Genomic DNA, 229,572 nt, shown 5'->3' on the forward strand with positions numbered 1-229,572 from the left:
TCCGCTTTCCCGCACCGGGCCTCACTGCCGGCCGCGCAGCTCCCGGTAGGTGGCGACGAGGGCCTTGGTGGAGGCGTCCAGGCCGGGGACGTCGGCGCCCTCGGTGAGGGCGGGTTCGACGCGCTTGGCGAGGACCTTGCCGAGTTCGACGCCCCACTGGTCGAAGGAGTCGATGTCCCAGATCGCGCCCTGTACGAACACCTTGTGCTCGTAGAGCGCGACGAGCTGGCCGAGCACGGACGGCGTGAGCTCGCGCGCGAGGATCGTGGTCGTGGGGTGGTCGCCCTTGAACGTCTTGTGCGGGACCAGTTCCTCCGGCACCCCTTCGCCGCGCACCTCGTCCGGGGTCTTGCCGAAGGCGAGGGCCTGCGTCTGGGCGAAGAAGTTGGCCATCAGCAGGTCGTGCTGGGCCCCCAGTTCGTCGCCCAGCTCGGCCACGGGCTCGGCGAAGCCGATGAAGTCCGCCGGGATCAGCTTCGTACCCTGGTGGATCAACTGGTAGTAGGCGTGCTGCCCGTTGGTGCCGGGCGTGCCCCACACCACCGGTCCCGTCTGCCAGCCGACCTCGCGCCCGTCCCGGCCGACGTACTTGCCGTTGGACTCCATGTCGAGCTGCTGGAGGTAGGCGGTGAACTTCGACAGGTAGTGCGAGTACGGCAGCACCGCGTGCGACTGCGCGTCGTGGAAGTTGCCGTACCAGACGCCCAGCAGGCCCATCAGCAGCGGCACGTTGGACTCGGCCGGGGCGGTGCGGAAGTGCTCGTCGACGATCCGGAACCCGTCGAGCATCTCCCGGAAGCGGTCCGGGCCGATGGCGATCATCAGCGACAGGCCGATCGCGGAGTCGTAGGAGTAGCGTCCCCCGACCCAGTCCCAGAACTCGAACATGTTCGCCGTGTCGATGCCGAAGTCGGCGACCTTCTCGGCGTTCGTCGACAGGGCGACGAAGTGCCGGGCGACGGCGGCCTCGTCCTTGAGGGCGTTCAGCAGCCAGGTCCGCGCGGAGGTGGCGTTGGTGACCGTCTCGATGGTGGTGAAGGTCTTGGACGCGATGATGAACAGCGTCTCGGCCGGGTCCAGGTCGCGGGTCGCCTCGTGCAGGTCGGCGCCGTCCACGTTGGACACGAAGCGGACGGTGAGGTCGCGGTCGGTGAAGGCACGCAGCGCCTCGTACGCCATGGCGGGGCCCAGGTCGGAGCCGCCGATGCCGACGTTGACGACGTTGCGGATGCGCTTGCCGGTGTGACCCGTCCACGCGCCGGAGCGGACCCGGCCGGCGAAGTCGGCCATCCTGTCGAGCACGGCGTGCACGGCCGGGACGACGTTCTCCCCGTCGACCTCGATCACCGCGTCCCGCGGGGCGCGCAGCGCGGTGTGCAGCACGGCCCGGTCCTCGGTGGTGTTGATCTTCTCGCCGCGGAACATGGCGTCGCGCAGCCCGAACACGTCGGTGGCGACGGCCAACTCGCGCAGCAGCCGCAGGGTGTCGTCGGTGATCAGGTGCTTGGAGTAGTCGATGTACAGGTCACCGACCCGGAGCGTGTACCCGGTGCCGCGGCCGGGGTCGGCGGCGAACAGCTCGCGCAGCCGCACCTTGCCGAGCTCCTCACGGTGCTTGGCCAGTGCGGTCCACTCGGGCGTCTGGTTGAGCCTGGTACGACCGTCTGCGTTCATCTCGGACTTCAGCCTTCTTCCTTGGGTGGCCCCGCTGCGTCCAACCTAATTGATCAGCGGTGAACAGAACGGAAGAGGAAGACGAAAGGAATCCGAAGCGGTTCGGCAGTGCTCCGAAGGGGCGCGGGACCGTACCGGCGTACGGCTACCGCCACGTGGGCGCGACCGGCCACGACGGCGCCGCGGACGCCGTACCGCCCCGCGGGGCGCTCAGATCTCGCCCCGCAGCTTCGCGAGGGCCTCCGCGAGGATCGCCTCGCCGTCCGCGTCGCTGCGCCGCTCCCGCACATAGGCGAGGTGCGTCTTGTAGGGCTCGGTGCGCGGCGGGTCCGGCGGGTTGTCGCGGTCCTGCCCGGCCGGGAATCCGCAGCGGGGGCAGTCCCAGGTATCGGGCACCTGCGCGTCGCTCGCGAAGCTCGGCTGTGTCTCGTGCCCGTTGGAGCACCAGAAGGAGATGCGCAGCCGGGGCGCGGACTCGCCGCGTTCGGCCTCGCCCATCGGGCCCGCCCCGACCCGGCTTCCCCGGATCGCGTTGCCACTTGCCACGGTCGTAACTCCCTGCGTGATGGTGCCGCGAAGCGAGTCGGCGTGCCGCTTCGCTGCGAGCGCCTCAGTCTACGTAAGGCCCAACGCACGTCCAGTGTGGGGAGTTACCGACCCCGTATCCAGACGCAGGCCCCATGATAGGCCGCGCTCTGCTGCGCGTACCGGACATGGGGCCTTACGTGCGGAATGCTTGAGGAATGGGGGCGTGACGCGCCCTCGGGTCAGTTGTTCACCTTCATCATGATGCCGAGCACGACGATGCACGCGAACCAGAGCAGACCGACCACGAGGGTGATCCGGTCCAGGTTGCGCTCGGCGACCGAGGAGCCGCCGACGGAGGACTGCATGCCACCACCGAACATGTCGGAGAGGCCGCCGCCCTTCCCCTTGTGCATCAGCACCAGCAGCATCAGCAGCAGGCTGAAGACGATCAGGGCGATGGAGAACCCCATAACCACGGCTGGACCAACTTCCTCGGATTCGGATGGACGACGCGGGGCCCAGCACAGTGCTGGACCCCGCAAGGGTACGACGGATCGCTGCTAGCGCATACTCACTGGTCGCGGAAACGAACGATCTTGACGAACTCGTCGGCGTCCAACGAGGCGCCGCCGACCAGGGCGCCGTCGATGTCGGCCTGCGCCATGATCTCGGCGACGTTGCCGGACTTGACCGAGCCGCCGTACTGGATGCGGACCTTGTCGGCCAGCTCCTGGCCGTACAGCTCGGCGAGCTTGCCCCGGATGGCCGCGCAGACCTCCTGGGCGTCCTCGGCGCCGCAGACCTTGCCGGTGCCGATGGCCCACACCGGCTCGTAGGCGATCACGACCGTCTCGGCCTGCTCGGCCGGGAGGTCCTTCAGACCGCCCTCGACCTGGGCGAGGGTGTGGGAGACGTGGTTGCCCGCCTCGCGGACCTCCAGCTCCTCGCCGACGCAGAGGATAGGGGTGATGCCGTGCTTGTAGGCGGCCTTCACCTTGGCGTTCACGATCTCGTCGGTCTCGGCGTGGTACTGGCGCCGCTCCGAGTGCCCGACGGCGACGTAGGTGCACTTCAGCTTGGCCAGCATCGGACCGGAGATCTCGCCGGTGTAGGCGCCGCCGTCGTGCGCCGAGATGTCCTGGGCGCCGTACGTGATCTTCAGCTTGTCGCCGTCGACCAGGGTCTGCACGGAGCGCAGGTCGGTGAAGGGCGGCAGGACGGCGACGTCGACGGCCTCGTAGTCCTTGTCGGCGAGGGCGAAGGCGAGCTTCTGGACGTGGGCGATGGCCTCGAGGTGGTTGAGGTTCATCTTCCAGTTGCCCGCCATCAGCGGCGTGCGGGTGGTCATCGGGGTCAGTCCTCCAGTGCGGCGAGGCCGGGGAGCGTCTTGCCCTCGAGGTATTCGAGGGAGGCGCCGCCGCCGGTCGAGATGTGGCCGAATGCCTGCTCGTCGAAGCCCAGGATGCGGACGGCCGCGGCGGAGTCGCCGCCGCCGACCACGGTGAAGCCCGGGGAGTCGATGAGGGCCTGGGCGACCGCCTTGGTGCCCTCGGCGTAATCGGGGTGCTCGAAGACGCCCATGGGGCCGTTCCAGAAGACGGTGGCGGCGTCGGCGAGCTTCGAGGCGTACAGCTTGCGGGTCTCCGGACCGATGTCCAGGCCCATGTGGCCGGCCGGGATGGCGTCCGCGGCGACGTTGGCGGGGTGGGACGGCGCCTTGGCCTTCATGTCGGGGAACTCCGCGGCGACCAGCGTGTCGACCGGCAGCACCAGTTCCACACCGTTCTTCTCGGCGCGCTCCAGGTACTCCAGGACGGCCGGGATCTGGTCCTCCTGCACCAGCGACGTGCCGATCTCGTGGCCCTGGGCCTTGAGGAAGGTGTACGCCATGCCGCCGCCGATGAGGATGCGGTCGGCCTTGCCGAGCAGCTCGTCGATGACGGCGAGCTTGTCGGAGACCTTGGCGCCGCCGAGAGCCACGACGTAGGGCCGCCGGACGTCGTCGGTGAGCTTCTTCAGGACGCCGACCTCGGTGGCGATGAGGTGGCCGGCGTAGTGCGGCAGCCGCGCCGGGAGGTCGAAGACCGAGGCGTGCTTACGGTGCACCGCGCCGAAGCCGTCGCCCACGTACAGGTCGACGAGGGCGGCGAGCTTGTCGGCGAAGACGCCGCGCTCTGCGTCGTCCTTGGAGGTCTCACCGGCGTTGAAGCGCAGGTTCTCGATGACCGCGACCTGTCCGTCGGCCAGTCCCGCGACGGTGGCGGTCGCGGACTCGCCGACGGTGTCGGTCGCGAACGCGACGTCGGTGCCGAGGAGTTCACCGAGGCGCGCGGCGGCCGGGGCGAGCGAGAAGGCGGGGTCCGGGGCACCCTTGGGGCGGCCCAGGTGGGAGGCGACGACCACGCGGGCGCCCGCCTCGGCGAGGGCCTTGACGGTGGGCAGTACGGCGCGGATGCGGCCGTCGTCGGTGATGGTGGTGCCGTCCAGCGGCACGTTGAGGTCGGCGCGGACGAAGACCCGCTTGCCCGCGACGCCTTCGGAGAGGAGTTCGTCGATCGTCTTCATAGGGGCTCCCTGGCTAGAGCTGGCTGGAGCGATGTGCTCAGCGACGTGTTCGCTCGTGATCGCTCGTGATCGAAAGAGGGCGACCGTTCCGATACGTGCGTCAGGGCTCGGACAGCGCGTTGCCGCACCGGCCGAGCCCTGCACTCATATCAGGCTGCCCGCTCCGCGATCAGAGCTGGTTGCCCACGAAGACCGTCAGGTCGACGAGGCGGTTGCTGTAGCCCCACTCGTTGTCGTACCAGCCGATGACCTTCACGCTCTTGCCGTCCTGGACCATGGTCAGGGACGAGTCGAAGGTGCAGGACGCCGGGGCGTTGACGATGTCGGAGGAGACGATCTCGTCCTCGGTGTACTCGAGGTAGCCCTTCAGCTCGCCCTCGGCGGCCTTCTGGAAGGCGGCGTTGACCTCTTCCTTGGTGACCTCGCGGGAGAGCTCGACGACCAGGTCGGTGACGGAGCCGGTCGGGACCGGGACGCGCATGGCCATGCCGTCCAGCTTGCCCTTGAGCTGCGGGAGCACCAGGGCGGTGGCCTTGGCGGCACCGGTGGTGGTCGGGATGATGTTCTCGGCGGCGGCACGGGCGCGGCGCAGGTCCTTGTGCGGGAAGTCCAGGATGCGCTGGTCGTTCGTGTACGCGTGCACCGTGGTCATCAGACCCTTGACGATGCCGAAGTTCTCGTCGAGCACCTTCGCCATCGGCGCCACACAGTTGGTGGTGCAGGAGGCGTTGGAGATGACGTGGTGGTTGGCCGCGTCGTACTGCTCGTGGTTGACGCCCATGACGAGGGTGATGTCCTCGTTCTTCGCCGGGGCGGAGATGATGACCTTCTTGGCGCCGCCGGTGATGTGCTTCTCGGCGTCTTCCTTCTTGGTGAAGATGCCGGTCGACTCGATGACGATGTCGACGCCCAGCTCGCCCCACGGGATGTCGGCGGGGTTGCGCTCGGAGAGCACCTTGATCGTCTTGCCGTCGACGGTGATCGTGTCGGCGGTGTGGGTGACCTCCTGCTTGAGGCGGCCCAGGATGGTGTCGTACTTCAGCAGATGGGCGGTGGTCGCGGTGTCACCCAGGTCGTTGACAGCCACGATCTCGATGTCCGCGCCCTGCTCCAGCAGCGCGCGGAAGTAGTTGCGACCGATGCGGCCAAAGCCGTTGATGCCTACGCGGATCGTCACGAACCGATCTCCTCGTTGGTACGCCGGCCCGATGTGCCGGCGAGCTGTATTTGGGATGTCCCCGACCACTGCCGACCCTACCTCTCCGGGGCCCCGGCCGTGACATCGAGTTGCCCCATACCCGGCAGGGCGGTCCGTACCCGTCAGTAGGGTGCGGACCGCCCCGTCCGACGCTCCGTCGTCACTCGATCTCGTCATGGATCGTCAGTGTGCGTTGACGTGAGGTGTCACCCGTCCAGGGCGGCCAGCGCCTTCCTCAGCAGCGCGGTCCGGTCGGCCGCGGAGGTGAGGTGCTCCAGGCCGAAGCCCAGCAGCACGGTGTCGCCGGTGGTGACCGCTCCGTAGGTCCGGAACAGCGCTCCGGTGCGCGTCCAGTCCTTCAGGACGGCCGGGCTGCCCGCGGGCGGTCCGGAGACCGTCCAGGCGCCGAGCGAGCTCTCGAAGCCCTCGGTGCCGGCCGCGGTGCCGCCGGTCACGAGCGCGGCCTCGTCCGCGAGGACGCCGTGGCCGCCGCTGCCCGGGTCGGTGACGTAGGCGAGGGAGACCTCGACCGTCTTCCCGGCGTAGGCACTCAGGTCGAACTCCACCTGCCGCCAGCCGCCGGAGGAGCCGGTGAGGCTGTTCCAGGAGCCGGTGGTGCCGGTCGCGGCGCAGCCGTCGTCGCCCAGCGTCAGGTAGTGCTCCAGCCAGGGGTGCTCGCCCACGTAGAACCCGGCCGCGCACTCGGCCGGCACGGTGGTGCGGGTCGCGCCGCCTGCCTCGGGCAGGGTGGTCCAGTCGTCGGCGCCGGCGGTGTGCGCCTCGACGATGACGTGGTCGTAGCCCGGCTCGGTGTCCCACAGGAGCTGGGTGCGCAGGGTGGGCCTGTCGGCCGCGGCGGTGCCGGTGAGGTCGACGGTGCGGGTGAGGCGCTTGTAGCCGTCGTCGGTGTGCACGGCGGCGGCCATGGAGGAGCCGGCGTAGGGCCCGTACGGGTTGACCGTGCCGGGGAACTCTCCGGCACCCGCGCTCGCGAACTGCGGGTAGGTGTCGGCGGGCAGTTCGTCGGAGGTGACGCCGTAGGTGCCGGCCTTGTCCAGCGGGTTGCCGGGCGCGTCGCCGAGCGGGCCGGTGAAGCCGCCCAGGCCGCCGGAGCCGGTGAACGCCGTGGCCCCCGGGGTGGAGGTGCGGGAGTAGGCGCCCAGGTAGTACTGGCCGAAGTCGTCGGACAGCGTGCCGCCGCCGAGGTCGACGCTGCCGCCGGCCTGCTCGCCCGCCTCGACCAGCCGACCGCCCTCGTTGAGGAAGGCCCGCAGCTGGAGCTGGGTGGCGATGCCCGGGGTGGCGGCGCCGGTGTGGTGGACGACCGTGTCGAAGTGGCTCAGCACGCCGAGCGCGTCCGGGGCGCCCTGCTCGGCGACGTCCCAGACCGCCGCGCGGCGGCCGTTGGCCTTCAGCGCGTCGACGTACTTCTGGGTCTGGGTGGCCTTCGCGCCCTCCTCGGAGACGACGAGGACGTCCGCGCGGGGCCGTTCGGCGACGGTGTAGGTGAAGTGCTCGCTGGAGACGTTCCGGCCCCCGCGGGCCTCGCCGGTGAACCACACCTCGACCTCGTCGCCCGGGTCCGCGTGCCTCACCTCGGCCCGGTACTCGTCGAAGTGGAGGTTGTCCTCACCGCCGTACCGCTCCCCGCCCTTCCATGGCCTGAGGTCCACGTCGTGCGTACGGCCGCCGTTGACGCGGTACTTGAGCTCCTTGTCGCGTACGGCCTTGCGGACGACGACGGAGACCTCCTGGTCGGCGCCGCGCGCGTACGACGTGCCGAAGGCCGCCGGGGTGAAGTCCGCGGCCTCCAGGCCGACCGAGGAGGACGGCCGGTCGGGGTGGGCGGCGGTCTCGGCGACGGAGAGCGCGAACGGGATGTTCTTGGCGAACTCCTGCTGGATCAGCCTCTCGTCGTCGGGGAAGTTGAAGCCCGACCGGCAGTCGCTCGCGTTCCACTCGTCGTCGGGGTCGGCTTCGGAGACGGTCTGGCAGGTCGACATCTCGGGGGTGAACATCGCCATGCCGTTGACGTTGGCCGCGTGGCCGTCGGCCTCACCGTTGGTGGTGTACAGCTCGGAGGAGAGCTGCGGGTGGTAGCCGGGGATCGCGGAGTTGTCGGGCGTGCCGGCGAGGGCCTCGTAGAGGACGTCGTCGGGGGTCGGCGTGGCCACCTGCCAGCCGACCCCGTAGAGGAGGAGTTCGGCCGCGGAGTGGTAGTTGATGCCGTAGGTGAAGCCGATGCGCTTCTCGAAGGCGTCGATGGCCTTGGTCTCGGGCTCGGAGCCCGGACCCGCGCCGCGGTAGGTCTGGCTGGTGGGGTTGGGGGACGAGCCCTCGTCGTCGTAGCCCCACTTGTAGGGGAAGTTGCGGTTGAGGTCGACGCCGTCGCCGGTGCCGATGACACCGTCGCCGTTGACGTCCCGCAGGTTCTTGCGCCAGAGGCGGTTGTCGTCGTCGGCGAAGGTGTAGTCGTAGCCGTCGGGGTTGGCGGAGAGGACGAACCACAGTTCCGTGGTGTCCACGATCTTCTTGATCCGCTTGTCCGTGCGGTACGAGTCCAGGTAGTGGTGCATCAGCCGCCGGGTCATCTCCGGCGTGATCCACTCGCGCGCGTGCTGGTTGGACATGTAGAGGACCGAGGGCTTGGAGCCGTCCTCGGTCTTCCTGGCCTTCTTGGTGAGCTTCAGGGCGAGGATGTCCTGGCCCCTGACCGTCTTGCCGATGGAGACGACCTTGGTGAGGTCGGGGTTCTCCCGCGCGGTGCGCAGGATCTCCTCCCGCAGACCGCCCGCTCCGCTGTAGGGGCGGAACACGCCCTCGGCGGCGTCCTCGACGCGGGTCTCCGCGCGGGCGGAGAGCACGTGCTCGGTGAGGTCGACGCCCTGTTCCTCCAGCTTTTCGGCCTGCCCCTCGGTGAGGTAGACCTCCACGGTGGCCGTGCCCTTGTCGGGCACCCGCTCACCGAGTTCGTGACCGTCCTGCCCCGCCGCGAGCAGCAGGGACACCTGCCGCTTGGTGACGTCGGCGCGGAAGACCTTGACCTCGTCGGTGCCGGAGGCCGCGGGGTTTCCGGGCTGTGCCTGGGCGATGGGCGCCAAGCTCGCTCCGCCGATCAGGAGCGTGCCGACAGCGAGGATCGATCTCGCTCTGTGTCTCATGAGCCCCCCTCGAAGTGGTCCGCCACAGTGGCGAACAGATGCCAGGCTCATGACACAACATGATCGAGTCAAGGGCGCCGCCACGACACGCGAAAACCGGCGCCGGTCACCCGAGTGGGCGCCGACGCCGGTCCTCTGACGGCGGATCAGACCATGAGTTTGTCGTCCAGCTCCTCGCCGAGGTTGGCCTCCGTGCCCGGGATGCCGAGGTCGGCGGCGCGCTTGTCGGCCATCGCCAGCAGCCGGCGGATACGGCCGGCCACGGCGTCCTTGGTGAGCGGCGGGTCGGCGAGCGCGCCCAGTTCCTCCAGGGAGGCCTGCTTGTGCTCCATGCGCAGCCGGCCGGCCGCGGCGAGGTGCTCGGGGACGTCGTCGGCGAGGATCTCCAGGGCGCGCTGGACGCGGGCGCCGGCGGCGACGGCCGCGCGGGCGGAGCGGCGGAGGTTGGCGTCGTCGAAGTTGGCCAGCCGGTTCGCCGTGGCGCGCACCTCGCGGCGCATCCGGCGCTCCTCCCAGGCCAGCACCGACTCGTGCGCGCCGAGCCGGGTGAGCAGCGCGCCGATCGCGTCGCCGTCGCGGACCACGACCCGGTCCACGCCGCGCACCTCGCGCGCCTTGGCGGCGATCGACAGCCTGCGGGCGGCACCGACCAGCGCGAGCGCGGCCTCGGGGCCGGGGCAGGTCACCTCCAGGGAGGAGGAGCGGCCGGGCTCGGTGAGGGAGCCGTGGGCCAGGAAGGCGCCGCGCCAGGCCGCCTCGGCGTCACAGGTGGCGCCGGAGACCACCTGGGGGGGCAGGCCGCGGATCGGCCGGCCGCGGCCGTCCACCAGGCCGGTCTGGCGGGCGAGCTGGTCGCCGCCGGCCACCACCCGGACGACGTAACGCGAGCCGCGGCGCAGTCCGCCCGGGGCCATCACGATCAGTTCGGAACTGTGGCCGAAGATCTCCAGGATGTCCCGCTTGAGGCGGCGGGCCGCCATCGCGGTGTCCAGCTCCGCCTCGATCACGATGCGCCCGCTCACCAGGTGGAGGCCGCCGGCGAACCGCAGAACGGCGGAGACCTCCGCCTTCCTGCAGCAGGTCCGGGTGACGGGGAGCCGGGAGATCTCGTCCTTCACCGCTGCCGTCATCGCCATGGGCCGATCCTTCCATGCATCCGAAAAATACGGTCGTACGCGGCGGCCAACAGCTCCGGGTCGTGCCGGGGGCTTCCGTCGGGCCTGGCCACCGGGGCCAGCTCGACCGCGGCGCCGAACCGCTCGGCGGCATCGGTCAGGGAGTCGCGGTCGGGCACGGCGGCCTCGTCGGCCAGCACCACGTCCAGGGCGAGTTTAGGGGCGTGTCGTCCCAAAACCTCCAAATGACGCTGCGGGGAGAAGCCCTCGGTTTCTCCTGGCTGCGGCGCGAGGTTAAGGGAGAGTACCCGGCGCGCCTTGGTCTCGATGAGGGCGTCCAGCAGTTCCGGCACGAGCAGGTGCGGGATGACCGAGGAGAACCAGGAGCCGGGGCCGAGCACCACCCAGTCGGCGTCGAGGACCGCCGCGACCGCCTCGGGGACGGCGGGCGGGTCGTTCGGCACGAGGTGCACGGACTGCACCTCGCCCGGGGTGAGGGCGACGGTGGCCTGGCCGCGGACGGTGCCGATCTCGTCGGGCCGCTCGGGGTCGTGGCCCTTGACCAGGGCCTGGAGCTCCAGCGGCACGGCGGACATGGGCAGCACCCGCCCGTGCGCGCCGAGCAGCCGGCCCACCAGGTCGAGGGCCTGGACGTGGTCGCCGAGCTGCTCCCACAGGGCGACGATCAGCAGATTGCCGACCGCGTGCTCGTGCAGGTCGCCCTGGGACTGGAAGCGGTGCTGGATGACGCGGGCCCAGGTCTGGCCCCAGTCGTCGTCGCCGCACAGCGCGGCCAGGGCCTTGCGCAGGTCGCCGGGCGGCAGCACGCCCAGTTCGTCGCGCAGGCGCCCGCTGGAGCCGCCGTCGTCGGCCACGGTGACGACGGCGGTGAGGTCGCCGGTGATCCGGCGCAGCGCGGCGAGCGAGGCGGACAGACCCATGCCGCCGCCGAGGGCGACGACCTTGGGCTGGGTGCCCCGGCGGCGCGGTCTCGCGCCACGGGTCTCGGCCGGCCGGCTCGCGCGCCCCTCAGGGACCGCTCGGCGCAGCCGGCTCAGCCGCGGAGTACGTGGTGTCATTCCCGTCCCATGTCCCGGTGGACCACCACCGTCTCCACGCCCTCGGCGACGAGCCGGGCGGCGAGCTTCTCCGACATGGCGACCGAGCGGTGCTTGCCACCGGTGCAGCCGACCGCGATGGTCACATAGCGCTTGCCCTCACGACGGTAGCCCGCGGCGACCAGCCGCAGCATCTCCGCGTACCGGTCGAGGAACTCCTTGGCTCCGGGCTGGTTGAAGACGTACGACGCCACCTCCTCGTTGAGGCCGGTGTACGGGCGCAGCTCGGGGACCCAGTGCGGGTTGGGCAGGAACCGCATGTCCACGACCAGGTCGGCGTCGACCGGGAGGCCGTACTTGAAGCCGAAGGACATGACGGTGGCCCGCAGCTCGGGCTCCTCCTCGCCGGCGAACTGGGCGTCCATCTTGGCGCGCAGCTCGTGCACGTTGAGGCTGGAGGTGTCGATCACCAGGTCGGCGTCGCCGCGCAGCTCGCGCAGCAGCTCCCGTTCGGCCGCGATGCCGTCGACGATACGGCCGTCGCCCTGCAGGGGGTGCGGGCGGCGCACCGACTCGAAGCGGCGCACCAGGGCGTCGTCGGAGGACTCCAGGAATACGGTCCGCCGGGTGACGCCCCGCCCGTCGAGGTCGGCGAGGGACTCGCGGAGGTTGTCGAAGAAGCGCCGGCCGCGGACGTCGACGACGACCGCGATCCGTGCCACGTTGCCCTGGGAGCGCGCGCCGAGCTCCACCATGGTGGGGATCAGCGCGGGCGGCAGGTTGTCCACGACGAACCAGCCGAGGTCCTCCAGACACTTCGCGGCCGTCGAGCGGCCGGCCCCGGACATGCCGGAGATGATCACCAGCTCGGGGATGGCCACCTCGGGCACCCCGGCCTTTTCCTTGCCCGTACTCACCTGTGCTCCGTCGTCCTGGCGGGCGGTCCGGTCGGTGCCGCCCCCGCCCGCCTCCTGCGGTGTCCGGTCCCGCGCGGGTCCCGTCTCGTGCTCGGTCATCGCTCCTGCCCCCGTCGTTCGTCCGGGGCGCCCGTGGTGACGGGCTCCCCGGAAGAACCCGTCGCCTGCCCGGGTTCTTCCGTGTCATCCATGATCTCGCCCGTCGCCGTGTTCACGGCGGGGGCGGCGGGTGCCGCCTGGGCGAGGGCCGCGAGAATCGTCTCGGCCGTCTTGCGGCCTATGCCCGGAACCTCGCAGATCTGGTCGATTGTCGCCGACCGCAGCCTCTTCACCGAACCGAAGTGCTTGATCAGCGCCTGCTTGCGGGTCTCGCCGAGGCCGGCCACGTCGTCCAGCGGGCCGGCGCGGAAGCGCTTGGCCCGCTTGGTGCGCTGGTAGGTGATCGCGAACCGGTGGGCCTCGTCGCGGACCCGCTGGAGCAGGTAGAGGCCCTCGCTGGTGCGCGGCAGCACCACCGGGTCGGTCTCGCCCGGCAGCCAGACCTCCTCCAGCCGCTTGGCGAGGCCGCACACGGCGATGTCGTCGATGCCCAGCTCGTCCAGCGCCCGCTGGGCCGCCGCGACCTGCGGCGCGCCGCCGTCGACGACGACGAGCTGCGGCGGGTAGGCGAAGCGTCTGGGGCGGCCGTCGTCCTCCGTGAGGGTGTTCCCGGGCGGCTCGGCGAGGCCGCCGGAGGGCCCTTCGGCGCCGGGGTCCTCGCCGTCGGTCCACTCCCCCGTGCGCTCCTTCTCCGCGAGGTAGCGCCGGAAGCGGCGGGTGATCACCTCGTGCATGGAGCGGACGTCGTCCTGACCGGCGAAGCCCTTGACCTGGAAGCGGCGGTACTCGCTCTTGCGGGCCAGTCCGTCCTCGAAGACGACCATGGAGGCCACCACGTCGTCGCCCTGGAGGTGCGAGATGTCGTAGCACTCGATCCTGAGCGGGGCGCTGTCCAGCTCCAGGGCGTCGGTGATCTCCTCCAGTGCGCGCGAGCGCGTGGTCAGGTCGGAGGCGCGCTTGGTCTTGTGCAGCACGAGCGCCTGCTGGGCGTTGCGCTCCACGGTCTCCATCAGGGCCCTCTTGTCGCCGCGCTGCGGGATGCGCAGGGACACGCCGGAGCCGCGCCGCTCCGTCAGCCACTGCTGGACCGGCTCCACCGGGTCGGGCAGGGCGGGGACCAGGACCTCCCGGGGGACCGCGTCACCGGTCTCCTCGCCGTAGAGCTGCTGCAGCGCGTGCTCGACGAGGGCGCCGGTGGTGATCTCCTCGACCTTGTCGGTGACCCAGCCGCGCTGGCCGCGCACGCGCCCGCCGCGCACGTGGAAGATCTGGACGGCCGCCTCCAGCTCGTCCTCGGCGACCGCGATCAGGTCGGCGTCGGTCGCGTCGGCGAGCACGACCGCGCTCTTCTCCATGGCCTTCTTCAACGCCCCGATGTCGTCGCGCAGGCGCGCGGCCCGCTCGTACTCCATCTCCTCGGCCGCCTCCGCCATCCGCCGCTCCAGACGGCGCAGGTAGGCGCCCGTGCGGCCGGCCATGAAGTCGGAGAACTCCTCGGCCAGCGCGCGGTGGTCCTCGGCGGAGATGCGGTCCACGCACGGCGCCGAGCACTTGTCGATGTAGCCGAGCAGACAGGGGCGGCCGGTGCGGGCGGCGTTCTTGAAGACCCCGGCCGAGCAGGTGCGTACCGGGAAGACGCGCAGCAGCAGGTCCACGGTGTCGCGGATCGCCCACGCGTGCGTGTACGGACCGAAGTACCGTACGCCCTTCTTCTTGTGACCGCGCATCACCTGGACGCGCGGGAACTCCTCGTTCATCGTCACCGCGAGGTACGGGTAGCTCTTGTCGTCGCGGTACTTGACGTTGAACCGGGGGTCGTACTCCTTGATCCAGGAGTACTCCAGCTGGAGCGCCTCGACCTCCGTGGACACCACCGTCCACTCCACGGACGCGGCCGTGGTGACCATGGAGCGGGTGCGCGGGTGCAGCCCGGCCAGGTCCTGGAAGTAGTTCGCCAGGCGCTGGCGCAGGCTCTTCGCCTTTCCGACGTAGATCACCCGGCGGTGCTCGTCGCGGAACCGGTAGACCCCCGGCGAGTCGGGGATCTCACCCGGTTTGGGGCGGTAGCTGGAGGGGTCGGCCATGTCTCACACCCTACTGGCGGGGACCGACACCGCGGCGGGCCTGTGGACGGCGGGGCCCGGCCGGGTCCGGATGGGTTACGGCGTGCGGGAAGCGGGAAGGTGGGGGTTCCGTCCCTCGGATGATCGGCGGACGGCCACGAGGGCGGTCACGAGTCGGAGGGCTGGTCGGATGCGACAGACGCGGATCGAGAAACCACGACGGCCGGCCCGGACCCGCCGGTACGCGGACGAGGCGTCCGGCCTCGCCGACTCCCTCGACCCCCGCGATCCCGACATCGTGCGCGCGAAGCGCCTGCGGGCGCGGCCGGCGGGCGGAGACGGGGCCGGCGCGTCGTAGGGAGGGCGCGTGCCGCCGTCGTGGGCCGCTGTCGGGCGTCAGGTGTTGTCGGGACTTGGTCAACACGCTTCAATGCGGGGGAACTCCGGGCCCTGAACGGCGGCGTACGGATGTGAAGACTCCGCCGCGCCGGCGGGGGACGGTTCCGGGGTGCCCGCGCGACGGCCCGACCAGCCGTCGCGGACTTCACAGAAAGGCCCCTGCATGCCGCACGCCACACCGCACGCGGACCCCGTCACCGCGGAACTGGACTCGGCCCTGCGAGGCGGCCCCTTCCACGTCGCCCTGCGCGCGGCGATCGCCGCGCGGGGGCTGCCGTTGCAGCGGGTGCAGCACCATCTGTCGCGCCACGGCGTGAAGGTCGGCGTCACCAGTCTGAGCTACTGGCAGCAGGGCGCCCGCCGCCCGCAGCGCCCGGAGTCGCTGCGCGCCGTACGGGCGCTGGAGGAGATCCTGCAACTGCCGGAGGAGTCACTGATCCGGCTCCTCGCCGAGCCGGACGAGCACACGGCGGACCGCCACTCCCCCCGGCGGTCCTACCGCTCCCTGGTCGAGGCCTCGGGCGTACGGGAACGGCTGCTGGCCGAATCCGGCGCCCCGCGCGACGGCGGGCTGCACACCCTGGGGCACCACGAACGGATACGGATCGGGGCGCGCCGCGAACTGGCGGAGCGCGAGTCGCACCACATCGTGCGCGCCCACCGGGACGGCGTCGACCGCTATGTGGCCGTCCACCACGGCGATCCCGGGGCCGTGCCGGAGCGGATGACCGTGCGGGCGCTGGAGAACTGCCGTACCGGACACGTGCTCCGGCACCACGACACCGGGGTGCTCGCGGCCGAGCTGCTCTTCGACACCCGGCTGCGGGCCGGTGACACCTTCCTCTTCCGCTACGCCGTCGAGGACGGCACGGCGGGCGTCTCGCGCGAGTACGTGCGCGGGGCGGAACCCCCGGGCGGCCAGTACGCGCTCCAGGTGAGCTTCGGCTCCGGGACGCTCCCGGTGCGCTGCCACCGGTTCACCCAGCACTCGGCGGCGGCACCGCGCGGCGGCCACCAGGAGCTGGTGCTCAGCGGGCGGCACCGCTCGGTGCACCTGGTGGAACCGCGCGTGCGGTCGGGTCACGTGGGGATCGCCTGGGACTGGGAGTGACCCCGGTCAGGTCTGCGGCCTGACGACCAGCGTGCCGTTCCTCACCTCGACGGCCAGCGTCTTCAGGGGTGCCACGGCCGGCTCGCGCAGCACCTTGCCGGTGGTGGCGTCGAACTCGCTGCCGTGACAGGGGCAGATCAGCTTCGTGCCCTCGAGTTTGTTGATGGGGCATCCCGCGTGGGTGCAGACGGTGTCGTACGCCTTGAGGGTGCCGTCCCCGCTCCGGCTGACCACGACGTTGTGGTCCCGGTACAGCTTCGCGCCGTCCTCGGTGACCTCGCTCTCGGGGCCCAGCTCGACGGGGCCGGTCAGCGGGGCGGCGCCCTCCTCGGTGCCTCCGCACGCGGTGAGGCCCAGTCCGGCCACGGGGGTCAGGGCCGCGCCGCGCAGGACGGTGCGGCGGGTCGCGGCGGGGCGGCGGGCGGGCATGAGGGCTCCACGAGTGGGACGACGGTGCGCGGGTGGACATCGGGGACGATACCGGGAGTGATCGTTCCGACTGTGGGCGGGGGCTGTCGCGAGGCGGCCCGGCAGGCGTTTACGCACGTCCGGCGAATGGGATACGGTCCCCACCCGAGAGGCGGCACGTGGTGCGCGGCTGTACGGAGCCGGCAGGTCGTGAAGCCCGGTCCTTCGGAGACCTTCGGAGAAGGGAACCCCTCGTGATCGTCGTGACCGGTGAGGCACTGATCGATCTGGTACCGCGCGGCGCGGGCGCGCTCGCGCCGCTGACGCCGGCGCTCGGCGGCGGCCCGTTCAACACGGCGGTGGCGCTGGGCCGCCTCGGCTCCCCCACCGCGTTCTGCTCCCGGGTGTCGCGCGACGCCTTCGGTACGGCGCTGCTGGACCGGCTGCGGGAGACCGGTGTGGACGTGTCGTCGGTGCAGCGCGGCGACGAGCCGACGACGCTGGCCGTCGCCACGGTCGGCACGGACGGCTCGGCGGCGTACACCTTCTATGTGGAGGGGACCGCGGACCGCCTGTTCACGGCCCCCGGCGCCTTGCCGGCCGGCACCCGCGCGGTGTCCTTCGGGACCTGCTCCCTCGTGCTGGAACCGGGTGCGAGCGCGTACGAGGAGCTGATGCGCGCCGCCCGCGCGCAGGGCGTCTTCACGGCGCTGGACCCCAACATCCGGGCGGGTCTCATCCCCGACGCCGACGCCTACCGGGCCCGGTTCCAGAGCTGGCTGCCGTCGGTGTCGCTGCTGAAGCTGTCCGCGGAGGACGCCGAGTGGCTCGGCGGGTCCCCGAAGGAGTGGCTGGCGGCCGGTCCGGCGGCGGTCGTGGTCACCCGGGGCGGGGACGGGCTGACCGTGTTCACCCGCGACGGCGGCGAGTACGCCATGCCGGGTGAGCGGGTCGAGGTGGTGGACACGATCGGCGCCGGTGACACGGTGAACGCGGCGCTGCTGCACGGCCTGGCGGTGCGGGACGCGCTCAGTGACGCGGGGGTGGCCGCGCTGGGCGGCGAGGGCTGGACGGACCTGCTCGGCTTCGCGGCGCGTGCGGCGGCGGTCACCTGCTCACGCGCGGGCGCGGAGCCGCCGTACGCCCATGAACTGGAGCCGCTGGAGCCGAAGGCCGTCTGACGCGCGTACGCGCCGTGCCGCACGGGGTTCCGTGCGGCACGGCGCGTACGGGTGCGGGCCGGTCAGGCCTTGGGCGCCCGCGTCGTCCTCTTCGCGGCGGCCTTGGTGGCCGTCTTCTTGGCGGGCGTCTTCGCGGGGGCCGTACCGTCGATCGTCCTGGTGGCCGTCCTCCTGGTGCCGGCCTTGGCCGCGACCGTCTTCTTCGCCGCCTTGCGCGGGGCCGGGGCCTGCGCGGCGTCGCTGATCCGCTCCGCCCCCAGAACGTCGCGCAGGAACTTGCCCGTGTGGCTGGCCGGGACGCCGGCGACCTGCTCCGGGGTGCCCTCCGCGACCACCAGGCCGCCGCCGGAACCGCCCTCGGGCCCCATGTCGATGACCCAGTCGGCGGTCTTGATCACGTCGAGGTTGTGCTCGATGACGATGACCGTGTTGCCCTTCTCGACCAGGCCGGACAGGACCGTCAGCAGCTTGCTGATGTCCTCGAAGTGCAGACCGGTGGTCGGCTCGTCCAGGACGTAGACCGTGCGGCCGGTGGAGCGCTTCTGCAGCTCGCTGGCGAGCTTCACGCGCTGCGCCTCACCGCCGGACAGGGTGGTCGCGGACTGGCCGAGGCGGACGTAGCCGAGACCGACGTCGTTGAGCGTCCGCAGGTGGCGGGAGATGGCCGGGACCGCCTCGAAGAAGTGCATGGCCTCTTCGATCGGCATGTTCAGGACGTCGGCGATGGACTTGCCCTTGTAGTGGACCTCCAGGGTCTCCCGGTTGTAGCGGGCGCCGTGGCAGACCTCGCACGGGACGTACACGTCCGGGAGGAAGTTCATCTCGATCTTGATCGTGCCGTCGCCCGCGCAGTTCTCGCAGCGGCCGCCCTTGACGTTGAAGGAGAAGCGGCCCGGCATGTAGCCGCGGACCTTCGCCTCGGTGGTCTCGGCGAACAGCTTGCGGACATGGTCGAAAACGCCGGTGTACGTCGCCGGGTTGGAGCGCGGGGTGCGGCCGATGGGCGACTGGTCGACGTGGACGACCTTGTCGACGAGGTCGTCGCCGTCCACGCGCGTGTGCCGGCCGGGAACGCTGCGCGCGCCGTTCAGCTCGCGGGCGAGGTGGGTGTACAGGATGTCGTTGACCAGCGTGGACTTGCCGGAGCCGGACACACCGGTGACCGCGGTGAAAACGCCCAGCGGGAAGGACACGTCGATGTCCCGCAGGTTGTTCTCGCGGGCGCCGTGCACCGTGAGCCGGCGCGAGGGGTCGTGCGGGCGGCGGAGGCCGGGCAGCGGGATGGCCTTCTTGCCGGACAGGTACTGGCCGGTTTGCGACTCGGCGTTGGCGAGCAGCTCCTTGAGGGAGCCGCTGTGCACGACCTTGCCGCCGTGCTCGCCGGCGCCGGGGCCGATGTCGACGATCCAGTCGGCGACCTTGATGGTGTCCTCGTCGTGCTCCACGACGATGAGCGTGTTGCCCATGTCGCGCAGCCGGACCAGGGTCTCGATCAGCCGGTGGTTGTCGCGCTGGTGCAGGCCGATGGAGGGCTCGTCGAGGACGTAGAGCACGCCGACGAGTCCGGAGCCGATCTGGGTGGCCAGGCGGATGCGCTGGGCCTCGCCGCCGGAGAGGGTGCCCGCCGCGCGGTTGAGCGAGAGGTAGTCCAGGCCGACGTCGACCAGGAACCGCAGCCGCTCGTTGACCTCCTTGAGGACGCGCTCGGCGATCTTCTTGTCGCGGGAGGTGAGCTTCAGTTCGCCCAGGAAGTCCGCGCAGTCGCTGATGGACATCCCGGAGACCTCGGCGATGGACTTGCCCATGACCGTGACGGCGAGGACGACCGGCTTGAGCCGGGTGCCCTCGCAGGCGGGGCAGGGCACCTCGCGCATGTAGCCCTCGAAGCGCTCACGGCTGGCGTCGCTCTCGGCCTCGCTGTGCCGGCGCTTGACGAAGGGGACGGCACCCTCGAAGGCCGTGGTGTACCGGCGCTCGCGGCCGTAGCGGTTGCGGTAGCGGACCTCGACCTGGGTCTTGTGGCCGTGCAGCAGGGCCTTCTTGGCGCGCTGCGGCAGGCCGGCGAACGGGATGTCGGTGCGGAAGCCCAGAGCGTCCGCGAGGGCGCCGATCAGGCGGCCGAAGTAGTCCTTGGTGTGGCCGTGCGACCACGGGTGGATGGCGCCCTCGTCGAGGCTCTTGTCCGGGTCGGGGACGATCAGCTCGGGGTCGACCTCCATGCGCGTGCCGATGCCGGTGCACTCGGGGCAGGCGCCGAAGGGCGAGTTGAAGGAGAAGGAGCGGGGCTCCAGCTCCTCGAAGGACAGGTCGTCGTACGCGCAGTACAGGTGCTCGGAGTACATGCGCTCGCGCTCGGGGTCGTCCTCGGGGAGGTCGACGAAGTCGAGCACGACCATGCCGCCGGACAGCCCGAGGGCGGTCTCGACGGAGTCGGTGAGGCGGCGCTTGGCGCTGTCCTTGACGGTGAGGCGGTCGACGACCACCTCGATGGTGTGCTTCTCCTGCTTCTTCAGCGTGGGCGGGGTGGAGAGCTGGATCGTCTCGCCGTCCACCCGGGCGCGGGAGTAGCCCTTGGTCTGGAGGTCGGCGAACAGGTCGACGAACTCGCCCTTGCGCTCGCGCACCAGTGGGGAGAGCACCTGGAAGCGGCTGCCCTCGGGCAGCTCCAGGACCTTGTCGACGATGGCCTGCGGCGACTGGCGTGCGATCGGGCGGCCGCACTCGGGGCAGTGCGGCTTGCCGATGCGCGCGAAGAGCAGGCGCAGGTAGTCGTAGACCTCGGTGATGGTGCCGACCGTGGAGCGCGGGTTGCGGGAGGTCGACTTCTGGTCGATGGAGACCGCCGGGGACAGACCCTCGATGAAGTCGACGTCCGGCTTGTCCATCTGGCCGAGGAACTGCCGGGCGTACGAGGAGAGGGACTCCACGTAGCGCCGCTGTCCCTCGGCGAAGATCGTGTCGAAGGCCAGCGAGGACTTGCCCGACCCCGACAGGCCCGTGAAGACGATGAGCGAGTCGCGCGGGAGATCGAGCGAGACATTCTTGAGGTTGTGCTCGCGCGCTCCACGGACGATGAGACGGTCGGCCACGCCGGTCCGCACCTTTCTTGAGAGAAGTGACAGGGGCGGGGCCCCCGTCTTTCTCAGACTAGGGGGAGCCACTGACAACGCCGGTTCGGATTCACGGGTTGTCAACAAACCCCGGCTCTCCAGCATGCCCGACGCCGAACACGACCATATAGCACGTACATTCGATTCAGGGCGCGGCTTCACCACCTTCACCCGATGGTGTGACGGGGCTAGGGTCGGCACCATGATTGATCACGCTGATGACCTGGCGTCTGTACAAGCAGCGACCGATCGGCTGCTCACCGCGGTCGCCGCACTGGACAACGCGGCTGTGACCCAGTCGTCACGGCTGCCCGGCTGGACCCGCGGTCATGTGCTGGCCCACCTGGCCCGCAACGCGGACGCCCTGGTGAACGTCCTCGAGGGCCGCCCCATGTACGTCTCCGGCGAGGCCCGGGACGCCGACATCGAGCGGGACGCGCCGCGCACCCTCGACGTACACCTCGCCGACCTGCGGGAGAGCGGGGAGCGCTTCCGCGCGGCGGGCGCGGCCCCGGCGGACCGGTCGCGCACGGTGGAGCTGCGCAACGGGGTCACGGACCGGGCGGAACGGGTGCCGTTCCGGCGGTGGATCGAGGTGGAGCTGCACCACGTGGACCTCGGGATCGGCTACGAGCTGGAGGACCTTCCGGCGGATTTCACGGAGCGGGAGATCGACTTCCTCGCGGCGCGGTTCGCCGGCCACCGGGACGTGCCGCCGACCACCCTGGCCACCGTGGACGGCCGGACCTGGACGACCGGCGGCGGGGCGGACGGCGGCCCGGTCGCGGTCGAGGGGACGGCCGCCGACCTGCTCGGCTGGCTGGCCGGCCGCCGGGACGGCGCCGCCCTGACGGTCAAGGGCGGCGACCTCCCGTCACTTCCCCCGCTGTAGCACCTGTCCCGCGCGGGTTCCCGCTATAGGCTGGCGGTCATGACGTACAGCGGTCGGGTGACGGTCGGCGGCCCAGCCGACGTGCACGAACTCAAGGACCTGATGATCACCAAGGTCGCGGTCGGCCCCATGGACAACAACGCCTATCTGCTGCGTTGCCGGGCCACCGACGAGCAGTTGCTGATCGACGCGGCCAACGACGCGAGGGCCCTGCTGGGGACGATCGGTGACGACGGCATCGCGTCCGTCGTCACCACCCACCGGCACGGCGACCACTGGCAGGCGCTCGCCGAGGTCGTCGCCGCCACCGGCGCCCGCACCCACGCGGGCCGGGAGGACGCCGAGGGCATCCCCGTGCCGACCGACGTGCCGGTCGACGACGGCGACACCATCCGCGTGGGCCGGGTGGAACTCACCGCCCGCCGTCTGGTCGGCCACACACCCGGCTCGATCGCCCTGGTCTACGACGATCCCCACGGGCATCCGCATGTGTTCACCGGGGACTGCCTGTTTCCGGGCGGTGTGGGCAACACCCACAAGGACCCGAAGGCGTTCGCCAGTCTGATCCATGATGTCGAGACCAAGATCTTCGATGTCCTCCCGGACGAGACCTGGGTCTATCCCGGGCACGGCGACGACACCACCCTGGGCGCGGAGCGCCCGCACCTGCCGGAGTGGCGCGCGCGGGGCTGGTGAGACGCGGCTTACGCCTCCGCCACTCCGGGGCCGGCCAGCGCGGCGATCCGCTCCACCGCGAACACGTACCCCTGCACCCCGCATCCCGCGATGACCCCGTCGGCGCGCAGGGAGACGTAGGAGTGGTGCCGGAAGGACTCGCGCCGGTGGATGTTGGAGATGTGGACCTCCATCACGGGCAGACCGTCGCAGGCGTTGAGGGCGTCCAGGACGGCGACGGAGGTGTGGGAGTAGGCACCGGGGTTGATGACGATCCCGCAGTGGTTCGACCGTGCCTCGTGGATCCAGTCCACCAACTGGCCCTCGTGGTTGGACTGGCGCAGATCCACCGTGCCGCCCCGTGCGGCCGCCGCCTCGGCGCACATCGCCTCCACGTCGGCCAGCGTGTCGGAGCCGTAGATCTCCGGCTGGCGCTGTCCCAGCAGGTTCAGGTTGGGGCCGTTGAGGATCATGATGGGGGCGTTGGCCAGATTGCGGGGCACGGTTCCTCCGGTCCGTCGGGGTGGGGCGGTCCTCGCCGGAACCGCTGCTCGGACCCGGTTTATCACGCTGCGCCGCACGGCCGTTGAGCCCGGCCCCGGCCCGCACCGGGCGACCGCGTGGCCGCGTCCGGGGCGCTTTTCGGCACTGCTCGTGGGCCGCCCGGAGAACCAGGTCTCCGGGCGGCCCACGGGCTCCGGGGAGCACGGTCACGGCCTACGCCGCCGGGCGACGCGCTTCCCGTCAGGGGTTGAGCGCCAGTTCCAGATAGGCCGCGAGCAGCACCAGGTGCACGCCGCCCTGGAGCGGTGTGGCCCGCCCGGGGACCACGGTCAGCGCGCCCACCACCATGGTCAGGGCGAGCAGCACCATATGGGTGTTGCCGAGGCCGAGGACGAGCGGGCCGGGGAGCCAGAGGGAGGCCAGCGCGACGGCGGGGATGGTCAGGCCGATGCTGGCCATCGCCGAGCCGAGAGCGAGGTTCATGCTGGTCTGCACCTGGTTGCGGCGCGAGGCGCGCACCGCGGCGATGGTCTCCGGGAGCAGCACCAGCAGGGCGATGATCACACCGACGACGGAGGGGGGCAGCCCGGCCGCCTCCACTCCGGACTCGATCGTGGGCGAGACCCCTTTGGCCAGCCCGACCACTCCGATCAGGGCCAGGCCCAGCAGCCCGAGACTGATCAGGGCGGTGCGCGTGGAGGGCGCCTCGGCGTGCTCCTCCTCGGAGGCCGCCGTTTCGCTCTGCTTGACGATCGGCAGGAAGTAGTCACGGTGTCTGACGGTCTGGGTCGCCACGAACAAGGCGTAGAGGATCAGTGAGGAGACCGCCGCGAACGTGAGCTGGACCGTGGAGAACTCCGGTCCCGGCTTGCTCGTGGTGAACGTCGGCAGCACGAGGCTGAGGGTCGCCAGCGTCGCGACCGTGGCGAGGGCCGCGCCGGTGCCTTCCGAGTTGAACACGGCCGTGCCGTGGCGCAGTGAGCCCACCAGGAGACTCAGACCGAGGATGCCGTTGACGGTGATCATCACAGCCGCGAACACGGTGTCCCTGGCGAGGGTCGCGCTCTTGTCCCCGCCGTCGAGCATCAGTGTGACGATCAGCGCCACCTCGATGACGGTGACGGCGACCGCGAGGACCAGGGAGCCGAAGGGCTCACCGACCCGGTGCGCGACCACCTCGGCGTGGTGCACGGCCGCCAGCACGGATCCCGCGAGAACCGCGGTCACCAGTGCGACGACCCAGCCGGGCAGTTCGCGTCCCCAGGTCAGGGCCAGCAGAACCACGGCGAGCACCGGAACCAGGGTCGTCCACTGTGCCGCGAGTGACCTGAGCCGAGCGGTCATGGGGCGATCGTCGCAGACGTGAACGGGCGGCGCACCTCATCGCGGCCCTCCGACCACCGGTCGACCGTGGGGGGCGCGGGGGGTGTCACCGCCGCACGGTGTACCGCTCCGCTCCGTGTTCCTGATCGTCTCGGGGTCATCATGGTCACGCATGGCCTCCTCGTACGAGTCGTGTTCGGTCGGCACCGACGGGCGGCGCGGAGTGGGAGCGAACAGGACCGGGAGCGGTGGTCGGCGATGTGCCGGCCTCCGCTCCCGGTACCGGCGTCCCGGTGTCCGACAGGGTCAGACGTCGATGTTGTTCTTCACGGGATCCTCGCCCCGGCCCGCCGCCGCTTCGGCCTCCGCCTGCTTGCGGGAGGCCCGCAGGCTGGTGATCGTGGTGACGACCAGGACCGCGCAGATGACGCCCAGCGAGACCGGGATGCTGATCTCGGGAACGTGCACCCCGGACTCGTGCAGTGCGTGCAGGACCAGCTTCACGCCGATGAAGCCGAGGATGATCGACAGGCCGTAGGACAGGTGGACCAGCTTCTTCAGCAGGCCGCCGATGAGGAAGTACAGCTGCCTCAGGCCCATCAGCGCGAACGCGTTCGCCGTGAACACGATGTACGGGTCCTGGGTCAGGCCGAAGATCGCGGGGATGGAGTCGAGCGCGAACAGGACGTCCGTGGTGCCGATGGCGAGCATGACGACGAGCATCGGGGTCATGACCCGCTTGCCGTTCTGCTCGATCCACAGCTTGGTGCCGTGGTACCGGTCGGCCACGCCGAAGCGGCGCTCGACGGCCTTGAGCAGCTTGTTCTCCTCGTACTCCTCGTCCTCCTCGTCGGCCCGGGCCTCCTGGATGAGCTTCCAGGCCGTCCAGATCAGGAAGGCGCCGAAGATGTAGAACACCCACGAGAAGCTGGCGAGGATCGCGGCGCCGGCGGCGATGAAGATCGCGCGCAGCACCAGGGCTATGAGGACGCCGACGAGGAGCACCCGCTGCTGGTACTGCGACGGCACCGCGAACTTCGCCATGATCAGGACGAAGACGAAGAGGTTGTCGACGCTCAGCGACTTCTCGGTGATGAAGCCGGCGAAGAACTCGCCTCCGGCCTGTCCTCCGCCCCAGATCAGCAGGCCGAGTCCGAAGAGCGCGGCCAGGACGATCCAGACGACGGTCCAGATTCCGGCTTCCTTGATGGATACGTCATGCGGTTTGCGGCCGATGAAGAAGTCGACCGCGATGAGGACACTGAGGCCCACGATCGTCAGGACCCACAGGGTCGGGGAAACATCCACTACGCCTCCGGCAGATACGTCACAGGGCAAATGTCAGCGTCGTCGCTGCCGGAGGTCTCTTCCACCCGGGCCTCCGGCGCTTGAGTGCGTCCGGACGGTCCATCGGGCCGACGCCCCGGGATCTGGCCTGATCCGTATTGACGGGGTCGCCGCACAGACAGGGAGTACTCCCCTCCGTGCGGTCAAGAGTACCCAACTACCAAGGATTGGTAAAGGGGTAGGTAAAGAGAGAGGCAAAACCCCAGGTGATGGGGCTTTGCGTGCGCTTGGTCAAAGGTGCGGGGGCGTCACCTGTCCCATGAGCGGCGGGCTGCCGCGACCTGGGTGAGCACCTGGTGGAGGACCTGGCTGCCCGGCGGCACGAGCGGCGGCTCGTACGTCCAGGCGTGTCCGACCCACGGGTCGGCCAGGTGGTCATCGGGCACGGGGGTCAGTCGCAGCAGCGAACGCCACAGCGGGTCGAGGAGCGGACCGTAGCCCGCGGACTCCTCGCGGTCGGCGACCATCATCAGATGGACCCCGACGGCCGGGCCCTCGTCGGCGAGGTAGCGCAACTGGTTCACGGCCCGGTCGTCGAAGCCGTGCGGGAAGTCGTTGACGATCAGCAGCTGCTGGGAGGTGTCGAAGCCGGGCGGCAGCGCGTCCGGGGCACCTCCGCGCAGCGCCATCTGCACCAGGTCGACCCGCTGCGTGAGCCGGCCCAGCACGTCCGTCACCCCCGCGGCACCCTGGGCGGGCGGGGCCGCCAGCACACCGGTCCGCGTCAGCGGTGTCAGCGGCTGCGCCCCGGATCCGGCCGGGTCGATGACGTGCACGGTGAACTCGCCCGCCGGGTAGACGGCGAGCAGCCGGGCCGCGTGCGCCACCGCCGTCTCCATGGCGAGGCGCCGCATGTCGTGGGAGTCGGTGAACGACCCGTCGACCGAGTCGGCCCGTCCGCTGTCGATCCACAGACCGCGCTCCAGTGGCAGCCGGAGCAGCATCGGGATGCGGATCCGGTCGGCCTCGGGCAGCCGCAGGTCGCCCAGGCGCAGTGCCATGGGTATCTCCATCGGCACCCGGTAGGCGTGCCAGGCGGGGTTGTCCCAGCGGGCGAAGGCGGGGGGCAGCGCGGGTTCGACGACGTCGGCCTCGGCGATGAGCTGGACGAGGTCCCGGTCGAGGGCCTCTCGCGCCTGGTCGACGAGGTGGGTGTACCGGGCCCGGGCGGCCTCGCGCGCGGCGTCGCCCTGACCGCCGATCCGGCTGCGCGGGTCGGACAGGGCCTGCTCCAGCTCCTTGTCCATGCGGGACTCGGCGAAGTCGACGGCGCTGCGGTAGGCGGCGGTGGTGCGGGCCAGGTCCTCGAACATGCCCCAGACCTGGTTGTAGAGCCGCTCCTCCATGGACCAGCCGGTCGCGTCCCCCGCGACGGGCTGCGCGGGCTGTCCGGGCTGCGCCGGCGGCGCGGTGGGCGGGGGCGGCGGCGGGGCGGAGTTCCGCCGGCCGGGGTGGCTGTAGTCGATCGGGCCGCCGGTGGCGGCGGACGGGTCCGCGGCACCGGCTCCGCCGTACGCCGGCTGCGGTCCTGTCTGTCCCGGCCCTCCGTACGACGGCGGTACGGGGCCGGAGGCGCCCTGCGGTGCGGTGCCGCCCTGGTCGGGGCCGAGGGCGGGGGCGGCCGGCTGGCGGGAGCGGTCACCGTCGGCCGGACGGGGCGGGGGCGCCTGCACGGAGCGGGCGAGACCCCGCGCGACCGCCTCGTTGATGGTGCCCGCGAGCGGTACGGCCTCGGGCAGGCCCTGGTCGGTGAGGAGGCCGGCCAGGCCGCCCGCGTAGCCCTGGCCGACGGCGCGCACCTTCCAGGCGCCCTGCCGCCGGTAGAGCTCCAGCGCGACGACGGCCGACTCGGTCTCCAGGCCGGTGATGGTGTAGCTGGCGATCTCGTCGCCGTCCAGGCCGGTGACGGCGACGAAGGGGGCCGCCACGGCGCCGAACCGGGCCGGTCCCGGGCCGCCGCCCGGGGCGGGCAGGGCGAGCAGCACGCTGACACGGTGCACCGCGTCCGTCATGGCGTCCAGGTCCACCGCGAGACGGTGGTCGGCGGCCGCCTGACGCGACACCTCCAGGCCGGGCTGAGTGGGCGCGCCCGGGTGGGCCACCCACTCCACTCCGTGGATCCGGCCGTTCTCGTCGCCGAGCGCGGCCGCGGCCACGACCGGCGTGCCGGCCGAGATCCTGATCTCCAGACGGGACTGGGAGAGCGGGTGGTTCTGTCCCCGCACCAGCTCGGCCGTCATCGCCTTCGTCCCCCTGTGTCGCGGTGGTGGCTGCTCGTATCGCCCGTGGTGCCTAGAGGACCGGCAGGATCGCCGGCATCAGGTCCTGGAAGGTGCGGCCGTTGGCCGGGTTGCCGAGGGCCGTCATCGTCCAGCCCGTGCCCGTGCGGTGCACCTTCGCCATGAGCTGGGCCGTGTAGGCGCCGCCGCCGGCCAGCGTGTAGCGGGCGAGCTCCTGGCCGTTGGTCTCGTCGACGAGGCGGCAGAACGCGTTCTGCACCTCCTGGAAGGTCTGGCCCGTGAAGGAGTTCACGGTGAAGACGATCTGGTCGATGTGGACCGGGACGCGCGAGAGGTCGACGAGGATGGCCTCGTCGTCGCCGCCCTGGCCGACACCGCCGACGAGGTTGTCACCCGTGTGGCGCACGGAGCCGTCGTCGCTCACCAGGTGGCGGAAGAAGACGACGTCGACCGGCTGCTTGTCCGCGAACAGGACGGCCGAGGCGTCCAGGTCGATCTCCCGGGTGCGCGAGCCGAACAGGCCGCGACGGGGAGCCGCCTGCCAGCCGAGACCCATGCGCACCGCAGTCAGGCTGCCACCGTCGTTCTTCTGCAGACTGATGGCCTGACCCTTGGTCATGTTGACGGTCACGCGCTGATTCCCCTCTCGAACTTCCCCTGTTACCGCGCGATCGCGGTTGACCAGAACCCTACGCAGGGGCACTGACAGCGACGTACCCAGGACCGCACTTTGTGTCGTTCTTGCAACACATCGCGTACGCGGCCGTCAGGACAGTCCGGCCTCCTGCATCTGCCGCAACTCCTTCTTCATCTCGGAGACCTCGTCACGCAGCCGGGCCGCGATCTCGAACTGCAGGTCGGCAGCGGCGGCCCGCATCCGCGTGGTGAGCTCCTCGATCTGCTCGGCGAGTTCGGCGGCGGGGCGGTCGGTCGGCACGGTCTCGGCGGCCTTGCCCCTGGCGCCCTTGGCACTCTTCGCGCCCTTGGCCGCCTTGGCGCCCAGGGAGGGCACGGGCGCCTTGGTGCCGCCGCCCTCCTTCTTGGCCTGGCGGTAGCCCGAGCCGAGCAGTTCCTCGGTGTCGATGTCCTCGCGGGCGATCTGCGCGACGATGTCGTTGATCTTCTTGCGGAGCGGCTGGGGATCGATGCCGTTCGCCTTGTTGTACGCGACCTGCTTCTCCCGGCGGCGGTTGGTCTCGTCGATGGCCTTCTCCATCGCCGGGGTGATCTTGTCGGCGTACATGTGGACCTGGCCGGAGACGTTGCGCGCCGCGCGGCCGATGGTCTGGATCAGGGAGGTGCCCGAACGCAGGAAGCCCTCCTTGTCGGCGTCGAGGATGGCGACCAGGGACACCTCGGGCAGGTCGAGGCCCTCGCGCAGCAGGTTGATGCCGACGAGGACGTCGTACTCGCCGCTGCGCAGCTCCCGCAGCAGCTCGACCCGGCGCAGGGTGTCGACGTCGCTGTGCAGGTAGCGCACCTGGATGCCGAGTTCCAGGAAGTAGTCGGTGAGGTCCTCGGCCATCTTCTTGGTGAGTGTGGTGACCAGGACGCGTTCGTCCTTCTCCACACGCGTGCGGATCTCGTGCACCAGGTCGTCGATCTGGCCCTCGGTGGGCTTGACCACGACCTCGGGGTCGACGAGGCCGGTGGGGCGGATGATCTGCTCGACGAAGCCGTTCGCGCGGGAGAGCTCGTACTGGCCGGGGGTGGCCGACAGGTAGACGGCCTGCCCGATGCGCTCCTGGAACTCCTCCCACTTCAGCGGCCGGTTGTCCAGGGCGGAGGGGAGCCGGAAGCCGTGGTCGACGAGGGTGCGCTTACGGGAGGCGTCGCCCTCGTACATGGCGCCGATCTGCGGGACGGTGACGTGCGACTCGTCGATGACGAGGAGGAAGTCGTCCGGGAAGTAGTCCAGCAGGGTGTTCGGCGGGGAGCCGGGCGAGCGGCCGTCGAAGTGCATCGAGTAGTTCTCCACGCCGGAGCAGGAGCCGATCTGGCGGAGCATCTCGATGTCGTACGTGGTGCGCATGCGCAGGCGCTGGGCCTCCAGGAGCTTGCCCTGCTTCTCCAGCTCGGTCAGGCGCTCGCCGAGCTCCTTCTCGATGTCGCCCACCGCGCGCTCCAGCCGCTCGGGGCCCGCGACGTAGTGGGAGGCCGGGAAGACGTACAGCTGCTGGTCGTCACTGACGATCTCGCCGGTGAGCGGGTGGAGCGTGGACAGCGCCTCGATCTCGTCACCGAACATCTCGATGCGGACGGCGAGCTCCTCGTAGACCGGGAAGATCTCGATGGTGTCGCCGCGGACGCGGAAGGTGCCGCGGGTGAAGGCCATGTCGTTGCGCGTGTACTGGATGTCCACGAAGCGGCGCAGCAGCTCGTCCCGGTCGAGCTCGTCGCCGACGCGGAGGGGGACCATGCGGTCCACGTACTCCTGCGGGGTGCCCAGGCCGTAGATGCAGGAGACGGAGGCGACCACGACGACGTCGCGGCGGGTGAGCAGCGAGTTGGTCGCGGAGTGGCGCAGCCGCTCGACCTCCTCGTTGATCGAGGAGTCCTTCTCGATGTAGGTGTCCGACTGCGGGACGTACGCCTCGGGCTGGTAGTAGTCGTAGTACGAGACGAAGTATTCGACCGCGTTGTTCGGCAGCAGCTCGCGGAACTCGTTGGCCAGCTGGGCGGCCAGGGTCTTGTTCGGCGCCATGACCAGGGTGGGGCGCTGGAGCTTCTCGATCATCCACGCGGTGGTGGCGGACTTGCCGGTGCCGGTCGCGCCGAGCAGGACGACATCCTTCTCACCTGCCTCGATGCGCCGGGCGAGGTCGGCGATGGCCGCCGGCTGGTCACCGCTCGGCTGGTAGGGACTGACGACCTCGAAGGGCGCCACCGTGCGTTCGATCTGGGAAACGGGCCGCATGCCATCCACCGTACGGCCCCCCACTGACAACGGGTCCGGATCAGCGGCGCTGCGGGGTCCGGGAGCGGTGTTCCACGGGGCCGCGGGCCCGCAGCCGCGGGCGTGCCGGGGAGTGGCGGGCCGGGGAGTGGGCGGGGACGCCGGGCTTGTGCTCGGCGGGGAGTGCGGCGGGCCCGCCGGCGACCATCAGCGGGTCGAAGATCACCACGACGCCCGCGAGGACGAGGAAGGCCAGCGGGCCGATCATCATCGGTCCGAGCAGGGCGGCCGCCGGTTCCCCCGTGGCGGGCTCGGCCGTGCCGTGGACGTGCACCTCGAGCGCGGCCATGCCGGTGTAGTGCATCCCGGTGACCGCGAGCCCCATGACGACGCTGGCGCCCACGCTCCACAGGAAGCCCCGTACCTGTCCGGCCGCCCACAGGGCGGCGCTGGCGGCGGCCATGGCGATGGCCACGGACGCGGCGACCGTGAGGACGTCGTACTCCAGGTATCCGTCGAGGCTCATCCCGGCCATGCCGAGGTAGTGCATCGAGGCGATGCCGAGGCCGGTGATGGTGCCCCCGGTGAACAGGGCCGTCCCGGAGGCGCCCTTGTAGCCGACGATGAAGACCCCGATGCCCACCATGACGACGGCGACGGCCAGGCTCGCGAACGTGATCAGCCGGTCGTAGTGGATCGGCGTGCCCTCGACGGTGAAGCCCGTCATCGCGACGAAGTGCATCGTCCATATGCCGGAGCCGATGGTCGCGGCCCCCAGGGCGAGCCAGCCCGGGCGCCAGGAGCCGGACATCCTGATCGCCCTGGTGGTGCAGCGCAGGCCCAGGGCGCCGCCGAGACAGGCCATGAGGAAGGCCACCACCGGTGTGACCAGGCCGTAGCTGAATCCGTCGACCGTGCCTTGCATGCGCGGCCTCCCTCCCGACCTGTGTGTCTCGTGATGTCCCGATATCCCCCCTCCTGGCGCCGTGACGGCGGCCAGGGATGACGCAGAGAGTATGACCCCACCGGAATGGTCGAACGACTTTCCGGCAAAGAAACACGTCCTTGCCCCAGGTGTGTGGCATCAGTGTGCGAAGTCCGGGCGGCATCGTTCAATCCGCGGCCATCCCGCACTCGCCTCACGTCGACCCTCTGCTGTCACAGTTGGACCGACCGTGACCGTTCGACGCGAGGAGTACGCATGCACGCACGCGCTGTCGCCGCCTCGACCACCGCGCTCCTGGGCACCGCCTCCCTCCTGCTCCCGTTGTCCCCCGCGCGGGCCGCGGAGAACTCCGCGCGGCCCTTGGTGATAGCCCACCGGGGCGCGTCCGCGTACGCGCCCGAGAACACCCTGGAGGCCGTCGACAAGGCCGCCGCGCTCGGCGTCGACTGGGTGGAGAACGACGTCCAGCGCACCAGGGACGGCGAGCTCGTCGTCCTGCACGACGACAGCCTGCGGCGCACCACCGACGTCGAGGAGGTCTTCCCCGGCCGGGCTCCGTGGAAGGTGAAGGACTTCACCGCCGCGGAGATCGCCCGGCTGGACGCGGGAAGCTGGTTCGGCTCCGCGTACGCGGGCGTGCGCGTGCCGACGCTGGAGCAGTTCGTGCGCCGCGTCGAGCGGCACCGGCAGAAGCTGCTGCTGGAGATCAAGAACCCTCAGCTGTATCCCGGCATAGAGCGGCAGATCGTCAAGGTGCTGGGCAACGAGGGCTGGCTGGACCGCCGGCATGTGCGGAACCGGCTGGTCGTGCAGAGCTTCAGCGCGGACAGTGTACGGACGGTCCACGATCTGCGGCCCGCGGTGAAGACGGGCTTCCTCGGGACGCCGCCGGTGTCGGACCTGCCCGCGTACGCGGCCTTCACCGACCAGATCAATCCCTCGTACGGTTCCCTCTCCGCCGGTTACGTCGCCGCCGTGCACGCCTTCAAGGGGGCGCGCGGCAAGCCGCTGGAGGTGTGCGCCTGGACCGTGAACGACGCGGCCGCCGCCCGGCGGGTCGCCGGGTTCGGGGTCGACGGGATCATCACCGACACGCCCGACGTGGTGCGGGACGCGGTGCGCGGCTGAGGCGTCCACCCGGGGCGTTGTCAGTGGCGGGCCGTACGGTGGTGCGCATGGACAGCCATGGGCAGTGCGAGCAGCGGGTGGTGTGGGCCGTCGTCGGCACCGGCATCGGCCCGCTGCTGCTGGCCGCGACCCGTGAGGGCCTGGTCAACGTTGCGTTCCACGCCACCGACGAGGTGCGCGGCAGCGCGCTGGAGCGGCTGGCGTCGCGGCTCGGCACCGAGCCCGTCGAGGAGCCCGGCTCCCCGCTGCTGGCCGAGGCGATACGGCAGGTCGAAGCGTACTTCGCGGGTGAGCGGCGGGACTTCGAGCTGCCGCTGGACTGGTCGCTGGTCTCGGGCTTCAACCGCGAGGTGCTGCGGGAGCTGGCCGCCGGAGTGCCGTTCGGCTCGGTCGTCGGGTACGGCGATCTGGCCCGCCGGGTGGGCCGGCCCGGCGGGGCCCAGGCCGTGGGCATGGCGATGGGCGCGAACCCGCTGCCGGTGGTCGTACCGTGCCACCGGGTCGTGGAGAGCGACGGTGGTATAGGCGGCTTCGGCGGCGGCCTGAGAACGAAACGCCACCTCCTGGCCCTGGAGGGCATCCTCCCCGAACCCCTGTTCTGACCCGTCGCTTCCGCAGGCAGCCGCATCCCGCGTTCCCGCGGGCAGCCGCGCCTCCCCCAGCGTCTCAAGGGCGACGGGGGTCCCCCGCCCGAGCGCAGCCGGGAGCGGGGCAGGCGCCCCGAAAGCGGCGGGCAGCGCGAACACCCCGGCCCACACCCGCACAGAGAGCGAAAACCCCGCTCAGTCGTAGTGCCGCGCCTCGAACACGTTGCCATCCGGATCACGGAAGTAGAAGCTGCGCCGCGCCGGCCCCCGCGCCCCGAAGGAGTCACGCGAGACGTCCGACACCGGCACGGAACCCTCCTCCAGCCGACTGCGCAAGGCATCGAAGTCCGAGGCCGTCAGCGACAGACAGACATGGTTCACGGGATGCCCCGAACTCTCCGCGGCACCGGGCAGCATCCGCATGCCTTCCGCCTTGGCCCGCGGCATGAGATCGAGGATCGTCTCCTCATTGACCCGCACCGAGGGGAACGGCGCCTCACCGGCGGAGTAGTCGGTGAGTCTGACGGGCTCCAGGCCCAGGGCCTTCTCGTAGAAACCGGCGGCGGCGATGGGATCGCTCACCCACAGGACGATGTGGTCGAGGCGGGTCGTGTTGTCCGTCATGGTCCCCAGCCTCCGCGACACCCATGACGGCACGCAAGGGGGTTTGGCCCGGTGCCCGGCCCGCCAGAGATGAGGGGAGAACCGGCAGACAGGAGGCAGGCACGTGGTGCTCATGGTGTCCGAAGAGGTACGGGAGGCGATCGCCGCGGCCCGCCCGGTGGTGGCCCTGGAGTCCACGATCATCGCCCACGGACTGCCCCGGCCGCGCAATCTCCAGGTGGCTCTCGAGCTGGAGGCGGCCGTACGGCAGGAGGGCGCGGTACCGGCGACGATCGCCGTGCTGGACGGGCGGCCCCGGGTCGGCCTGGACAAGGAGCAGTTGGAGCGGGTCGCGAGCGAGGACGGCATCCACAAGCTGGGCCACCGGGATCTCCCGCTCGCGGTGGCCGCCGGGGCGAGCGGGGCGACCACGGTGTCGGCCACGGCCCTGCTGGCGGCGCTCGCGGGCATACGGGTGTTCGCCACCGGAGGACTCGGTGGTGTGCACCGGCAGTGGACGGTGAGCCAGGACGAGTCGGCCGACCTCGGCCTGCTGGCGCGGACGCGGATCACCGTGGTGTGCGCGGGCGTGAAGTCGGTCCTGGACGTGCCCGCGACCCTTCAGCGGCTGGAGACACTGGGGGTGGCGGTCGCCGGATACGGCACGGATCGCTTCCCCGGCTTCTACCTGTCCGACTCCGGACACCCCGTGGACTGGCGGCTGGACTCTCCGGCGCAGGTGGCGCAGGTCATGCGGGCGCAGGACGCGCTGGGCGGACCGGAGTCGGCGCTGATCGTGGCCAATCCGGTTCCCGAGGAGGAGCAGTTGGATCCCGGGTTGCACGCGCGGGTGCTCGACGAGGCACTGCGCGCGTGCGAGGCGGAGGGCGTCACCGGCCAGGCCGTCACGCCCTTCCTGCTCGACCACCTGGTCCGGCACACCGACGGCGCCTCCCTCGCCGCGAACCTGGCGGCGGTCCGGGGCAACGTACGGCTGGCCGCGCGGGTCGCGGCGTCCTGGGCCGCCGGGGAGTGACGGACACCGTGCGGGGCGGGGCGCTGCTGGTCGTCGGCGATGTGATCACGGATGTGGTCGCCCGGCACCGGGGTCCGCTCGCGCCGGGTACGGACACGGCGGCGGAGATCCGGACGGTTCCGGGCGGTGCGGGCGCCAACGTGGCCTGCTGGGCGGCGCGTCGGGACGGTACGGAGGTGCGGCTCCTCGGGCGGGTGGGCGAGGACGCGGCGGCCTGGCACGAGCGGGAGCTGGCCGCCTGCGGGGTCCGTCCGCTGCTGGTCGTGGACGGACAGGCACCGACGGGGACGGTGATCTGCCTGGTCGACGGGGGCGCGGCGGCCGAGCGGACGTTCCTCACGGACAGTGGCGCGTCGCTGCGACTGGACCCCGGTGACTGGTCGGACGCGTTGCTGGACGGGGTGGCGCGGCTGCATCTGTCGGGCTACCTGCTGTTCACCGAGCCGAGCAGGGCCTTGGCCGCGGTGGCGTCGAAGGCGGCGCGGGCCCGTGGGGTGCCGGTGAGTCTGGATCCGGCGTCGGCGGGATTCCTCGTGCGGCTGGGCGTCGACCGGTTCCTGTCGCTGGCCGAGGGCGTGGACGTCCTGCTGCCCAGCCGTGACGAGGCGTGCCTGCTCACGGGAGTGTCCGAGGTCGCGGACGCCGCGGCACGGCTGAGCCGGCACGTTCCGCTGGTGGTGGCCAAGCAGGGTGCCGAGGGCGCGTTGCTCGCGCGGTCCGGGGAGGTGTACGCCCGCGTCCCGGCCGTACCGGCGGTGCCCCGGGACACCACGGGTGCCGGTGACGCGTTCACGGGCGCGTTCCTCGCGGCCCTGCTCGCGGGAGCCGGCCCGGAGCAGGCGGCGCGGGAGGGCTGCCGGGCGGGCGCGCAGGCGGTGGAACACATAGGGGGCCGCCCGCCGGCACTCGTCTGACGAACGGGTGTCACGACGGACGAACTCCCTTTTCCACAGGCGGGAACAAAGCGGAATTCCCTCTTCCCACAGGCTCGCACACGACTCGTCCGGGACTGGCAGACTGGCGGTCCAGAGCGCGGGACGCAGGACGGCGCACGGGGGAACCACGCAAGGAGAAGCGGATGTCCATGGCAGGGAATCTGCGGAAGGTCACGAATCTCGGCAGGGTCGGCGGGCTGCGCCGGGTGGCACGGCTGGCGCGGCGGCGGCCCCGTGTGGACCTGAGCCATCCGGCCCGCTCCCCGCTGGGTTCCTCGGTGGTCAACTGCGTGACGTACCGGGACGGTCACCGCACCGGCGCGCCCGGGGACCTGGTGGACGCGGTGAGGCAGGTGCGCAAGAGCGGCGAGGGTTTCGTCTGGCTGGGGCTGCACGAGCCGACCACCCGGGAGTTCGCCGGCATCGCGGAGCTGTTCGACCTGCACCCGCTGGCGGTGGAGGACGCGGTCGAGGCCCACCAGCGGCCCAAGCTGGAGCGGTACGGGGAGACGCTGTTCGCCGTGTTCAAGACGGTCTGCTACGTCGAGCACGAGGAACTCACCGCGAACAGCGAGGTGGTGGACACCGGCGAGATCATGGTGTTCCTCGGCAAGGACTTCGTGGTCACGGTGCGGCACGGCCGGCACGGCTCGCTGGGACCGCTGCGCGAGGGGCTGGAGGCCGACCCCGAGCAGCTCGCCCAGGGCCCGTCCACGGTGCTGCACGCGATCGCGGACCATGTGGTCGACGACTATCTGACCGTCATCGACTCGGTCCAGGAGGACATCGACCAGGTCGAGACGGATGTGTTCGCGGAGCACGGCGCGCGGGTCGATCCGGGCCACATCTACCAGCTCAAGCGCGAACTCCTCGAACTGAAGCGGGCGGTGGTGCCACTGGGCCGGCCGCTGGAGGAACTCGCCACCCGGCCGATCCGGGTGGTCCCCCCGGAGATACAGGCGTATTTCCGTGACGTCTCCGACCATCTGCTGCGTGCGAAGGAGCAGATAGCGGCCTTCGACGAGCTGCTGAACTCCATCCTCCAGGCGCATCTGGCGCAGGTCACGGTCGCGCAGAACGAGGACATGCGCAAGATCACGGCTTGGGCGGCGATCGTGGCGGTGCCGACGATGGTCTGCGGGATGTACGGCATGAACTTCGACCACATGCCGGAGCTGCACTGGCGGTACGGCTACGGCATGGTCATCGGGGTGATATCCGTGGCGTGCCTGCTGCTGTACCGGGCGTTCCGGCGCAGCCGCTGGCTCTGAGACCCGCTGCCCTCCACCGCCCGGCGGGGAGGCGGGGTCATCCGCGCCAGGCCGGATGGCGGGGGTCGTCGGCCCGTACCAGTACGTCGGCCGTGCCGGCGGGGTCGGTCTCCTGCTCGTAGCGCTCGAAGGCGGGGAGGGTCCAGTGCTCGGCCTCGGCGGTACGGCGGCGCAGGGCGCCCGGGGAGAGGAGGACATGGACGCTCAGGTCGAAGGGGAACCAGTGGCGCAGGAGGAGAGGGCCGTGCAGCAACAGCACACCTCCGGGAGGTAGTGGGACATAGGGGCTGCGGGTGGCACGGTCGGTGACGGGGTCCCACAGGTCGGGCAGGACGCGTCCGCTCCCGCCGGGTTCGAGGGGGCCGAACACCTCGCGCCAGAGGGCGCCGGTGTCGTACCAGCCGCTGTAGTAGGACTCCAGGTCCCGGTGGCCGTATTCGAGCCGGACGGAGGCGGGCCGCAGGAAGCCCTCGGTGCCGACGACCAGGGAGGGCCGGCCGCGTATCCGCAGCGCCTCGGCGACCCGCTCGGCGAGGTCTCCCGGACGCGCGGCGGGGGCGCCGTCGAGGGCGACCCGCGGCCAGGGTCCGCCGTCGGCCGTCTTCAGCTCCAGCAGGCGCCCGGCGAGGAGGTCGCCGAGCCGGTCCCAGGTGATCGCTTCAAGTCGCACACGGCCATGATGCGCCCGCGGCCCGTCCGGCCGCGTGGGCATCCTGACGGTACGGATCTCCTGACGGATACGGGTCCTCCCGGCTGTACGGGTTCGGTGCCCGGAGGGCGCGGGTGGCGCCCGGGGGCGACGTTCCTGGACGTTCGCGCATGCGTCCGCGTTCCTGGGCCATGGCCGGAGCGCCGAGGGGCGCTTTCACTGGTGATGACGGTGGTAACGGTGGTGGCCGGAGAGGGGTCCCGGCCGGGAACAGGGGGACGACATGATCGACGGGCCGTACTTCGTGCTGACGGTGCTGGGCGTGCTCGGGACCGGGCTGACGGCCGGGGTCTTCTGCGCCTTCTCCATGTTCGTGATGAGAGGGCTCGCGGCGCTGCCGCCGGCACAGGGGGTGGCCGCCATGCAGGCGGTCAACGTGGCGGCGGTGCGACCGGCCTTCATGCTGCTGTTCCTCGGTACGGCGATACTCTGCGCGGTGGTCACGGTGGTGACGTGCGTGCTGTGGCCGGGCGAGGGGACGGTCGAGCTGCTGGTGGGCGGTGCCCTGTATCTGGTCGGCTCGTTCGGGCTGACCGTGGCCGCGAACATACCGCGCAACGAGGCGCTGGCCCGGCTCGGACCGGACGGCCCGGAGGCGGCCGCGTACTGGCCGGTCTATGTGCGCGAGTGGACGAGGTGGAACCACGTCCGCGTGCTCGCCTCGGCCGGGGCGGCGGTGGCGTACCTCCTGGCCCTCGTCTGAGGGGCCCGGCCGACGGGCTCCCCGGGAAAGCGCTGTCCCGGCGCTCTGCGGGGGCGGGTGAGCGGACGTATCGTGGCCCGAGGAGTGCCGCCCGACGACGCACGGCCTGTCACCCGCGCACGCAAGGAACACGGCCATGGCCGATCCCAAGGGTTTTCTGACCACGCCCCGCGAGGAGTGGCCGCGCCGGCCCGTCGAGGAACGGGTCCGCGACTGGAACGAGGTGTACGTGCCGGGGGCGCTGCTGCCCATCGTCAGTGCGCAGGCCGACCGCTGCATGGACTGCGGTGTGCCGTTCTGCCACCAGGCCTGCCCGCTCGGCAATCTCATCCCCGAGTGGAACGAGCTGGTCTCGCGGGAGGACTGGCGGGCGGCGGCGGAACGGTTGCACGCCACCAACAACTTCCCGGAGTTCACCGGCCGGTTGTGTCCGGCGCCCTGCGAGGCGGGGTGTGTGCTCGCCATCAACCAGCCGGCGGTCACCATCAAGAACGTCGAGTGTGCCATCGCCGACCGGGCCTGGGAGGAGGGCTTCGCCCCGCCGGCGCCGCCGGAGCGGCTCTCCGGCCGGACGGTCGCGGTCATCGGTTCGGGCCCGGCCGGACTGGCCGTGGCCCAGCAGCTCACCCGGGCGGGGCACACGGTCGCCGTGTACGAGCGGGACGACCGGGTCGGCGGGCTGATGCGGTACGGCATCCCCGAGTTCAAGATGGAGAAGCGGCATCTGGAGCGGCGGGTGGAGCAGATGCGGGCCGAGGGGACGAAGTTCCGTACGTCCACGACGGTCGGGCGGGACGTGGACGCGGCGGAGTTGCGGGCGCGGTACGACGCGGTGGTGATCGCGACGGGGGCCACGGCGTGGCGGGACCTTGCCGTGCCGGGGCGTGAGCTGGCGGGGATTCACCAGGCGATGGAGTATCTGCCGCTCGCGAACCGGGTGTGCGAGGGGGATCTGGAGTCGTCGCCGCTGTCGGCCGCGGGACGGCATGTCGTCATCGTCGGTGGCGGTGACACGGGTGCGGACTGTCTGGGTACGGCGGTGCGGGAGGGGGCCGCGTCGGTCACCCAGCTCGACATCTACGGCCGGCCGGGGGACGAGCGTGATGAGGGCGCCGAGCCGTGGCCGACGTATCCGAGGGTGTACCGGATGTCCGCGGCGCATGAGGAGGCCGGGGTGTTGCGGATGGCGCCGACGGTGGGGGCGGGCCTGGACGCGGGCGCTGACGCGCGGTTGTTCGCGGCGTCCACGGTGCGTTTTTCCGGGGACGGGGACGGACGGGTGTGTGCGCTGCACCTGGTGGGGGTGGACGCCGGACGCCGGCCCGTGCCGGGGACCGAGCGGGTGCTGCCGGTGGATCTCGTGCTGCTCGCGCTGGGCTTTTCCGGGCCGGAGCGGGGGGATGGGCTCCTCGCCCAGCTCGGGGTGGAGGTGTCGCCTCGTGGCACGGTCACACGGGATGCGGGCTTCGGCACGAACGTACCGGGGGTGTTCGCGGCGGGGGACGCGGCTCGGGGGCAGTCGCTGATCGTGTGGGCGATCGCCGAGGGGCGGGCGGTGGCCGCGGCGGTCGATCGCCATCTGACGGGTGCGGTGAGTCGGCTGCCGGCGCCGATCGGTCCCTACGACCGGCCGATGACGGTGTGAGCCGGTCCCTGCGGGGTGCGTGCCGGGGTGCCGGCCTGGCGTCGTGCAGGGGGCCCGGGGTCGGCGCCGGCCGGGGGCGGGGCCGCGCGGCCCGGCGTGCTCCGGGGTGCCCTGCGTCGATGCGGGCGGGGCGTTCGCGCGGCCCGGCGACGGGGTGCCTCCCTCACTCTCGGCTTCGCTCGAGCGGGGGACCCCATGAGCGGGAAGTACTCCATCGCCCACCCGTGCCGCTGGGGGGGACCTCCCAGGCCCTCAAGGCACCGGGGTGGGCACGACTGCCCGCGGAGAGCGGGGCCGTCGCGCCCACCCGTGCCACCCTGGGGGCACCTCCCAGGCCGTTCAGCCACTGGAGGAGGCACGGCTCGTCCGCGGAGAGCGGGGACGGCGGCCCGCTGTGTTGCGGGTGGCGGGCCACCGCCTCCGGGGATTACGGCTTGTGGGCCACCGCGCCGTAGCCGGGGATGATGTCGTCGTCCTGGCCCGGGATCGGGTCGCCCAGTTCGGGGTGCCAGTGGTGGGGGACCTGGACGCCCGGTTCCACGAGGGTCAGGCCGTCGAAGAAGCGGGTGAACTCCTCGCGGGAGCGGAGCGCCAGGGTGACGCCCGCCGCCTTGAGCTTCTCCGTGGCCGCCTTCGACTCCTCCGGGGTGAAGTCGGACGTCGCGTGGGTGACGACCAGGTAGCTGCCCGAGGGCAGCGCGTCCAGCAGCCGCCCGACCAGCTCGTGCGCCCCGTCCTCGTCGGAGACGAAGTGCAGCAGCGCGATGAGCGACAGCGCGATCGGCTGGTCGAAGTCGAGGATCTTCCGCGCACCCTCCAGGATGACGTCCGGATCACGCACATCGGCCTGGAGGTACTCGGTCACCCCCTCGTCCGTACCGCGCAGCAGGGCCGCCGCGTGGGCCAGCACGATGGGGTCGTTGTCGCAGTACACGACACGGGCGTCGGGCGCGATCCCCTGCGCCACCTGGTGCAGGTTGGGCTCGGTGGGGATGCCCGTGCCGACGTCGAGGAACTGCCGTACGCCCTGCCCGGCCAGCCAGCGCGTGGCCCGCTGCATGAACGCGCGGTTCACCCGCGCCATCACCGGCACCCGCGGGTCGAGGGCGAGCATCTGCTTCCCCATGGCCTCGTCGACCGGGTAGTTGTCCTTGCCTCCGAGGTACCAGTCGTACATCCGCGCGGGATGGGGCCTGCTCGTGTCGATCTCCACGGGGTGCTGCCCGGTCATGAAGGACTCCATAAGTCTCTGCGCCTGCAATTGCAACGGTTAGGGATCAAGTCAGTGCCAAGCCGGAAGGGGGAACAAAGGTAGAGCGGACAACAAGGTTCAGGACAGCAGGAAATCCGCCTCTCCCGCCTTCGCTCCCTCGATGAAGGCCGTCATCTCGGCGGAGGTGTAGATGAGCGCCGGCCCGTCCGGGTCGGTGGACTGGCGCACGGCGATCCGGCCGTCCTCGAGCTTCATCGCCTCCAGGCAGTTCCCTCCGTTGCCGCCGCTCCACGGCTTGTGCCAGCCCTCGCTGCCCAGCTCCCGCGCGGGCATGCCGTTGTAGATCCTTCCGGTGTGCGCCCGCGGGCGGGGCGGGGACTTCAGGGGGTTCAGGGACTTCACGAGTTCCATTCACAGCTCCTTGCGGAGATCCCGGAGGATCTCCTTCGTGCGATGTGCCGTAGCGGCCTGCGCCGCCATGCGGTCCATGACCTCGAGGTGGGTCGCCACCTCTTCGCGCGCGTCCAGGTAGACGGCGCCGGTCAGGTACTCGCTGTAGACCATGTCCGGCAGTTCGGGCATGGCGAATCGGAACAGCACGAACGGCCCGTACGTGCCGGGATGGGGCCCGCCGGCGAACGTGGCGATCTGCAGCGTCACATTGGGCAGCTTCGTGGCCTCGAGCAACTTGTCGATCTGCGCGCGCATCACCTCCGGGCCGCCGACCGGGCGGCGGAGCGCGGTCTCGTCCATCACGACCCACATCCGGGGCGCGTCCTTGCGGGTGAGCAGTTCCTGCCGCTGCATGCGCAGGTCGACGTGGCGCTCCATCTCCTCGGGCTGGGTCTGCCCGATGGCCCCGGAGCGCAGCACGCCGCGTGCGTAGTCCTCGGTCTGGAGCAGTCCGGGGACGAAGTGGGGTTCGTAGCTGCGGATGAGGGAGGCCGCGCCCTCCAGGCTGACGTACATCGAGAACCAGCCGGGCAGGATGTCGTGGAAGCGCTGCCACCAGCCGGGCCGGTTGGCGTCCTCCGCCAGTTGCACGAAGGCCTCGGCCTCCTCCTCGGAGACGCCGTACTCCTTCAGCAGCATCTGGAGGTACGGGATCTTGAGCGCGACCTCGGCCATCTCCATGCGGCGGACGGTGGCGGGCGCGACACGGAGGATGCGGGCCGCTTCCTCACGCTTGAGTCCCGCGCGTTCCCGCAGGTCCAGCAGGCGCCGGCCGAGGACGACCTGTCCCACCGTCGGCGCGGACCGGGGTTCGCTCACTCTCCACCTCCCTCGAACAAAAGCCGACAGCCCGGCGGCGCCACTCGAAGATCCGCCCGAAGATCCCCTCGTCCGAACACACATTCGAACGGATCTTCGGCGATCCCAACTGGCGCCGCGCGGGGTGCTGTTGCGAGCAGTGTGCCACGCCCGTCCAGAACGTCACACCGCACTCTGCATTTTTCAGAGTGACACTTGCCAAGTGTTCACGGCGGGGCGATAGTGGCAAGCGTGATTCCGTCCGCGCCCTTAGGAACAGACGCCGCCACAGGGTCCATCGGCCTCGGCGCCGCCTCGGTGTCCGCCCCCTCGGGGGTCGCCGCCGAGCGCCGGTTCCGTTTCGAACTGGCCGCTCATCCGGGTTCCCCGGCTCAGGCCAGACGCCTGACGAGGGCACGGCTGACCGGCTGGTCGGTGTGCGAGGACACCTGTGACACCGCGGCTCTCGTCGTCTCCGAACTGGTCACCAACGCCATCGTGCACACGGCGAGCAGCCACATAGTCTGCGAGCTGCACGACGGTGGCGAGCTGGTGCGCATAGCCGTGCGCGACGAGGGGTGCGCGCCGGGCCAGCCCCGGGCGAACACCCGGCAGCAGCCGGAGGACGAGCACGGGAGGGGACTGCTCCTCGTCGACGCCCTGTGTCATTCGTGGGGCGCGCACGAGAACGGCCCCGGACTGCTGGTCTGGGCCGACCTCCCCCGCACGGCGGCCGCCGGTGGCACCGGGCACGGTCCCGTGGAGCCCACCGACGACCTGGGCTGGGGCGCCCGCCCGAAGCCGGGCCCGCCCGGCACCCCGGACGACGATCCCGCCAACGAACCGGACCGCCCCCACGGCCCGGCGGGGGAAACCCACGGCCCGGCGGCCGGAAACCAGACCCCCACCCCGCCACTCCCCCCGCACCAGCGCACCCCCCGCCCCCGGAGCCGGGCGTGACAGGCGGCGCACCCGGCACCCGCGTGCTGGGCCTGGACTCACTGGTGCGGTTCCAGCGCGAACGGCACGCCCTCGGCGCCCGCGCCCCCCGGCGGCTCCCCGTCCCCGACGGCATGACCGCGCCCATGGGCTGCGACGCGGTGGCGGTGCCCGCCCGCTTCGGCCCGCTGGTGATGCCCCGGCTGCCCCGCGTGGGCTGCGTGTACGCCGATGACGCGCACTGGTGGTGGCTGGTCCCGTCCGATTCCGACTACGCCATGGAGTGGCCGGCCCCCGCCCACTACGCCACCGGTGCGGTCCTTCCCGCCCCCTCGGACGCCCCCGGCGGTGCCCCGGGCCTCCCCGGCCTGATCCACCGCCCCGACGGCACGCTCCCCTACACGCCGCCGATACCGCTCTATCTCGCCCTGTGCCGCCTGACGGGAACGCCCCCCGCCTGGTCACGCCCCGTCACCGCGTAACCGGGCAGCCCGGCCCGGTCACGCCGTGGCGTCGCCACCCCCGCCGTTCCCCCGGACGATCACCAGGAACATGTCGGTCGCGAGGTCCATGACAACCTCGGCGGGCAGACCCTCCAGGCGGCGCGCGTGGGCGAACTCCTCCGCCGGCCATGAGCCACGCGGTCCACCTGCGGGAAAGCGTTCGAGCACCGTTCGCCCGTTCACCCTGCCACCTCCATGCTGCGTTGTACTCGTAGAGTTAAACGCCAACCATGGGGTGAACGCCTTGCTCAGTGACGGTACTGAGACGTAGTTGACACCCGTTCACCGCCAAGTGTGACCGGGCTCTCGGCCGATCGCGCCAAAAGGTCACCCTCCGTACCGGCCGCCGCACCGATCGTGCCGTCAGGTGCCGTACTCCTGGATCCGCCGCCCATGGCTCCGGTCGACCAGCGCGGGCAGCCGCTCCCCCAGCTCCCGCACCACCTCGGGCACGTCGATCGTGAGCAGTTCCCGGTCCCGCATGAGGATCCGGCCGTCGACGATCGTCGTACGGACGTCGGCGGCGCGGGCGCTGTGCACCAGGGTCGCGGCGAGGTCGTGCACGGGCTGGGTGTGCGGCCCGGTGAGGTTGACGAGGACGAGGTCGGCGCGGTGGCCCGGCGCGATGCTGCCGCCGAGGCCGACCGCGCGGGCGCTCTGCAGGGTGGCGTGGTGCAGGGCCTGCCGGGAGGTCAGCCAGCGGGGGTCGTTCTCGGTCGACTTCTGGATCAGGGAGGTGAGCGCCATCGACTCCCACACGTCGAGGGAGTTGTTGGAGGCGGCGCCGTCGGTGGCGAGTCCGACCGGGACGCCGATGTCGCGCAGGGCGCGTACGGGGGTGGTGTGGGGCCAGGCGAACTTGAGGTAGCCGCGGGGCGCGGTGGCCACGGCCGTACGGCCGCTCGCCCGCTCCAGCAGCGGCAGGTCGCTCTCGACGATACCGGTGCCGTGGGCGATGAGCACGTCGGTGTCGAGGACGCCGGTGCGGTGCAGGACCTCGACGGGGGTGACACCGTGCCGGGCGAGACTGGCCTCGGTCTGGTCGCGGTTCTCGGCGGCGTGCAGGTGCACGGGCAGTCCGTGCTCGCGCGCCAGCCGCGCGGTGGCGGCGAGGTCGGCGTCGTCGACGGTGTAGGGGGCGTGCGGGGCGAGGGCGGTGGTGATGCGGCCGTCGGCGGCCCCCCGGTGCCGCAGCGCGAACGCCAGCGACCGCTCCCGCCCCTCGGCCCCCTGCGAGGAGAAGAACGCCTCACCCAGCAGCGCCCGCATCCCGCATCCGGCGACGACGGCGGCGACCGCGTCCATGGCGAAGTAGTGGTCGGCGAAGCAGGTGACCCCGCCCCGGATCATCTCGGCGCAGGCGAGCAGCGCGCCCAGTTCGACGTCCCGCCCGGTGAGGTTGGACTCGACCGGCCAGATGACGTCGTTGAACCACTCCTCGGTCGGCAGGTCCTCGGCGATGCCGCGCAGGGCGGCCATCGGGGCGTGCGTGTGGCAGTTGATCAGACCGGGCAGCGCGACCTGCCCCCGGGCGTCGATCCGCTCCCGGGCCGTCCGCCCCGTGACCGCCCCGGCACCGGTCACCTCCTCCACCACCCCACCCCGTACGACGATCGCCGAGTCCTCCGCGAAGCCGATCCGTTCCCGGTCGTCGTGCGTGAGGACGGCGCATCCGGTGATGACGAGGTCGGCCGGGCTCTCCGTGGCAGCGGGCGTCATCCCGTCAACGTACGACGCGGTCGCGGTCCGGTGTGAGCCGAACCGCGACATCCCCCCGGCTTCCCAGGCGGTCCGCGAGCTCGGTCAGCCGCCGGACGTGCCGGGGGTCGAGGCGGCCGGTGTCGTCGAGGTGGACGGCGCCGGCGGTGACGGTGTCGACGAGCAGTTCGAGGGTGGCGGCGGTCTCGTCGGTGCCGTCGGCGTGCCGGGCGAGCGGGGGGAGTTCGGCGGAGGCGAGGGCGATGGCGGCGCGGGCCTCGGCGAGGGTGCGGTAGGCCTCGCGGCGCAGCGCCCAGCGGCCGGCGCGGTCGTCGGACCCGCCGAGCACGTGGTCGAGGTACGCCTGGGCGGCGCCGGCCGCTTCGGTGAGGCGGGCGCGGATGGCGGCGCCGCCACGCTGTCCCGGCATCGGGAGGTGTCCCGCGACGAGGACGACGGCGCAGGCCAGCAGGGTCTCACCGATGCGGCCGACGGAGGCCTGGGGTTCGCCGCCGGCCATCACCAGGGCGAGGACGAGCACGGTGACGACGGCGGTCTGCGCGGCGAAGTGCCGGGCGGCGACGGGGATCAGCGCGCCGCTGACCGTGACCAGCGCGACGAGTCCTTCCGGGCGGGGCAGCACGGCGGCGAGCCCGGCGAACAGGAGCGCCCCGAGGACGGTTCCGGCGGCCCGGGACAGGACACGGGAGGCGAGGGGTCCGAGGTCGGGTTTGACGAGGAAGACGGCGGTGGCGGGCAGCCAGTACCAGTGGTCGTGCTGCCCGTACCAGTGGGTGTGGTACAGGGCCTGGGCGAGGGCGGCGCTCACCCCGAAGCAGAGGGCGACCCGCATTCCGTACTCCCGGCCGCGGGCGCCGAGGACGGTCCGCAGTGCGGCGGTCCGGGAGCGGTTGCGGCCGTGCAGGTCGCCGCCGTCTCCCCGGTCGAAGGCCTCGGCGGCGCGCAGGAGGGCGTCGTCGAGGGCGCGCAGGGCGGGGACGGTGCGGGAGGGGGCGGGCAGCGGGCCGGTGGGGGTGCTGTCCCGTACGGCGGTGGCGAGGCGCCGGGGTCCTTCGGCGGCGCGGGCCGGTACGGGGTCCCCGGCCCAGGCGAGCGCGGTGGCGGCCTCGGCGAGCGGGAGGGCGGCGGCGTACCGGGCGTGCAGCCGGCGTTCGGCGGAGGAGGAGGCGTAGCGCCGCAGCCGGGGGCCGGCGAGCGCGTCCTGCGCGTGGTCGAGCGCGGCGGTGAGCGCGGCCCGCCGTGCGGTGGCGGTGTCCGACCCGGTGGCGTCGAGCAGGCCGGCGATGGCGTCGTACACCCCGGCGACGGCGTTCCGCTCCCCGTCGAACCGGAAGCCCCCGGCGAGCGAGCCGGGGGTGGGCAGCGCCAGCCGCAGCAGGAGCAGCCAGCCCGCGCCGGCGAGGAAGGCGAGCGCCCGCTGCCAGCCCGGTTCGGGCAGCGGCATCCCGGCGCCGACGGCGGCGCCGACCAGGAGCTGCGTACCGACGGAGGACCCGACGGGCCCCAGCGCGCTGACCGCGCCGGCGACGAGACCGAGCCCGGTCAGCAGCAGGGTCAGCAGGACGGCGGAGACGTGGTCCCCGGCGTACGTCCCCACGACCAGCCCGGTCGCCCCCGCGAGCGCGGGCCCGCCGATGCGTCCGACGGAGGCACGACGGCTGCCCGGCCGGTCGTTGATCCCGGCGAACATGGCACCGATGGCGGCGACGACGCCGAGCGTGGGCCGCCCGGCGAGGACGGCGGCGAGCAGCAGCGGCCCGCCGCCCAGCGCGCCGCGGGTGACGGCGCTCCACGGGACCGGTCCGCGCTGGGCGCGCAGGGCGTGGGCCAGCCATGGGGGTACGGCACGGGCGGGTCGGGGCACGGGGCTCCAGTCGTCGCGTCGGAAACGGGGGCTCACGGGCGACGGTGACCGGGCGGAAGGAAACGTGCCCTCCACGGTAGTCGGCGTTCTTGGAGGGAGGCGAACGTTCGTGTTTCCGGAAGGTGACGATGCGGGCGGAGGGCACGTGCTCCATGAACGACGAGCGCGGCCGCCGGTTCACCGACCGGCGGCCGCGCTCGGGCGGTCACGCGGTCAGCGCCGCCAGTTCCGCGTCGGCGCGCTCGGTGACCAGGGCGAGGACGCGGCCCGCGGCGGCCAGGTCCTCGGCGGGTATCCCGCTCCAGATGCGGGCGGTGACGGGGGCGCTCTCCGCGCGGACGGCGGCGGTCAGCTCGCGCCCCGCCTCCGTGGGGCGCAGGTGCGCGCCGTCCGCGACGAGCAGTCGCCGCTCCAGCAGTACGCCGAGCGCGGCACGGATGTCGGCCGGGTCGGCCTTGAGGTCGTCACGGACCCGGGCGACCAGGTCGTCCGGCGTCCACGGGGCGTCTGCGGTGACGACGGCGCGCAGGGTGATCTGCTGCTGGAACGTGAGGCCGTACCGGGCGAGGAAGTGTTCCAGGACGCCACGGGCGGCGTAGTGGGCCAGGCCGAGGGCGCGGGTGTCGGCGACGGGTGCGGTGGTGGTCATGGTGGTGTCCCCTTGGTTCTCTCGTCGTTCGGTACGGAGGGAGCGAGAGGTGCGTCGAGCAGGGTCGTCAGCTCGTCGGTGAGCGCGCGGGTCCGCGGGGCGTCGAGGCCTCCGAGCGGCTCCAGCAACTGCTGGAGCAGGTCCTGGACCACCTCGATGGCCTGCCGTGTGACGGCCTGTCCCCGCTCGGTGAGGGCGAGCTGCACGGCGCGCGGGTCGCGGGGGTCGCGGGTGCGCTCGATCAGGCCGGCCGCCTCCAGGGCGCGCGCCAGCTTCGAGACGTACAGCGCCTCCAGACCGGTGTGGTCGGCGAGCCGGCGCTGGCTGGGCCGCTCGCCGGTGCGCCGCATGCCGTACAGCGACGCGACCAGTGAGTACTGCGCGTGGGTGAGGCCCAGCGGAGCGACCGCGCGATCGACCGCGACGCGCCATCTGTTGGCGAGCCTCCACACCAGAAAGCCGGGCGTGGGGCCCGGTGAACCCTTGCTCATACCGAATAGATTACATAGCTACTATGTACATGGCTACTGTTTTCGGTGGTCACCCCGGTGCGCTCGTTCTGCCGGATCCCCGCAGGACCGGGGTCGGCCGCCCGGCGGGATCAGGCCCGTCACCCTTCGGCGACGAGCGGTCCACCAGGGATGTTCCGGCCGTAACGGCCAGCGTGAGCAGACAGGGATCGATCGCAGCCCTCGAGTGGCGCGGGCGCGGGATCGGTGACCGGTTCGTCGCGCCGGCCAAGGAACGCGGCCCCGGAGGGCTCTCCCTGTGGACCTTCCAGGTCAACGGGTCCGCGCACCGCTTCCACGAGCGGCCCGGTTTCGCGCCCGTGGAGTGGACGGACGGGTCCGGGAACGAGGAGCGGGAGCCGGACGTCCGGTACGTGTGGCGGCCGCAGGCACCGTCCGGTTCAGGTGGTCCCGGCCCGGTCCGGGTGTGTTCCACGGCCCTCTTCCGGTCCTGGTGGCCGGCCCGGCGCTTCTCCCCGGTCCATGACGGGTTCCGGCGTTTCGACGGCCGCGGGAGTCAACGCGGTGCCGCTTCGAGCAGCGCCTCGGTGTCGGTGACGGCTGTGACGAGTGATTCCGGCGTGGCTCGCATTCCGGCGATGATGTCGTCCACGCGCTGGAGGCCCGCGCGGTGGAGCAGCCCCTTCTCGTTGGTGACCCACTCCCCGCGTGCCGCCGTCACCGCGTGCGCGGTGCAGGTCGCGGCCACGGCGATGGCGCCCGCGACCTGGGTGAGGGCGCCCTTGGGGGCGTGGCCTGCCTTCGCGTAGGCCAGGGTGGCGGTGGCCACGCCGGACCAGCGGGGCGGGGCGCTGTCGCGGAGCGCCGGCGGGTAGGTGTCCGGGCGGGGCGCTTCTCCCCGGAGCACCCGGTTGACGGCGAGTTCGGCGACGATCAGGTAGGTCGGGATGCCGGCCAGGTGGAACATCAGCGGTTCGACGCGGAAGCGGCCCGCTTCCGCCTCCGCCAGTTCGTGCTCGACGCTGTCCAGGTCGCGGTAGTGGACGTCGACCCGGCGCCCGTCGACGGTCAGCCAGGCACCGCCGTTGAAGACGCCGCCCCAGTCGCCGATGCCGAAGACCTCGCCCTCCCAGCCGACCGCGCGCAGATCGTCCGGGTCGAAGGAACCCCGGTAGTAGAGCGCCATGTCCCAGTCGCTCCCGGGCCGTTCGGTGCCCTGGGCGCGCGAGCCGCCGAGGGCGACGGCCCGGACACCGGGGAGGTCGGCGAGGCGGTCGGCCGTACGGTCGAGGAAGGCTTGGTCCGGAAGGGCGGACGGCACGGGGCTCCTGGTGATCGGCGGTGTGCGGAAGACATCGGGCAGGGTACGGGGGCCTGGTCGAGGGGGCGAGCGAAATACGGGTGCGGTGGCTCGGTGTGTCATGCAGGATCGGGGGCTGTCCGTCCTCCCCGTAGATCGGAGTCCGCGTGATCCGGCGCGTCACCGTCCCCGCTCTCTTCCCGCCGCCCACCTACTCCCACGCCTCCGTCGTCGAGGCGGGCACGAGGCTGGCGTTCCTCGCCGGATCGGTCCCGTTGGACGCCGACGGGAAGCTGGTCGGCGAGGGGGATCCGGTGCGGCAGGCCCGGCAGGTGATCCTCAATCTGGAGGAGCAGTTGCGGGCGGTGGGCTCCGACCTGGGGCACGTCGTCGCGACGGACGTGTACGTCGTGAGCGGTGAGTCCGCGGTGCTGACCTCCGTGTGGGACGTGGTCGAGGCGTCCGGGCTGAGCGCGGGGCCCCACTCGTCGACCCTGATCGGTGTGGCCTGCCTCGGATATACCGGGCAGCTCGTGGAGATCACGGCGACGGCGGTCGTGCCGGACGCCGACGCCGGATCGTGAGGGGCGGCGACCGGACGGTGGAGCTGCGCCGGGCGCTGTCCTCCGACGCCGAGGCCGCGGCCGGTGTCTGGCTTCGGTCCTTCGCCGCCGCGCTGCCGGGCGTGGTCCGGCCCCGGTCCGACGACGAGGTGCGGGACCACTTCCGGCACGTGCTCATACCCGTACGGGAGACGTGGGTGGCGGAGGCGGGCGGGGATGTGGTCGGTGTGATGGTGCTGGACGGCGAGGAGCTGGACCAGCTCTACCTCGCCCCCGAATGGCGCGGGCACGGAATCGGTGACCGGTTCGTCGCGCTGGCCAAGGAACGCAGCCCCGGAGGGCTCGCGTTGTGGACCTTCCGGGTCAACGCGCCCGCGCACCGCTTCTACGAGCGGCACGGTTTCGCGCCCGTGGAGTGGACGGACGGCTCCGGGAACGAGGAGCGGGAGCCGGACGTGCGGTACGTGTGGCGGCCGTAGGCGGCCGGGCGGCGTCGTTCACCGTACGACGCGGTCGTGGCCCGGCGTGAACCGGGCGGGCGGGACGGCCGGGAAGTGGCCGGTCACCCGGTCGGTGCCGCCGGTTCCGCGTCGGCGCGCTCGGTGACCGGGGCGAGGACGCGGCCCGGTCCTCGGCAGGTGTCCCGCCCCGGATGCGGGCGGAGACGGGGGCGGTCCGCGTGCCGACGACGGCGGTCGGCGTGCGCCCCGCCTCCGTGGGGCGCGGGGGCGTGCCGTCCGTGACGAGCGGTCGCCGCTCCAGCAGTACGCCGATGTCGGCACGAATGCCGGCGGGACCCTTCCCGACATGAAGCGAGGTGGGGAAATTCCCCCTGTGCGGTCTTCGTCGATAAACCGCGACACGCTGCCACGCATGGATCGGGGCGAGGTCGCCCGCAGGCCATTCACATCACCGTCGAGCGAATGAGCCACCACCTGCCTGGCGGAAAACCCACCACCCACAAGAATACATTCCAGGAAAATCCGACACCGAGTGATTCGTCACCGGCAGATATTCTGCACCCATCTTCATTCCAAGAAAATGTTTATACCGGGCAACTCTAGATCATGGATGCTTCCGGCAGGTAAAAAGACGCCGCCGCAAGATGATCCGGAAATGACTTCAGGAGGGTCTTCCATGTACAGAGTGCCGCGCACCGCGGGCAGGACGGTAACCACCGCCGCGATCGCCCTCGCGATCACGGCGGCCGGCCCGTTCGCGACCTCTTCCCACGCCGCCGACGACATCCGGATCGGGCCCGGCGTGGACGCCGAATCCGCGGCCTACGCGCAGGCCCACCCCGAGAAGGTGGCGGCCATGGCCAACCTCTGCGGGGCGGAGTACGACACCATCACCCTCGCCCTGCGTCTGCCCACCGACACGAACCGGCTGGGCACACTGTGGGTCTACGGGGGCAACGGTGCCGCCAGCGACCAGAACACCTGCTCCATGTTCGACAACAACACGGGCAGCGCCAAGTGGATGAAGCTGCAGCTCTGTGACAACTTCACCTCCACCCCGTGCGCCGTCGACGAGGGCACGTTCAGCTCGTACGCCGGTCCCGTGTGGCAGAAGCCGGGAGGCTGCGGAACGGTGACGGCCCTGATGAAGTCGTCGTCGTCCTCCTCCACCTACCTCATCAACCGGGTCGCCAAGAACGTCACCAACTGCAACTGACCCACGCACGGCTCCCACGGAGCGGGGACCGCGGCCGGGCGGTGGGGGCGCTCGCGGTCAGCCCGCGCGGATACGGACGCTCGCCGCGCACGCCCACTTCCAGGCCCGCCTGGACGCCGGAATCGCAGCCGGCCGCCGGCCGTCAGCACGCCAGTGCCCCGTGACCACGTCAGCGGTCACGGGGCCCTGCGATGCTCTTCGCCCTACGCGGTGTGCCGGGCGGCGACCCCAAGGCGGGGGAGGGTGCTTGGTGAAGGTCTCCCGCCGTGCCGGCCGCGCGGCAACACGCTCCTCGATGATCGCCTCGTGCAGGAGCGGCTGCCACATGGCGAACACCGCTCGCGCGTACTCCTCGGTCCGAACCGCCCGCGACTTCCACGTCGGCCTCACCGGGACCGAGGGCGGCGCCCTGCGCATCGAGGTGTCGGACACCCGCACGGAGCGACGCCCGCCCCACGGCCTCGGCCGGCAGGACCGTGTGGGCGCAGTGCGCCCCGGTGACGGCCGTCCGGGAAACCCGCCCCCCGAAGCCTCGGGCCTCCTAGGACCCCTCCGGCGCCGCGAGCCGTTCGCCCGCGCAGGTGGCGCGGCCGTAGGTGCCCGACGCGGTGGCGCTCTGGACGTGGGCACCGCGGACGGCGAGGGCACAGCGCGCCCGTCCGCCCTTGCCGTCGAGGACGATGCCGAGGGTGGGCGGCTGGCCCAGCGGTACCTGGACGGTCTTCTCCCAGGGCAGCTCGACGTCCTTCTCGACGGTCGCCCTGCCCTCCTCTCCGCGGGCGAGGTAGCTGACGTCGACGCTGCCCTCGCCGGTGACCCGGTACGTCACGGCGGCCGTCGGCGTCTTCGGCCGCTCCGGGAGGGGGTCGTCCTCGGCGCCGAGGACGCCGTACAGGACGAAGCCCAGGCAGGCGACGAGGATCGCGCCGGCGGTGAGGAGGCCCGCCCGGTCGCCGCCCCGGCGCCTGTCGGTCGATTCGCCGGCCGGGGCGTCCTTTTCCGTTGTTTCCGCCGTGCTTTCGGTCGTTGGCATGGGGGCCGGCTTTCGTCGGGCGCAATTTCCGCGCGTGCTTCCGGTACGGAACCGGGCGGTTATACATCATGCGGAACACGCGGCGCCACCGAGAAGACAAACGGGGGCGAAACTACCGCGTTCCGGGGCTTCAATGACCCCAAATGTCCCATCGCTTGACACGCCGTCATTCAACTGGTCAATAATCCGGCCGCCGTTCGGAATTCTCCGTAACGGCTCGTTCGGCGTGCCCATTTCGCGTTCGGCGGGACAGGCCGCCGATGTCGAGAGGTCATGACGTGAAGGTGCCGTACAGGAGATATCTCTCCTGTCTGGTGGTGGCGGCGATAGCGGGAACGCTCTTGCCGCAGGTCGCGTACGCGGCCCCGCCATCGGAGCCCGAAAAGGGCGATGAAAAGGGGTTTTTCGACAGCGTCACCGACTGGTTCGGGGACGACGAGAAGAACCCCGACCCCCCGTCGTACGGTGAGCGTGGAATCGCGGACCGGCAGAAACTGCCCAAGGGAAAGAACGCGCCGAAGGCGAAGCGGGTCGAGGAGCTGACCGGCCGGCGGACGGCGAACGCCCGGTACTGGCGGATGTCCGACGGCCGTACCGAGGTGGAGCTGTCGGCGGTGCCGACGTCCTACCGGGACGGTACGGGCAGGAAGGCCGGGTGGAAGCCGATCGACACGTCGGTCGAGGAGTCGGGGACGAAGGGCTTCGACTTCGCGAACACGACGAACACGCTGCACAGCCGGTTCGGTTCGGACGCCGACAAGCTGCTGCGGGTGGAGGCCGGTGACGGCCGGTCGGTGACGATGGGCCTGGCCGGCGCGGACGCGTTGAAGCCGACGGCCGAGGGCAGCACGGTCACGTACAAGGACGCGATCGACGGCGCGGACCTCGCCTACGAGGTGGGTGCCGGGCGCGTCAAGGAGAACATCGTCCTGGACGAACGGCCCTCCGGGCCGGTCGAGTTCACGTTCACGCTGGACGTGGACGGGCTGACGCCGAAGCAGGGCGAGGACGGTTCGATCCGCTTCTTCGGCGAGTCCGCCGACCCCGTGCTGGTGATCCCGGCCGGGTTCATGACGGACTCGAAGAAGGACGCCTCGTCGCCGTACGGCACCGAGTACAGCACCGAGGTGGAGCAGCGGCTCGCCAAGGCCGGGGACGGCTGGACGCTGACCGTCACGCCGGACGCGAAGTGGCTGGCCGCGAAGGAACGCCGGTACCCCGTCACGGTCGACCCGACGATCGAGATCGCGCCGACACCGACGACGGCGCAGGACGTGATGATCTCCTCGGACGGCCCGGCGTCGAACTACGACGACAACTGGCGGCTGTCGGTCGGCAACACCACCACCGGCTCCTCGCGCGCCCTGCTGCGGTTCCCGCTGTCCCAGATACCGGCCGGGACGCGCGTGGACTCGGCGGACCTGAAGCTGTACTACGACCAGACGCACACCACCTCAGGTGACGAGGTGCGCCTGGAGGCGCACCGGGCCACCCAGGAGTGGAGCGAGGCGACGGCCACCTGGAACAGCGCCCAGGGCATCACCGGTGAGCTGTCCGGCACGTCCGTCGTCGTCGACGACGGGGACACGGGCCGCACCGCGGCGGTGGGCTCGTGGCCGGCGTCGGGGAACACCACGTACACGCAGCACGCGGTCAACCAGGACTACCTGTACAACAAGGACGCGGTGGCGGGTGACACGTACACCTGGCAGCCGAACCTGCCGGAGGACGGCACCTACCAGGTCGACGTGCACAGCGTGCCCGCCGTCGACCGGGCGACGAACGCACCGTACACGGTGACGTACTCCGGCGGGTCGAAGCAGTACACCGTCGACCAGAGCGCCGGCACCGGCGGGGTGTGGAAGTCGCTCGGCTCGCACCCGTTCAAGGCGGGCACGGCCGGCAGGATCGTCCTGGGTGACGCACCGGCCTCGACGTCCACCGCGGTCGTCGCGGACGCCGTGCGCTTCACCAAGGGCGGGACCGTCACCAAGAAGCCGGGCGAGGTGAGCACCTGGCACTCGTTCCCGGTGACGAAGACCGTCCAGCAGTGGATCGACGGCACCTACGACAACCACGGCTTCGTGGTCAAGGCCGGCGACGAGAGCGCGGGCGCTCCCAAGGGCGGCCCCCGCTACGAGGGCAGCGAGTTCGGTTACGGCGGCGAGAGCGCCAACTACCCGCGCCTGGTGCTGACCTTCGGGCGGCAGGGCGTGCCCCTCGACTCCCCGTCCGTGATCCACGCGACGGGCGCGGAGCTGCACTGGCCCGACTACCAGGACCCGGACGCCGGCTCCACCGGTGACGACCTGGTCGAATACCAGGTCCACCGCTCGGTCTACCAGTCGTTCACGCCGTCGGCGGCGACGCTGGTGGCCCCCGTGGACGGGTCGGCGAACGCCTTCACCGACACCACGGCGGTGCCCACCCCGGCGGACAGCGCCGACCCGTTCGGCCGCGCCTACTACTACATGGTCGCGGTGAAGACGAAGGACGGGCAGGTCATCGGCTCGCCCACCCAGCTCGTACGGCTGCCGAAGGCGGGCCGCACCACGAAGGTCATCACGGCCGGCCAGGACACCAGCCTGTCCGCGGCGCGGCCGACGACCACCCACGACACGTTCGACGAGTACGGGCCGCAGCCGTGGCTGACGGTCGGCAACAACTCCACCACCTACGGCGACACCCGCGCCCTGCTGGACTTCGGCGACCTCGGGGTCCCCGCGTCCTCGCGCGTCCTGCAGGCCACGGTCCGCCTCTGGGGCACCCAGTCGACGCGGAGCGCCGAGGGAGCGGTCTACGAACTGTGCCCCCTCACCCGGGACTTCGACGAGAGCGCGACCTGGAACAAGGCCACCTCCGCCACCGCCTGGACCACGCCCGGCGGTGACCTCGGCGCGGCGGTCTCCGACGTCGGCGCGATGAGCAACGACCCGGCCCGCCACGACTGGGACGTCACCTCCCTGGCCCAGGGCTGGGTGACCGACCCGGCCGGCGCGCACGGTGTCGCCATCAGGACGGCCGACGAGACGGCCGCGCAGGAACGTTCGGTCTTCCTGTCCTCGGAGGCGCCCGAGCAGCGGCTGCGGCCCAAGCTCGTCGTCACCTACGTGGACGAGACCCCGGAGTCGACGTACTACGCGCCGGGCACGCCGGCCCGGATGACGCCCAACTCCGCCTACACCGTCGACGTCACCCTCACCAACACCACCGACCAGCAGTGGACGCCGGCCGGTCACGAGCTGACCTACCGGTGGTCCCTGCCGGACGGCACGGACGCCACGACCGGCGGCAACCAGGTGCGTACGGCGCTGCCGCACGACCTCGCCCCCGGTGCCTCCGTCACCATCCCCGCGCAGGTCAAGACGCCGATCAACTCCGACTCCGGCAACAAGCGCACCGAGTACACGCTGACCTGGGAGGTCCAGGACACGGCCGGTACGGCGGCGGAGGTCGCCGGCCTCACCCAGCACGTGGCCGTGGAGGACCCGACCTCCAACCAGCTCGGCCTGGAGAAGTTCTACTCCTACACCGGTAAGAACACCGGCGCCGGCTCCACGGTGATGAACAACCTGGCGGCCGGCAACAGCGTGTGGCAGTACAACGCGTTCACCAACCCCGGCCGGGGTCTGACCACGTTCTTCCGGGTGGCGTACAACTCGCTGGACACCTCGGACACGGTCTCCGGACACGGCTGGTCGTTCCAGGCGTCGGGCCCCATCCGGCTGGGCGCGCCGCTGGACTTCCACCCCAACCCGCACCCCACCGAGATCCGCCTCCCGGACGGCGACGGCACCTCGCACGTCTTCCGCAAGCAGGACGACGGCACGTGGAAGGCCCCGGCGGGCGTCCACTACCAGGTGTCGATGAAGCCGGGCCTGGACTGCACCCCGGCCAAGGACCCGATCCCGGACGCCTGGACGCTCACCCGCCCCGACGGCACCCGCTTCCTCTTCGGCTGCGACGGCTACATGACGTCCGCGGTCGACAAGAACGGCAACACGCAGACGTTCACGTACGAGGAACGCAAGTCCAACAACAAGCCGACCAAGTTCCTCCGGTACATCACCGACCCGGCCGGCCGGCAGTCGCTCACCGTCGACTACTACGACAAGACCGAGGCGACCTCACCGAAGATCGAGGACCACATCCAGTCGGTCACCGACATCTCGGGCCGCAAGCTCACGTTCGAGTACTCGGACAAGGGCCTGCTGACCAAGATGACCGACGGTGCGGGTTCGGCCCAGCCGAAGGTGTTCGCCTTCACCTACGACGCCACGCAGGGCAACAAGAACGTCAAACTGGTCCAGGTCGACGACCCGCGGGGCAACGGCACGAAGCTGGCGTACAACGAGCCGTCGGCCGGGGACGATCCGAAGTACCACTGGTGGACGAAGACCATCACCGACCGCCTGGACGGGACGACCGGCTTCACGTACGCGGCGAACGCGGCTAACACGAGGTTCACCGACGCCGAGGTGACGGACGCCGAGTCGCACACCACCTCCTACGTGGCGGACGACTTCGGCCGCCCGGTCCAGACGACGAACGCCAAGTCCCAGACCACGAAGATGACCTGGGACGCGGACAACAACGTCACCTACCTGGAAGAAGCCAACGGCGCCAAGACGGCCTACTGCTACGACCAGAAGACCGGCTACCCGCTCTGGTCGCGCGACGCCGAGAACAACAAGTCCGGTGTCCCGGACGCCTCGGAATGCGCTCCGGGCACGTACCCGGCCGACGCGCAGCGGTACAGCTACCAGACCCGCGCCGACGGCTTCGCGGCCGACCTGTCCACCAAGACCTCCCCGGAGGGCCGCGCGTGGCAGTTCGGCTATGACGCCTTCGGCAACCTGAAGACGGTCACCGACCCCAAGGGCGTCGCGACGGCGACGGCGGACGACTACACGACGTCGTACGAGTACGACTCCCACGGCCAGCTCACCAGGGCGACCGACGCCAACGGCAACCCGACGACGAACAGCGACTTCGGTCCGACGGGCTACCCGGCGAGGATCACCGACGCGCTGGGCGGGTCGACGTCGTTCGTCTACGACGAGCGCGGCCAGGTCACCGAGGTCACCGACACGCTGGGCAAGAAGACCACGCAGACGTACGACGCCTTCGGTCGGCCGAAGTCGGGCACGGTCGCGAAGGACCAGGCCGCGGGCGTCTTCATCACCGCGCCGGCCCCGGTCTACGACGCCAACGACAACATCACCGAGTCGACGTCGCCGAACGGCGCGGTCTCGACCGCGGTGTACGACGTCGCGGACCAGATGACCTCGGCCACCGCTCCGAAGGACACCCCCACGTCCCCCGAGCGGCGGACCGCCTACACCTACGACAAGGTCGGCAACCTCAGGACCGTCACGGAGCCGAAGGGCACGCTGACCGCCTCGGACACCACCGACTACGTCACCACCAACCACTACGACGAGATCTACCAGCTCACCGCGGCGGTCAACGCGGCCGGTGACAGGATCAGCTACGAGTACGACGTCGTCGGCAACCCCGTCAAGGTCGTCGACCCGAAGAAGAACGCCACCGCGGACACCACGGACCACACGTCCAAGATGGCGTACGACCTGAACCACCGGCTCACCACGTTCACGGACGCGGCGGGCAAATCCAGTTCGCGGACCTATGACCGGGACGGCCTCGTCCTCACGTCCACGGACCCCGAGAACAGCACCACCACCTACACCTACGACGAGCGGGGCAAGCAGGCCGAGGTCAAGGTCCCGTACGACGCGACCACGTTCCGCATCACGAAGTACGCGTACGACCAGGTCGGCAACACCACCAAGGTGACGACACCGCGGGGCACCGCGACGGCCATGGTGGACGACTTCGCCTCGCGTACCGAGTACGACGCGCTGAACCGTCCGGTGAAGCAGTACCAGCCGTACGACCCGAGCGACCCCCTGCACGACGACCCGAACGTCTACACGCAGACCGTGTACGACGCGCTGGGCCGGGTGGAGCGGCAGTCGCTGCCGCCGTCGGAGGGCCAGACGGTCCGCAACGACACGGTCTTCGAGTACTTCGACAACGGCTGGACGAGGAAGTCCACCGACCCGTGGGACATCAGCACGACGTACGACTACAACGAGATCGGGCAGCAGACGTCCCGTACCCTCACGTCGGCGGGCGGTTCCTCGGACCGCACGATGACGCAGTCGTACTATCCCGACGGCAAGCTCAAGTCCAAGTCGGACGACGGCGTACCGGCGGGCAAGTCGGTCGTGCTCGTCGAGAATTCCGACACCCAGCACACCTCGGCCACGGGCACGTGGGCGACCGGCGACGTCGCCGGTCAGCAGGGCTACGACCACCGCACCCATGCGGCCGGTGCGGGCACGGACGCCTTCACCTGGACGCTGAACGTCCCGAAGGACGGCACGTACACCGCGTACGCGAAGTACCCGAAGGTCACGGGCGCCGCGACGGCGGCGAAGTACACGCTGGCGCAGGGTGCGACGACCCACCCGTCGGTCAGCAAGGACCAGACGGCCGCTCCCGGCACCTGGGTGGCGCTCGGTTCGTACAGCTTGAAGCAGGGCAACGACGCCACGCTGAAGCTGGAACAGAGCAGCTCGGGCATCGTGGTCGCCGACGCCGTCAAGCTGGTGCGGGACACGTCCGGCGAGACGGACGCCGAGAAGCGGACGTTCACCTACGCGTACGACGTCAACGGCAACATGACGTCGATCGACGACACGTCGTCGGGCGCGAGGATCGACGCGTACACGGTCGTCTACGACGGACTGAACCAGGTACAGAAGGTGACCGAGGCCCTCGCGGGCCAGGAGAAGAAGGTCACGTCGTACACCTACGACGCGAACGGCCAGGCGGACACGGTCACCCACCCGAGCCAGTTCTCCAAGTACGCCTACGACTCGCGCGAGCTGGTCAAGTCGGTCTCCATCGGCAAGTCCGCCACAGACCCCTCGCCCAAGGTCACCACCTTCACGTTCACGGACCGAGGCCAGCGGCTCAAGGAGACCAAGGCCAACGGCAACATCGTCGATTTCACGTACCACCTCGGCGGTGAGCTGAAGTCGACCACGGAGCGGAAGCCCAACGGCAACCTCGTCTCCTCACACACCTACGCCTACGACCTGAACGGCAACAAGGCGCAGGACGTCGCGAAGAAGATGAACGCCGACAACCACGCGGCGTACCTCGACTCCACGACGGACTACACCTACGACCCGGTGGGCCGGCTCGTCGAGTCGGTCAAGACCGGCAACGGCGCGGGCACCGAGAAGTACGTCCACGACGACAACGCCAACGTCGTCTCGCAGACGGTCAAGAACGTCACGACCACCTACGAGTACGACCGCAACCGCCTGCTGCTGGGCACCACCGGCGGCACGACGGCCACGTACAACTATGACCCGTTCGGCCGCCAGGAGTCGGTCACCTCGGGCGGCAAGGTCATCGAGAGGAGCGTGTACGACGGCTTCGACCACGTCGTGGAGTCCCAGAAGATGGACGCCGCCGGCGCGATGAAGTCGACGAAGTACACCTTCGACCCGCTGGACCGCACCGCGTCGAAGACCGCGGACGGCAAGACGACCGAGTTCAGCTACCTCGGCCTGTCCACGGAGGTGCTGAGCGAGGAGGTCGCCGGCCAGCTCACCAAGTCGTATCAGTACAGCCCGTGGGGCGAGCGTCTCTCCCAGGTCAAGCACAACACCGACGGCACGAGCGAGGACGGCTTCTACGGCTACAACTCGCACAACGACGTCGAGACGCTGACCGACAGGAACGGCGACACCAAGGCGACGTACGGCTACACCGCCTACGGCTCCGACGACAAGTCGGAGTTCACGGGCATCGACAAGCCGGACGCCGCCGACCCGACGAAGCAGGAGTACAACCCCTACCGCTTCAACGCGAAGCGCTGGGACGCCCAGTCGGGTACGTACGACATGGGGTTCCGGGACTACAGCCCGGGGCTCAACCGCTTCACCACCCGGGACATGTACAACGGCGCGCTGGCCGACATGAACCTGGGCGCGGATCCGTTCACCGGCAACCGCTACTCGTTCGCCGGTGGCAACCCCACCAGTTTCGTCGAGCTGGACGGCCACTTCGCCATCCCGCTGATCTGGTACGCGGGTGCGGCGCTGGCCACGGCCCTGTACGCGGCGACACCGTCGGGGCAGCAGAACCTGAACGACATGGCCATGGCCCTCGGCCAGCTGATGCCGTCGGCGGAGGACGTCTCTTCCTCCGGGTCGTCCAGCCGGACGGCCACCGGGCCCACGCCGTCGCCGGCTCCCGGGCCGGCACCCACCCCGCCGGGTGGTGGTGGCGGTTCGAGCGGTCCGAAGGGTACGGCCACCGGAGCGGCGGTCTCCATGATCGTCCGGCTCTTCCAGGGCCTTTCGGCGCACAGCTCCGAGCCGGACACGTCGTTCCAGCGCAAGGCGATCGACAACGCCGGCGACGAGAACAAGAAGTGCCAGAGCTCCTCGGGCGCCAGCACCGTCTGGAACTCGCCCGTGGACGGGCAGGGGCGGGCGACAGGTGGGTTCGCCTGTCTCAACCCGTCCGCTCCGGCGACGAGGAACACGAGCGAACCGCAGGATCCGGTCGGCTGGAGTCTGCAGGACGAGGCAGACGACTGGAACCGGGCTCACCTGATCGCCCGGGAGTTCGGAGGCACCCACCTCCGGAAGAACATCATCCCGACGACCGCCTACGCCAACCAGACGGAGATGCGGTCGGTGGAGTACGAGATCGAGAGACGGCTCAAGCTGGGTGAACGGGTGTATTACCAGTCCATTCCGATCTACATCCCGAACCGGGTGACCCCGATCGGCGTACACATGTACGTGTCGAGTTCGTCGGGTACATTCTCACGGCTGATCAACAGCGGAGTTCACGACTGACGGACCGGCGGCGGGGCGGGCGGTCGCCGATCGCCCGCCCCACCGCCGGCACCGACACCGGTCAGAGCCGATCAGAGAGGAACACATGAATCATCTCGACGTCGTCCGACTACTCGGCTTCGACGCCCCGGCACGACCGGAGGACGAGTACGGCCGGGTCGTTCCCGAGGACTTCGAGCTCCTGGTCCAGGCCGTACCGGCCGGGGTCTTCGCAGGGTCCGTGCTGCTCGAACGACCCGGCGCTCTTCCCGTGCGCTCCCTGGAGGAGTTCACCCGGCCCACCTCCATGCGCATCGGGGACATGGAGCTGTCGCTTCGCAGCCGCGACCAGCGGCTGTGGCTGCCGCTCCACCCGGAGCCCGGCGGCATGGTGCCGTGGGGGCGCAGCGCAACCGACGGCGTACTGCTGTGGGACACCACCTCCGACGACACCGCGGACTGGACGACCGTCGTCACAGACGACGATTTCCAGCTGTGGCTCGACCTTCCCTTCTCCGCCTCGGAGTTCGTGGCGCGGGCGCTGCTCGGACGTCCCGAGGGGGTTCCCGCGTTCGAGACCGTCGAGGAATACGAATCGGGTTCCTTCTGGAAGATCGCCGACGACATGCGGGCGACGGCCACGGTGCTGTCGAACCCGGACATCGGCGCAGTGGAGGAACTCGTCGCCCGGATCCGGAACATCGGTGTTCCGGGCATCCGGCAGTACGCGCGGGAGCTCGTCGACGGGGCCGCGGAGAACACGAAGAGGCCGGACCTCGTGTTCCCGGAGGACTACCTGACAGTCATGCGGGAGTTCCCCGGCGGGGTGATCGCCGGAATGCGCGTGTTTCCCGTCGCCGAGGCCGCCTGGCTGACCGAGGACCCGGTGTTCCTGCAGTGGGGCGAACTGGAGGGCAGGGCTTTCGGCTGGCTCGCCCTGACGGGCGACCCGCAGGAGTGGCGCGTCGCCTACATCGAGCCAGGGGGCACCTCGCTCACCCACCTGGAGGAGCAGACCTTCGCCTCGTTCCTACGACGCCGACTGCGGGGCGACGACTCACTGTTCTGACGGGGCGCCCCGCCCCGGGGCGGACGTTCGGTGCCCGACCGGGTCGGTTCCGAAAGGTTGTCGCATGTGGGTGCGGCGTGTGATCGAGCTGACCGGGAAGGAAGGGAACCTCATGGAATGGGTGAGTGAACTCGTCTCCCTTACCGGTCGGCAGCCCGAGCGGCACGAGGTGGACTGGGCGGACATCGAGCGCGAGCTCGGAACACCCCTCCCGGGTGACTTCAAGGAGATCTGCGAAGTGTTCGGCCATGGTGCCTTCAGCGGCTTTCTGGAACTACTGCCGGTGGACAGTGTCAAACCGCACAGTCTGCTGGGGAGGTTGAATTCACTGAAGGATCAGTGGGACAATCCGCAGGTGCAGGTCCTTTTCGACCCTTATCCGGTCTTCGAGGGCAGCGGGCTCATTCTTTGGGGACAGTCGATGACGGAAGCCTCGTACTACTGGCTGGCCGATACGTCGAAGGATCCCGAAGAATGGCCCATCGTCGCCCGGACCTCCCCCCTGGAGGACTGGCACCGATTCGACGGTGTTCCCACCTCGAAGTTCATCCACCGGGTTCTCACGGATCGGGAATTCCGTCCGTTCTCCATCGCGAGGAAAGTGGAGCGTCCGTTCTTCGACGCTTATCGCTGACCCGGACGCATCCGGGTAGAACCTGGTCCGCCTCACAGCACAAGGGCCCCTGTCACCACCCGTTCGAGCGTGGCGGCAGGGGCCTCGCGCAGGTGGGAGGCCGCACGGTCGTCGCACCTGCTCCATCCGGCACTCACGGTGATCGCCTGAACGCAGGCACCGAGCCCGTTCCAAGGCCAGAAGGGACACCGACATGGCAACGCTCTCTGAGATACGAAGCCTCTTGGGAGAGCCTCGGTTCAACTGGTCGGATCCGGCCCCATGGACCGACTTGGAGCAGGAACTCGGCATCCGGTTCCCTGCGGACTTCCGTGAGATCGTGGACGCCTACGGTTCGGTCGAGATCAACGGACAGTTGTATCTGGAGCACCCTGCCCCCCATCCCCTGCGCAGTCTGGGAGAAAGCATCAAGGGGGACCTCGAGATGTGGCGCGAGGAGGACATGGCGGAGTTCCTGCCCGCTCCGGCAGGGGCGGGCCCCGGTGAGCTGATGCCCGTGGCATCGGCCATGACGGGGGAATGGATTTTCCTTCGTGTCCCCGACGAGCCCTCGTCGCCCTGGCGCGTCGTGGTCCAGGAGTTCGACAGTCCGGCCTGGACTCTCCACGAGATGACGTTCGGCGATTGGCTGTTGGCTTATCTCGAGGGGCAGGACGTGACGGTATGTTCTCGCAATCTCGCACCTGACGGTCCGTTCTACGAGCCGCTGACCTGAGGAACCGCTCTCGTTCCTGACCGGGCGGACCGTGTCGGACGTGCACTGTCCGGTTGTCCCGGACAACCACCGGGACGAAGGAGTCGTCGTGCGGCCCGCCCTGACCGCCGCGCAGGTCCGCGGCAGTCTGACGCAGTGCCTCACGACGACGTACGCGCTGACCGACGGGGAAGCCCGGCTCGCCCTTGAGCGGTTCCTAATGCCCGATCAGCACAGGCTGTCAGGGTGGCCCGGCGACTGATACCAAGTCGCCAGCACGAGCCCGAGCAATATCACTGTGGCAAAAACCGTCAATGCCAAGGGTGCCAGCAGGCCCCGGCGACCGGTCAGCCTGCGGACACGGCCCACAGTACGGTCGAGGCCGTCGACCGTACCGATCACGGCCACCACCAACCAGACGAACGGCTGGACATGGCGACCGAGGTGGCAGTTCGCCCAGGAGTTGAGCAGCAGTACCGCGGCCGCAGACCCCGATCCCAGAAAGACCACCCAGCCGATCAACCAGGCGCCGGCGCTGTACTGCGGGCTGTCGGCCGCGGGGGAAGGCCGCACTTGCTCAGTACCCACGGATTCGTCTTTCGCCATGCTGGTGTGCGCCAGAAGTAGTCGGGCAACGACCGAGGCGCCCAGGGGCGCACGATGCTACATCCAACGCCCTTTACATCTCAGGAGCCGGCCTGGTGATCTGCCGACTGCGAGCGATCGCCGCACGCGTTCAGTGGTCGACTACGAACGGCAGCACGCCGGCAGCATCGATAATCTGGACCTGGTCGCATAACACGCGAGTATCCACGAAATAAGGCAAAGCCCGCACTGGGGTTGGCCCACGTTTGTGGACATCTCTTGAGGGTCGGATCCATTTCTGGAAGGGCACCGACAACGGCTGAACTGTGGTCTCCGGTGCTGTGGGACGACGAGCAGGCACCACGATCCGGGGCAGCGCCACAATCAAACGGAACGGCGACGGGATGAGCATGAACGTCACGGTTCACGCACTGGACCGGTACGACTTCGACGCGGGTGCGACGGACGAAGAAGGACGGCTGCGGATCCGCCGGGCTTCCCGCCTCGCAGCAGCGGCCGTGGCCGTGCTCGTACTGGTGGGGTGCGGTCATCGGACCGGGTCGGCGGACGCCGCCGGGGCCCCGGAATCCCGGTCCGGGGGGATCGGTGAGCCCGGCATCCGGCAGGACGAGGACCTGGTGCGGAAGTACTTCCCCGAGCTGGGTGACTTCGATGCCGTGGAGTGGGCAGGGGAAGTCCTCGGCAAGGGCAGGTCATCGGTACCTGGTCCCTCGGACTTCCGGGTGTCCGGGGTCGTCCGGCTCGCGGACGCCGACGTGGCGAGGCTGAGCAAGGGCTACGCCTGGCAGGACGAGCCCGGTACGCCGGTGGTACTCGGCACCGTCCGTCCACGTGTACCGGTAAGCGTCCAGTGGCAGACGAGTGAGGACTTCGTGACCGCCGTTACGCAAGGACGCTACTCCGCCACGTTCTACGCCGACTTCAAGCGGAAGTCGATCGTCTTCGACGCGGTCAACCCGGAGAAGAAGGCGGTGTAGAGCCGTCGGGACTCCTCTCGGGGTCCCCTTCCCTCCTCGGGGCGGAGGGGACCACTCTCGTTCCCGACCGGGCGGACCGGGTCCGGGAAGACCGAGTCCTTCCTGGTGCCGGTCCTCGACCACTGCCGACGGGAGAAGGCGCGCGGGCGGCGCGTTGCTCCATTGGAAGGAAACGCCCTGCTCCGGGCGCCCTCTCACGGCGATACGCATACGCTGCCGGTAAAGGGAGGGGAAGGCCTGTGCCATTCCTGCCGAGGAGAGCCGATGGCTGAACGCATCAAGGCTGAAAGCAGCCCACGTCGTCGAGGTTATCGAGAAGGTCTCGGCGGCGAGATGCTCGCCGAATTCCTGGGGACGTTCGTCCTGCTCCTGCTGGGCGCCGGGTCGGTGGCCGTCGCCGTCGTCGGTCTGCCCGGCTCGGGACGGCAATTCGTGGAATTCGGTCCGGCCAACTGGCTCATCATCGCGTGGGGCTGGGGCCTCGCCGTGGTGTTCGGTGTCTACGTGGCCGGCGGTGTCAGCGGCGCCCACCTCAACCCCGCGGTGACGCTGGCCTTCGCCGTGCGCGGGGACCACCCCTGGCGGAAGGTCCTGCCGTACTGGCTGGCGCAGGTGGTGGGCGCCTTCGCCGCCGCCGCGCTCGTCTACGCGTGCTACCGGTGGGCCATCGACGCGGCCGACGCCAAGGCCGGAGTCCCGCGGGACGAGTCGCTGGCGACCTACTCCATCTTCGCGACGTTCCCCGCCGAATACTTCGGGAATTCCTGGTGGGGCCCGCTGCTCGACCAGATCGTGGGAACGGCGATTCTGCTGCTGCTCATCTGCGCCGTCATCGACACCCGCAATACGGCTCCGACGGCGAATCTCCACCCGTTCATCATCGGTCTGGTGGTCGTCGTGATCGGCCTGACCTTCGGCACCAACGCCGGGTACGCGATCAATCCCGCGCGTGATTTCGGACCCCGGCTGTTCACCTTCTTCGCAGGCTGGGGCGACATCGCCCTGCCCGGCACCTTCGGATGGTTCAGCGGCTACTGGTGGATCCCCGTCGTCGGCCCGCTGATCGGCGGGATCGTCGGTGTCGGCGTGTACGACCTGCTCATCAAACCGGTGATCACCGCCAGGGCGAGAGCGCTGGCGGAGCAGGAGAAAGGCCCGGCCACCGAGGAACCGTAGGTCCCCGGACCCTGCCGTCAGGACCCTGTCGTCAACCAGGAGGTGTCAGCGATGCCCGAATTCGTCGGCGCGGTGGACCAGGGGACCACCAGCACCCGCTTCATGATCTTCGACCACGCGGGGAACGAGGTGGCCAGGCACCAGCTCGAACACCAGCAGATCCTGCCCCGGTCCGGCTGGGTCGAGCACGACCCGGTGGAGATCTGGGAACGCACCAATACGGTGATCCAGAACGCCCTGCGCGACGGTGGCCTGACCGCCACCGACCTGCGGGCCATCGGCATCACCAACCAGCGCGAGACGACGGTGGTCTGGGACCCGCGCACCGGCCGCCCGTACTACAACGCCATCGTCTGGCAGGACACCCGTACCGACCGCATCGCCGCCGCTCTCGAGCGTGACGGTCACGGCGACACCATCCGCCACAAGGCCGGTCTGCCGCCGGCCACCTACTTCTCCGGCGGCAAGATCAAGTGGCTGCTGGAGAACGTGGACGGGCTGCGCGAGGCCGCCGAGGCGGGCCACGCCCTGTTCGGCAACACCGACGCCTGGGTGCTGTGGAACCTCACCGGCGGGCCCAGCGGCGGTGTGCACGCCACGGACGTGACCAACGCCAGCCGCACCATGCTGATGAACCTCGAGACCCTGGACTGGGACGACGAGCTGCTGGACATCTTCGGCGTCCCGCGCACGATGCTGCCGGACATCCACGCCTCGTCCGACCCCGAGGCGTTCGGCCGGGCCCGCACCTCCCGGCCGCTGGGCGCCGCCGTCCCGATCACCGGTGTACTCGGCGACCAGCACGCGGCGACCGTGGGCCAGGTCTGCTTCTCCCCCGGTGAGGCCAAGAACACCTATGGCACCGGCAACTTCCTCGTGCTCAACACGGGTACGGAGCTGGTGCGTTCACGCAGCGGGCTGCTGACGACGGTGGCGTACCGGTTCGCGGGAAGCCCCGCGGTCTACGCCCTGGAGGGCTCCATCGCCGTCACCGGCGCGGCCGTGCAGTGGCTGCGCGACCAGTTGAAGATCATCGGGAGCGCCTCGGACAGCGAGCAGCTGGCGCGTTCGGTGGAGGACAACGGCGGGATGTACTTCGTCCCGGCGTTCTCCGGTCTCTTCGCCCCCTACTGGCGCTCCGACGCACGCGGCGCCATGGTGGGGCTGGCCCGGTACAACACCGGCGGCCACATCGCGCGGGCCACACTGGAGGCCATCTGCTACCAGAGCCGCGACGTGGTCGAGGCCATGGAGCGGGACTCCGGTGTGCGCATGGACGTGCTCAAGGTCGACGGCGGCGTCACCGCGAACGATCTGTGCATGCAGATCCAGGCCGATGTGCTGGGCGTACCGGTCAGCCGTCCCGTGGTGGCCGAGACCACCGCGCTGGGCGCCGCCTACGCCGCCGGGCTCGCCGTGGGCTTCTGGCGCGACACCGACGAGCTGCGCACCCACTGGCAGGAGTCGAAGCGCTGGACCCCGCAGTGGAGCGAGGAGCGGCGCCAGGAGGGCTACCAGGACTGGAAGCGGGCGGTGGAGCGGACCCTGGACTGGGTCAAGGTCAGTGACGACTGACACCGGTCGGCGGGGTGGCGTACCGGTCGGCGGGGTGGCGTACCGGCCGGCGGGGTGGCGTACCGGCCGGCGGGTGACGGGCGCCGCGGTCAGCGGTCGGCGATGTCCTCGCGGAGGCCGTCGGAGAACTCCCACCACGACAGTGGAAGCCAGTCGCCGTTCACGAACCCGTCGACAGTGGCCCCACGGCCACGGACCGTCACCGTCGTGCCCGGGGGGTAGGTGGTGCCGGACAGTCCGGGCACCGCGACGAGCAGGGTTCCCAGCCGCTGCGCTGCCATGGCGGCCTCTTTCCGTTCTCGGTTACGGCATGCGTCGTCCGCGGAACGTCGGACGATGTGCGTCCGGATATTACCGGCTTGCCTCGTCGGCCAGACCGGAGAACCATGAGAAATCGGTCACGCGGAACCATCGGGAGAGGCGCGCCACCGGACCCGTACGCCACCGAGTGGAGGTCGTAGCCATGAAGGCCGTCGTGTACAAGGGACCGTTCGAGGTCGCCGTCGAAGAAGTCGACAACCCCACCGTCCAGCATCCGAACGACGTGATCGTCAAGGTCACCTCGACCGCGATCTGCGGTTCCGACCTGCACATGTACGAGGGTCGTACCGCCGCCGAGCCCGGTATCACCTTCGGTCACGAGAACATGGGCATCATCACGGAGACCGGCCCGGGGGTCACCTCGCTCAAGGAGGGCGACCGTGTGGTCATGCCCTTCAACGTCGCCTGCGGATTCTGCCGGAACTGCGCCGAGGGATTCACCGGATACTGCCTGACCGTCAATCCCGGTTTCCCCGGTGGCGCCTACGGCTATGTCGCGATGGGACCGTGGAAGGGCGGCCAGGCGGAATACCTGCGCGTTCCCTACGCCGACTTCAACTGCCTGAAACTGCCGCCGGGAAAGGAGCACGAGAACGACTTCGTGCTGCTCGCCGACATCTTCCCCACCGGCTACCACGGCTGTGAACTCGCCCAGGTCCGCCCCGGCGAGAGCGTCACCGTGTACGGCGCCGGACCGGTCGGTCTCATGGCCGCCTACTCGGCGCTGCTGCGCGGCGCGAAGAAGGTCTTCGTCGTGGACCGGGTCCCCGAGCGGCTGCAGAAGGCCGAGGAGATCGGCGCGGTCCCGGTCAACTTCGCCGAGGGCGACCCGGTGGAGCAGATCCACGAGCAGACCGAGGGCATGGGCACCGACAAGGGCGTCGACGCGGTCGGCTACCAGGCCACGGCGGGCGGCACGGACCGCGAGGAACCGGCGACCGTCCTGAACTCGCTCATCCGCACGGTGCGCGCCACCGGAATGCTCGGCGTTCCCGGGCTCTACGTGCCGTCCGACCCCGGAGCCCCGGACGAGCAGTCCAAGCAGGGCATGCTCCTCGTCGCGGTCGGCAAGCTCTTCGAGAAGGGCCTGCGGCTGGGCACGGGGCAGTGCAACGTGAAGCGCTACAACCGGCAACTGCGCGACATGATCATCGAGGGCAGGGCGAAGCCCAGCTTCGTCGTCTCCCACGAACTGCCCCTGGACCAGGCGCCGTCGGCCTACGACAAGTTCGACAAGCGCATCGAGGGCTACACGAAGGTGGTGCTGCGCCCGTAGCCCCGGCGCCGCGGGAGCCATGCGTGTGCGGGGGCGGTCCGAATGGCGGGCCGGAAGGCGGTCGACGTGCTGGCACTGGAGGGCGAGGAGGCGGACCGGTTCCGCCTCACCCCGAGTGGCGCGGGCACGGAACCGGCGGCCGGCCCGTCCCCTGGCCGGGAAGTGCGGCCCCGAAGGGCTCGCGCTGTGGACCTTCCGGTCAGCACACCCGCGCACCGCTTCTCCGAGCGGCACGGCTTCACAGCCGTGGAATGGACGGACGGGCCCGGGAACGAAGAGCGGAAGCCGGACGCGCGGTACGTGTGACGGCCGTGAGGTGTCAGGCGCGGGACCGGGCGTACCGGTCCGTCGTCGCCGGCGCGTCGTCGTACGGGTCCGGTCCATGGGTACCGGCTCGTCGGAGCACCGTACCGGCGTCGGCCGGGACCGCTCATCCCCTTCCCGGTGTACCCAGTCCCGCCGCCCCGGCCGCCGTGCGCAGCACCTCCCGGAGCATCTCGGGGGTGAGGCGGCCGGTGAAGGTGTTGCGCTGGCTGACGTGGAAACAGCCGAAGAGGTCGAGGCCGGGGCCGTCGGGGGCGTCCAGGGCGACGCGGGCGCCGTGCGCGAAGGCGGGCCGGGGCCGGGGCACGGTCCAGCCGGCCTCGGCGAACGCGGGCAGCGCGGCCTGCCAGCCGAAGGCCCCCAGCACGAGCGCGGCCCGTACCGTCGGCCGCAGCAGGCGCAGCTCCCGCACCAGCCAGGGCCGGCAGGTGTCCCGCTCCTCGGGGGTGGGCTTGTTGGCGGGCGGGGCGCAGTGCACGGGCGAGGTGACGCGCACGCCGTACAGCTCCAGGCCGTCCCCGGCGTGGGTGGAGTCCGGCTGCGAGGCGAGCCCCACGTCGTACAGCGCCTGGTACAGCACGTCCCCGGAGCGGTCCCCGGTGAACATCCGCCCGGTGCGGTTGCCGCCGTGCGCGGCGGGCGCCAGGCCGACGATCAGCAGCCGGGCGTCCGCCGGCCCGAATCCGGGCACCGGCCTCCCCCAGTACGTCCAGTCCGCGAACGCGGCCCGCTTGGTCCGGGCGACCTCCTCCCGCCAGTCGACCAGCCGGGGGCAGGCACGACAGCCGGCGATGCGCTGGTCGAGCCGGTCGAGGCCATGGGGGTCCATGGTTCCACCGTAGGTGTTCGGGGCGGGCGAAAACCCCGCACCACCGGCCGGGGCCAAGAGTTAGGGTCGGGACCATGGCTTCTGAGAGTGCCGAGGACCCCAAGGTCGCCGCCGCCGTGGCCGCCGCCGAGGCGGCCGGCCCGCCGAGTGGTGAGTCCGTACGGATCGACAGCTGGATCTGGTCGGTGCGGCTGGTCAAGACACGCTCCCTCGGAGCCGCCGCCTGCAAGGGCGGACACGTCCGGGTGAACGGCGAGCGTGTGAAGCCCTCCCACTCCCTCCGTGTCGGTGACGAGGTGCGGCTGCGGGCCGAGACCCGGGAGCGGATCGTCGTCGTCAAGCGGCTGATCCGCAAGCGGGTCGGCGCCCCGGTGGCCGTCCAGTGCTACATCGACAACTCCCCGCCGCCCCCGCCCCGCGAGGCCGTCGCCCCCGCCGGCATCCGCGACCGCGGCACCGGCCGCCCCACCAAGCGCGACCGCCGGGAGATGGAACGGCTGCGCGGCCTGGGCGGCCCCGCCCCGTTCGGCGGACACGCGGGACCGGGCGAGCCGGGCGGCAGCGGTGACCCGGGCGCCGCGTCCGGTGGAACCGGCAGAGGGCGTGGTGGATCCGCCGGACGTGAGACAGCCGGTGGACGCAAGGCCCGCGGCAGGGGGGCCGGGGGCGCGGCACGGCCGTGAGCGCGGGGCGCGTGATCAGATGTCGGACATCGGCACCGCCCTCACCCACATCCTGTCCTCCGTCAGGTACCGGTCCACCGTCAGGCCCGTCTCCGCCAGCGCCTCCTCGAACTGCTCCCTCGTCAGGGGGCGGGCGCGGAACGTCTGGGTCCAGGTCGCGTCCGGGAACACGTACTCCGCGTGGACCGAGTCGACGCCGTCGCCCACCGGCTCCGCCGACACGATCCGCACGGTGAAGCCGGCCGGGTCGACCCGCTCGCGCGGCACATCGGTGTGGTAGTCCTCGCCCTCCCGCTGGATCAGCACGCACCCGCCCTTCGCCAGATGCCGCGCACAGGTGCGCAGCAGGCCCCGCCGCACCTCCACGTCCCCCGCGTGCACCAGGAACGACGCGAGCAGCACCACGTCGAACGTCTCACCGAGGTCGAGTCTCTCTATGGGGCCGCATATCGTCCGTGCCCCGCGCACCCGCTCCAGCATCCGAGCGGACTCGTCCACCGCCGTGACCTCGAAGCCGCGCTCCAGCAGCGCGTGGGTCATCCGCCCGACGCCGCTGCCCAGCTCCAGGATCCGCGCCCCCGCCGGCACCGCGGCGGCGATGATGTCCGGCTCGTCCCCGACGGGCAGTCGCGCGTACAGCTCCACCGCGCAGCCGTCCGGGGTGATCGCCCCGGGACCCGTCCCCTCATGGCCCTCACGCATTCTCAGTTCCATGCCCGTGAAACGGCCGGCGTCCGCACGCCCGTTCCCCTCCCTCGTCGGTTCACCCGACCGAGTGACACGCGGTCCTGGAGGCGGTTCGGGGAACCCGGAACACGCGGGAGCGGCGTGGACGAGGTGGTGATCGGGATGCGTACGGGCAGTGAGCCGACGACCGCCCGCAGTGCTCTGCGGATGCGGTTCTGGCTGAGCGTGTGGGGCGTGGTCTGGACGGTGTCCGGGACCGTGGCGTTCGCGCTCGCGGGGCACCCGGGCTGGGCGCTCGCCTGCGGGCTGCTGTGGCTGGCCGTCACGGTCGACCTCGCCGTCGTCCTGCGGCACATCCGCCAGGGCCCGCACTACCAGCCGGGGCGCGATGTGCCCCCGTACCGGCCGCCGGGGGACCGCCCGTAGCGCCGGCCGCCCCTCACTCGTCGAAGCGGGCCGCCTTCAGGTACTCCGGGTTCGGGTCCAGCGCGGCCGCCAGCCGGAAGTGGCGCTTGGCCGGGTGCGGGCGGCCCTGCCGCTGGTAGGTGCGGGCGAGCGCGAAGTGGGCGAAGGCGTTGTCCGGCTCGCGCTCCAGCACGAGGGAGAACTCCAGCTCGGCGGGGCGCAGCTGGGCCGCCGCGAAGAAGGCACGGGCACGCAGCAGCCGCGCGGCGGTGTTCTCCGGGTGGACGTCTATGACACCGTCGAGCAGCTTCACCGCGCCCCTGGGGTCCCGGGAGGCGAGCAGGTGCTCGGCGGCACGGAAGTCGATGACATGCGTTTCCGGCGTACGTCCGGTCGAACCGCTGGTCTCGGGCACGGCGGAATCCTTCCCTCGCTGAACGGGTTCAACGCCCCGCCCGGCACCCGCTATTCCGGGTGGGAGGCCCGCTCCCGGTGGACGAGGTCGGCCCACACCTCCTTGACGCGCCGGTGCAGTTCGTCGAGGGGGACGTCGTTGTCGATGACGATGTCGGCGATCTCCCGGCGCTGCTCGCGGGTCGCCTGGGCGGCCATCCGCGCGCGTGCGTCCTCCACCGTCATGCCGCGCCGGCCGACGAGCCGGTCGAGCTGGGTCTCCGGGCTCGCGTCGACGACGATCACGAGGTCGTAGAGGGAGGCCAGGCCGTTCTCCGTGAGGAGCGGGACGTCGTGGATCACGACGGCGTCCTCGGCTGCGGCCTCCTCCAGCTCACGGGAGCGGGCGCCCACCAGGGGATGGACGATCGAGTTGAGGACGGCCAGCCTCCCGGGGTCGGCGAAGACGACGGAGCCCAGCTTGGGCCGGTCGAGCCTGCCGTCCTCGGTGAGGATCTCCGCGCCGAAGGCGTCCACGACCGCCGCGAGACCGGGCGTGCCCGGCTCGACGACCTCGCGCGCGATCCGGTCCGCGTCGATCAGCACGGCCCCGCACTCGACGAGCAGCCGCGACACCTCACTCTTGCCGGCACCGATCCCGCCGGTCAGCCCCACTGTCAGCATGGGGGACAGCCTAGGGCGTCAGCCGTCGCCCTCGCGCTCCGCCAGGAAGCGCTCGAACTCGCGGCCGATCTCGTCCGCCGACGGGATGTCCACCGGCTCGGCGAGCATGTTGCCCCGGCTCTCCGCGCCCGCCGCCGCGTCGTACTGGTGCTCCAGGCCCTGGACGAGGGCGGTGAGTTCGTCGTCCCCTTCCCGGATCTGGCGGTCGATCTCCGTCTGGGTGCGGTGGGCGTCGGTGCGCAGCGCGTGCGCGACGCCGGGCAGGACCAGTCCCGTCGCGGCGGTGATCGCCTCCAGGGCGGTCAGTGCCGCGTCCGGGTACGGGGAACGGGCGATGTAGTGCGGCACGTGCGCGGCGACGCCCAGGACGTCGTGTCCGGCCTGCATGAGCCGGTACTCGACGAGCGCCTCGGCGCTGCCCGGCACCTGTGCCTCGTCGAAGACGCTGCCGGCCACCGGGACGAGGTCGGCGCGGTTGCCGTGCGGGGTGAGGCCGACGGGCCGGGTGTGCGGGACGCCCATGGGGATGCCGTGGAAGTTCACCGACAGACGCACGCCGAGCCGCTCCACGATCTGCTGGACGGCGGCGGCGAAGCGCTCCCACTCCACGTCCGGCTCGGGCCCGGAGAGCAGCAGGAAGGGCGCTCCCGTGGCGTCCTGGACGAGGCGCACCTCGATGGCGGGCACCTCGTAGTCGCTCCACCGGTCGCGGGTGAAGGTCAGCAGCGGACGGCGGGCGCGGTAGTCGACGAGCCGGTCGTGGTCGAACCGGGCGACGACCTGGTGGGGCAGCGAGTCGAGCAGCCGGCTGACGATCTGGTCCCCGGTCTCCCCCGCGTCGATGTATCCGTCGAAGTGGTAGAGCATGACAAGTCCGGCCGACTCCTGGGCCAGTGCCACGTCGACGACACCGAGCCCCTTCGGCTCCCACGCGTACAAACCCTGCGGATCAAGCACAGTGACCGCTCCTCCTCATGTCCGTACACCACAACATGGCACGCACCACTGACATTCCCCGACAAGGACAACTCCCGGGGATCGCGTGGATCTCCTCATCGGGGCCGCCGGCAACTCCCCTGAGGGCGCGGGCACGGAGATCTCTCTCGGGGGCGCGGGGCTGTATCGGTATGCGGCTCCGCCGCCCGGGCGCGAAAACCCCACCGGACGCAGCCCGGAACACAGCACCGAGGGGCCGCACCCCGGAAAAGGTGCGGCCCCTCAGTCAACAGCTAGGCGTCAGTGGAGAGCGTCAGCTCTGCCCGCCCGCCAGCTTCTCGCGCAGCGCGGCCAGCGCCTCGTCCGAAGCCAGCGCGCCGGACTGGTCGCCACCCTCGGAGGAGTACGAGCCGCCGCCGGACGCGGCCGGGGCGACGTCCTCGCCACCCTCGGCAGCGGCCTTCTCGTCCGCCTCGCGGGACTTGATGACCTGCGCCTGGTGCTGCTCGAAGCGCTGCTGCGCCTCGGCGTACTGGGTCTCCCACGCCTCGCGCTGGGTCTCGTAGCCCTCGAGCCAGTCGTTGGTCTCGGGGTCGAAGCCCTCGGGGTAGATGTAGTTGCCCTGGTCGTCGTAGGACGCGGCCATGCCGTACAGGGTCGGGTCGAACTCGACCGCCGACGGGTCGGCACCGAAGGCCTCGTTGGCCTGCTTCAGCGAGAGGCTGATGCGACGGCGCTCGAGGTCGATGTCGATGACCTTGACGAAGATCTCGTCGTTGACCTGGACGACCTGCTCCGGAATCTCCACGTGGCGCTCGGCCAGCTCGGAGATGTGGACCAGACCCTCGATGCCCTCGTCCACGCGGACGAACGCACCGAACGGAACCAGCTTCGTGACCTTGCCGGGCACGACCTGGCCGATCTGGTGGGTGCGGGCGAACTGCTGCCACGGGTCTTCCTGGGTCGCCTTCAGCGACAGGGAGACGCGCTCGCGGTCCATGTCGACGTCGAGGACCTCGACCGTGACCTCCTGGCCGACCTCGACGACCTCGGAGGGGTGGTCGATGTGCTTCCAGGACAGCTCGGAGACGTGCACCAGACCGTCGACGCCACCCAGGTCCACGAAGGCACCGAAGTTGACGATCGAGGAGACGACGCCGGAACGGACCTGACCCTTCTGGAGGGTCGTGAGGAACGTCTGGCGGACCTCGGACTGGGTCTGCTCCAGCCAGGCACGGCGGGACAGGACCACGTTGTTGCGGTTCTTGTCCAGCTCGATGATCTTGGCCTCGAGCTCCTTGCCCACGTAGGGCTGGAGGTCGCGGACACGACGCATCTCGACGAGGGAGGCCGGCAGGAAGCCACGGAGGCCGATGTCGAGGATGAGACCACCCTTGACGACCTCGATGACGGTGCCGGTGACGATGCCGTCCTCTTCCTTGATCTTCTCGATGGTGCCCCAGGCCCGCTCGTACTGGGCACGCTTCTTCGAGAGGATCAGGCGGCCTTCCTTGTCCTCCTTCTGGAGAACAAGGGCCTCGATCTCGTCGCCGACCTTGACGACCTCGTTCGGGTCGACGTCGTGCTTGATCGAGAGCTCGCGGCTCGGGATGACACCTTCGGTCTTGTAACCGATGTCGAGCAGGACCTCGTCCCGGTCGACCTTCACGATGACGCCGTCGACGATGTCGCCGTCGTTGAAGTACTTGATCGTCTCGTCGATCGCGGCGAGGAACGCTTCCTCGTTACCGATGTCGTTGACCGCAACCTGCGGGGTGGTGGCGGTGGTCTCGGTGCTGCTCGTCATGTGGGAAAGGGCTCCGGTACGGACATTGAAGTCGTAGGTACTGCTACGCCGGAGCCCGTTTCGCTCTGCAGAAGCCGGACAGCCAAGGAAGCGCCTCACCGTTGACCAGTGATGACACCTCGAGAACCGAGGGGACATACAACAGATGCGAGCGCAGCCTGCTACGTCTGAGGTGCGCAGGCTCGCAGCGCAACTTGTAGCATACGGGGGCTGCCGGGCATGGTCAATGCGCGAAGCCGCCCACCCGGGGCGGATCGCCGCATAACCGGCACAATTACGGTCTCGCGAGGCCACGCAGGGGTGATGAGACCCCTTCTGCGACACGCCGGGGACCGGCCGGCTGGACGGAAGAGTACGACGAGGGAGCCGATCATCCAAGAGCCCGAAGCGCCCGAACCGGAGGCGACCCGGCGGCAGGCCGGTGTCACGGAGAGCTCCCGAGCCAACCGGGGATGGTGGGACCGCAACGCGGACGAGTACCAGATCGAGCACGGCACGTTCCTCGGCGACGACCGCTTCGTGTGGGGGCCCGAGGGTCTGGACGAGGTGGAGGCGGAGCTGCTCGGCCCGCCGGAGGAACTGAAGGGGCGGGACGTCCTGGAGCTGGGCGCCGGCGCGGCGCAGTGCTCGCGCTGGCTGGCCGCGCAGGGGGCGCGGCCGGTGGCGCTGGACATCTCGCACCGGCAGTTGCAGCACGCGCTGCGGATCGGCGGGCCGGTCCCGCTGGTGTGCGCCGACGCGGGGGCGCTGCCGTTCGCGGACGGCTCCTTCGACCTGGCCTGCTCGGCGTACGGGGCGCTGCCCTTCGTCGCCGATCCGCGGTTGGTGCTGCGCGAGGTGCGGCGGGTGCTGCGGCCCGGCGGCCGACTGGTCTTCTCGGTCACGCACCCGATCCGCTGGGCGTTCCCCGACGAGCCCGGTCCGGAAGGGCTGAGCGTGTCCGCGTCGTACTTCGACCGCACGCCCTACGTCGAGCAGGACGAGGGGGGCCGCGCGGTGTACGTGGAGCACCACAGGACGCTCGGGGACCGCGTCCGTGACGTCGTCTCCTCGGGGTTCCGGCTGGTGGACCTGGTGGAGCCGGAGTGGCCGGCCTGGAACACCGCCGAGTGGGGCGGCTGGTCGCCGCTGCGCGGGAACCTGATCCCGGGGACGGCGATCTTCGTGTGCGTACGGGACTGAGTGCGTGATCCGTTACGACGCCCTGGACGCCCTTCCCGTGCGCGAGGCCCTGCCGGGGCTGACCGGCGCGCTCGACGCGCACGGCACCGCCGTCCTGGTGGCACCGCCCGGAACCGGCAAGACGACACTGGTGCCGTTGGCGCTGGCGGGGCTGCTCGAAGACGGGCCCGCACGGCGGGTGGTGGTCGCCGAGCCGCGGCGGATCGCGGCCCGCGCGGCGGCGCGGCGGATGGCGTGGCTGCTGGGTGAGCGGGTCGGCGGGTCGGTCGGTTTCACCGTGCGCGGGGAGCGGGCGGTGGGGCGGCACACGCGCGTGGAGGTCGTCACGACCGGTGTGCTCCTCCAGCGCCTCCAGCGCGACCAGGAGCTGTCCGGGGTGGACGTGGTGGTGCTCGACGAGTGCCACGAGCGGCACCTGGACGCGGACACGGCGGCGGCGTTCCTGTGGGACGTGCGCGAGGCGCTGCGCCCGGAGCTGCGGCTGGTGGCCGCGTCGGCGACGACGGACGCGGAGGGCTGGGCCCGGCTGCTGGGGGACGCGCCGGTGGTCCGGGCGCGCGGTGCCGCGTTCCCGGTGGACGTGGTGTGGGCGCCTCCCGCGCGTGCGGTACGGCCGCCGCACGGGACGCGGGTCGATCCGGCGCTGCTGACGCACGTGGCGTCGGTGGTGCGGCGGGCGCTGGCGGAGCGGGAGGGGGATGTGCTGGTGTTCCTGCCGGGGGTCGGCGAGATCGCCCGGGTGGCCGGGCGGCTCGGGGACCTCGGGGACGTCGACGTGCTCCAGGTGCACGGGCGGGCGCCGGCCGCCGTGCAGGACGCGGTGCTGTCCGCCGGGGAACGGCGCCGGGTGGTGCTGGCGACCTCGGTCGCGGAGTCGTCGCTGACGGTTCCCGGGGTGCGGGTGGTCGTGGACTCCGGGCTGGCGCGCGAGCCGCGCGTGGACCACGCGCGGGGGCTGAGCGCGCTGACGACGGTACGGGCCTCCCGCGCGGCGGGGCTCCAGCGGGCGGGCCGGGCCGGGCGTGAGGCGCCGGGGACGGTGTACCGGTGCTGGGCGGAGGCGGAGGACGCCCGTCTGCCGCGGTTCCCCTCCCCCGAGATCAAGGTGGCCGACCTGACCGCGTTCGCGCTCCAGGCGGCCTGCTGGGGCGATCCGGACGCCTCGGGTCTGGCGCTGCTCGATCCCCCGCCGGCCGGGGCGATGGCGGCGGCCCGCTCCGTCCTGACGGCGATCGGGGCGGTGGGCCCCGACGGACGGGCCGGCGAGCGCGGGGCGCGGCTGGCCCGCCTGGGCCTGCACCCGCGTCTGGGCCGCGCCCTGCTGGACGCGGCACCGGTGGTGGGCCCGGACCTCGCGGCCGAGGTGGTCGCCCTGATCGGCGAGGAACCACCGCGTGAGTACGGCGACGACCTCACCGCCGCGCTGCACGCCGCCCGACGCGGCGGCGACGCGTACACCGCGCGGTGGCGCAAGGAGGCCGCCCGCCTCCGCGCTCTCGTCTCGGAGCCCGCACGGACCTCCCCGCCGGCACCGGCGGACCGGGGCGACACCCGGGCCGTCGGCGCACCGGACACGCCCGCGCCGGGTCCCCCACGGCCGACGGCCGACCGCGTCGGCGGCGCGGACACGTCCGCCCCGGGCACCCCGCGGGGGCCCGGCGACGGGAGCGCCGGGCCGGTGGCGTCGCGGGCGGCTGAGGGCTCCCGGCCCCCGTGGACGGACGGAGCCGGCTTCCCGCCCGGGGCCGGGGGCGATGAGGACGGGCGGGTCGGGTTCGTCGTCGCGCTGGCTTTCCCCGAGCGGGTCGCCCGGGTGGAGGGCGGGTCGTACCTGATGGTGGGCGGGACGCGGGCCGAGGTGGGGGCCGGGTCGCGGCTGCGGGGGGCCGAGTGGATCGCCGTCGCCGTGGCCGACCGGCCTGTGGGTCGGGGGCACGCGCGCGTGCGGCTCGGGGGCGTCGTCGACGAGGGGGTCGCGCGGGCCGCGGCGGGGGCGTTGCTGGAGCACCGGGAGGAAGTGGGCTGGGCCGACGGGGACGTCGTCGCGCGGCGGGTCGAGCGGCTCGGGGCGGTGGAGGTGGCCGTGCGGGCGTATGCCGACGCCGGCCCCTCGCTCGTCCGGGACGCGCTGCTGGACGGGCTGCGGCGGGAGGGGTTCGGGCTGCTGCGGTGGCCGGCCGGGGCCGTCGTACTGCGGCAGCGGCTGGCGTTCCTGCACGGCCGGCTCGGTGCGCCGTGGCCCGATGTCTCCGACGAGGCGCTGCACGCGCGCGTGGCGGAGTGGCTGGAGCCGGAACTGAGCCGGGCGCGGCGACGGGCCGACCTGGGGCGGATCGACGCCGGGCAGGCGCTCGCGCGGCTGCTGCCCTGGGCCTCCGGCGAGGCCGTACGGCTCGACGAGCTCGCCCCCGAGCGGATCACCGTACCCAGTGGGTCCGGGATCCGGATCGACTACTCCGACCCGGAGCGGCCGGTGCTCGCCGTGAAGCTGCAGGAGATGTTCGGGCTCCAGGAGTCACCGCGGGTGGCCGGGGTGCCGCTGCTGGTGCACCTGCTGTCCCCGGCCGGGCGGCCCGCCGCCGTGACCGCCGACCTCGCCTCGTTCTGGCGGGACGGCTACAACGGCGTACGGGCCGAACTGCGCGGGCGCTACCCCAAGCACCCCTGGCCGGAGGATCCGGCCACCGCCGAGCCGACCCGGCACACCAACGCGCGGCTCCGGCGGTGATCCGTCCGTCTCGTTCCGGTTCCGTCAGGTGGCGGGGCTCGCCGACGGGCTGGTGGACGGGCTCTCCGACGGGGCCGGGGTCTCCGTCTCGGCCGGGGGTTCCGTCTCGGCCGGCGGCGCCGCCACGGTCAGCTCGACCGTGAGGGTCGCCCCGCCCGCGGTGGTGACGCGGAGCAGGAACGTGCCCTGGGTGTCGTCCGCGTACAGCTGAGGCAGCCTCAGCAGGCCGTCCGCGTCCGTCGTCAGGCCGCTCAGGGTGCGTACGGCCTTGCCCTCGGCGTCCTTGAAGTAGGGGCCCTTGTCGTTCTCGGTCGGGTCCTGGGCGGACGTGACGAGTGTCGCGGTGGCGGCGACCTTGTCGGCGACCGCGCCCTTGTAGGTGGCCTTCAGCTCGACCGCGTCCGCGAACTCGCCGCCCGGCGTGCAGGTCAGCTCCTTCGTGCCGGTGCGGACGAGGGTGTCGGCGGCGCGCTCGGTGACGGTCGCCCGGTAGGTGACGCCCTTGACCGTACGGCCGACCACGGTGGCCCGGACGGTGACGGAGCCGGTCTTCTCGCCCGCCTGGAGCGCGGGCGCCACGGCGACGCCCGAGCCGTTGGTGACGACGGTGGCCACGCTCTCGCCGCCGGTGAAGGTGGTGTCGGTGTCACCGACGATGGTGAACCGGATCCGCACCTTGGCCACGGCCTTGCCGGCGTCCGTCTCCGCGCGGGCGCTCATCCGCTCGGTGAACGCGTCGCCCGCCATCGCGGTGAACCGCGCGGTACCGGCGTTCTCCAGGTGGTCCACCGTGTCGGTGGGGGTGGACGGGGTGGTGGGCGGAGTGGTGGGCGGCGGCGTGTTCGGGCTGCCGGAGTCGGCAGGCTTGTCCGGCTTCGGGCTGGGCCTCGGCGACGGCGGCGCGCTCGGCACCCTCGGGGAGGGAGGCACCGTGACGGTGCTGTCGCTGCGGTCCCTGGGCAGCGTGCCGGTGCCGTCGGGGATCTCGTGGGTGCCCCTGCGGTAGTACTCCAGCCACGACATGACGGTGTTCAGGTACTCCGTCGACTGGTTGTAGCTGAGGATCGCCCTGTCGAGGTCCCGCTGGTCGGACAGGTCCCAGCCGTTGCGGCACAGGTAGTGGCCGGCGGCGAGGGCTGCGTCGTAGATGTTGTTGGGGTCCTCACGGCCGTCGCCGTTGCCGTCGCGGCCCGCCCACGCCCAGGTGGAGGGGATGAACTGCATGGGGCCGACGGCCTGGTCGTAGGAGCTGTTGCCGTCGTAGGCACCGTTGTCGGTGTCCTTGATGAGGGCGAAGCCGTTGCCGTCGAGCTGGGGGCCGAGGATGGGCGAGAGGGTGGTGCCGTCGGCGTCGACGCGTCCGCCGCGGGCCTGACCGGACTCCACCTTGCCGATGGCGGCGAGGAGTTGCCAGGGCAGGTTGCAGCCGGGCTTCTTCTCGCGCAGCGTCGCCTCGGCCCGCTTGTAGGCGTCGAGGACCGTCGCGGGTATGCCGGCCTCGGTCACGCCCGACGTGTCCGTCCCGGTGCTCGCGGACGGGGCGGGGTTGGGGCTGTTGAGCGGCGGCAGGTCCGTGTAGTACGGCGAGTTGCCGGTCGCGCCGACGGCCTCCTCGGGCGAGGGCGTGGTGTCCGAGGTGGTCTGCCCTCCCTGACCGTCGGTCGTCGCGCCGGGGGCCTGGGACGCGGCCAGGGCCGCCACCGCCGCCGCGGCGACGGCGGTGGTCGTCACTCCCTTGCGCAGCCTCCTGCCGAATTGCGCCGCCATAGAGTGAGCCCCTCCCCTGAACGCCGTGACGTCCGTCAACCTGTGTTGTGTTCGTCCTGTTGTGACGATCTACCCGCCCCACTGGTTGCCCTCCAGGGGACATCCGGCATGACGGCCCTCGCGACCCTACGGCAACTTCCTTTGCCCGGACACCTGTTCATGCCCGATATTCACCGGTTCACCACGTTCCCGTGGGGCGGGAGTCGCCGCGTGGCTTCCCGCATACTGGGGCCTGCCGATCAGGTGGGCCCGCGGGCCCGGTCAGCCACTGCCATGAGGAGCCGCGTTGCCGTTCACGCTGAGCCATGCGGCGGCGGTGCTGCCCGCCGTGCGCACCGACGGAAGCGGGCGGGGCCCCCTGATTCCCGCCGTACTGGTCGCGGGCAGCTTCGCTCCCGACATGACCTATTACGCGGCGAGTGTCCTGTCCGGGGCGATGGAGTTCGGTGACGTCACCCACGCGTTCCGGGGTGTGTTCACGGTCGACGTGCTCATCGCCTGGGCGCTGGTGGGGCTGTGGCTGCTGGTGCGCGAACCGCTGGTGGCGCTGGTGCCGCGGGCCCGTCAGGGGCGGGCGGCGGCGCTGCTGCGCTGCGGGGCGCCGCGTGCGCGGATACGGCCGTCGCTGGTGGCGCGCTGGTACCTCTCGGCCGTGGTGGGGGCGTTGACGCATGTGGTCTGGGACGCGTTCACGCATCTCGACCGGTGGGGGACGCGGATGTTTCCCGTGCTGGGCGAGAAGGTGGCGGGGTCGCCGCTGTACTGGTACCTGCAGTACGGCGGTTCGGCGGTGGCCGCGGTCGTCGTCGCGCTGTTCGTGGCGCGGGCACTGCGGCGGACGGCCTCTGGGGGCGAGCCGGTGGGGGTGCCCGTGCTGTCCGCCGGGGACCGGTGGTGGGCCGTCGCGCTGCTCGGCGGGTGCGCGGTCGCGGGGGCGGTGCAGCGGGCCTCGCGGTGGTGGGCCCACTGGGGCTCGGCCGCGAAGCCCTGGGAACTGATTCCGACGGTGTGCTTCGGGGCGGGCGCGGGGCTGGTCCTGGCGCTGCCGCTGTACGCGGTGGCCGTCAGGGTGTGGCGTCCGGCCACGGGGGTCCCTGCGCGCGCCGGTACGCGGCGGCCGGACCGTACGGGCGCACGCTGAGGGTGTCGCTCGCCGCGACGAACACGGTGACGGTGCGGACCGGGCGGGGGCGGGGCAGCAGGGTGAGCACGAGGGTGAGGTAGGCGCGGGCCAGCTCGGCCCACAGCCGCCACGGCGGCTGCTCGACCGTGAGGACCCCGGCGACGGGGGTGCGGGCGGTTCCCCGGCGGCCGTCGGCGATACGGCGGCCGAGGTCCGCCGTGACGCTGCGCAGCGCGGTCGCGAGGGTGGCGGGGATGCGGACGGTACTTGCGGAGGCCGCGAAGACCGGGACCGGCGGATACGGTGCGCGTCCGCCGGGGCGCGGGGGTGCGTTGCCTGCCGCTGCGCGGTGAAGCATGCGTATACCCATGCATGGCATGGTGTCCGGCCCTGCGGGCGGGGGCTTTCCCGCAGGGGCCACGCGAGTGAAGACTCCTGGTCCTGGGGGCTGCGCCCCGGGGCCCCCTCCGGCCTGGACGGGCCTTGTCCTCAAGCGCCAGGCGGGCTGAGACGACGGGCCTCGTCCTCACGCGCCGGGCGGGCCGGGATTCGGCCCGCCCGGCGCGTGAGGAACGGGGGCACAGGGGCTGCGCCCCCGGAAGGGCTAGTGCGCCGCCGACTCCCAGTCCGGGCCCGCGCCCACCGAGACGCCCAAGGGGACCCGGAGCTCGACCGCGGACGCCATTTCGCGGCGGACCAGGTCCTCCACCTCGGCGCGCTCGCCGGGGGCCAGTTCCAGGACGATTTCGTCGTGGACCTGGAGGAGCATGCGGGAGCGCAGATCCGCCTCGCGCAGCGCGCGGTCCACGTTCAGCATCGCGATCTTGACGATGTCCGCCGCCGTGCCCTGGATCGGCGCGTTCAGCGCCATGCGCTCCGCGGCCTCGCGGCGCTGGCGGTTGTCGCTGTTGAGGTCGGGCAGGTAGCGGCGGCGGCCGAAGAGCGTCGCCGTGTAGCCGGTCGCCCGCGCCTCGTCGACGACTCGGCGCAGATAGTCCCGTACGCCGCCGAAGCGCTCGAAGTACGCGTCCATCAGGGCGCGCGCCTCCGCCGCCTCGATGTTCAACTGCTGGGAGAGGCCGAAGGCCGACAGCCCGTACGCCAGCCCGTACGACATCGCCTTGATCTTGCGGCGCATCTCCGCGTCGACCGCGGACCGCTCGACCGAGAACACCTGGGCCGCCGCCGTGGTGTGCAGGTCCTCGCCCGAGGTGAACGCCTCGATCAGGCCGGCGTCCTCGGAGAGGTGGGCCATCACGCGCAGTTCGATCTGGCTGTAGTCGGCGGTCAGGAGCGACTCGAAGCCCTCGCCGACCACGAAACCGCGGCGGATCGCGCGGCCCTCGTCCGTGCGGACCGGGATGTTCTGGAGGTTGGGGTCCGTCGAGGACAGCCGGCCCGTCGCGGCGACGGTCTGGTTGAACGTGGTGTGGATCCGGCCGTCCGCGGCGATCGTCTTGATCAGGCCCTCGACGGTGACGCGCAGCTTCGCCTGCTCACGGTGGCGGAGCATGATCACCGGCAGTTCGTTGTCGGTCTGTGTGGCGAGCCAGGCCAGGGCGTCGGCGTCCGTGGTGTAGCCGGTCTTCGTCCGCTTCGTCTTCGGCAGGGCCAGCTCGCCGAAGAGGACCTCCTGAAGCTGCTTGGGCGAGCCCAGGTTGAACTCGTGCCCCGCCGCCGCGTGCGCCTCCTTCACCGCCTGCTGCACGGCGCCCGCGAACATCTGCTCCATCGCCTGGAGGTGGTCCCGGTCGGCCGCGATGCCGTGCCGCTCCATGCGGGCGAGCAGCGCGGACGTGGGCAGCTCCATGTCGCGGAGCAGGTCCGCCGCGCCCACTTCCGCCAGGCGGCCCTCGAAGGCCCCGCCCAGGTCGAGGACGGCGCGGGCCTGCACCATCAGCGCCTCGGCCTCCGCTCCGTCGTCCGCGCCGAAGGCGAGCTGGCCGTCGGGCGCGGTGGCGGGCGCCAGCTCGCGGTGCAGGTACTCCAGGGACAGCGCGTCCAGGTCGAAGGAGCGGCGGCCCGGCTTCACCAGGTACGCGGCGAGCGCGGTGTCCATGGTGACGCCCTCGATGGTCCAGCCGTGCTCGGCGAAGACCCGCATCGCGCCCTTGGCGTTGTGGAACACCTTGGGCCGGTCCGCGTCGGCGAGCCAGGCCGAGAACGCCCGCTCGTCGGCCTCGTCCAGCTCGGACGGGTCGAACCAGGCGGCCGGTCCGGCGGCCGTGGCCAGCGCGACCTCGGCGACCGAGCCGGTGCCGAGCGCCCAGGTGTCGACCGTGGCGACGCCGAGCGGGCCGGTGCCGTGCTCGGTGAGCCAGCCGGTCAGCTCGCCGGTGCCCAGCAGCGTGCCGTCCAGCTCCACGCCCTCCGCGACGACCGGGGCGGCCTCGGCCTCCTCCGCGCCCGGGTCGACGGCGAACAGCCGCTCCCGCAGAGACGGGTTCCTGATCTCCAGGGTGTCCAGGATCATCGCCACGGCCTTGCGGTCGTAGGCGGTCCGCGCCAGGTCGAGGACGCCCTTGGGCAGCTCGACGGCGCGCTCCAGCTCGGTGAGGCGGCGGTTGAGCTTGACCGCCTCCAGGTGGTCGCGCAGGTTCTGCCCGGCCTTGCCCTTGACCTCGTCGACGCGCTCGACCAGCTCGGCGAAGGAACCGAACTGGTTGATCCACTTGGCGGCCGTCTTCTCGCCGACGCCGGGGATGCCGGGCAGGTTGTCCGACGGGTCGCCGCGCAGCGCCGCGAAGTCGGGGTACTGGGCGGGGGTCAGGCCGTACTTCTCGACGACCTTCTCCGGGGTGAACCGGGTCAGCTCGGAGACGCCCTTCGTCGGGTACAGCACCGTGGTGTGCTCGGAGACGAGCTGGAAGGAGTCGCGGTCGCCGGTGACGATCAGCACCTCGAAGCCCTCGGCCTCGGCCTGGGTGGCGAGGGTGGCGATGATGTCGTCCGCCTCGAAGCCCTCGACGGCGAAGCGGTCGGCGTGCATCGCGTCGAGGAGCTCGCCGATGAGTTCGACCTGGCCCTTGAACTCGTCCGGGGTCTTGGAGCGGTTCGCCTTGTACTCGGTGAACTCCTCCGAGCGCCATGTCTTGCGGGAGACGTCGAAGGCGACGGCGAAGTGGGTGGGGGCCTCGTCACGGAGCGTGTTGGCCAGCATCGACGCGAAGCCGTAGATCGCGTTGGTCGGCTGGCCCGTCGCGGTGGTGAAGTTCTCCGCGGGCAGCGCGAAGTACGCGCGGTACGCGAGGGAGTGCCCGTCCATGAGCATCAGGCGGGGGCGGGGGCCGGTGGGGGGCTGGTCGGTCTTCTTCGATGCTGTGTCTGCCACGTGTCCGATCCTGCCACGTGGGACTGACAGTGGGGGGCGGGCGTGTGCCGTGGGGTTGATTCGCCCCCTCCGCCCCTTCCCGTCCCGTCCCCGGGGGCAGTGCCCCCCGGACCCCCCTTTCGGCCCTGGACGGGCCCCGTCCTCAAACGCCGGGCGGGCTGGGGGTGACCGCCTCGTGCTCGAACGCCGGGCGGGCAGGAAGGGCGTGGCAGGATCGGGGGTCCACCTCATACGTGTATGTGGAACAGGAGTGCGCGATGGCAGCGAAGCCGCCCAAGAGTGATCCGGTTCAGGACGCGCCGCAGGTCGCCGGACCGCAGCACGCGGCCGCGGGGCTGCCGGCGATCGGGCACACCCTGCGGATGGCCCAGCGGCAGATGGGTGTGAAGCGGACCGCGCTGACGCTGCTCAGCGTGAACCAGAAGGACGGCTTCGACTGCCCGGGGTGCGCCTGGCCGGAGCCGGAGCACCGGCACCGCGCGGAGTTCTGCGAGAACGGGGCGAAGGCCGTGGCCGAGGAGGCCACCCTGCGCCGGGTCACCCCGGAGTTCTTCGCCGCGCACTCCGTCGCCGACCTGTCCGGCCGCAGCGGCTACTGGCTGGGGCAGCAGGGGCGGCTGACGCACCCCATGTACCTGCCCGAGGGCGGCGAGCACTACGAGCCGGTCACCTGGGAGCGGGCCTTCGACATCGTCGCCGAGGAGATCGCCGCCCTCTCCTCCCCGGACGAGGCCGTCTTCTACACCTCCGGGCGCACCAGCAACGAGGCCGCCTTCCTCTACCAGCTCTTCGCCCGCCGGCTCGGCACCAACAACCTGCCGGACTGCTCCAACATGTGCCACGAGTCGTCCGGCTCGGCCCTGTCGGAGACGATCGGCGTCGGCAAGGGCAGCGTCCTGCTGGAGGACCTCCACAAGGCCGACCTGATCATCGTCGCCGGCCAGAACCCCGGCACCAACCATCCGCGCATGCTGTCCGCCCTGGAGAAGGCCAAGGCGAACGGCGCGCGGATCGTCAGCGTCAACCCGCTGCCCGAGGCGGGCCTGGAGCGCTTCAAGAACCCGCAGACCCCCAAGGGGCTCACCACCGGAGCCGCCCTGACCGACCTGTTCCTGCAGATCCGCATCGGCGGCGACCAGGCCCTCTTCCGCCTCCTCAACAAGCTGATCCTGGAGACGCCGGGCGCGGTCGACGAGGAGTTCGTGCGGGAACACACGCACGGCTACGAGGAGTTCGCCGAGGCCGCGCGCGCCGCCGACTGGGACGGGACGCTCACCGCGACCGGTCTCACACGCGGGGACATCGAGCGGTGTCTGCGGATGGTCCTCGAATCGAAGCGCGTCATCGTGTGCTGGGCGATGGGGCTCACCCAGCACAAGCACTCGGTGCCGATCATCCGCGAGGTCGTCAACTTCCTCCTGCTGCGCGGCAACATCGGCCGCCCGGGTGCGGGAGTCTGCCCGGTGCGCGGTCACTCCAACGTGCAGGGCGACCGCACCATGGGCATCTTCGAGCGGCCCGCGCCCGCGTTCCTGGACGCCCTGGAGAAGGAGTTCGGCTTCGCACCCCCGCGCGAGCACGGATTCGACGTCGTACGGGCCATCCGGGCGCTGCGCGACGGGAAGGCGAAGGTCTTCTTCGCCATGGGCGGCAACTTCGTCTCCGCCTCCCCGGACACGGAGGTCACCGAGGCCGCGATGCGCCGGGCGCGGCTGACGGTGCACGTGTCGACCAAGCTGAACCGCTCGCACACCGTCACGGGCGCGCGGGCCCTGATCCTGCCGACGCTGGGCCGCACCGAACGCGATGTCCGGGGTGGTGGCGAGCAGTTCGTGACGGTCGAGGACTCGATGGGCATGGTGCACGCCTCGCGCGGGCGCCTCGAACCGGCGAGCGGGCACCTGCTGTCCGAGCCGGCCATCGTGTGCCGGCTGGCCCGCCGCGTCCTCGGCGAGGACGACACGGTGCCGTGGGAGGAGTTCGAGAAGGACTACGCGACGATCCGCGACCGCATCGCACGGGTGATCCCCGGCTTCGAGGACTTCAACGCGCGCGTGGCGCGTCCCGGGGGCTTCGCGCTGCCGCACGCCCCGCGCGACGAGCGCCGCTTCCCCACCGCCACCGGCAAGGCCAACTTCACCGCCGCGCCGGTGGAGTACCCCGAGCTGCCGAAGGGCCGGCTGCTGTTGCAGACGCTGCGCTCGCACGACCAGTACAACACCACGATCTACGGCCTGGACGACCGCTACCGGGGCATCAGGAACGGCCGCCGCGTGGTGCTGGTCAACCCGGAGGACGCGCGGGAACTGCGGCTGGCGGACGGTGATTACGTCGATCTGGTCGGCGAGTGGAAGGACGGCGTGGAGCGCAGGGCGCCCGGGTTCCGCGTCGTGCACTATCCGACGGCGCGGGGCTGCGCGGCGGCGTACTACCCGGAGACCAACGTCCTGGTGCCGCTGGACGCCACCGCGGACACCAGCAACACCCCGGCCAGCAAGTCCGTGGTGGTGCGTCTGGAACAATCGGCGACCGACTGAGCGTTCGCTCAGCAGACAGCCGTACCGACGCACGACGTAAGGAGCCGAGCCCATGGGAGAGCAGCAGCAGGTGAAGTTCCCGCAAGAGGTCATCGACGAGTACGCCGCGCTCGGTGTGGACCTGCCGGCACTGTTCTCGGCGGGCCACCTGGGCACGCGCATGGGCGTGCAGATCCTGGAGGCGTCGGCGGAGCGGGTCGTCGGGACGATGCCGGTGGAGGGCAACACCCAGCCGTACGGGCTGCTGCACGGCGGCGCCTCGGCCGTGCTGGCCGAGACGCTGGGGTCGGTGGGGTCGATGCTGCACGGCGGCAGCTCCAAGATCGCCGTGGGTGTCGACCTCAACTGCACGCACCACCGCGGCGTCCGCTCCGGCCTGGTCACCGGGGTCGCCACTCCGGTGCACCGGGGGCGGTCCACGGCGACGTACGAGATCGTCATCACCGACGAGGCGGACAAGCGGGTGTGCACCGCGCGGCTGACCTGCCTGCTGCGGGACGTCCGGCCCGGCGACGGGGAGCAGGCGGCGGACTGACGGCCGCCTGGGGTGCGGAGGGCGTCCGCGGCTCCGCACCCCCGTTGCCGTGGGGCGGCGGCCGCCCTACGGTGCGGGCATGGGACGGGGAGGCACCTCTCGGACATGGGCCGTGTCCTTCGCGGCGGCGCTCCTGGCGGGCTCGACGGTGACCGGCTGCGGCGCGACGGATTCCGGCACCGCGGGCCGGGCGTCCCCGGCCGGGGCGGACGGCGGGCGCACGACGTCACCGTCACCGCGAGTGACGTCCGACGAGGACCTGTGCGCGAAGCTCGTCGGCCACTGGGCGCGCCAGGTACTCAACGGCCGCACCTACGGCGACTATCAGTCCATGGGGCTGTCCGGCGGACAGTACGACATCCTGCGCGAGGTGGTCGATTCCGCCCGGGCCGCCGAACGCCGAGGGGCGGCGGATCCCGGTCGGTCGATCGACCGTGAGGCGCGCGAGGGGTGCGCCGAGTGGTACCGCGCCGGCGGGCCGGGCAAGGGGCCCTGGGGGTGAGCGGGGTCGGTCCGGTGGAACCGGGCGAGGGCACTCACGCCCGGACCGTTCTCTCCACGCCCCGGACTCAACGCGGGCTCGTGGCACAGCACTTCGAGCGGCACCGCAGGGCCGCGCTGGGTGCGCTCCTCACCACCGCCGTGCTCGCGGGCAGCGGCTTCCTCTACGTCACCCGGCCCCGGCCGGAGCCGCCGCCTCCACCGCCGTACCCGAGTCAGGTGACCACCGTCGAGTACCTGGACCCGCGGGCCGCGGGCGCCGCGGCCGATCCGCGGATTTTCTCCTTCGACGTGGAGGTGACCGCGGAATCCGATCATCCGGTTACCGTCACCCGGATAGCGCAGCCGTACGCGGGACTCTCCATGTCATCCAGCCCGCGCACACCTTTTCGGACAAAAACAGGATCACCCCGCAAGATCACGATCACCGCATGGGTGACGGAATGCGGAAAAGTGCCACGGAACGTCGGACTCCCTTTCCTGGACGTAACTTTGCGTAATGCGCGCGCAATACAGAAGCACAGCTTCATCCTCGGGCCACGGTACGCACAGGACCTCTCCCACGCCCTGCAAGTAGCCTGCAGCAACGACTTCAGGTAATCACCAAAACGCCTGATACACCTGAACCGACCCGGCCGGGTCCTGCGGTTTCTCACCATCCGGACAGGGCAAAACGGCGAGAATTCCGCCGTTCCCCCCACTCAGTACCGCTCTGCAATACGTCGTGTCATAACAAGAGCGTCACAGCCTTGGCCAGAGTCTCCTCCGCATTCCCCACCCCCGCTTAGAGTCACGGCCAGTCACCGCGCCGTCCGATTCACACGTCGGCCCAGCGCTCGACTCGGCCGTTTCCACCGGGAAGCGGCCGTCAGGGGAAAGGACTGGATCGTGCGTCAACGTTCGCTCATCGCCATCACCGCCGCCCTGGCGGCGGGAGCACTCACCCTCACCGCCTGCGGCTCACGCGACGAGAACGGCGGCGGCAGCTCGGACTCCGGCAACGGTGGCACCACCGTGGTCATCGGCGTCGACGCGCCGATGACCGGCGACCTGTCCGCGCTGGGCCTCGGCATCAAGAACTCCGTGGACCTCGCGGCCAAGACCGCCAACAAGGAGAAGTACGTCGAGGGCATCACCTTCAAGATCGAAGCCCTAGACGACCAGGGCCAGGCCTCCGTCGGCCAGCAGAACGCCACCAAGCTCGTCGCCGACGACGACGTCCTCGGCGTCGTCGGCCCGCTGAACTCCTCCGTCGGCGAGGCCATGCAGAAGGTCTTCGACACCGCGCAGCTGGTCGAGGTCTCCCCCGCCAACACCAACCCCGCCCTCACCCAGGGCGTGGACTGGCAGACCAAGCAGGTCCGGCCGTACAAGTCGTACTTCCGCACCGCGACCACGGACGCCGTCCAGGGCCCGTTCGCCGCGCAGTACGTCTACAACGACGCCAAGAAGAAGAAGGTCTTCGTCATCGACGACAAGAAGACCTACGGCGCCGGCCTCGCCGCCACCTTCACCGAGGAGTTCAAGAAGCTCGGCGGCAAGGTCGTCGGCACCGAGCACATCAACCCCGACAGCAAGGACTTCAGCGCCGTCGCCACCAAGGTCAAGAACTCCGGCGCCGACGTCGTCTACTACGGCGGCGAGTACCCTCAGGCCGGCCCGCTGAGCAAGCAGATCAAGGAAGCCGGCGCCAAGATCCCGCTGGTCGGCGGCGACGGCATCAAGGACGACACCTTCATCAAGCTGGCCGGCACCGCCGCCGACGGCGACCTCGCCACCTCCGTCGGCTCGCCCGTCGAAGAACTCCCCTCGGCCAAGAAGTTCGTGGCCGACTACAAGGCGGCCGGCTACAAGGAGGACTACGCGGCCTACGGCGGCTACTCCTACGACTCCGCCTGGGCCATCATCGAAGCCGTCAAGAAGGTCGTCGAGGACAACGACGGCAAGCTCCCCGACGACGCCCGCGCCAAGGTCACCGAGGCCATGCAGAACGTCTCCTTCGACGGTGTGACCGGCAAGGTCTCCTTCGACGAGTTCGGCGACGCGACCAACAAGCAGCTCACCGTCTACTCCGTCGAAAACGGATCCTTCAACGACGTCAAGTCCGGCACCTACACCGGCTGACCGACCCCGCACCACAGCCCACGAGCCGCGCGGGGCGCTGTTCCACAGGCGCCCCGCGCGGACTCGCATCCGGCCCCATCCGTCGAACATTCCGAAAGTCTCGGAGGACATGCGGTGAACGAACTGCCGCAGCAGCTGGTCAACGGCCTGCTACTGGGATCCATGTACGGCCTGGTCGCCATCGGCTACACAATGGTCTACGGCATTGTCCAGCTCATCAACTTCGCCCACGGCGAGATCTTCATGGTCGGCGCCTTCGGCGCGCTCACCGTACATCTGTACATCTTGCCCGACGGCACCTCCATCTGGGTCGCACTGCCCCTGATGCTGCTCGGCGCCGTGATCGTCGCGGTCCTGGTCGCCATCGGAGCGGAACGGTTCGCCTACCGCCCCCTGCGCAACGCGCCCCGCCTGGCCCCCCTCATCACCGCCATCGGACTCTCCCTCGCACTCCAGCAGGCCATCTGGGCCTTCTACCCCGAGGCGAAGTCCAAGCTGCCCTTCCCCCAGATCGAAGGCGGCCCCTTCACCATCGGCGGCGCCACACTCCAGACCGGTGACATCTTCCTCCTCGTCGCCGCCCCCATCAGCATGGCCTTCCTCGCCTACTTCGTGATGCGCACCCGCACCGGACGCGGCATGCAGGCCACCGCCCAGGACCCGGACACGGCCAAACTCATGGGCGTCAACACCGACCGCATCATCGTGGTCGCCTTCGCCCTCGGCGCCGTCTTCGCCGCCATCGGAGGCGTCGCCAACGGCCTCAAGTACGGCCAGATCGACTTCAAGATGGGCTTCATCCTCGGTCTCAAAGCCTTCACCGCGGCAGTCCTCGGCGGCATCGGCAACATCTACGGCGCCATGATCGGCGGCGTGGTCCTCGGCGTCGCCGAAACCCTCGCCACCGCCTACATCGCCGACATCCCCGGACTCGACAAGTTCGGCAGCCAGTCCTGGGCCGACGTCTGGGCCTTCATCCTCCTCATCCTCGTACTCCTGTTCAGGCCACAGGGCCTGCTCGGCGAGCGCGTCGCGGACAGGGCGTGACACCGATGACCACACAGACCACCGCTTCGACCACCGCGGCCACCCCCACCGCGAACACCTCCACCGGCCTCATCGGCATACCCCCGCACACCGGCCGGGCCCTCGCCACCGGCGGCAGCGTCCTCACCGTCGTCTCCACCTTCCTCGCCTGGACCTGGACCGCCGAATTCCCCGGCGACCTCACCTTCTACGGCTACCCCGGCGGACTCCAGGTCCTCGTCCTCATCGGCGGCGCACTCACCACCCTGTTCGGACTCGCCTCCTACGGCGTCAAGGGACTGGGCTGGCTCACCCCGGCCGGCGCCGACGCGGCCCTCAAGTACGCCGCACTCGGCACCTTCGCCACCGCCTGGTACACGATCCTCGCCATCAGCTTCCAGCTCGGCGGCCTCGTCAACCTCGAACCCGGCGGCTACGTCGTCGCCGTCGCCACGCTGACCGCCCTCCTCGGCGCCCTCGCCCTCCCCTTCGAACGGCCCGAACCCGACCCCTTCGACCCCGACGACACCGGCTGGGAGCAGTTCAAGCACAGGACCGGCCACAACATGGCCGTCCTCCGGGCGGCCTTCGCCTCCGACAGCCCGCGCCCCGTGCGCGCCCTGCCGTCCTACGCCGAGATCCTCATCATCGTCGCGGTCCTGGCACTCGCCCTGATCGTCTTCACCTACGGCATCGGCACCGAGTACGACGAACTCTTCGTCGGCTTCCTCATCACCGCCGGCTTCGGATTCGCCGCCCTCAACCGCTCCGGCCTGATCGCCCACGCCTCACAGATCACCGCACGGCACACCAACATCACCGTCTGCGGCGCCTTCGTCGCGGCCGCCTGCTTCCCCTTCACCCAGACCGACGACCAGTACGCCACCCTCGGCGTCTACATCCTCATCTTCGCCACGGTCGCCCTCGGCCTGAACATCGTCGTCGGCCTCGCCGGCCTGCTCGACCTCGGATACGTCGCCTTCCTCGGCGTCGGCGCCTACGCCGCCGCACTCGTCTCCGGCTCCCCCAGCTCACCCTTCGGCGTCCACTTCCCCTTCTGGGCCGCCGTACTCGTCGGAGCCCTCGCCTCCCTCGTCTTCGGCGTCCTCATCGGCGCCCCGACGCTGCGACTGCGCGGCGACTACCTCGCCATCGTCACCCTCGGCTTCGGTGAGATCTTCCGCATCGCGGCCAACAACACCGACGGCACCTCCGGCCCGGACCTCACCAACGGCTCCAACGGCATCGCCTCCATCCCGGACCTGAAGATCCTCGGCTTCGACCTCGGCACCCAGCACGACATCGCCGGCTTCACCATCGGCCGGTTCGCCAACTACTTCTTCCTGATGCTGCTCATCACGGCCGTCGTCGTCCTCGTCTTCCGACGCAGCGGCGACTCCCGCATCGGCCGCGCCTGGGTCGCCATCCGCGAGGACGAGACCGCGGCACTCGCCATGGGCATCAACGGCTTCCGGGTCAAACTCATCGCCTTCGCCGTCGGCGCCACCCTCGCCGGCCTCGCCGGAACCGTCCAGGCACACGTCACCTACACCGTGACCCCCGAGCAGTACCTGTTCGCCGGCACCACCCCGCCCAACTCCGCCTTCCTGCTCGCCGCAGTCGTCCTCGGCGGCATGGGCACCATCGCCGGACCCCTCATCGGAGCCGCGCTGCTCTTCCTGATCCCCAACAAACTCCAGTTCCTCGGCGACTACCAGCTCCTCGCCTTCGGACTCGCACTCGTCCTGCTGATGCGCTTCCGCCCCGAGGGCCTCATCCCCAACCGCCGCCGCCAACTGGAGTTCCACGAAGAGGACGACGCGCCCGCAGTCCTGAGCAAGACAGGGGCCTGACCACCATGACCACCGACACCACCACCAAGGACACCACCCCGGGCGCACCCGCCCCCGGCGAGACCGTCCTCGACGCACGCGGCGTCACCATGCGCTTCGGCGGACTCACCGCCGTCCGCGACGTCGACCTCACCGTCAGCAGCGGCGAGATCGTCGGCCTCATCGGCCCCAACGGCGCCGGCAAGACCACCTTCTTCAACTGCCTGACCGGCCTCTACATCCCCACCGAGGGCGAAGTCCGCTACAAGGGCAAGGTCCTGCCGCCCAAGTCCTTCAAGGTCACCGCCGCCGGCATCGCCCGGACCTTCCAGAACATCCGGCTCTTCGCCAACATGACCGTCCTGGAGAACGTCCTCGTCGGCCGCCACACCCGGACCAAGGAAGGCTTCTGGTCGGCCGTCCTGCGCGGACCCGGCTTCCACAAGGCCGAGGCAGCCTCCCGCGAACGGGCCATGGAACTCCTGGAGTTCGTCGGCCTCGACGCCAAAGCCGACCACCTCGCGCGCAACCTCCCCTACGGCGAACAGCGCAAGCTCGAGATCGCCCGCGCCCTCGCCAGCGAACCCGGCCTGCTGCTCCTCGACGAGCCCACCGCCGGCATGAACCCCCAGGAGACCCGGGCGGCCGAGGAGCTCATCTTCGCCATCCGCGACCAGGGCATCGCCGTCCTCGTGATCGAGCACGACATGCGGTTCATCTTCAACCTCTGCGACCGCGTCGCCGTCCTCGTCCAGGGCCAGAAGCTCGTCGAGGGCGACCCGGCCACCGTCCAGGGCGACGAACGCGTCATCGCCGCCTACATCGGTGAACCCATGGAGAACGACCCCGGCGCCGCCGAAGCCGCCGAAGTCGAGGCCGCCGAAGCCGCGGCCGAGGCCCAGGCCGAAGCCGCCACGGACGCCGCGCCCGGCAAGGAGAACGACCGATGACCGCACTCCTCGAAGTCGAGGACCTCAAAGTCGCCTACGGCAAGATCCAGGCCGTCAAAGGCATCTCCTTCAGCGTCGACGCCGGCGAAGTGGTCACCCTCATCGGCACCAACGGCGCCGGCAAGACCACCACCCTGCGCACGCTCTCCGGACTCCTCAAGCCCGTCGGCGGCCAGATCAAGTTCAACGGCAAGTCGCTCAAGAAGATCCCCGCCCACAAGATCGTCTCCCTCGGGCTCGCACACTCCCCCGAAGGGCGGCACATCTTCCCCCGCATGACGATCGAGGACAACCTCCGCCTCGGCGCCTTCCTCCGCAGCGACAGGGCGGGCATCGAGAAGGACATCCAGCGCGCCTACGACCTCTTCCCCATCCTCGGGGAACGCCGCAAGCAGGCCGCCGGAACCCTCTCCGGCGGAGAGCAGCAGATGCTCGCCATGGGCAGGGCGCTGATGTCCCAGCCCCAGCTCCTCATGCTCGACGAACCCTCCATGGGCCTCTCACCGATCATGATGCAGAAGATCATGGCGACCATCACCGAGCTGAAGTCCCAGGGCACCACCATCCTGCTCGTCGAGCAGAACGCCCAGGCCGCCCTCTCCCTGGCCGACCACGGTCACGTCATGGAAACCGGCAACATCGTCCTCTCCGGTACCGGACAGGACCTCCTCCACGACGAATCCGTCCGCAAGGCCTACCTCGGCGAGGACTGAAACACACGACGAGGCCCGCGCCCCCTGCCGAGCAGGGAGCGCGGGCCTCTCGCCGTACCGCGGGGCCTCAGCCCTTCGACGCCTTCTTCTCCTCCGCGTCGTCGATGACCGCCTGCGCCACCTGCTGCATCGACATCCGCCGGTCCATCGACGTCTTCTGGATCCACCGGAACGCCGCCGGCTCCGTCAGCCCGTACTGCGTCTGCAGCACCGACTTCGCCCGGTCCACCAGCTTCCGCGTCTCCAGCCGCAGACTCAGGTCCGCGACCTCACGCTCCAGCTCCTTCAGCTCCGTGAACCGCGACACCGCCATCTCGATCGCCGGCACCACGTCGCTCTTGCTGAACGGCTTCACCAGGTACGCCATCGCGCCCGCGTCCCGCGCCCGCTCCACCAGGTCACGCTGCGAGAACGCGGTCAGCATCAGCACCGGGGCGATGCTCTCCTCGGCGATCTTCTCCGCCGCCGAGATGCCGTCCAGCTTCGGCATCTTCACATCGAGGATCACCAGATCGGGCCGGTGCTCACGCGCCAGCTCCACGGCCTGCTCACCGTCACCGGCCTCACCGACGACGGAGTACCCCTCCTCCTCCAGCATCTCTTTGAGGTCGAGCCGGATCAGTGCCTCGTCCTCGGCGATCACGACACGGGTCGTCATCGGAGGCACGTGCGACTTGTCGTCGTCGGGCACGTCTGCGGGCTGGGGCGACTCGGGGGCGCTCACGTGGGCTCCTTGGTGCGGGGCAGGCCGGTACTGCTGACAAGAGCGTACCTAGAGGCGGCGACCAAGGGTGACCCGGTATGATTCCCTGTGCCAGTCCTGCCGGGTTGGTGGAATGGCATACACGGATGTCTCAAACACATCTGCCTGAGAGGGCTTGCGGGTTCGAGTCCCGCACCCGGCACTCCTGAAGTGGAGGATCACGTTCGCGTGATCCTCCACTTTTTGCTGCGTGGCGTCACGACCGCTCACGCACAGTGGCCGCATGGAACAGCACAGCCCTTCGATCCGCGCACATGCTGTCGCACTCATGCGACAGGGCGTTCCCAACCGTGTGGTGGCGGACCAACTGAACATCCCGCGAGGCACCATCGGCTGGTGGCGCTGCGAGGACCGCAAACTACGCGGTGAGGTGTACCGGCAGCCAACGGATTGCCCGAAGTGCACAGGCCGCGGCTTCGACAGAGTGGCGTACTCGTATCTGCTGGGTCTCTACCTCGGTGACGGCCACATCGTCTCGAAGCCGAAGCAGCATCACCTGTCGATCTTCTGCAACGCCGAACAAACTGGTCTGATCGCGGCCGCCGAAGACGCGATTCGCAAGGTGATGCCCTCACCCAGCATCGGACGCAACCACAAGCCCGGCTGCATCGAACTGAAGTCGTACACCAAACACTGGACGTGCATGTTCCCCCAACACGGCCCCGGCAAGAAGCACGACCGCCTCATCGCCCTTGAGCCCTGGCAGCAGGACATCGTCGACGAGCATCCCTGGGAGTTCATCCGCGGGCTCATCCATTCGGACGGCTGCCGGATCACCAACTGGACGACCCGCATGGTCGCCGGCGAGCGCAAGCGCTATGAGTATCCGCGGTACTTCTTCAGCAACAAGTCGGACGACATCAGGAAACTTTTCACGGACACGCTGGACAAGGTCGGCGTCGAGTGGACGACGCTGGCCCGTGGCAGCGACCCCTTCAACATCTCCATCGCCCGCAAAGCCTCCGTAGCCCTCGTGGACCTCCACGTGGGCCCCAAGTACTGACCGCCCCGGGGCCCGGCCCTGCTACTTGGGGCTGTCGTCCTCGCCGATGTGGTGGACGCGGACCATGTTCGTCGAGCCGGGGACGCCCGGAGGGGAGCCGGCCGTGATGACGACCGTGTCGCCCTTCGCGCAGCGGGCGTACTTCAACAGTAGTTCGTCGACCTGGTCGACCATCGCGTCCGTCGTGTTGACGTGGGGGCCGAGGAAGGTCTCCACGCCCCAGGTGAGGCTGAGCTGGGAGCGGGTGGCGGGGTCGGGGGTGAAGGCGAGGAGGGGGATGGGGCTGCGGTAGCGGGAGAGGCGGCGGGCGGTGTCGCCGGACTGGGTGAAGGCGACGAGGAACTTGGCGCCGAGGAAGTCGCCCATCTCCGCCGCCGCGCGGGCGACCGCGCCGCCCTGGGTGCGGGGCTTGTTGCGTTCGGTGAGGGGCGGGAGGCCCTTGGCGAGGATGTCCTCCTCGGCGGCTTCGACGATGCGGGCCATGGTGCGTGCGGTCTCGATGGCGTGTTTGCCGACGCTGGTCTCGCCGGAGAGCATGACGGCGTCGGTGCCGTCGATGACGGCGTTGGCGACGTCGGAGGCCTCCGCGCGGGTGGGGCGGGCGTTGTCGATCATGGAGTCGAGCATCTGGGTGGCGACGATGACCGGTTTGGCGTTGCGCTTGGCGAGTTTGATGGCGCGCTTCTGGACGATCGGCACCTGTTCGAGGGGCATCTCGACGCCGAGGTCGCCGCGGGCGACCATGATGCCGTCGAAGGCGGCGACGATGTCGTCGATGTTCTCGACGGCCTGGGGTTTTTCGATCTTGGCGATGACGGGGAGGCGGCGGCCCTCCTCGTCCATGATGCGGTGGACGTCCTTGATGTCGCGTCCGCTGCGGACGAAGGAGAGGGCGATGACGTCGAAGCCGGTGCGCAGTGCCCAGCGGAGGTCGTCCTCGTCCTTCTTGGAGAGGGCGGGGACGGAGAGGGCGACGCCGGGGAGGTTGAGGCCCTTGTGGTCGGAGACCATGCCGCCTTCGAGGACGGTGGTGTGGACGCGGGGGCCGTCGACGGCGGTGACTTCGAGGGTGACCTTGCCGTCGTCGACGAGGATGCGTTCGCCGGTGGTGACGTCGGTGGCGAGGCCGGCGTAGGTGGTGCCGCAGATGTCGCGGTCGCCTTCGGCGCCCTCTTCGACGGTGATGGTGAAGGTGTCTCCGCGTTCGAGGAGTACAGGGCCTTCGGTGAAGCGGCCGAGGCGGATTTTCGGGCCTTGAAGGTCGGCGAGGAGGCCGACGCTGCGGCCGGTCTCGTCGGCGGCTTTGCGGACCCGTCGGTAGCGCTCCTCGTGTTCGGCGTGTTCGCCGTGGCTGAGGTTGAGTCGGGCGACGTCCATTCCGGCGTCGACCAGGGCTTTGATCTGGTCGTAGCCGTCGGTGGCGGGGCCCAGGGTGCAGACGATTTTCGCTCGGCGCATGTTTCGAGCCTAGGGCTTACCGACCGGTAGCGACGTGGTGGCGTGTGACGACTCAACGGCCAGTGAATGAAGGGTTGTTGACAAGAAGTGTTGAATTGTGCGCCGGGTCGCTCCGATGAGCATGCGCACTTCTTGTTCCCGAATGCCGGTTCTACAGGCGGGGTGGCTGGAGGGTGAAACGGGCGTCGACCTCGGCGTGGACGTGCTGCCGCTGGGGTTCGAGGTCGAGGGGTGGGGGCGGGGTGTCCTCGGTGGCCGCGGTGAACGCCATGGAGCGGGTCCGGGGGAAGGGTTCGGGTCCCGTCGAGGTGTCGGTGAGTTCGATGAGGGCGGCGAGGGTGGTGCCGAGTGCCTCGGCGTATTCGCGGGCGCGCCGGACGGCGTCGTGCACCGCCAGTCGCCGTGCTTCGCGGTGGGCGGGGGAATCCGGGCGGAGGGTCCACCAGGGGCCGTCGACACGGGTGAGGTCGAGGTCGGCCAGACGGGTGATGAGTGCGCCGAGGGCGGTGAAGTCGCGCAGGTCGGCGGTGAGCCGGACGGTGCCGTGGTGGGCGCGGACGCGTTCGCCGCGGCCGTGGGGGCTGAGTTCCGGGGTGACGGTGAGGGCGCCGGTCTCGAGGTGTTCGACGGTGTCGCCGTAGGACTTGAGCAGGTCGTGGGTTTCCGTGGTGCGGCGGGTGAGGTCGTCGAGGGTGGTGCGCCGGTCGCGGCCGCGGGCGGTGCGGGTGACGGTGATGCGGGCGAGGTCGGGGGCGGTTTCGAGGTGGGCCTCGCCGCGGACGGCGAGATGGGGGGCGCCGGGTGTGCCGTACGGGTGAGGGGTGGTCATGTGTCCCACTGTGTCACCGGTCGTACGGGTGCGGGGAGGGTGCGGGACACCGGATCGCAACCTGGGGGGTCTGTTCCGCGTGGGCGTGTTCAGGTCAGAATCATCGGGCGAATCTACGCGCGTTGTTCCGTTGTTGTCCGAGGAGAGCCTGACATGCCGTTGAACCGCCGGAAGTTCTTGAAGAGGTCCGCCGTGACGGGGGCGGGGGTGGCGCTGGCTGGTACGGCGGCGGCCCCCGCGGCCGAGGCGGCCGAGGCGGGGCGGGGGAGGAAGCCGGTGAAGCGGTACGCGCTGACCGTGATGGGCACGACCGACCTGCACGGCCACGTCTTCAACTGGGACTACTTCAAGGACGCCGAGTACACGGACGCGGCCGGCAACGCGCAGGGCCTGGCGCGGGTGTCGACGCTGGTGGACCAGGTGCGCGAGGAGAAGGGCCGGCGCAACACGCTGCTGCTGGACGCGGGCGACACCATCCAGGGCACCCCGCTGACGTACTACTTCGCGAAGGTCGACCCGATCACCGCCGAGGGCGGTCCGGTGCATCCGATGGCGCAGGCGATGAACGCCATCGGGTACGACGCGGTGGCGCTCGGCAACCACGAGTTCAACTACGGTATCGAGACGCTGCGGAAGTTCGAGGAGCAGTGCGACTTCCCGCTGCTGGGCGCCAACGCGCTGGACGCGAAGACGCTGAAGCCGGCCTTCCCGCCGTACTTCATCAAGAAGTTCCACGTGAAGGGCGCTCCCCCGGTGAAGGTGGCGGTCCTCGGGCTGACCAACCCCGGTATCGCGATCTGGGACAAGGCGTATGTGCAGGGCAAGTTGACGTTCCCGGGTCTTGAGGAGCAGGCGGCGAAGTGGGTGCCGAGGCTGCGGTCGATGGGCGCGGACGTGGTGGTGGTGTCGGCGCACTCGGGGTCCTCGGGCACGTCGTCGTACGGTGACCAGCTGCCGTACGTGGAGAACGCGGCGGCGAACGTGGCGCGGCAGGTGCCGGGGATCGACGCGATCCTGGTGGGGCACGCGCACCAGGAGATCGCGGAGCTGCGGGTCGCCAACGAGGAGACCGGCAGGGAGGTCGTGCTGTCGGAGCCGCTGTGCTACGCGGAGCGGCTGACGCTGTTCGACTTCGAGCTGGCCTTCGAGCGGGGCCGCTGGCGGGTGGAGTCCGTGAAGGCGTCGCTGCGGGACGCGGCGACGGTGGAGGACGACCCGAGGATCACCCGGCTGCTGCGCGACGAGCACGCGCGGGTCGTGGAGTACGTCAATCAGGTGGTGGGGTCGGCGACCGAGACGCTGACGACGGTGGAGGCGCGCTACAAGGACGTGCCGATCATCGACCTGATCGGCAAGGTGCAGGAGGACGTGGTCAGGGCGGCCCTCGCGGGCACCGAGTACGCGTCGCTGCCGGTGCTGTCGCAGGCGTCGCCGTTCTCGCGGACCTCTCAGATCCCGGCGGGCGAGGTGACGATCCGGGACCTGTCGAGCCTGTACGTGTACGACAACACGCTGGTGGCGAAGCTGATGACGGGCGCGCAGGTGCGGGCGTACCTGGAGTACTCGGCGGAGTACTTCGTGCGGACGGCTGCCGGTGCGGCGGTGGACGTGGCGAAGCTGACGAACGCGGGCGGCCGTCCGGACTACAACTACGACTACGTCTCGGGGCTCTCCTACGACATCGACATCGCGCAGCCGGCGGGTTCGCGCATCAGGAACGTCACGTTCGGCGGCGCTCCGCTGGACGACGCGGCGCGGTTCGTGTTCGCGGTGAACAACTACCGGGCCAACGGCGGCGGCGCGTTCCCGCACGTGGCGTCGGCGAAGGAGCTGTGGGCGGAGTCGACGGAGATCCGGACCCGGATCGCGGAGTGGGTGACGGCGAAGGGTGTGCTGGATCCGAGGGACTTCGCGTCCGTCGACTGGAGGCTGACGCGGGACGGTACGCCGGTGTTCTGATCCCCGTTCCTCCGTACGGGTGATGGTCAGGTCCCGTCCGCCAGTGGGGTGAGCCGTACGGCTCGCCGGGCGGGCGGGATCTGTGGTGTGTGGGGGTGGAGGCCGAAGGTGGTGAAGGCGGTGCGGGCGGGCTGGGGGTAGGTCTGGCGGCCGGTGAGGTGGTTGAGGATCGTGGCGCTGCGCCAGGCGGCGAGTCCGAGGTCGGGGGTGCCGACGCCGTGGGTGTGGGGTTCGGCGTTCTGGACGTAGACGTTGCCGGTGACGGCGGGGTCCAGGTCGAGGCGGAAGTGGGCGTCGACGCGGGGCCGGCCGGCGTGGTCGCGGCGCAGGTGGGGGTCGAGGGGCGCGAGGAGGTGGTCGAGGGGGCGTGGGCGGTGGCCGGTGGCGAGGACGACGGCGTCGGTGGTGAGGCGGGTGCGGGTGTGCTGCACGGTGTGTTCGAGGTGGAGCTCGATGCGGCCGGGTCCGAGGCGTCCGGCGGTGCGGACGTGGACGGCGGGGGTGAGGACGGTGTCGGGCCAGCCGCCGTGGAGGGTGCGCCGGTAGAGCTCGTCGTGGATGGCGGCGATGGTGCCGGCGTCGATGGCCTTGTGGAGCTGCCATTGGGCGGGGACGAGCCGGTCGCGGACGGGTTCGGGCAGGGCGTGGAAGTAGCGGGTGTGGTCGGGGGTGAAGTGCTCGAGGCCGAGTCTGGAGTACTCCATGGGGGCGAACGCGCCGGTGCGGCCGATCCAGTGGAGGCGTTCTCGTCCGGCGGGCCGGTGGCGCAGCAGGTCGAGGAAGACCTCCGCGCCGGACTGTCCGGTGCCGACGACGGTGATGTGGCCGGCGGCGAGGAGGGTGTCGCGGTGGGTGAGGTAGTCGTCGGAGTGGATCACGGGGACGTCGGGGGCGTCGGTGAGGGGTCGCAGCGGTTCGGGCACCCGGGGCTCGGTGCCGATGCCGAGGACGAGGTGGCGGGCGTGGACGCGGCCTGCCGAGGCGGCCTGTCCGTCCGGGTCGAGCCGGGTGAGGTCGACGTGGAACAGGGCGCGTCGGGGGTCCCAGCGGACGGTGTCGACGCGGTGGCCGAAGTGGAGTGCGGGGAGGCGGTCGGCGACCCAGCGGCAGTAGGCGTCGTACTCGGTGCGTCGGATGTGGAACTGCTCGGCGAAGTAGAACGGGTAGAGGCGTTCGCGGTCCTTGAGGTGGTTGAGGAAGGTCCAGGGGCTGGTGGGGTCGGCGAGGGTGACGAGGTCGGCGAGGAAGGGGACTTGGACGGTGGCGTCGTCGAGGAGGAGGCCGGGGTGCCAGGTGAAGCGGGGGCTGCGGTCGTAGAAGGCGGTGCTCAGGGCGGGGAGGGGGTGGGCGAGGGCGGCGAGGGAGAGGTTGAAGGGGCCGATGCCGATGCCGACGAGGTCGTGGGGTGTGTCGGGGGGTGTGGGGGTCATCGGGGTCCTTCCGCGTGGGCCCGGTGGGCGGGGGTGAGGGGGCCTGCGAGGTCGCCGGGGCGGGTGGCGGGGTCCCAGCTTGTGGGCGCGTGAGGGCGACGCGCCCGGAAGGTTCGGGAATCAGACCCGAAAGGGGGTACGTCCGCAATGGTGAGGTGTGTGCGGGGTGTTCCCTGTCTTCTCTTCCGCCGGGGGCGGTTTCCTGGGGCGCGGGGTGGGTCCGGTGGCTGTGGTCACCGGCCTGCCGGTCTCCGGTCGCCCGCGTGAACCCTCGCGGATGTCGCAGCCGAGCTTCGCCCTTCCCGCCGTGCTCGCCGCCGCCGGGTCCGATCCGCTCGGGGCGGCTCTGGACGCGGTGGGTACGTACGGCGAGCACTGTGCGGTGCTGCCGGCGGAGGTCCGGTCGGTGTGCGGCGGGTAGGCCGGGCGCCGGGCGGGAGAGGGCGCGTCTTCCGGGGCCGTCGTGTCTACCGGCCGTCCGGTGCGGGGCTGTCCGTCGTCCGCTGACGGGGTGTGGCTCGGTGCACGGTGGCGATGGCCCTGTCCGCGGCCGCGCGCAGTGTGGTGTCGTCCCGGTCGGTGCCGGCCCAGGCGATGTGCCCGTCGGGGCGGATCAGGGCGGCGCGTACCCCGGTCCAGGCGTCCGGGGGTTCTTCCAGGGTGCCGGTGCGGACGGTGAGCCCTCGCAGCGCGCGGTCGTCGAGGGTGCGGTCGGCCGTGAGGTCGAGCAGGAGGTGGGCGTCCGGGGGCAGCAGGGTGAACAGGGTGTCGTCCGTGCCGGTGAAGGCGAGGTCGGTGGCGCGGGTGCCGGTGAGCGGGTGGGCCGTCGGGTCGGGGTGGGGGAAGGTGACCGCGAGGGCGGTGAGCCGCTCGGCCAGTGCGCGGTTGAGCTCGGGGAGTGTGGCGATCAGTTGGTTCAGTACGGCTCGCAGGTCGAGGCCCTCGGGTGTGAAGGTGGTCATCAGGGCGGTCTGGGCGCGGCTGTGCTCCGTCAATTGGGCTCCGACCGGGTGGCGTTCGCGGTGGTAGGTGTCCAGCAGGCCGTCCGGGGCCCAGCCGTTCAGTGTCGCGGCCAGTTTCCAGCCGAGGTTGTGCGCGTCCTGGATGCCGACGTTCATGCCGACTCCTCCGGCGGGGAAGTGCTGGTGGGCGGCGTCGCCGGCGAGCAGGACGCGTCCGCGCCGGTATGTGGCGGCCAGTCGGGTGGCGTTGCCGAAGCGGGAGAGCCACGAGGGGTCGCGCATGCCGAAGTCGTCCCCGGTGACGGCGAGGGTCTTCTGCCGCAGTTCGTCCAGGGTGAGGTCGCCGGGGCGCTGGGTGGTGAGGCTGTCGGGGCTGACGCCGACGACGCGGAACCGGTCGCCGGGCAGCGGCGCGACCATCACCCCGCCGCGGAGCGTGAAGGCGCTGAAGCCGGGCCGTGGCGGGCGGTCCAGGGTGACGTCGCCGAGCCAGCCGAGGACGGTGGACGGCGTGCCGGGGAAGTCGATGCCGGCGGCGGTGCGCACGGTGCTGCGGGTGCCGTCGCAGCCGACGACGTACGAGGCCCGGATCTCGTACGGTCCCTCGGGGCCGGTCACTTGTACGGTCACCGCGTCCGGGTGCTCGGTGAATCCGGTGAGGCGGTGGCCCCGTACGATCCGCGCGCCCAGGGCCAGCGCGCGCTCCTGGAGCAGTTCCTCGGTACGTGCCTGGGGCAGGGCGAGGGTGTACGGGAACGGGGTGTCCAGTGCCTGGAAGTCGAGCCGGTCGTCGAGCATCGCGAAGTGACCGCCCGGGATCGGCAGGCCCTCGTCGAGGAACGGCCGGTGCGCCCCGCGCGAGGCCAGCACCTCGATGGTGCGAGGGTGGACGGTGAGCGCCTTGGAGCGTCCGTCGATCCCGGCGCGTTCCTCGACGACGGTGACGGAGATCCCGCCCAGCCGTAGTTCGGCGGCGAGCCAGAGTCCGACGGGGCCCCCTCCGGCGATGACCACCTGCTGCTGTTCCATGAACCCACTCTCCTTGGTCAGTGACCAATTCCTTGGGGACGCAGTAAACTAGGTCAATGACCAATAGGCAAGCGGGTGGCCGGCTCGATCCGGGCACCGTGACCCGTGCCGCGCTGGACCTCCTGGACGAGAAGGGCCTCGACGCGCTGTCCACGCGTGCGGTCGCCGACCGGCTCGGCGTGCGGATGAACACCGTGCTGTGGCACGTGAAGACCAAGGCCCGGATGCTGGAGCTGATGGCGGACGCCGTGCTCGGCGAGATCCCGCTGGACGGGCTGCCGGCCGCGCCGGACGAGCGCGCCCGCGAACTGCTGCGCCGCTACCGCCGCGCCCTGCTCGCCCACCGCGACGGCGCCGCGCTCGTCGTCGGCACCTATGCCGCCGAACCGCACACCCTGCGTTTCGCCGACGCCCTGGTCGGCGCGCTCCTGGAGGGCGGCCGGGACGAGCGCGAGGCCGCCTGGACCTCGTGGACGGCCGTCTACTTCACCCTCGGTCTCGCCCAGGAGGAACAGGCGGCCGGGCACCGGGCGCCGGGCGCCGCCCTGGCGGACGCGGTCTCGAAGACGGCCCATCCCGCCCTCCACCGCGTGCTCGGCCATCTCGCCCCGGAGGCCTTCGACGAGCGCTTCGAACACGGCCTGACCGCGGTCCTCGCCCGGCGGTGAGCGGTGACCGGCGCGCGTCGGGGCCCGGGCTCCGGGCGGGGCGGGCTCCGGACAGGCCGGGCCCCACCCCCGTCCGTGCCCACCGGGCGGACGGGGGTGGGGCCCGGCGCGCCGGCTACGCCTCCCGCACGCGCAGGGCGCGGGCCAGGTCGTCGAGCTGGTCGACGAGTTTGCGGCGCAGGGCGGGGATCGGGCCGGCCTTGCGCAGGCACTTCTCGCCGAGCTTGAGGGTTTCGGCGTCGACGGCGTGGGCGGGGAAGGCCCAGCTTCCGGCGGCCTCGGCGATGGCGGGGCCGCGGCGGGCGGCGACGGCGACAGCGGCCTTGAAGTAGCGGGACACGTAGGGCCGTACGAGGTCGGCCTGTTCGGGCTGCCAGAAGCCCTGGGCGGTGGCGGTGAACAGGTAGTTGGACAGGTCGTCGGAGCCGAACATGGCGTCCCAGGCGCGGGCCTTGGCGTCCTCGTCGGGCAGGGCGGCGCGGCAACGGGCGGCGCCCTCCTGGCCGGTGGCGCTGGGGTCGCGGGCGAGTTCGGCGGCGATGGCGGCCTCGTCGGTGGCGCCGAGCACGGCGAGCCGGGCGAGGACCCGCCAGCGCAGTTCGGGGTCGAGTTCGGGACCGCCGGGGACGGTGCCGTCGGCGAGCCAGGCGGCGATGGTGTCGGGGTGGGCGGCGGTGTCGATGCGGTGCCGTACGGCGATCAGGCGCAGGCCGGGGTGGTCGCCGTCCTCGGTACGGCGGATGAGGTCGCGGCACAGCTCGGTGAGGGTGGCCAGCGCGGCCGGGCGCCGGTCGGGGGTGAGGTAGCGGCCGGCGATGTGGTCGGAGGCGAAGGCGAGGACGCCCTGGACGAGGGCGAGGTCGGTCTCCTCGGGCAGGTGGGCGGCGGCGGTCGCGAGGTAGTCGGCGGGGGCGAGTTCGCCGTCGCGGACCATGTCGCGCAGCGTGTTCCACATGACGGCGCGGGTGAGCGTGTCGGGGATGCCGGACAGGCCGCGCAGGACGGTCTCCAGGGAGGTGTCGTCGAGGCGGATCTTGGCGTAGGTGAGGTCCAGGTCGTTGGGGACGACCAGGGCGGGGCGGGTGCCGGTGCGCGGCTCGGGGGCCGCTTCCTGGGGCACGTCGGTCTCGTAGCGCTCGCGCAGCAGGAGGCGGCGGCCGTCGTGGAGGTCACGGTCGTACACGCCGACGGTGACCCGGTGGGGGCGTTCGCCGGTGCGGTCGAGGGCGAGGGTCCACTGGCCGGGGCGGGATCCGACGGACGCGGTGAGGGTGTCGACGCCGGTGGTGCGCAGCCAGGCGTCGGCCCAGGCGTGGACGTCGCGTTCGGTGGCGGAGGCGAGGGACTCGATGAAGTCGGCGAGCGTGGCGTTGGCGAACCTGTGCCGGGCGAAGTGGGTGTTGATGCCGGCGAGGAAGTCCTTCTCGCCGAGCCAGACGACGAGCTGGCGCAGGGCGGAGGCGCCCTTGGCGTAGGAGATGCCGTCGAAGTTGAGCAGGGCGGAGGCGGTGTCCTCGACGTCCTTCGGCGCGACGGGGTGGGTGGAGGGCCGCTGATCGGCGTCGTAGCCCCAGGGCTTGCGGGTGACGCCGAAGTCGGTCCAGGTGTCGGTGCCCCACTTTCTGGGGGGAGTCCCCCCAGACCCCCCGAGGGTGGCCTCGGTGAGGGTCTGGTAGCCCATGTACTCGGCGAAGGACTCGTTGAGCCAGATGTCGTCCCACCAGCGGAGGGTGACGAGGTCGCCGAACCACATGTGGGCCATCTCGTGGGCGATGACCATGGCGCGGGTCTGGCGTTCGGTGTCGGTGACGGCGGAGCGGTAGACGAACTCGTCGCGGAAGGTGACCAGGCCGGGGTTCTCCATGGCGCCCGCGTTGAACTCGGGCACGAAGGCCTGGTCGTAGGAGTCGAAGGGGTAGGGCTCCTCGAACTTCTCGTGGTAGCGGTCGAAGCAGGCGCGGGTGATGTCGAGGAGTTCGTCGGCGTCCGCGTCGAGGTACGGGGCGAGCGAGCGGCGGCAGTGGAGGCCGAAGGGCAGTCCGCGGTGTTCGGTGCGCACGGAGTGCCAGGGGCCGGCGGCGACGGCGACGAGGTAGGTGGAGATCAGCGGGGTGGGGGCGGCCCGCCACACGCCGTCGCCGGTGTGCTCGGTGACGCCGTTGGCGAGGACGGTCCAGTGCCGCGGGGCGGTGACGGTCAGCTCGAAGACGGCCTTGAGGTCGGGCTGGTCGAAGGCGGCGAAGACGCGCTGCACGTCGTCGAGGAAGAGCTGGGTGTAGACGTAGGTCTCGCCGTCGGTGGGGTCGGTGAAGCGGTGCATGCCCTCGCCGGTGCGGGAGTAGCGCATGCTGGCGTCGACGCGCAGTTCGTGCTCGCCGGCGGTGAGGTTCTTCAGCGGCAGCCGGTTGCCGTCGAGGGTGCCGGCGTCCAGGGGCTGTCCGTCGAGGGTGGCGGAGCGCAGCTCGGCGGGCTTGAGCTCGACGAAGGTGTCCGCGTCCGTACGGGCGCTGAACCTGATCAGGGTGCGGGAGTCGAACGTCTCGTCACCGGTGGTCAGATCGAGTTCGATCGTGTAACGGTGGACGTCGAGGAGTTGTGCTCGGTTCTGCGCTTCGTCGCGCGTCAGTACGGACATGCGGGCCATGCTGCCTGATGCGGTCGCCGAACCACAGGGGCGGATCGGGTACGCACCCTATGTCCGGTCTCGTTCGAGCTCCCCGGTGTGCGCCCCGGCGGGCCCTCCGGGCGGCGTGTGCGCGTGCGGATGGGGCAGGGCGGGATGTCCGGGGGTGGGGGTGCGTTCCTCGAGCCGGGCGCGCAGGGCGCGGATCTCGCGTTCCAGGGCGAGCCGGCGCTGGTGCGCGTCGTAGAGATGACGGATCTTGGTACGCAGCGCCCACGGGTCGACCGGTTTGGTGACGAGATCGGCTACGCCGAGGGCGTACGCGGCGGCGCCGAGCTGGGGGTCGCGGGTGAAGCCGGTGAGCAGGACGACGGGGATGAGCTGGGTCTGTTCCAGGCGGCGCATGTAGCGCACGACGTCGAGTCCGCCGGTGCCCGGCGGGTGGACGTCGAGGAGCAGCAGGCCGACGTTGTGGCGCAGCAGCTGTTTGAGGGCCTCGTCGCCGCTGGTGGCCCGGCCCAGCAGGTGGCCGAGCGGGGCCAGGGCGCTCTCCAGGGCGTACAGGGTGTCCTCGTGGTCGTCGACGATGAGGATGCGGGCGTTCGGCGGCATGCGGCGCGTCCCTCCTCGCAAGGGACCGGATGGCTGTCCGGGGGCCGGCGGGTGGTGCTCGCCGGCCGACAAGGAGTGCACAGGGCAGCATGCTCCGCGCGGGCGGTTCTGTCACTCCCCAAGGGAGGGTGTCGTGGTGCGGTTCGCTGAGGGCGTGGCGCCGCCCGCGGTGTCCTCGGCGATGCGTTCGTGGTGGCGGATCACCTCGGCGATGATGAAGTTCAGGAACTTCTCCGCGAAGGCCGGGTCGAGTTTGGCGTTCTCGGCGAGGGCGCGCAGCCGGGTGATCTGGCGGGCCTCGCGGCCCGGGTCGGCGGGCGGCAGCCGGTGCTCGGCTTTGAGGCGGCCGACCTGCTGGGTGCACTTGAAGCGTTCGGCGAGCATGTGGACGACGGCCGCGTCGATGTTGTCGATGCTGTCGCGCAGCCGGGCGAGCTCCTCGCGGACGGCGGGGGCGGCGTCGTCGGTGGTGGTGTTGCTGGTGGTCATGGTGGGTCACCTTACGGGCCCGCCCCGGCCGGGGCGGGCCCGTAAGGTGGAACCGGGTTCAGGGCGTCCGGGGGTGAGACGTGGCGAACGGCGGGCCGGTCGAGCACGGTTATCCGCATCTGGAGACGGTGCGGGCGGCCGTCACCGCGCTGTACCGGCGGCTGTCGTGCGACACGGTCCGCACGTTCTCGGTGAGCGTGGCGCCGGCCGATGTGGCGTTCTGCGACACGGACGATCTTCATCTGGGGGCGCAGCGGGTGGCGCGCGAGCTGGTGCGGCACTACCGGCTGCCGGACGCGCGGCTGATCGTCGGGTTCCGTGAGATGACGCATGCGGCGAACGTGGAGCTGGCGGCCGGGCCGGAGTACTTCGTCGAGCTGAACGACCGGTTCCGGACGCATCGGCGGGACATCGGGGCGGCCCTGGCGCACGAGGTGGCGCATGTGTACCTGCACCGGCTGGACCTGTCGTTCCCTGGGACGCGGGAGAACGAGATCCTGACGGACACGGTGGCGACGTACCTGGGGGCGGGGTGGCTGCTGCTGGACGCGTTCCGTCAGGACGGGGCGTCGTCGCAGAAGCTGGGGTATCTCACTCCGGAGGAGTTCGGGTACGTGCTGGCGAAGCGGGCGCTGGCGTTCGAGGAGGATCCGTCGGTGTGGTTCACCAGTGCGCAGGCGTATACGGCGTACACGGAGGGGCTGGCGCTGGCGCGCCGGGACGGGCAACAGCCTCCGCTGGTCTCCGCCGGGTGGGCCGGCCGCAGGCGGTACGCGCGGGACCGGCGGCACGCGCAGGATCACCGGGTGTCCGCGGGGCGGCCGGATGTTCCGTACAGCTTCACTCCGGCGGAGCACGGCTCCCTGCGGGTGGCGTTTCCGTGCCCCACGTGTCACCAGCGGATCCGTGTGCCGGTGCGGGGGCGTGTGCGGGCGCGGTGCGGGTTGTGCCGGACGGTGCTGGAGTGTGACACCTAGCGGTGCCGGGTGCGGGTGCGTGGGGGTTGGCCGCGTCCACGCGGCAACCGCACATCGGTACGGTCCCGCGTCCCCGCGGGAGCGCTACCCCTGCCCCACGATTCCCTGTGACCGTGCTGCCGCCAGCCAATGCGGGAACTCGCCCACCAAGCGGTCGTAGAGGTCCGCGTCCGTGACCTTGTTCGGGTTCTCGCCCGCGTGGAAGAAGCCGGCGTTGTCGATCACGCGCTTCGTCGGGACTGCCAGGTCGTCCAGCTTTCGCAGGTAGTCGAACTGTTTGCTGTGCGGGTCGCCGAAGCCGATGAACTGCCAGAACAAGGGGAGGCGGGAGGCCTTGCAGAGGTATTTCTCCGCGGCGAGTTTGTTGATGGGGCCGCCGTCGGTCTGGAAGATCACCAGGGCGGGGGCCGTGGAGCCGCTGTCCAGGTAGTGGTCGATGACGGCGTCCATCGCCAGGTGGTAGCTGGTCCTGCCCATGTGGCCGAGGCCGGAGACGATCCGTTCGATCCGGCCCCGGTGGTCGGCCAGGGCGATGTCGGTGACGGCGTCGACGTCGGTGGAGAAGAAGACGACCGGCACGGTGCCGTCGTCGTCGAGGTGGGCCGACAGGCCCAGCACCCGGTCGGCGAGCGCCTGCACGCTGCCGTCCTTGTAGTACGGCTTCATCGAGCCGGAATAGTCGACCACCAGGTAGACCGCGGCGCGCAGCCCGTCCAGTCCGTGCTTGGCGAGGGACACCCCGGCGGTCTTGTAGAGGCTGACCAGCGCGGGCGCCGTCTCCTCGATCCTGCTGAGACCGATCGCGGCCATATGGCTCCCCCTCGTCACGGAACTGGCCCCGAGGGTACGGCACGCCACCACCCCATCATTCGCTCATTCCACTGGCGTTCGATATTTTGTTCGCCGCCGTCCCCACCGGCTCACTTCCGTCCCGTCCCTCCCGAGGAGCCGGTCCGTGGATTCCGAGTCCACCGTCACCACCTGCTACCGCCATCCCACGGTGGAGTGCTACGTCCGCTGCACCCGCTGCGAGCGGTACATCTGCCCGGACTGCATGCGTGAGGCGGCCGTGGGCCACCAGTGCCCCGAGTGCGTGAAGGAGGGCGCGCGGTCGATGCGGCAGGCCCGCACCCTGGTGGGCGGCCGGGTCTCGGCGGTGCCCGTCGTGACGTACGTACTGATCGTCCTCAATGTGCTGGTGTACCTGGCTGAGCTGGCGCGGCCGGAGATCGTGGACCGGTTCGCGATGGTGGGCGCGGGGCTGGCCGGGCCGGACGGCGGGCACTTCCTGTGGATGGACCCGTACCCCGCGGGCTTCAGTCCGGAGGGGCTGGTGGGCGGGGAGTGGTACCGGTTGCTGACCGGCGCGTTCCTGCACCTGCCGGCCACCGAGGGCACGTTCGGGATCGCCCACGTCGTGATGAACATGCTGGCGCTGTGGAACCTGGGCCGGCTGGTCGAGCCGATGCTGGGCCGGGTGCACTACCTCGCCCTGTACCTGCTGTCGGCGCTGGGCGGTTCGGTGCTGGTGCTGCTGATCGCGCCCGAGGACTCCGTGGTCGGCGCGTCCGGCGCGATCTTCGGGGTGGGGGCCGCGTACTACGTGATGGCCCGGCGTGTCGGGGCCGACATGAGCCGGGTCAACCGGTTCATGGCGGGGCTGCTGCTGTGGCTGGTGCTCTCCGCGTTCGTCACGTCCTGGGAGGGGCACCTCGGCGGGCTGCTGGCCGGCGGCACGGTGGCGGTGGCGTTCGCGTACGCCCCCAGGAACGGGTGGCAGCCGGTGGTCCAGGTGGGAGTGTGCGTGGCGCTGGTGGTGGTGCTGGGGGTGGCCGCGGTGGTCAAGGTGTCCGAACTGACAGGTGGAGGTATCCCTCAGTGAAACGTTCCGGTGTGCTGCTCCTCGCGGCCGTTCCTGTGATCGTCACGGGGGTGTACTTCGTCATGCCGACGGACTCGGCGGACGCCCCGGCGTCCGCGCCGCCCGCCGCCACCGCCCAGTCGGCCCGTGAGGACGCCAAGGACCGGGCCGAGGAGGAGCGGACCGAGGACGACGCGGTCATCGCCGGTCTGCCGGCCGGGCTGGCCGCCCCCGCGAAGAAGGAGCTGGCCCAGCGGCTGGTGGCGAGCGCCGAGCACTCCACCACCGACTGGCGCACCACCTACGGCGCCGTCGAGGACGAGGGCGACGGCTGCGGCTACACGGCGGGCATCATCGGCTTCTGCACCGGCACCCACGACCTGCTCATGCTGGTCGAGAGCTACACCGGGGACCACCCGGACAACGGGCTGGCGTCCTATCTGCCCGCCCTGCGCGAGGTCGACGGCTCGGACTCCCACGAGGGCCTGGACCCCGGCTTCCCGGCCGCCTGGGAGGCGGAGGCGGAGGTGCCCGCCTTCCGGAAGGCGCAGGAGGCGGCACGGGACCGCCTCTACTTCGAGCCGGCGGTCCGGCTCGCCAAGCTGGACGGCCTCGGCACGCTGGGCCAGTTCGTCTACTTCGACGCGATGGTCTTCCACGGCCCCGACACCGACGCGGACGGCTTCTACGCCCTGCGCGAGCGCACCCTGAAGCAGGCGGAGACGCCCGCCGCGGGCGGTTCCGAGAAGAAGTACCTGAACGCCTTCCTCGACATCCGTCGCGAGGCCATGCTCACCCGGTACCCGGACGGCGACACCTCCCGCGTCGACACGGCCCAGCGCCGGTTCCTGGAGGCCGGGAACCTGGGCCTGGACACCCCGCTGGTGTGGGAGATGTACGGGGACCACTACCGGCTCCCCTGAACATGCGGAGGCGCCTGCCCAGTCGTCCGGTCGGGGACTGGCGGGCAGGCGCCACCAGGTGTTCCGTACGCCGTTGTACGGGACGCATGTGAGGGACCGTCAGGTCATCTTGTGCACCGCTCGTCAGACCGTCAGCGAGCGGTCCGTCGGGCGGATCGGGGCCGGCAGCTCGCTCGCCCCGGTGAGGAAGCGGTCGCAGCCGCGGGCGGCCGAGCGGCCCTCCGCGATCGCCCACACGATGAGCGACTGGCCGCGGCCGGCGTCACCGGCGACGAACACACCCGGCACGTTGGTCTGGAAGTCGGCGTCACGGGCGATGTTACCGCGTTCGTCGAGGTCCAGGCCGAACTGCTCGACCAGGCCGTTGTCCCGGTCGGTGCCGGTGAAGCCCATGGCGAGGGTGACGAGCTGGGCCGGGATCTTGCGCTCGGTGCCCGGCTTCGGGGTGAGCCTGCCGTCGACGAACTCGACCTCGCTCAGGTGCAGCCACTGGACGTTGCCGTCCTCGTCGCCCTCGAAGTGGGTGGTGGAGACGGAGTAGACCCGCTCACCGCCCTCCTCGTGCGCGGACGTGACCTTGTACAGCATGGGGAAGGTCGGCCACGGCTGGGAGACCGGGTCCCGCTCCTCGTTCGGGCGGGGCATGATCTCCAGCTGGGTGACGGAGGCCGCGCCCTGACGGTGGGCGGTACCCACGCAGTCGGCGCCGGTGTCACCGCCGCCGATCACCACGACGTGCTTGCCCTCGGCCGAGATCGGCGGGGCGACGTAGTCGCCCTCCTGCACCTTGTTGGCCAGCGGCAGGTACTCCATGGCCTGGTGGATGCCCTTGAGCTCGCGGCCCGGCACCGGCAGGTCGCGGGCGGTCGTCGCGCCGACGGCGAGGACCACGGCGTCGTACCGCTTGCGCAGCGCGGTGGCCGGCATGTCGCGGCCGATCTCCACGCCGGTGCGGAACTTGGTGCCCTCCGCGCGCATCTGCTCGATACGGCGGTTGATGTGCCGCTTCTCCATCTTGAACTCGGGGATGCCGTAGCGCAGCAGGCCGCCGATGCGGTCGGCGCGCTCGTACACCGCGACCGTGTGGCCGGCCCGGGTGAGCTGCTGGGCGGCGGCCAGGCCCGCGGGGCCGGAGCCGACGACCGCGACGGTCTTGCCGGACAGGCGCTCGGGGATCTGCGGGGCGACGTCGCCGGTCTCCCACGCCTTGTCGATGATCGAGACCTCGACGTTCTTGATGGTGACCGGCGGCTGGTTGATGCCGAGCACGCACGCCGACTCGCACGGAGCCGGGCACAGGCGGCCGGTGAACTCCGGGAAGTTGTTGGTGGCGTGCAGCCGCTCGGAGGCGGCGCCCCAGTCCTCGCGGTAGGCGTAGTCGTTCCACTCGGGGATGAGGTTCCCCAGCGGACAGCCGTTGTGGCAGAACGGGATGCCGCAGTCCATGCACCGGCTGGCCTGCTTGCTGATGATCGGCAGCAGGGAGCCGGGGACGTAGACCTCGTTCCAGTCCTTCTTCCGCTCCTCGACCGGACGGGACCTGGCGACCTCGCGGCCGTGGTTCAGAAAGCCCTTCGGGTCAGCCATTGATCGCCGCCTCCATCATCTTCTCGGTGATCTCGGTCTCGGTCAGACCGGCTCGCTCGGCGGCGTCCTTGGCGGCGAGCACTGCCTTGTACGTGCTGGGGATGATCTTGCTGAAGCGCTCCACGGCGGTGTCCCACTCGGCGAGCAGCTTCTCGGCGACGGTGGAGCCCGTCTCCTCCTGGTGGCGGCGGACGACGTCGTGCAGCCACTGCTTGTCGGCGTCGTCCAGGGGACCCACGGCGTCCAGGTTGCCTGCGTTGACGTTGTCGCGGTCGAGGTCGATGACGTAGGCGATGCCGCCGGACATGCCGGCCGCGAAGTTGCGCCCCGTCTCGCCGAGGACGACCGCGTGTCCGCCGGTCATGTACTCGCAGCCGTGGTCGCCCACCCCCTCGGAGACGACCGTCGCGCCGGAGTTGCGGACGCAGAACCGCTCACCGGTCCGGCCGCGCAGGAACAGCTCGCCGCCGGTCGCGCCGTACGCGATCGTGTTGCCCGCGATGGTCGAGTACTCGGCGAGGTGGTCGGCCGCGCGGTCCGGGCGGACCACGATCCGGCCGCCGGACAGGCCCTTGCCGACGTAGTCGTTGGCGTCGCCCTCCAGGCGCAGCGTGACACCGCGCGGAATGAAGGCGCCGAAGGACTGGCCCGCGGAGCCGGTGAAGGTGATGTCGATGGTGTCGTCGGGCAGGCCCGCACCGCCGAACTTCTTCGTCACCTCGTGGCCGAGCATGGTGCCGACCGTGCGGTTGATGTTGCGGATGGCGACCTGGGCGCGCACCGGCTGGACGTCCTCGGCACCGGACGCGGCGAGGGCGTCGGCGGCGAGCTTGATCAGCTCGTTGTCGAGCGCCTTCTCCAGGCCGTGGTCCTGGGCGACGACCTGGTGGCGGACGGCGCCCTCGGGCAGCTCGGGCACGTGGAACAGCGGGGCCAGCTCCAGGCCCTGCGCCTTCCAGTGGTTCACCGCGCGGGTCACGTCGAGCACCTCGGCGTGGCCGACGGCCTCCTCGATGGAGCGGAAGCCCAGCTCGGCGAGGAGCTCACGGACCTCCTCGGCGATGAACCGGAAGAAGTTCACGATGTACTCGGCCTTGCCGGAGAACCGGTCCCGCAGGACGGGGTTCTGGGTGGCGATGCCGACCGGGCAGGTGTCCAGGTGGCAGACGCGCATCATCACGCAGCCGGAGACGACCAGCGGGGCGGTGGCGAAGCCGAACTCCTCGGCGCCGAGCAGCGCGGCGATGACCACGTCACGGCCGGTCTTGAGCTGGCCGTCGGTCTGGACGACGATCCGGTCGCGCAGGCCGTTCAGCAGCAGGGTCTGCTGGGTCTCGGCGAGGCCGAGCTCCCAGGGGCCGCCGGCGTGCTTCAGCGACGTCAGCGGGGAGGCGCCCGTACCGCCGTCGTGACCGGAGATCAGCACCACGTCCGCGTGCGCCTTGGAGACACCCGCGGCGACGGTGCCGACGCCGACCTCGGAGACCAGCTTGACGTGGATGCGCGCCTTCGGGTTGGCGTTCTTCAGGTCGTGGATGAGCTGGGCGAGGTCCTCGATGGAGTAGATGTCGTGGTGCGGCGGCGGGGAGATGAGGCCCACGCCCGGCGTCGAATGACGCGTCTTCGCCACCCACGGGTAGACCTTGTGGCCGGGGAGCTGGCCGCCCTCGCCGGGCTTGGCGCCCTGGGCCATCTTGATCTGGATGTCGTCGGAGTTGACCAGGTACTCGGAGGTCACGCCGAAGCGGCCGGAGGCGACCTGCTTGATGGAGGAGCGGCGGGCCGGGTCGTACAGCCGCTCCGGGTCCTCGCCGCCCTCACCGGTGTTGGACTTGCCGCCGAGCTGGTTCATGGCGATGGCGAGCGTCTCGTGCGCCTCGCGGGAGATGGAGCCGTACGACATGGCGCCGGTGGAGAACCGCTTGACGATCTCGGAGACCGGCTCGACCTCGTCGACCGGGATCGGCTGCCGGTCGGACGTGAAGCCGAACAGGCCGCGGAGCGTCATCAGGCGCTCGGACTGCTCGTTCACCCGCTCGGTGTACTTCTTGAAGATGTCGTAGCGGCCGGAGCGCGTGGAGTGCTGGAGGCGGAAGACCGTCTCCGGGTCGAACAGGTGCGGCTCGCCCTCGCGGCGCCACTGGTACTCGCCGCCGATCTCCAGCGCGCGGTGCGCGGGGGCGATGCCGGAAGCGGGGTAGGCCTTGGCGTGGCGGGCGGCGACCTCCTGGGCGACGACGTCGATGCCGACGCCGCCGATCTTGGTGGCGGTGCCGTTGAAGTACTTCTCCACGAAGGCGTCCTCGAGGCCGACGGCCTCGAAGACCTGGGCGCCGCGGTAGGAGGCGACCGTGGAGATGCCCATCTTGGACATGACCTTCAGGACGCCCTTGCCGAGGGCGTAGATCAGGTTGCGGATGGCCTTCTCGGGCTCGATGCCCGGCAGGAAGGTGCCCGCGCGGACCAGGTCCTCGACGGACTCCATCGCCAGGTACGGGTTGACGGCGGCGGCGCCGTAGCCGATGAGCAGGGCGACGTGGTGGACCTCGCGGACGTCACCGGCCTCGACCAGCAGGCCCACCTGGGTGCGCTGCTTGGTGCGGATGAGGTGGTGGTGGACGGCCGCGGTGAGCAGCAGCGACGGGATCGGCGCGTGCTCGGCGTCGGAGTGCCGGTCGGACAGGACGATGAGGCGGGCGCCGTTCTCTATGGCGGCGTCGGCCTCGGCGCAGATGTCCTCGATGCGTGTCGCGAGCGCGTCACCGCCGCCGGAGACCCGGTACAGGCCGGAGAGGGTCGCGGCCTTGAAGCCGGGCATGTCGCCGTCGGCGTTGATGTGGATGAGCTTGGCCAGCTCGTCGTTGTCGATCACCGGGAAGGGCAGGACGACGCTGCGGCAGGAGGCCGCGGTCGGCTCCAGCAGGTTGCCCGACGGGCCCAGCGGGGAGCGCAGGGAGGTGACCAGTTCCTCGCGGATCGCGTCCAGCGGCGGGTTGGTGACCTGGGCGAAGAGCTGGGTGAAGTAGTCGAAGAGCAGGCGCGGGCGCTCGCTCAGCGCGGCGATGGGCGAGTCGGTGCCCATCGAGCCGATCGGCTCGGCGCCGGCCTTGGCCATCGGCGCGATCAGGACCCGCAGCTCCTCCTCGGTGTAGCCGAAGGTCTGCTGGCGGCGGGTGACCGAGGCGTGGGTGTGCACGATGTGCTCGCGCTCGGGCAGGTCGGGCAGCTCGATCTCGCCGGCCTCGAGCCACTCGGCGTAGGGGTGCTCGGCGGCGAGCCCGTCCTTGATCTCGTCGTCCTCGATGATGCGGTGCTCGGCGGTGTCCACCAGGAACATCCGGCCGGGCTGGAGGCGGCCCTTGCGGACGACCTTCGCCGGGTCGATGTCGAGGACGCCGACCTCGGAGCCGAGGACGACCAGACCGTCGTCGGTGACCCAGTAGCGGCCGGGGCGCAGGCCGTTGCGGTCGAGTACGGCGCCGACCTGGGTGCCGTCGGTGAAGGTGACGCAGGCGGGGCCGTCCCAGGGCTCCATCATCGTGGAGTGGTACTGGTAGAAGGCGCGCCGGGCCGGGTCCATGGAGTCGTGGTTCTCCCACGCCTCCGGGATCATCATCAGCACGGAGTGCGGCAGCGAACGCCCGCCCAGGTGCAGCAGTTCGAGGACCTCGTCGAAGGAGGCGGAGTCCGAGGCGTCGGGCGTACAGACCGGGAAGACGCGCTCGAGTTCCTTGCCGGTGCCGAACAGGTCGGAGACGAGCTGGGACTCGCGGGCGCGCATCCAGTTGCGGTTGCCCTTGACGGTGTTGATCTCACCGTTGTGCGCGACGAAGCGGTACGGGTGTGCGAGCGGCCACGACGGGAAGGTGTTCGTGGAGAACCGGGAGTGCACCAGCGCGATCGCGGAGCCGAAGCGGCGGTCGGACAGGTCCGGGAAGAAGGGCTCGAGCTGGCCGGTGGTCAGCATGCCCTTGTAGACGATGGTCCGCGCGGAGAGCGACGGGAAGTAGATGCCCACCTCGCGCTCGGCGCGCTTGCGCAGGACGAACGCCTTGCGGTCGAGGTCGATGCCCTTGAGTTCACCGGCGGTGACGAAGATCTGCCGGAAGAGCGGCATCGTCGAGCGGGCGGTGGCACCGAGCAGTTCGGGCGCGACCGGCACCTCGCGCCAGCCGAGGACGGTCAGGCCCTCGTCGGCGGCGATCTCCTCGATGCGGGCGACGGCGGCGTCGGCGCCGTCCTCCGGGAGGAAGGCGATGCCGACGGCGTAGCCGCCGGCCTCGGGCAGGTCGAATCCGGCCACCTCGCGGAAGAAGGTGTCCGGGACCTGGGAGAGGATTCCGGCGCCGTCGCCGGAGTCCGGCTCGGAACCGGTGGCACCGCGGTGTTCGAGGTTGCGCAGGACCGTGAGGGCCTGGTCCACCAGGGTGTGGGACGCCTCGCCGGTGAGGGTGGCGACGAAGCCGACGCCGCAGGCGTCGTGCTCGTTGCGGGGGTCGTACATACCCTGCGCAGCAGGGCGAGCATCCATGAAAGACCAGTTCAGACGGTCGTTCGTGGAATGCTGGGACGGCTGGCGCGGCGTACGCATCGGCTCTCCCGTCGTCGTCATGTGGCATGTGCAAGGTGCCGAGGGACGACGTTGGCCCTCTGCGTGGTGCGAAATTTCGTGCAGGTTACATGATGGAGCGGTTCTCGGAAACCGGGATAATCCGTTCCAGCATGCGGACACCACATGGGTCGCGGTGAGGTTCCGCGCCTGGTGGTGGAAGCCATGGGGACTGGTCGGACAGATCGATGTCCATCGCGGTCCGATGGCGGGAAAAGGCTCCTTCGCCCGACCCGCGGGGCACGCCGTCGGCCTCTTTGCCCACAGCGCTTACGGCTCATGCCCAGTGGCCATGCGACCGAAACCAGCACGTTACGACTACTTATGCGGCCCAACGCATAAGTGCGAGTCGCATTATCCTACGGCCGTTCCGAACAGTGTGCCCAGGGCGTACGTCACACCGGCCGCCGCGCCACCGAGGGCGAGCTGCCGCAGGCCGCTGTACCACCAGGTCCGCGCCGTCACCCTGGCCACCACCGCACCGCACAGGAAGAGCCCGAGCAGCGCCAGCAGCACGGCGGGCCACAGGCTGCTCGCGCCGAGCAGATACGGCAGTACGGGCAGCAGGGCGCCCAGCGCGAAGGAGCCGAAGCTGGACACGGCGGCGACGGTGGGCGAGGGCAGGTCGGAGGGGTCGATGCCGAGTTCCTCGCGGGCGTGGATCTCCAGCGCCTGCTCGGGGTCCCGGGAGAGCTGCCGGGCGACCTCGCGGGCCAGCCCGGGCTCGACACCGCGCGACTCGTAGAGCGCGGCGAGCTCGGCCTCCTCGTCCTTGGGGTGCTTGCGCAGCTCACGCCGCTCGACGTCGAGTTCGGCCTCGACCAGCTCGCGCTGGGAGGCGACGGAGGTGTACTCGCCGGCCGCCATGGAGAAGGCGCCGGCTGCCAGGCCGGCGAGGCCGGTGAGCACGACGGTCTGCTGACCGACCGCTCCTCCGGCGACACCGGTCATCAGGGCGAGGTTGGAGACCAGTCCGTCCATCGCGCCGAAGACCGCGGGGCGCAGCCAGCCGCCGTTCACGTCCCGGTGCGTGTGGTTGTCGCGGTGCGCCTCGTGCAGCGTCGCCTCGGTCTCGATGATGGCCATGCCTGTGTCCCCCACAGTTCCTCTTTGGACAAGTTCCATTCTTCGACAACACCCAACGTACGCCTCCTCATTCCGTCCCGCCAGCAAGGAAAGGCTGGACTAACCTGCGGTTTTGCATGTTTCGCTCGTTTGCGTGGATGGGTGCGCAGATGTCGACCGGGTGACGCTGGGGCCGGTGAGGCTGCGCCGGGCACCGAGCCGGGGACAGATGCGCAAAGGGCTCCGCGCCTCTCGGGGCGCACCTGAGAGGAGAGCCGCGTATGGCATCGACCGCCCGCATCCCCTCTGTCCCGGCTGTTTCGGCCGGCCCGGTGCCCGGGGACACCCTCGGGCGCCGTGAGCGGGCACGCGGCGCGCTGCTCGGCCTGGCCGTCGGCGACGCGCTGGGCGCCCCGGCCGAGAACATGAAGCCCTCCGAGATCCGCGCGCGGTGGGGCCGCATCACGGGGTACGTGACGGAGCACCCGGCGGGCACGGACGACACCGAGTACGCGATCTTCTCCGGTCTGCTGCTGGCCCGGCACGGCTCCGCGCTCACCCCGGCGCACGTCGAGGCGGCCTGGCACGAGTGGATCGCGGACCGCGCGGAGGGCCCTTTCCGGGGCGCCGGCTTCAGCGAGCGCGGCACGCTGGAGAACCTGCGCCGGGGGCTGGCGGCGCCGATCTCCGCCCAGCACCGGCACGCCTGGAGCGACGGGCTGGCGATGCGGGCGGCGCCCCACGGGGTGTTCGCGGCCGGCCGTCCCGACGAGGCGGCCCGGCTGGCGGCGATCGACGGTTCGGTCAGCCACGACGGCGAGGGCATCTACGGCGGCCAGGCGGTCGCGGCGGGTGTCGCGGCGGCGATGGCCGGGGCGCCGGTGGTCGCGGTCGTGGCCTCGGCCCTGGCGGTCGTACCGGACGACTCCTGGACCGCCCGCTCACTGCGCCGTGCCGTGACCGCCGCCCACCTGGGCGAACGCGCGGTCCGCGCGGCGGTGGTGATCGGCGGCTACCCGTGGACGGACCTGGCCCCCGAGGCAGTCGCCCTCGCCTTCGGCGCGTACGCGGCGGCCGACGGCGACTTCGAACAGGCGGTGCTGACGGCCGTCAACATGGGCCGCGACGCGGACACCACGGCGGCGGTGGCCGGCGCCCTGGCGGGCGCGACCCGGGGCGCCGCGGCGATCCCGCCGGCCTGGTCGTCCGCCATCACCCCGGCCCGCGGCACCTGCCTCCCGACCATGGCGGGCCACCACATCCTGGACATCGCGGACCTGCTGACGCCGGAGGCGCCCAGATGATCCCTCTGACCGAGACACAACCCGCCACCACGGAGAGCACCCCACCCGCGGCCGCCGACGGCGAGACGACCCCACAGGGGCCACCCGCACCCGACGACGAATGCCGCACGGGTGGTGCGGGCGGGAACATCCGGGCCGAAGGCGGAGCCGAGGCCGAAAGCCCCACCCGACCGCCGCAGGCACAGACCGAGGCCGTCGAAACCGCGCCGCGGGCGAGAATCGAGGGCCTCCTCCTCGGCCTCGCCGCAGGCGACGCCGCCGGCTGGCCCGCCGCCCGCCACCGGGCGGCACGGATGCCCGAGTGGACCAGACGCCTCACCCGCGAACTGGACACCTTCGCGGAGCAGAACGCGACGACCACCCTCCCCGTCCCCATCGCCCTCAACCAGCCCTCCGAACCCCTGCGCCTGGGCCCCTCCGACGACGCCGAATGGGCGGCCTTCGCCGCGGAAGCCGTCCTCCGCGCCGGAGACGACACCGCCTTCGGCGACCTGAGCCGGGAACGCCGCACCCGCGCGGCGATCGACCTGACCTGGAACACCGTCGCCGGCGAGATCGCCGCGGCGGCGGACCGCGCCCCCGAGACGGAGTCCGCCGTACTCCCCCTGCGCGCCCGCATCTCCGTCCGGGCCGGCCTCGGAAACCTCGCCACCGGCCTGCGCCCACCCGCCACCGGCCACGACAATCCCCACTACTTCGACGACGCCGCCTGCGTACGCGCCTGCGTGCTGGCCGTGGCCCACCCGGGCGACCCACGGGCCGCCGCCGACCTCGCGGAGTTCGACGCCCGCTACACCCAGGACGGCGACGGCGTGCACGGCGCCCGCGCCATGGCCGCCGCCGTCTCCCTGGCCCTCACCGGCGCGGACCCGCACACCTGTGTGGCGGCGGCCTGCGCCGAACTGCCCGAGGACACGGAGATCGGCCGCAACGCCCGGTACGCCCTGAAGCTCGCGGCGGACGCCGACAGCGCCTTCGCCCTCGTACCACCGCTGGAGCACCAGATCGTCGACCACGTCTACAGCTACGGCGTCGCCGCCGCCGAGACCGTCCCCGTCGCCCTCGCCCTCGCCACCGCCGCCCACGGCCGGATCGCGGAGGCGGTCCCCGCGGCGGCCTGTCTGTCCCGGGTCGCGGACTCCGCCCCGGCGCTCGTCGGCGCCCTCACCGGCGCGCTGGGCGGCGGGGCCGCGATCCCGGGGACGTGGCGGGAGAGCTGCCGCACCCTCTCCGGCTGCGTACTCCCCCGGCTCACCGGCACGGACCTGGTGGAACTCGCCGGACTCCTGGAAGCCGCACAACCGGCCCCGACGGGGGGATGATTCGGTCATGACGCGCGAAAAGGCGGAAAAGAGTGACCAGGGCCCGCCCCTGGACGAGCGGATCACCGGTGCCCTCGTCGGAGCGGCCGTCGGCGACGCCCTCGGCGGGCCGGTCGAGGGGTACTCCCCCGAACAGATCGTCGAGCGCCACGGCGGGCGCGTGCACGGCGTCGTCGGCCCGTGGAACGGCGACGCGTGGCGCACCGCCCGCCCCATCGCGCCGTACCACAAGGGCGACGGCCACGTCACCGACGACACCCTGATGACGCACGCGCTGATCCGGGTGTACGCGACGGTCCGCGACCACCTGGACGCCTACGCCGTCGCCGACCACCTGGTCCCGGACCTGATGACGAACCCGCGCTGGATCCCGGAGCTGGAGGCGGAGGCGCTCCCGCTGCAGCGGATCTTCCTCGCCGAGAAGTGGCTCGTGGCCCGCCTGCACTACGGCCACGTCGACCCGCGCGAGGCCGGCACCGGCAACATCGTCAACTGCGGTGCCGCGATGTACATGGCCCCGGTCGGCCTGGTCAACGCCGCCCACCCGGCCGCCGCCTACGCCGAGGCGCTGGATGTCGCGGGCGCGCACCAGTCGTCGTACGGCAGGGAGGCGGCCGGTGTCTTCGCGGCGGCCGTGGCGGCGGCGTGCGCGCCGGGCGCGACGGCGGACTCGGTGGTCGCCGCGTGTCTGTCGTCGGCGAAGGACGGCACGCGGGCGGCGATCGAGAAGGTCTGCGACGTCGCCTCGCGGTACACGGACTTCGAGTCGGCGCTGGGTCCGCTGCGGGAGGCGGTGGCGCCGTACGACACGGTCGGCCCCGACTACCGCTCCCCCTCCCTGGGCGCCCGCCGCCCGTCGCGGCTGCACGCCGTCGAGGAGCTCCCGGTGGCACTCGGCATGCTGGTGGTGGCCGGCGGCGACTTCCACCACGCGGTCCTCGGCGCGGTGAACTACGGCCGCGACTGCGACTCCATCGCCACGATGGCCGGCGCGGTGGCCGGCGCGCTCGGCTCACCGGTTCCCGAGGGCTGGGCCAAGACGGTGGCGGAGGCCAGCCGCCTCGACCTGTGGGAACCGGCGGCCACCCTCACCGCCGTGACGCGCGAGATCTTCGTACGCGACGTCCAGCGCCGCCGTGCCCACGAGCGGGCGTTCGCGGACCTGGGAGGCCCCGGATGCTCCGACTGACCTGGGTCCAGCCGGAGGACCTGATCGGCCACGAGCTGCGCCAGGCGTCCCAGGACGGCCGCGAACCCTCCGCCGTCGCCGCCCGCTGGCACGCGGCGGGCGGCCCCGAGGCCCCGGCCCACGCGGGTGCGTCCCCCAGACCGGCCTCCCCCTACCTCCGTCTCCTGGCCACCGACCTCCTGGACGAACTCGCCGATCTTCCCAGCGTCTTGGCGGACGACGAACCGACCGACCTGACCAGAATCAAGTCCCTGTGCCCCGACTGGCCGCTGGGGCGTTCCCGCGGGCAGTCGTGCCTCCCCCAGTGCCTTAAGGGCCTGGGAGGTACCCCCAGGGGCGACGGGGGTCCCCCCGCTCATGGGGGTCCCCCCGCTCATGGGGGTCCCCCCGCTCGAGCGAAGCCGAGAGTGGGGGAGGAGCCGAGAGCGGGGGAGGAGCCGAGAGCGGGGGAGGGCGGGCGATGGGGGCACCTCCCAGGTCGTTCAGGCACTGGGGGAGGCACCCCGCAAACGCCGGGCCGCGCGACCACCCCCCGATCAGCACACCCCGCGCACCTGGAAGCCGCCTGGCTCGGCAGAGCAGCCGGCTGCCTCCTGGGCAAACCGGTGGAGAAACTCCCCCTCACCGGCATCCGCCAACTCGCCCGAGCCACCGGCAACTGGCCCCTGACCACCTACTTCACCGCCCACGGCGTCCCCGAGGACCTCCTGACCAGGTACCCCTGGAACCGCCGCTCCGCGACGACCTCCCTCGCCGAGAACATCGACGGCATGCCCGAGGACGACGACCTCAACTACCCCCTCCTGAACCTCCTCGTCCTCCAACGCCACGGCCGCGCCTTCACCCCCACCGACGTGGCCCGCGTCTGGCTGGACGAACTCCCCGCCGGCCGCACCTTCACCGCCGAACGCGTCGCCTACCGCAACCTCCTCAGCGGCCTGGAACCGCCACTGACCGCCCGCCACCACAACCCCTTCCGCGAGTGGATCGGCGCCCTGATCCGCGCCGACGTGCACGGCTGGACCAACCCCGGCGACCCGGCCGCCGCCGCCGAGCAGGCCCACCGCGACGCCACCCTCACCCACACCGCCAACGGCGTCTACGCGGCGATGTTCACGGCGGCCGTCATCGCCACCGCCGCCACCGGAGACCACGACGTCCACGCCTGTCTGCGCGCCGGCCTCACCGTCGTCCCGCCCCGCTCCCGCCTCGCCCGGGCCGTCCACCAGGCCATTCGGCTCGCGCACGAACACACCGACTTCGACACCGTCGTCGATCTCCTGCACGGCGCCTACGCCGCCACCCACCACTGGGTGCACGCCGTCCCCAACACCGCCCTGATCGCCGCCGCCCTCACCCACGCCGACGGCGACTTCACCGGCTCGATCTGCCGCGCGGTGTCCGGCGGCTGGGACACCGACTCCAACGGCGCGACGGCCGGCAGCATCGCCGCTCTTCTCGCCGGTTCGCGCCGCGCCCTCCCCGAACGCTGGACGGCCCCGCTGAAGAACCGCCTGGCCACCTCCGTCGGCGACTTCCACGGCACCGGCTTCGACACCCTGGCCCGTCTGACCCACTTGGAGGCCACCCGCCCATGACGCCGTACGACGACCCCGCCCCCGCCCCGACCGGCCCCCCGCTGACCGGACTGCGCGTCCTGGACCTCGCCACCCTCTTCGCCGGCCCCCTCGCCGCGACCCTGCTCGGCGACTTCGGCGCGGAGGTCGTCAAGGTCGAGCACCCGAGGAAACCGGACCCCTCCCGCGGCCACGGCCCGTCGAAGAACGGCATCGGCCTGTGGTGGAAGATGCTCGGCCGCAACAAGCGCACCATCACCCTCGACCTGTCCACGCGCGGCGGACAGGCCACCCTGCTGCGCCTCGCCGGGACCGCCGACGTGATCATCGAGAACTTCCGCCCCGGCACCCTGGAGAAGTGGGACCTGGGCTGGCCCGAGCTGTCCGCCGTCAACCCCCGGCTGATCCTGGTCCGGGTCACCGGCTTCGGCCAGTTCGGCCCGTACGCGCACCGTCCCGGCTTCGGCACCCTCGCCGAGGCGATGAGTGGCTTCGCCGCGATCACCGGCGAACCGGACGCACCGCCCACCCTCCCCCCGTTCGGCCTGGCGGACTCCATCGCGGGCCTGACCACGGCGTACGCCGTCATGACCGCGCTCGCCGGCCGGGACCGCACGGGAGAGGGCCAGGTCGTCGACATGGCGCTGATCGAGCCGATCCTCACCGCGCTCGGCCCCCAGCCCACCTGGTACGACCAGCTCGGCCACGTCCAGCCCCGTACCGGCAACCGCTCCCAGAACAACGCCCCGCGCGGCACCTACCGCACCGCCGACGGCACCTGGGTCGCCGTCTCCACCTCGGCCCAGTCGATCGCCGAGCGCGTGATGGTGCTGGTGGGCCGGCCTGACCTGATCGACGAGCCCTGGTTCGCCACCGGCGAGGACCGGGCCCGGCACGCGGACGTGCTGGACGAGGCGGTCGGCGGCTGGATCGCCCGGCACACCCGCACCGACGTGCTGGCGGCCTTCGAGAAGGCGGAGGCGGCCGTCGCCCCCATCCAGGACGTACGGGACGTCATGGCGGACCCGCAGTACCAGGCCCTGGACACGATCACCACGGTCGACGATCCGGAGCTGGGCCCGCTGCGCATGCAGAACGTCCTCTTCCGGCTCTCCGGCACCCCGGGCGCGATCCGCTGGGCGGGCCGCCCGCACGGCGCGGACACCGAGGAGGTCCTGACCGGGCTGGGCCTCACGCTCGACGACCTCGCGGAGCTCCGCGCGGAGGGCGCCCTGTGACGGGCTTCCCGCTGACCTGGCTGTACGCCCCCGGCGACCGTCCTCCCGTGGTGGCGAAGGCGCTCACCTCCGGCGCCGACGTGGTGGTGGTCGACCTGGAGGACGCGGTCGCCCCCGACCGCAAGGCCTACGCCCGCTCCGCCACCGCCGAGCTGCTGCGCGACCCCCAGCCGGTCCCGGTCCATGTCCGCGTCAACGCCCTGTCCGGCCCCTGGGGCCGCGCCGACCTCGCGGCCGTCGCGCACGCCCCCGGCCTGTCCGGTCTGCGCCTGCCCAAGGTGTCGTCCCCGTCCGACGTCGTACGCGTCGCCCGGCGCACCGTGTCCGCCCACGGCGGCGCACTGCCCCTGTACGCCCTCCTGGAGACGGCCCTCGGCGTCGAACGCGCCCATGCCGTGGCCACCGCCCACCCGTCCCTGCGCGGTATCGCCATCGGTGAGGCGGACCTACGGGCCGACCTGGGCGTACGCGACGACGCGGGCCTCGACTGGTCCCGCTCCCGGGTGGTCGTCGCCGCGCGTGCGGCGGGCCTCGCCCCGCCCACCCAGTCCGTCCACCCCGACATCCGCGACCTGGACGGCCTGGCCGCCTCCTGCGCCCACGGCCGCGCCCTGGGCTTCCTGGGCCGCGCCGCCATCCACCCCCGCCAACTCCCGGTCATCGAGCGCGCCTACCTCCCCACGGAGGAGGAGATCGAACAGGCGGAAACGGTCGTCAAGGCAGCGGCCATGACCCAGGGCGCCCAGGCCCTCCCCGACGGCACCTTCATCGACACAGCGGTGGTACTCGCAGCCCAGAGAACCCTGTCCCTGGCCCACAGAACCTGACCGATTCCGCGCGGGCAGTCCGTGCCGCCCACCGCGGACAACCCTGCCACCCACCGCGGGCAGTCGTGCCTCCCCCAGTGCCTCAAGGGCCTGGGAGGTACCCCCAGGGCGGCACGGGTGGGCTGGGGGTACCCCCTCCGGAGGAGGCACCCCGTAGGCGCCGGGCTGCGCGAACCACCCCCGCCCCACACACGCCGAGGGCGCCCGGAAAACCCCGGACGCCCTCAGTGTCGTACAGCAGACCGTCAGCTCTTCTTCGCCGATCCGGCCCCGTCCTTGGACGTCTCGGCCTCCGAGGACTCCTCCTTCTCGGAAGGAGCACCCTCCTCGTCCTTCTCCACAGCCTCACCCTCATCGGAATCGGCCTCGGAACCGGAGGCGCCCTCACCGCCGGAGACTCCCGGCTCCACCACGTCCTCCCGCCCCGGCCGCTTCCGCGCCGACAGCACGATGTACAGCACCGCCAGCAGGAACACCAGGAGCGCCGTCCAGTTGTTCAGCCGCAGGCCGAGGATGTGGTGCGCCTCGTCGACACGCATGTACTCGATCCAGAACCGCCCCACGCAGTACCCGGCGACGTACAGCGCGAACGCCCGCCCGTGCCCGAGCTTGAACCGCCGGTCCGCCCAGATCACCAGCAGCGCCACACCGACGCACCACAGGGACTCGTACAGGAACGTCGGGTGGTACGTCCCCGGGTCCCGTCCGTCGGCGGACGAGGTGATCTCCACGGCCCACGGCACATCGGTGGGCCGCCCGTACAGCTCCTGGTTGAACCAGTTGCCCCAGCGTCCGATCGCCTGGGCGAAGGCGATGCCCGGCGCGATGGCGTCGGCGTAGGCGGGCAGCGGGATGCCACGGCGCCGGCAGCCGATCCAGGCGCCCAGCGCACCGAGGGCGATCGCGCCCCAGATGCCGAGGCCGCCCTCCCAGATCTTGAAGGCGTCCACCCAGTCACGGCCCTCGCTGAAATACAGCTGGTAGTCCGTGATCACGTGGTAGAGCCGGCCGCCGATCAGGCCGAAGGGCACGGCCCAGACAGCGATGTCGGCCACCGTGCCGGCCCGCCCGCCCCGGGCGATCCAACGCTTGTTGCCGAGCCAGACGGCAACGAAGACGCCGATGATGATGCAGAACGCGTAGCCGCGCAGCGGAACGGGGCCGAGGTACAGCACCCCGCTCGACGGGCTGGGAATGTAGGCAAGTTCCATGGCAGGGTCGACGCTACCGTGCCGGACCGGCCGCACGGCAGGCAGCCCGGCTACGGCTCCATAACAGGACCGTCGGATCGTCGGTCCGGGGCGTCACTGTCCCTTGTTGGCCTCCTCGACCATCCGCTTGAACTTCTCGGGGGTCATCGAGCGGTCCTGGTTGATGTTCCTGCCCTCGTACAGCACCGTCGGCGTGCCGCTGAAGCCGCCCTTCTGGAACGCCTCGTGGGACTTGGCGACCCAGCTGTTGTGCGTGCCGTCCTCGACGCAGGCGCGGAAGGCGGGGGTGTCGAGTCCGTCGACCTTGCCGGCCAGCTCGATCAGCTTGCCGTTGTCGGCGAAGGCGTCGTCGCTCTCCGGCGGCTGGTTCTCGAACAGCACGTCGTGGTACGCGGCGAACTTCCCGGCGTCCTGGGCGCAGGCGGCGGCGTTGGCCGCGTCGCGGGAGCCGGCGCCGCCCAGGCCGTTGTCGATCAGTGTGACCAGGTGGTACTCCACCTTCAGCTGACCGGATCCGGTCAGCTCGTGGATGGTGGGGCTGTAGTTCTGCTCGAAGACCTTGCAGGCCGGGCAGCGGAAGTCCTCCCACACGGTGAGGGTGGCCTTGGCGCTCTCCTTGCCGACCGGGATGGCGAGGCCGTCCTTGCCCAGGGCACCGGAGGGCGCCACGACGGGGCCGGACGCCTCGCTCTCGTCGTCCCCGCCCGAATTGGCGGCGATGACACCGATCACCGCCGCGAGCCCCAGGACACAGAGCACGCTCGCGCCCACGATCAGGGCACGGCGTCGCTTCTCCGTCTTCTTCCGCTTCTCTCGCTCGTCCGCCATCCGCTCCCGGGCGGTGCGCTTTCCCTCACGGTTCTTCTCGCTCACACCCGCAGAACGAACCGGGGAGGCGCACAGCGCCTCCCCGGTCCCAGGACCACTCGTACGAGGGACCCGTACGACTATCCGCGGATCCCCCTGCCGTTCACGCCTGCCGGCGTACGCCCTCGGCCAGGTCACCGGCGAGTGCGCGGACGGCCTCGACGCCGGCGGCGGCGTCGGGGGCGTCCAGCATCCGCTTGACGAAGGCCGAGCCGACGATCACGCCGTCGGCGAAGCGGGCGACCTCGGCGGCCTGGGCGGGGTTGGAGACGCCGAGTCCGACGCAGACCGGGAGGTCGGTGGTGGCGCGGGTGCGCCGCACCAGGTCCTCGGCCTGCGCGCCGACCGACTCACGGGTGCCGGTGACGCCCATCAGGGAGGCGGCGTAGACGAAGCCGCTGCCGGCCGCGGTGATCTCGGCGAGCCGCTCGTCCTTGCTGCTGGGCGCGACCACGAAGACCGTGGCGAGCCCGTGCTTCTCCGCGTGCTCCCGCCACAGCGCCGACTCCTGGACGGGCAGGTCGGGCAGGATGCACCCGGCGCCGCCCGCCTCGGCCAGCTCGGCGGTGAACCGCTCCACGCCGTAGCGGTCGATGGGGTTCCAGTAGGTCATGACGAGGATCGGTTTGCCGGTGGCCGCGTGGGCCTCGCGGACCGTGCGCATCACGTCGGCGATCCTCACGCCGCCGCGCAGGGCGATGTCGTCGGCGGTCTGGATGACCGGGCCGTCGAGGACGGGGTCGCTGTGCGGCAGACCCACCTCCACGACGTCGGCGCCGCCGTCCAGGGCGGCCTTGACGGCCTCGATGCCGCCGTCCACGGTGGGGAACCCGGCCGGGAGGTAGGCGATGAGGGCGGAGCGGCCCTCGGCCTTCGCCGCGGCGAGGGTGTCGTTCAGCAGCCGCACGTTCCCGCTCACTTGGCGTCCCCCTCGATCTCGGCGGTGCCGGCCTCGTCGGCGGCGACCTCGGCGTCGGTGTCGTACAGCCCGAAGTAGCGGGCGGCGGTGTCCATGTCCTTGTCGCCGCGGCCCGACAGGTTGACGACGATCAGCGCGTCCTCGCCCAGCTCCCTGCCGACCTCCAGGGCGCCGGCGAGGGCGTGGGCGCTCTCGATGGCCGGGATGATGCCCTCGGTGCGCGACAGCAGGCGCAGGGCCTGCATGGCGGCGTCGTCGGTGACCGCGCGGTACTCGCCGCGGCCGCTGTCCTTGAGGTAGGAGTGCTCGGGCCCGATGCCCGGGTAGTCCAGGCCGGCCGAGATCGAGTACGGCTCGGTGATCTGGCCCTCGTCGTCCTGGAGGACGTAGGACCGGGAGCCGTGCAGGATGCCGGGCTCGCCCGCGGTGAGGGTGGCCGCGTGCTCGCCGCTGTCGATGCCGTGTCCGGCGGGCTCGCAGCCGATGAGACGTACGCCGGTGTCCGGGATGAAGGCGTGGAAGAGGCCGATGGCGTTGGAGCCGCCGCCGACGCAGGCGATCGCGGCGTCGGGCAGGCGTCCGGCGCGTTCCAGGAGCTGGCGGCGGGCCTCGACGCCGATGACGCGGTGGAAGTCGCGGACCATCGCCGGGAAGGGGTGCGGTCCCGCGACGGTGCCGAAGAGGTAGTGGGTGCGGTCGACGTTGGCGACCCAGTCGCGGAACGCCTCGTTGATGGCGTCCTTCAGGGTGCGGCTGCCGGACTTCACGGCGATGACCTCGGCGCCGAGCATCCGCATCCGGGCCACGTTGAGGGCCTGGCGCTGGGTGTCGATCTCGCCCATGTAGATCGTGCAGTCGAGGCCGAAGAGGGCGCAGGCGGTGGCGGTGGCCACGCCGTGCTGGCCGGCGCCGGTCTCGGCGATGACGCGGGTCTTGCCCATGCGCTTGGTGAGGAGGGCCTGGCCGAGCACGTTGTTGATCTTGTGGGAGCCGGTGTGGTTCAGGTCCTCGCGCTTGAGGAAGATCCGGGCTCCGCCGGCGTGTTCGGCGAAGCGGGGGACCTCGGTGAGCGCGCTCGGGCGGCCGGTGTAGTGGGCCAGGAGGTCGTCGAGTTCACGGGCGAACTCGGGGTCGTGCTTGGCCTTGTCGTACTCGACGGCGACCTCGTCGACCGCGGCGACGAGGGCCTCGGGGATGAACTTGCCGCCGAAGGCGCCGAAGTAGCCTTCGGGGCTCGGGGTCCGGCCCTCCGGGTCGGGGATGAAGAAGGTGCTGGGCATGCGTGTACCTCACGGTGAGTGTGTGTCGGGCACGTTTCGCCGTGGGGCGGGGGTTGTCGGCCGGCTTCAGGCCGTGTGTGGCTGGTCGCGCTCACGCGACGAAAGTCGCATGTTCGGCACAGTCCCGCGCCCCTAGGTCGGCTGGTGCCATCGCATGCCGTTGACCTGCCCGGGTTCGTCGCCGATGACGTACCGCACCCGGCGGCCGTGCACCCTGCGCGCGGGAGCGCGGCAGCCCCGGGGCCGACAGCCGCGCGCGAGGCGGGCGTACGGGTCCCGTGGGGTCGGAGGGAGTGCGGGTGTCATCGGGGGCAGCCTACCGGGGTGTCAGCCCCGCCCGTGCCGCAGTGCGGGGTGTTCGCCCGCCGCCACCAGGTCGGAGACGGCCGTCCTCGGGTCCTTGCCGGTGACCAGGGACTCGCCCACCAGGACGGCGTCGGCGCCGGCGTTGGCGTAGGCGATGAGGTCGTGCGGGCCGCGGACGCCGGACTCGGCGACCTTGACGATGTGCGCGGGGATCTCCGGGGCGACCCGCTCGAACGTGCCGCGGTCGACCTTCAGCGTCTTCAGGTTGCGCGCGTTGACGCCGATGACCTTGGCGCCCGCGTCGACCGCGCGCTCGACCTCGTCCTCGTCGTGCACCTCGACGAGCGGGGTGAGACCGATGGACTGGGCGCGCTCGATCAGCGACTCCAGGGCCGGCTGGTCGAGGGCCGCGACGATCAGCAGGGCGAGGTCGGCGCCGTACGCGCGGGCCTCCCAGAGCTGGTACGACGTGACGATGAAGTCCTTGCGCAGGACGGGGACGTCCACGCGCGCGCGGACGGCCTCCAGGTCGGCCAGCGAGCCGCCGAAGCGGCGCTGTTCGGTGAGGACGGAGATGACGGCGGCGCCGCCCGCCTCGTAGTCGGCGGCGAGTCCCGCCGGGTCGGCGATCGCGGCCAGCGCGCCCTTGGACGGGCTGGAGCGCTTGACCTCGCAGATCACCTTGACGCCGTCACCGCGCAGGGCGGCCACGCCGTCCTTGGCCGCGGGAGCCTTCGCCGCACGCTCCTTGAGCTCGTCGAGGCTGACGCGCGCCTGCCGCTCCGCGAGGTCGGCACGGACTCCGTCGATGATCTCGTCGAGCACACTCACGCGAGCGGCCCCCTTCCCTACGGTCGGTCTTCACTGGTCACTGCGATGGTATCCGCAGCGGGGCGGATGCCCCGCATCCAGGTTGACGCCCCTCTCCCTACCTGGACTTTCGCTGGTCGATCAAGGATGCAGCCAGCCACCGAACGGCAGGTTCCGGACAATCGCGAACACCAGGAGCAGTGCTCCCAGGGACCACAGGAGCACCGGCGGCGGATCGATCCGCGGCGGCGGCCCGCCGCGCGCCGCGCGGACCACCCAGACGGTCCACAGCACGGCGCAGACGGCGTAGCCGAGGACGGCGGGCGCGTTGGCCTGGAGGGCGGCCGGGAGGTCGCCGTGGACGACGGCGTGCGCGCTGCGCAGCCCGCCGCAGCCGGGGCAGTACAGGCCGGTGAGGCGCAGCAGCGGGCAGGCGGGGTAGTGGCCGGGCTCGTTGGGGTCCACGGCCCCGACGTAGGCGAAGGCCCCGGCGACGGCGGCGAGCAGCCCCGCGGGGACGGCCAGTCGGGCCGCTCTGCCGGGAGGCGCTCCGGGGGTGGGAGCGTTCACGCTGTGCATTGTGCCCCGGACACGGCTCAGGGGCGGTTCCGGCGTCGTGCCGGGCCCGCCCCCGTGCGGAGTGCTCCGCCGTGCTCAGCCCTGGGCGCGGGCCGGCGCGCGGTCGCCGGTGACCTGGTGCACGGGGTGGTTGCTCTTCGGCTGGCCCATGCCCATCGAGCGCATGACGGCGCCGACGACACCGCCGAGGAGTACGACGCCCATGCTCGCCCAGAAGCCCACGGGCTGGTCCATCACCATGAACGCGCCACCGGCGCAGAAGCCGATGAAGGCGATGATGACACCGGTCCAGGCGGCCGGGGTGTGACCGTGGCTGCTGCCCGCCATTGCTTGCTCCTCGTTGCTGTGTACCTGTCTGAGCAGACGCTCGCCCTCATTGTCCCGCACGCACGCGCCGAGGGTGAGCGGGGGTACCGCGCCGAACCGCGGGCAGTCGTGCCGCAGGGTGGCAGGACTGCCCGCGGCTACAGGGGTGGGCGTCGGCCCGGCGGGTGGCTGTCCGTGGTCAGGGGGCGTGTTACGCGCTGGTCGGGTCCTCGCCCCTGTCCAGGGCCTTCCAGAGGTCCTCCGGGCGGTCGGGGTCGACGGAGGCGGGCTTGCGGCGTGGGCGGGGGGTGCCGCCCCGTTCGTAGCGGCCGGACATGGCCGGCCAGAGACGGCCGTAGCGCAGGGCGAGCAGGCCGGCCAGCAGCAGCAGGACACCGCCCACGGCGGCCACGTACGGCCACGCCGTGTGGCTCAGGGCCTCCACGGTCGCGGACGTGTCACCCGACGCCTGAGCCGCCTTCTCGTCGAGCGCCCCGCTGTCCGACGCCCCGAACAGTGCGGCCGCCACCGTGCCCGCCCCCGACAGCGCCAGCAGCGCCGCGACGGCGAGGCGGCCGGCCCGGCGCACGGCGAACACCGCGACCAGCGCCGCCAGTCCCACGACGGCCAGGGCGGCGGGCACGCCCGTCACGTCGCTGCCCTTCGCGGTGAGCGGGAACGCGCCGCCGGCCACCGTGGCGGTGCCCTCCGACCACTGCTGCCGGGTGGCGAGCAGGGCCACGGCCGCGCCCAGGGCACCGCTCAGCAGGGCGACGGCGAGGCTGAGGCGGCCACCGCGGGCGGAGCCGGCGGCCTCGGAACGGGGGGTAGGTACAGCAGTCACGCCCTCCACTATCGCCTGAACCCCGGATGAACCGACACCCGGGGTTCGCCTCGGACGCCTCTCAGGCCGTTCCCAGCCGGTTCGCGGTGTGCACCGCGCGCAGCACCGCCGCCGCCTTGTTGCGGCACTCGGTGTCCTCCGCGACCGGGTCGGAGTCGGCCACGATCCCCGCTCCGGCCTGCACGTACGCGGTGCCGTCCCGCAGCAGGGCGGTACGGATCGCGATCGCGGTGTCGGAGTCGCCGGCGAAGTCGAGGTAGCCGACGCAGCCGCCGTACAGCCCGCGCCGGGACGGTTCGAGTTCGTCGATGATCTGCAGCGCGCGGGGCTTGGGCGCCCCGGAGAGCGTGCCGGCCGGGAAGCAGGCGGTGAGCACGTCGAACGCGGTGCGGCCGGCGCCGACCCGGCCGGTGACCGTCGAGACGATGTGCATGACGTGCGAGTACCGCTCGACGGACATGAAGTCGACGACCTCGACGGAGCCGGGTTCGCAGACCCGTCCGAGGTCGTTGCGGCCCAGGTCGACGAGCATGAGGTGCTCGGCGCGTTCCTTGGGGTCGGCGAGGAGTTCGTCGGCGAGGGCCTGGTCCTCCTGCGGGGTGGCGCCACGGTGCCGGGTGCCGGCGATGGGGTGGACCATGGCGTGCCCGTCCTCGACCTTCACCAGCGCCTCGGGGGACGAGCCGACCACGTCGAAGCCGTCGAAACGGAACAGGTACATGTACGGGGACGGGTTGGTGGCCCGCAGTACCCGGTAGACGTCGAGGGCGCTCGCCGTGCACGGCGTCTCGAACCGCTGGGAGGGGACGACCTGGAAGGCCTCCCCCGCGCGGATGCGTTCCTTGATGTCCTCCACGGCCTGCCGGAAGTCGGGGCCGCCCCACCGCGCGGTGTACTCGGGCAGTTCGGAGGGCGGCAGCACGGCGGGCGGCTGGGCGACCGCGCGGGTGAGGTCGGCCTCCATGGTGTCGAGCCGGGCCACGGCGTCGGCGTACGCCTCGTCGACGCCGGTCTCCAGGTCGTTGTGGTTGATCGCGTTGGCGATCAGCCAGACGGCGCCCTCCCAGTGGTCCATGACGGCGAGGTCGCTGGTGAGCAGCATGGTCAGCTCGGGCAGCCTCAGGTCGTCCCGCTCGCCGGGGCCGACCTTCTCCAGGCGGCGCACGATGTCGTAGCCGAGGTAGCCGACCAGGCCGCCGGTGAAGGGCGGCAGGCCCAGGTCGTGGGCGAGGTCGCGCGGGGTGTGCAGGGTCCGGAGGGTCGTGCGCAGCGCGGCGAGCGGGTCGCCGTCCACGGGGACGCCGACGGGCGGGGTGCCCTCCCAGTGCGCCTGTCCGGCGCGCTCGGTGAGGGTGGCGGCGCTGCGGACGCCGACGAAGGAGTAGCGGGACCAGGAGCGGCCGTTCTCGGCGGACTCCAGCAGGAAGGTGCCGGTGCGCTCGGCGGCGAGTTTGCGGTAGAGCGCGACCGGGGTGTCGCCGTCGGCGAGGAGCTTGCGGGTGACCGGGATGACCCGGCGGTCGGTGGCGAGCTTGCGGAACGTCTCGAGGTCCATGGCGGCAGACCTTACTGATCCGGGGCGGGGGTGTGCGCCGGCAGCACGTCGGCGTCGAAGCAGGTGCGGGCGCCGGTGTGGCAGGCGGCGCCCACCTGGTCGACCTTGACCAGCACGGTGTCGGCGTCGCAGTCCAGGGCGACCGACTTGACCCACTGGAAGTGGCCGGAGGTGTCACCCTTGACCCAGTACTCCTGGCGGCTGCGCGACCAGTAGGTGCAGCGGCCGGTGGTGAGCGTGCGGTGCAGCGCCTCGTCGTCCATCCAGCCCAGCATCAGCACCTCTCCGGTGTCGTACTGCTGGGCGATGGCGGGCAGGAGGCCGTCGGGGCTGCGCTTGAGCCGCGCGGCGATCTCCGGGTCGAGGCGGCTGGGCCGGGACGTGCTGCTGGTCATGCCGACCATTGTGCCGCGCCCCGGTCACCGGGCCTTGACGATGTCCACTGTGCGGACTTCCCGCCCGGCCGTAGGCTGGCATGCATGTCGACCCATGCCAAGCGTGAACGACTTCTCCTGGCCGATCTGCTGGAGACCGCGGGTCCCGAGGCCCCGACCCTGTGCGAGGGCTGGACGGCCCGGGACCTCGCCGCCCACGTGGTGGTGCGCGAGCGCCGGCCCGACGCGGCCGGCGGCATGCTGGTCAAGCAGCTGGCGGCGCGTCTGGAGCGGGTGACGGCGGAGTTCGCCGCCAAGCCGTACGAGGAGCTGATCCAGCTGATCCGGACGGGTCCGCCGCGCTTCTCGCCCTTCTCGCTCAAGCAGGTCGACGAGCTGTCGAACATCGTCGAGTTCTACGTCCACACGGAGGACGTGCGCCGCGCCCAGCCCGACTGGACGCCGCGTGAGCTCGACCCGGTGTTCCAGGACGTCCTGTGGTCGCGTCTGGAGCGCTCCGCACGGTTGATGGGACGCGGGGCGCCGACGGGCCTGGTGATGCGCCGTCCGGACGGCCGGACGGTGGTGGCGCACCGCGGCACTCCGGTGGTCACGGTGACCGGGGAGCCGTCCGAGCTGGTGCTGTTCGCCTACGGCCGGCAGAGCGCCGCCAAGGTCGAGCTGGACGGCGACGAGAACGCGATCGCGAAGCTGCGCGAGACCAAACAGCTCGGCATCTGATCCGCACGAAAGGCACAGCTCGTGATCAAAGTGGCCATGACCAGCGTGTACGTCGACGACGTGGCGAAGGCGCACGCCTTCTACACCGATGTCCTCGGCTTCGAGACCCGCACCCACATGGATCTGGGCGACGGCACGCTGTTCGTCACCGTGGGCGCGAAGGACGGCGCCCAGCGGGACCTGGAGCTGCTGCTGGAGCCGGGGCAGGGCCCTATAGCGGAGCCGTACCGCAGGGCGGTGCGCGAGGCGGGGCTGCCCGCGATCGTGTTCTCCGTGGACGACCTCCGCGCGGAGTTCGAACGGCTCCGCGGGGAGGGTGTCCACTTCGTCCAGGACCCGCAGGAGCGGGGTCCGGTGATCGCCGCCGTCCTGGACGACACGGTCGGCAATCTCGTCCAGCTGGCCCAGCCGACCGGCTGAGCCTCACCGCACCGGGTGACCGGCTCCCCGCAGCGTCTCCTTGACCTGGCCGATGCGCAGGTCGCCGAAGTGGAAGACGGAGGCGGCCAGCACCGCGTCCGCGCCCGCCGCGACCGCCGGCGGGAAGTCGGCGAGCCTGCCGGCGCCGCCGGAGGCGATCACGGGGACGGTGACGTGCTCGCGGACGGCGGCGATCATCTCCAGGTCGTAGCCGTCCTTGGTGCCGTCGGCGTCCATGGAGTTGAGCAGGATCTCGCCCGCGCCCAGTTCGGCGGCGCGGTGCGCCCACTCGACGGCGTCGATGCCGGTGCCGCGACGGCCGCCGTGCGTGGTGACCTCGAAGGAGCCGGAGTCGGTGCGCCGGGCGTCGACCGAGAGGACGAGCACCTGCCGGCCGAAGCGTTCCGCGATCTCGCGGATGAGGTCGGGCCGGGCGATGGCCGCCGTGTTGACGCCCACCTTGTCGGCGCCCGCGCGGAGCAGCCTGTCCACGTCCTCGGTGGTGCGGACGCCGCCGCCCACGGTGAGCGGGATGAACACCTGCTCGGCGGTGCGGCGCACCACGTCGTAGGTCGTCTCGCGGTTGCCCGACGAGGCGGTGATGTCCAGGAACGTCAGCTCGTCGGCGCCCTCGGCGTCGTACACCTTGGCCATCTCGACGGGGTCGCCCGCGTCGCGCAGGTTCTGGAAGTTGACGCCCTTGACGACCCGGCCGTTGTCCACGTCCAGGCAGGGGATGACTCGGACCGCCAGGGTCATGAATCCACGGCTCCTCTGAATGCTTCGAGTTCCACTGAGACCAGGACGCGCGAGTCGACGAAGCCCTCGACCACCAGGAGGGTGGTGACCGGGCGCACCGCGTCGAACAGCTCCTTGTGGGCGCGTCCGGCCGCGTCGACGTCCCGCGCGTGGGCGAGGTGGAGGCGCGTGCGGATCACGGACTCGATGCCGAGCCCGAACGCGCCGATCGCCTCCAGCGCGCTGGTGAAGGCCACCTTGGCCTGTTCGTACGGGTCGCCCTCCCCGTACAGCACATCGCCCCGGAACGCGGTCGTGCCCGCCACCAGGACGCGGTCGCCCGCCGCCACGGCACGTGCAGAGCCGAGGGTCTCCTCCCAGGGATTCGTGCCCTGCACACGCCGTACGGCATCGGACGTCATCGCGACACAGCCTCCAGTGCCTCTTCCAGGGTGAACGCCTTGGCGTACAGGGCCTTCCCGACGATGGCGCCCTCGACACCGAGCGGCACGAGGCCGGCGATGGCGCGCAGGTCGTCCAGGGAGGAGACGCCGCCGGAGGCGACCACGGGGCGGTCGGTGGCGGCGCAGACGTTCTTCAGGAGCTCCAGGTTGGGGCCCTGGAGGGTGCCGTCCTTGGCGATGTCGGTGACGACGTAGCGGGCGCAGCCCTCCTTGTTCAGGCGGTCCAGCGTCTCGTAGAGGTCGCCGCCGTCGCGGGTCCAGCCGCGGCCGCGCAGGGTGGTGCCGCGGACGTCGAGGCCGACGGCGATCCTGTCGCCGTGCTCGGCGATGACCTTGGCGACCCATTCGGGGGTCTCCAGGGCGGCGGTGCCGAGGTTGACGCGGGTGCAGCCGGTGGCGAGGGCGGCGGCGAGGGTGTCGTCGTCGCGGATGCCGCCGGACAGCTCCACCTTGATGTCCATGGCTCCGGCGACCTCGGCGATCAGCGCGCGGTTGTCACCGGTGCCGAACGCGGCGTCCAGGTCGACCAGGTGCAGCCACTCGGCACCCGAGCGCTGCCAGGCGAGGGCGGCCTCCAGGGGGGAGCCGTACGAGGTTTCCGTCCCGGACTCGCCGTGCACGAGGCGGACGGCCTGGCCGTCGCGGACGTCGACGGCGGGGAGGAGTTCGAGCTTGGCCATGTCTCTACAGGGTTCCGATCCAGTTGGTGAGGAGCTGGGCACCGGCGTCGCCGGACTTCTCGGGGTGGAACTGGGTGGCCCACAGGGCGCCGTTCTCCACGGCCGCCACGAAGGGCTTGCCGTGGGTGGACCAGGTGACCAGCGGGGCGCGCATCGCCGGGTTGGCGGTCTGAAGGGTCCAGTCGTGGACGGCGTAGGAGTGCACGAAGTAGAAGCGGGCGTCCGCGTCGAGGCCGGCGAACAGTTCGGAGCCGGCCGGGGCGTCCACGGTGTTCCAGCCCATGTGGGGCACGATGTCGGCCTGGAGCGGCTCGACGGAGCCGGGCCACTCGTCGAGGCCCTCGGACTCCACGCCGTGTTCGATGCCCCGCGCGAAGAGGATCTGCATGCCGACGCAGATGCCCATCACCGGGCGGCCGCCGGAGAGCCTGCGGTCGACGATCCAGTCGCCGCGTGCCTCCTTGAGGCCCTTCATGCAGGCGGCGAAGGCGCCGACGCCGGGCACCAGCAGCCCGTCGGCGTTCATGGCCGCGTCGAAGTCGCGGGTGATCTGGACGTCGGCTCCCGCGCGGGCGAGGGCGCGCTCGGCGGAACGGACGTTGCCGAAGCCGTAGTCGAAGACCACGACCTTCTTGGTGGTGCTCAAGGGTTCACACCTCCAGCCTCAGGAGCCCCGTGCCGAGGCACATCACGGCGCCGATGGAGAGCAGCACGATGAGGCTCGTGGGCATCTTCTGCTTGGCGAAGGAGATGATCCCGCCGACGAAGAACAGGCCGACGACGATCAGGACGGTGGACAGACCGTTCATGGCTTACAGCGCGCCCTTCGTGGAGGGCAGGATGCCGACGGCGCGGGGGTCGCGTTCGGAGGCGTAGCGCAGGGCGCGGGCGAGGGCTTTGAACTGGCACTCCACGATGTGGTGCGCGTTGCGCCCGTAGGGCACGTGCACGTGCAGCGCGATCTGGGCCTGGGCGACGAAGGACTCCAGGATGTGCCGGGTCATCGTCACGTCGTACTCGCCGATCATCGGCGCCATGTTCTCGGGCTCGGTGTGCACGAGGTAGGGGCGGCCGGAGAGGTCGACGGTGACCTGGGCGAGGGACTCGTCCAGCGGGACCGTGCAGTTGCCGAAGCGGTAGATGCCCACCTTGTCGCCGAGCGCCTGCTTGAAGGCGGCGCCGAGCGCGAGGGCGGTGTCCTCGATGGTGTGGTGCGAGTCGATGTGCAGGTCGCCCTCGGTCTTCACGGTCAGGTCGAACAGACCGTGCCGGCCGAGCTGGTCGAGCATGTGGTCGTAGAAGCCGACCCCGGTGGAGATCTCGGTCCTCCCGGTGCCGTCGAGGTCGATCTCGACGAGGACGGACGTCTCCTTGGTGGTGCGTTCCACGCGTCCTACGCGGCTCATGCGCTCTGCTCCTTCTTGATGTCACGGACCGCGTCGAGGAACGCGTCGTTCTCGGCGGGGGTGCCCGCGGTGACCCGCAGCCATCCCGGTACGCCGTTGTCCCGGACCAGGACGCCCCGGTCGAGGATCTTCCGCCAGGTGGCGTGGGAGTCCTCGAACCGTCCGAACTGGACGAAGTTGGCGTCGGACTCGGTCACCTCGTAGCCGAGGGCGCGCAGTCCGGCGACCAGCCGGTCGCGCTCGGCCTTGAGCTGCTCGACGTAGCCGAGCAGCGTGTCGGTGTGCTCCAGGGCGGCCAGCGCGGTCGCCTGGGTGATCGCGGAGAGGTGGTACGGCAGCCGGACGAGCTGGACGGCGTCGACGACCGCCGGGTGCGCGGCGAGGTAGCCCAGGCGCAGGCCCGCCGCACCGAACGCCTTCGACATGGTGCGGGAGACGACGAGGTTCGGGCGCCCGTCGAGCAGCCGCAGCAGCGAGTCGCCGTGGCTGAACTCGATGTACGCCTCGTCGACGACCACCATCGACGGCTTGGCCGCCTGGGCGGCCTCGTACAGCGCGAGGACCGTCTCCGCCGGGACCGCGTTGCCGGTGGGGTTGTTGGGGGTGGTGACGAAGACGACGTCGGGCCGGTGCTCGGCGATCGCCTTCTCGGCGGCGCCGAGGTCGATCGTGAAGTCCTCGCTGCGGGGCCCGGAGATCCAGCCGGTGCCGGTGCCGCGCGCGATCAGGCCGTGCATCGAGTACGACGGTTCGAAGCCGATGGCGGTGCGGCCCGGTCCGCCGAAGGTCTGCAGCAGCTGCTGGATGACCTCGTTGGAGCCGTTGGCGGCCCACACGTTCTCGACGCCGACCGGGTGTCCGGCCGTCTTCGTCAGGTATTCGGCCAGCCTGGTGCGCAGTTCGACCGCGTCCCGGTCGGGGTAGCGGTTGAGGTGCCGGGCGGCCTCGCGGACCCGCTCGGTGATCCGCTCGACCAGCGGTTCGGGCAGCGGGTAGGGGTTCTCGTTGGTGTTCAGCCGTACGGGGACGTCCAACTGCGGGGCGCCGTAGGGGGACTTGCCGCGCAGCTCGTCCCGTACGGGGAGGTCGTCGATTCCGAAGCTCACTTGTTCTCAGGCACCTTCCAGCCGAACCTCGCCTTGATCGCCGCGCCGTGCGCGGGCAGGTCCTCCGCCTCCGCCAGCGTGACCACGTGGTGCGCGACCTCGGCCAGCGCGTCCTCGGTGTAGTCGACGATGTGGATGCCGCGCAGGAAGGACTGGACGGACAGGCCCGAGGAGTGGCAGGCGCAGCCGCCGGTGGGCAGCACGTGGTTGGAGCCGGCCGCGTAGTCGCCGAGGGAGACCGGGGACCAGGGGCCGACGAAGACCGCGCCCGCGTTGCGCACCCGGTCGGCGACCGCGGCGGCGTCGGCGGTCTGGATCTCCAGGTGCTCGGCGCCGTAGGCGTCGACGACCCGCAGGCCCTCGTCGAGGCCGTCGACCAGGACGATGGCGGACTGGCGGCCGGACAGGGCCGGGACGATCCGGTCGTCGATGTGCCTGCTGGCCCTGACCTGCGGCTCCAGCTCCTTCTCCACCGCGTCCGCGAGGTCGGCGGAGTCGGTGACCAGGACGGCGGCGGCCAGCGGGTCGTGCTCGGCCTGGCTGATCAGGTCGGAGGCGACGTGCACCGGGTCGGCCGTGGAGTCCGCGAGGATCGCGATCTCGGTCGGGCCGGCCTCGGCGTCGATGCCGATCATGCCGGTGAAGTAGCGCTTGGCGGCGGCGACCCAGATGTTGCCGGGGCCGGTGACCATGTTGGCGGGCGGGCAGGACTCGGTGCCGTGGGCGAACATCGCGACGGCGGTGGCGCCGCCGGCCGCGTAGACCTCGTCGACGCCGAGCAGGGCGCAGGCGGCGAGGATGGTCGGGTGCGGCAGTCCGCCGAACTCCGCCTGGGCCGGGGAGGCGAGCGCGACGGACGGGACACCGGCCTCCTGTGCGGGCACGGCGTTCATGATCACGGAGGACGGGTAGACGGACCGGCCGCCGGGCGCGTACAGGCCCACGCGGTCGACCGGGACCCACTTCTCGGTGACCGTGCCGCCGGGCACGACCTGGGTGGTGTGGGTGGTGCGGCGCTGCGCGCGGTGGACGAGCCGGGCGCGGCGGATGGACTCCTCCAGGGCCGCGCGCACGGCCGGGTCGAGTTCCTCCAGCGCGCGCTCGAGGGCGGCGGCCGGGACCCGCACCTGGTCGAGCCGGACGCCGTCGAACCGCTCGGCGAAGTCGATCAGCGCCGCGTCGCCCCGATGATGCACGTCCTCGCAGATGGGCCGCACCTTCTCCAGGGCGGCCGCGACGTCGAAGTCGGCTCGGGGCAGCAGGTCGCGCAGGGCGGGGCCCTCGGGGAGGGCGTCGCCGCGCAGATCGATTCGGGAGATCACGTGCTCAATTCTCTCAGACCCGCACGGCGGGCCGTCCGCCCGTTCCAATGGCTGATACGTCACGCCCTCGGTGACGGTGCGCGCACATTTCCGAGATCCTCTTCACTTTCCGTGTTCAACGCGTCACCGCACCGGGCATGAACGGTTGTACGAAGGGACGAACCGGCGAGTAGATGGGGAGGAGGGGAGTTCCGTGACCGAGGGGGTGGGACCGGGCGGCGGAGAGCCGCCGGACGACCTGACCGCCACGGAGGCCGGGATGTGGCAGGCCTTCCGTAACGGCAGCGTGTACGACCTGAGCAGCGGGGACACGGTCGTCGACGATCCGCACGGAGGACATCCGTGGGGCCCCGAGCGGACGGTCCGGGCCCGTGTCGTGTGCTGGCTGCTGCTGGACGGGCCGCCCGCCCTGGCCGGCCGGGTCTCGTCACTGAAGCTGGTCGGGGTGCGGATCAGCGGCGCGCTGGACCTGGCGGGCGGCACGGTGGTGCCGTACCTGGAGATGCGGGCCTGCCGCTTCGAGCGGGACGTGCTGCTGCCGGAGGCCCGCTTCACGACCGTGCGGATGGTGGACTGCTCGATACCGCGCCTGGAGGCGGCCCGGCTGCACACCGAGGGCGATCTGCATCTGCCGCGCTGCCGGTTCCCGGGCGGCATACGGCTCACCGACGCGCGGATCGGCACGGATCTGCTGCTCAACCAGGCGATCGTGCACCGGGACCGCAGCGGCCGCTCGATAGCCGCCGACGGGATGAACGTGGGCCAGGACCTCCAGGCGGAGATGCTGGAGTCGCACGGCGAGCTGAGCCTGCGCAGCGCGACGATCGGCGTGTCGCTGAGCCTGCGCGGGGCCCGGCTGGTCAACCCGTACACCCGGCTCGCGCTGAACGCGCCGCAGCTGACCGTGGAGCGCTCGCTGTACCTGACCCCGGCGGGGGTGGGTGCCCAGGCACGCAGTGGGATGACACCGGCGCGCGGGACGCGGATCCAGCGCTTCGAGTGCCAGGGCGGGGTGCGGCTGGACGACGGGCGGTTCGGGGACGCGGTCGACTTCGAGGGGGCCCGGTTCACCTTCACCGACGAGCAGGAGCTGTCGCTGCGCCGGGTGCAGACGCCGGAGCTGCGTTTTCTCGGGGAGCGGCCGGTGCGCGGCAGGGTCGTGCTGTCGGGGGCGAAGGTGGTCAACCTGATGGACAGGGCGGACAGCTGGCCCGGACCGGGCCGGCTGCACATGGGCGGCTTCACCTACGAGAACCTGGTGCCGCGCGGGCCGTTCCCGCTGGCGCTGCGGCTGCGCTGGGTGGACGCGGCGAGCGCCGAGTACAACCCGGAGCCGTACGAGCGGCTGGCCGCCGTACTGCGGGAGGGCGGGGAGGACGAGGACGCCCGCGAGGTGCTGCTCGCCAAGCAGCGCCGGCGCCGCGAGAGCCTGCCGGTCGCGGCCAAGCTGTGGGGTTACGCGCAGGACTGGACGGTCGCCTACGGATACCGTCCGGGCCGGGCGGCGGTGTGGATGGCGGTGCTGTGGGCGGCCGGTTCGCTGGCCTTCGCGCGGGCCGACGCCCCGCCCCTGAAGAGCGGTGAGCACCCGGCGTGGAACCCGCCCCTGTTCACCCTGGACCTGCTGCTGCCGGTGATCGACCTCGGCCAGGTCGGCTTCTGGCAGCTGCGCGGCGGCTGGCAGTGGCTGTCGGCCGCGTTCGTCCTGCTGGGCTGGATCCTGGCGACGACGGTGGCGGCGGGGGCGACGCGGACGCTGCGCCGTACGTAGGGGCCCCGCCGCCGGTGACGCCGTCGGCGCGTCCCGCCACCGTTCGGCGAGGGGAGCGTTCCTCCCGGCGTGGTGCCGGGGCGGGTGCCTGACGAGTGCCCGTCGGCCGTCCGACGGATCCGTCCACGGCGTCCCGCTGGTAACCGGGGGCGCGAAAGGCTCACGCGAAAGGAAAAGCGCTCTGCTTTTTGCCGGGCCTTGACCGAGCCCCGTACAACCTTCCATGACTTCCGTGTCGCCTCTGGCGCGCCTGTGACCTGCGGTCTTTCAATGGTCGACACCATGGCTCTGCTGCACGGGTTCACCCGTACATCCCGGGTGCGAGGAAAGACGACGGGCGCGACGTCCCCCGTCGCCGTCGTGCTGCCCGCCGACGACCAGGTGCTGCTCGACGCACCCGACGATCTCCTGGGCCCGGCGCTGGTCGGGGCCGCGGGCGGTGACCCCGCACCCGTCGCCGGACTGCTCGCCGCCACCCGGCGCGGCGGCGCCTGGGAGCACCGCGACCGGTATGTGCGGCGGCTGGCCGCCTTCGCGCGTTCGCGCCCCGAGTGGCTGGACACCTGGCGCGCCCGCGACCCGCGCGACCCCGACGGGCTGCTGGTGGACGCCCAGCGGGCGGTGGACCGCGCCTGGGCCTCACCGGCCCGTGCCGAGCTGCTGCGCGAGGTGAGCCCGCTGATCACGGCCGCCGCCCGGGCGGACAACCGCGACCCGGTGCCCTGGCGGCTCGCCCTGGACCACGCCCGCGGCGCGCGCGCCGGGCACACCTACTTCGAGGAGCTGTGGGAGGCCGCGGTCCGGCGGGCCCCGCACCACCACGGCTGCCATGTGGCGGCCCTGCGCTACCTGGCCTCCTCCTGGCACGGTTCGCACCACGAGTGCTTCACCTTCGCGGACCTGGCCGCGCAGGACGCGCCGGAGGACTCGCTCACGCAGGCGCTGCCGCTGCGGGCGGCGTTCGGCTACCTGACCGACCGCTGCGGTCCCGAGGTGCCGCGCGCCCGGCTGGAAGCGGCGGCCGACCGCGCCGTCGCCCTGTCCGGCCGGCTGCCGGCGGGCCAGTCCTGGCCGGCCGAGCTGCGCAATCTGCTGACGTACGTCCTGGTCCGGCTGGAACGCCGGCGAGACGCCCTGGAGCAGCTGCGGCTGACCGGCCCGTACGCCACGTCCTTCCCCTGGGACCGGGAGGCGGACGACCCCCTCGGCCGGTTCCTTGAGGTCCGTCAGAACGTGCGCGCGGCGGTCGCGTCCGGCTGTCCCTAGCCGGGATCCTGCTCCCCGGCAGCGGCCTTGGACCGACCGAGGAGTGAACAGGGCGGCCGGCTCCGCTCCGGCGACCATTAGGCTCTTGACCCGTGACCACCGTCCGGCTCCCGCTCTTCCCCCTGAACACGGTGCTGTTCCCGGGGCTCGTGCTTCCGCTCAACGTCTTCGAGGAGCGCTATCGCGCCATGATGCGCGAGCTGCTGAAGACCCCGGAGGACGAGCCGCGTCGGTTCGCCGTCGTGGCGATCCGCGACGGGCACGAGGTGGCGCCGAGCGCGCCCGGCATGCCCGATCCGACGGCCGTGCCCGCGCGCGGTCCGGCGGCGGGCTTCGGCACCGATCCGCTGCGCGCCTTCCACAAGGTGGCCTGTGTCGCGGACGCGGCGACGGTCCGGGAGCGGGCCGACGGCACCTTCGAGGTGCTGGCGACCGGTACGACCCGGGTGCGGCTGCTGTCCGTCGACGCCTCGGGGCCGTATCTGACGGCCGAGGCGGAACCGCTGGCCGAGGATCCCGGCGACGAGGCGGGGGCGCTGGCCGAGGGGGTGCTGCGGTCCTTCCGCCAGTACCAGAAGCGGCTGGCGGGGGCGCGGGAGCGGTCGCTGACGACCGGCGCGGAACTGCCGGACGAGCCGGGTGTCGTCTCCTACCTGGTCGCCGCCGCAATGATGCTGGACACGCCGACGAAGCAGCGGCTGCTCCAGGCGCCGGACACCGCGTCCCGGCTCCGTGACGAGCTGCGACTGCTGCGCGCGGAGACGGCCGTCATCCGTCATCTGCCGTCGCTGCCGGCCGCCGAGCTGACGCGCGGTCCGACGAGTCTCAACTGACGTACGAAATCAACCGGGGTACAGGCGGGGATGGCGAAGAAGTCCAAGAAGCAGCAGCCGGGAGGCACGCCCGCGACGGTGGCGCTCACCGCGGCCGGGGTGCCGTTCACGGTGCACTCCTACGAGCACGACCCGGCCCACCCGTCGTACGGCGAGGAGGCGGCCGAGGCGATGGGGGTCTCGCCGGACCGGGTCTTCAAGACGCTGGTGGCGGACGTCGACGGCACGCTGACGGTGGCGGTGGTGCCGGTGGCGGGCCAACTGGACCTGAAGGCCCTGGCGTCGGCGGTGGGCGGCAAGCGGGCCACGATGGCCGACCCGGCCCTGGCGGAACGCACCACGGGTTACGTCCGGGGCGGCATCTCCCCGCTGGGCCAGCGCAAGAGACTCCCCACGGTCCTGGACGAGTCGGCCACCCGGCACGAAACGATCTGCGTCTCGGCAGGCCGCCGCGGCCTGGAGGTGGAACTCACCCCGACCGACCTGACCACCCTGACCTCGGCGGCCCTGGCCCCGATCGGCCGCACATAGCCTCGCAACCGCGGGCAGTCGTGCCCCCGCCCGTTCCCGCGGGCAATCGCGCCTCCCCCAGTGCCTCAAGGGCCTGGGAGATACCCCCAGGGCGATGGGGGTCCCCCCGCTCGAGCGCAGCCGAAAGCGGGGGAGGGTGGGCTGGGGGTACCCCCTCCGGGGAGACACCCCACAAGCGCCGGGCTGCGCAAACACCCCCGGCCCACACCCACGCGGGGCACCCGGAAACCTACGCCCCCGGCGACACGTACGGCTCAGCCGGCGGAAACTGCTCCGGATCCCGCGGGCCGAACAACCCCGTCAGCCCCAGATGCAACACCAGCGCCGCGAACGGCCACGCCAGCAACGCCCCCTTCGCGCTCAGCTTCAACGGCGCGTCGAACGTGACCCCCTTGCCGACACTCCGAGCATGCGCGATCACATCCTGCGCGGGACCGAGCCACACCCCCACCCGCCAAGCCAGCAACGACCCCAGCAGCCCACCGACCGCCAGCGCCACCACCAACGGCACACCCCCGCGCCGCCGCACCAGGAACACGACCAGCGCGCTCACCGCCCCGAACCCCAGCGCGAGCAGCGAGAACGTCCCGTCCACCCCGATGCCCTGCTCGCCCTCGGAGTCCTTCAGGTACACGGCCCAGTTGTCGCCCGCCACGTCGCCCACCAGCGGCACGTGCGGCGCCAGCCACCACCACAGCACCCCGAGCAGCACCCCGCCGAGCGCCACCGCCACCGTGGTCACGGCGGCCTCACGTATCTCCGCCTTCATCCCGGGGCCGTCCTGTTCGTCCCACCAGCCGTGCCGTGGATACGCGACGTCGCCGGCCTTCCCGTACGGATACGAGGCGGTGGCCTGCTCATGGTCGTGCGGAGGCGGTGGTGGTGTCAGAGGTGCGCTCACCCTGCCATCGTGCCAGGCCCGGCTGTGCGGCGCGTCACCGGACGGCCGCCCTGCGGTACGCCCAGGTCGCGACGGCCAGCGAGAGGACACCGACGACTCCGCACACGGCGAGGTCACCGAGCACCCGCGCCCAGTCGGGGTGCGGTCCGAAGGTCCGCGCGAAGGCCTCGACGCCGTACGTCGACGGCAGCAGGTCCCGGGCGAGGCGCACCGCCTCAGGCATCCGCTCCGCCGGCAGCACACCGAGCAGCAACGCGGCCGACATGCCGAGCTGCCCCAGCAGCGTGGCCAGCTCCGCGCGGGGCGCGAGCAGCCCGAGCGCCGCGCCGAGTCCGGCGAGCGCGGCCCCGGCGAGCGGGATCACGGCGGCCAGCACCCACAGGTTCGCCAGCGGCAGCCCGAACAGCACGCATCCGAAGACGGCGGTCACCACGGTCCCCGGCACGGTGAACGAGGCGTACGCGCCCGCCGCGCCCAGCACCACCGCCGCCGGCGGCACCGGCAGGGTCGCGTAGTGGTCGAGCCCGCCGCTGGCCCGTAGCTGCCCGAAGTACTGGGCGAGCAGGTTCAGCGCGACGAAGGCGACGACCAGGACCGCCGAGCCGGCGACCACCGCCTGCGCCTCGCCGCCGCCGTCCACGACGCCGCGCATGAGGATCATGATGCCGACCGACTGGAAGGTCGCCACGAACAGCAGCGGTATCCGCGCGACCCGGGCCCGGGAGAGCTGTGCCCGGTACACGGCGGCCATCGACGGCCACAGCCGCGCGCGGGGGCCGAGTCCGGCCGGCTGCGGCACGGCCTCCTCCACGGCCAGGACGCCGCCCGGCACGATATCGGCGGGTACGACACTCACGTCGTGCTGCTCCCCTTCGGTCGGAGGTCCGCCCGGATCCGCTGCGGCGGTCGCCCTGTTCCGTACGGATGACGCGGCCCGTGTGCTCACGCCTTCACCAGTCCCTGTCGTACGGCGCCGCCCAGCGCCAGGTAGACGTCCTCCAGGCTGGGCGTGGCCAGCGTGAAGTCGTCCAGCGCGGCGAAGGCGGCCCCGCCGGTGACGGTGGCGACGACCGTACGGGCCTCCTCGGGCGCGAGCCGCAGGGTCCAGCGGCGGCCCGACTCGACGGCCCGGTCCCGCAGCGCGGCGACCTCGGGCACGTGCAGGGGGGCCGCCTCGCGCCACACCAGGTCGACCCGGACCTCGCCGGCGACCCGCTCCTTGAGCCCGGACGGGCTGTCGCAGGCGATGACCCGGCCGCGGTCGAGCACGGCGACCCGGTCGAGGACGGTCTCGGCCTCGATCACGTTGTGGGTGACCAGCAGCACGGTGGTGCCGTGTCCGGCGCGGCGCCGGTCGACGGCGGACCACACGGCACGCCGGGCCACCGGGTCCATGCCGGTGGTGGGCTCGTCCAGGACGAGCAGGGGCCGCTCCCCCACCAGCGCGGCGGCGAAGCAGGCCAGCCGGCGCTGGCCGCCGGAGAGTTTCTTCAGCGGGCGCCCGGCGATCGGGGTGAGCCCCAGTTCGTCCAGCACGTCGTCCCGCTCGGCCCGTGCCCGCCGTGCGTCGAGCCCGCGCAGCCGGCCGGTGGTCTCGGCGGCGAGGGACACGGTCAGTTCGTCGAGGGCGCTGGACTCCTGGCCGAGGTAGGCGAGGATGCGCGCGGCGCGCTCGGGATGGCGCACGATGTCGTGGCCGAGGATCTCGACGCTGCCGCGGTCGGGCCGCATCAGCCCGGTGAGCTGGCGTACGAGGGTGGACTTGCCGGCGCCGTTCGGCCCCAGCAGGCCGAAGATCTCACCGCGCCGGATGTCGAGTCCCACGTCGTCGGTGGCCCGGACCTCGGGCGTGGCGGGGACCCCGCGCCGGCCGCGCACCGCCGGATAGGTCTTGGTCAGCCCGCGCACCGCACACACGACATCACCGCCGTGCCGGAATCCCTGTGCCGCGCGCGTACTCACAAGGCACGAGCCTACGGGGTCTCGAACCCCGCCCCGCCCTCGGGTCACCCCACCCAGCCACAAACCCACCCCAACCACCCAATGCCCCGGAACAACGCCCACCCACACCGAGACCGTGCCCCACCCCCGGCCCACCGAGCCGGCACCCGCCCGCACCGAGACCGTGGCCCGCCTCCCGGCCCACCGGGCCGACACCCGCCCGCACCGAGACCGTGGCCCGCCTCCCGGCCCACCGGACCGACACCCGCCCGCACCAAGGCCACAGCCCACCCCGGCCCACCGAGCCGGCACCCGCCCACGCCGGGGTCACGCCCCGCACATCAGCCCACCGAGCCAGGACAACGCCCGTTCGCGCCGAGACCGTGGCCCGCCTTCCAGCCCACCGAGTCGGGTGGTGGGTGGGCACAGGCCGGGGGTCCAGGGGGCGGGAGCCCTCTGGCGGGGGTGCGGGGGCACCCCCGTGTACGAGGCACGGGGGCACCCCCCGCCTACTCCCCGGCGGGAGCCCTTTCCGTACCGGTACGGAGATCCAGCTCACGCCAGAACCCCGCCCTAATGGCGTAACGATCACGCTCGTCGATCTGATCGTCCTTGTGCGCGAGCAGCCCGAAACGCGCCGCGTACCGCAACAGCTCCCCGTCGACACGGTGCGGAATCCGGGGATACATCCCGGACAGCTTCTGGATGTGTCCCTGGTCCCCGAGCCGCTCCACCCAGCGCCGGGCGAACACCTGCCCCACCTCGAAGGGGTCCCCGCCGACGGTGGTGATGTCCTCCTCCCGGTCGGCCCACCGCTGCTCCGCCGTGGTCAGCTGGGCGAGCGTCGGCAGGGAGGCCGCGTCCGGCGGCTCGGCGGCCGGCCGGTCGACCCAGCCCTTGTCGGAGGACCAGCGCAGGGTCGCGGAGGCGGGCTGCTGGGGCGGGTTCGAACCGGGGCCGCGCAGCGCGGCCAGGTCCTTGGGGGTGGGTACGCCCTTGGCCGTGGCCGCCCGTTCGGCGGTCCCGTTGTGCCCGGCGGCGGCCGGGTGCCGCGGCTCCTCGACGGTCCGCGCGGCCGTCGCGCCGGGCGCGGACTCCGGCAGCGGGGCGGAGAGGATCGCGGCGATCTCGGGCCGCGGCACGGGCGGCGGGGCGCACACCCCGGTGTGCTCCTTGGCCCGTACGGCCCGGGTGATCCACGCCCGGTCCAGCACCCGGCGCTCGTCGGCCTCGGCGACCAGGTCCTCGGACTGGTTGTAGTCGCCGTCGGCGGCCTGCACGGCCCACAGGTGCACGGCGACGCCGTGTTCCTTGGCGGCCATCATGCCGGGCAGCAGGTCACCGTCCCCGGTGACCAGGACGATGTCGGAACAGGCCCGGTTGCGGGCCAGTTCGGTCAGCTCGGCGTGCATCGCGGCGTCGACGCCCTTCTGCGCCCAGCGGCCGTCGCTGCGGGTCAGCGCGCCGAGCCGGACGGTGACCCGGGGCATCACGCGCAGCCTGCGGTGCTCGGGCTGCGGGACGCGGTCGGGGGCGCCGTCGAACCAGTAGATGCGCAGCAGCGGCTGACGCGTGTCGGACTCGGCGCGCTCCCGCAGCCCTTGGATGAGGGCCGCGTGATCGACGGTGATGCGGGACCGCGACGGTTCCCCGGCGAGGAGACTGGCGGCGGCCCCCAGCAGATACCCGGCGTCCACCAGGACGATGCAGCGGTCCACGCGATCCACCCTCTTTCCGGGAGGTTTGCTTCGGGCTTGCTTCGAGTCTGCCCGACCACGCCGGGGTTAACGGCCCGAACTCGATCTTCGGCGTGGCGTTTCCACACTTCCTCCCCGATCACCCCGGTCACACACGGTCATTGTCCAACATGCGTCTGTTATCAGGCTGTGTGAATCTGGTCCCGGCCCTGGCCCCTAGTCCCCCACAGGAGGCATCACCATGGCCAAGAACAAGAACCGTGACCGTAAGCAGCCGCAGGCCGAACGCGCCCAGCGGGCGGCACAGGCGTCCACGATGGAGACGCCGGACGAACAGCGCACCACACAGGCCGTGCCCGGCGAGGTCGGCCGGGGCAAGGGCCGGCAGAAGCGCTTCGGCCACAACTGACGTCCTCACCACGGCCCGTCGCGGCCCGGGACATGAAGACCGGGCGCATGAAGGCCCAGGCACATGAAGAGGGGCGCACCCACCACAGGGTGCGCCCCTCACGCGCGCCGGCCGGACGTGCCCGCTACCCCGCCAGGCAGGACGGTCCGAGAAGGACCTTCAGATCACCGAACAGGGCCGGGTCCGGCTTCACCCGGTGCCGGTCCAGGCGCAGCACCGTCGTCTTCGTCGGCCCCTGGAGCTTGATCCGCACCTCGCTGTCGCCCTTGTGGTGGGTGAGGATCTCGCCGAGCCGGCTGACCATCGGCGGGGTCACGCGGGTGGCCGGGATGGTGAGCACCACGGGCGCGTTGGTGCCGGCGTTGGACAGGTCGGGGACCATCAGCTCCATCGCGACCAGCCGCGGCACGTCCTCCCGCTTGTCGAGCCGGCCCTTGACGAACACCACGGCGTCCTCGACGAGTTGCGTCGAGACGAGCTGGTACGTCGCCGGGAAGAACATGCACTCGATGGAGCCCGCGAGGTCCTCCACGGTGGCGATCGCCCAGGCGTTGCCCTGCTTGGTCATCTTGCGCTGGAGGCCCGAGATGATGCCGCCGATGGTGACCACCGCGCCGTCGCCGAAGTCGCCGCCGGTGAGCTGGGAGATGCCCGCGTCGGCCTTGTCGGACAGCACGTGCTCCAGGCCGAACAGCGGGTGGTCGGAGACGTAGAGCCCGAGCATCTCGCGCTCCTGGGCGAGCAGGTAGGTCTTGTCCCACTCGTCGTCGGTGAAGGTGACGTCGAGGCCGAAGCCGGGCTCGCTGGTCTCCTCCTCGCCCATGCCGCCGAAGAGGTCGAACTGCCCCTCGGCCTCCTTGCGCTTGACCGCGACCACGTTGTCGATCATCGGCTCGTAGTGGGCGGTGAGGCTCTTGCGGGTGTGCCCCAGCTCGTCGAAGGCGCCGGCCTTGATCAGCGACTCCGTGGTGCGCTTGTTGCAGACGATCGCGTCGACCTTGTCGAGGTAGTCGGGGAAGGAGGTGTACTTCCCCTTGGCCTTGCGGCACTTGATGATCGACTCGACCACGTTGGTGCCGACGTTGCGCACGGCCTCCAGGCCGAAGAGGATCACGTCGTCGCCCTGGGCGGCGAAGTTGTGCACCGACTCGTTGACGTTCGGCGGGAGCACCTTGATGCCCATGCGGCGGCACTCGTTGAGGTAGATCGCCGACTTGTCCTTGTCGTCCTTCACCGAGGTGAGCAGCGCGGCCATGTACTCGGCCGGGTAGTTCGCCTTGAGGTAGGCGGTCCAGTAGGACACCAGTCCGTACGCGGCGGAGTGCGCCTTGTTGAAGGCGTAGCCGGCGAAGGGCACCAGCACGTCCCACAGGGCCTGGATGGCCTCGTCGCTGTAGCCGTTCTTGCGGGCGCCGGCCTGGAAGATGGTGAAGTTCTTCGCCAGTTCCTCGGGCTTCTTCTTGCCCATCACGCGGCGGAGGATGTCGGCCTCGCCGAGCGAGTAGCCGGCGATGATCTGGGCGGCCTTCTGCACCTGCTCCTGGTAGACGATCAGGCCGTAGGTGACCGCGAGGACCTCTTCGAGCGGCTCCTCCAGCTCCTTGTGGATCGGGGTGATCTCCTGGAGCTTGTTCTTGCGCAGCGCGTAGTTGGTGTGCGAGTCCATGCCCATCGGGCCGGGACGGTAGAGCGCGGAGACGGCGGAGATGTCCTCGAAGTTGTCCGGCTTCATCAGCCGCAGCAGCGAGCGCATCGGTCCGCCGTCGAACTGGAAGACGCCGAGGGTGTCGCCGCGCTGGAGGAGTTCGAAGGTCTTCGGATCGTCGAGCGGCAGGCTCAGCAGGTCCAGGTCGACGCCCTTGTTGGCCTTCACCATCTTGACGGCGTCGTCCATGATGGTCAGGTTGCGCAGGCCGAGGAAGTCCATCTTCAGCAGGCCCAGCGACTCGCACTGGGGGTAGTCCCACTGCGTGATGGTCACGCCGTCGGTGTGCCGCACCCAGATGGGGGCGTGGTCGACGATGGGCTCGCTGGACATGATCACGCCGGCGGCGTGCACGCCCATCTGCCGGACCAGGCCCTCGACGCCCTTGGCGGTGTCGATGACCTTCTTCACGTCCGGTTCGTTCTCGTACATCGACCGGATCTCGCCGGCCTCGCTGTAGCGGGGGTGCGAGGGGTCGGTGATGCCGTTCAGGTCGATGCCCTTGCCGAGGACGTCGGCGGGCATCGCCTTGGTGAGGCGGTCGCCCATCGCGTACGGGTAGCCCAGCACGCGCGCGGAGTCCTTGATGGCGTTCTTCGCCTTGATCTTGCCGTAGGTGCCGATCATGGCGACCTTGTCGGCGCCGTACTTCTCCGTCACGTACCGGATCACCTCGACGCGCCGACGCTCGTCGAAGTCGATGTCGACGTCGGGCATGGAGACGCGCTCGGGGTTGAGGAACCGCTCGAAGATCAGTCCGTGCGGGATCGGGTCGAGGTCGGTGATGCCCATGGCGTAGGCGACGATCGAGCCGGCCGCGGAGCCACGGCCGGGGCCGACCGCGATGCCGTTGTTCTTGGCCCACATGATGAAGTCGGCGACGACGAGGAAGTACCCCGGGAACCCCATCTGGATGATGACGTCCATCTCGTAGTCGGCCTGCTTCTGGCGGTCCTCGGGGATGCCGCCGGGGAAGCGGCGCTCCATGCCGCGACGGACCTCCTCCTTGAACCAGCTGACCTCGGTGTACCCCTCCGGGATGTCGAACTTGGGCATCAGGTCGCGCTTGACGAACATGCCCGTGGTGTCGACCATCTCGGCGATCAGCCTGGTGTTGGCGCAGCCCTGCTGCCAGGCGTCCGAGGAGTCGATGGCGTACATCTCGTCGGTGGACTTGAGGTAGTAGCCGGTGCCGTCGAACTTGAAGCGGTCGGGGTCGGAGAGGTTCTTGCCGGTCTGGATGCACAGCAGCGCGTCGTGGGCGGTCGCCTCGTGCGCGTACGTGTAGTGCGAGTCGTTGGTGACCAGCGGGGGGATGCCGAGCTTCTTGCCGATCTCCAGGAGGCCGTCGCGGACCCGGTGCTCGATCTCGATGCCGTGGTCCATCAGCTCCAGGAAGTAGCGGTCCTTGCCGAAGATGTCCTGGTAGTCGGCGGCGGCCTTGAGGGCCTCGTCGAAGTGGCCGAGGCGCAGCCGGGTCTGCACCTCGCCGGAGGGGCAGCCGGTGGAGGCCACGATGCCCTCGGACCACTGGCTGATGGTCTCCTTGTCCATCCGGGGCCACTTCTGCAGCCAGCCCTCGGCGTACGCGTCGGAGGAGAGCTTGAAGAGGTTGTGCAGGCCGGTGCTGTTCACGGCCCACATCGTCTTGTGGGTGTAACCACCGGAACCGGAGACGTCGTCCCGCTTCTGGTGCGGCTGGCCCCACTGGATCTTGCGCTTGTTGCGCCGTGACTCGGGCGCGACATACGCCTCGATCCCGATGATCGGGGTGACTCCGGCCTTCTGCGCGGAGTGGAAGAAGTCGTACGCCCCGTGCAGGTTGCCGTGGTCGGACATGGCGATGTGCGTCATGCCCATTTCATTGCAGGCGTTGAACATGTCCTTCAGCCGCGCGGCACCGTCCAGCAGCGAGTACTGGGTGTGGACGTGCAGGTGCGTGAACGGCGGCTTTGACACGGTGCGGCCTCCAAGGAAAACAGCCTGTGACGAGCAGGCGGACGGAGTGGGGGACAGCGTCGAAGTCTATGCCCCGAGGCTGACACGCGGAGGCCGCCACGACGTACCTTCGAACGGGGCGCGGGCACTCCCGCGCGCCGTCGCACGTTGGACGGGGGACGGACCAGCCGTCCCGGAACATCCCGCACCTGGAGGCACACAGCGATGTCGGTACCGCAGCTCAACGACGAGCACCGCGGTGAGGAGATCCTCGCCGTCCTCGACACCGCCTTCGGCGAGCTTCTGGCCGCCGACCCGGCCGCGTTCCGGGTGAAGTTCCGCAAGATGGCGGCCTCGGCGTTCGCCTTCTACCGCGGGACGGCGTGCCTCTTCTACCACGATCTGACCGTGTCTGCTCAGTTCGGGTCGAAGCGGGGCGGCCCGTACCTGGACGACCGCACCTCGCGGGTGTGGATCCACGGCGATCTCCACGCGGAGAACTTCGGCACGTACATGGACTCCAACGGCCGCCTGGTCTTCAACGTCAACGACTTCGACGAGGCCTACGTCGGCCCCTTCACCTGGGACCTCAAGCGCCTCGCGGCCTCCGTGGCGCTGATCGGCTACGCGAAGGCGCTCAGCGACGAGCAGATCACCGAGCTGGTCACGACCTACGCGGCCGCGTACCGGGAGCGGATCCACGCGCTGGCCACCGGCGCGAAGAGCGACGAGGTGCCGCCGTTCACGCTGGACACCGCCCAGGGGCCGCTGCTCGACGCGCTGCGCGACGCCCGCTCGCTGACCCGGTTCGGGCTGCTGGACTCGATGACCGAGATCCGTGACTTCGAGCGCCGCTTCGCCTCCGGCGGTGGCGCGGTCGAGCTGGACGCCGCCACCCGCTACAAGGTGCTCGCGGCCTTCGACGGCTATCTGGAGACGCTGCCGGACTCCTCGCTGGCCCGCCCGGACTCCTACCGCGTGAAGGACGTCGTGGGCCGCCGCGGCATCGGCATCGGCTCGGCCGGGCTGCCGTCGTACAACATCCTCCTGGAGGGTCACAGCGATGCCCTGGAGAACGATGTGGTGATCTACATCAAGCAGGCCCAGACCCCGGCCGTCTCCCGGCACGTCACGGACCAGGCGATCAAGGACTACTTCCAGCACGAGGGGCACCGCACGGTGATCTCCCAGCGCGCCCTCCAGGCGCACGCCGACCCGTGGCTGGGCTGGACCGAGCTGGACGGCGCGGGGCAGCTCGTCGCCGAGGTCTCCCCGTACGCCGTGGACCTGGACTGGGGCGACATCGACGACCCGGAAGAGATCGCCCTGGTCGTCGCCGACCTCGGCCGGGCCACGGCGACGATGCACGCGGCGGCGGACGACACCTCCGGCGAGTCCCTGGTGCCGTTCTCCACCGAGCGCGCCATCGACGCGGCGATCGCCGCCGACGAGGACTCCCTGGTCCCCCTCCTGGTCGAGTTCGCGCACGCCTACGGCGCCCGTGCGCGCAACGACCACCAGATCTTCCTGGACCTGTTCCGCAACGGCCGGATTCCGGGCCTGTGACCATCCGTACATCCACAGGAACCCTTTAGGGATCCTTTACCGGAGCACGTGACACACTCGTTCCCGCCATGGACATATCCGGAACCCAGCTCAGAGCCGTACGCGCGGCACTGTTCACGGCAGTCGTCGTGACGCTCAGCGCCGCGTCGCACGTGCTGCTGTCCGGGGTCCCGCTGCCGCTGAGCACGGTGGCCGCGATCGCCGCCGCCGTGTTCGGGCTGGCGTACGCCCTGGCGGGGCGGGAGCGTTCCTTCGGGCGGATCGCCGCTCTGCTGATCCCGCTGGAGCTGGCCGCCGACACCGTCTTCACCACCGGCCAGCACGTCTGCTACGGCCGGATGGGCGGGCCCGTCGCGGGCCCGCTGCGCTCCGTCGGCTTCGACGTGCTGTGCGGCGACGGCACCGGCGTGGGCACACCGCTCGTCCGGGCCACCGGGCACGCCGCCGAGGGCGGCGACCGGCTGGCGGCCCTGATCGCCCAGGCCGACCCGGCGACCGCCTGGGCGCTGCTCGGCGCGCACATCGGGGTCGGTCTGTTCGCCGCCGCCTGGCTGCGCCGCGGCGAGCGGGCGCTGGCCCGGCTGCTGGGCGCGGTGGCGGCCACGACCTTCCGGCCGCTGCTGCTCGCGGTCGCCGCGGTGACCGTGCGCCGGGCCCCGGAGGCCCGTCGTCCGGCCCGCCCGGTCCGCCGTACCGCCGCGGCCCGCGCCCTGCTCCTCGCGCACTCCCTGGGACGGCGCGGACCGCCGTGCTCCGTCACCTTCGCCTGAGGCGGCCCCGCCTCCGGCGAACCCTCCGAGCACCAGCATCCCCCTACGTATCCCGCACACGGCACGACCGTGTGCGTCCCCCGTGGAGACATCACCATGAGCAAGCGGAACAGCCAGGCGGCGAAGTCGGCGGCCCGGGAGCGGCTGCGCGTGGAGCGCGAGCGCCAGGCGAAGAAGGCGAAGGTCAGGCGGCAGCTCATCGTCGCCGCCTCGGTGGTCGGCGTGCTGGCCGCGGCCGGCGGCATCGGCTACGCGGTCGTCCAGGCCAACCAGCCCGACCACTGGGAGTCCGCGAAGGACGCCAAGCTCGTCAAGCCGGCCAACACCAGCGGCGAGAACGGCACGACCGTCGTCATCGGCGAGTCCGGCGCGAAGAAGACCCTGGAGCTGTACGAGGACCCGCGCTGCCCGGTCTGCGCCTCCTTCGAGCAGACGGTCGGCAAGACCATCGAGAAGGACGTCGAGGACGGCAAGTACAAGATCCGCTTCATAGGCGCCTCGTTCCTCGACCGCGGCCTGACCGGTGAGGGCTCCAAGAACGCCCTGAGCGCCCTGGGCGCCGCGCTGAACGTCGGCCCCGACGCGTTCCTCGCCTACAAGAGCGCGCTCTACTCGGCCGAGTACCACCCCGAGGAGTCGGACGACAAGTTCGCGGACGACGCGTACCTGATCAAGATCGCCAACACGGTCGACGCCCTGAAGAACAACAAGGAGTTCCAGGCGGACGTGAAGGACGGCACCTACGACAAGTGGGCGCTGGAGATGTCCGACGTGTTCGACAACACCGAGGGCGTCCAGGGCACGCCGACGCTGATGATGGACGGCAAGAAGCTCACCGGCTCCGACGGGCAGAACGCGCCCATGACGGTGGACGAGTTCAACACGGCCGTCGACAAGGCGCTCAAGGCCTGACCCCCGGCCGACGGCACGCCGAAGAGCGGGCGAACTTTCGCGAGTTCGCCCGCTCTTGCGTGTACCTGTCAGTAACCTGATCGGCTGTGACCAGTCGACACAGATCATCCGAGAGCGCCGTCTCCGCCACCGCGGACACCGGCTTCCCGTCCCCGCGCCGTCGTACGGTCGTCAGGGCAGCCGCCGCCACCGCGGTACTGGCCGGACCGCTCACCGCCGCCCTCCCCGCACGTGCCACGACCGCACAGGCACCCGCCTTCCTGCACGGCGTCGCCTCCGGCGACCCGCTGCCCGACGGCATCCTGCTGTGGACCCGCGTGACACCGACCCCGGAGGCGATACCCGGCTCCGGGCTCGGCCCGGACACCGAGGTGAGCTGGACCGTCGCACGCGACAAGGCGTTCACCGACGTCGTCGCGAAGGGTTCGACCCTCGCCACCGCCGCCTCCGACCACACCGTCAAGGCGGACATCCGCGGCCTGCGTCCGGCCACCGACTACTGGTTCCGCTTCTCCGCCGGTGGCACCGACTCGCCCACCGCCCGCACCCGCACCGCCCCGGCCGCCGACGCCGCCGTGACCGGGCTGCGCTTCGGCGTGGTCTCCTGCGCCAACTGGGAGGCCGGCCACTTCGCCGCGTACCGCCACCTCGCGGCCCGCGGCGACCTGGACGCCTGGCTGCACCTGGGCGACTACATCTACGAGTACGGCACCGGCGAGTACGGCGCCCGCGACGAGGTCGTACGGCCGCACACCCCCGCCCACGAGATCGTCACCCTCGCCGACTACCGGCTCCGGCACGCCACGTACAAGACCGACCCGGACCTCCAGGCCCTGCACGCCACGGCACCGGTCGTCGCGATCTGGGACGACCACGAGTTCGCCAACGACACCTGGTCGGGCGGCGCCGAGAACCACACCGAGGGCGCGGAGGGCGCCTGGGCGGCCCGCCAGGCCGCCGCCAAGCAGGCCTACTTCGAGTGGATGCCGGTACGGCCCGCGCTCGCCGGCACCACCTACCGCCGGCTCCGCTTCGGCAAACTCGCCGATCTGTCCCTGCTCGACCTGCGCTCCTTCCGCTCCCAGCAGGTCTCCCTGGGCGACGGCGAGGTCGACGACCCGGACCGCACGCTCACCGGACGCGCCCAACTGGACTGGCTGAAAGCGGGTCTGACGGCGTCCGACACCACCTGGCGGCTGGTCGGCACCTCGGTGATGATCTCGCCGTTCTCCCTCGGCTCCCTCCCCGCGAGCCTCCTCAAGCCGCTCGCGAAGCTGCTGGGCCTGCCGCAGGAGGGGCTCGCCCTCAACACCGACCAGTGGGACGGCTACACCGACGACCGCCGCGAACTCCTCGCCCATCTGCGGGCGAACGCCGTCCGCAACACGGTCTTCCTCACCGGCGACATCCACATGGCGTGGGCCAACGACGTACCGGTGAACGCCGGTACCTATCCGCTGTCGGCGTCGGCCGCCACGGAGTTCGTGGTCACCTCGGTCACCTCCGACAACCTCGACGACATCGTGAAGGTCCCCGAGGGCACCGTCTCCGCGCTCGCCGCACCGCTGATCCGGGCGGCCAACCGGCACGTCCACTGGGTCGACACCGACCGGCACGGCTACGGCGTACTGGACATCACCGCCGAGCGGGCGCAGATGGACTACTACGTGCTCTCCGACCGCACGGCGGCGGACGCCACGTCCGAGTGGGCCCGCTCCTACCGCACCCGCAGCGGCACGCAGAAGGCCGAGCGCGTCCACGACCCGGTGTGACGCCCCGCTGACTCAGCCCTCCAGGGAGTCGAGGAAGCCGAGCGCCACCCGCCAGGTGGCCTCGGCGGCCTCCTCGTCGTAGTCCGGCAGCTCGGAGTCGGTGTAGAGGTGCCCCGCGCCCGCGTACCGGTACACCTCGACGTCGGCGCCGGCCCGGCCCATCCGCAGGTACCAGGCGGTGAGCCAGTCGTCCGTCTCGAACGGGTCCGGCTCGGCGACGTGCAGCTGCACCGGCAGTTCGTCCACCGAGGCGTTCTCCGCGATGTCCGACGTGCCGTGCAGGAGCAGCAGTCCGCGCGCCTTGTCGTCACCGAGGGCCAGCGTCTGGGCGACGGAGGCGCCGAAGGAGAAGCCCGCGTACACCAGCCCCCGCTCGGAGTAGGGCGCGGCGGCCAGCACGGCCCGCTTCAGCAGCTCGTCCTTGCCGATCCCCTCCTTGTACGCCATGCCGTCCTCGACCGTGTCGAACGTGCTGCCCTCGAAGAGGTCGGGCGTCCACACCTCGTGTCCGGCCGCGCGCAGCCGGTCCGCGGCCCGGCGCACCGCGGGCCGCAGGCCGTAGGTCGAGTGAAAGAGCATGATGTTCATGCGGTCCATGGTGCCAGCCCGGTGTGACGACGCCGGATCACGGCCCTACCCGCGATCGCGCGGAAGTCACATGTTCATGCCCGCGCGGGCCGGTTAGGTTCGGAGGCATGGATGACGTGCTCCGCCCATTGATCGTGGTCGGCGGCTCGGTCGTGCTCACCCTGCTGCTCGGCTGGGCCACCGACCTGCTGCTGCGCAAGGCCGACGAACGCCACCCCGAGACTCCGCTGTGGGGGCTGCTGCGCCGCGGCCGGATCCCCTACCAGCTGCTGCTGTGCGCGGCCCTGCTGAGAGGGTCGTACGACCGGGCGGAACTGCTGCCGGACCACGAGGCCGCCGTCGGCCGGACCCTGACCCTGGTGCTGATCGGGTCGGCCGCCTGGCTGGCGATCCGGATCGCGGCCGCGGTCGTCGAGACCACGTACACGCGGTACGCCAGCACCCACCGCGAGCGCGACCCGGCGCGGGTCCGCCGGGTGCGCACCCAGGTGACGCTGATCCGGCGGGTGGTCTCCGCGATCGTCGGTGTGGTGGCGGTGGCCGCGATGCTGCTGACCTTTCCCGCGATGCGGGCGGCCGGGGCCTCGCTGCTGGCCTCGGCCGGAATCCTCGGCATCGTCGCCGGTGTGGCCGCCCAGTCCACTCTGAGCAACATGTTCGCCGGGCTGCAGATCGCCTTCGGCGACATGGTGCGCATCGGCGACACGGTGGTCGTGGACGGCGAGTGGGGCACGGTCGAGGAGATCACGCTGACCTTCCTGACCGTGCGTACCTGGGACGAACGCCGGATCACCATGCCGGTGTCGTACTTCACGTCCCAGCCGTTCGAGAACTGGTCGCGCGGGACGCCGCAGATGACGGGCACCGTCTTCTGGCACCTCGACCACTCGGCCCCGCTGGACGCGATGCGCGAGAAGCTCCGGGACATCCTGAGGGAGTGCCCGGCCTGGGACGGCCGCGCCTTCAACCTGAACGTGACCGACAGCACACCCAGCACCATGGAGGTGCGCGCCCTGGTGACGGCCAAGGACGCGGACGACATCTGGACGGTACGGGTCGAGGTCCGCGAGAGGGTGATCCGCTGGCTGGGCGAGGAACACCCCTATGCCCTGCCCCGGGTCAACACGGCCGACGCGGTGCTGCCGCCCGGCCGGCGCGATCACCGCTCCGCCGACGGCGTACCGGCGGCCCGCCGCGCGCACATCCATCCGAGGGAGCGCTGACCGGGCCTCAGTGGCCACGTTCGGCGCCGCCGTTGACCTGGATGATCTGCGAGGTGATGTGTGCGGCGCCCGGGGAGGCGAGCCAGTGCAGGGTCGCGGCGACGTCCCCGGGCGTTCCGGCGCGCCCGTCCAGGGTCTCCTCCACCAGCCAGGCGCGCAGTTCCTCGTCGATGCCGTCACCGAAGAAGGCGGTGTCCTCGATGTAGCCGGGGGCGACCACGTTCACGGTGATGCCGTGCGGGCCCAGTCTCCGGGCGAGGTCATGGGCGTACGGGTGCAGGCCGGCCTTGGCCGCCCCGTACGCCACCTGTCCGTGGCCCCGGTAGGCGGCGATGGAGCCGATGAACAGCACGCGCCCGCCGGGTTCGGCGAGCCGGTCGCGCAGGGCCTCGGTGAGCAGTGCGGCGGTCAGCAGGTTGAGCCGGAAGTTGACCGTCCAGGAGCGGGCGACGGCGACCAGCGGGTCGTCGCCGTCGGCCGGGGGTTCGAGGAGCCCGTTGCCTCCGGCGCTGTGGACCAGCACGTCCACGGCCCCGAACTCCCGGCCCACGAAGCCGGCGACACCGCGCACGGCCTCGGGGTCGGCGAGATCGGCGGCGTACGTCAGGGCACCCGGCACCCCGGCCCGCTCCAGCACGTCCCCCCGCCGCCCGAGCAGCAGCACCCGGTCCCCGTCGGCGGCGAACACCCGCGCGGCGGCGAGCCCGATCCCGGTGCCACCTCCACTGATCACAACATTCCGCGTCATAACGGCACCTTACGAACGAAAAGCCGCCAAAGGTGCCAGATTCCTATGGGAAACGCCCACTTCCCGACCAGCCGAAACGGGCGGTGCGCGGGTGAGGGCTCCGAAGCGTCAGCGCAGGCTGCGCATGTCCAGATGCCGCAGCACCCGGTCCACCACCTCCGGATCCGCCCCCGCCTCACTCCGCGCGGCCAGCACTTCGTGCCGGGCCGCGCTCAGCATCTCCCGCTGGATCCCCCGCACCCGCTTCAGCCGCCGCGCCCGCTGCCGGTGCGCCTCCCTCCGCTCGTCGTCCGCGAGGTCGGGGCTGATCCGCACCCCGATGTCGAACGCGCTGCGCAGCATCTGCTCGGACAGCTCCTCCGGCAGCTCCTCGACCTCCTCGATCTCGCGCAGCCTCCGCTTCGCCGCCTTCGCCGCCCGGACCGCCAGGTCGTGCTCGAGCTGCTTCTCCCGCCCGGTGTCGGCCCGCACTCCCAGCCGCCCCACCAGCCACGGCAGGCTCAGCCCCTGCACCAGCAGGGTCGCCATGATCACGCCGAACGCGATGAAGATGATCTCGTCCCGGCCGGGAAAGTCGCCCCCGGCGTCGGTCTCCAGCGGAATCGCCAGCGCCAGCGCGACGGAGGCCACCCCGCGCATCCCGGACCACCACATCACCACGGTCTCGCGCCAGCTCACCGGGATCTCCTCGGCGGTGTCCCGCGCGGCGTGCAGCCGTTTCGTCAGCCAGGTCGCCGGCAGCAGCCACAGCAGCCGGACCAGGACGACCACGCCCACGATCACCGCCGCCCAGCCGAGCAGCTCGCCCCAGTGGCCGGACGCGGTCCGCACCGCGTTGTGCAGTTCGAGCCCGACCAGCCCGAACGCGACCCCGGTGACCAGGGTGTCGACGATGTCCCAGAAGGTGTGCCCGGCCAGCCGGGTCATGACGTCGTCGGCGTCGGTGGCGTACTCGACGAGGAACAGCGCGGTGGTGAGCACGGCGAGCACGCCCGAGCCGTGCAGCTCCTCGGCCGCGACGTAGGAGGCGTACGGCACGAGCAGGCTCAGCCCGATCTGCAGCGTCGCGTCCCCGAGGAGATCCATCAGCCTGTTGGCGCCCCAGCCCAGGGCGAGCCCGACCGCCACCGCCACCACGGCCGACAGCACCAGGTCGAGCCCGGCCTCCCAGGCGGAGAAGCCGCCGCTGACGGCGGCGGCGATCGCCACGTTGTAGAGGACGATCGCCGTGACGTCGTTGAAGAGCCCCTCGCCCTCCAGGATCGACACCAGCCGGCGCGGCAGCCCCAGCTTCCCGGCGACGGCGGTCGCCGCGACCGGGTCGGGCGGCGCGACCAGCGCGCCGAGGGCGAAGGCGGCGGCGAGCGGCAGTCCCGGCACGATCGCGTGGGCGACGGTGGCCACGCACAGCATGGTGACGAGGACCAGCGCCACCGCGAGCAGCAGGATCGGTCTGACGTTCGCCGCGAACTGCCGCCAGGAGGTCCGCCGTACGGCGGCGTACAGCAGGGGCGGCAGCAGCAACGGGAGGATCAGGTCGGGCGGGATGTCGACGTTCGGTACGAACTCCAGCAGGGCCAGGACCGCCCCGAGGACCGTCATCAGCACCGGCGCCGGCAGCCCCAGCCGCTCCCCGACCGGGACACTCACCACGGCCCCGAGCAGCAGGGCGAACAGCAGGGTCAACTGGTCCACGGTCACGGCTCCGGGCGGATCGACGATCGGCGGGCGGATCTCCACCCTGCCACGCCGACGCTCCCCACCCGGCTGTTCGCGGCCCCGGCTACAGGACGCGCCGCATGGCCCGGTGCGGTATCCCGGCGTCCGGGAACTCGGGGCCGTAGGCCTCGTAGTCCAGCCGCTCGTAGAAACCGAGGGCGTGCGTCTGCGCGTGCAGGTCGACGGCGGTGAGGCCCCGGTCGCGGGCCGCCTCCTCGATGGCCCGCACCAGCGCCGCGCCGACGCCGAGTCCCCGCGCCCGGCGCGTCACCGCGAGCCGGCCCAGCGAGCCGACCGCCGGGTCGCCGCCGTTCTTCGCCGCGGCGGCCTCGCCGTGCAGCAGGCGTCCGGTGCCGAGGGGTGTGCCGTCCTGCGCGACCGCCAGCACGTGGACGGCGCCGGCGTCGTAGGCGTCGTACTCGATGTCCTCGGGGACGCCCTGCTCGGCGACGAAGACCTCCTTGCGGACCGCGAAGCACGCCTCACGGTCGGCGGACTCCTCCGCCACGCGGACCACGAAGGCGGCGCTCATGCGTAGGTCTCCTCGCGGACCTGGTCCAGCGCCTGCTGAAGGTCGTCGGGGTAGTCGCAGGAGAACTCCACCCACTGTCCGTCGCCGGGGTGCTCGAAGCCCAGGCGTACGGCGTGCAGCCACTGGCGGGTCAGGCGGAGCCGCTTGGCGAGCGTGGGGTCGGCGCCGTAGGTGAGGTCGCCGACGCAGGGGTGCCGGTGGGCGGCCATGTGGACGCGGATCTGGTGGGTGCGGCCGGTCTCCAGCTTGACGTCGAGGAGGGAGGCGGCTCGGAAGGCCTCGATGAGGTCGTAGTGCGTGACGGACGGCTTGCCCTCGGCGGTGACCGCCCACTTGTAGTCGTGCTGCGGGTGGCGGCCGATGGGGGCGTCGATGGTGCCGCTGGTGGGGTCGGGGTGGCCCTGGACGAGCGTGTGGTAGCGCTTGTCGACCGTGCGCTCCTTGAACTGGCGCTTCAGCGACGTGTACGCGTACTCCGACTTGGCGACCACCATCAGACCGGAGGTGCCCACGTCGAGGCGGTGCACGATGCCCTGGCGCTCGGCGGCGCCGGAGGTCGAGATGCGGTACCCGGCGGCGGCGAGGCCGCCGATCACCGTCGGGCCGGTCCAGCCCGGCGAGGGGTGGGCGGCGACGCCGACGGGCTTGACGATCACGACCACGTCGTCGTCGTCGTGCACGATCTCCATGCCCTCGACCGGCTCGGCGACGACCTGGACCGGCGCGGGCGCCTGCGGCATCTCCACCTCCAGCCAGGCGCCGCCGCTGACCCGCTCCGACTTGCCGACCACCGACCCGTCGACCGTGACCTTCCCCGCGGCGGCGAGCTCGGCCGCCTTGGTACGGGAGAAGCCGAACATGCGGGAGATGGCGGCGTCGACGCGCTCGCCCTCCAGGCCGTCGGGCACGGGCAGGGTACGGATCTCGGGAATCGTGCTCACCCGTCGAGTATGCCGGACGGGTCCGACAACCCCGCAGGCGCGTTCAGTCCTTGTGGACGGTGCCGTCCGGGTCGAGACCGCGGAACGACAGCAGCACGATCAGGATGCCGCCGCACACGATCGCCGAGTCCGCCAGGTTGAACACGGCGAAGTGCTTGGGCGCGATGAAGTCGACCACCGCGCCCTCGAAGACGCCCGGCGAGCGGAAGATCCGGTCGGTGAGGTTGCCGAGGGCGCCGCCGAGCAGCAGGCCCAGCGCGATCGCCCAGGGCAGGCTGTAGAGCTTGCGGGCGAGGCGGATGATCACCACGATCACGGCTGCCGCGATCACCGTGAAGATCACGGTGAAGGCCTCGCCGAAGCCGAAGGCCGCGCCCGCGTTGCGGATCGCCTCGAAGCGCAGCCAGTCCCCGACGATCTCGATGGGCTCGTGGTGCTCCAGCTTGGCGACCACGATCATCTTGCTGATCAGATCGAGGGCGTACGCGAACACGGCGACGGCGAACAGCACGGCGATCCGCCGCTTGCCGCGGGGCCGCTCGGCCTCCGCCGCCGTCGCCCCGGTGCCGGCCCGTTCCTGGTCCTCCCGGTCCGCGTCCGGGGTGTCCGGCGTACCGATGATGCGCTCCGCCTCTGCCACGTGAGTCCCTCGAAACCTAGGTACCTGACTGAAGGACGAGGGTACGGCACGCCCCGCGCGCCCGCCGATCAGTACCGTCGCTCCTGCTTCTGCTTGCACTCGACGCACAGGGTGGCCCGGGGAAAGGCCTGCATACGGGCCTTTCCGATGGGTTTGCCGCAGTTCTCGCAGAGGCCGTAGGTACCGGCGTCGAGGCGCTGGAGGGCGCGCTCGAACTGGGTGAGCATGTCGCGCGCGTTCGCGGCGAGCGCGAGTTCGTGCTCGCGCGTGATGTTCTTGGTGCCGGTGTCGGCGTCGTCGTCGCCCGCGCCGTCGCCGGAGTCCCGCATCAGGCCGGCCAGCGACTGCTCGGAGGAGGTGATCTCCTCGCGCAGCCGCAGCACCTCGGACGTCAGCTCGGCCCGCGCCTCCTCGACCTCTTCCGGAGTCCAGGGCTCCTCCCCCGGGCGCACCGCGAGGTCGCCCGGCTCCACCACGCCGATCCGGGCCTTGGGTACGGGGCTCTTCGCCGCCGTGGCCGTGCCAGGAGTCTTCTTCGCACCCACCGTCGTCACTCCCGTCTGCGTCGCGGCATCCACCGCGCCCGCGTCATCGGCCGTGCTGTGCCCGGCCACATCCTGTACGGGCCCGCCGGCCCCGCTCTCCGGGAGGCCGGCCTCCCGGGGGCCCGCGGGAGCCGCCTCCCGGACGGCGCCCTTCCCCGGCACCTTCTTCCCCGCCGCGCCCCCACCAGGCACCACCGCCCCGGCGGCCGCCTTTCCGGCGGCCCGCTTCCCCGCCCCGGCCGGCTTCTTCACCGCGGCCTTCCCCTCGGGAGACGGTTTCTTCGCCACGGCCTTCCCGGCGGACGCCCCCTCGACGGCCGGCTTCTTCGCCGCGGCCTTCCCGGCGGACGGCTTCCGCGGGGTGGTCCTTTTCGCGGGCGCCTTCCCCGCCGCGGCCTTCTTCGCGGGTGTTCCGGCGGGCGGCTTCGACGCCACCGGCTCACCGTCGTGCGCCGTCTTCCCTGCCGCCACCCTGCCCGTCACCTTCTTCGCGGGTGTTCCGGCGGATGGCTTCGACGCCACCGGGACACCGTCGTGCGCCGCCCGCGCCGCCGTCCTTCCGGCGGGTGACTGCTTCTCCGTCGCCGCCGTGGTCCGCGTGGGCGTCCGCGCCGTCGCCGCGGCTCCGGCCGTCCCGCCCGCCCTTCCGGCCCCGCCGCCGGCGGTGGCCCCGGATCTGCCGGACGGTGCCGGCTGCTGTACGGCGGTCTTCTTCGCCACCATGGCCGCGGCCCCTTCACATATTGTGATCTCGCACGCGAATCGTGCTGGGACGATAAATCGACTCGAGTCCCGCGGCAACGGGGCGCACCGCCCGGTTCCCGCGCCCCGCGGACGCCGCGCGGCGAACCTGCATGCGTTGTGCCCAGCTCCCCGCCGGGTATGCCACCGACATGGACGTCCCGGGATCCGGACGGGCGCGCTTCGCCATTCGAAGTACGCCGGGTCGTACGGCGGGCGGAAATCCGGTCGGCCGCCGCCCCCGCCGCGCCGTACACTGGGCGGAGCGAAAAGCGTGGATGGGGACGAGTAGCGGCGTACGCAGCCCAGAGCGACCCGGGGACGGTGTGAGCCCGGGGGCGAGCGCGACGTGAAGATCACCCCGGAGCCGCCGGAAGAAACCCCTGTACGGGGCGGTAGAACCGGCATCGCGACCCCAATGAGGGGGCTCACCGGAGCACACGACGCACCGGGGGGCCAAGGAGGGTGGTACCGCGGGAGCGCGCCGACGGCGGCGCAGGGATCGACACAGCTCTCGTCCCTCCGGACGGAAGGCAGCAAGTCCGCCGGAGGAAGCCCGCTGATGACAACGCCGACGTACCGCCAGGTACCCGCCCAGGTCGACCTGCCCGCCCTCGAGCACGCGGTGCTCGAGTTCTGGCGCGAACAGAAGATCTTCGCCAAGAGCCTGGAGCAGTCCGAGGGACGCCCCGAATGGGTGTTCTACGAGGGTCCGCCCACCGCCAACGGCATGCCCGGCGCCCACCACATCGAGGCCCGCGTCTTCAAGGACGTCTTCCCCCGCTTCCGCACCATGCGCGGCTACCACGTGGCCCGCAAGGCGGGCTGGGACTGCCACGGCCTCCCGGTGGAGCTGGCCGTCGAGAAGGAGCTCGGCTTCTCCGGCAAGCAGGACATCGAGGCGTACGGCATCGCCGAGTTCAACGCCAGGTGCCGCGAGTCGGTGACCCGGCACACCGACGCCTTCACCGAGCTGACGACCCGCATGGGCTACTGGGTCGACCTCGACGACGCCTACCGCACCATGGACCCGGAGTACGTCGAGTCCGTCTGGTGGTCACTGAAGAAGATTTTCGACAAGGGCCTGCTGGTCCAGGACCACCGCGTCGCCCCCTGGTGCCCCCGCTGCGGCACCGGCCTGTCCGACCACGAGCTGGCGCAGGGCTACGAGACGGTCGTCGACCCGTCCGTCTACGTCCGCTTCCCGCTCACCTCGGGACCGCTGGCCGGCGAGGCCGCGCTGGTCGTCTGGACGACGACCCCGTGGACCCTGGTCTCCAACACGGCCGTCGCCGCGCACCCCGAGGTCACCTACGTCGTCGCCACGAACGGCGAGGAGAAGCTCGTCGTCGCCGAGCCCCTGCTCACCAAGGCCCTCGGCGAGGGCTGGGAGACCACCGGGCAGTCCTTCACCGGCGCCGAGATGGAGCGCTGGACCTACCGGCGCCCCTTCGAGCTCGTGGACTTCCCGGAGCCCGCCCACTACGTGGTGAACGCCGAGTACGTCACCACCGAGGACGGCACCGGCCTCGTCCACCAGTCCCCCGCCTTCGGTGAGGACGACCTCAAGGTCTGCCGCTCCTACGGCCTGCCCGTGGTCAACCCGGTCCGCCCCGACGGCACCTTCGAGGAGGACCTCCCGCTGGTCGGCGGCGTCTTCTTCAAGAAGGCCGACGAGAAGCTCACCGCCGACCTCGACGAGCGCGGCCTGCTCTTCAAGCACATCCCGTACGAGCACAGCTACCCGCACTGCTGGCGCTGCCACACCGCGCTGCTCTACTACGCGCAGCCGTCCTGGTACATCCGCACCACCGCCATCAAGGACCGGCTGCTCCAGGAGAACGAGAACACCAACTGGTTCCCGGACACGGTCAAGCACGGCCGCTACGGCGACTGGCTGAACAACAACATCGACTGGGCCCTCTCCCGCAACCGCTACTGGGGCACCCCGCTGCCGATCTGGCGCTGCGAGGACGACCACCTCACGGTCGTCGGCTCCCGCGCGGAGCTCACCGAGCTGACCGGCACCGACCAGTCGGGCCTCGACCCGCACCGCCCGTACATCGACGAGGTCACCTTCGGCTGCCGCCACGACGGCTGCGGGAAGACGGCCACGCGCGTGCCGGAGGTCATCGACGCCTGGTACGACTCGGGGTCCATGCCGTTCGCGCAGTGGGGCTACCCGTACAAGAACAAGGAGCTGTTCGAGGCCCGCTACCCGGCGCAGTTCATCAGCGAGGCCACCGACCAGACCCGCGGCTGGTTCTACACGCTGATGGCGATCGGCACCCTGGTCTTCGACAAGTCGTCGTACGAGAACGTCGTCTGCCTCGGTCACATCCTCGCCGAGGACGGCCGCAAGATGTCCAAGCACCTGGGCAACATCCTGCAGCCGATCCCGTTGATGGAGCAGCACGGCGCCGACGCGGTCCGCTGGTTCATGGCGGCCGGCGGTTCGCCGTGGGCGGCCCGCCGGGTGGGCCACGGCACCATCCAGGAGGTCGTCCGCAAGACGCTGCTGACGTACTGGAACACGGTCGCCTTCCAGGCCCTGTACGCCCGCACGTCGGGCTGGGCGCCGTCGGCGGCCGACCCGGCTCCGGCCGACCGCCCGGTCCTGGACCGCTGGCTGCTCTCCGAACTGCACGCGCTCACCGACCAGGTGACCCAGGCGCTGGAGGGGTACGACACCCAGCGCGCCGGCAAGCTGCTCTCCGCGTTCGTCGACGACCTGTCCAACTGGTACGTCCGCCGCTCCCGGCGCCGCTTCTGGCAGGGCGACAAGGCCGCGCTGCGCACGCTGCACGAGGTCGTGGAGACGGTCACCAAGCTGATGGCCCCGCTGACCCCGTTCATCACCGAGCGGGTCTGGCAGGACCTGATCGTCCCCGTCACCCCGGGCGCCCCGGAGTCGGTGCACCTGTCCGCGTGGCCGGAGGCGGACCTGTCCGCCATCGACCCCGGGCTGTCGAAGCAGATGGTGCTGGTGCGCCGGCTCGTGGAGCTGGGCCGGGCCACCCGCGCGGAGTCGGGCGTGAAGACCCGCCAGCCGCTGAAGCGCGCGCTGATCGCGGCGGGCGGCTTCGCGGACCTCGACCCGGAGCTGCACACGCAGATCACCGAGGAGCTGAACGTCGAGTCCCTGGCGTCCCTGTCCGAGGTGGGCGGCTCGCTGGTGGACACCACGGCGAAGGCCAACTTCCGTGCGCTGGGCAAGCGGTTCGGCAAGCGGGTCCAGGACGTGGCCAAGGCGGTCGCGAACGCGGACGCCGCCGCGCTCTCCCTGGCGCTGCGCGAGGGCACGGCCTCGGTGGAGGTCGACGGTGAGACGATCACCCTGGCCCCGGACGAGGTGATCATCACGGAGACCCCGCGCGAGGGCTGGTCGGTGGCGTCCGACGCCGGTGCCACGGTCGCCCTCGACCTGGAGATCACCGAGGAGCTGCGCCGCGCGGGGCTCGCGCGGGACGCGATCCGGCTGATCCAGGAGGCCCGCAAGAACAGCGGCCTCGACGTGGCCGACCGGATCGCCCTGCGCTGGACGGCGACGGAGCCGGCGACGGTCGCCGCGCTGGCGGAGCACGCGGGACTGATCGCGGACGAGGTCCTCGCGACGGACTTCGCGCAGGGTGAGGCGGACGACACCTACGGCACGCCGTTCACCGACGAGGGCCTGTCCCTGACGTTCCGCCTGCGCAAGGCGTGAAGCGCCGGTGAGCCCCGCGCCCCGAGGGGCGCGGGGAACCGCGCGATCAGCCACACACGATCCGCGGACGGCAGGGCACGAACGCCGAAGGCCGGGGCCCACCAGGATTTCCGGTGGGCCCCGGCCTTCGGCGTTGCGTACGTCGGACAGGGCACCCGGACCCGAACAAACACCGCAAACCTGCGTGAACAAGCGTAGCGAAGGGGCGGGGCCCCGGGTTCGTGAACCCGGGGCCCCGCCCCTGAACGCTGCCGACCACTACGCCGTACTCATGGACACAGGGCCGTCAGTTGTCGTCCTCGTCGATCAGGAAGCCGCGCATCGGCGAGGGAGCCTGACCCATCGGCGACGGGCCCTGCGGACGCACCGGCGCCATCGGCTGGGTCATCGCCGGCTGCATCTGCTGCTGACCGCCACCGTAGGAGGGACCACCCTGACCGCCGGGAGGGCCACCCATCGTCTGGTTGCCGCCGTAGGACGGCGCACCGGCTCCGGCGGGAGCCATCGAGGGCGCCGGGGACGGCGGCAGCGACGGCGCGGAGCTCGCGGGCTGGCGCGGCGGGGCGAGCGAGTCGTCCGCCTGGGTCTCCAGCTGGCGCAGCTGCGACTCCAGGTAGGACTTCAGCCGCGTGCGGTACTCGCGCTCGAAGCCGCGCAGGTCCTCGACCTTGCGCTCCAGCGTGGCGCGGGCGGACTCCAGGGAGCCCATCGCGACGCGGTGCTTCTCCTGCGCGTCCCGCTCCAGGGCGTCCGCCTTGGCGCGTGCGTCCCGCTCGAGACCCTCGGCACGCGAACGCGCCTCGCCCACGATCTTGTTGGCCTCGGAACGGGCCTCCGCGATCGCCTGGTCCGCGGTCTGCTGGGCCAGCGACAGGACACGCGCGGCGCTGTCGCCACCGGGACCGCCCTGACCGGGCATACCCGGGCCGCCCTGACCGGGCATACCGGGACCGCCCATGGGGCCGCCCATCGGGCCACCAGGACCCATCTGCCCCTGCATCGGGCCGCCCTGGCCCATCGGCCCGGGACCCTGACCCATGGGACCCTGGCCCATGGGGCCCTGACCCATCGGACCGGGACCCTGGCCCATCGGACCGGGACCCTGACCCATGGGGCCGGGACCCTGCGGGCCGCCCTGTCCGCCGGGGCCGGCGGGCAGCTGAGGAGCACCGCTCGGCAGCTGGGGCGGGCCACCCATGGGGCCACCCATCTGCTGCTGCGGCGGGCCCGATATGCCGGCGGGCACCGGAGCGCCGGGACCTCGCATGCCCTGCTGGGGCATGCCCTGGGGCGGCCCCTGCTGTTGCTGCTGGTCCTGTGGCTCAGGAGGCTTGCGCATGTTCTGCTGGTTCTGGGCAGCGGCACGCGTGGCCGCGGCCAGCTTGGCGCGCAGGTCCTCGTTCTCGCGGAGCAGGCGCGTCAGTTCGGCTTCGACCTCGTCGAGGAAGGCATCGACCTCGTCCTCGTCATAGCCTTCTCGGAGGCGGACGGTCGTGAACTGTTTGTTCCGCACGTCCTCGGGGGTCAACGGCATCTCTTCACCTCAACGTAGTCAGCGGCAGTCGGCAAGACCGTATCGTCCATCCTCATCACACAAACCTCTGTGCGACGGAAATGAGGATCCAGACGATGATCATCAGGACGAAGAAGGACAGGTCTAGCGCCACGCCCCCGAGACGCAGCGGCGGGATGAACCGCCGCAGAAGCTTCAGCGGTGGATCGGTGACAGTGTAAGTGGCCTCCAGGACGACCACCATCGCCTTGCCGGGTTGCCATGAGCGGGCGAACTGGAACACGTAATCCATGACCAAACGGAAGATCAGCACGATGAGGAACACCATCAGCGCGATGTAGATCACCTGCGCGAACACGCTCATGGCCTGCTTTTCCCTCTCCCCTGTACCGCTCTTCGTCCGGTCCTGCGTCTCAGCTCTGGTTGAAGAACCCGCCCTCTGCGATGCGGGCCTTGTCCTCCGCCGTGACATCGACGTTAGCAGGCGACAACAAGAACACCTTCTGCGTCACCCGCTCGATGCTGCCGTGAAGACCAAACACCAAACCGGCCGCAAAGTCGACAAGTCGCTTCGCATCTGTGTCGTCCATCTCAGTCAAGTTCATGATCACCGGCGTGCCCTCACGGAAGTGTTCCCCGATGGTACGGGCCTCGTTGTAGGTCCGGGGGTGAAGCGTGGTGATCCGGTAAGGCTCTCGTTCGGACACGACCTTGGGCATGATCACCGGTGCGTTCTTCTCCAGGCTGGCACGTTCTTGTGTGATGGATGCCACGGGCGCGATCCGCGCCGGGCGTGGCGATTCCGCGGGGAGCGAAGCGGATCGGGCGATCGGTTCGCGCGGCGCGGGAGGATGGGCGATTCGCACCTCTTCGTCCCTTTGGGGCTGGTGTGAGACGTGGGGCTGGTGCGACGGCTCGTGCCGCCGGTGGTCCCGCTCGGGCTCCGGGTCGAGTTCGGGTTCGAAGTCGTCGTCTGGGTCGAATCCGCGGCCGTCGTACCCATCGTCCTCCACGAGGCCGAGGTAGACCGCCATCTTGCGCATCGCGCCGGCCATGCTCCTAGTCCTCCGCTCTGTGGTGGATCCGCTGACGACCGCCAAGTGCCCGCGATCCACTGGGTCTTTACGTCCGCTGTTCGGCGGAACTGACCATATTTTCTGCTGTGGTCCGACTTCTTGGCGACGTTACCCGAGCCCGGGGCGGACTCCGAGTACCGCACTGCCGACGCGCACATGTGTCGCTCCGGCGGCCACGGCCTGTTCGAGGTCCGCACTCATCCCTGCCGAGACCATGTTCGCAGTCGGATGGTCCCTGCGCAGGTCGGTCGACAAATCCATCAACCGCTCGAAGGCCGCCCGTTCGCGTCCCGCGTACTCCCCGGCGAGCGGGGCGACGGTCATCAGTCCGCCGAGCCGCAGCCCCTCGGACCGCGCGACCAGGTCGGCCAACTCCGCGACACCGGCGGGCGCCACGCCCCCGCGCTCCCCCCGGCCGCTCGCGTCGGCGTCGAGTGCCACCTGGATCAGACAGCCGATCTCGCGCCCGGCCCGCACGGCCTCCCTGGAGAGGGCCGTCACCAACCGGGAACGGTCGACGGACTGCACGAAATCGGCGTAACCCACCACGGAACGCACCTTGTTGGTCTGAAGTTGACCGACGAAGTGCCAGGTAAGGGGCAGATCCGTACATGCGGCCGCCTTGGGGGCGGCGTCCTGGTCCCGGTTCTCGGCCACATGACGCACCCCGAGTCCGGACAGGATCCGCACATCGTCCGCGGGATAGGTCTTGGTGACCACGATCAGGGTCACCTCGTCCCGCCCACGTCCGGCGGCGGCGCACGCGGCGACGATCCGCTCTTCCACTTTCGCCAGGTTCGCGGCGAGTTCGTCCCTACGGTCCGTCATGCCCCATCAGTCCAGCCACACATAGCCCGCGAGCCGCCCGGTGGTGCGGTCGCGGCGGTACGAGAAGTGATCAGCCGACTCCAGCGTGCACACCGGTGACTGCTCCCGGTCACGCACCCCGAGCCGTTCGAGCTGCGCGTGCACGCCCGCGGCCACGTCGACCGCCGGCGTTCCCCGGCTCGTGACGGCGTGCGCCGCCGGTTCGACGGAGGCCACCTCGTCGCGCATCGCCTCCGGCACCTCGTAGCACCGGCCGCAGACGGCGGGTCCGGTGCGGGCGACGATCCGCGCGGGTTCGGCGCCGAGTTCCGTCATGGCCCGTACGGCGGCGGGGACGATCCCGGCGGTCATGCCGGGCCGGCCCGCGTGGGCCGCGGCGACGACGCCGGCGACCGGGTCGGCCAGCAGGACCGGTACGCAGTCGGCGGTGAGCACCGCGAGGGCGAGCCCGCGCCGCACGGTGACGATCGCGTCGACCTCGGGGACCGGGCGCTCGCCCCAGGGTCCGTCGACCACGGCCGCATCGGCCCCGTGCACCTGGTTCATCCAGACCACCCGGGCCGGGTCCACGCCGAGCGACTTGGCGGCCAGTTCGCGATTGACGCGCACGGCCGCGGGGTCGTCACCGACCGCACCGCCGAGGTTGAGCTCCTCATACGGAGCGGCGCTCACCCCGCCCCACCGGTCGGTGAAGGCGAAGTGCGCGCCGCTCACGCTCTCGCGCCGTCCTATCACTTCAGGAAGTCCGGTACGTCCAGTTCCTCGACCGGGCTGTCGTAGGTCCGCGACGGCGGGACCGGCGGCTGGACGACCGGGATGTCGCGCACCGGCTCCGGCGCCGGCGGCTCCGGGTCCTCCTTCGGCGTGACGCTGCCGAGCGAGCCGAAGGACGGACGGCTCTCCGGCTGCCGCGCCGGGGCGGGCTCCTCGCGCTTGGCCGAGGACGAGCCGAGGACGTTGTCCCGCTTGGCGGGCGGCTGGCCGCCGTCGAAGCCGGCCGCGATCACGGTGACCCGGACCTCGTCGCCGAGGGCGTCGTCGATCACCGCACCGAAGATGATGTTGGCCTCGGGGTGGGCGGCCTCGCTGACCAGCTGGGCGGCCTCGTTGATCTCGAACAGACCGAGGTCGGATCCGCCGGAGATGGAGAGCAGCACGCCGCGGGCGCCGTCGATGGAGGCTTCGAGCAGTGGCGAGGAGATGGCCATCTCGGCGGCGGCCACCGCGCGGTCGTCGCCGCGGGCCGAGCCGATGCCCATGAGGGCCGAACCGGCCTCGGACATGACCGACTTGACGTCCGCGAAGTCCAGGTTGATCAGGCCGGGCGTGGTGATGAGGTCGGTGATGCCCTGGACACCGGAGAGCAGCACCTGGTCCGCCGACTTGAAGGCGTCGAGAACCGACACCTGGCGGTCCGAGATGGACAGCAGCCGGTCGTTCGGGATCACGATGAGGGTGTCGACCTCTTCGCGGAGCTCGGCGATGCCGTCCTCCGCCTGGTTCGCGCGGCGCCGCCCCTCGAAGGTGAACGGGCGGGTGACCACGCCGATGGTGAGGGCACCGAGCGAGCGGGCGATGTTGGCCACGACGGGCGCGCCACCGGTGCCGGTGCCGCCGCCCTCGCCGGCCGTCACGAAGACCATGTCGGCCCCCTTGAGGACCTCCTCGATCTCCTCGCGGTGGTCCTCCGCGGCCTTGCGGCCGACGGCCGGGTTGGCTCCGGCGCCGAGTCCGCGGGTGAGTTCACGGCCGACGTCGAGCTTGACGTCGGCGTCGCTCATCAACAGGGCTTGCGCGTCGGTGTTGATGGCGATGAACTCGACGCCCTTGAGACCGACCTCGATCATCCGGTTGATGGCATTGACACCACCGCCGCCGACACCGATGACTTTGATGACTGCGAGGTAGTTCTGCGGTGCTGCCACGTCGAAGGCCTCTCGCCTCGAGTTACGTGTCGCCCGACCGCTGAAGCACTGATGCCCTCGCGACCCGACGACTGATGCCGAATGGGACGGTCCGTAGCGCCGACCCGAACCCTAACGTTGAAGTTTAGGGTTACCAGTGTGTCCGTTCCCTGGAGTCTTCTGAACAGGACACTAAGTCGACAAGCGGCGCCCGTTCAACGAACACGCCGAACCTCCCGTTTTTCTTTTCACCCTATGTGATCAGCCGTAGCGCTGCCCAATCAGGGTGCTGGCCTGCGCTGATGTGCGTCAACTCCCCGCTGACGCCGGGGCCGTGGGCACGCTGACGTCGAAGTGCCGCGCGCCGGGCTCCGCTTTCATCAGTGCGGTGAGAATACGGCCCTTCTCGGCTCCCTTCTCACTGCTTCCCCAGTCGACCGTCCGGCCGTCCGCCAGTTCCAGCGAGATGTCGTCGTAGGAACGGACCTTGACGCTGCGGGTGGCGTGCGCCACGGGGGCCGGGACCGCGCCGGCCACCCGCACCGCCTCCCGGGTCAGCCGGTCCTCGTCGAAGCGGCGCAGGCTCGCCGCCGCGGAACCGCTCCTGGAGACAGTCATTTTCAGCGCCGGTACCCCCTTCGGGGCCTGAGAAACCATGGCGAACCGGACACCTTCCTCGTCCACTTCGATGAATTTCCTGCCTTTGCGAACAAGGAGGACAGCGGTGCGTTCCGTCACTTTCAGCGTGATCCCACTCGGCCAGGAACGAACCACCTCAACCGTGCCGATCCGGGGCAACGCCTCGGAAAGCCGCGCCTCGATCGCGTCGGTGTCGACGGAGACCAGTTGTTCCCCGAGGGGGACGTCGGCGGCCTCGCGCACCTCCGCGGGCGTCAGGACCCGGGTCCCCGACACCGTCACGCGCTCCACGCGCACCAGGTCCGACCCGTACAGCAGCCAGAACGCCCCACTGCCGAGGAACACCAGGACGACGGCCAGGACGATGATCCGACGAACCTGTCGTCGCCCGAACCGCCGGACGGGCGGCGGCGGGCCGGACGACTCCCGCTTGCGTTCACCCCGCTCGGCGGTGGTCGATCCGGCCATGCTGCCTGCCCTCCGTCATACGCCTCTAGCGGTGCGCACGGGCGGCGATCGCCTCGTACACCATGCCGACGAGCAGGTCGTCGGCGTCCCGGCGGCCGAACTCGGCGGCGGCGCGGGACATCTCGTACAGCCGGTGCGGGTCGGCGAGCACGGGCAGCACGTTCTGCTGCACCCAGTCGGGCGTCAGCTCCGCGTCGTCGACCAGCAGTCCACCGCCGGCCTTGACCACCGGCTGGGCGTTGAGCCGCTGTTCGCCGTTGCCGATGGGCAGCGGGACGTAGGCGGCCGGGAGCCCGACGGCGGAGAGTTCGGCGACGGTCATCGCGCCCGCGCGGCAGAGCATCATGTCGGCCGCGGCGTACGCGAGGTCCATCCGGTCCAGGTAACTTACCGGGATGTAGGGGGGCATGCCCGGCATCTGGTGCACCTGCGGCAGTTCGTTCTTCGGGCCGACCGCGTGCAGGATCTGGATCCCGGCCTGCTGGAGCCACGGAGCGACCTGCTGGACCACCTCGTTGAGCCGCCGGGCGCCCTGCGAGCCGCCGGAGACCAGCAGCGTGGGCAGATTGGGGTCGAGGCCGAACGCGGCGCGGGCCTCGGGGCGTACAGCGGCCCGGTCCAGGGTGGAGATGGAGCGGCGCAGCGGGATGCCGATGTAGCGGGCGCCCCGCAGCTTGCTGTCGGGCGTGGAGACGGCGACCTGGGCGGCGTACCGGGAGCCGATCTTGTTGGCCAGTCCGGGCCGGGCGTTGGCCTCGTGGATCACGATCGGCACGCCGAGCCGTTTGGCCGCGAGGTAGCCGGGCAGGGCGACGTAGCCGCCGAAGCCGACCACGGCGTCCGCCTTGGTGCGCTCCAGGATCTGCTCGGCCGCCTTGATGGTGCCGCGCAACCGGCCCGGAACGGTGATCAGCTCGGGGGTGGGCTTGCGCGGCAGCGGCACGGCGGGGATCAGCGCCAGTTCGTACCCGCGCTCGGGTACGAGACGGGTCTCCAGGCCGCGTTCCGTGCCCAGGGCCGTGATGCCCACGGTCGGATCCTGCCTGCGCAGGGCGTCCGCGAGGGCGAGCGCGGGCTCGATGTGGCCCGCGGTTCCTCCGCCGGCGAGTACGACATGCACCGAAATTCACCGCTCTCCGGACGAACGCGCCACCGGGGCACGCCGTCGCATCGTGTTCCATCTCCGGGGCCGCTGTGGATCCCCGCCCCGCTTTCTACCAAAGCGGGGTTGCCGCATGGCAAGCGCCATCCGTGCAGCGGGGTCCTCACGCGCGAAGGCGATCAGCAGCCCGATGGCGAACATGGTCGGCAGCAGGGCGGATCCCCCGTAGGAGAACAGCGGGAGCGGGACTCCGGCGATCGGCAGCAGACCGAGCACCGCACCGATGTTGATCACGGCCTGGGCCGTGATCCAGGTGGTCACGCCTCCCGCGGCATACCTGACGAAGGGGTCCTCCGTGCGTCCGGCCACGCGGATACCCGCATAGCCTAGAGCCGCGAACAGGGCGAGTACCGACAGTGTCCCCGCCAGACCCAGTTCCTCACCGGTGATGGCAAAGATGAAGTCCGTGTGCGCTTCGGGAAGTTGGCCCCATTTCTCCACACTCGCGCCGAGTCCGGAACCGAAAATTCCGCCAGAGGCGAGGGCGTAGATCCCGTGCACCGCCTGCCAGCAGTCGACCGGTCCCGTCTGGGGCTCGGTGGCACCGAGGCAGGTGAGCCGGGCCATGCGGTTGGGGCTGGTGCGGATGAGGATCGCGCCGAGCAGCGCGGCGATCGACAGCACGCCGACGAAGAGCCGGGTCGGCGCCCCCGCCAGCCACAACAGGCCGAAAAGGATCGCCGTCAGGATGATCGCCGTGCCCATGTCGCCGCCGAGCATGATCAGTCCGAGCAGCATGAAGGCGGCCGGGACGAGCGGCACCAGCATGTGCTTCCACTGGTACAGCAGCCGCTTGTCCTGCTTGCGGGCGAGCAGATCGGCGCCCCACAGCACCAGCGCGAGCTTGCCGAACTCGCTGGGCTGGAGCTGGAAGGAGCCGCCGAGGGCGATCCAGTTCTGGTTGCCGTTGACCGCGACCCCGACCCCCGGCACCTGCACCAGGGCCATCAGGACGACGGCGCCCGCGAGGATCGGGTAGGCCAGGGCGCGGTGCAGCTTCACCGGCATCCTGGAGGCCGCCAGCAGCAGTACGCAGCCGATCCCGGCGGCCAGCAACTGCTTGCGGAAGAAGTACGAGCCCGGCAGCGACATCTGCAGCGCCGTGATCTGGGAGGCCGAGTAGACCATCACCAGGCCCAGCACGGTGATCAGCGCGCTGCCGCCGAGGATCAGGTAGTACGCGGTCAGCGGCCGGTCCCAGGCCCTGCGCGCCCGGGTGACCAGGGTGCGGACGGGGTTCTCGCGCGGGGGCCCGGGTACGACGGATCCGCGCACGGCCCGCCGTACGGGCGGGCGGCCGGTACGGCTGCTACCGGTCATCCGGGCCTCCGCTGTACGCCGTCGACGGTCCCACGCGTCCCTCCCAAGGTCGCCCGGCGCCAGGCGGGCCGGGGTCAGGCGCCGAGCTCGCGCACCGCCTGTGCGAACGCGTCACCGCGCTTGTTGTAGTTGGTGAACATGTCCATCGAGGCGCAGGCCGGGGCCAGCAGCACCGTGTCGCCGGGCCGGGCGAGCCGCCGCGCCTCCTGGACGGCCCGGAGCATCGCCCCAGTGTCGGTCCGGTCGAGGTCGACGACGGGTACTTCCGGGGCGTGTCGCGCGAGGGCTTCGCGGATCAGGGCGCGGTCCCGGCCGATCAGTACGGCACCGCGCAGCCGCTTCGCCGCGCCGGCGACCAGTTCGTCGAAGGTGGCGCCCTTGGCGAGCCCGCCGGCGATCCACACGATCGACTCGTAGGCCGCCAACGAGGCTTCGGCGGCATGCGTGTTGGTGGCCTTGGAGTCGTCGATGTACGCGACCCCGTCCACGTCGGCGACGTGCGCGATGCGGTGGGCGTCCGGGGTGAAGGCCCGCAGGCCGTCCCGTACGGCGCTCGCGGGCACCCCGTAGGCCCGCGCGAGGGCCGCCGCGGCAAGGGCGTTGGCGATGTTGTGCGGGGCGGGCGGGGTGACGTCGGAGACCTCGGCGAGTTCCTGGGCGTTCCTCTGCCGGTTCTCGACGAAGGCGCGGTCGACCAGGATGCCCTCCACGACGCCGAGTTGGGAGGGGCCGGGCGTACCGAGGGTGAAGCCGACGGCGCGGCAGCCCTCCTCGACGTCGGCCTCGCGGACCAGGTCCTCGGTGGCCTTGTCGGCCACGTTGTAGACGCAGGCGACGCGGTTGCCCTCGTAGATACGGCCCTTGTCCCTGGCGTACGCCTCCATGGAGCCGTGCCAGTCGAGGTGGTCCGGGGCGAGGTTCAGTACGGCCGCCGAGTGGGCGCGCGGGGAGGGCGCCCAGTGGAGCTGGTAGCTGGACAGCTCCACGGCGAGCACGTCGTACTCCTCCTCGCCGAGCACGGCGTCCAGGAGGGAGACGCCGATGTTGCCGACGGCGGCGGTGCGCAGGCCCGCCGCCTTCAGGATGGAGGCGAGCATCTGGACGGTCGTGGTCTTGCCGTTGGTGCCGGTGACCGCGAGCCAGTCGGCCGCGCCGGGCTTCCTGAGCCGCCAGGCGAGTTCGACGTCGCCCCACACCGGCACCCCGGCCGCGTCCGCCGCCGCGAACAGCGGCTTGTCCGGCTTCCAGCCGGGGGCCGTGACGATCAGCTCGGTGCCCTCCGGCAGGGTGGCCCCGTCACCGAGGCGCACGGTGACGCCGAGCGCCTCCAGTTCGGCGGCCTGCTCACGCGCGCGCGGATCGTCCCCGTCGTTGACGACGGTGACCTTCGCGCCGAGCCCGTGCAGCACCTTGGCCGCCGGGACGCCGGAGACGCCGAGTCCGGCGACGGTGACGTTCTTCCCCTGCCAGTCGGTCACTTGTCCGCTGCCCATCCCGCGTAGAAGAGGCCCAGTCCGACGATCACACAGATGCCCTGGATGATCCAGAAGCGGACCACCACGAGGACTTCGGACCAGCCCTTGAGTTCGAAGTGATGCTGGAGCGGCGCCATCCGGAAGACCCGCTTCCCGGTGAGCTTGAACGAGCCGACCTGGATGACCACCGACATGGTGATGAGGACGAACAGACCGCCCAGGATGGCCAGCAGCAGCTCGGTGCGGGAGCAGATCGCGAGACCCGCGAGCACACCGCCGAGCGCCAGCGAACCGGTGTCGCCCATGAAGATCTTGGCCGGCGAGGTGTTCCACCACAGGAAGCCCAGGCAGGAACCCATCAGCGCGGAGGCGACGACCGCGAGGTCCAGCGGGTCGCGCACCTCGTAGCAGGCGCCCGGGTTGGTCAGCGTCTCGCCGTTGGCGCAGGACTCCTGGAACTGCCAGACGCCGATGAAGGTGTAGGCGCCGAAGACGAGCACGGAGGCGCCGGTGGCGAGACCGTCCAGACCGTCGGTCAGGTTCACGCCGTTCGACATCGCGAGGATCATGAACAGCGCCCAGACGACGAACAGCACCGGGCCGATGGTCCAGCCGAAGTCCGTGATGAACGACAGCTTCGTGGAGGCCGGGGTCTGTCCGCGGGAGTCCGCGAACTGCAGCGAGAGCACCGCGAAGGCGATACCGACGATGAGCTGGCCGGCCATCTTCGCCTTGGCCCGCAGACCCAGCGAACGCCGCTTGACGATCTTGATGTAGTCGTCCAGGAAGCCGACCAGCCCCATGCCGACCATCAGGCCCAGCACCAGCACGCCCGAGTACCTCGGGGGCTCGCCGCTGATCACCTTGCTGAGGAAGTACGCGGCGACCGTCGCCAGGATGAAGGCGATACCGCCCATCGTCGGCGTACCGCGCTTGCTGGCGTGCTCGCGCGGGCCGTCGTCACGGATGTACTGCCCGTACCCCTTGCGCGCGAGCAGCTTGATCAGCAACGGGGTGCCGATCAGCGTCAGGAAGAGGCCAATGACTCCTGCGAACAGGATCTGATTCATCATCGGGCGGAGACCTCACCCTCGGCACCGGTCTCGAGCAGCGCCTGCGCCACGCTCTCGAGCCCGACCGAACGGGACGCCTTCACGAGTACGACATCCCCCGGGCGCAATTCGCTGCGCAACAGGTCGACCGCCGCCTGTGCGTCGGACACGTGCACCGACTCCTCACCCCACGAACCCTCGTTATATGCGCCCAGTTGCAGCCAGGCGGCTTCCCTGCCCCCGACTGCGACGAGCTTGCTGACGTTGAGCCGGACGGCGAGCCGTCCGACCGCGTCGTGCTCGGCGAGCGCCTCGTCCCCGAGCTCGGCCATCTTGCCGAGCACCGCCCACGTACGGCGTCCCTTGCCCATGGCCGCCAGCGCGCGCAGCGCTGCCTTCATGGACTCGGGGTTCGCGTTGTAGGCGTCGTTGACGACCGTCACGCCGTCCGGGCGCTCGGTGACCTCCATCCGCCAGCGGGAGAGGGAGCCCGCCTCGGAGAGCGCGGTGGCGATCTCGTCTGCGGACATGCCCAACTCGTGGGCGACGGCGGCCGCGGCGAGCGCGTTCGACACGTGATGCTCACCGTACAGGCGCATGGTCACATCGGATGCACCGGAGGGTGTGTGAAGCCTGAAGGAAGGCTGTCCGCTGTCCGTGAGTCGCACGTTCTCGGCCCGAACGTCCGCTTCGTCGGACTCTCCGAAAAGGATCACCTTCGCCTTCGTACGGGAGGCCATGGCCCGTACGAGGGGGTCGTCCGCGTTGAGGATCGCGGCGCCGCCCTCCTCGGCCGGGGGCAGGGCCTCCACCAGCTCGCCCTTGGCCTGGGCGATCTGCTCCCGGCCGCCGAACTCGCCGATGTGGGCGGAACCGACGTTCAGGACCAGTCCGACCTTCGGGGGCGTCAGACCGGTGAGGTACCGGATGTGGCCGATTCCGCGCGCTCCCATCTCCAGCACGAGGAACTTCGTCTCCTCGGTGGCGGTGAGCGCGGTGAGCGGCAGGCCGATCTCGTTGTTGAGCGAGCCGGGGGTGAAGACGGTCGGCGCCTTGCGCCGCAGGACCTGGGCGATGAGGTCCTTGGTACTGGTCTTGCCGGCCGAGCCGGTGAGCGCGACGAGGGTGGTGCCGAGCCGGCCGACGACGTGCCGGGCGAGGGCGCCGAGGGCCGCCTGGACGTCCGCCACGACGATCGCGGGAACCCCGACGGGCCGGGAGGCAAGCACGGCGGCCGCGCCCGCCTCGACGACCTGCGCCGCGAAGTCGTGGCCGTCCACGCGCTCGCCGGCGAAGGCGACGAACAGGCTGCCCGGACCCGCCTCCCGCGAGTCCCGGACGACCGGTCCGGTGACCCGGACGGACGGGTCCGGTATGTCGTGCGTCTGCCCGCCGACGACTTCTGCGATCTCGGCGAGGGAGAGGGCGATCACAAGTTCATCCCTGGGTTTTCTTGATGGCTTCCCGAAGCACCTGGCGGTCGTCGAAGGGACGCACCACCCCGGCGATGTCCTGCCCCTGCTCGTGGCCCTTGCCCGCGACCAGCACGGTGTCGCCGGGTTCGGCCCGTGCGACGGCGGCGGCGATCGCGGCGGCCCGGTCCTCGAAGACCTGCACCTCTCCGCGCTCGTGGGCGGGCACGGAGGCCGCGCCCCGGAGCATGGCGGCGAGGATCGCGAGGGGGTCCTCGGAGCGGGGGTTGTCGGAGGTCAGTACGGCGGTGTCGGCGAGCCGCGCGGCGGCGGCGCCCATGGGCTCCCGCTTGGTCCGGTCGCGGTCGCCGCCGCAGCCGAGCACGACGTGCACCCGGCCCTCGGTGACCTTGCGCAGGGCGCGCAGCACCGATTCCACGGCGTCGGTCTTGTGGGCGTAGTCCACCACCGCGAGGTACGGCTGTCCGGCGTCCACGCGCTCCAGCCGGCCCGGCACGCCCGGTACGGCGGCGACGCCGTCGGCGGCGGCCTGCGGGTCGAGTCCGGCGGCGGCGAGGGCGACGATCGCGGCGAGGGTGTTCGCCACGTTGAACGGACCCGGCAGCGGCGAGCGGGCGGTGATCCGCTCGTCCTCGGGGCCGATCACGGTGAACGTCGAGTCCATCGGGCCGACCTCGACGTCCTCGGCGCGCCAGTCGGCGTCGGGGTGGCCCTCGGCGGAGTAGGTGACGACCGGGACGCCGGCCTCCTTGGCGAGGCGGCGGCCGTACTCGTCGTCCACGTTGACCACGCCGAGTCTGCTGCGTTCCGGTGTGAACAGCTGCGCCTTGGCCCGGAAGTAGTCCTCCATGCCGGAGTGGAACTCCATGTGTTCCGGGCTGAGGTTGGTGAAGACGGCGATGTCGAAGACGCAGCCGTCGACCCGGCCGAGGACCAGGGCGTGGCTGGAGACCTCCATGGCCACCGCGTCGGTGCCGCGCTCGCGCATGACGGCGAACAGGGCCTGGAGGTCGGTGGCCTCGGGGGTGGTGCGCTCGGACTTGATGCGCTCGTCGCCGATGCGCGTCTCGACCGTGCCGATGAGCCCCGTGCGGTGGGCTGTTTTCAGGCCACCCTCGACCAGGTAGGCGGTGGTGGTCTTGCCCGAGGTGCCGGTGATGCCGATCTGGAGCAGCTCGCGGCCCGGACGGCCGTAGATGGTGGCCGCCAGCTCGCCCATCCGCGCGCGCGGGTCGTCGACCACCAGCGCCGGCAGTCCGGCCGCGGCGACGCGCTCGGCGCCGGACGGGTCGGTCAGCACGGCGACCGCGCCGAGGCCGGCGGCCTGGGTGACGAAGTCGGCGCCGTGGGCGCGGGCGCCCGGGAGGGCGGCGTACAGGTCGCCGGGGCGGACGGCGCGCGAGTCATGGGTGATGCCCGTGACGTCGGCGGCCCGTTCCGGCGCGGGGGCACCCAGCTGACCGGCGAGTTCCGCGAGGGGTGTGGCGGAGACCTGAACCGGACGGGGCGGTCCCGGATATGTCACGGGGTGGCCCTTCTGGGCGGTTTGGGACTGATCGGCGTGTGGCACGGCGGTGAGCGTACCCGGCGCACCGGTTGGGGGGCCAAGTGAGGGGCCGGAGGCGTCCTGGTTCCCGGGGTCGGGGGTGATCGTCGTCACGGGGTGGTTCCTGGTGGCTCGGTGCTCGGTTCGGGTCAGGGTGTGAAGGTGACCGGGAGGTCGGCGGGGTCGGCGCCGGTCGGCGGCACCTGCAGGGTCTTCAGGGCGAACTCCATGACCTGCTTGTACACGGGTCCGCAGATCTGGCCGCCGAAGTAGCTGCCCTCGGTGGCGTTCTGGATGGCGCAGTAGACGGTGATCCTGGGCTTGTCGGCGGGGGCGAAGCCGGCGAAGGACGAGGTGTAGCCGTGGTATCTGCCGGTGGCCGGATCCACGCGGTTCGCCGTACCCGTCTTCCCCGCGACCCGGTAGCCCGGGATGCGTGCCTTGGTGCCGGTGCCCTCCTCGTCGTCGACGACCGACTCCAGCATCCGGGCGAGCGTCTTCGCCGTCTTCTCGCTGACGACCCTGGTTTTCTCGGGCTCCGGGGCGGGGGTGAAGCGTCCGTCGGGGCCCGTGGAGCCGCGGACGAGGGTGGGCTCGACGCGGACGCCGCCGTTGGCGATGGTCGAGTAGACGGACGCGGCCTGCATGGCGTTCACGGAGACGCCCTGGCCGAAAGGAATCGTGTACTGCTGCGAGGTGGACCACGCGTCCGGCGGGGCGAGGATGCCCTTGGTCTCGCCGGGGAAGCCGAGCCCGCTGTGGCTGCCGAGGCCGAACTTGCGCAGGTACTCGTAGAGGACCTTGTTGGCCTGGGCCTGGGTCCTGCCGAGCTGGCCGGTGGCGAGGATGGTACCGATGTTGCTGGACTTGGCGAGTACGCCGTTGAGCGTCAGGTACCAGGTCGGGTGATCGATGTCGTCCTTGAAGAGCCGGTCGCCGCGGTGCAGCCGGTTGGGCACGACGACGTGGGTGCCGGGGGTGGCGGCGTTCTCCTCGAGGACCGCCGCCATGGAGAGCACCTTGGCGGTGGAGCCGGGTTCGAAGGCGTCCTGGACGGCCGCGTTGCCGAGCGCGTCCGGGTCGGCCTCGGAGAGGTCGCCCGGGTCGAAGCCGGGCGCGTTGGCCATCGCGAGGACCTCGCCGGTGCGGGTGTCCTGGACGATGACGTAGCCTCGGTCGGCCGCGGACTTCCTCACCTGCTCGCTGATGGCGTTCTGCGCGGCCCACTGGATGTCGCGGTCGATGGTGAGCTCGACGTCGTCGCCGGGCACCGCCGGGGTCTCGGTGGAGCCCGCGGTCGGGACGAGACGGCCGCCGGACTGGGCGTAGCGGATCTTGCCGTCCTCGCCGGCCAGCCGCTCGTCCAGCTGGAGCTCGATGCCGCCGCCGCCCTTGCCCTCGGCGTTGACCCAGCCCAGTACCCCGGCGGCGAGTTCCTTGTTGGGGTACACCCGCTTGCTGGTGGGCACGGAGAAGACGCCGGCCAGGACGTTGGCGGTGGACTCGTCGGTCTCGGCCTTCTTGGCGAGCGCGGCCTTCAGGTCCTTGATCTGCTTCCAGGTCTGCGGGGTCTGGCGGCCGGCCAGTCTGACGTAGCGCAGGGCCTTGTTCTCCGGGCGCAGCTTCCCGACCAGCTCGTCCTGGTCCTGGCCGAGGATCGGGGCGAGGAGGGCGGCGGCCTGCTCGGGACCGTCGGTGATCTCCAGCTCGTCCGGGGCGAACATCGTGGGGTCGGCGGTGATGTCGTAGGCGTCCTCGGTGGTCGCCAGGGCCACGCCGTGGCGGTCGGTGATGCCGCCGCGCTCGGCGTCCAGCACCTGGCCGACGTAGCGGTTGCGGTCGGCCTTGGCGGCGTAGGTGCTCGCGTCGACGGCCTGCACCTGGAACAGGCGTACGACGAAGGCGAGCAGCACCAGGGTCAGGGCGACGCCGATCAGGCGCAACCGGGGGCGGGGGCTGCCCAGCCGGATGGACTTCGGGGGCGCGGGGCGGGGTCCCGAAGGCCTGCGGGCCGGGCGGGCGCCGGGACCCGGGCGCTGTCCGGCGGCCGGGCGGGCGGGCCTGGCGGGGCCGGGGACCCGGCGGCGGGGCGGTTCCCTGTCGGACACTTCCGTCACCTGCCGGGGGTCGATGAGGAGGGCGTGGAGGCGGCACCGGGTACGCCCTTGACCTTGCCGTCGGGGCCGAGGAAGGCGGGGTCGCCGCCGGGCACCATGCCGAGTTCGCGGGCGCGGCGCTGGAGGGCGTCGGGGGCGGAGTAGGCGTCGATGTCCCGCTGCAGGGCCTGTTCCTCGTCGGTGAGGTTCTTGGTCTCCCGCTGGAGGTCGTCGAGCTGGAACGCGCCCTCACTGAGGGCGGAGTTCAGCACCAGGAGGCCGATCAGGCCGCCGCCGAGGAGGGTCACGACGAGGAGGACGAAGGGGGTGCGCGCCGCCTGGGCACGCCCGGTGGGCAGGAGATGCGTGAGCCGGGCCGCCCGCCCCTTCAGCTCGGGCCGCCCCTTCAGTTCGGGTTTCCTACTCACTCACGCTCCCCTGAGTTCGCTTTCCCCACCCGTCCGCCCGGCCGCCCGTCACCCGCCTCGTGCGCCGTACGTGCCGCACACCGCCCGTGTCTCAATCGACGTCCTCCCGGATCCGCTCGGCGCCGCGCAGCCGCGCGGGGGCCGCGCGCCGGTTCTCGGCGATCTCCTCCTCGGTGGGAAGTTCGGCACCGCGCGTGAGCAGCTTGAGCCGGGGCTGGTACCGCTCGGGGACGACCGGGAGTCCGGGCGGGGCGGTGGTGGCGGCGCCGGCCGCGAACACCTGCTTGACGAGCCGGTCCTCCAGGGAGTGGTACGACAGCACGGCGATCCGTCCGCCGACGTCGAGGGCCTTCACGGCCGCGGGGATCGCCCGCTCCAGCACGGACAGCTCGCCGTTGACCTCGATCCGCAGGGCCTGGAAGGTGCGCTTGGCCGGGTTGCCGCCGGTGCGCTTGGCGGCCTGCGGCAGCGCGTCGCGGATCAGCTCGACCAGGCGGGCGCTGTTGGTGAACGGCTCCTTCTCGCGTTCGCGCACGATCGCGGAGACGATGCGCTTGGCCTGCTTCTCCTCGCCGTAGGCGCGCAGGATGCGGACGAGTTCGCCGGCCGGGTAGGTGTTGAGGACCTCGGCGGCGCTGACGCCGGTCGTCTGGTCCATGCGCATGTCGAGGGGGGCGTCCTGGGCGTAGGCGAAGCCGCGGCCGGCCTCGTCGAGCTGCATGGAGGACACCCCGAGGTCGAACAGGACGCCCCGCACGCGCGGGAGCCCGAGCCGGTCGAGGACGTCGGGGAGCTCGTCGTAGACGGCGTGCACCAGGGTGGCCCGCTCGCCGTAGGGCGCGAGCCGCTCGCCGGACAGGCGCAGGGCCTCCTTGTCGCGGTCCAGGGCGACGAGCCGCACCTCGGGGAACCGCCGGAGCAGGGCCTCGCTGTGGCCGCCGAGCCCGAGCGTGCAGTCGACCACCACCGCGCCCGGCCGCTCCAGGGCGGGCGCCAACAGGTCCAGGCACCGCTGGAGCATCACCGGGACGTGTCGGCTCTGTCCCGCCCGCCGCCCACCACCGCCCTCATGCGGAAGCGCTTCGCGCCCTTTCACTTCGGCCCTCTCAAGTCCGGCACGGTGTTCACGCACCGCCGGGTTCCCGCCCTCCCCCGTCGAGGGGCGGCCGGCGCCGTCAGGCGCAGGCCGGGCGGCGGCGGGAGGAGGCCGAGCCGTACGTGCGCGCCGCGCACGCGGGGAGACCCCCCGGTCGTCGCCGGGGGATCCGGGGAAAGTCAGGCAGCGGGCGCTCTCGCCTCCCGCTTCGCGCCACTTTAGTCCACGGTCCCGCCCGGTCAATCAACCGGCCTGCGCGTCGCGGCCCGCGCGGCGGGTCAAGGGGCGGATCGGACACATCACCCGCAGGAGGGAGCTCACACCACCCCTGTGGGTTACCTCACACCAAGGCCCGCTGACATTCTTTGTCACCTCTCACAACGGGCCCGACGCCCTGGTGACCAGTAACGTCATGGGTATGACGACTTCCGCATCGGCTCCCACCGGCCCCCAGAACGGCACCTCCGGCCACGGCACGGTCACCGACCGCCTGGTCGACGCCAACCAGCAGTACGCGGCCGTCTTCACCGACCCCGGTATGGACGCCCGCCCGGTCCTGAACGTCGCCGTGGTGGCCTGCATGGACGCCCGCCTCGACCTGCACGCCGCGCTGGGCCTGTCGCTCGGCGACTGCCACACCATCCGCAACGCGGGCGGCGTCGTCACCGACGACGTGATCCGCTCGCTGACCATCAGCCAGCGCGCCCTGGGCACCCGCAGCGTGGTCCTCATCCACCACACCGGCTGCGGCCTGGAGTCCATCACCGAGGAGTTCCGGCACGAACTGGAGATGGAGGTGGGCCAGCGCCCCAACTGGGCCGTGGAGGCCTTCCGGGACGTGGACCAGGACGTACGGCAGTCCATGCAGCGCGTGCGCACCTCGCCGTTCCTGCTGCACACCGACGACGTGCGCGGCTTCGTCTTCGACGTGCACACGGGTCTGCTGCGCGAGATCGACCCCGCCTGACCTGGCCGCCCGCCCCGGAGGAAGCCCGGACTCCGGCTCCGTTCGACGTCGTGTCGACGTCGTGGGACCTGACATATCGCTGTCAGTTGTCCACAGGCGAGTGACACGAATCGGTAACGGCGGCAACAATGCGGGAGTGGTGTCACGCGGAACTTTTCCCGCGTGGTGTCCGTGATTCGGGGTGGGCCGGTCCGCACAGCAAGGCGTCGGCCCGGGACATTTGGGGTCCCCCGCTCCTTGGGGAGCGGGGGAAGGGCCGAGGAGGGCCGGGTGACGACCTATGACGATCGAGCGAGCCTCACTGATCTGACCGCCGTGGTGGAGCGCGTGCGGAGTTCGGTGGAAGGCGTGATCGAGGGAAAGCCCGAGGTCGTACGGCTCTCGCTGACCGTGCTGCTCGCCGAGGGACATCTGCTCATCGAGGACGTCCCGGGAGTCGGCAAGACGATGCTGGCCAAGGCACTGGCGCGGTCCATCGACTGTTCGGTGCGGCGGATCCAGTTCACGCCGGACCTGCTGCCCTCGGACATCACCGGCGTGTCCATCTGGGACCAGCAGCGCCGCGACTTCGAGTTCAAGCCGGGCGCCATCTTCGCGCAGGTGGTGATCGGCGACGAGATCAACCGCGCGTCGCCGAAGACGCAGTCCGCGCTGCTGGAGTCGATGGAGGAGCGCCAGGTCACCATCGACGGCAAGACCTACGAACTGCCCAGCCCGTTCATGGTCGTGGCGACGCAGAACCCGGTCGAGATGGAGGGCACCTACCCGCTGCCGGAGGCCCAGCGCGACCGTTTCATGGCCCGCGTCTCGGTCGGCTACCCGAGCGCGGAGGCCGAGCTGCAGATGCTGGACGTGCACGGCGGCGTCTCCCCGCTGGAGGACCTCCAGCCGGTGGCGCACGCGCACGAGATCCTCAAGCTGATCGAGGCGGTGCGCGACGTGTACGTGGCCGAACCGATCCGCCGGTACGTGGTGGACCTGGTCGCCGCCACCCGCACGCACCCCGATCTCAGACTCGGCGCCTCACCGCGCGCGACCCTGCATCTGCTGCGCGCGGCGAAGGCGTCGGCGGCCCTCGGCGGCCGGGACTACGCGCTGCCGGACGACGTGCAGGCGCTCGCCGTGGCCGTCCTCGCCCACCGGCTGCTGCCCACCGCCCAGGCCCAGCTCAACCGCCGCACCTCCGAGCAGGTGGTGCAGGAGATCCTCCAGCGCATCCCGGTGCCCGCGGACCACTCCCGGACGCCCTCGGAGGCCCCGCGGCAGAGCGGCCTCGGCCACGGCGGGCCGGGCTACGGCCAGCAGCCGCCCCGGAGGCTGTGATGACGACCGCGGGCCCCACCGCGGGCGCGGTCCACTCGGAGGGCGACCGGGGTGACCGGAGCGGCGTCAGGACGGCCCTGGCGGGTCTCACCACCCGCGGACGCTCCTTCCTGGCCGCCGGTGTGGCCGCCGCGATCTGCGCGTACGTGCTCGGGCAGAGCGATCTGCTGCGGGTCGGGCTGCTGCTGGCGGTGCTGCCGCTGATGTGCGCGGCCGTGCTCTACCGCACCCACTACCGGGTCGCCGGCAGCCGCCGGCTCTCCCCCGGCCGGGTGCCCGCCGGCTCCGAGGCGCGGGTGCACCTGCGGATGGAGAACGTCTCGCGGCTGCCCACGGGCCTGCTGATGCTCCAGGACCGGGTGCCCTACGTGCTCGGCCCGCGCCCCCGGTTCGTCCTGGACCGGGTGGAGGCGGGCGGGCGCCGGGAGGTGTCCTACCGGGTCCGCTCCGACCTGCGCGGCCGCTATCCGCTGGGCCCGTTGCAGCTGCGGCTGTCCGACCCGTTCGGGATGTGCGAGCTGACCCGGTCCTTCTCCACGTACGACACGCTGACGGTGATCCCGCGTGTGGAGCCGCTGCCGCCGGTGCGGCTGAGCGGTGAGGCGAAGGGGTACGGCGACGGCCGGCAGCGCGCGCTGGCGCTGGCCGGCGAGGACGACGTGATCCCGCGCGGCTACCGCTACGGCGACGACCTGCGCCGGGTGCACTGGCGCTCCACCGCCCGCTACGGCGAGCTGATGGTGCGCCGCGAGGAACAGCCGCAGCGCGCCCGGTGCACGGTGCTGCTGGACACCCGGGCCGTCGCCTACGCGGGCGCCGGACCGGACTCGGCGTTCGAGTGGGCGGTGTCCGGCGCGGCCTCCGTGCTGGTGCACATGCTGGAGCGGGGCTTCTCGGTACGGCTGCTGACCGACACCGGCACCTCGGTGCCCGGCGAGGGCTCCGACGGGTTCGCGGGGGTGAGCCAGGAGTCGGCGGACGCGGCCGGGCTGATGATGGACACCCTCGCCGTGGTGGACCACTCCGACGAGGAGGGCCTGTCCCGCGCCTACGACGTGCTGCGCGGCGGGAACGAGGGGCTGCTGGTCGCCTTCCTCGGCGACCTGGACGAGGAGCAGGCCGCGGTGCTCACCCGGATGCGCCAGCGCGGCGGGGGCGCACTCGCCTTCCTGCTGGACAGTGGGGCCTGGCTGCGGGAACCGGCCGATGTGCCCGGCGCGCCGGACCGGCGCGGGGAGCGGCTGCGGATGCTGCGCGAGGCGGGCTGGGCGGCGCTGGACGTGCCGCCGGGCGCCCCGCTGGACGAGCTGTGGCGGCAGGCGGACCGGGAGCGTTCGGGCCTGGCCGCGGCGAGTGGTGGGGAGGGACCGTGATCAGCGGACGGGCGAGGCTGACGCTGTGCGCGTGGGCGGCCACACTGATGGCGGCGTGCGCCCTGCTGCCGCTGGTCGACCAGGCGGCCTGGATCCTCCAGGCGGCGTTCCTGCTGGCGGTGCAGTCGGGCGTGGGCGCGGCGGCCCGGCGGGTGCCGCTGGCGCGTCCGCTGACGGTGGCGGCGCAGTTCCTGGTGACGCTGGTGCTGCTCACCCTGGTGTTCGCGCGTGAGCACGCCTTCGCCGGGCTGATACCCGGCCCCGACGCCGTCCGCTTCTTCGCCGAACTGCTGGAGCAGGGCGGCGACGACGTCAGCCGGTACGCACCCCCGGCGCCGCTGTCCGACGGCATCCGGCTGATGCTGATCGGCGGCGTGCTGGTGATCGGGCTGCTGGTGGACACCCTCGCGGTGACCTTCCGCGGCGCGGCCCCGGCCGGACTGCCGCTGCTCGCCCTGTACTCGGTGGCCGCGGGGCTGGCCGACAACGACATCGACTGGCTGTGGTTCCTGCTGGCGGCGGCCGGCTATCTGATGCTGCTGCTCGCCGAGGGCCGGGACCGGCTCTCCCAGTGGGGGCGCGTGTTCGGCGGGGCGCCCGGTCCGGGCGGGGACTCGTCCGGCGCCGTCGCACCGGTGCGCACCGGGCGGCGGATCGGCGCGGTCGCCCTGGGCATCGCCCTGGTGGTGCCGCTCGCCCTGCCCGCGATGAACGGCGGTCTGCTGGACCCCGCCGGTACGGGGGTCGGCTCGGGCTCCGGCGGGGGCGGCACCATCTCCGCGGTGAACCCGCTGGTGTCGCTGCGCGACTCGCTGAACCAGGACGAGGACCGCCAGGTCATGTCGGTGCGCTCCGAGATGACGGACGTGTCGGACCTGTACCTGCGAATCGTGTCCCTGGACGACTTCGACGGCACCACGTGGAAGCCGTCGAAGCGGTCCATCACCACCGTTCCCGACGGCACGTTCCCGACCCCGCCGGGCCTCGGCCCCACTGTCGCGCGCACGGAGACCGGCACGACGATCTCGACCGCCGACTCGTACGGTCAGGACTGGCTGCCGATGCCGTACCCGCCGAGCGGGGTGAGCATCCGGGGCAACTGGCGCTACGAACCCGTCGGCATGACACTGGTCGGCGACCACGGGCAGAACACGCGCGGTCTGACGTACGAGGTGCGCAGCCTCCATGTGCGGCCCACGGCGGAGCAGCTGGCCGGTGCGCCGCGGCCGCCGGCCGCGCTGGAGCGCGAGTACACCGCACTGCCGGACTCGCTGCCGGCCGTGGTGTCCCGCACCGCCCGCGAGGTCACCGAGGGCGCTGCCAACGCCTACGACCAGGCGGTCAAGCTCCAGGAGTACTTCACGCTGTACGGCGGCTTCAGGTACGACACCGAGGTCGACGTCGGCAGCGGTTCGCAGGCGATCGCGCGCTTCCTGCGGGACAAGCAGGGCTTCTGCGTGCACTTCTCCTTCGCGATGGCGTCGATGGCCCGTTCGCTGGGCATACCGGCGCGGGTCGCGGTGGGCTTCGCGCCCGGCACCCGGCAGCCGGACGACACGATCGCGGTCACGCTGCGGGACGCGCACGCCTGGCCCGAGCTGTACTTCGAGGGTGTGGGCTGGACCCGGTTCGAGCCGACCCCGACCCGTGGTTCGACGCCGTCGTACACCGTGCAGGACACCGCGGAGAACCCGGTGCCCGATCCCGCCCTGCCCTCGCAGACCGCGTCCGCGGAGCCGTCGGCGGAGCCCTCGGAGAGCGAGAGCTGCACGGCGGAGCGGAGGAGGCTGGGGGCGTGCGAGAGCGAGTCGCCGCAGGCGGCCCTGCCCGCGGGCGGTGACGGGCCGAAGTGGTACGCGCTGCTGGCGTGGGCGCTGGCCGGGCTCGCGGTGCTGGTGCTGCCGCTGTCGCCGATGCTGTGGCGGGGGCGGACCCGGGCGGTACGGCTGGGCGGGCACGGCCGGTCGGAGGCGGAGGCGGCGCCGTACGTCCTGGCCGTCTGGGACGAGCTGACCGACACGGCGTGGGACTACGGCATCGCGCCGGACGAGTCGCTGACCCCGCGCCGGGCGGCGGACCGGATCGTGCGGCTGGGCCGGCTCGGGCCGGGTGCGGCGGCGTCGGTGCACCGGGTGGCCGACGCGGTGGAGCAGGTCCTGTACGCGCCTCGGCCGCGGCCGGTGGTGGGGCTGGCGGACGAGGTGCGGGGGGTGGCCGCGGGGCTGCGGGCCTCGGCCGGCGGCCGGTGGGTGCGGATGCGGGCGGTGGTCGCTCCGCGGTCGAGTGTGCGGGTGGTGTGGGCGGTGTCGGCGTGGTGGGCCGGGGTGCGTACGCGTCTGGCGGCGCTTCGTCCGGCCTGGCGCCGGCCGTCACGGCAGCGGGGCTGAGCCCCGTCGGCCCCGCGGGGCGGGGCCGGTCCGCGTGGGGTTGTGGGCTGCTCACCGACGAGTGTGTACAAGGGGGTAACTCGATCGTGTGATGGTCGGCTGTCGGGCTTGCGGCGTTCTGGGCCGTTCGGGCTACGGTGATCGTGCGATCTGGGACGCCGGGTGCGGCGCCAGTGTGCGGGGCCCCCGCTCCACCGGAGTGATGGTTCGGGGCCTCCCCGTCGCCTCTGGCCGTATCCATCTGGCCAGGTCGTGCAGGGCGGTGCCCCTCAGCGGCCTCCGGCCGCGGGGGCCTCCCGGGACCGGACCGCGCACGGGATGCGTGTCGCCGACCCGGGGTCGAGTACGCCGGGGACCAGTGCGCCCAAGACCGTTCGGGGCGTGCGGCTGAGCGGACTCACTCCCGCTCAGTCCACAGGAACGGTTGCGTGGTACTCGGTGTGAGTGCTGGGCGGGGGTGGGGTCCGCTGCCCGGCGCTCACGGGGTGCCTCCCCCGCTCTCGGCTTCTCCCCCGCTCTCGGCTTCGCTCGAGCGGGGGGACCCCATGAGCGGAAGGTGCCCTCACCGCCCACCCGTGCCGTTGGGGGCACCTCCCAGGCCCTCAAGGCACTGGGGGAGGCACGACTGCCCGCGGAGAGCGAACGGACCGGCACGACCGCCCACGGGAACGGGTGGGCAGGCACGACCTCCCGCGGAGAGCGAGCAGGCAGGCACGACCGCTCGTGGGAACGGCGGGGCATGCCGAAGGGGGCGGCCACCTTGTGGTGGCCGCCCCCTTCGGCGAGTTTTCGGTCGGGCTAGCGGCCGCCCTGTTCGTCGCGGCGGCGTTGCCAGCGTTCCTCGATGCGGTCCATCATCGAGCGGCGTTGTCTGGTCTGGCGGCCCGCCTGTGGCGTGCCCGTCGCGCCGACGGCCTGCTCTCCCGGCTTGGGTGCCTTGCGCCAGCCGGTCACCGCGAGAACCGCGCAGCCCAGCATCACGAGGAACCCCACCACACTGAGCCAGACCTGCTGGGCGACCATACCGGCCATGAGGAGCGCAATACCCACGAGGAAGCCCGCGACCGCCTGGTAGACCCGTCGCCGGGTGTACGTACGCAGCCCGCTTCCCTCGAGCGCCGTCGCGAACTTGGGATCTTCGGCGTACAGCGCTCGCTCCATTTGCTCGAGCATGCGCTGCTCGTGCTCCGAGAGCGGCACGGAGTCCTCCTCATCGTGCAGTCGCCGGGGCGACCCGGGGGTCCCTTCAGGATAGGCAGGGAATCGCCCCCGTGAAACCCGCCCCTCTGCGCCAATTGGCCAACCGGTACCAGCCATCACGTCCCGGTCCGCCTGAGGCTTCTCATTCCCCGGCGGCCGACCCGTCATGCCCGGCGGTCTCCCTCGATCATACGGCGCCAAGCCGCCATTCGGGGGGCCTGTGGCGCACTCCATGCACGGCGGGGCCACCGGACGCGCCGCTGATCAGCGGCGCGTCCCGGCAGCCGCTCAGACCTCCGGGGTCCCCCGCGTCTCACCGAGCACATGAAGTTGCGTGGCCACGGAGTGGAAGGCGGCGAGCTCGGCCGCCGCGGCCTCCAGCCTCAGCAGCGCGTCCAGGGCTCCGGGCTCGGTGTCGACGAGCACGCCGGGGACGAGGTCGGCGAAGACCCGCACGCCGTGCACGGCGCCGACCGTCAGGCCCGCGCCCTCCACGAGCGCGGTGAGCCGGTCGGCGGTGAAGCGGCGCGGCACGGGGTCGCCGGTGCCCCATCGGCCGTCCGGGTCGTCGAGCGCCTGCTTGGCCTCCGTGAAGTGACCGGCGAGGGCACGGGCGAGCACGGCGCCGCCGAGGCCCGCCGCGAGCAGGCTGAGGACGCCGTCGGGACGCAGGGCCGCCACCGCGTTGCGGACGCCTTCGGCGGGGTCGTCGACGTACTCCAGGACGCCGTGGCACAGCACGACGTCGTAACCGCCGCGCTCGGCCACGTCGAAGAGGCCCCGGGCGTCGCCCTGGACGCCCCGCACCCGGTCGGCGACGCCGGCCTCGGCGGCGCGGCGCTCCAGCGCGAACAGCGCGTTGGGGCTGGGGTCGACGACGGTCACCTGGTGGCCGAGCCGGGCCAGGGGCACCGCGAAGTTGCCGCTGCCGCCGCCGGTGTCGAGGACGTCCAGCGCCTGCCGTCCGGTCGCCTTGACCCGGCGTTCCAGGGCGTCCTGGAGGACCTCCCAGACCACGGCGGTACGGAGGGCGGCGCGGGGCCGCATCGGGTCCGACACGGTAGTTGACTCCTCGGCGGGGCGCCGCCTGGTCTGCGGCGGGGCGATCGGGTTTCAGGCGGTGTCCACCCTATGGCCTGCGCCGTGGTTTCCGGCCACCTGGCCGAGGGGCTAGGGGGCCGCGCGAGGTGTTCCGCCCCCTCCGTCCCTCCCCTTCCCGTCCCCGGGGGCCTCGCCCCCGGACCCCCTTCGCGCGGCTCCCCGCGCTCCTGGGAGGGGCAGGACCGGTTGGAGGACCAGCATCTGTTCGACCAGGCGGAGGAACATCGCGACGTCGCGTATCAGGTCGTCGGCGTCGCGGACGGTGGCCGCGCCCTGGATGCCGGCCTCGGCGCGGGCACGGCGCCCGGCCCCGGAGGCGAACAGCGCGCTCCACTCGGTGAGTTCGGGCGCGATCTCGGGGAGCACTTCCCAGGCGCTCCGTATCCGGGCCCGGGCCCGGGGCGAGGCCTCGGGCCGGCCGCGGGCGGCGAGCACGGCGGCGGCGGTGCGCAGGGCGGCGAGGTGGGCCGTCGCGTAGCGCTCGTTGGGTGTCTCCAGGACGGCGGCTTCGTCGAGTCCGGCACGGGCCTGGGCGAGCAGGTCGAGGGCGGCGGGCGGGGCCGTGGCGCGGCGCAGCACGGGGTGGATGTCGCTCGCCGGGCCGTTCAGTGAGGGGGCAGGGCCGGTTGCGCGGCGCCGGCGGGCGGCGGCTGCGGACGGGTTGGCCATGACGAACCTCCTGTCGTCTTGGTGACGGCTCCCCTCCCAAGAGGTGCCGTATGTACACATCGTGAGGTATGCCACTGACAATCCGTTCTGACCTGGGCTTTTGCTTCGATCGACTGTTCGCGTTAGCTTTTGCACTGACCAGTCAGTTCAAAAACAGGGGGATGCGGTGGACGGTCCGTCCGGACTCGCCGTCACGGCCCGCGGCTTCGGCCTGAAGGGGCCCCGGGGGTGGGCGTTCCGCGGGGTCTCGGCCGACGCGGAGCCCGGCTCGCTGATCGCGGTGGAGGGTCCGTCCGGGTCGGGCCGCACCTGCCTGCTGCTCGCCCTCACCGGCCGGATGCGGCCCACGGAGGGCCTGGCCCGCGTGGGCGGGCTGGAACTGCCCCGGCGGATGTCCGCGGTCCGCCGGGGCAGCGCCCTCGCCCACGTCAGCGGCGTCACCGACCTCGACCCCGCCCTCACCGTCGGCGAGCACCTGCGCGAACAGACCCTGCTGCGACGCCGTTTCGGCGGCTCACCGTTCCTTTGGCCGCCGCGTCCGCGCACCGCGCGCGTCGACGCGGAGCAGAGCCTCGTCGACACGGCCCTCACCACCTCCGGACTCGACCTCGCGGCCCTGCCCAAGGGCGCGCGGACCGCCGTACGGGACCTGGAGCGGGTGGAGGCGCTGCGGCTGTCGCTCGCGCTGGCGCTGCTGGGGCGCCCCCGCCTTCTCGGTGTGGACGACACCGACCTGAAACTGTCGCCCGCCGAACGGGACACGGTCTGGGCCCTGCTGCGGTCCATCGCCGGCGCCGGCACCACCGTGCTGGCCGTGTGCGGCGAGGCACCGCCCGACGCGACGCCCGTCCGCACGGGAACCGGCCGGCACGACGACGGGAAGGAGACCGCCGATGCGATCACCGCGACTGGCCGCTCTTGAGCTCCGGCGCTTCGGCCGGGGCAGGCTGCCGCGCGCGGCCCTGGTCGCCCTGCTGGTGCTGCCGCTGCTGTACGGCGCCCTGTACCTGTGGTCGTTCTGGGACCCGTACGGCCGGCTGGACCGGATCCCGGTGGCGCTGGTGAACGACGACGAGGGGGCGCGCGCCGACGGGAAGCGGATCGCCGCGGGCGACGACATCGCCGAGGGGCTGCGTGACAGTAGCACCTTCGACTGGCGGGAGGTGAGCGCGGCCGAGGCCCGGCGGGGCGTCGAGGACGGCACGTACTACCTGTCGCTGACCCTGCCCGCCGACCTCAGCCGCCGTATCGCCTCCAGCTCGGGCGGCTCCCCCGAGACGGGCGCCCTCCAGGTGCGGACGAACGACGCCAACAACTACATCGTCGGGCAGATCTCCCGGACGGTCTTCGGCGAGGTGCGCCGGGCCGCGTCCACGAAGACCTCGCGCTCCTTCCTGGACCGGATCTTCGTCTCGTTCTCGGACATCCACGGCGAGACCGTGAAGGCGGCCGAGGGGGCCGACGAGCTGAGCGGCGGCATCGGGAAGGCGGAGAAGGGCTCCAAGGACCTCGCCGACGGCCTGGCGGACGCCCGCAAGGGCAGCGGCAAGCTCTCCAAGGGCCTGGAGACCCTCCACAAGGGCGCCGGCGACCTGGAGGACGGCTCGAAGAAGGTCGCGGACGGCACGCGGCGCCTCGCCGCCAAGGTGAACGCGGTCGACGCCGAGGTGGGCCCGTTCCTCGAGAAGAACGAGAAGACCATCGGCGACACCGCGCGGTTCGTCGCCGGCTCGGCCGGGAAGCTCCGCGCGGACCTCGGCACCCTGGAGGAGGAGGCGCCGGCCGCCGCGCAGGACGCCCGCGCGGCGGCCGGCACCATGGACGGCATCCACAAGGCACGCTGTGAGGACCCCGTCCTGCCCGACGCCGCCTGCCCGGACCTGGAGAAGGCCCGGGACGCGGCGGCCACGGCGGCGGACGTCGCCGCCGACACCAGCGCCCTGGTCACCGGCCACCGCGACGACCTGAAGGAGCTCGACACCCACCTCGCCGCCCTGGAGAAGCAGGCCCGGGCGCTCGCCGGCCGCGCCCCGCACCTCTCCGAGGACCTCGACGACGCCGTCACCAGGATCAACAAGCTCGACGCCGGGGCCGGCAAGGTCGCCGCCGGCGCGAAGAAGCTGAACAAGGGACTCGGCACCGCCGAGACCGGCGCCACGGACCTGGACAAGGGCGTAGGCGAGCTGAAGACCGGCGCGGGTGACCTGAACGGCGGACTCCACAAGCTCGTCGACGGCTCCGGCGAACTCGCCGGCGGCCTGCACGACGGCGCCGGGAGGATCCCCGACTACGACGAGCGGGACCGCGACCGGCGCACCGAGGTGATGGCCGACCCGGTCCGGCTCGTCTCCCACGACCTGCACAAGGCGCCCGACTACGGCACCGGCTTCGCCCCGTACTTCATCCCGCTGTCGCTGTGGGTGGGCGCGATGGTGGCGTACATGCTGATCGCGCCGATGAACCGGCGCGCGCTCGCGGCCGGTGCCTCCGCCTGGCGGATCGCGCTGGCGGGCTGGCTGCCGGTGGTGGCGATCGGGGTGCTGCAGACGCTGGCGCTGATGTCGGTGCTGCACTGGGGGCTCGGGCTGCGGATGGCGCGGGCGGCCGGGACCGTGGGCTTCCTGTTCCTGGTGACGGCGTGCTTCGCGGCGATCGTGCAGTGGCTGAACGCGCGCTTCGGCGCGGCCGGCCGGATCCTCGTCCTCGCGCTGCTGATGCTCCAGCTCACCTCGGCGGGCGGCACGTACCCCGTGCAGACCAGCCCCGGCTTCTTCAACGCGCTGCACCCGTTCCTGCCGATGAGCCATGTCGTCGGGGCGCTGCGGCGCCTCATCACGGGCGGCGGGCTCACACCGGTGTGGCAGGCGTGCGCCGTGCTCGCGGCCTTCACCGCGGGCGCCCTCGCGCTGACCGCGCTGTCGGCCCGCCGCCGCCAGGTGTGGACGATGGACCGGCTGCACCCGGAACTGACCTTGTGAACGGACGGATCGGCGTTCCTGTGACAATCGGGGCCATGGAACGCAGCAGCACCACGCCGGGCGGCAGTCCCCGTCGCGAGGCCACCCGGCAGAAGCTCTACGAAGCGGCCGTCACCCTCATCGCCGAGCAAGGTTTCTCCGCCACCACCGTGGACGAGATCGCCGAGCGGGCGGGGGTCGCGAAGGGCACGGTCTACTACAACTTCGCGAGCAAGTCGGTCCTCTTCGAGGAGCTGCTGCGGCACGGGGTCGGTCTGCTGACCGCCTCTCTGCGGGAGGCGGCCGAGCGGACGGCCGCGGAGGGCGGCGGCAAGGTCGACGCCCTGGACGCGATGATCCGCGCGGGGCTCGTCTTCATCGACCGCTACCCGGCCTTCACCCAGCTGTACGTGGCCGAGCTGTGGCGCACCAACCGGGCCTGGCAGTCCACGCTGACGGTGGTGCGGCAGCAGGCCGTGGCGGTGGTCGAGGGCGTGCTGCGCGAGGGCGTGGCGAACGGCGAGTTCAGCGAGGAGATCGACGTCCCGCTGACGGCGGCGGCACTGGTCGGCATGGTGCTGGTGGCCGCGCTGGACTGGAAGTCCTTCCAGCCGGAGCGCTCCCTGGACGACGTGCACTCCGCCCTGTCCCGGCTGCTGCAGGGGCGGGTCAGCGGCCGCCGCTGAGTCCCGGACGGGCGAAGGCGCCGGCCCTGCGGTGGCCGCGTCCCCCGCGGGCCACCGCCGGACCGGCGCCTTCCTTGCTCCCCCGTGCGTTCCCCCCGGAACCCCGTTGCGGTCGTCCCCCGGGTCCCCCGTGCCTCGCTCCCGCCGACGGTTCCGGCGGAAGGAGCGGATCGCGGGCCCGTACCGTTCCGGCGCCCCGTGTCGCCGGTTCCGGGGCGGGGCCCCTCTCCGTGGTCTCCACTCTCCCGTTCCCGGGGCCGGCCCCCATCCGCGCGCGTACTCAACTCGGCGGCTAGGTACGGGTACTCAGGGCTGCGCACGCGCGCCCACGGCCCGGTGCCGCCGCCTGGAGCCCGGGGCGGGGGCGCGGGTACTCGGGGACGGGCTGTCGGCGGCGGATAAAGTCCCTGGCATGGCACGGATTGCGGTGATCGGCGCCGGGATGGGCGCGATGGCGGCCGCCGCCCGGCTGGCCGTCGCGGGCCACCGGGTGACGGTGTACGAGCGGACGGAGACGTACGGCGGCGCGCTGCGCCGTCTGGAACGGGACGGGTTCGCCTTCGACACGGGGCCCGGACTGCTCCCGCTGCCCGCGGTCTACCGGGATCTGTTCCTGAAGACCGGCAAGGAGCCGCTGGAGGCGTGCGTCGAGCTGGTCCAGGTCGACCCGTCGTCGCACCACGTGTTCGCGGACGGTACGTGCGTGTCGCTGCCGAACGCCTCCCGCGCGGGCGTCGTCTCCGCGCTGGAGGAGAGCCTCGGGGCGGACGCGGCCCGGCGCTGGGGGGAGTTCCTGGTGCGGGCCCGGGATGCCTGGGACCGGTCGCGCCGGCCGCTGCTGGAGGAGCCGCTGTGGCCGAACTGGCAGGTGCTGGCCGAGCGTGAGCCGTATCCGGCGGTCCCGCACAGGAGGTTCCTGCGCACGCGCACGGCGGGCACGCTCGCGGAGGCCGGTGCGTGGGAGCTGCGCGATCCCCGGCTGATCGCGCTGCTGGAGGGCCACGCCCTGGCGTACGGCCTCGACCCCCGCGCCACTCCGGCGAGCGCGGCGGTGCTGCCGTACATGGAGCACGCCTTCGGCATGTGGTACGTGCGCGGCGGCATGCGGGAGCTGGCGCGGGCGGTGTACGAGCGGTGCCTGGCCCGCCGGGTGGAGTTCCGCTTCGGCGCGGAGGCCGCCGGGATCCTGGAGGAGGACGGCCGGGCGGCGGGGCTGGAGCTCGCCGACGGCACCGTCGCGGAGGCGGACCTCGTGGTCGCCGGGGTGGCCCCCGGGGTGCTGGACCGGCTGAGCCGGGGGACGCGGGTGCGCGGTGCCGGAGAGGTACCGGCCCGGCGGGGGACGGCGAGCAGGGTGACGGTGGCGCTGGCGCTGCGGGGCGGGCGCCCGGCGGGGACCCCGCACCGTACGGTCGTGCACGCGGAGGACCGGGAGGCCGAACTGGAGTCGCTGTCCGGTGCGCCCGGAGGCCTGCCCCCGCGGCCCACGGTCACGGTGCTGCGGCCGGACGACCCGGCACTGGTCCCGGACGCCGGCCACGAGGCGGTCACGGTGACGTCGGTGGTGCCCGCCGGGGCCGAGGGGGCCTGGGACGCGTACGCCGGGAATCTGATCGCCGTCGCCGAGCGTGCCGTACCCGGCCTGCGCGACCGGCTGCTGTGGCACGAGGTGCGCACCCCGGCCGACATCGCCGGGGAGACCGGCGCGGAGGGCGGCGCGGTGCCGGTACCGGCGCTGGCCGCGGCGGGCGGGCGGCTGCTGCACCCGGCCAACAGCACCGGTCTGGCGGGGCTGTTCACGGCCGGCGGCTGGTCCCATCCCGGCGGCGGGCTCCCGCACGCCGGGATGTCGGGGGCGCTGGTGGCCGGACTGATCGTGGAGGGGCCGGAGTTCCGCGGGTCGCAGTGAGCGCGCTCAGTAGCGGTACTGCTCGTCGTACCCGCCGCTGTTGCCTTCGCCGTGCGTCTGTCCGTCGCCCTGGTACGGGTACTGCTGCTGCTCGGGCGGGAGTTCACCGCCGTACGGGTCGTCGGCGGTGCGCTGCTGCGGGACCCACAGGCCGCCGGCCGGGGTCTCGCCGCCGTAGCCCTGCTGGGCGTACGGGTCCTGCCCGTAGCCCTGCTGGGAGTACTGCTGCGGGTCGGCGTAGCCGGTGTCGTACGAGGCGTTCCCGTAGGCCGAGTCGCCGATGTACGGATCGGAGTAGGCCGCGTACTGCTGCTGGCCCGTGGTGTCGTAGCCCTGCTGCTGTCCGTAACCGGAGTAGTCGTAGGCGTAGTCGGGGTCGGCGCCCTGGGCGGCCGCCGCGTACTGGTCCTGCGCCGGGGCCGCGTACCCGGTGTCGCCGCCGTAGACGCCGTAGGAGCCGGTGTCGTCGGGGATGGGCTGCGGCTCGTAGACGGCGGTGGTGTCGGCCGCCGGCCGGTCGGGGCGGGCGGCCGGGGTGAACACGTCGTCGCGGTCGTAGTCGTCGTCCGCGGGGCGGCCGGCCCGGTCGCGGGGGGCGTCGTCCTCGTCGCCGTAGCCGGCGCCGGGCGCCTCCAGGCCGGAGACCTCCAGGGTCGGCTCCTGGCGCCCGCGGTCGCCGCGGCGGCCCTTGGCGGCGGCCAGCACCGGCGCGTTGACCGCCCAGCCGGCCGCGAAGCCGCGGCGGAACGACAGGGTCACATAGGTCTGGCCGACCGCGAAGGCCGCGGCGCCCAGCCCGATGACGACCACGGACGGGATCAGCACGCCGAGCACGACGCCGAGGAAGCCGGCGAAGGCGAGCAGTCGCCAGCGCAGGCGCGCCTTGTACTGCAGCAGCACCTCACCGAGCAACCACAGCGCGACGACGCCGAACGCGATGTAGAGGACCGCCCAGCCCATGTACGCCCCTCTCCCAGTGGTCGCTACTCAGTGTGTCGTATATGAGTGCGACCGGTCTAGGCCCGCGGTGGGTGGTGCAGGCCCAGATTCTCGTAGATTTCCAGGGTCGCCGTGGAGTTGTTGAGCGTGATGAAGTGCAGTCCGGGCACTCCCTCGGCCAGCAGCCGGGCGCAGAACTCCGTGGCGAACTCGATACCGATCGAGCGTACCGCCGCCGGATCGTCCTTCGCTGCGAGGATCCGCTCCTCGAGGGCCTCCGGGAACACGGCGTTACTGAGCTTTGGCAACCTCTCCAGCATCTTCACGCTGGTCACCGGCATGACCTCGGGAATCACCGGGGTCTCGCAACCCGCCGCGTGGACTCGGTCACGCAGCCGCAGATAGGACTCGGGCTGGAAGAACATCTGGGTGATCGCGTAGTCGGCGCCGGCCCGGCACTTGTCGACGAAGTGGGCGACGTCGGCGTCCCAGTCGGCCGAGCGCGGGTGCATCTCCGGGAAGGCGGCGACGCCGACGCAGAAGTCGCCCGACTCCTTGATGAGCCGGACGAGTTCGGCGGCGTAGGTCAGCCCCTGCGGGTGCGGCACCCAGTCGCCCATCGGGTCGCCGGGCGGGTCGCCGCGCACGGCGAGCATGTTGCGGATCCCGGCGTCGGCGTACTGGCCGATGATGTTGCGCAGTTCGGCGACGGTGTGGTCGACCGCGGTGAGGTGGGCGACCGGGGTGAGGGTGGTGTCGGCGACGATCTGCTGGGTCTCCTTGACCGTGCCGGCGCGCGTGGAGCCGCCGGCGCCGTAGGTCACGGAGACGAAGTCCGGCGCGACCGCCTCGACCCTGCGCAGCGCGCTCCACAGGTTCCGCTCGCCCTTGGGGGTCTTCGGTGCCGAGAACTCGAACGAGAACGTCGTCTTGCCGGCGGCGAGCATGTCGCGCACGGTGCGTGCGCGATCAGTCCTGGTGGATGCTGTTCCGAGGGCCATACCGGCAGGTTAGCCAGGGGGCGGCGGTCCCCCAACCGGATGCGGAACATTTGTCTGGAATGCCGACTTGTTGTCCACCCCTTGGACAGTCCTGAGACGCGCGGGGGGTCATCCGGCGTCCACGGGCGCCGCCTGCCGCAGCCGCTTCGCGAACTCGGCCGCCGCCGCGCCCGGGTCGTCCGCCTCGGTGACGGCCCGTACGACGACGACCCGGCGGGCACCGGCGTCCAGCACCTCGTCGAGGTTGCCGAGGTCGATGCCGCCGATGGCGAACCAGGGGCGCTCGGTGCCCAGGGCGGCGGTGTACCGGACGAGGTCCAGGCCGGGGGCGTGGCGGCCGGGCTTGGTGGGGGTGGGCCAGCAGGGGCCGGTGCAGAAGTAGTCCACGCCGGGCTGGACGGCCGCCGCGGCGGCCTCGGACTCGGCGTGGGTGGAGCGGCCGATCAGGACGTCGTCGCCGAGGATCGCGCGGGCGGCGGGGACGGGCAGGTCGCCCTGGCCGAGGTGGAGGACGTCGGCTCCGGCGGCGTGGGCGACGTCCGCGCGGTCGTTGACCGCGAGCAGCTTGCCGTGCCGGGCGCAGGCGTCGGCGAGGACCGCCAGGTGCTCCAGCTCCTCGCCGGCCTCCATGCCCTTGTCCCGCAGTTGCACGATGTCGACCCCGCCGGCCAGGACCGCGTCCAGGAACTCCGCGAGATCGCCCTGCCGCCTGCGGGCGTCGGTGCACAGGTAGAGCAGGGCGTCGGCGAGCCGGGCGCGAGCGGTGGCGGTCACAGGAGGGTCCCCCCAGGGTGTCGGCGGCGTACGGACCCGGTGGGCCCGGTAGGGCATGGGCGGACGCCCCCGGCCGTCACGGGCCGACGGAGCGCGCACCGCAACGGACCCTATGCCGCCGCGCCGACGACCGCGAGACGCCCCTCACGGACCACCGCACCGCCCCGGACACCGCGAGCCGCCCGCATCCGGTACGCGGGACCACCCCGCCCGGAATCCCGGTGATCACGGCCCGGCGAACGCCTCCGCGCGGACGCGAGGCCGTCCCGCCGCCCGGCTGCGGGCACCGGTGCCCGCAGCCGGGGCTCGCCGCCCCGGCCGGCGGTGTCCGGATCGTGGACGGTCGGGGCCGGGTCAGACCGCGAGCGCCTGGGCGCGGCGCTTCACCTCCGTGCCGCGGTTCTCACTGAGTGCCTGGGCGGGCGTGCCCGGCAGGGAGGGGTCGGGGGTGAAAAGCCATTCCAGCATCTCTTCGTCCGTGAAGCCGTCGTCCCGCAGGAGCGTCAGGGTCCCGGTCAGGCCCTTGACGATCTTGTCCCCGTCGATGAAGGCGGCGGGTACGTGCAGCGCGCGGTTCTCACCTCGGCGTACGGCGATGAGCTGGCCCTCCTTGACCAGCTGCCGGACGCGCGTCACCTCGACACCGAACATCTCGGCGATGTCGGGCAAGGTGAGCCAGGCGGGGACGAGAGCATCGATCTTTGCGTCAATCTCGGTCACGGGACAAGCGTGCCATCTGCCACCGACAGTCGGAAGCCGGCCCCGCCCACCTGGGCGGACGCGCCGGGCCGGGAGTGTCACGCCGTCGCCGACTTCAGGGGTCGCGCCGGGTCCGCCAGCGACTCCGCGTCCATCGCCGTGCCCGCCTCGATCAGCCTGCGTCCCTGCGCCAGGTCCCGGGGCCGTCCCACCGCGAGCAGCGCGACCAGGCGGGACCCCCGCAGCCAGCAGACGCTCCACGCCGCCTCGGCGGGGTCCCCGCGCCACACCGTCCGGTCGGCGTCCGCGTGGTGTCCCGCGTACTGCACGAAGCGCCCGAACTGCTCGGACCAGAAGTACGGCACCGGGTCGTAGGCCACCGGCTCCCGGCCGGTGGCCGTGCCGAGGATGTTCACGGCGACCGTGCGCGGCCCCTGGAGGGCGTTGTCCCAGTGGTGGACCAGCAGACGCTCGCCGTAGCGCCCGGACGGGAAGGACGCGCAGTCGCCGACCGCGTACACGTCCGGCAGGGAGGTCGCCAGATGGCGGTCGGCGACGACCTCCCCGTGCGCCCCGAGCTCGATTCCGGAGCCCGCCAGCCATGCGGTGGCGGGCCGGGCCCCGATGCCGACGACCACGGCGCCCGCGGGCAGCCGCGTGCCGTCGTCCAGGACCGCGGCGCCGGGTTCGACGCGCTCCACGCGCGCGTGCGTGCGCAGGGTGACGCCCGCCTCGGCGTACCAGGCGGCCATCGGGACGGTCACCTCGGCGGGCAGCGCCTCGACGAGCGGCCGTTCCCCCGCCTCCACGACGGTGACCGCGCAGCCCGCCTCGCGGGCCGCCGTGGCGAACTCCGCGCCGATCCAGCCGGCGCCGACCACCACGATGTCGTGCTGCCGCGCGAGCACCGGCCGCAGCCGCGCGACGTCGTCCAGGGTGCGCAGCAGGTGCACGCCGGGCACGCCCTCCGCGCCCGGCAGCCGGAGCGGTTCCGCACCGGTGGCAACCACCAGGACGTCGTACGGGACGGGCCCGTTCTCCGTGTCCAGTTCGTGGTCGGCGGGGCGCAGGCCGAGCACCTCGCAGCCGAGCCGCAGTTCGACGCCGGCGTCCTCGAAGTCGACGTCGAAGGCGGAGTCCTCGGCCTTGCCGAGCAGCACCGCCTTGGACAACGGCGGTCTGTCGTACGGCTGGTGGGGTTCCGCGCCGATCAGGGTCACGGCGCCGGTGAAGCCCTGCTCCCGCAGGGCGAGGGCGGTCTGCACGCCGGCCATGCCCGCGCCCGCCACCACCACCCGCCGCGGCTCGGACCGTCCCGGTCCCTGCGTCTGCTCGCTCACCCGATCACCTTAGACACCTGACGCGGCATCATCGCCGAGCTGTTCCACCACGCTCGTCCCACTGCCCGGCTGCGACTCCCACTGCCAGTTCTCCTCCAGCCGTACCCGCCCGTCGGGCAGCTCCACGACCGTCGACACGCAGTGCCCCGAGGAGGTCGTGCCGTCCCGCTTGAGCTGCACGTACCGGAAGTCCAGCCGGTCCCCCGCGCGGGTGCCCACCAGGTACCCGCGTACGACGTCGCCGCCCGCGTACTCGGCCCAGATCTCGCCGCCCCGCTCGTGGTAGACGAACCGGGTGCGGGTGCCGACCTGGCCGGGGGCCTGGTCGGCCACGGGGGCGAGGACGAGTCCGTCGAGTGATGGTGCCACGCGGAGGCTCCCTTACAAGCGCGGTGTACTGCGGGCTAGGGTGGCCAACGTACAAGCACTCGCGGGAGCCCGGACGCACCGGGCTGAGAGGGAGGCTGGCGGCCTCCGACCGTACGAACCTGATCCGGGTCATGCCGGCGAAGGGAGGGGCTGGACGCCCATGTCGCCCACGCGCACCTCAGACGTCCTCGTCGTCGGGGGCGGGATCATCGGTCTGGTCACGGCCTGGCGGGCCGCGCAGCGCGGTCTCGCCACGGCCGTGGTGGACCCCGGGCCGGGCGGCGGAGCCGCCGAGGTGGCCGCCGGGATGCTGGCCGCCGTCACGGAACTGCACTACGGCGAGGAGACCCTGCTCGGTCTGAACCTCGCCTCCGCGCGGCGCTATCCCGGCTTCGCGGCCGAACTGACCGAGCTGACCGGCCACGACCTCGGCTACCGCGCGTGCGGCACGCTCGCCGTGGCACTGGACGCCGACGACCGCGCCCACCTGCGGGAACTGCACGCCCTGCAGCAGCGGTCGGGGCTGGACTCGCAGTGGCTGTCCGGGCGGGACTGCCGGCGCCTGGAGCCGATGCTCGCGCCGGGGGTGCGCGGCGGCCTGCGGGTGGACGGCGACCACCAGATCGACCCCCGGCGGCTGGCGGCCGCGCTGGTCACCGCCTGCGAGCGCGCGGGCGTGACCGTCCACCGCGCGCGGGCCGAGCGGCTCGTCGTCGCGGGAGACCGCGCGACGGGCGTGGTCACGGCCGACGGCACCGAGCTGGGTGCCGGGCAGGTGGTGCTCGCCGCGGGCAGCCTCAGCGGGCGGCTCGCGGGCGTCCCGGCGGACGTCCTGCCTCCCGTGCGTCCCGTGAAGGGGCAGGTGGTGCGGCTGACGATGCCCGCGCGGCACGGTCCCTTCCTGAACCGGACCGTGCGGGCCGTGGTGCGCGGCAGCCATGTCTACCTGGTGCCGCGCGAGAACGGCGAGCTGGTGATCGGGGCGACCAGCGAGGAGATGGGCTGGGACACCACCGTGACCGCGGGCGGCGTGTACGAGCTGCTGCGCGACGCCCACGAGCTGGTCCCCGGCATCACCGAGCTGCCGCTGACCGAGACCCGGGCCGGACTGCGCCCCGCCTCCCCCGACAACGCGCCGCTGCTCGGCCCGACGGAGCTCGAGGGGCTGCTGCTCGCCACCGGCCACTACCGCAACGGCGTCCTGCTGACGCCGGTCACCGGCGACGCCATGGCGGAGGCCCTGACCACCGGCGCCCTGCCGGAGGTGGCCCGCCCGTTCACCCCCCGGCGCTTCGGCGCCGCCGTCCGCACGGAGCAGCCCGCATGAACGTCTCGGTCAACGGGGAGCGCCGGGAGTTCGCGCCCGGCACGGCTCTCGACCTCGTCGTGAAGTCACTCACCGCGGCCCCCTCCGGGGTGGCCGCCGCCCTCAACGAAACCGTCGTCCCGCGCGCGCAGTGGCCCGCCACGCCCCTCAGCGAGGGTGACCGGGTGGAAGTCCTGACCGCCGTCCAGGGAGGCTGACCATGGCCGACGATCCGTTCCTCCTCGGTGGTACGTCCTTCACGTCCCGCCTGATCATGGGCACCGGCGGGGCGCCGAGCCTCGACGTGCTGGAGCGGGCGCTGGTGGCGTCCGGGACGGAGCTGACGACCGTCGCGATGCGGCGGGTGGACCCCACGGTGCACGGGTCCGTGCTGTCGGTGCTGGAGAGGCTGGGCATCCGGGTGCTGCCGAACACGGCGGGGTGCTTCACCGCCGGGGAGGCGGTGCTCACCGCGCGCCTCGCGCGGGAGGCGCTCGGCACGGACCTGGTCAAGCTGGAGGTCATCGCCGACGAGCGGACGCTGCTGCCGGACCCGGTCGAGCTGCTGGACGCGGCGGAGACGCTGGTCGACGACGGGTTCACGGTGCTGCCGTACACGAACGACGATCCGGTGCTGGCGCGGAAGCTGGAGGACGTGGGGTGTGCGGCGGTCATGCCGCTGGGGTCGCCGATCGGGTCGGGGCTGGGGATCCGGAATCCGCACAACTTCGAGTTGATCGTGGAGCGGGCGGGGGTGCCGGTGATTCTGGACGCGGGGGCGGGGACGGCGTCGGATGTGGCGCTGGCGATGGAGCTGGGGTGCGCGGGGGTGATGCTGGCGTCCGCCGTCACCCGGGCGCAGGAGCCGGTGCTGATGGCTTCCGCGATGCGGTGTGCCGTGGAGGCGGGGCGGCTGGCTCGGCTGGCGGGGCGGATTCCCCGGCGGTGGTTCGCCGCGGAGGCGTCTTCTCCTGCGGAGGGCATGGCCGTGCTGGATCCGGAGCGGCCGGCGTTTTGACGGTGGCGTTCGCTGGGCTGGGCGGGGGCCGGAAGCGCTTGCCGACGCTTGCGGGGTGCCTCCCCCAGAGGGGGTGCCCCCAGCGCCCACCCGTGCCGCCCTGCGGCACGACTGCCCGCAGCTACGGCGGTGCGGCTGTCCGCGGCTACCCACGTCACAGGTCCGCTTCAACGAGGAGCGAAGCGGTGAGGGGTGTCGGTGGGGGCTCGTAGACTCACTGCGTGGATACGACCCTTCAGGACCCCCTGGTCGGGCAGGTGCTCGACGGCCGGTATCGCGTCGAGGCGCGGATCGCGGTCGGCGGGATGGCCACGGTCTACCGGGCCGTGGACACCCGTCTGGACCGCGTCCTCGCGCTCAAGGTGATGCACCCCTCCCTCGCGGCCGACGGCTCGTTCGTCGAGCGGTTCATCCGCGAGGCGAAGTCGGTCGCCCGGCTGGCCCACCCGAACGTGGTGCAGGTCTTCGACCAGGGCACCGACGGGGCGTACGTCTACCTGGCGATGGAGTACATCGCCGGCTGCACCCTGCGCGACGTGCTGCGCGAGCGCGGCGCACTCCAGCCGCGGGCCGCGCTGGACATCCTGGAGCCGGTGCTGGCCGCGCTCGGCGCCGCGCACCGGGCCGGGTTCGTGCACCGGGACATGAAGCCCGAGAACGTGCTGATAGGGGACGACGGCAGGGTCAAGGTCGCCGACTTCGGTCTGGTGCGCGCCGTGGACTCGGTGACGAACACCACGGGCACCGTGCTGGGCACGGTCTCGTACCTGGCCCCCGAGCAGATCGAGAACGGCATCGCGGACCCCCGCGTGGACGTCTACGCCTGCGGCATCCTGCTCTACGAGATGCTGACCGGCGAGAAGCCGCACGACGGCGACTCCCCGGCGATCGTGCTCTACAAGCATCTGCACGACGACGTGCCGGCCCCGTCGGCCGCCGTGCCCGGCATGGCGTACGAGCTGGACGAGCTGGTCGCGTCGGCGACCGCGCGCAACCCCGAGCTCCGCCCGCACGACGCGGTGGCGCTGCTCGCGCAGGCCCGCGCGGGGCGCGGCCGGCTCACCGACGAGCAGCTCGACGCGGTGCCGCCGCAGGCGCTGACGTCGGAGCACGACAACGCCGAGGACCGTACGAGCGTCATCCCGCGCTCTCTGAACGTTCCCCGTCCGCTGCCCGTCGACGAGGACGACGAGGCCGCGGGCCCCCCGCACCGCACCAGCCGGTTCCAGTCCCCGCCGCCGTTGCCGCCCCGGCGGCGGACGGCGCTGCGGCGCGGACCGATGGCGGTCGTCGTGGCCGTGCTCCTGGTCCTCGGGGTCGGCACGGGCATCTGGTACATCAACTCCGGCCAGTTCACCAAGGTCCCGCCGCTGCTGGGGAAGACCGAGCAGGAGGCCAGGGAGCGGCTGGCGGACGCCGGGCTGGACGCCGGCCAGGTGAAGGAGGCGTACAGCGACACCGTGGAGCGGGGCACGGTGATCAGCACCGACCCGAAGGCGGGCGCCCGTGTCCGCGGCAGCGACTCGGTGTCGCTGACGCTCTCCAAGGGCCGGCGGACCGTGCGGGTGCCCGACCTCGACGGCTACCGGCTGGACAAGGCGCGGGACCTGCTGAAGGACGAGGCTCTGGAGCCGGGCATGGTCACCCGTGAGTTCAGCGACACCGTGGAGCGGGGCTCGGTGATCTCCACGGAGCCGGGCAAGGGCACCGAGGTCCGCGCGGACTCCGCCGTGGCGCTGACCGTGAGCAAGGGCAGCCCGGTGGACGTGCCGGACGTGACCGGCGACGACGCGCAGGACGCCCGCGCGGAGCTGGAGGAGGCCGGTCTCAAGGTGAGGATCGCCGACGGGCGGGTCAACTCCGAGTACGACGCCGGTCAGGTGGCCCGGCAGACCCCGGGCGCGGGACGGCAGGCCGCCGAGGGCGACACCGTGACGCTGACGCTGTCCAAGGGCCCGGAGATGATCGAGGTGCCGGACGTGATCGGCGACAGCGTGGACGAGGCCAAGGAGAAGCTGAAGGACGCCGGGTTCGGCGTGTCCGAGGACCGCGGGCTGCTCGGACTCTTCGGCGACACCGTCGAGGGCCAGTCCGTGGACGGCGGGGACACCGCGCCCAAGGGCTCGACGATAACCATCGAGATCCGCTGACCGACGGGACCGGCGCGCGTGACACCCTTGACGGGTGAAGAGTCACCTGTCCGGTCCCGCCCGCAACCCGGTCGGCGGCCACGTCCCCGTGGCCGGCGGTCTGCACTCCGTCGGCCTGTCCTACGCCCGTGAGCTGAACGCCGAGGCGGTGCAGGTCTTCGTCGCCAATCCGCGCGGCTGGGCCACCCCGGCCGGCAGTCCGAAGCAGGACGAGGCGTTCCGCGCGGCCTGTGCGGCCGGTTCGATCCCGGCGTACGTGCACGCCCCGTACCTGATCAACTTCGGGTCCCACACCGAGGCGACCGTCGAGCGGTCCGTGGAGTCGCTGCGGCACTCGCTGCGGCGCGGCCGGGAGATCGGCGCGCTGGGCGTGGTGGTGCACACGGGCAGCGCGACCGGCGGACGGGAGCGGGCGGTGGCGCTGCGGCAGGTACGGGAGCACATGCTGCCGCTGCTCGACGAGCTCACCCATGACGACGACCCGTTCCTGCTGCTGGAGTCCACGGCGGGGCAGGGCTCCTCGCTGTGCTCGCGGACCTGGGACTTCGGGCCGTACTTCGAGGCGCTGGACGCCCATCCGAAGCTGGGCGTCTGCCTGGACACCTGCCACGTCTTCGCGGCCGGCCACGACCTGACCGGGCCGGACGGGATGCGTCAGACGCTGGACCTGCTGGTGGACACCGTCGGCGAGGGCCGGTTGAGGCTGATCCACGCCAACGACTCCAAGGATGTGGTCGGCGCGCACAAGGACCGGCACGCGAACATCGGCGCCGGGCACATCGGCGAGGACCCGTTCCGGGTGCTGATGACGCACCCGGCGACCGAGGGCGTGCCGCTGGTCATCGAGACGCCCGGCGGCAAGGAGGGACACGCCGCGGACGTGGAGCGGCTGAAGAAGCTGCGGGACGCCTGAGACCGTACGGCGGTCAGAGCTCGGGCCCGTCCCCGGGACCCTCCTGGTAGGAGTAGCGCTGCTCCGTCCAGGGGTCGCCGACGTTGTGGTAGCCGCGTTCCTCCCAGAAGCCCCGGCGGTCGGCGGTCATGTACTCCACACCGCGCACCCATTTGGGGCCCTTCCAGGCGTACAGATGGGGGACGATCAGCCGCAGCGGAAAGCCGTGCTCGGCGGTGAGCAGTTCGCCGTCCTTGTGGGTGGCGAAGAGGGCGCGCTCGGAGGTGAAGTCGGTCAGCCGGAGGTTGGAACTGAATCCGTACTCCGCCCAGACCATCACATGGGTGACGTCCGGCGCGGGCGGGGCGATGTCCACGACGGTGCGCGCCGGGATCCCGCCCCACTCGGCGCCGACCATGCTGAACTTGGTGACGCAGTGCAGGTCGGCCACGACGGTGGTGTACGGCAGGGCCGTGAACTCCTCGTGGTTCCAGCAGTGCTTCGCACCGTCGGCGGTGGCGCCGAAGACCCGGAACTCCCAGCGTTCGGGCCGGAACTTGGGGACCGGCCCGTAGTGCGTGACCGGCCAGCCCTTCTGCAGCCGCTGCCCCGGCGGGAGCTCGAACCGCGCCGCTCCTTCTGCTGTGCGCTCCCCCGATTCGCGTTCCGCCGGCTGACCCATGCCTCCATCCTGACAGACCGGTGGCGATGCCCCTGAACCGGGCCCGGCAGAATCGGTCAAACAGGTGCAGAAAGGACCGAGTATGCACTTACTTACTAAGTCAAGACTTACTGGACGATCTTCTTCGCCGGTGCAATCATGCGGCCCAACCGGCCAGTTCCCCCGCGCGGAAGGAGCCCATGCGATGCAGGGCGACCCCGAGGTCATCGAATTCCTGAACGAGCAGCTGACCGCCGAGCTCACGGCGATCAACCAGTACTTCCTGCACTCGAAGCTGCAGGACCACAAGGGCTGGACGAAACTCGCCGAGTACACGCGCGCCGAGTCCTTCGACGAGATGCGCCACGCCGAGGTGCTCACCGACCGCATCCTGATGCTCGACGGCCTGCCGAACTACCAGCGGCTGTTCCACGTCCGGGTCGGGCAGACCGTCACCGAGATGTTCCAGGCCGACCGGGAGATCGAGCTGGAGGCGATCGACCGGCTGCGCCGCGGGGTGGAGGTCATGCGCACCAAGGGCGACATCACGTCGGCCAACGTCTTCGAGGCGATCCTGGCCGACGAGGAGCACCACATCGACTACCTGGACACCCAGCTCGACCTGATCGAGAAAATGGGCGAGGCGCTGTACCTGTCGACGGTGATCGAGCAGTCCCAGCCCGACTCGTCGGGTCCGGGGACGAGCGGCTTCTCGACCCCCTAGGGGAGGTCCTACGCGGCTCCCGGGAGCTGCGCCGCGAGCGGCGGCTCACCCTGGTCGACGAGCTGGCGGCGCGGGCACGAACCGCGGCCGAGCAGCGCCTGGATGCGCCGTACGCAGCCGCCGCAGTCGGTACCGGCCTTGCAGGCGGAGGCGATCTGCCGGGGCGTGCACGCTCCGGCGTCCGCGTGACTCCTCACCTGTTCCTCGGTCACACCGAAGCAACTGCAGACGAACACGCGGTTCACCTCCCGATACGGTACTGGGCCGAGCCGCCCCGACCCCTGATCGGTGAGGCTAACCTAACCTTACCTGTCGCCCGAAGGGCACAAAAGTGAGGTGGGGCGCGATCCGGTGTGATACACGCCCCACCCCTTCGCCGGTGTCACCGGCCGCGCCGGCTACTGGTCGCGGTACATCTCCGCGACGAGGAACGCCAGGTCCAGCGACTGGCTGCGGTTGAGCCGCGGGTCGCAGGCCGTCTCGTAGCGCTGGTGCAGATCGTCGACGAAGATCTCGTCGCCGCCGCCCACGCACTCGGTGACGTCGTCACCGGTGAGCTCCACGTGGATGCCGCCCGGGTGGGTGCCGAGCCCCTTGTGGACCTCGAAGAAGCCCTTGACCTCGTCGAGCACGTCGTCGAAGCGGCGGGTCTTGTGGCCGGAGGCCGCCTCGAAGGTGTTGCCGTGCATCGGGTCGGTCACCCAGGCCACGGTGGCACCGGACGCGGTGACCTTCTCGACCAGCTCGGGGAGCTTGTCACGGATCTTGTCCGCGCCCATCCGGACGATGAAGGTCAGCCGGCCGGGCTCACGCTCGGGGTCGAGGCGCTCGATGTACTGCAGCGCCTCCTCGGCCGTGGTGCTCGGGCCGAGCTTGATGCCGATCGGGTTGCGGATCCGCGAGGCGAACTCGATGTGCGCGTGGTCCAGCTGCCGGGTGCGCTCACCGATCCACACCATGTGCCCGGAGACGTCGTAGAGCTGCCCGGTGCGCGAGTCGACGCGGGTGAGCGCCGACTCGTAGTCGAGCAGCAGCGCCTCGTGCGAGGAGAAGAACTCGACGGTCTTGAACTCCTCCGGGTCGGTGCCGCAGGCCCGCATGAAGTTCAGCGCGTTGTCGATCTCCCGGGCGAGCTGCTCGTAGCGCTGGCCGGAGGGCGAGGACTTCACGAAGTCCTGGTTCCAGGCGTGCACCTGGCGCAGGTCGGCGTAGCCGCCGGTGGTGAAGGCGCGCACCAGGTTCAGCGTGGACGCCGACGCGTGGTACATGCGCTTCAGCCGCTCGGGGTCCGGGATCCGGGCCTCTTCGGTGAAGTCGAAGCCGTTGACGGAGTCGCCCCGGTAGGTCGGCAGCGTCACGCCGTCGCGGGTCTCGGTCGGCTTGGAGCGCGGCTTGGAGTACTGGCCGGCGATCCGGCCGACCTTCACGACCGGCACGGATGCCGCGTACGTGAGGACGGCGCCCATCTGGAGGAGGGTCTTGAGCTTGTTGCGGATGTGGTCGGCGGACACGGCGTCGAAGGCCTCGGCGCAGTCGCCGCCCTGGAGGAGGAACGCCTCTCCCTTGGCGACGGACGCCATCCGGGCGCGCAGCTGGTCGCACTCGCCCGCGAAGACGAGCGGCGGATACGACTCGAGGTCCGCGATCACTGCGCGCAGAGCCTCGGTGTCGGGGTACTCGGGCTGCTGCGCCGCGGGCAGGTCTCGCCAGGTGTTGCCAGCGCTCGGGCTGGTCTTAGCGTTCACGGTCACGCCCTCAACACTACGGGGTGCTTTCGCCGCCTCCGGGCCATGCCCAGAAAGTGAGACACGCGATACGTTCCGTAGACATGGGGTAGGGTGCGTCACATGTTCGCGCACTCGACCCAGAACTGGTGGTGGCCCGCTTCTCCGGCGGCCCACTGACTGCGCGTACGCAAGACTTCGCGAAGGCCGCCCGAGGGGCGGCCTTCGGTGTTTCCCGGGGCCGTTCCTCACGCTCATGACAGCGACGACACGAGGAAGGCCCCTCATGGACCTGGCACAGCTCCCGCACGACGACCGTCCCTTCGCCCTGCTGCGCCGCCGCACGCCGGGCCACGACCACGACGTGGTCGAGCTGCTGATCGGCCCGGTCGGCACGCGTGACCTGCTGGCCGACCTGCCCGACGAGTGCCTGGCGGTCGTCCCCTTCCGCCAGATCCGCGAGCGCGGCTTCGACGTCCGCGACGACGGCACCCCGCTGCTGGTGCTGACGCCCGAGGAGCGGTACGAGATCCCGCTCGCCGAGGCCCTCGACCGGCTCCCCGCGCACGACGTCCGGGTGGAGGGCGGCGGCTTCGACGTCGACGACGAGGAGTACGCGCGGATCGTCGGGCGCGTCCTCGACGAGGAGATCGGACGGGGCGAGGGCGCCAACTTCGTGATCCGGCGGACGTACGAGGGTGGGATTCCCGGGTTCGGACGGGCCGACGCGCTCGCGCTGTTCCGGCGCCTCCTCGAAGGGGAGCGGGGGGCGTACTGGACGTTCGTCGTGCACACCGGTGAGCGCACGCTCGTCGGGGCCAGCCCCGAGGTGCATGTGCGGGCGTCGGGCGGGACGGTCGTGATGAACCCGATCAGCGGCACCTACCGCTATCCCGCCGAGGGGCCGACCCCCGAGCACCTGCTGGAGTTCCTCGCCGACGGCAAGGAGATCGAGGAGCTGTCGATGGTCGTCGACGAGGAGCTCAAGATGATGTGCACCGTCGGCGACATGGGCGGGGTCGTGGTCGGGCCCCGGCTGAAGGAGATGGCGCACCTCGCGCACACCGAGTACGAGCTGCGCGGCCGGTCCTCGCTGGACGTGCGCGAGGTGCTGAAGGAGACCATGTTCGCGGCGACCGTCACCGGCTCGCCCGTCCAGAACGCCTGCCGGGTGATCGAACGGCACGAGGCCGGCGGACGCGGCTACTACGCGGGCGCGCTGGCCCTGATCGGCCGCGGCGAGGGCGGGGCCCAGACGCTGGACTCCCCCATTCTGATCCGCACCGCCTACATCGACCCGGCCGGCGGGCTGCGGGTGCCGGTCGGGGCCACGCTGGTGCGCGGCTCCGCCCCGGCGGGCGAGGTCGCGGAGACCCACGCCAAGGCGGCCGGCGTGCTGGCCGCACTGGGGGTGCGTCCGGGACGCCCGCGCGAGGAGTCCGTACGGCCGAGGCTGGCCGACGACCCCCGGGTGCGGGCGGCGCTGGACGGACGGCGGGCCTCCCTGGCGCCGTTCTGGCTGCGGATGCAGGAGCGTTCGGACGAGCTGACCGGGCACGCCCTGGTCGTCGACGGGGAGGACACCTTCACCGCGATGCTCGCCCACGTACTGCGCGCCACCGGGCTGGACGTGACCGTCCGCCGGTACGACGAACCGGGGCTGCGGGAGGCGGTGCTCGGGCACGAGGGGCCGCTGGTGCTGGGCCCCGGACCGGGCGACCCGTCCGACACGGCCGACCCGAAGATGCGCTTCCTGCGCGCCCTGACCGCCGAGGTGATCGGGGAGAACCGGCACGGCGTCCTCGGGGTCTGCCTCGGCCACGAGCTGATCGCGGCCGAGCTGGGCCTGGAGACCGTGCGCAAGGAGGTGCCGTACCAGGGGGCGCAGACGGAGATCGACCTGTTCGGGCGGCCGGAGACGGTCGGCTTCTACAACAGCTTCGTGGCGCACTGCGACGACGACACCGCACGGGAGCTGGCCGCGCACGGCGTCGAGGTGAGCCGTACCGCGAACGGCGAGGTGCACGCGCTCCGGGGGCCGGGCTTCGCCGGGCTGCAGTTCCACCCCGAGTCGGTGCTGACCCTGAACGGCACGGCGATCGTCCGGGAGCTGATGGGTCAGCTCCGGGGCACCAGCACGTTCTCGGAGCGGCGGCCGGCGGTGTAGTCGAGGACGTTGTCCACCGTGGTCCCGACGATCTGCCCGACGGCGTCCGCGGTGTAGTACGCCTGGTGGGACGTGACCAGGACGTTCGGGAACGTGACGAGGCGGGCCAGGGTGTCGTCGTCGACGGCCTCCAGGGACTTGTCGAGGAAGAACAGTCCCGCCTCCGCCTCGTACACGTCCAGGCCGACACCCGTGAAGCGGCCCTCGCGCAGCTCGGCGACGAGGGCCGCGGTGTCGATGAGGCCGCCCCGGCTGGAGTTCACCAGGATCGCGTCGTCCCGCATGGCCTTCAGGGCGTCGGCGTCGATGAGGTGCTGGGTTGCGGGCAGCAGCGGGACGTGCAGGCTGATCAGGTCGGACTCGGCGAGGAGCCGCTCCTTGGGGACGTAGGTCATGCCGAGGTCCCGGCAGGCGGGGTTCTCGTGGACGTCCCAGCCGAGCAGCCGCATGCCGAAGCCGTGGGCGATCCGGGCGAACGCCTCGCCGATCTTCCCGGTACCGAGGATGCCGGCGGTGCGGCCGTGCAGGTCGCGGCCCATCAGTCCGTCGAGCCGGAAGTCGAAGTCGCGGGTGCGGGTGGAGGCGCGGACGATCCGGCGGTTGACGGCCATGGCGAGCGTCCAGGCGAACTCGGCGACCGAGTACGGCGAGTAGGACGACACCCGGGCGATCGTCAGACCGAGCCGTTCGGCGACCTCCAGGTCGATGTTGTTGAAGCCGGTGGAGCGCTGGGCGACCATCCGGGTGCCGCCGGCCGCGAGGTCGGAGAGCACCTCGGCGCCGAGGTCGCAGTTGACGCTGGTGGAGATGATCTCGTGGCCCGCGGCGATGGGGGCGGTGTCCGCGTTGAGGAAGACGTCGAGGCCGCGCACCTCGTGATGCCCGGCGAAGGCCCGCTCGATCAGGGGCTTCTCGTCGGCCTGCACTCCGAACGCCAGGATCTCCACGGTTCCCTCCGGGGTGTGTGCCGGGTTCATTGCCGTACCCGCGAATATACGAGGGCCGGGGAAGGTGCGCCTGGGCCGGACGGGGCAGCGGTGGGGCCGGTCTACTCGTCGTCGAGGCCGCGCTCTATGGCGTAGCGGACGAGTTCGACGCGGTTGTGCAGTTGCAGCTTGCCGAGGGTGTTCTGGACGTGGTTCTGCACGGTGCGGTGGGAGATGACGAGCCGTTCGGCGATCTGCTTGTAGCTGAGGCCCTTGGCGACCAGGCGCAGCACCTCGGTCTCGCGGTCGGTCAGCCGGGGTGCGCCCGGTTCGCCGTCGGCGGGGGCGGGTCCGGCCGGTTCGGAGGCGAGGCGGCGGTACTCGCCGAGGACCAGTCCGGCCAGGCCCGGGGTGAACACCGGGTCGCCGGCCGCCGTACGGCGCACCGCGTCCCGCAGCTCCTCGGTGGAGGCGGACTTCAGCAGGTAGCCGGTGGCGCCGGACTTGACGGCCTCCAGGACGTCGGCGTGCTCGCCGCTCGCCGAGAGCACGAGCACGCGGACGGCGGGGTTCGCGGCGACGACCTCCTTGCAGACCTGGACGCCGGGCTTGCCGGGCAGGTTCAGGTCGAGGACGAGGACGCCGGGCGCGGCGGCCTTGGCGCGGCGCACCGCCTGGTCGCCGTCGCCTGCGGTGGCGACGACCTCGAAGCCGGACTCGGACAGGTCGCGGGCGACGGCGTCGCGCCACATGGGGTGGTCGTCGACCACCATGACCCTGATCGGGTCCCCGTGGTCCCCGTGGTTCCTGTGTTCCCCGGTGCTGTCCGTCATCGCCGTTCCGCCTTCCCCCGCGGGTCCTTCGTTTCCTTCACGTCCTTGGGCACCTTCAGTTCGACCTCCGTGCCCTGCCCCGGCACCGAGATCAGTTCCGCGCTGCCGCCGAGGTCGCGCAGCCGGCCCCGGATGGACAGCGCCACGCCGAGCCGGCCCTCGCCCTCGGCCTGGGCGAGCCGGCCCTCGGGGATGCCGGGACCGTCGTCGCGGACGGTGACGATCACCTCGTCCGGTTCGTCCTCGACCAGGATCCAGGCGCGTGCCCGCTCCCCCGCGTGCCTGCGGACGTTGTCCAGGGCGGCCCCGACGGCGGCGGCCACCTCCCGCGCGGCGGCCGGCGCCAGGCGCACCGGCGCTCCGGGCTCGGCGAGGCTGACCAGGGAACCGGCGTAGGGGGTGAGCAGGGTGCGCAGGTCGACCGGCCCGTCGTCCCCGGTGTCGTCCTCGTCCACGGCCCGTACGACGGCGCCCTCGGCGGTGTCCTCCGAGGCCCGGGAGACGGGGACGAGCCCGCCGGAGACCAGGGTGCGCAGGGCGACCTCCTGCTCCCCGGCCATCCGGCCCAGTTCGGCGGCCTCGCCGCCGATGACCGCGCCCCGGCGCTGCACCATGGCCAGCACCTGGAGCACGCTGTCGTGGATGTCCCGCGCGAGGCGCTCCCGCTCCCTGGTCGCGGCCTCGATCTCCAGTGCGCGGGCGAGGGTGCGCTCGGAGGCGCGGGCGACCTCGACGACGTAGCCGATGGCGATGGAGGCGACCCACACGAGGATCACGTTGTGCACGGTGTCGCGGGCCGGGCTGCCGCGTTCGACGAGGTTGGCGGCGGCGACGAGGGTGGAGGCGAGGGCCGCCCAGCGCCAGCCGCCCTTGATGGCGAAGGCGAGCACCGATCCGGCGGTCCAGATGGACGGCAGTGTCGGGCCGCCTCCGTGGACGCGTTCGGGTGCGTCGGCGAGGGGCGTGAGCAGAATGCCGACGATCGCGATGGTCAGGTCGGCGGTGAGGAAGCGCTTGGTGCAGGCGGCCTCGCTCGCGGTCCTGGGCAGGGTGGCCAGGGTCCACACCGCGAGGACGGCGAAGTAGCCGACGGCGAGCCAGGGGCGGGGGAACTCCTCGTGGGCGGTGGCGAACAGGCCGATCGCGTACACGAGGGTGAGGACCCGGTAGCCGGTGAGCGCGCGCCACAGCGGCTGCTCCACCGACATGCGCATGACTCGCTCGCGCCTGGCCATGTCCCCCACTCCCCCTCCGCGCCCCCTCCAGGGGCCGGGCCGTCACCCGTCCTACTGCTCCCGGCCGTCCCGCTCCATGGCGGCCCTCAGCTTCTCGGCCTGTTCCTTCTCCGCGCGGGCGAGTGCGGCCTTCGCCGCCTTCTCCGCTTCCTTCTCGGCCTTGGCCGCCTCCGAGAGCTGCCGCTTCATGACGGTGGCGTACATGTCGACGTACTCCTGCCCGGACAGCTTCATGATCTCGTACATGACCTCGTCGGTCACCGCGCGGAGCACGAAGCGGTCGTGCTCCATGCCCTGGTAGCGGCTGAAGTCCAGCGGCCTGCCGATCCGTATACCGGGCCGCATCAGCTTCGGCATGACCTGTCCGGGCGGCTGGATCTTCTCCGTGTCGATCATGGCGACCGGTATGACGGGCGCCCCGGTGGCCAGCGCCACGCGCGCGAGGCCGCCCGGCTTGCCCCGGTAGAGGCGGCCGTCGGGCGAGCGGGTGCCCTCCGGGTAGATGCCGAACAGCTCGCCGCGCTCGATGACCTCGATGCCGCTCCTGATCGCGGCCTCGCCCGCGCCGCGCGTGCCGGAGCGGTCCACCGGGAGCTGTCCCACGCCCTTGAAGAAGGCGGCCGTCAGCCGGCCCTTCACGCCCGGGGTGGTGAAGTACTCGGCCTTGGCGATGAAGGTGACCTTGCGGTCCAGCACGGCCGGCAGGAAGAAGGAGTCGGAGAACGACAGGTGGTTGCTGGCCAGGATGGCGGGGCCCTCGGCGGGGATGTTCTCCAGGCCCTCCACCCAGGGCCTGAAGGCGAGCTTCAGCGGCCCTCCGATGGCGACCTTCATCGTGCCGTACAACAACCGAGTGCCTCCTGTGCGTGTTCGTCAGACCATATCCCGGAGTGCGCTCAAAGGCCCCGACGGCCCTGGTCGGTGTCAGTGCGGTCGCGTACGGTGAAGGTCCTGCAACCCGTGTGCGGCGCCTGCCGCGATCATCGTGACGTACCAGACCTTCCTACGAACAGGAGGCCGAAGGTGCCGCTCCTGACCGGAGCCGAGCCGTTCCGCCACGAGGGCGGGGAGACCGCCGTCCTCCTCTGCCACGGCTTCACCGGTTCACCGCAGTCGCTGCGCCCCTGGGCGAAGCACCTCGCCGCTCGCGGCCTGACCGTCTCGCTGCCGCTGCTGCCCGGCCACGGCACCCGCTGGCAGGACCTCTCGGTCACCGGCTGGCAGGACTGGTACGCGGAGGTGGACCGCGAGCTGCGACTGCTGCGGGACCGCCATGAGCGGGTGTTCGTCGCCGGTCTGTCGATGGGCGGCGCGCTGGCGCTGCGGCTGGCCGCGTTCCACGGTGACGCGGTGAGCGGGGTGGTGGTCGTGAACCCGGCGAACAAGGTGCACGGGGTGGCCGCGCACGCCCTTCCGGTGCTGCGTCATCTCGTCCCCGCGACGAAGGGCATCGCGAGCGACATCGCGAAGCCGCTGAGCAGGGAACTCGGCTACGACCGGGTGCCGCTGCACGCGGCGCACTCCCTGCGGAACCTCTTCCGGCTCGTCGACGGCGAGCTGCCCCGGGTCACCCAGCCGTTGCTCCTGCTGCGCAGCCCCCAGGACCATGTGGTGCCGCCCGCGGACTCGGCGCGGATCCTCGGCCGGGTGTCGTCGACGGACGTCACGGAGATCCTGCTGGAACAGAGCTACCACGTGGCGACGTTGGACTACGACGCGGAGCGGATCTTCCAGGAGAGCACCGCGTTCATCGGCCGGCTCGCACCCGGCGCCGTCAAGGAGCCCGGTCTCGGCAAGGAAGGGACGACCGCAGGTGGCTGAGCACGACTCGGACCGCGAGGACCGCGAGGACCGTGAAGGCCGCGAGCCGGAGGAGAAGGGGGTTCCCTTCGACGAGGCCGCCGCGTGGGAGGCGATCGTCGCCGGGTACGGCGAGGAGCCGCCGGACCCGCCGGGCGCCAAGCCGTTCAAGTCCGTCGAGGACCTGGCGCTGCTGGAGCCCGAGACGAACGAGGACGAGGCGAAGGCCGAGTCCCCCGTCAAGGCCGAGGAGAAGCCGGCCAAGCCGCTGGGCGGCTCCGTCTCCTTCGCGCCCGGCGTCGGCGGCCCGCGCGACTACAGCGTGGCCGAGCCCTCGGACGACGACCTCGACGAGACCGACGAGGGCCACTTCGTCCCGCCGGAGCCGCCCCCGCTGCCGGACGCCGACGTCACGTCGAAGTTCGCCTGGCTGGGAGTGCTCGGCGGCCCGGTCCTGCTCCTGCTGGCGATCCTGCTCGGCTGGGAGATGACCTGGTGGCTGACCACCGTGTGCATCGGCGGCTTCCTGGGCGGCTTCGCCACGCTGGTGATGCGCATGCGCACGGACGACGAGGACGACGACGATCCGGGGCGGGGAGCGGTGGTCTGACCGCTGCTACGCGGCGGGAATCCTGAGGGCGGCCAGGACCGGGAGGTGGTCCGTGGCCGCCCTCAGGTCCGCCGCGCTCACTCCGGGCTGTTCGAGCGGAACCCCGCAGCCCAGCACCTCGACGCCCTTGGTGACGAAGAGGGCGTCGATCCGCCGGTGCGGTTCGTCACGGACCCAGGTGTGCTCACCGCCCCAGGGAGCGGCGGCCCAGCAGTCGGTGAGCGACTCGGCCAGCCGTCGGAAGGTGCGCCCGCCCGGCCGCTCGTTGACGTCCCCGCCGGCGATGACGTGCTCGACGCCCGTCCCGGCGACCCGGTCGAGCAGCATCCCGCCCTGCTCGTACCGCTCGCTCCCCTCCAGCGACAGATGACAGCTCAGCACCCCGACCCGGGCGCCCCCGAACCGTACGACGGCGGTGGCGAACCCCCGCCGGTGCTGCCCGGGCGTGAGCGGCAGCAGCACGTCCTCGGTGCGCTCGACGGTGGCCCGCAGCGAGCACAGGATCGCGGGCCCGGCGGCGGTGGCACCCCCGGAGAGGATGACGAGGCCCGTCTCCGAGGCGAGCCGGGCCAGCTTCTTGCGCCAGCGGAAGAACCGCGGCGCCTCCTGGAGCAGGACGAGATCGGGAGCGCAGGCGGTGATCACCCG

The 229,572-nt window shown here is 71.6% G+C and carries 202 protein-coding genes, 1 tRNA gene, 2 pseudogenes and 1 riboswitch (1 of these 206 only partly in view); of the genes and pseudogenes, 85 read left to right on the top strand and 120 right to left on the bottom strand.

Going from position 1 to position 229,572, the window contains the following annotated elements:
* Positions 1-21: 21 nt before the first annotated feature.
* The 11 genes from pgi to uvrC all read right to left on the bottom strand — a co-directional run bounded on the left by pgi (position 22) and on the right by uvrC (position 14,399).
* Positions 22-1,674, bottom strand: coding sequence for a glucose-6-phosphate isomerase (gene pgi / locus ACF1DX_RS23290; protein ID WP_391793055.1), 1,653 nt, complete (start codon positions 1,672-1,674; stop codon positions 22-24).
* A 210-nt stretch (positions 1,675-1,884) separates the two neighbouring features.
* Positions 1,885-2,220: an RNA polymerase-binding protein RbpA gene (locus ACF1DX_RS23295; RefSeq protein ID WP_003957010.1), complete on the bottom strand. Its 336-nt coding sequence runs from the start codon at positions 2,218-2,220 to the stop codon at positions 1,885-1,887.
* A 221-nt stretch (positions 2,221-2,441) separates the two neighbouring features.
* Positions 2,442-2,672, bottom strand: a complete 231-nt coding sequence (gene secG, locus ACF1DX_RS23300; RefSeq protein WP_107017639.1) for a preprotein translocase subunit SecG — start codon at positions 2,670-2,672, stop codon at positions 2,442-2,444.
* A gap of 101 nt (positions 2,673-2,773) precedes the next feature.
* Positions 2,774-3,550: a triose-phosphate isomerase gene (gene tpiA / locus ACF1DX_RS23305; protein WP_073937115.1), complete on the bottom strand. Its 777-nt coding sequence runs from the start codon at positions 3,548-3,550 to the stop codon at positions 2,774-2,776.
* 5 nt (positions 3,551-3,555) lie between these two features.
* The gene (locus tag ACF1DX_RS23310; protein WP_391793056.1) at positions 3,556-4,767 is read right to left on the bottom strand and encodes a phosphoglycerate kinase; all 1,212 of its coding nucleotides are present in this window, start codon (positions 4,765-4,767) and stop codon (positions 3,556-3,558) included.
* Positions 4,768-4,936: 169 nt separating this feature from the next.
* Entirely contained in the window at positions 4,937-5,944 is a 1,008-nt protein-coding gene (gap, locus tag ACF1DX_RS23315) for a type I glyceraldehyde-3-phosphate dehydrogenase (RefSeq protein WP_385198484.1), read from the bottom strand.
* A 227-nt stretch (positions 5,945-6,171) separates the two neighbouring features.
* Positions 6,172-9,126 carry a M14 family zinc carboxypeptidase gene (locus tag ACF1DX_RS23320; RefSeq protein WP_391793057.1) on the bottom strand — a complete coding sequence of 985 codons (2,955 nt, stop codon included), beginning with the start codon at positions 9,124-9,126 and terminating at the stop codon, positions 6,172-6,174.
* Positions 9,127-9,272: 146 nt separating this feature from the next.
* Entirely contained in the window at positions 9,273-10,262 is a 990-nt protein-coding gene (gene whiA, locus ACF1DX_RS23325; RefSeq protein ID WP_030858707.1) for a DNA-binding protein WhiA, read from the bottom strand.
* Positions 10,253-11,320 carry a uridine diphosphate-N-acetylglucosamine-binding protein YvcK gene (yvcK, locus tag ACF1DX_RS23330; protein WP_030858710.1) on the bottom strand — a complete coding sequence of 356 codons (1,068 nt, stop codon included), beginning with the start codon at positions 11,318-11,320 and terminating at the stop codon, positions 10,253-10,255. Before yvcK ends, whiA begins: the two co-directional genes overlap by 10 nt.
* On the bottom strand, positions 11,317-12,315 hold the full coding sequence (rapZ, locus tag ACF1DX_RS23335; RefSeq protein ID WP_391793058.1) for an RNase adapter RapZ: 999 nt from the start codon (positions 12,313-12,315) through the stop codon (positions 11,317-11,319). Before rapZ ends, yvcK begins: the two co-directional genes overlap by 4 nt.
* On the bottom strand, positions 12,312-14,399 hold the full coding sequence (uvrC, locus tag ACF1DX_RS23340) for an excinuclease ABC subunit UvrC (RefSeq protein ID WP_391793059.1): 2,088 nt from the start codon (positions 14,397-14,399) through the stop codon (positions 12,312-12,314). Before uvrC ends, rapZ begins: the two co-directional genes overlap by 4 nt.
* Positions 14,400-14,568: 169 nt before the next feature.
* Between uvrC and ACF1DX_RS23345 the strand changes: the two genes are divergently transcribed.
* Both ACF1DX_RS23345 and ACF1DX_RS23350 read left to right on the top strand, forming a co-directional pair.
* The gene (locus ACF1DX_RS23345; RefSeq protein ID WP_391793060.1) at positions 14,569-14,736 is read left to right on the top strand and encodes a hypothetical protein; all 168 of its coding nucleotides are present in this window, start codon (positions 14,569-14,571) and stop codon (positions 14,734-14,736) included.
* Between the two features lie 204 nt (positions 14,737-14,940).
* Complete coding sequence (locus tag ACF1DX_RS23350) at positions 14,941-15,888, top strand: hypothetical protein (RefSeq protein ID WP_391793061.1); 948 nt, start codon at positions 14,941-14,943, stop codon at positions 15,886-15,888.
* A gap of 6 nt (positions 15,889-15,894) precedes the next feature.
* On the opposite strand, the gene ACF1DX_RS23355 is transcribed toward ACF1DX_RS23350, so the two are convergent.
* Positions 15,895-16,317, bottom strand: coding sequence for a Rieske (2Fe-2S) protein (locus tag ACF1DX_RS23355; RefSeq protein ID WP_391793062.1), 423 nt, complete (start codon positions 16,315-16,317; stop codon positions 15,895-15,897).
* Between the two features lie 233 nt (positions 16,318-16,550).
* Between ACF1DX_RS23355 and ACF1DX_RS23360 the strand changes: the two genes are divergently transcribed.
* The gene (locus ACF1DX_RS23360) at positions 16,551-17,477 is read left to right on the top strand and encodes a carbohydrate kinase (protein WP_391793063.1); all 927 of its coding nucleotides are present in this window, start codon (positions 16,551-16,553) and stop codon (positions 17,475-17,477) included.
* 62 nt (positions 17,478-17,539) lie between these two features.
* Here the strand turns inward: ACF1DX_RS23360 and uvrA are convergent, their stop codons facing one another.
* Positions 17,540-20,566, bottom strand: a complete 3,027-nt coding sequence (gene uvrA / locus ACF1DX_RS23365; RefSeq protein ID WP_391793064.1) for an excinuclease ABC subunit UvrA — start codon at positions 20,564-20,566, stop codon at positions 17,540-17,542.
* Between the two features lie 223 nt (positions 20,567-20,789).
* Here uvrA and ACF1DX_RS23370 point away from each other — a divergent pair, with 223 nt between their 5' ends.
* Positions 20,790-21,479 carry a maleylpyruvate isomerase family mycothiol-dependent enzyme gene (locus ACF1DX_RS23370; protein WP_391793065.1) on the top strand — a complete coding sequence of 230 codons (690 nt, stop codon included), beginning with the start codon at positions 20,790-20,792 and terminating at the stop codon, positions 21,477-21,479.
* 39 nt (positions 21,480-21,518) lie between these two features.
* The gene (locus tag ACF1DX_RS23375) at positions 21,519-22,175 is read left to right on the top strand and encodes an MBL fold metallo-hydrolase (protein ID WP_391793066.1); all 657 of its coding nucleotides are present in this window, start codon (positions 21,519-21,521) and stop codon (positions 22,173-22,175) included.
* 8 nt (positions 22,176-22,183) lie between these two features.
* Here ACF1DX_RS23375 and aroQ read toward each other — a convergent pair whose 3' ends face one another.
* The 7 genes from aroQ to ACF1DX_RS23410 form a co-directional block, all read right to left on the bottom strand.
* The gene (aroQ, locus tag ACF1DX_RS23380; RefSeq protein WP_391793067.1) at positions 22,184-22,657 is read right to left on the bottom strand and encodes a type II 3-dehydroquinate dehydratase; all 474 of its coding nucleotides are present in this window, start codon (positions 22,655-22,657) and stop codon (positions 22,184-22,186) included.
* Between the two features lie 241 nt (positions 22,658-22,898).
* Positions 22,899-24,002: a calcium:proton antiporter gene (locus ACF1DX_RS23385; protein ID WP_391793068.1), complete on the bottom strand. Its 1,104-nt coding sequence runs from the start codon at positions 24,000-24,002 to the stop codon at positions 22,899-22,901.
* 285 nt (positions 24,003-24,287) lie between these two features.
* Complete coding sequence (locus ACF1DX_RS23390; protein ID WP_391793069.1) at positions 24,288-25,289, bottom strand: TerC/Alx family metal homeostasis membrane protein; 1,002 nt, start codon at positions 25,287-25,289, stop codon at positions 24,288-24,290.
* A gap of 287 nt (positions 25,290-25,576) precedes the next feature.
* Positions 25,577-27,568 carry a TerD family protein gene (locus tag ACF1DX_RS23395; protein WP_391793070.1) on the bottom strand — a complete coding sequence of 664 codons (1,992 nt, stop codon included), beginning with the start codon at positions 27,566-27,568 and terminating at the stop codon, positions 25,577-25,579.
* A gap of 52 nt (positions 27,569-27,620) precedes the next feature.
* On the bottom strand, positions 27,621-28,199 hold the full coding sequence (locus ACF1DX_RS23400; RefSeq protein ID WP_085574769.1) for a TerD family protein: 579 nt from the start codon (positions 28,197-28,199) through the stop codon (positions 27,621-27,623).
* Positions 28,200-28,334: 135 nt separating this feature from the next.
* Positions 28,335-30,485, bottom strand: coding sequence for an excinuclease ABC subunit UvrB (uvrB, locus tag ACF1DX_RS23405; protein WP_391793071.1), 2,151 nt, complete (start codon positions 30,483-30,485; stop codon positions 28,335-28,337).
* Between the two features lie 40 nt (positions 30,486-30,525).
* A complete protein-coding gene (locus tag ACF1DX_RS23410) occupies positions 30,526-31,389 on the bottom strand; it encodes an MHYT domain-containing protein (RefSeq protein WP_391793072.1) in 864 nt (287 codons plus the stop codon).
* Positions 31,390-31,665: 276 nt separating this feature from the next.
* Between ACF1DX_RS23410 and ACF1DX_RS23415 the strand changes: the two genes are divergently transcribed.
* Together ACF1DX_RS23415 and ACF1DX_RS23420 are read left to right on the top strand one after the other, a co-directional pair.
* On the top strand, positions 31,666-32,538 hold the full coding sequence (locus ACF1DX_RS23415; RefSeq protein ID WP_391793073.1) for a glycerophosphodiester phosphodiesterase: 873 nt from the start codon (positions 31,666-31,668) through the stop codon (positions 32,536-32,538).
* Positions 32,539-32,585: 47 nt separating this feature from the next.
* Positions 32,586-33,140, top strand: coding sequence for a methylated-DNA--[protein]-cysteine S-methyltransferase (locus ACF1DX_RS23420; RefSeq protein WP_391793074.1), 555 nt, complete (start codon positions 32,586-32,588; stop codon positions 33,138-33,140).
* A 180-nt stretch (positions 33,141-33,320) separates the two neighbouring features.
* On the opposite strand, the gene ACF1DX_RS23425 is transcribed toward ACF1DX_RS23420, so the two are convergent.
* Positions 33,321-33,749, bottom strand: coding sequence for a VOC family protein (locus ACF1DX_RS23425; protein ID WP_391793075.1), 429 nt, complete (start codon positions 33,747-33,749; stop codon positions 33,321-33,323).
* Between the two features lie 103 nt (positions 33,750-33,852).
* Between ACF1DX_RS23425 and ACF1DX_RS23430 the strand changes: the two genes are divergently transcribed.
* The 3 genes from ACF1DX_RS23430 (at position 33,853) to ACF1DX_RS23440 (ending at position 36,970) form a co-directional block, all read left to right on the top strand.
* A complete protein-coding gene (locus ACF1DX_RS23430) occupies positions 33,853-34,764 on the top strand; it encodes a pseudouridine-5'-phosphate glycosidase (protein ID WP_391793076.1) in 912 nt (303 codons plus the stop codon).
* Positions 34,746-35,678, top strand: a complete 933-nt coding sequence (locus ACF1DX_RS23435) for a carbohydrate kinase family protein (RefSeq protein WP_391793253.1) — start codon at positions 34,746-34,748, stop codon at positions 35,676-35,678. The genes ACF1DX_RS23430 and ACF1DX_RS23435 overlap by 19 nt, the downstream gene beginning before the upstream one ends.
* A gap of 164 nt (positions 35,679-35,842) precedes the next feature.
* On the top strand, positions 35,843-36,970 hold the full coding sequence (locus tag ACF1DX_RS23440; protein WP_391793077.1) for a magnesium and cobalt transport protein CorA: 1,128 nt from the start codon (positions 35,843-35,845) through the stop codon (positions 36,968-36,970).
* 37 nt (positions 36,971-37,007) lie between these two features.
* On the opposite strand, the gene ACF1DX_RS23445 is transcribed toward ACF1DX_RS23440, so the two are convergent.
* Positions 37,008-37,640, bottom strand: a complete 633-nt coding sequence (locus ACF1DX_RS23445; protein ID WP_391793078.1) for a uridine kinase — start codon at positions 37,638-37,640, stop codon at positions 37,008-37,010.
* A gap of 262 nt (positions 37,641-37,902) precedes the next feature.
* Here ACF1DX_RS23445 and ACF1DX_RS23450 point away from each other — a divergent pair, with 262 nt between their 5' ends.
* Together ACF1DX_RS23450 and ACF1DX_RS23455 are read left to right on the top strand one after the other, a co-directional pair.
* On the top strand, positions 37,903-38,382 hold the full coding sequence (locus ACF1DX_RS23450; RefSeq protein WP_391793079.1) for a DUF1772 domain-containing protein: 480 nt from the start codon (positions 37,903-37,905) through the stop codon (positions 38,380-38,382).
* Between the two features lie 136 nt (positions 38,383-38,518).
* Positions 38,519-40,027, top strand: a complete 1,509-nt coding sequence (locus tag ACF1DX_RS23455) for a glutamate synthase subunit beta (protein ID WP_391793080.1) — start codon at positions 38,519-38,521, stop codon at positions 40,025-40,027.
* A 427-nt stretch (positions 40,028-40,454) separates the two neighbouring features.
* On the opposite strand, the gene ACF1DX_RS23460 is transcribed toward ACF1DX_RS23455, so the two are convergent.
* The 3 genes from ACF1DX_RS23460 to ACF1DX_RS23470 all read right to left on the bottom strand — a co-directional run bounded on the left by ACF1DX_RS23460 (position 40,455) and on the right by ACF1DX_RS23470 (position 42,512).
* On the bottom strand, positions 40,455-41,258 hold the full coding sequence (locus ACF1DX_RS23460; RefSeq protein ID WP_391793081.1) for an SAM-dependent methyltransferase: 804 nt from the start codon (positions 41,256-41,258) through the stop codon (positions 40,455-40,457).
* A gap of 99 nt (positions 41,259-41,357) precedes the next feature.
* The gene (locus ACF1DX_RS23465) at positions 41,358-41,573 is read right to left on the bottom strand and encodes a DUF397 domain-containing protein (protein ID WP_107062011.1); all 216 of its coding nucleotides are present in this window, start codon (positions 41,571-41,573) and stop codon (positions 41,358-41,360) included.
* A gap of 78 nt (positions 41,574-41,651) precedes the next feature.
* A complete protein-coding gene (locus ACF1DX_RS23470) occupies positions 41,652-42,512 on the bottom strand; it encodes a helix-turn-helix domain-containing protein (protein ID WP_391793082.1) in 861 nt (286 codons plus the stop codon).
* A 195-nt stretch (positions 42,513-42,707) separates the two neighbouring features.
* Here ACF1DX_RS23470 and ACF1DX_RS23475 point away from each other — a divergent pair, with 195 nt between their 5' ends.
* Positions 42,708-43,451 (top strand): ATP-binding protein, encoded by a 744-nt coding sequence (locus tag ACF1DX_RS23475; protein WP_391793083.1) that lies wholly within the window; start codon positions 42,708-42,710, stop codon positions 43,449-43,451.
* Positions 43,448-43,912: a hypothetical protein gene (locus ACF1DX_RS23480; protein WP_391793084.1), complete on the top strand. Its 465-nt coding sequence runs from the start codon at positions 43,448-43,450 to the stop codon at positions 43,910-43,912. Before ACF1DX_RS23475 ends, ACF1DX_RS23480 begins: the two co-directional genes overlap by 4 nt.
* Positions 43,913-43,930: 18 nt before the next feature.
* Here the strand turns inward: ACF1DX_RS23480 and ACF1DX_RS23485 are convergent, their stop codons facing one another.
* The 5 genes from ACF1DX_RS23485 to ACF1DX_RS23505 form a co-directional block, all read right to left on the bottom strand.
* Positions 43,931-44,116, bottom strand: a complete 186-nt coding sequence (locus ACF1DX_RS23485; RefSeq protein WP_030858763.1) for a hypothetical protein — start codon at positions 44,114-44,116, stop codon at positions 43,931-43,933.
* A gap of 180 nt (positions 44,117-44,296) precedes the next feature.
* Positions 44,297-45,652, bottom strand: a complete 1,356-nt coding sequence (locus ACF1DX_RS23490) for an amidohydrolase (protein ID WP_391793085.1) — start codon at positions 45,650-45,652, stop codon at positions 44,297-44,299.
* A 4-nt stretch (positions 45,653-45,656) separates the two neighbouring features.
* On the bottom strand, positions 45,657-47,516 hold the full coding sequence (locus ACF1DX_RS23495) for an FUSC family protein (RefSeq protein WP_391793086.1): 1,860 nt from the start codon (positions 47,514-47,516) through the stop codon (positions 45,657-45,659).
* Positions 47,517-47,721: 205 nt separating this feature from the next.
* Positions 47,722-48,165, bottom strand: coding sequence for a MarR family transcriptional regulator (locus tag ACF1DX_RS23500; protein WP_391793087.1), 444 nt, complete (start codon positions 48,163-48,165; stop codon positions 47,722-47,724).
* Positions 48,162-48,656: a MarR family winged helix-turn-helix transcriptional regulator gene (locus tag ACF1DX_RS23505; RefSeq protein WP_391793088.1), complete on the bottom strand. Its 495-nt coding sequence runs from the start codon at positions 48,654-48,656 to the stop codon at positions 48,162-48,164. Before ACF1DX_RS23505 ends, ACF1DX_RS23500 begins: the two co-directional genes overlap by 4 nt.
* Before the next feature lie 203 nt (positions 48,657-48,859).
* On the opposite strand from ACF1DX_RS23505, the pseudogene ACF1DX_RS23510 reads away from it, so the two are divergent.
* Positions 48,860-49,060 (top strand): annotated as a pseudogene (locus tag ACF1DX_RS23510) (histone acetyltransferase); the annotation flags it as partial.
* 131 nt (positions 49,061-49,191) lie between these two features.
* Here ACF1DX_RS23510 and ACF1DX_RS23515 read toward each other — a convergent pair.
* Complete coding sequence (locus ACF1DX_RS23515; protein ID WP_391793089.1) at positions 49,192-49,956, bottom strand: nucleotidyltransferase domain-containing protein; 765 nt, start codon at positions 49,954-49,956, stop codon at positions 49,192-49,194.
* Between the two features lie 146 nt (positions 49,957-50,102).
* On the opposite strand from ACF1DX_RS23515, the gene ACF1DX_RS23520 reads away from it, so the two are divergent.
* From ACF1DX_RS23520 to ACF1DX_RS23530, 3 genes are all read left to right on the top strand, one after another.
* Positions 50,103-50,519 (top strand): RidA family protein, encoded by a 417-nt coding sequence (locus ACF1DX_RS23520; protein ID WP_391793090.1) that lies wholly within the window; start codon positions 50,103-50,105, stop codon positions 50,517-50,519.
* The gene (locus tag ACF1DX_RS23525; protein ID WP_391793091.1) at positions 50,516-50,977 is read left to right on the top strand and encodes a GNAT family N-acetyltransferase; all 462 of its coding nucleotides are present in this window, start codon (positions 50,516-50,518) and stop codon (positions 50,975-50,977) included. Before ACF1DX_RS23520 ends, ACF1DX_RS23525 begins: the two co-directional genes overlap by 4 nt.
* Before the next feature lie 658 nt (positions 50,978-51,635).
* Positions 51,636-52,175, top strand: a complete 540-nt coding sequence (locus ACF1DX_RS23530) for a hypothetical protein (protein ID WP_391793092.1) — start codon at positions 51,636-51,638, stop codon at positions 52,173-52,175.
* A 57-nt stretch (positions 52,176-52,232) separates the two neighbouring features.
* On the opposite strand, the gene ACF1DX_RS23535 is transcribed toward ACF1DX_RS23530, so the two are convergent.
* Together ACF1DX_RS23535 and ACF1DX_RS23540 are read right to left on the bottom strand one after the other, a co-directional pair.
* Positions 52,233-52,592, bottom strand: coding sequence for a Scr1 family TA system antitoxin-like transcriptional regulator (locus ACF1DX_RS23535; protein WP_391793254.1), 360 nt, complete (start codon positions 52,590-52,592; stop codon positions 52,233-52,235).
* Positions 52,593-52,716: 124 nt separating this feature from the next.
* Positions 52,717-53,208, bottom strand: coding sequence for a hypothetical protein (locus tag ACF1DX_RS23540; RefSeq protein WP_391793093.1), 492 nt, complete (start codon positions 53,206-53,208; stop codon positions 52,717-52,719).
* Between the two features lie 260 nt (positions 53,209-53,468).
* Between ACF1DX_RS23540 and ACF1DX_RS23545 the strand changes: the two genes are divergently transcribed.
* The 4 genes from ACF1DX_RS23545 (at position 53,469) to ACF1DX_RS23560 (ending at position 64,514) form a co-directional block, all read left to right on the top strand.
* The gene (locus tag ACF1DX_RS23545) at positions 53,469-62,117 is read left to right on the top strand and encodes a DNRLRE domain-containing protein (protein ID WP_391793094.1); all 8,649 of its coding nucleotides are present in this window, start codon (positions 53,469-53,471) and stop codon (positions 62,115-62,117) included.
* Between the two features lie 85 nt (positions 62,118-62,202).
* The gene (locus ACF1DX_RS23550) at positions 62,203-63,165 is read left to right on the top strand and encodes a hypothetical protein (protein ID WP_391793095.1); all 963 of its coding nucleotides are present in this window, start codon (positions 62,203-62,205) and stop codon (positions 63,163-63,165) included.
* 79 nt (positions 63,166-63,244) lie between these two features.
* Positions 63,245-63,799 carry a hypothetical protein gene (locus tag ACF1DX_RS23555; protein WP_391793096.1) on the top strand — a complete coding sequence of 185 codons (555 nt, stop codon included), beginning with the start codon at positions 63,245-63,247 and terminating at the stop codon, positions 63,797-63,799.
* 271 nt (positions 63,800-64,070) lie between these two features.
* Positions 64,071-64,514, top strand: coding sequence for an SMI1/KNR4 family protein (locus ACF1DX_RS23560; RefSeq protein ID WP_391793097.1), 444 nt, complete (start codon positions 64,071-64,073; stop codon positions 64,512-64,514).
* Between the two features lie 207 nt (positions 64,515-64,721).
* Here ACF1DX_RS23560 and ACF1DX_RS23565 read toward each other — a convergent pair whose 3' ends face one another.
* On the bottom strand, positions 64,722-65,099 hold the full coding sequence (locus ACF1DX_RS23565) for a hypothetical protein (protein WP_391793098.1): 378 nt from the start codon (positions 65,097-65,099) through the stop codon (positions 64,722-64,724).
* Positions 65,100-65,488: 389 nt separating this feature from the next.
* Between ACF1DX_RS23565 and ACF1DX_RS23570 the strand changes: the two genes are divergently transcribed.
* The 3 genes from ACF1DX_RS23570 (at position 65,489) to glpK (ending at position 68,827) form a co-directional block, all read left to right on the top strand.
* Positions 65,489-66,076, top strand: coding sequence for a hypothetical protein (locus ACF1DX_RS23570; RefSeq protein WP_391793099.1), 588 nt, complete (start codon positions 65,489-65,491; stop codon positions 66,074-66,076).
* Between the two features lie 333 nt (positions 66,077-66,409).
* Positions 66,410-67,252, top strand: coding sequence for an MIP/aquaporin family protein (locus tag ACF1DX_RS23575; protein WP_391793255.1), 843 nt, complete (start codon positions 66,410-66,412; stop codon positions 67,250-67,252).
* Between the two features lie 51 nt (positions 67,253-67,303).
* On the top strand, positions 67,304-68,827 hold the full coding sequence (glpK, locus tag ACF1DX_RS23580; RefSeq protein ID WP_391793100.1) for a glycerol kinase GlpK: 1,524 nt from the start codon (positions 67,304-67,306) through the stop codon (positions 68,825-68,827).
* Positions 68,828-68,916: 89 nt separating this feature from the next.
* On the opposite strand, the gene ACF1DX_RS23585 is transcribed toward glpK, so the two are convergent.
* The gene (locus ACF1DX_RS23585; RefSeq protein WP_030858776.1) at positions 68,917-69,108 is read right to left on the bottom strand and encodes a hypothetical protein; all 192 of its coding nucleotides are present in this window, start codon (positions 69,106-69,108) and stop codon (positions 68,917-68,919) included.
* Between the two features lie 182 nt (positions 69,109-69,290).
* Here ACF1DX_RS23585 and ACF1DX_RS23590 point away from each other — a divergent pair, with 182 nt between their 5' ends.
* Positions 69,291-70,424 carry a glutathione-independent formaldehyde dehydrogenase gene (locus ACF1DX_RS23590; protein WP_391793101.1) on the top strand — a complete coding sequence of 378 codons (1,134 nt, stop codon included), beginning with the start codon at positions 69,291-69,293 and terminating at the stop codon, positions 70,422-70,424.
* A gap of 430 nt (positions 70,425-70,854) precedes the next feature.
* Here ACF1DX_RS23590 and ACF1DX_RS23595 read toward each other — a convergent pair whose 3' ends face one another.
* Positions 70,855-71,577 (bottom strand): uracil-DNA glycosylase, encoded by a 723-nt coding sequence (locus tag ACF1DX_RS23595; protein WP_391793102.1) that lies wholly within the window; start codon positions 71,575-71,577, stop codon positions 70,855-70,857.
* A 74-nt stretch (positions 71,578-71,651) separates the two neighbouring features.
* On the opposite strand from ACF1DX_RS23595, the gene ACF1DX_RS23600 reads away from it, so the two are divergent.
* The gene (locus tag ACF1DX_RS23600) at positions 71,652-72,260 is read left to right on the top strand and encodes an RNA-binding S4 domain-containing protein (RefSeq protein ID WP_391793103.1); all 609 of its coding nucleotides are present in this window, start codon (positions 71,652-71,654) and stop codon (positions 72,258-72,260) included.
* Positions 72,261-72,275: 15 nt separating this feature from the next.
* Here ACF1DX_RS23600 and ACF1DX_RS23605 read toward each other — a convergent pair whose 3' ends face one another.
* Positions 72,276-72,974 carry a class I SAM-dependent methyltransferase gene (locus ACF1DX_RS23605; RefSeq protein ID WP_391793104.1) on the bottom strand — a complete coding sequence of 233 codons (699 nt, stop codon included), beginning with the start codon at positions 72,972-72,974 and terminating at the stop codon, positions 72,276-72,278.
* A gap of 135 nt (positions 72,975-73,109) precedes the next feature.
* On the opposite strand from ACF1DX_RS23605, the gene ACF1DX_RS23610 reads away from it, so the two are divergent.
* Positions 73,110-73,373: a DUF6343 family protein gene (locus ACF1DX_RS23610; protein ID WP_391793256.1), complete on the top strand. Its 264-nt coding sequence runs from the start codon at positions 73,110-73,112 to the stop codon at positions 73,371-73,373.
* 13 nt (positions 73,374-73,386) lie between these two features.
* On the opposite strand, the gene ACF1DX_RS23615 is transcribed toward ACF1DX_RS23610, so the two are convergent.
* The 4 genes from ACF1DX_RS23615 to rpsA all read right to left on the bottom strand — a co-directional run bounded on the left by ACF1DX_RS23615 (position 73,387) and on the right by rpsA (position 77,172).
* Positions 73,387-73,767: a M48 family metallopeptidase gene (locus ACF1DX_RS23615; protein ID WP_030858785.1), complete on the bottom strand. Its 381-nt coding sequence runs from the start codon at positions 73,765-73,767 to the stop codon at positions 73,387-73,389.
* A gap of 50 nt (positions 73,768-73,817) precedes the next feature.
* Complete coding sequence (coaE, locus tag ACF1DX_RS23620; protein WP_391793105.1) at positions 73,818-74,429, bottom strand: dephospho-CoA kinase; 612 nt, start codon at positions 74,427-74,429, stop codon at positions 73,818-73,820.
* Between the two features lie 18 nt (positions 74,430-74,447).
* Entirely contained in the window at positions 74,448-75,386 is a 939-nt protein-coding gene (locus tag ACF1DX_RS23625) for a PAC2 family protein (protein ID WP_030858789.1), read from the bottom strand.
* A 292-nt stretch (positions 75,387-75,678) separates the two neighbouring features.
* On the bottom strand, positions 75,679-77,172 hold the full coding sequence (rpsA, locus tag ACF1DX_RS23630) for a 30S ribosomal protein S1 (RefSeq protein ID WP_391793106.1): 1,494 nt from the start codon (positions 77,170-77,172) through the stop codon (positions 75,679-75,681).
* 303 nt (positions 77,173-77,475) lie between these two features.
* Between rpsA and ACF1DX_RS23635 the strand changes: the two genes are divergently transcribed.
* Together ACF1DX_RS23635 and ACF1DX_RS23640 are read left to right on the top strand one after the other, a co-directional pair.
* On the top strand, positions 77,476-78,354 hold the full coding sequence (locus ACF1DX_RS23635) for a class I SAM-dependent methyltransferase (RefSeq protein ID WP_391793107.1): 879 nt from the start codon (positions 77,476-77,478) through the stop codon (positions 78,352-78,354).
* A 4-nt stretch (positions 78,355-78,358) separates the two neighbouring features.
* Positions 78,359-81,082: an ATP-dependent RNA helicase gene (locus ACF1DX_RS23640; protein ID WP_391793108.1), complete on the top strand. Its 2,724-nt coding sequence runs from the start codon at positions 78,359-78,361 to the stop codon at positions 81,080-81,082.
* A gap of 24 nt (positions 81,083-81,106) precedes the next feature.
* Here the strand turns inward: ACF1DX_RS23640 and ACF1DX_RS23645 are convergent, their stop codons facing one another.
* On the bottom strand, positions 81,107-82,849 hold the full coding sequence (locus tag ACF1DX_RS23645) for a lytic murein transglycosylase (protein ID WP_391793109.1): 1,743 nt from the start codon (positions 82,847-82,849) through the stop codon (positions 81,107-81,109).
* A 286-nt stretch (positions 82,850-83,135) separates the two neighbouring features.
* Here ACF1DX_RS23645 and ACF1DX_RS23650 point away from each other — a divergent pair, with 286 nt between their 5' ends.
* A complete protein-coding gene (locus ACF1DX_RS23650; RefSeq protein ID WP_391793110.1) occupies positions 83,136-83,990 on the top strand; it encodes a DUF4184 family protein in 855 nt (284 codons plus the stop codon).
* Here ACF1DX_RS23650 and ACF1DX_RS23655 read toward each other — a convergent pair.
* Both ACF1DX_RS23655 and polA read right to left on the bottom strand, forming a co-directional pair.
* The gene (locus ACF1DX_RS23655; protein WP_391793111.1) at positions 83,914-84,342 is read right to left on the bottom strand and encodes a hypothetical protein; all 429 of its coding nucleotides are present in this window, start codon (positions 84,340-84,342) and stop codon (positions 83,914-83,916) included. The two genes, ACF1DX_RS23650 and ACF1DX_RS23655, sit on opposite strands and share 77 nt — an antisense overlap.
* 234 nt (positions 84,343-84,576) lie before the next feature.
* Positions 84,577-87,303, bottom strand: coding sequence for a DNA polymerase I (gene polA / locus ACF1DX_RS23660; protein WP_391793112.1), 2,727 nt, complete (start codon positions 87,301-87,303; stop codon positions 84,577-84,579).
* A gap of 257 nt (positions 87,304-87,560) precedes the next feature.
* Here polA and ACF1DX_RS23665 point away from each other — a divergent pair, with 257 nt between their 5' ends.
* The 9 genes from ACF1DX_RS23665 (at position 87,561) to ACF1DX_RS23705 (ending at position 97,521) form a co-directional block, all read left to right on the top strand.
* Positions 87,561-89,840 carry an FdhF/YdeP family oxidoreductase gene (locus ACF1DX_RS23665; protein WP_391793113.1) on the top strand — a complete coding sequence of 760 codons (2,280 nt, stop codon included), beginning with the start codon at positions 87,561-87,563 and terminating at the stop codon, positions 89,838-89,840.
* A gap of 52 nt (positions 89,841-89,892) precedes the next feature.
* A complete protein-coding gene (locus ACF1DX_RS23670) occupies positions 89,893-90,375 on the top strand; it encodes a PaaI family thioesterase (RefSeq protein WP_391793114.1) in 483 nt (160 codons plus the stop codon).
* A gap of 79 nt (positions 90,376-90,454) precedes the next feature.
* A complete protein-coding gene (locus ACF1DX_RS23675) occupies positions 90,455-90,877 on the top strand; it encodes a hypothetical protein (RefSeq protein WP_391793115.1) in 423 nt (140 codons plus the stop codon).
* Positions 90,874-91,476 (top strand): Tat pathway signal sequence domain protein, encoded by a 603-nt coding sequence (locus ACF1DX_RS23680; RefSeq protein WP_391793116.1) that lies wholly within the window; start codon positions 90,874-90,876, stop codon positions 91,474-91,476. The genes ACF1DX_RS23675 and ACF1DX_RS23680 overlap by 4 nt, the downstream gene beginning before the upstream one ends.
* Positions 91,477-91,764: 288 nt before the next feature.
* Positions 91,765-93,000: a branched-chain amino acid ABC transporter substrate-binding protein gene (locus tag ACF1DX_RS23685; protein ID WP_391793117.1), complete on the top strand. Its 1,236-nt coding sequence runs from the start codon at positions 91,765-91,767 to the stop codon at positions 92,998-93,000.
* Positions 93,001-93,114: 114 nt separating this feature from the next.
* Positions 93,115-94,047, top strand: coding sequence for a branched-chain amino acid ABC transporter permease (locus tag ACF1DX_RS23690; protein WP_391793118.1), 933 nt, complete (start codon positions 93,115-93,117; stop codon positions 94,045-94,047).
* 5 nt (positions 94,048-94,052) lie between these two features.
* Complete coding sequence (locus ACF1DX_RS23695) at positions 94,053-95,879, top strand: branched-chain amino acid ABC transporter permease (RefSeq protein ID WP_391793119.1); 1,827 nt, start codon at positions 94,053-94,055, stop codon at positions 95,877-95,879.
* 5 nt (positions 95,880-95,884) lie between these two features.
* Entirely contained in the window at positions 95,885-96,808 is a 924-nt protein-coding gene (locus tag ACF1DX_RS23700; RefSeq protein WP_391793120.1) for an ABC transporter ATP-binding protein, read from the top strand.
* Positions 96,805-97,521 (top strand): ABC transporter ATP-binding protein, encoded by a 717-nt coding sequence (locus ACF1DX_RS23705; protein ID WP_391793121.1) that lies wholly within the window; start codon positions 96,805-96,807, stop codon positions 97,519-97,521. Before ACF1DX_RS23700 ends, ACF1DX_RS23705 begins: the two co-directional genes overlap by 4 nt.
* A gap of 67 nt (positions 97,522-97,588) precedes the next feature.
* Here ACF1DX_RS23705 and ACF1DX_RS23710 read toward each other — a convergent pair whose 3' ends face one another.
* Positions 97,589-98,245, bottom strand: coding sequence for an ANTAR domain-containing response regulator (locus ACF1DX_RS23710; RefSeq protein WP_030858815.1), 657 nt, complete (start codon positions 98,243-98,245; stop codon positions 97,589-97,591).
* Between the two features lie 98 nt (positions 98,246-98,343).
* Here ACF1DX_RS23710 and ACF1DX_RS23715 point away from each other — a divergent pair.
* Both ACF1DX_RS23715 and ACF1DX_RS23720 read left to right on the top strand, forming a co-directional pair.
* Positions 98,344-98,426, top strand: a tRNA-Leu gene (locus ACF1DX_RS23715).
* An 81-nt stretch (positions 98,427-98,507) separates the two neighbouring features.
* The gene (locus ACF1DX_RS23720) at positions 98,508-99,287 is read left to right on the top strand and encodes a helix-turn-helix domain-containing protein (protein WP_391793122.1); all 780 of its coding nucleotides are present in this window, start codon (positions 98,508-98,510) and stop codon (positions 99,285-99,287) included.
* 21 nt (positions 99,288-99,308) lie between these two features.
* Here the strand turns inward: ACF1DX_RS23720 and pyk are convergent, their stop codons facing one another.
* Both pyk and ACF1DX_RS23730 read right to left on the bottom strand, forming a co-directional pair.
* Positions 99,309-100,745, bottom strand: a complete 1,437-nt coding sequence (gene pyk, locus ACF1DX_RS23725; RefSeq protein ID WP_391793123.1) for a pyruvate kinase — start codon at positions 100,743-100,745, stop codon at positions 99,309-99,311.
* A 151-nt stretch (positions 100,746-100,896) separates the two neighbouring features.
* Positions 100,897-101,574, bottom strand: coding sequence for an SIMPL domain-containing protein (locus ACF1DX_RS23730; RefSeq protein ID WP_391793124.1), 678 nt, complete (start codon positions 101,572-101,574; stop codon positions 100,897-100,899).
* Positions 101,575-101,727: 153 nt separating this feature from the next.
* Between ACF1DX_RS23730 and ACF1DX_RS23735 the strand changes: the two genes are divergently transcribed.
* Complete coding sequence (locus ACF1DX_RS23735; RefSeq protein ID WP_391793125.1) at positions 101,728-103,533, top strand: bifunctional metallophosphatase/5'-nucleotidase; 1,806 nt, start codon at positions 101,728-101,730, stop codon at positions 103,531-103,533.
* A 26-nt stretch (positions 103,534-103,559) separates the two neighbouring features.
* Here the strand turns inward: ACF1DX_RS23735 and ACF1DX_RS23740 are convergent, their stop codons facing one another.
* Entirely contained in the window at positions 103,560-104,963 is a 1,404-nt protein-coding gene (locus tag ACF1DX_RS23740) for a lysine N(6)-hydroxylase/L-ornithine N(5)-oxygenase family protein (protein WP_391793126.1), read from the bottom strand.
* A gap of 277 nt (positions 104,964-105,240) precedes the next feature.
* On the opposite strand from ACF1DX_RS23740, the gene ACF1DX_RS23745 reads away from it, so the two are divergent.
* A complete protein-coding gene (locus ACF1DX_RS23745; RefSeq protein WP_391793127.1) occupies positions 105,241-105,384 on the top strand; it encodes a hypothetical protein in 144 nt (47 codons plus the stop codon).
* Between the two features lie 46 nt (positions 105,385-105,430).
* Here ACF1DX_RS23745 and ACF1DX_RS23750 read toward each other — a convergent pair whose 3' ends face one another.
* The gene (locus ACF1DX_RS23750) at positions 105,431-106,954 is read right to left on the bottom strand and encodes an FAD-dependent monooxygenase (protein ID WP_391793128.1); all 1,524 of its coding nucleotides are present in this window, start codon (positions 106,952-106,954) and stop codon (positions 105,431-105,433) included.
* 56 nt (positions 106,955-107,010) lie between these two features.
* Here ACF1DX_RS23750 and ACF1DX_RS23755 point away from each other — a divergent pair, with 56 nt between their 5' ends.
* A complete protein-coding gene (locus ACF1DX_RS23755; protein ID WP_391793129.1) occupies positions 107,011-107,622 on the top strand; it encodes a TetR/AcrR family transcriptional regulator C-terminal domain-containing protein in 612 nt (203 codons plus the stop codon).
* 115 nt (positions 107,623-107,737) lie between these two features.
* Here ACF1DX_RS23755 and pepN read toward each other — a convergent pair whose 3' ends face one another.
* The 3 genes from pepN to ACF1DX_RS23770 all read right to left on the bottom strand — a co-directional run bounded on the left by pepN (position 107,738) and on the right by ACF1DX_RS23770 (position 111,346).
* On the bottom strand, positions 107,738-110,266 hold the full coding sequence (gene pepN / locus ACF1DX_RS23760) for an aminopeptidase N (RefSeq protein ID WP_391793130.1): 2,529 nt from the start codon (positions 110,264-110,266) through the stop codon (positions 107,738-107,740).
* A gap of 48 nt (positions 110,267-110,314) precedes the next feature.
* Positions 110,315-110,857 carry a two-component system response regulator gene (locus ACF1DX_RS23765; RefSeq protein WP_391793131.1) on the bottom strand — a complete coding sequence of 181 codons (543 nt, stop codon included), beginning with the start codon at positions 110,855-110,857 and terminating at the stop codon, positions 110,315-110,317.
* Positions 110,858-110,968: 111 nt separating this feature from the next.
* A complete protein-coding gene (locus ACF1DX_RS23770) occupies positions 110,969-111,346 on the bottom strand; it encodes a chorismate mutase (RefSeq protein WP_391793132.1) in 378 nt (125 codons plus the stop codon).
* Between the two features lie 80 nt (positions 111,347-111,426).
* On the opposite strand from ACF1DX_RS23770, the gene ACF1DX_RS23775 reads away from it, so the two are divergent.
* Entirely contained in the window at positions 111,427-112,323 is an 897-nt protein-coding gene (locus tag ACF1DX_RS23775; RefSeq protein WP_391793133.1) for a hypothetical protein, read from the top strand.
* An 84-nt stretch (positions 112,324-112,407) separates the two neighbouring features.
* Here ACF1DX_RS23775 and ACF1DX_RS23780 read toward each other — a convergent pair whose 3' ends face one another.
* Complete coding sequence (locus ACF1DX_RS23780; protein WP_391793134.1) at positions 112,408-113,133, bottom strand: vWA domain-containing protein; 726 nt, start codon at positions 113,131-113,133, stop codon at positions 112,408-112,410.
* A gap of 145 nt (positions 113,134-113,278) precedes the next feature.
* On the opposite strand from ACF1DX_RS23780, the gene ACF1DX_RS23785 reads away from it, so the two are divergent.
* Together ACF1DX_RS23785 and ACF1DX_RS23790 are read left to right on the top strand one after the other, a co-directional pair.
* The gene (locus ACF1DX_RS23785; RefSeq protein ID WP_391793135.1) at positions 113,279-114,205 is read left to right on the top strand and encodes a rhomboid family intramembrane serine protease; all 927 of its coding nucleotides are present in this window, start codon (positions 113,279-113,281) and stop codon (positions 114,203-114,205) included.
* Positions 114,202-115,107, top strand: a complete 906-nt coding sequence (locus ACF1DX_RS23790) for a chitosanase (RefSeq protein WP_391793136.1) — start codon at positions 114,202-114,204, stop codon at positions 115,105-115,107. Before ACF1DX_RS23785 ends, ACF1DX_RS23790 begins: the two co-directional genes overlap by 4 nt.
* A 123-nt stretch (positions 115,108-115,230) precedes the next feature.
* Here ACF1DX_RS23790 and ACF1DX_RS23795 read toward each other — a convergent pair whose 3' ends face one another.
* The 3 genes from ACF1DX_RS23795 to ACF1DX_RS23805 form a co-directional block, all read right to left on the bottom strand.
* Entirely contained in the window at positions 115,231-116,694 is a 1,464-nt protein-coding gene (locus ACF1DX_RS23795; protein WP_391793137.1) for a glutamate synthase subunit beta, read from the bottom strand.
* Positions 116,687-121,285, bottom strand: a complete 4,599-nt coding sequence (gltB, locus tag ACF1DX_RS23800; RefSeq protein WP_391793257.1) for a glutamate synthase large subunit — start codon at positions 121,283-121,285, stop codon at positions 116,687-116,689. The genes ACF1DX_RS23795 and gltB overlap by 8 nt, the downstream gene beginning before the upstream one ends.
* Positions 121,286-121,657: 372 nt before the next feature.
* The gene (locus ACF1DX_RS23805) at positions 121,658-122,389 is read right to left on the bottom strand and encodes a VIT1/CCC1 transporter family protein (RefSeq protein ID WP_391793138.1); all 732 of its coding nucleotides are present in this window, start codon (positions 122,387-122,389) and stop codon (positions 121,658-121,660) included.
* A gap of 260 nt (positions 122,390-122,649) precedes the next feature.
* Between ACF1DX_RS23805 and ACF1DX_RS23810 the strand changes: the two genes are divergently transcribed.
* Genes ACF1DX_RS23810 through ACF1DX_RS23835 form a run of 6 tightly spaced genes read left to right on the top strand, consistent with a single transcriptional unit; the run spans position 122,650 to position 129,825 of the window.
* The gene (locus ACF1DX_RS23810) at positions 122,650-123,672 is read left to right on the top strand and encodes an ADP-ribosylglycohydrolase family protein (protein ID WP_391793139.1); all 1,023 of its coding nucleotides are present in this window, start codon (positions 122,650-122,652) and stop codon (positions 123,670-123,672) included.
* A complete protein-coding gene (locus ACF1DX_RS23815; RefSeq protein ID WP_391793140.1) occupies positions 123,669-124,994 on the top strand; it encodes an ADP-ribosylglycohydrolase family protein in 1,326 nt (441 codons plus the stop codon). Before ACF1DX_RS23810 ends, ACF1DX_RS23815 begins: the two co-directional genes overlap by 4 nt.
* Before the next feature lie 7 nt (positions 124,995-125,001).
* A complete protein-coding gene (locus ACF1DX_RS23820) occupies positions 125,002-126,183 on the top strand; it encodes an ADP-ribosylglycohydrolase family protein (RefSeq protein ID WP_391793141.1) in 1,182 nt (393 codons plus the stop codon).
* Entirely contained in the window at positions 126,171-127,781 is a 1,611-nt protein-coding gene (locus ACF1DX_RS23825) for an ADP-ribosylglycohydrolase family protein (RefSeq protein ID WP_391793142.1), read from the top strand. The genes ACF1DX_RS23820 and ACF1DX_RS23825 overlap by 13 nt, the downstream gene beginning before the upstream one ends.
* Positions 127,778-128,998, top strand: coding sequence for a CaiB/BaiF CoA transferase family protein (locus ACF1DX_RS23830; RefSeq protein WP_391793143.1), 1,221 nt, complete (start codon positions 127,778-127,780; stop codon positions 128,996-128,998). Before ACF1DX_RS23825 ends, ACF1DX_RS23830 begins: the two co-directional genes overlap by 4 nt.
* Positions 128,995-129,825: an HpcH/HpaI aldolase/citrate lyase family protein gene (locus ACF1DX_RS23835; protein WP_391793144.1), complete on the top strand. Its 831-nt coding sequence runs from the start codon at positions 128,995-128,997 to the stop codon at positions 129,823-129,825. The genes ACF1DX_RS23830 and ACF1DX_RS23835 overlap by 4 nt, the downstream gene beginning before the upstream one ends.
* 245 nt (positions 129,826-130,070) lie before the next feature.
* Here ACF1DX_RS23835 and lgt read toward each other — a convergent pair whose 3' ends face one another.
* The 11 genes from lgt to hisI all read right to left on the bottom strand — a co-directional run bounded on the left by lgt (position 130,071) and on the right by hisI (position 138,906).
* Positions 130,071-131,036 carry a prolipoprotein diacylglyceryl transferase gene (gene lgt, locus ACF1DX_RS23840; protein WP_391793145.1) on the bottom strand — a complete coding sequence of 322 codons (966 nt, stop codon included), beginning with the start codon at positions 131,034-131,036 and terminating at the stop codon, positions 130,071-130,073.
* 93 nt (positions 131,037-131,129) lie between these two features.
* Entirely contained in the window at positions 131,130-131,909 is a 780-nt protein-coding gene (locus ACF1DX_RS23845) for a DsbA family protein (protein WP_391793146.1), read from the bottom strand.
* A gap of 97 nt (positions 131,910-132,006) precedes the next feature.
* Positions 132,007-132,822, bottom strand: a complete 816-nt coding sequence (gene trpA / locus ACF1DX_RS23850; RefSeq protein WP_391793147.1) for a tryptophan synthase subunit alpha — start codon at positions 132,820-132,822, stop codon at positions 132,007-132,009.
* The gene (gene trpB, locus ACF1DX_RS23855; protein WP_391793148.1) at positions 132,819-134,102 is read right to left on the bottom strand and encodes a tryptophan synthase subunit beta; all 1,284 of its coding nucleotides are present in this window, start codon (positions 134,100-134,102) and stop codon (positions 132,819-132,821) included. Before trpB ends, trpA begins: the two co-directional genes overlap by 4 nt.
* A 132-nt stretch (positions 134,103-134,234) precedes the next feature.
* A complete protein-coding gene (trpM, locus tag ACF1DX_RS23860) occupies positions 134,235-134,408 on the bottom strand; it encodes a tryptophan biosynthesis modulator TrpM (protein WP_391793149.1) in 174 nt (57 codons plus the stop codon).
* 21 nt (positions 134,409-134,429) lie between these two features.
* A complete protein-coding gene (gene trpC / locus ACF1DX_RS23865) occupies positions 134,430-135,239 on the bottom strand; it encodes an indole-3-glycerol phosphate synthase TrpC (RefSeq protein ID WP_391793150.1) in 810 nt (269 codons plus the stop codon).
* A 120-nt stretch (positions 135,240-135,359) separates the two neighbouring features.
* A complete protein-coding gene (locus tag ACF1DX_RS23870) occupies positions 135,360-135,797 on the bottom strand; it encodes a DUF2752 domain-containing protein (protein ID WP_391793151.1) in 438 nt (145 codons plus the stop codon).
* 75 nt (positions 135,798-135,872) lie between these two features.
* Complete coding sequence (locus ACF1DX_RS23875; RefSeq protein ID WP_085573147.1) at positions 135,873-136,124, bottom strand: HGxxPAAW family protein; 252 nt, start codon at positions 136,122-136,124, stop codon at positions 135,873-135,875.
* Positions 136,125-136,314: 190 nt separating this feature from the next.
* Positions 136,315-136,956 (bottom strand): TIGR02234 family membrane protein, encoded by a 642-nt coding sequence (locus ACF1DX_RS23880; protein ID WP_391793152.1) that lies wholly within the window; start codon positions 136,954-136,956, stop codon positions 136,315-136,317.
* Between the two features lie 52 nt (positions 136,957-137,008).
* Positions 137,009-138,502: an anthranilate synthase component I gene (locus ACF1DX_RS23885; protein WP_391793153.1), complete on the bottom strand. Its 1,494-nt coding sequence runs from the start codon at positions 138,500-138,502 to the stop codon at positions 137,009-137,011.
* Positions 138,503-138,513: 11 nt separating this feature from the next.
* Positions 138,514-138,906 carry a phosphoribosyl-AMP cyclohydrolase gene (gene hisI / locus ACF1DX_RS23890; protein WP_037872216.1) on the bottom strand — a complete coding sequence of 131 codons (393 nt, stop codon included), beginning with the start codon at positions 138,904-138,906 and terminating at the stop codon, positions 138,514-138,516.
* 75 nt (positions 138,907-138,981) lie between these two features.
* Here hisI and ACF1DX_RS23895 point away from each other — a divergent pair, with 75 nt between their 5' ends.
* Both ACF1DX_RS23895 and ACF1DX_RS23900 read left to right on the top strand, forming a co-directional pair.
* Entirely contained in the window at positions 138,982-139,617 is a 636-nt protein-coding gene (locus tag ACF1DX_RS23895; RefSeq protein ID WP_391793154.1) for a TIGR03085 family metal-binding protein, read from the top strand.
* 21 nt (positions 139,618-139,638) lie between these two features.
* Positions 139,639-140,037 carry a VOC family protein gene (locus ACF1DX_RS23900; RefSeq protein WP_391793155.1) on the top strand — a complete coding sequence of 133 codons (399 nt, stop codon included), beginning with the start codon at positions 139,639-139,641 and terminating at the stop codon, positions 140,035-140,037.
* Between the two features lie 3 nt (positions 140,038-140,040).
* Here ACF1DX_RS23900 and hisF read toward each other — a convergent pair whose 3' ends face one another.
* The 8 genes from hisF to hisD are packed head-to-tail and all read right to left on the bottom strand — an operon-like array spanning position 140,041 to position 145,753.
* Positions 140,041-140,796, bottom strand: coding sequence for an imidazole glycerol phosphate synthase subunit HisF (gene hisF, locus ACF1DX_RS23905; protein ID WP_391793156.1), 756 nt, complete (start codon positions 140,794-140,796; stop codon positions 140,041-140,043).
* Complete coding sequence (locus tag ACF1DX_RS23910) at positions 140,793-141,197, bottom strand: Rid family hydrolase (protein ID WP_391793157.1); 405 nt, start codon at positions 141,195-141,197, stop codon at positions 140,793-140,795. Before ACF1DX_RS23910 ends, hisF begins: the two co-directional genes overlap by 4 nt.
* Positions 141,194-141,919, bottom strand: a complete 726-nt coding sequence (gene priA / locus ACF1DX_RS23915) for a bifunctional 1-(5-phosphoribosyl)-5-((5-phosphoribosylamino)methylideneamino)imidazole-4-carboxamide isomerase/phosphoribosylanthranilate isomerase PriA (protein WP_391793158.1) — start codon at positions 141,917-141,919, stop codon at positions 141,194-141,196. Before priA ends, ACF1DX_RS23910 begins: the two co-directional genes overlap by 4 nt.
* A 4-nt stretch (positions 141,920-141,923) precedes the next feature.
* Entirely contained in the window at positions 141,924-142,565 is a 642-nt protein-coding gene (gene hisH, locus ACF1DX_RS23920) for an imidazole glycerol phosphate synthase subunit HisH (protein ID WP_391793159.1), read from the bottom strand.
* 4 nt (positions 142,566-142,569) lie between these two features.
* Positions 142,570-142,728, bottom strand: a complete 159-nt coding sequence (locus ACF1DX_RS23925; RefSeq protein ID WP_391793160.1) for a hypothetical protein — start codon at positions 142,726-142,728, stop codon at positions 142,570-142,572.
* 3 nt (positions 142,729-142,731) lie between these two features.
* Positions 142,732-143,325, bottom strand: coding sequence for an imidazoleglycerol-phosphate dehydratase HisB (hisB, locus tag ACF1DX_RS23930; protein ID WP_391793161.1), 594 nt, complete (start codon positions 143,323-143,325; stop codon positions 142,732-142,734).
* A complete protein-coding gene (locus ACF1DX_RS23935) occupies positions 143,322-144,431 on the bottom strand; it encodes a histidinol-phosphate transaminase (protein ID WP_391793162.1) in 1,110 nt (369 codons plus the stop codon). The genes hisB and ACF1DX_RS23935 overlap by 4 nt, the downstream gene beginning before the upstream one ends.
* The gene (gene hisD / locus ACF1DX_RS23940; RefSeq protein WP_391793163.1) at positions 144,428-145,753 is read right to left on the bottom strand and encodes a histidinol dehydrogenase; all 1,326 of its coding nucleotides are present in this window, start codon (positions 145,751-145,753) and stop codon (positions 144,428-144,430) included. Before hisD ends, ACF1DX_RS23935 begins: the two co-directional genes overlap by 4 nt.
* A gap of 193 nt (positions 145,754-145,946) precedes the next feature.
* Between hisD and ACF1DX_RS23945 the strand changes: the two genes are divergently transcribed.
* The 4 genes and pseudogenes from ACF1DX_RS23945 (at position 145,947) to ybaK (ending at position 150,154) form a co-directional block, all read left to right on the top strand.
* Positions 145,947-147,524 carry an oxidoreductase gene (locus ACF1DX_RS23945; protein ID WP_391793164.1) on the top strand — a complete coding sequence of 526 codons (1,578 nt, stop codon included), beginning with the start codon at positions 145,947-145,949 and terminating at the stop codon, positions 147,522-147,524.
* 270 nt (positions 147,525-147,794) lie between these two features.
* A pseudogene (locus tag ACF1DX_RS23950) lies at positions 147,795-148,871 on the top strand (hypothetical protein).
* A gap of 11 nt (positions 148,872-148,882) precedes the next feature.
* A complete protein-coding gene (locus ACF1DX_RS23955) occupies positions 148,883-149,623 on the top strand; it encodes an LON peptidase substrate-binding domain-containing protein (protein ID WP_391793165.1) in 741 nt (246 codons plus the stop codon).
* Positions 149,624-149,653: 30 nt separating this feature from the next.
* Positions 149,654-150,154, top strand: coding sequence for a Cys-tRNA(Pro) deacylase (gene ybaK, locus ACF1DX_RS23960; RefSeq protein ID WP_391793166.1), 501 nt, complete (start codon positions 149,654-149,656; stop codon positions 150,152-150,154).
* A gap of 229 nt (positions 150,155-150,383) precedes the next feature.
* On the opposite strand, the gene ACF1DX_RS23965 is transcribed toward ybaK, so the two are convergent.
* The 4 genes from ACF1DX_RS23965 to ACF1DX_RS23980 all read right to left on the bottom strand — a co-directional run bounded on the left by ACF1DX_RS23965 (position 150,384) and on the right by ACF1DX_RS23980 (position 154,714).
* Positions 150,384-151,055, bottom strand: a complete 672-nt coding sequence (locus ACF1DX_RS23965; RefSeq protein ID WP_391793167.1) for an AAA family ATPase — start codon at positions 151,053-151,055, stop codon at positions 150,384-150,386.
* Between the two features lie 34 nt (positions 151,056-151,089).
* The gene (locus ACF1DX_RS23970) at positions 151,090-151,911 is read right to left on the bottom strand and encodes an ABC transporter permease (RefSeq protein ID WP_391793168.1); all 822 of its coding nucleotides are present in this window, start codon (positions 151,909-151,911) and stop codon (positions 151,090-151,092) included.
* Positions 151,912-151,997: 86 nt separating this feature from the next.
* The gene (locus ACF1DX_RS23975) at positions 151,998-152,972 is read right to left on the bottom strand and encodes an ABC transporter ATP-binding protein (RefSeq protein ID WP_391793258.1); all 975 of its coding nucleotides are present in this window, start codon (positions 152,970-152,972) and stop codon (positions 151,998-152,000) included.
* A gap of 533 nt (positions 152,973-153,505) precedes the next feature.
* Complete coding sequence (locus ACF1DX_RS23980) at positions 153,506-154,714, bottom strand: NYN domain-containing protein (RefSeq protein WP_391793169.1); 1,209 nt, start codon at positions 154,712-154,714, stop codon at positions 153,506-153,508.
* A 220-nt stretch (positions 154,715-154,934) separates the two neighbouring features.
* Between ACF1DX_RS23980 and ACF1DX_RS23985 the strand changes: the two genes are divergently transcribed.
* Positions 154,935-155,102, top strand: coding sequence for a hypothetical protein (locus ACF1DX_RS23985; protein WP_167748606.1), 168 nt, complete (start codon positions 154,935-154,937; stop codon positions 155,100-155,102).
* Between the two features lie 124 nt (positions 155,103-155,226).
* Here the strand turns inward: ACF1DX_RS23985 and dnaE are convergent, their stop codons facing one another.
* Positions 155,227-158,766 carry a DNA polymerase III subunit alpha gene (dnaE, locus tag ACF1DX_RS23990; protein WP_391793170.1) on the bottom strand — a complete coding sequence of 1,180 codons (3,540 nt, stop codon included), beginning with the start codon at positions 158,764-158,766 and terminating at the stop codon, positions 155,227-155,229.
* Between the two features lie 204 nt (positions 158,767-158,970).
* Here dnaE and ACF1DX_RS23995 point away from each other — a divergent pair, with 204 nt between their 5' ends.
* The 4 genes from ACF1DX_RS23995 (at position 158,971) to ACF1DX_RS24010 (ending at position 163,765) form a co-directional block, all read left to right on the top strand.
* A complete protein-coding gene (locus tag ACF1DX_RS23995; protein WP_391793171.1) occupies positions 158,971-160,311 on the top strand; it encodes a DUF2252 domain-containing protein in 1,341 nt (446 codons plus the stop codon).
* A 68-nt stretch (positions 160,312-160,379) separates the two neighbouring features.
* A complete protein-coding gene (locus ACF1DX_RS24000; protein WP_391793172.1) occupies positions 160,380-161,081 on the top strand; it encodes a hypothetical protein in 702 nt (233 codons plus the stop codon).
* Positions 161,082-161,177: 96 nt separating this feature from the next.
* Complete coding sequence (locus tag ACF1DX_RS24005; RefSeq protein WP_391793173.1) at positions 161,178-161,993, top strand: DsbA family protein; 816 nt, start codon at positions 161,178-161,180, stop codon at positions 161,991-161,993.
* Positions 161,994-162,079: 86 nt separating this feature from the next.
* Positions 162,080-163,765, top strand: a complete 1,686-nt coding sequence (locus ACF1DX_RS24010; protein ID WP_391793174.1) for an alkaline phosphatase D family protein — start codon at positions 162,080-162,082, stop codon at positions 163,763-163,765.
* Positions 163,766-163,777: 12 nt separating this feature from the next.
* On the opposite strand, the gene ACF1DX_RS24015 is transcribed toward ACF1DX_RS24010, so the two are convergent.
* Positions 163,778-164,353, bottom strand: coding sequence for a dienelactone hydrolase family protein (locus ACF1DX_RS24015; RefSeq protein ID WP_391793175.1), 576 nt, complete (start codon positions 164,351-164,353; stop codon positions 163,778-163,780).
* A 107-nt stretch (positions 164,354-164,460) separates the two neighbouring features.
* On the opposite strand from ACF1DX_RS24015, the gene ACF1DX_RS24020 reads away from it, so the two are divergent.
* The gene (locus ACF1DX_RS24020; RefSeq protein WP_391793176.1) at positions 164,461-165,576 is read left to right on the top strand and encodes a mechanosensitive ion channel family protein; all 1,116 of its coding nucleotides are present in this window, start codon (positions 164,461-164,463) and stop codon (positions 165,574-165,576) included.
* 7 nt (positions 165,577-165,583) lie between these two features.
* Here the strand turns inward: ACF1DX_RS24020 and ACF1DX_RS24025 are convergent, their stop codons facing one another.
* The 6 genes from ACF1DX_RS24025 to ACF1DX_RS24050 form a co-directional block, all read right to left on the bottom strand.
* Positions 165,584-166,324 carry an SDR family NAD(P)-dependent oxidoreductase gene (locus ACF1DX_RS24025; protein WP_391793177.1) on the bottom strand — a complete coding sequence of 247 codons (741 nt, stop codon included), beginning with the start codon at positions 166,322-166,324 and terminating at the stop codon, positions 165,584-165,586.
* Between the two features lie 108 nt (positions 166,325-166,432).
* A complete protein-coding gene (locus ACF1DX_RS24030; protein WP_391793178.1) occupies positions 166,433-168,019 on the bottom strand; it encodes a Na+/H+ antiporter in 1,587 nt (528 codons plus the stop codon).
* 88 nt (positions 168,020-168,107) lie between these two features.
* Positions 168,108-168,575: a GNAT family N-acetyltransferase gene (locus ACF1DX_RS24035; protein ID WP_391793179.1), complete on the bottom strand. Its 468-nt coding sequence runs from the start codon at positions 168,573-168,575 to the stop codon at positions 168,108-168,110.
* Entirely contained in the window at positions 168,572-169,516 is a 945-nt protein-coding gene (locus ACF1DX_RS24040) for an RluA family pseudouridine synthase (RefSeq protein ID WP_085570442.1), read from the bottom strand. Before ACF1DX_RS24040 ends, ACF1DX_RS24035 begins: the two co-directional genes overlap by 4 nt.
* A gap of 43 nt (positions 169,517-169,559) precedes the next feature.
* Complete coding sequence (gene lspA / locus ACF1DX_RS24045) at positions 169,560-170,156, bottom strand: signal peptidase II (RefSeq protein WP_391793180.1); 597 nt, start codon at positions 170,154-170,156, stop codon at positions 169,560-169,562.
* Positions 170,157-170,224: 68 nt separating this feature from the next.
* Entirely contained in the window at positions 170,225-171,424 is a 1,200-nt protein-coding gene (locus ACF1DX_RS24050) for a TraR/DksA family transcriptional regulator (RefSeq protein WP_391793181.1), read from the bottom strand.
* Between the two features lie 580 nt (positions 171,425-172,004).
* Between ACF1DX_RS24050 and ileS the strand changes: the two genes are divergently transcribed.
* Positions 172,005-175,148, top strand: coding sequence for an isoleucine--tRNA ligase (gene ileS / locus ACF1DX_RS24055; RefSeq protein WP_391793182.1), 3,144 nt, complete (start codon positions 172,005-172,007; stop codon positions 175,146-175,148).
* A 286-nt stretch (positions 175,149-175,434) separates the two neighbouring features.
* On the opposite strand, the gene ACF1DX_RS24060 is transcribed toward ileS, so the two are convergent.
* From ACF1DX_RS24060 to rsmH, 16 genes are all read right to left on the bottom strand, one after another.
* Positions 175,435-176,682: a DivIVA domain-containing protein gene (locus ACF1DX_RS24060; RefSeq protein WP_391793183.1), complete on the bottom strand. Its 1,248-nt coding sequence runs from the start codon at positions 176,680-176,682 to the stop codon at positions 175,435-175,437.
* A 55-nt stretch (positions 176,683-176,737) separates the two neighbouring features.
* Entirely contained in the window at positions 176,738-177,025 is a 288-nt protein-coding gene (locus ACF1DX_RS24065) for a YggT family protein (protein ID WP_019521941.1), read from the bottom strand.
* Between the two features lie 49 nt (positions 177,026-177,074).
* Positions 177,075-177,716 carry a cell division protein SepF gene (locus ACF1DX_RS24070; protein WP_351995040.1) on the bottom strand — a complete coding sequence of 214 codons (642 nt, stop codon included), beginning with the start codon at positions 177,714-177,716 and terminating at the stop codon, positions 177,075-177,077.
* 129 nt (positions 177,717-177,845) lie between these two features.
* Positions 177,846-178,565, bottom strand: coding sequence for a YggS family pyridoxal phosphate-dependent enzyme (locus tag ACF1DX_RS24075; RefSeq protein WP_391793184.1), 720 nt, complete (start codon positions 178,563-178,565; stop codon positions 177,846-177,848).
* 6 nt (positions 178,566-178,571) lie between these two features.
* Positions 178,572-179,300 carry a peptidoglycan editing factor PgeF gene (gene pgeF, locus ACF1DX_RS24080; RefSeq protein WP_391793185.1) on the bottom strand — a complete coding sequence of 243 codons (729 nt, stop codon included), beginning with the start codon at positions 179,298-179,300 and terminating at the stop codon, positions 178,572-178,574.
* Positions 179,297-180,490: a cell division protein FtsZ gene (gene ftsZ / locus ACF1DX_RS24085; protein WP_385058308.1), complete on the bottom strand. Its 1,194-nt coding sequence runs from the start codon at positions 180,488-180,490 to the stop codon at positions 179,297-179,299. The genes pgeF and ftsZ overlap by 4 nt, the downstream gene beginning before the upstream one ends.
* Positions 180,491-180,778: 288 nt before the next feature.
* Positions 180,779-181,576 carry a cell division protein FtsQ/DivIB gene (locus ACF1DX_RS24090; RefSeq protein ID WP_391793186.1) on the bottom strand — a complete coding sequence of 266 codons (798 nt, stop codon included), beginning with the start codon at positions 181,574-181,576 and terminating at the stop codon, positions 180,779-180,781.
* A gap of 25 nt (positions 181,577-181,601) precedes the next feature.
* A complete protein-coding gene (gene murG / locus ACF1DX_RS24095) occupies positions 181,602-182,696 on the bottom strand; it encodes an undecaprenyldiphospho-muramoylpentapeptide beta-N-acetylglucosaminyltransferase (protein WP_391793187.1) in 1,095 nt (364 codons plus the stop codon).
* Positions 182,697-182,702: 6 nt separating this feature from the next.
* Complete coding sequence (ftsW, locus tag ACF1DX_RS24100; RefSeq protein WP_391793188.1) at positions 182,703-184,058, bottom strand: putative lipid II flippase FtsW; 1,356 nt, start codon at positions 184,056-184,058, stop codon at positions 182,703-182,705.
* Between the two features lie 74 nt (positions 184,059-184,132).
* Positions 184,133-185,551 carry a UDP-N-acetylmuramoyl-L-alanine--D-glutamate ligase gene (gene murD / locus ACF1DX_RS24105; RefSeq protein ID WP_391793189.1) on the bottom strand — a complete coding sequence of 473 codons (1,419 nt, stop codon included), beginning with the start codon at positions 185,549-185,551 and terminating at the stop codon, positions 184,133-184,135.
* Complete coding sequence (gene mraY / locus ACF1DX_RS24110; RefSeq protein ID WP_030820598.1) at positions 185,533-186,606, bottom strand: phospho-N-acetylmuramoyl-pentapeptide-transferase; 1,074 nt, start codon at positions 186,604-186,606, stop codon at positions 185,533-185,535. The genes murD and mraY overlap by 19 nt, the downstream gene beginning before the upstream one ends.
* Positions 186,603-188,018 carry a UDP-N-acetylmuramoyl-tripeptide--D-alanyl-D-alanine ligase gene (murF, locus tag ACF1DX_RS24115; protein WP_391793190.1) on the bottom strand — a complete coding sequence of 472 codons (1,416 nt, stop codon included), beginning with the start codon at positions 188,016-188,018 and terminating at the stop codon, positions 186,603-186,605. Before murF ends, mraY begins: the two co-directional genes overlap by 4 nt.
* Before the next feature lie 4 nt (positions 188,019-188,022).
* The gene (locus ACF1DX_RS24120) at positions 188,023-189,543 is read right to left on the bottom strand and encodes a UDP-N-acetylmuramoyl-L-alanyl-D-glutamate--2,6-diaminopimelate ligase (RefSeq protein ID WP_391793191.1); all 1,521 of its coding nucleotides are present in this window, start codon (positions 189,541-189,543) and stop codon (positions 188,023-188,025) included.
* Positions 189,544-189,713: 170 nt separating this feature from the next.
* On the bottom strand, positions 189,714-191,672 hold the full coding sequence (locus ACF1DX_RS24125; protein WP_391793192.1) for a penicillin-binding transpeptidase domain-containing protein: 1,959 nt from the start codon (positions 191,670-191,672) through the stop codon (positions 189,714-189,716).
* A 5-nt stretch (positions 191,673-191,677) separates the two neighbouring features.
* Positions 191,678-192,088: a septum formation initiator family protein gene (locus tag ACF1DX_RS24130; protein WP_391793193.1), complete on the bottom strand. Its 411-nt coding sequence runs from the start codon at positions 192,086-192,088 to the stop codon at positions 191,678-191,680.
* 91 nt (positions 192,089-192,179) lie between these two features.
* On the bottom strand, positions 192,180-193,184 hold the full coding sequence (rsmH, locus tag ACF1DX_RS24135; RefSeq protein WP_391793194.1) for a 16S rRNA (cytosine(1402)-N(4))-methyltransferase RsmH: 1,005 nt from the start codon (positions 193,182-193,184) through the stop codon (positions 192,180-192,182).
* A 418-nt stretch (positions 193,185-193,602) separates the two neighbouring features.
* Between rsmH and ACF1DX_RS24140 the strand changes: the two genes are divergently transcribed.
* The 4 genes from ACF1DX_RS24140 (at position 193,603) to ACF1DX_RS24155 (ending at position 199,234) form a co-directional block, all read left to right on the top strand.
* Entirely contained in the window at positions 193,603-194,151 is a 549-nt protein-coding gene (locus ACF1DX_RS24140; RefSeq protein ID WP_391793195.1) for a beta-class carbonic anhydrase, read from the top strand.
* Between the two features lie 270 nt (positions 194,152-194,421).
* Positions 194,422-195,474 carry an AAA family ATPase gene (locus ACF1DX_RS24145; protein WP_391793196.1) on the top strand — a complete coding sequence of 351 codons (1,053 nt, stop codon included), beginning with the start codon at positions 194,422-194,424 and terminating at the stop codon, positions 195,472-195,474.
* On the top strand, positions 195,474-196,847 hold the full coding sequence (locus ACF1DX_RS24150; protein ID WP_391793197.1) for a DUF58 domain-containing protein: 1,374 nt from the start codon (positions 195,474-195,476) through the stop codon (positions 196,845-196,847). The genes ACF1DX_RS24145 and ACF1DX_RS24150 overlap by 1 nt, the downstream gene beginning before the upstream one ends.
* A gap of 47 nt (positions 196,848-196,894) precedes the next feature.
* Positions 196,895-199,234 carry a DUF3488 and DUF4129 domain-containing transglutaminase family protein gene (locus ACF1DX_RS24155; protein WP_391793259.1) on the top strand — a complete coding sequence of 780 codons (2,340 nt, stop codon included), beginning with the start codon at positions 196,895-196,897 and terminating at the stop codon, positions 199,232-199,234.
* Positions 199,235-200,032: 798 nt separating this feature from the next.
* Here the strand turns inward: ACF1DX_RS24155 and ACF1DX_RS24160 are convergent.
* From ACF1DX_RS24160 to ACF1DX_RS24170, 3 genes are all read right to left on the bottom strand, one after another.
* A complete protein-coding gene (locus ACF1DX_RS24160) occupies positions 200,033-200,434 on the bottom strand; it encodes a DUF3040 domain-containing protein (protein ID WP_391793198.1) in 402 nt (133 codons plus the stop codon).
* A 288-nt stretch (positions 200,435-200,722) separates the two neighbouring features.
* On the bottom strand, positions 200,723-201,493 hold the full coding sequence (locus ACF1DX_RS24165) for a methyltransferase (protein WP_391793199.1): 771 nt from the start codon (positions 201,491-201,493) through the stop codon (positions 200,723-200,725).
* A gap of 111 nt (positions 201,494-201,604) precedes the next feature.
* The gene (locus tag ACF1DX_RS24170) at positions 201,605-202,204 is read right to left on the bottom strand and encodes an SAV_6107 family HEPN domain-containing protein (protein ID WP_391793200.1); all 600 of its coding nucleotides are present in this window, start codon (positions 202,202-202,204) and stop codon (positions 201,605-201,607) included.
* Between the two features lie 166 nt (positions 202,205-202,370).
* Here ACF1DX_RS24170 and ACF1DX_RS24175 point away from each other — a divergent pair, with 166 nt between their 5' ends.
* The 4 genes from ACF1DX_RS24175 (at position 202,371) to ACF1DX_RS24190 (ending at position 207,756) form a co-directional block, all read left to right on the top strand.
* Positions 202,371-203,126 (top strand): ATP-binding cassette domain-containing protein, encoded by a 756-nt coding sequence (locus ACF1DX_RS24175; RefSeq protein WP_391793201.1) that lies wholly within the window; start codon positions 202,371-202,373, stop codon positions 203,124-203,126.
* Entirely contained in the window at positions 203,098-205,182 is a 2,085-nt protein-coding gene (locus ACF1DX_RS24180) for a YhgE/Pip family protein (RefSeq protein WP_391793202.1), read from the top strand. Before ACF1DX_RS24175 ends, ACF1DX_RS24180 begins: the two co-directional genes overlap by 29 nt.
* A 35-nt stretch (positions 205,183-205,217) precedes the next feature.
* Positions 205,218-205,847 carry a TetR/AcrR family transcriptional regulator gene (locus ACF1DX_RS24185; RefSeq protein WP_391793203.1) on the top strand — a complete coding sequence of 210 codons (630 nt, stop codon included), beginning with the start codon at positions 205,218-205,220 and terminating at the stop codon, positions 205,845-205,847.
* Positions 205,848-206,259: 412 nt separating this feature from the next.
* On the top strand, positions 206,260-207,756 hold the full coding sequence (locus tag ACF1DX_RS24190; protein ID WP_391793204.1) for a phytoene desaturase family protein: 1,497 nt from the start codon (positions 206,260-206,262) through the stop codon (positions 207,754-207,756).
* A 6-nt stretch (positions 207,757-207,762) separates the two neighbouring features.
* Here ACF1DX_RS24190 and ACF1DX_RS24195 read toward each other — a convergent pair whose 3' ends face one another.
* The 6 genes from ACF1DX_RS24195 to ACF1DX_RS24220 form a co-directional block, all read right to left on the bottom strand.
* Positions 207,763-208,716, bottom strand: coding sequence for a hypothetical protein (locus ACF1DX_RS24195; protein WP_391793205.1), 954 nt, complete (start codon positions 208,714-208,716; stop codon positions 207,763-207,765).
* A 56-nt stretch (positions 208,717-208,772) separates the two neighbouring features.
* Entirely contained in the window at positions 208,773-209,696 is a 924-nt protein-coding gene (metF, locus tag ACF1DX_RS24200; RefSeq protein WP_391793206.1) for a methylenetetrahydrofolate reductase [NAD(P)H], read from the bottom strand.
* Between the two features lie 108 nt (positions 209,697-209,804).
* The gene (thiE, locus tag ACF1DX_RS24205; RefSeq protein WP_391793207.1) at positions 209,805-210,470 is read right to left on the bottom strand and encodes a thiamine phosphate synthase; all 666 of its coding nucleotides are present in this window, start codon (positions 210,468-210,470) and stop codon (positions 209,805-209,807) included.
* A gap of 354 nt (positions 210,471-210,824) precedes the next feature.
* On the bottom strand, positions 210,825-211,190 hold the full coding sequence (locus ACF1DX_RS24210) for an Rv2175c family DNA-binding protein (protein ID WP_391793208.1): 366 nt from the start codon (positions 211,188-211,190) through the stop codon (positions 210,825-210,827).
* 77 nt (positions 211,191-211,267) lie between these two features.
* Positions 211,268-212,509: an NAD(P)/FAD-dependent oxidoreductase gene (locus tag ACF1DX_RS24215; protein ID WP_391793209.1), complete on the bottom strand. Its 1,242-nt coding sequence runs from the start codon at positions 212,507-212,509 to the stop codon at positions 211,268-211,270.
* A gap of 9 nt (positions 212,510-212,518) precedes the next feature.
* Positions 212,519-212,878 carry a hypothetical protein gene (locus ACF1DX_RS24220; protein ID WP_391793210.1) on the bottom strand — a complete coding sequence of 120 codons (360 nt, stop codon included), beginning with the start codon at positions 212,876-212,878 and terminating at the stop codon, positions 212,519-212,521.
* A gap of 51 nt (positions 212,879-212,929) precedes the next feature.
* Positions 212,930-213,041: riboswitch (TPP riboswitch) on the top strand.
* On the opposite strand from ACF1DX_RS24220, the gene thiO reads away from it, so the two are divergent.
* The 5 genes from thiO to ACF1DX_RS24245 all read left to right on the top strand — a co-directional run bounded on the left by thiO (position 213,039) and on the right by ACF1DX_RS24245 (position 218,265).
* The gene (gene thiO / locus ACF1DX_RS24225; RefSeq protein WP_391793211.1) at positions 213,039-214,205 is read left to right on the top strand and encodes a glycine oxidase ThiO; all 1,167 of its coding nucleotides are present in this window, start codon (positions 213,039-213,041) and stop codon (positions 214,203-214,205) included. (Overlaps the previous riboswitch by 3 nt.)
* Complete coding sequence (gene thiS / locus ACF1DX_RS24230) at positions 214,202-214,402, top strand: sulfur carrier protein ThiS (RefSeq protein WP_030859005.1); 201 nt, start codon at positions 214,202-214,204, stop codon at positions 214,400-214,402. The genes thiO and thiS overlap by 4 nt, the downstream gene beginning before the upstream one ends.
* A 2-nt stretch (positions 214,403-214,404) precedes the next feature.
* Positions 214,405-215,202 (top strand): thiazole synthase, encoded by a 798-nt coding sequence (locus ACF1DX_RS24235; RefSeq protein WP_391793212.1) that lies wholly within the window; start codon positions 214,405-214,407, stop codon positions 215,200-215,202.
* 221 nt (positions 215,203-215,423) lie between these two features.
* A complete protein-coding gene (gene pknB / locus ACF1DX_RS24240) occupies positions 215,424-217,352 on the top strand; it encodes a Stk1 family PASTA domain-containing Ser/Thr kinase (RefSeq protein WP_391793213.1) in 1,929 nt (642 codons plus the stop codon).
* A 34-nt stretch (positions 217,353-217,386) separates the two neighbouring features.
* Positions 217,387-218,265, top strand: coding sequence for a deoxyribonuclease IV (locus tag ACF1DX_RS24245; protein ID WP_391793214.1), 879 nt, complete (start codon positions 217,387-217,389; stop codon positions 218,263-218,265).
* Between the two features lie 13 nt (positions 218,266-218,278).
* On the opposite strand, the gene ACF1DX_RS24250 is transcribed toward ACF1DX_RS24245, so the two are convergent.
* Complete coding sequence (locus ACF1DX_RS24250; protein ID WP_391793215.1) at positions 218,279-218,926, bottom strand: sulfite oxidase-like oxidoreductase; 648 nt, start codon at positions 218,924-218,926, stop codon at positions 218,279-218,281.
* A gap of 184 nt (positions 218,927-219,110) precedes the next feature.
* Here ACF1DX_RS24250 and bfr point away from each other — a divergent pair, with 184 nt between their 5' ends.
* Complete coding sequence (bfr, locus tag ACF1DX_RS24255) at positions 219,111-219,629, top strand: bacterioferritin (protein ID WP_391793216.1); 519 nt, start codon at positions 219,111-219,113, stop codon at positions 219,627-219,629.
* A gap of 8 nt (positions 219,630-219,637) precedes the next feature.
* Here the strand turns inward: bfr and ACF1DX_RS24260 are convergent, their stop codons facing one another.
* Both ACF1DX_RS24260 and ACF1DX_RS24265 read right to left on the bottom strand, forming a co-directional pair.
* Positions 219,638-219,874, bottom strand: a complete 237-nt coding sequence (locus ACF1DX_RS24260; RefSeq protein ID WP_391793217.1) for a bacterioferritin-associated ferredoxin — start codon at positions 219,872-219,874, stop codon at positions 219,638-219,640.
* Between the two features lie 153 nt (positions 219,875-220,027).
* A complete protein-coding gene (locus tag ACF1DX_RS24265) occupies positions 220,028-221,380 on the bottom strand; it encodes a class II 3-deoxy-7-phosphoheptulonate synthase (RefSeq protein WP_073936596.1) in 1,353 nt (450 codons plus the stop codon).
* A gap of 96 nt (positions 221,381-221,476) precedes the next feature.
* On the opposite strand from ACF1DX_RS24265, the gene ACF1DX_RS24270 reads away from it, so the two are divergent.
* Complete coding sequence (locus tag ACF1DX_RS24270) at positions 221,477-221,533, top strand: trp operon leader peptide (RefSeq protein WP_107062014.1); 57 nt, start codon at positions 221,477-221,479, stop codon at positions 221,531-221,533.
* A 106-nt stretch (positions 221,534-221,639) separates the two neighbouring features.
* Positions 221,640-223,520 (top strand): anthranilate synthase family protein, encoded by a 1,881-nt coding sequence (locus ACF1DX_RS24275; RefSeq protein ID WP_391793218.1) that lies wholly within the window; start codon positions 221,640-221,642, stop codon positions 223,518-223,520.
* Here the strand turns inward: ACF1DX_RS24275 and ACF1DX_RS24280 are convergent.
* The 4 genes from ACF1DX_RS24280 to ACF1DX_RS24295 form a co-directional block, all read right to left on the bottom strand.
* On the bottom strand, positions 223,472-224,467 hold the full coding sequence (locus ACF1DX_RS24280; protein ID WP_391793260.1) for a 2-hydroxyacid dehydrogenase: 996 nt from the start codon (positions 224,465-224,467) through the stop codon (positions 223,472-223,474). The genes ACF1DX_RS24275 and ACF1DX_RS24280 overlap by 49 nt on opposite strands.
* Positions 224,468-224,568: 101 nt before the next feature.
* Positions 224,569-225,279, bottom strand: a complete 711-nt coding sequence (locus ACF1DX_RS24285) for a response regulator (protein WP_391793219.1) — start codon at positions 225,277-225,279, stop codon at positions 224,569-224,571.
* On the bottom strand, positions 225,276-226,514 hold the full coding sequence (gene macS, locus ACF1DX_RS24290) for a MacS family sensor histidine kinase (protein WP_391793220.1): 1,239 nt from the start codon (positions 226,512-226,514) through the stop codon (positions 225,276-225,278). The genes ACF1DX_RS24285 and macS overlap by 4 nt, the downstream gene beginning before the upstream one ends.
* Positions 226,515-226,565: 51 nt before the next feature.
* A complete protein-coding gene (locus ACF1DX_RS24295) occupies positions 226,566-227,348 on the bottom strand; it encodes a lysophospholipid acyltransferase family protein (protein ID WP_391793261.1) in 783 nt (260 codons plus the stop codon).
* A 189-nt stretch (positions 227,349-227,537) separates the two neighbouring features.
* Between ACF1DX_RS24295 and ACF1DX_RS24300 the strand changes: the two genes are divergently transcribed.
* Positions 227,538-228,335, top strand: a complete 798-nt coding sequence (locus ACF1DX_RS24300) for an alpha/beta hydrolase (protein ID WP_391793221.1) — start codon at positions 227,538-227,540, stop codon at positions 228,333-228,335.
* Positions 228,328-228,924, top strand: a complete 597-nt coding sequence (locus ACF1DX_RS24305) for a hypothetical protein (protein WP_391793222.1) — start codon at positions 228,328-228,330, stop codon at positions 228,922-228,924. The genes ACF1DX_RS24300 and ACF1DX_RS24305 overlap by 8 nt, the downstream gene beginning before the upstream one ends.
* 6 nt (positions 228,925-228,930) lie before the next feature.
* Here the strand turns inward: ACF1DX_RS24305 and ACF1DX_RS24310 are convergent, their stop codons facing one another.
* Positions 228,931-229,572 carry the 3' portion of an endonuclease/exonuclease/phosphatase family protein gene (locus tag ACF1DX_RS24310; RefSeq protein WP_391793223.1) on the bottom strand. The gene runs 114 nt beyond the window's last position, so 642 of the gene's 756 nt are visible here — the last part of the coding sequence; its start codon lies off the right edge, out of view; it ends in the stop codon at positions 228,931-228,933.

The organism is Streptomyces sp. NPDC014676 (assembly GCF_043084105.1).
Classification (GTDB): domain Bacteria; phylum Actinomycetota; class Actinomycetes; order Streptomycetales; family Streptomycetaceae; genus Streptomyces.

Bases quoted from the DNA above. Each gene is read 5' to 3' on its own strand.
- ACF1DX_RS23535 (WP_391793254.1), bottom strand. From the start codon at position 52,592: ATGCGCAGGGCGCCGCCCTCGGTCCCGGTGAGGCCGACGTGGAAGTCG.
- ACF1DX_RS23505 (WP_391793088.1), bottom strand. From the start codon at position 48,656: ATGAGCAAGGGTTCACCGGGCCCCACGCCCGGCTTTCTGGTGTGGAGG.
- ACF1DX_RS23415 (WP_391793073.1), top strand. From the start codon at position 31,666: ATGCACGCACGCGCTGTCGCCGCCTCGACCACCGCGCTCCTGGGCACC.
- ACF1DX_RS23765 (WP_391793131.1), bottom strand. From the start codon at position 110,857: ATGCCGCCGAACGCCCGCATCCTCATCGTCGACGACCACGAGGACACC.
- ACF1DX_RS23540 (WP_391793093.1), bottom strand. From the start codon at position 53,208: ATGCCAACGACCGAAAGCACGGCGGAAACAACGGAAAAGGACGCCCCG.
- ACF1DX_RS23925 (WP_391793160.1), bottom strand. From the start codon at position 142,728: ATGAACGGTCTGTCCACCGTCCTGATCGTCGTCGGCCTGTTCTTCGTC.
- ACF1DX_RS23500 (WP_391793087.1), bottom strand. From the start codon at position 48,165: ATGACCACCACCGCACCCGTCGCCGACACCCGCGCCCTCGGCCTGGCC.
- ACF1DX_RS23830 (WP_391793143.1), top strand. From the start codon at position 127,778: ATGACGCCGTACGACGACCCCGCCCCCGCCCCGACCGGCCCCCCGCTG.
- ACF1DX_RS23910 (WP_391793157.1), bottom strand. From the start codon at position 141,197: ATGACGTCCGATGCCGTACGGCGTGTGCAGGGCACGAATCCCTGGGAG.
- ACF1DX_RS24285 (WP_391793219.1), bottom strand. From the start codon at position 225,279: ATGACGGACAGCACCGGGGAACACAGGAACCACGGGGACCACGGGGAC.
- ileS (WP_391793182.1), top strand. From the start codon at position 172,005: ATGACAACGCCGACGTACCGCCAGGTACCCGCCCAGGTCGACCTGCCC.
- ACF1DX_RS24250 (WP_391793215.1), bottom strand. From the start codon at position 218,926: ATGGGTCAGCCGGCGGAACGCGAATCGGGGGAGCGCACAGCAGAAGGA.
- ACF1DX_RS23575 (WP_391793255.1), top strand. From the start codon at position 66,410: ATGCTCGCCGAATTCCTGGGGACGTTCGTCCTGCTCCTGCTGGGCGCC.
- ACF1DX_RS23720 (WP_391793122.1), top strand. From the start codon at position 98,508: ATGGAACAGCACAGCCCTTCGATCCGCGCACATGCTGTCGCACTCATG.
- ACF1DX_RS23605 (WP_391793104.1), bottom strand. From the start codon at position 72,974: ATGGAACTGAGAATGCGTGAGGGCCATGAGGGGACGGGTCCCGGGGCG.
- ACF1DX_RS24235 (WP_391793212.1), top strand. From the start codon at position 214,405: ATGGCCGACGATCCGTTCCTCCTCGGTGGTACGTCCTTCACGTCCCGC.
- ACF1DX_RS23810 (WP_391793139.1), top strand. From the start codon at position 122,650: ATGGCATCGACCGCCCGCATCCCCTCTGTCCCGGCTGTTTCGGCCGGC.
- ACF1DX_RS23655 (WP_391793111.1), bottom strand. From the start codon at position 84,342: ATGGGTATACGCATGCTTCACCGCGCAGCGGCAGGCAACGCACCCCCG.
- thiS (WP_030859005.1), top strand. From the start codon at position 214,202: ATGAACGTCTCGGTCAACGGGGAGCGCCGGGAGTTCGCGCCCGGCACG.
- ACF1DX_RS23610 (WP_391793256.1), top strand. From the start codon at position 73,110: ATGCGTACGGGCAGTGAGCCGACGACCGCCCGCAGTGCTCTGCGGATG.
- trpM (WP_391793149.1), bottom strand. From the start codon at position 134,408: ATGACACCCGCACTCCCTCCGACCCCACGGGACCCGTACGCCCGCCTC.
- ACF1DX_RS23740 (WP_391793126.1), bottom strand. From the start codon at position 104,963: ATGACCCCCACACCCCCCGACACACCCCACGACCTCGTCGGCATCGGC.
- ACF1DX_RS23825 (WP_391793142.1), top strand. From the start codon at position 126,171: ATGCTCCGACTGACCTGGGTCCAGCCGGAGGACCTGATCGGCCACGAG.
- mraY (WP_030820598.1), bottom strand. From the start codon at position 186,606: ATGATGAATCAGATCCTGTTCGCAGGAGTCATTGGCCTCTTCCTGACG.
- ACF1DX_RS23420 (WP_391793074.1), top strand. From the start codon at position 32,586: ATGGACAGCCATGGGCAGTGCGAGCAGCGGGTGGTGTGGGCCGTCGTC.
- ACF1DX_RS24155 (WP_391793259.1), top strand. From the start codon at position 196,895: ATGGCGGCGTGCGCCCTGCTGCCGCTGGTCGACCAGGCGGCCTGGATC.
- ACF1DX_RS23460 (WP_391793081.1), bottom strand. From the start codon at position 41,258: ATGACCGGGCAGCACCCCGTGGAGATCGACACGAGCAGGCCCCATCCC.
- ftsW (WP_391793188.1), bottom strand. From the start codon at position 184,058: ATGACCGGTAGCAGCCGTACCGGCCGCCCGCCCGTACGGCGGGCCGTG.
- bfr (WP_391793216.1), top strand. From the start codon at position 219,111: ATGCAGGGCGACCCCGAGGTCATCGAATTCCTGAACGAGCAGCTGACC.
- ACF1DX_RS23700 (WP_391793120.1), top strand. From the start codon at position 95,885: ATGACCACCGACACCACCACCAAGGACACCACCCCGGGCGCACCCGCC.
- ACF1DX_RS24075 (WP_391793184.1), bottom strand. From the start codon at position 178,565: ATGACGGACCGTAGGGACGAACTCGCCGCGAACCTGGCGAAAGTGGAA.
- gltB (WP_391793257.1), bottom strand. From the start codon at position 121,285: ATGCGTACGCCGCGCCAGCCGTCCCAGCATTCCACGAACGACCGTCTG.
- ACF1DX_RS24070 (WP_351995040.1), bottom strand. From the start codon at position 177,716: ATGGCCGGCGCGATGCGCAAGATGGCGGTCTACCTCGGCCTCGTGGAG.
- metF (WP_391793206.1), bottom strand. From the start codon at position 209,696: ATGGCCCTCGGAACAGCATCCACCAGGACTGATCGCGCACGCACCGTG.
- priA (WP_391793158.1), bottom strand. From the start codon at position 141,919: ATGGCCAAGCTCGAACTCCTCCCCGCCGTCGACGTCCGCGACGGCCAG.
- ACF1DX_RS23320 (WP_391793057.1), bottom strand. From the start codon at position 9,126: ATGAGACACAGAGCGAGATCGATCCTCGCTGTCGGCACGCTCCTGATC.
- glpK (WP_391793100.1), top strand. From the start codon at position 67,304: ATGCCCGAATTCGTCGGCGCGGTGGACCAGGGGACCACCAGCACCCGC.
- ACF1DX_RS24190 (WP_391793204.1), top strand. From the start codon at position 206,260: ATGGCACGGATTGCGGTGATCGGCGCCGGGATGGGCGCGATGGCGGCC.
- ACF1DX_RS23735 (WP_391793125.1), top strand. From the start codon at position 101,728: ATGCCGTTGAACCGCCGGAAGTTCTTGAAGAGGTCCGCCGTGACGGGG.
- ACF1DX_RS23465 (WP_107062011.1), bottom strand. From the start codon at position 41,573: ATGCCCGCGCGGGAGCTGGGCAGCGAGGGCTGGCACAAGCCGTGGAGC.
- ACF1DX_RS23805 (WP_391793138.1), bottom strand. From the start codon at position 122,389: ATGGCCATCATCGAGACCGAGGCGACGCTGCACGAGGCGCACCGCGAC.
- ACF1DX_RS23695 (WP_391793119.1), top strand. From the start codon at position 94,053: ATGACCACACAGACCACCGCTTCGACCACCGCGGCCACCCCCACCGCG.
- ACF1DX_RS23815 (WP_391793140.1), top strand. From the start codon at position 123,669: ATGATCCCTCTGACCGAGACACAACCCGCCACCACGGAGAGCACCCCA.
- ACF1DX_RS23795 (WP_391793137.1), bottom strand. From the start codon at position 116,694: ATGGCTGACCCGAAGGGCTTTCTGAACCACGGCCGCGAGGTCGCCAGG.
- ACF1DX_RS24015 (WP_391793175.1), bottom strand. From the start codon at position 164,353: ATGAACATCATGCTCTTTCACTCGACCTACGGCCTGCGGCCCGCGGTG.
- ACF1DX_RS23895 (WP_391793154.1), top strand. From the start codon at position 138,982: ATGTCGACCCATGCCAAGCGTGAACGACTTCTCCTGGCCGATCTGCTG.
- ACF1DX_RS23545 (WP_391793094.1), top strand. From the start codon at position 53,469: ATGTCGAGAGGTCATGACGTGAAGGTGCCGTACAGGAGATATCTCTCC.
- uvrB (WP_391793071.1), bottom strand. From the start codon at position 30,485: ATGCGGCCCGTTTCCCAGATCGAACGCACGGTGGCGCCCTTCGAGGTC.
- ACF1DX_RS24090 (WP_391793186.1), bottom strand. From the start codon at position 181,576: ATGGCCGGATCGACCACCGCCGAGCGGGGTGAACGCAAGCGGGAGTCG.
- ACF1DX_RS23530 (WP_391793092.1), top strand. From the start codon at position 51,636: ATGTACAGAGTGCCGCGCACCGCGGGCAGGACGGTAACCACCGCCGCG.
- ACF1DX_RS23585 (WP_030858776.1), bottom strand. From the start codon at position 69,108: ATGGCAGCGCAGCGGCTGGGAACCCTGCTCGTCGCGGTGCCCGGACTG.
- ACF1DX_RS23590 (WP_391793101.1), top strand. From the start codon at position 69,291: ATGAAGGCCGTCGTGTACAAGGGACCGTTCGAGGTCGCCGTCGAAGAA.
- secG (WP_107017639.1), bottom strand. From the start codon at position 2,672: ATGGGGTTCTCCATCGCCCTGATCGTCTTCAGCCTGCTGCTGATGCTG.
- ACF1DX_RS23770 (WP_391793132.1), bottom strand. From the start codon at position 111,346: ATGACCACCAGCAACACCACCACCGACGACGCCGCCCCCGCCGTCCGC.
- ACF1DX_RS24170 (WP_391793200.1), bottom strand. From the start codon at position 202,204: ATGGCCAACCCGTCCGCAGCCGCCGCCCGCCGGCGCCGCGCAACCGGC.
- ACF1DX_RS24065 (WP_019521941.1), bottom strand. From the start codon at position 177,025: ATGAGCGTGTTCGCGCAGGTGATCTACATCGCGCTGATGGTGTTCCTC.
- ACF1DX_RS23595 (WP_391793102.1), bottom strand. From the start codon at position 71,577: ATGGACCCCCATGGCCTCGACCGGCTCGACCAGCGCATCGCCGGCTGT.
- ACF1DX_RS24180 (WP_391793202.1), top strand. From the start codon at position 203,098: ATGCGATCACCGCGACTGGCCGCTCTTGAGCTCCGGCGCTTCGGCCGG.
- ACF1DX_RS23310 (WP_391793056.1), bottom strand. From the start codon at position 4,767: ATGAAGACGATCGACGAACTCCTCTCCGAAGGCGTCGCGGGCAAGCGG.
- rpsA (WP_391793106.1), bottom strand. From the start codon at position 77,172: ATGACGAGCAGCACCGAGACCACCGCCACCACCCCGCAGGTTGCGGTC.
- ACF1DX_RS24025 (WP_391793177.1), bottom strand. From the start codon at position 166,324: ATGACGCGGAATGTTGTGATCAGTGGAGGTGGCACCGGGATCGGGCTC.
- ACF1DX_RS23820 (WP_391793141.1), top strand. From the start codon at position 125,002: ATGACGCGCGAAAAGGCGGAAAAGAGTGACCAGGGCCCGCCCCTGGAC.
- ACF1DX_RS23550 (WP_391793095.1), top strand. From the start codon at position 62,203: ATGAATCATCTCGACGTCGTCCGACTACTCGGCTTCGACGCCCCGGCA.
- ACF1DX_RS23635 (WP_391793107.1), top strand. From the start codon at position 77,476: ATGAGACCCCTTCTGCGACACGCCGGGGACCGGCCGGCTGGACGGAAG.
- thiO (WP_391793211.1), top strand. From the start codon at position 213,039: ATGTCGCCCACGCGCACCTCAGACGTCCTCGTCGTCGGGGGCGGGATC.
- ACF1DX_RS24140 (WP_391793195.1), top strand. From the start codon at position 193,603: ATGACGACTTCCGCATCGGCTCCCACCGGCCCCCAGAACGGCACCTCC.
- ACF1DX_RS23600 (WP_391793103.1), top strand. From the start codon at position 71,652: ATGGCTTCTGAGAGTGCCGAGGACCCCAAGGTCGCCGCCGCCGTGGCC.
- ACF1DX_RS23875 (WP_085573147.1), bottom strand. From the start codon at position 136,124: ATGGCGGGCAGCAGCCACGGTCACACCCCGGCCGCCTGGACCGGTGTC.
- ACF1DX_RS23750 (WP_391793128.1), bottom strand. From the start codon at position 106,954: ATGGAACAGCAGCAGGTGGTCATCGCCGGAGGGGGCCCCGTCGGACTC.
- ACF1DX_RS23425 (WP_391793075.1), bottom strand. From the start codon at position 33,749: ATGACGGACAACACGACCCGCCTCGACCACATCGTCCTGTGGGTGAGC.
- ACF1DX_RS23440 (WP_391793077.1), top strand. From the start codon at position 35,843: ATGTCCATGGCAGGGAATCTGCGGAAGGTCACGAATCTCGGCAGGGTC.
- ACF1DX_RS23870 (WP_391793151.1), bottom strand. From the start codon at position 135,797: ATGCACAGCGTGAACGCTCCCACCCCCGGAGCGCCTCCCGGCAGAGCG.
- ACF1DX_RS24150 (WP_391793197.1), top strand. From the start codon at position 195,474: ATGACGACCGCGGGCCCCACCGCGGGCGCGGTCCACTCGGAGGGCGAC.
- lgt (WP_391793145.1), bottom strand. From the start codon at position 131,036: ATGGAACTTGCCTACATTCCCAGCCCGTCGAGCGGGGTGCTGTACCTC.
- ACF1DX_RS23490 (WP_391793085.1), bottom strand. From the start codon at position 45,652: ATGACGCCCGCTGCCACGGAGAGCCCGGCCGACCTCGTCATCACCGGA.
- ACF1DX_RS24020 (WP_391793176.1), top strand. From the start codon at position 164,461: ATGGATGACGTGCTCCGCCCATTGATCGTGGTCGGCGGCTCGGTCGTG.
- ACF1DX_RS23565 (WP_391793098.1), bottom strand. From the start codon at position 65,099: ATGGCGAAAGACGAATCCGTGGGTACTGAGCAAGTGCGGCCTTCCCCC.
- ACF1DX_RS23755 (WP_391793129.1), top strand. From the start codon at position 107,011: ATGACCAATAGGCAAGCGGGTGGCCGGCTCGATCCGGGCACCGTGACC.
- ACF1DX_RS23645 (WP_391793109.1), bottom strand. From the start codon at position 82,849: ATGGCGGCGCAATTCGGCAGGAGGCTGCGCAAGGGAGTGACGACCACC.
- ACF1DX_RS24060 (WP_391793183.1), bottom strand. From the start codon at position 176,682: ATGCCGTTGACCCCCGAGGACGTGCGGAACAAACAGTTCACGACCGTC.
- tpiA (WP_073937115.1), bottom strand. From the start codon at position 3,550: ATGACCACCCGCACGCCGCTGATGGCGGGCAACTGGAAGATGAACCTC.
- ybaK (WP_391793166.1), top strand. From the start codon at position 149,654: ATGGCGAAGAAGTCCAAGAAGCAGCAGCCGGGAGGCACGCCCGCGACG.
- ACF1DX_RS23450 (WP_391793079.1), top strand. From the start codon at position 37,903: ATGATCGACGGGCCGTACTTCGTGCTGACGGTGCTGGGCGTGCTCGGG.
- ACF1DX_RS24050 (WP_391793181.1), bottom strand. From the start codon at position 171,424: ATGGTGGCGAAGAAGACCGCCGTACAGCAGCCGGCACCGTCCGGCAGA.
- ACF1DX_RS23995 (WP_391793171.1), top strand. From the start codon at position 158,971: ATGTCGGTACCGCAGCTCAACGACGAGCACCGCGGTGAGGAGATCCTC.
- ACF1DX_RS23455 (WP_391793080.1), top strand. From the start codon at position 38,519: ATGGCCGATCCCAAGGGTTTTCTGACCACGCCCCGCGAGGAGTGGCCG.
- ACF1DX_RS23355 (WP_391793062.1), bottom strand. From the start codon at position 16,317: ATGCCCGCCCGCCGCCCCGCCGCGACCCGCCGCACCGTCCTGCGCGGC.
- macS (WP_391793220.1), bottom strand. From the start codon at position 226,514: ATGGCCAGGCGCGAGCGAGTCATGCGCATGTCGGTGGAGCAGCCGCTG.
- ACF1DX_RS23570 (WP_391793099.1), top strand. From the start codon at position 65,489: ATGAACGTCACGGTTCACGCACTGGACCGGTACGACTTCGACGCGGGT.
- ACF1DX_RS23985 (WP_167748606.1), top strand. From the start codon at position 154,935: ATGGCCAAGAACAAGAACCGTGACCGTAAGCAGCCGCAGGCCGAACGC.
- ACF1DX_RS23780 (WP_391793134.1), bottom strand. From the start codon at position 113,133: ATGGCCGCGATCGGTCTCAGCAGGATCGAGGAGACGGCGCCCGCGCTG.
- ACF1DX_RS24035 (WP_391793179.1), bottom strand. From the start codon at position 168,575: ATGAGCGCCGCCTTCGTGGTCCGCGTGGCGGAGGAGTCCGCCGACCGT.
- ACF1DX_RS24185 (WP_391793203.1), top strand. From the start codon at position 205,218: ATGGAACGCAGCAGCACCACGCCGGGCGGCAGTCCCCGTCGCGAGGCC.
- ACF1DX_RS23705 (WP_391793121.1), top strand. From the start codon at position 96,805: ATGACCGCACTCCTCGAAGTCGAGGACCTCAAAGTCGCCTACGGCAAG.
- pgi (WP_391793055.1), bottom strand. From the start codon at position 1,674: ATGAACGCAGACGGTCGTACCAGGCTCAACCAGACGCCCGAGTGGACC.
- ACF1DX_RS23345 (WP_391793060.1), top strand. From the start codon at position 14,569: ATGCGACAGACGCGGATCGAGAAACCACGACGGCCGGCCCGGACCCGC.
- ACF1DX_RS24195 (WP_391793205.1), bottom strand. From the start codon at position 208,716: ATGGGCTGGGCGGTCCTCTACATCGCGTTCGGCGTCGTCGCGCTGTGG.
- coaE (WP_391793105.1), bottom strand. From the start codon at position 74,429: ATGCTGACAGTGGGGCTGACCGGCGGGATCGGTGCCGGCAAGAGTGAG.
- ACF1DX_RS23885 (WP_391793153.1), bottom strand. From the start codon at position 138,502: ATGGACCTCGAGACGTTCCGCAAGCTCGCCACCGACCGCCGGGTCATC.
- whiA (WP_030858707.1), bottom strand. From the start codon at position 10,262: ATGGCGATGACGGCAGCGGTGAAGGACGAGATCTCCCGGCTCCCCGTC.
- hisB (WP_391793161.1), bottom strand. From the start codon at position 143,325: ATGAGCCGCGTAGGACGCGTGGAACGCACCACCAAGGAGACGTCCGTC.
- ACF1DX_RS23665 (WP_391793113.1), top strand. From the start codon at position 87,561: ATGGCAGCGAAGCCGCCCAAGAGTGATCCGGTTCAGGACGCGCCGCAG.
- ACF1DX_RS23730 (WP_391793124.1), bottom strand. From the start codon at position 101,574: ATGACCACCCCTCACCCGTACGGCACACCCGGCGCCCCCCATCTCGCC.
- ACF1DX_RS24295 (WP_391793261.1), bottom strand. From the start codon at position 227,348: ATGAAGGTCGCCATCGGAGGGCCGCTGAAGCTCGCCTTCAGGCCCTGG.
- pepN (WP_391793130.1), bottom strand. From the start codon at position 110,266: ATGGCCCGCATGTCCGTACTGACGCGCGACGAAGCGCAGAACCGAGCA.
- murD (WP_391793189.1), bottom strand. From the start codon at position 185,551: ATGGGCAGCGGACAAGTGACCGACTGGCAGGGGAAGAACGTCACCGTC.
- ACF1DX_RS23675 (WP_391793115.1), top strand. From the start codon at position 90,455: ATGGGACGGGGAGGCACCTCTCGGACATGGGCCGTGTCCTTCGCGGCG.
- ACF1DX_RS23395 (WP_391793070.1), bottom strand. From the start codon at position 27,568: ATGACGGCCGAGCTGGTGCGGGGACAGAACCACCCGCTCTCCCAGTCC.
- ACF1DX_RS24275 (WP_391793218.1), top strand. From the start codon at position 221,640: ATGGACCTGGCACAGCTCCCGCACGACGACCGTCCCTTCGCCCTGCTG.
- ACF1DX_RS23350 (WP_391793061.1), top strand. From the start codon at position 14,941: ATGCCGCACGCCACACCGCACGCGGACCCCGTCACCGCGGAACTGGAC.
- trpB (WP_391793148.1), bottom strand. From the start codon at position 134,102: ATGCCCAGCACCTTCTTCATCCCCGACCCGGAGGGCCGGACCCCGAGC.
- ACF1DX_RS23375 (WP_391793066.1), top strand. From the start codon at position 21,519: ATGACGTACAGCGGTCGGGTGACGGTCGGCGGCCCAGCCGACGTGCAC.
- pyk (WP_391793123.1), bottom strand. From the start codon at position 100,745: ATGCGCCGAGCGAAAATCGTCTGCACCCTGGGCCCCGCCACCGACGGC.
- ACF1DX_RS23745 (WP_391793127.1), top strand. From the start codon at position 105,241: ATGTCGCAGCCGAGCTTCGCCCTTCCCGCCGTGCTCGCCGCCGCCGGG.
- yvcK (WP_030858710.1), bottom strand. From the start codon at position 11,320: ATGACACCACGTACTCCGCGGCTGAGCCGGCTGCGCCGAGCGGTCCCT.
- ACF1DX_RS23370 (WP_391793065.1), top strand. From the start codon at position 20,790: ATGATTGATCACGCTGATGACCTGGCGTCTGTACAAGCAGCGACCGAT.
- hisF (WP_391793156.1), bottom strand. From the start codon at position 140,796: ATGACCCTGGCGGTCCGAGTCATCCCCTGCCTGGACGTGGACAACGGC.
- ACF1DX_RS23410 (WP_391793072.1), bottom strand. From the start codon at position 31,389: ATGCAAGGCACGGTCGACGGATTCAGCTACGGCCTGGTCACACCGGTG.
- ACF1DX_RS24000 (WP_391793172.1), top strand. From the start codon at position 160,380: ATGGACATATCCGGAACCCAGCTCAGAGCCGTACGCGCGGCACTGTTC.
- ACF1DX_RS23670 (WP_391793114.1), top strand. From the start codon at position 89,893: ATGGGAGAGCAGCAGCAGGTGAAGTTCCCGCAAGAGGTCATCGACGAG.
- rapZ (WP_391793058.1), bottom strand. From the start codon at position 12,315: ATGACCGAGCACGAGACGGGACCCGCGCGGGACCGGACACCGCAGGAG.
- hisI (WP_037872216.1), bottom strand. From the start codon at position 138,906: ATGGTCGGCATGACCAGCAGCACGTCCCGGCCCAGCCGCCTCGACCCG.
- ACF1DX_RS23385 (WP_391793068.1), bottom strand. From the start codon at position 24,002: ATGACCGCTCGGCTCAGGTCACTCGCGGCACAGTGGACGACCCTGGTT.
- ACF1DX_RS24005 (WP_391793173.1), top strand. From the start codon at position 161,178: ATGAGCAAGCGGAACAGCCAGGCGGCGAAGTCGGCGGCCCGGGAGCGG.
- uvrC (WP_391793059.1), bottom strand. From the start codon at position 14,399: ATGGCCGACCCCTCCAGCTACCGCCCCAAACCGGGTGAGATCCCCGAC.